203 protein-coding genes, 4 tRNA genes, 1 other RNA gene and 2 pseudogenes (1 of these 210 cut by a window edge) are annotated in these 230,686 nt (G+C 70.4%); 127 read left to right on the top strand and 83 right to left on the bottom strand.

What is annotated here, in order from left to right; genetic code table 11:
* The 9 genes from HKK74_RS38970 to HKK74_RS06590 form a co-directional block, all read left to right on the top strand.
* On the top strand, positions 1–651 hold the 3' portion of the coding sequence (locus tag HKK74_RS38970; protein ID WP_312881302.1) for a MetQ/NlpA family ABC transporter substrate-binding protein. It extends 180 nt beyond the left edge of the window; 651 of the gene's 831 nt are visible here — the last part of the coding sequence; its start codon lies beyond the left edge, outside the window; the stop codon is at positions 649–651.
* A gap of 124 nt (positions 652–775) precedes the next feature.
* Complete coding sequence (locus tag HKK74_RS06625; protein ID WP_187242172.1) at positions 776–1,690, top strand: STM4015 family protein; 915 nt, start codon at positions 776–778, stop codon at positions 1,688–1,690.
* A gap of 60 nt (positions 1,691–1,750) precedes the next feature.
* Positions 1,751–2,815: an STM4015 family protein gene (locus tag HKK74_RS06620; protein WP_246491267.1), complete on the top strand. Its 1,065-nt coding sequence runs from the start codon at positions 1,751–1,753 to the stop codon at positions 2,813–2,815.
* Positions 2,812–3,891: an STM4014 family protein gene (locus tag HKK74_RS06615; protein WP_187242171.1), complete on the top strand. Its 1,080-nt coding sequence runs from the start codon at positions 2,812–2,814 to the stop codon at positions 3,889–3,891. Before HKK74_RS06620 ends, HKK74_RS06615 begins: the two co-directional genes overlap by 4 nt.
* Entirely contained in the window at positions 3,888–4,679 is a 792-nt protein-coding gene (locus tag HKK74_RS06610) for an STM4013/SEN3800 family hydrolase (protein WP_187242308.1), read from the top strand. Before HKK74_RS06615 ends, HKK74_RS06610 begins: the two co-directional genes overlap by 4 nt.
* Positions 4,676–5,992 (top strand): STM4012 family radical SAM protein, encoded by a 1,317-nt coding sequence (locus HKK74_RS06605; protein WP_312881301.1) that lies wholly within the window; start codon positions 4,676–4,678, stop codon positions 5,990–5,992. Before HKK74_RS06610 ends, HKK74_RS06605 begins: the two co-directional genes overlap by 4 nt.
* Entirely contained in the window at positions 5,992–6,864 is an 873-nt protein-coding gene (locus HKK74_RS06600; protein ID WP_187242170.1) for an STM4011 family radical SAM protein, read from the top strand. The genes HKK74_RS06605 and HKK74_RS06600 overlap by 1 nt, the downstream gene beginning before the upstream one ends.
* 360 nt (positions 6,865–7,224) lie before the next feature.
* A complete protein-coding gene (locus HKK74_RS06595) occupies positions 7,225–8,316 on the top strand; it encodes a LysR family transcriptional regulator (RefSeq protein ID WP_187242169.1) in 1,092 nt (363 codons plus the stop codon).
* Positions 8,317–8,431: 115 nt separating this feature from the next.
* Positions 8,432–9,007 carry a GtrA family protein gene (locus tag HKK74_RS06590; protein WP_222721944.1) on the top strand — a complete coding sequence of 192 codons (576 nt, stop codon included), beginning with the start codon at positions 8,432–8,434 and terminating at the stop codon, positions 9,005–9,007.
* A 61-nt stretch (positions 9,008–9,068) separates the two neighbouring features.
* On the opposite strand, the gene HKK74_RS06585 is transcribed toward HKK74_RS06590, so the two are convergent.
* The 4 genes and pseudogenes from HKK74_RS06585 to HKK74_RS06570 form a co-directional block, all read right to left on the bottom strand.
* On the bottom strand, positions 9,069–9,560 hold the full coding sequence (locus HKK74_RS06585) for an SRPBCC family protein (protein ID WP_222721943.1): 492 nt from the start codon (positions 9,558–9,560) through the stop codon (positions 9,069–9,071).
* Between the two features lie 180 nt (positions 9,561–9,740).
* Complete coding sequence (locus HKK74_RS06580) at positions 9,741–10,874, bottom strand: DUF6745 domain-containing protein (protein ID WP_187242167.1); 1,134 nt, start codon at positions 10,872–10,874, stop codon at positions 9,741–9,743.
* Positions 10,875–10,893: 19 nt separating this feature from the next.
* Positions 10,894–11,220 carry a DUF8820 family protein gene (locus HKK74_RS06575; protein ID WP_187242166.1) on the bottom strand — a complete coding sequence of 109 codons (327 nt, stop codon included), beginning with the start codon at positions 11,218–11,220 and terminating at the stop codon, positions 10,894–10,896.
* A gap of 112 nt (positions 11,221–11,332) precedes the next feature.
* Positions 11,333–12,268 (bottom strand): annotated as a pseudogene (locus HKK74_RS06570) (NAD(P)-dependent oxidoreductase); the annotation flags it as partial.
* 133 nt (positions 12,269–12,401) lie between these two features.
* On the opposite strand from HKK74_RS06570, the gene HKK74_RS06565 reads away from it, so the two are divergent.
* On the top strand, positions 12,402–15,623 hold the full coding sequence (locus HKK74_RS06565; RefSeq protein WP_187242164.1) for an AfsR/SARP family transcriptional regulator: 3,222 nt from the start codon (positions 12,402–12,404) through the stop codon (positions 15,621–15,623).
* Between the two features lie 40 nt (positions 15,624–15,663).
* Here HKK74_RS06565 and HKK74_RS06560 read toward each other — a convergent pair whose 3' ends face one another.
* On the bottom strand, positions 15,664–16,068 hold the full coding sequence (locus HKK74_RS06560) for a nuclear transport factor 2 family protein (RefSeq protein ID WP_187242163.1): 405 nt from the start codon (positions 16,066–16,068) through the stop codon (positions 15,664–15,666).
* A gap of 66 nt (positions 16,069–16,134) precedes the next feature.
* On the opposite strand from HKK74_RS06560, the gene HKK74_RS06555 reads away from it, so the two are divergent.
* A complete protein-coding gene (locus tag HKK74_RS06555; protein WP_246491265.1) occupies positions 16,135–16,713 on the top strand; it encodes a TetR/AcrR family transcriptional regulator in 579 nt (192 codons plus the stop codon).
* A gap of 213 nt (positions 16,714–16,926) precedes the next feature.
* Positions 16,927–19,059: a RecQ family ATP-dependent DNA helicase gene (locus tag HKK74_RS06550; protein ID WP_187242162.1), complete on the top strand. Its 2,133-nt coding sequence runs from the start codon at positions 16,927–16,929 to the stop codon at positions 19,057–19,059.
* A 47-nt stretch (positions 19,060–19,106) separates the two neighbouring features.
* Here HKK74_RS06550 and HKK74_RS06545 read toward each other — a convergent pair whose 3' ends face one another.
* From HKK74_RS06545 to HKK74_RS06525, 5 genes are all read right to left on the bottom strand, one after another.
* Positions 19,107–20,549 carry an HNH endonuclease signature motif containing protein gene (locus HKK74_RS06545; RefSeq protein WP_187242161.1) on the bottom strand — a complete coding sequence of 481 codons (1,443 nt, stop codon included), beginning with the start codon at positions 20,547–20,549 and terminating at the stop codon, positions 19,107–19,109.
* Positions 20,550–20,873: 324 nt separating this feature from the next.
* Entirely contained in the window at positions 20,874–21,764 is an 891-nt protein-coding gene (locus tag HKK74_RS06540) for a hypothetical protein (protein WP_187242160.1), read from the bottom strand.
* Complete coding sequence (locus HKK74_RS06535) at positions 21,761–22,297, bottom strand: RNA polymerase sigma factor (RefSeq protein WP_187242159.1); 537 nt, start codon at positions 22,295–22,297, stop codon at positions 21,761–21,763. Before HKK74_RS06535 ends, HKK74_RS06540 begins: the two co-directional genes overlap by 4 nt.
* 552 nt (positions 22,298–22,849) lie before the next feature.
* Positions 22,850–23,044, bottom strand: a complete 195-nt coding sequence (locus tag HKK74_RS06530) for a DUF397 domain-containing protein (RefSeq protein ID WP_187242158.1) — start codon at positions 23,042–23,044, stop codon at positions 22,850–22,852.
* Positions 23,029–23,814: a helix-turn-helix domain-containing protein gene (locus HKK74_RS06525; protein ID WP_281397700.1), complete on the bottom strand. Its 786-nt coding sequence runs from the start codon at positions 23,812–23,814 to the stop codon at positions 23,029–23,031. Before HKK74_RS06525 ends, HKK74_RS06530 begins: the two co-directional genes overlap by 16 nt.
* 126 nt (positions 23,815–23,940) lie before the next feature.
* Here HKK74_RS06525 and HKK74_RS06520 point away from each other — a divergent pair, with 126 nt between their 5' ends.
* From HKK74_RS06520 to HKK74_RS06510, 3 genes are all read left to right on the top strand, one after another.
* On the top strand, positions 23,941–24,390 hold the full coding sequence (locus HKK74_RS06520) for an ATP-binding protein (protein WP_187242156.1): 450 nt from the start codon (positions 23,941–23,943) through the stop codon (positions 24,388–24,390).
* Positions 24,391–24,979: 589 nt separating this feature from the next.
* A complete protein-coding gene (locus HKK74_RS06515; RefSeq protein ID WP_187242155.1) occupies positions 24,980–26,251 on the top strand; it encodes a flagellar motor protein MotB in 1,272 nt (423 codons plus the stop codon).
* Positions 26,252–26,676: 425 nt separating this feature from the next.
* Positions 26,677–27,552, top strand: a complete 876-nt coding sequence (locus HKK74_RS06510) for a Sco1979 family transcriptional regulator (RefSeq protein WP_187242154.1) — start codon at positions 26,677–26,679, stop codon at positions 27,550–27,552.
* Between the two features lie 118 nt (positions 27,553–27,670).
* Here HKK74_RS06510 and HKK74_RS06505 read toward each other — a convergent pair whose 3' ends face one another.
* On the bottom strand, positions 27,671–28,564 hold the full coding sequence (locus tag HKK74_RS06505; protein WP_187242153.1) for a carbohydrate kinase family protein: 894 nt from the start codon (positions 28,562–28,564) through the stop codon (positions 27,671–27,673).
* A gap of 181 nt (positions 28,565–28,745) precedes the next feature.
* Here HKK74_RS06505 and HKK74_RS39645 point away from each other — a divergent pair, with 181 nt between their 5' ends.
* The 4 genes from HKK74_RS39645 (at position 28,746) to HKK74_RS06480 (ending at position 34,716) form a co-directional block, all read left to right on the top strand.
* Positions 28,746–31,442, top strand: a complete 2,697-nt coding sequence (locus tag HKK74_RS39645; RefSeq protein ID WP_312881299.1) for a bifunctional acetate--CoA ligase family protein/GNAT family N-acetyltransferase — start codon at positions 28,746–28,748, stop codon at positions 31,440–31,442.
* 521 nt (positions 31,443–31,963) lie between these two features.
* Entirely contained in the window at positions 31,964–32,548 is a 585-nt protein-coding gene (locus HKK74_RS06490) for a DUF5998 family protein (RefSeq protein ID WP_187242152.1), read from the top strand.
* 86 nt (positions 32,549–32,634) lie between these two features.
* Positions 32,635–33,753: an alkaline phosphatase family protein gene (locus HKK74_RS06485; protein ID WP_187242151.1), complete on the top strand. Its 1,119-nt coding sequence runs from the start codon at positions 32,635–32,637 to the stop codon at positions 33,751–33,753.
* Between the two features lie 132 nt (positions 33,754–33,885).
* A complete protein-coding gene (locus tag HKK74_RS06480) occupies positions 33,886–34,716 on the top strand; it encodes a sulfurtransferase (protein WP_187242150.1) in 831 nt (276 codons plus the stop codon).
* Positions 34,717–34,799: 83 nt separating this feature from the next.
* Here HKK74_RS06480 and HKK74_RS06475 read toward each other — a convergent pair whose 3' ends face one another.
* The 3 genes from HKK74_RS06475 to lnt all read right to left on the bottom strand — a co-directional run bounded on the left by HKK74_RS06475 (position 34,800) and on the right by lnt (position 37,846).
* Positions 34,800–35,534 (bottom strand): hypothetical protein, encoded by a 735-nt coding sequence (locus HKK74_RS06475; protein ID WP_187242149.1) that lies wholly within the window; start codon positions 35,532–35,534, stop codon positions 34,800–34,802.
* A gap of 185 nt (positions 35,535–35,719) precedes the next feature.
* Positions 35,720–36,214 (bottom strand): DUF3145 domain-containing protein, encoded by a 495-nt coding sequence (locus tag HKK74_RS06470; RefSeq protein WP_187242148.1) that lies wholly within the window; start codon positions 36,212–36,214, stop codon positions 35,720–35,722.
* Positions 36,215–36,358: 144 nt separating this feature from the next.
* Positions 36,359–37,846, bottom strand: coding sequence for an apolipoprotein N-acyltransferase (gene lnt, locus HKK74_RS06465; RefSeq protein ID WP_187242147.1), 1,488 nt, complete (start codon positions 37,844–37,846; stop codon positions 36,359–36,361).
* A gap of 183 nt (positions 37,847–38,029) precedes the next feature.
* On the opposite strand from lnt, the gene HKK74_RS06460 reads away from it, so the two are divergent.
* The 4 genes from HKK74_RS06460 (at position 38,030) to HKK74_RS06445 (ending at position 42,879) form a co-directional block, all read left to right on the top strand.
* On the top strand, positions 38,030–39,214 hold the full coding sequence (locus tag HKK74_RS06460; RefSeq protein ID WP_312881298.1) for a S8 family peptidase: 1,185 nt from the start codon (positions 38,030–38,032) through the stop codon (positions 39,212–39,214).
* A gap of 112 nt (positions 39,215–39,326) precedes the next feature.
* Positions 39,327–39,878 (top strand): RNA polymerase sigma factor, encoded by a 552-nt coding sequence (locus HKK74_RS06455; RefSeq protein ID WP_312881297.1) that lies wholly within the window; start codon positions 39,327–39,329, stop codon positions 39,876–39,878.
* Positions 39,875–40,318, top strand: coding sequence for a hypothetical protein (locus tag HKK74_RS06450; RefSeq protein ID WP_187242145.1), 444 nt, complete (start codon positions 39,875–39,877; stop codon positions 40,316–40,318). Before HKK74_RS06455 ends, HKK74_RS06450 begins: the two co-directional genes overlap by 4 nt.
* Entirely contained in the window at positions 40,315–42,879 is a 2,565-nt protein-coding gene (locus HKK74_RS06445; RefSeq protein ID WP_312881296.1) for a CHAT domain-containing protein, read from the top strand. The genes HKK74_RS06450 and HKK74_RS06445 overlap by 4 nt, the downstream gene beginning before the upstream one ends.
* 59 nt (positions 42,880–42,938) lie before the next feature.
* Here the strand turns inward: HKK74_RS06445 and HKK74_RS06440 are convergent, their stop codons facing one another.
* The 6 genes from HKK74_RS06440 to HKK74_RS06415 form a co-directional block, all read right to left on the bottom strand.
* Positions 42,939–44,378: an acyl-CoA carboxylase subunit beta gene (locus HKK74_RS06440; protein ID WP_187242144.1), complete on the bottom strand. Its 1,440-nt coding sequence runs from the start codon at positions 44,376–44,378 to the stop codon at positions 42,939–42,941.
* Between the two features lie 18 nt (positions 44,379–44,396).
* Complete coding sequence (locus tag HKK74_RS06435; protein WP_187242143.1) at positions 44,397–45,725, bottom strand: beta-ketoacyl-[acyl-carrier-protein] synthase family protein; 1,329 nt, start codon at positions 45,723–45,725, stop codon at positions 44,397–44,399.
* Positions 45,726–45,798: 73 nt separating this feature from the next.
* On the bottom strand, positions 45,799–46,056 hold the full coding sequence (locus tag HKK74_RS06430; RefSeq protein WP_187242142.1) for an acyl carrier protein: 258 nt from the start codon (positions 46,054–46,056) through the stop codon (positions 45,799–45,801).
* Between the two features lie 54 nt (positions 46,057–46,110).
* A complete protein-coding gene (locus tag HKK74_RS06425; RefSeq protein ID WP_187242141.1) occupies positions 46,111–47,076 on the bottom strand; it encodes a beta-ketoacyl-ACP synthase III in 966 nt (321 codons plus the stop codon).
* A gap of 31 nt (positions 47,077–47,107) precedes the next feature.
* The gene (locus HKK74_RS06420) at positions 47,108–48,067 is read right to left on the bottom strand and encodes an ACP S-malonyltransferase (protein ID WP_187242140.1); all 960 of its coding nucleotides are present in this window, start codon (positions 48,065–48,067) and stop codon (positions 47,108–47,110) included.
* Between the two features lie 137 nt (positions 48,068–48,204).
* On the bottom strand, positions 48,205–49,395 hold the full coding sequence (locus tag HKK74_RS06415) for a PucR family transcriptional regulator (protein WP_312881295.1): 1,191 nt from the start codon (positions 49,393–49,395) through the stop codon (positions 48,205–48,207).
* Between the two features lie 139 nt (positions 49,396–49,534).
* Between HKK74_RS06415 and HKK74_RS06410 the strand changes: the two genes are divergently transcribed.
* Both HKK74_RS06410 and HKK74_RS06405 read left to right on the top strand, forming a co-directional pair.
* Entirely contained in the window at positions 49,535–50,557 is a 1,023-nt protein-coding gene (locus HKK74_RS06410) for a PHP domain-containing protein (RefSeq protein WP_312881293.1), read from the top strand.
* Between the two features lie 163 nt (positions 50,558–50,720).
* Complete coding sequence (locus tag HKK74_RS06405) at positions 50,721–51,293, top strand: GNAT family N-acetyltransferase (RefSeq protein ID WP_187242138.1); 573 nt, start codon at positions 50,721–50,723, stop codon at positions 51,291–51,293.
* 102 nt (positions 51,294–51,395) lie between these two features.
* On the opposite strand, the gene HKK74_RS06400 is transcribed toward HKK74_RS06405, so the two are convergent.
* Positions 51,396–52,310: a zinc metalloprotease gene (locus tag HKK74_RS06400; RefSeq protein ID WP_222721939.1), complete on the bottom strand. Its 915-nt coding sequence runs from the start codon at positions 52,308–52,310 to the stop codon at positions 51,396–51,398.
* Positions 52,311–52,667: 357 nt separating this feature from the next.
* Between HKK74_RS06400 and HKK74_RS06395 the strand changes: the two genes are divergently transcribed.
* A complete protein-coding gene (locus tag HKK74_RS06395; RefSeq protein ID WP_222721938.1) occupies positions 52,668–54,071 on the top strand; it encodes a hypothetical protein in 1,404 nt (467 codons plus the stop codon).
* A 135-nt stretch (positions 54,072–54,206) separates the two neighbouring features.
* Here HKK74_RS06395 and HKK74_RS06390 read toward each other — a convergent pair whose 3' ends face one another.
* The 5 genes from HKK74_RS06390 to HKK74_RS06370 are packed head-to-tail and all read right to left on the bottom strand — an operon-like array spanning position 54,207 to position 58,794.
* The gene (locus tag HKK74_RS06390; RefSeq protein WP_222721937.1) at positions 54,207–55,232 is read right to left on the bottom strand and encodes a branched-chain amino acid ABC transporter permease; all 1,026 of its coding nucleotides are present in this window, start codon (positions 55,230–55,232) and stop codon (positions 54,207–54,209) included.
* Complete coding sequence (locus tag HKK74_RS06385) at positions 55,229–56,089, bottom strand: branched-chain amino acid ABC transporter permease (protein WP_187242137.1); 861 nt, start codon at positions 56,087–56,089, stop codon at positions 55,229–55,231. The genes HKK74_RS06390 and HKK74_RS06385 overlap by 4 nt, the downstream gene beginning before the upstream one ends.
* Positions 56,090–56,099: 10 nt before the next feature.
* A complete protein-coding gene (locus HKK74_RS06380) occupies positions 56,100–57,338 on the bottom strand; it encodes an ABC transporter substrate-binding protein (RefSeq protein ID WP_187242136.1) in 1,239 nt (412 codons plus the stop codon).
* Between the two features lie 12 nt (positions 57,339–57,350).
* The gene (locus HKK74_RS06375) at positions 57,351–58,046 is read right to left on the bottom strand and encodes an ABC transporter ATP-binding protein (RefSeq protein WP_187242135.1); all 696 of its coding nucleotides are present in this window, start codon (positions 58,044–58,046) and stop codon (positions 57,351–57,353) included.
* Positions 58,033–58,794: an ABC transporter ATP-binding protein gene (locus HKK74_RS06370; protein WP_187242134.1), complete on the bottom strand. Its 762-nt coding sequence runs from the start codon at positions 58,792–58,794 to the stop codon at positions 58,033–58,035. Before HKK74_RS06370 ends, HKK74_RS06375 begins: the two co-directional genes overlap by 14 nt.
* Positions 58,795–59,070: 276 nt before the next feature.
* On the opposite strand from HKK74_RS06370, the gene HKK74_RS06365 reads away from it, so the two are divergent.
* The 4 genes from HKK74_RS06365 to HKK74_RS06350 all read left to right on the top strand — a co-directional run bounded on the left by HKK74_RS06365 (position 59,071) and on the right by HKK74_RS06350 (position 63,146).
* Positions 59,071–59,898: a CoA transferase subunit A gene (locus HKK74_RS06365; protein WP_187242133.1), complete on the top strand. Its 828-nt coding sequence runs from the start codon at positions 59,071–59,073 to the stop codon at positions 59,896–59,898.
* A complete protein-coding gene (locus tag HKK74_RS06360; protein ID WP_187242132.1) occupies positions 59,898–60,530 on the top strand; it encodes a CoA transferase subunit B in 633 nt (210 codons plus the stop codon). The genes HKK74_RS06365 and HKK74_RS06360 overlap by 1 nt, the downstream gene beginning before the upstream one ends.
* A 20-nt stretch (positions 60,531–60,550) precedes the next feature.
* Positions 60,551–61,951, top strand: a complete 1,401-nt coding sequence (locus tag HKK74_RS06355) for a 3-hydroxybutyrate oligomer hydrolase family protein (protein WP_187242131.1) — start codon at positions 60,551–60,553, stop codon at positions 61,949–61,951.
* Positions 61,952–62,048: 97 nt separating this feature from the next.
* Positions 62,049–63,146: an extracellular catalytic domain type 2 short-chain-length polyhydroxyalkanoate depolymerase gene (locus HKK74_RS06350; protein ID WP_187242130.1), complete on the top strand. Its 1,098-nt coding sequence runs from the start codon at positions 62,049–62,051 to the stop codon at positions 63,144–63,146.
* Positions 63,147–63,559: 413 nt separating this feature from the next.
* Here the strand turns inward: HKK74_RS06350 and HKK74_RS06345 are convergent, their stop codons facing one another.
* From HKK74_RS06345 to HKK74_RS06335, 3 genes are all read right to left on the bottom strand, one after another.
* Positions 63,560–64,618, bottom strand: a complete 1,059-nt coding sequence (locus HKK74_RS06345; RefSeq protein ID WP_187242129.1) for a hypothetical protein — start codon at positions 64,616–64,618, stop codon at positions 63,560–63,562.
* A gap of 150 nt (positions 64,619–64,768) precedes the next feature.
* Positions 64,769–64,975, bottom strand: coding sequence for a DUF397 domain-containing protein (locus tag HKK74_RS06340; protein WP_187242128.1), 207 nt, complete (start codon positions 64,973–64,975; stop codon positions 64,769–64,771).
* 26 nt (positions 64,976–65,001) lie between these two features.
* Positions 65,002–65,853: a helix-turn-helix domain-containing protein gene (locus tag HKK74_RS06335; protein WP_187242127.1), complete on the bottom strand. Its 852-nt coding sequence runs from the start codon at positions 65,851–65,853 to the stop codon at positions 65,002–65,004.
* 391 nt (positions 65,854–66,244) lie between these two features.
* Between HKK74_RS06335 and HKK74_RS06330 the strand changes: the two genes are divergently transcribed.
* From HKK74_RS06330 to HKK74_RS06320, 3 genes are all read left to right on the top strand, one after another.
* Positions 66,245–66,667, top strand: a complete 423-nt coding sequence (locus tag HKK74_RS06330) for an ATP-binding protein (protein WP_187242126.1) — start codon at positions 66,245–66,247, stop codon at positions 66,665–66,667.
* A complete protein-coding gene (locus HKK74_RS06325; protein WP_187242125.1) occupies positions 66,664–66,855 on the top strand; it encodes a helix-turn-helix domain-containing protein in 192 nt (63 codons plus the stop codon). The genes HKK74_RS06330 and HKK74_RS06325 overlap by 4 nt, the downstream gene beginning before the upstream one ends.
* 157 nt (positions 66,856–67,012) lie before the next feature.
* Positions 67,013–68,047, top strand: coding sequence for a hypothetical protein (locus HKK74_RS06320; RefSeq protein ID WP_187242124.1), 1,035 nt, complete (start codon positions 67,013–67,015; stop codon positions 68,045–68,047).
* A gap of 6 nt (positions 68,048–68,053) precedes the next feature.
* Here HKK74_RS06320 and HKK74_RS06315 read toward each other — a convergent pair whose 3' ends face one another.
* Positions 68,054–70,417, bottom strand: coding sequence for a hypothetical protein (locus HKK74_RS06315; protein WP_187242123.1), 2,364 nt, complete (start codon positions 70,415–70,417; stop codon positions 68,054–68,056).
* Between the two features lie 454 nt (positions 70,418–70,871).
* Between HKK74_RS06315 and HKK74_RS06310 the strand changes: the two genes are divergently transcribed.
* Positions 70,872–71,660, top strand: a complete 789-nt coding sequence (locus HKK74_RS06310) for a 3-hydroxybutyrate dehydrogenase (RefSeq protein ID WP_246491264.1) — start codon at positions 70,872–70,874, stop codon at positions 71,658–71,660.
* A 20-nt stretch (positions 71,661–71,680) separates the two neighbouring features.
* A complete protein-coding gene (locus HKK74_RS06305; protein WP_246491263.1) occupies positions 71,681–73,582 on the top strand; it encodes a helix-turn-helix domain-containing protein in 1,902 nt (633 codons plus the stop codon).
* 89 nt (positions 73,583–73,671) lie between these two features.
* On the opposite strand, the gene aceE is transcribed toward HKK74_RS06305, so the two are convergent.
* The gene (gene aceE / locus HKK74_RS06300) at positions 73,672–76,464 is read right to left on the bottom strand and encodes a pyruvate dehydrogenase (acetyl-transferring), homodimeric type (RefSeq protein WP_187242121.1); all 2,793 of its coding nucleotides are present in this window, start codon (positions 76,462–76,464) and stop codon (positions 73,672–73,674) included.
* Between the two features lie 173 nt (positions 76,465–76,637).
* On the opposite strand from aceE, the gene HKK74_RS06295 reads away from it, so the two are divergent.
* The 8 genes from HKK74_RS06295 to HKK74_RS06260 all read left to right on the top strand — a co-directional run bounded on the left by HKK74_RS06295 (position 76,638) and on the right by HKK74_RS06260 (position 82,386).
* On the top strand, positions 76,638–76,844 hold the full coding sequence (locus HKK74_RS06295) for a DUF1918 domain-containing protein (protein WP_187242120.1): 207 nt from the start codon (positions 76,638–76,640) through the stop codon (positions 76,842–76,844).
* Between the two features lie 46 nt (positions 76,845–76,890).
* Entirely contained in the window at positions 76,891–77,301 is a 411-nt protein-coding gene (locus tag HKK74_RS06290; RefSeq protein ID WP_187242119.1) for a secondary thiamine-phosphate synthase enzyme YjbQ, read from the top strand.
* A gap of 157 nt (positions 77,302–77,458) precedes the next feature.
* Positions 77,459–77,887 (top strand): DUF3052 domain-containing protein, encoded by a 429-nt coding sequence (locus HKK74_RS06285; protein WP_187242118.1) that lies wholly within the window; start codon positions 77,459–77,461, stop codon positions 77,885–77,887.
* Between the two features lie 62 nt (positions 77,888–77,949).
* Complete coding sequence (locus tag HKK74_RS06280; RefSeq protein WP_187242117.1) at positions 77,950–78,411, top strand: peroxiredoxin; 462 nt, start codon at positions 77,950–77,952, stop codon at positions 78,409–78,411.
* 94 nt (positions 78,412–78,505) lie between these two features.
* Complete coding sequence (locus tag HKK74_RS06275) at positions 78,506–78,832, top strand: hypothetical protein (RefSeq protein ID WP_187242116.1); 327 nt, start codon at positions 78,506–78,508, stop codon at positions 78,830–78,832.
* 198 nt (positions 78,833–79,030) lie between these two features.
* Positions 79,031–79,993: a hypothetical protein gene (locus HKK74_RS06270; protein WP_312881290.1), complete on the top strand. Its 963-nt coding sequence runs from the start codon at positions 79,031–79,033 to the stop codon at positions 79,991–79,993.
* A 9-nt stretch (positions 79,994–80,002) separates the two neighbouring features.
* Positions 80,003–81,685: a vWA domain-containing protein gene (locus HKK74_RS06265; protein ID WP_187242114.1), complete on the top strand. Its 1,683-nt coding sequence runs from the start codon at positions 80,003–80,005 to the stop codon at positions 81,683–81,685.
* 71 nt (positions 81,686–81,756) lie between these two features.
* Complete coding sequence (locus tag HKK74_RS06260) at positions 81,757–82,386, top strand: hypothetical protein (RefSeq protein WP_187242113.1); 630 nt, start codon at positions 81,757–81,759, stop codon at positions 82,384–82,386.
* Here the strand turns inward: HKK74_RS06260 and HKK74_RS06255 are convergent.
* Positions 82,338–83,444 (bottom strand): hypothetical protein, encoded by a 1,107-nt coding sequence (locus tag HKK74_RS06255; protein ID WP_246491262.1) that lies wholly within the window; start codon positions 83,442–83,444, stop codon positions 82,338–82,340. The genes HKK74_RS06260 and HKK74_RS06255 overlap by 49 nt on opposite strands.
* 276 nt (positions 83,445–83,720) lie before the next feature.
* Between HKK74_RS06255 and HKK74_RS06250 the strand changes: the two genes are divergently transcribed.
* The 11 genes from HKK74_RS06250 (at position 83,721) to HKK74_RS06200 (ending at position 94,225) form a co-directional block, all read left to right on the top strand.
* Complete coding sequence (locus tag HKK74_RS06250; RefSeq protein WP_187242112.1) at positions 83,721–84,248, top strand: MarR family winged helix-turn-helix transcriptional regulator; 528 nt, start codon at positions 83,721–83,723, stop codon at positions 84,246–84,248.
* Between the two features lie 107 nt (positions 84,249–84,355).
* The gene (locus tag HKK74_RS06245; protein WP_187242111.1) at positions 84,356–85,405 is read left to right on the top strand and encodes an ABC transporter substrate-binding protein; all 1,050 of its coding nucleotides are present in this window, start codon (positions 84,356–84,358) and stop codon (positions 85,403–85,405) included.
* Positions 85,402–86,310, top strand: coding sequence for an ABC transporter permease (locus HKK74_RS06240; protein WP_187242110.1), 909 nt, complete (start codon positions 85,402–85,404; stop codon positions 86,308–86,310). Before HKK74_RS06245 ends, HKK74_RS06240 begins: the two co-directional genes overlap by 4 nt.
* 9 nt (positions 86,311–86,319) lie before the next feature.
* Positions 86,320–87,099, top strand: coding sequence for an ABC transporter ATP-binding protein (locus HKK74_RS06235; protein ID WP_187242109.1), 780 nt, complete (start codon positions 86,320–86,322; stop codon positions 87,097–87,099).
* Between the two features lie 43 nt (positions 87,100–87,142).
* Positions 87,143–88,348 carry a M24 family metallopeptidase gene (locus tag HKK74_RS06230; RefSeq protein WP_187242108.1) on the top strand — a complete coding sequence of 402 codons (1,206 nt, stop codon included), beginning with the start codon at positions 87,143–87,145 and terminating at the stop codon, positions 88,346–88,348.
* Positions 88,345–89,388 (top strand): aminopeptidase P family N-terminal domain-containing protein, encoded by a 1,044-nt coding sequence (locus HKK74_RS06225; RefSeq protein ID WP_187242107.1) that lies wholly within the window; start codon positions 88,345–88,347, stop codon positions 89,386–89,388. The genes HKK74_RS06230 and HKK74_RS06225 overlap by 4 nt, the downstream gene beginning before the upstream one ends.
* A gap of 49 nt (positions 89,389–89,437) precedes the next feature.
* Positions 89,438–90,517, top strand: coding sequence for an ornithine cyclodeaminase family protein (locus HKK74_RS06220; protein ID WP_187242106.1), 1,080 nt, complete (start codon positions 89,438–89,440; stop codon positions 90,515–90,517).
* A gap of 48 nt (positions 90,518–90,565) precedes the next feature.
* Positions 90,566–91,144 (top strand): LeuD/DmdB family oxidoreductase small subunit, encoded by a 579-nt coding sequence (locus HKK74_RS06215; RefSeq protein ID WP_187242105.1) that lies wholly within the window; start codon positions 90,566–90,568, stop codon positions 91,142–91,144.
* Positions 91,141–92,403 (top strand): aconitase/3-isopropylmalate dehydratase large subunit family protein, encoded by a 1,263-nt coding sequence (locus HKK74_RS06210; protein WP_187242104.1) that lies wholly within the window; start codon positions 91,141–91,143, stop codon positions 92,401–92,403. The genes HKK74_RS06215 and HKK74_RS06210 overlap by 4 nt, the downstream gene beginning before the upstream one ends.
* On the top strand, positions 92,400–93,680 hold the full coding sequence (locus HKK74_RS06205) for a 3-isopropylmalate dehydratase large subunit (protein ID WP_187242103.1): 1,281 nt from the start codon (positions 92,400–92,402) through the stop codon (positions 93,678–93,680). The genes HKK74_RS06210 and HKK74_RS06205 overlap by 4 nt, the downstream gene beginning before the upstream one ends.
* Before the next feature lie 26 nt (positions 93,681–93,706).
* Positions 93,707–94,225 (top strand): LeuD/DmdB family oxidoreductase small subunit, encoded by a 519-nt coding sequence (locus HKK74_RS06200; RefSeq protein WP_187242102.1) that lies wholly within the window; start codon positions 93,707–93,709, stop codon positions 94,223–94,225.
* On the opposite strand, the gene HKK74_RS06195 is transcribed toward HKK74_RS06200, so the two are convergent.
* Positions 94,212–95,393 carry a saccharopine dehydrogenase family protein gene (locus HKK74_RS06195; RefSeq protein WP_187242101.1) on the bottom strand — a complete coding sequence of 394 codons (1,182 nt, stop codon included), beginning with the start codon at positions 95,391–95,393 and terminating at the stop codon, positions 94,212–94,214. The genes HKK74_RS06200 and HKK74_RS06195 overlap by 14 nt on opposite strands.
* A 284-nt stretch (positions 95,394–95,677) precedes the next feature.
* Here HKK74_RS06195 and HKK74_RS06190 point away from each other — a divergent pair, with 284 nt between their 5' ends.
* Both HKK74_RS06190 and HKK74_RS06185 read left to right on the top strand, forming a co-directional pair.
* Entirely contained in the window at positions 95,678–96,580 is a 903-nt protein-coding gene (locus HKK74_RS06190; protein WP_312881288.1) for a proteasome assembly chaperone family protein, read from the top strand.
* Between the two features lie 85 nt (positions 96,581–96,665).
* A tRNA-Val gene (locus HKK74_RS06185) sits at positions 96,666–96,738 on the top strand.
* 14 nt (positions 96,739–96,752) lie between these two features.
* Here HKK74_RS06185 and HKK74_RS06180 read toward each other — a convergent pair.
* From HKK74_RS06180 to HKK74_RS06165, 4 genes are all read right to left on the bottom strand, one after another.
* Complete coding sequence (locus tag HKK74_RS06180; protein ID WP_187242100.1) at positions 96,753–96,992, bottom strand: hypothetical protein; 240 nt, start codon at positions 96,990–96,992, stop codon at positions 96,753–96,755.
* 23 nt (positions 96,993–97,015) lie between these two features.
* A complete protein-coding gene (locus HKK74_RS06175; RefSeq protein ID WP_312881287.1) occupies positions 97,016–97,339 on the bottom strand; it encodes a class I SAM-dependent methyltransferase in 324 nt (107 codons plus the stop codon).
* Positions 97,340–97,526: 187 nt separating this feature from the next.
* Positions 97,527–98,033 (bottom strand): P-loop NTPase family protein, encoded by a 507-nt coding sequence (locus HKK74_RS06170; protein WP_187242098.1) that lies wholly within the window; start codon positions 98,031–98,033, stop codon positions 97,527–97,529.
* Positions 98,030–99,055, bottom strand: a complete 1,026-nt coding sequence (locus tag HKK74_RS06165) for a CgeB family protein (RefSeq protein WP_222721935.1) — start codon at positions 99,053–99,055, stop codon at positions 98,030–98,032. The genes HKK74_RS06170 and HKK74_RS06165 overlap by 4 nt, the downstream gene beginning before the upstream one ends.
* A 189-nt stretch (positions 99,056–99,244) precedes the next feature.
* Between HKK74_RS06165 and HKK74_RS06160 the strand changes: the two genes are divergently transcribed.
* A complete protein-coding gene (locus HKK74_RS06160; protein WP_187242097.1) occupies positions 99,245–102,877 on the top strand; it encodes an nSTAND1 domain-containing NTPase in 3,633 nt (1,210 codons plus the stop codon).
* Between the two features lie 100 nt (positions 102,878–102,977).
* Complete coding sequence (locus tag HKK74_RS06155; protein WP_187242096.1) at positions 102,978–103,700, top strand: AfsR/SARP family transcriptional regulator; 723 nt, start codon at positions 102,978–102,980, stop codon at positions 103,698–103,700.
* Positions 103,701–103,762: 62 nt separating this feature from the next.
* On the opposite strand, the gene HKK74_RS06150 is transcribed toward HKK74_RS06155, so the two are convergent.
* From HKK74_RS06150 to HKK74_RS06135, 4 genes are all read right to left on the bottom strand, one after another.
* Positions 103,763–104,362 carry a hypothetical protein gene (locus tag HKK74_RS06150; RefSeq protein ID WP_187242095.1) on the bottom strand — a complete coding sequence of 200 codons (600 nt, stop codon included), beginning with the start codon at positions 104,360–104,362 and terminating at the stop codon, positions 103,763–103,765.
* Positions 104,363–104,398: 36 nt separating this feature from the next.
* Positions 104,399–105,607 (bottom strand): hypothetical protein, encoded by a 1,209-nt coding sequence (locus HKK74_RS06145; RefSeq protein WP_187242094.1) that lies wholly within the window; start codon positions 105,605–105,607, stop codon positions 104,399–104,401.
* A gap of 35 nt (positions 105,608–105,642) precedes the next feature.
* The gene (locus HKK74_RS06140; RefSeq protein ID WP_187242093.1) at positions 105,643–106,038 is read right to left on the bottom strand and encodes a hypothetical protein; all 396 of its coding nucleotides are present in this window, start codon (positions 106,036–106,038) and stop codon (positions 105,643–105,645) included.
* A 119-nt stretch (positions 106,039–106,157) separates the two neighbouring features.
* Complete coding sequence (locus HKK74_RS06135) at positions 106,158–107,309, bottom strand: sensor histidine kinase (protein ID WP_187242092.1); 1,152 nt, start codon at positions 107,307–107,309, stop codon at positions 106,158–106,160.
* A gap of 597 nt (positions 107,310–107,906) precedes the next feature.
* Here HKK74_RS06135 and HKK74_RS06130 point away from each other — a divergent pair.
* Both HKK74_RS06130 and HKK74_RS06125 read left to right on the top strand, forming a co-directional pair.
* Entirely contained in the window at positions 107,907–108,194 is a 288-nt protein-coding gene (locus tag HKK74_RS06130; protein ID WP_222721934.1) for a hypothetical protein, read from the top strand.
* Between the two features lies 1 nt (position 108,195).
* Positions 108,196–108,690 (top strand): protein-tyrosine phosphatase family protein, encoded by a 495-nt coding sequence (locus tag HKK74_RS06125; RefSeq protein ID WP_187242091.1) that lies wholly within the window; start codon positions 108,196–108,198, stop codon positions 108,688–108,690.
* 282 nt (positions 108,691–108,972) lie between these two features.
* Here the strand turns inward: HKK74_RS06125 and HKK74_RS06120 are convergent, their stop codons facing one another.
* Positions 108,973–109,278: a hypothetical protein gene (locus HKK74_RS06120; RefSeq protein ID WP_187242090.1), complete on the bottom strand. Its 306-nt coding sequence runs from the start codon at positions 109,276–109,278 to the stop codon at positions 108,973–108,975.
* A 601-nt stretch (positions 109,279–109,879) separates the two neighbouring features.
* On the opposite strand from HKK74_RS06120, the gene HKK74_RS06115 reads away from it, so the two are divergent.
* The 13 genes and pseudogenes from HKK74_RS06115 to HKK74_RS06060 all read left to right on the top strand — a co-directional run bounded on the left by HKK74_RS06115 (position 109,880) and on the right by HKK74_RS06060 (position 134,433).
* Positions 109,880–110,866, top strand: a complete 987-nt coding sequence (locus HKK74_RS06115) for a DUF6492 family protein (RefSeq protein WP_187242089.1) — start codon at positions 109,880–109,882, stop codon at positions 110,864–110,866.
* A 185-nt stretch (positions 110,867–111,051) separates the two neighbouring features.
* Positions 111,052–112,209, top strand: a complete 1,158-nt coding sequence (locus tag HKK74_RS06110) for a hypothetical protein (RefSeq protein ID WP_187242088.1) — start codon at positions 111,052–111,054, stop codon at positions 112,207–112,209.
* 361 nt (positions 112,210–112,570) lie between these two features.
* Complete coding sequence (locus HKK74_RS40720; protein ID WP_281397689.1) at positions 112,571–112,699, top strand: hypothetical protein; 129 nt, start codon at positions 112,571–112,573, stop codon at positions 112,697–112,699.
* Positions 112,700–113,114: 415 nt separating this feature from the next.
* Entirely contained in the window at positions 113,115–113,759 is a 645-nt protein-coding gene (locus HKK74_RS06105) for a hypothetical protein (RefSeq protein ID WP_187242087.1), read from the top strand.
* A gap of 284 nt (positions 113,760–114,043) precedes the next feature.
* Positions 114,044–116,086, top strand: a pseudogene (locus HKK74_RS06100) (MMPL family transporter); the annotation flags it as partial.
* Between the two features lie 40 nt (positions 116,087–116,126).
* Positions 116,127–117,302, top strand: coding sequence for an acyl-CoA dehydrogenase family protein (locus HKK74_RS39640; protein WP_281397688.1), 1,176 nt, complete (start codon positions 116,127–116,129; stop codon positions 117,300–117,302).
* Positions 117,299–118,273: an SDR family oxidoreductase gene (locus HKK74_RS06090; protein WP_187242085.1), complete on the top strand. Its 975-nt coding sequence runs from the start codon at positions 117,299–117,301 to the stop codon at positions 118,271–118,273. Before HKK74_RS39640 ends, HKK74_RS06090 begins: the two co-directional genes overlap by 4 nt.
* Positions 118,270–119,844 carry a PfaD family polyunsaturated fatty acid/polyketide biosynthesis protein gene (locus HKK74_RS06085; RefSeq protein ID WP_187242084.1) on the top strand — a complete coding sequence of 525 codons (1,575 nt, stop codon included), beginning with the start codon at positions 118,270–118,272 and terminating at the stop codon, positions 119,842–119,844. The genes HKK74_RS06090 and HKK74_RS06085 overlap by 4 nt, the downstream gene beginning before the upstream one ends.
* Before the next feature lie 18 nt (positions 119,845–119,862).
* Positions 119,863–124,728 (top strand): type I polyketide synthase, encoded by a 4,866-nt coding sequence (locus HKK74_RS06080; RefSeq protein WP_187242083.1) that lies wholly within the window; start codon positions 119,863–119,865, stop codon positions 124,726–124,728.
* Positions 124,725–130,988 carry a beta-ketoacyl synthase N-terminal-like domain-containing protein gene (locus tag HKK74_RS06075; protein ID WP_187242082.1) on the top strand — a complete coding sequence of 2,088 codons (6,264 nt, stop codon included), beginning with the start codon at positions 124,725–124,727 and terminating at the stop codon, positions 130,986–130,988. Before HKK74_RS06080 ends, HKK74_RS06075 begins: the two co-directional genes overlap by 4 nt.
* Positions 130,942–132,198, top strand: coding sequence for a wax ester/triacylglycerol synthase domain-containing protein (locus tag HKK74_RS06070; RefSeq protein WP_187242081.1), 1,257 nt, complete (start codon positions 130,942–130,944; stop codon positions 132,196–132,198). The genes HKK74_RS06075 and HKK74_RS06070 overlap by 47 nt, the downstream gene beginning before the upstream one ends.
* A complete protein-coding gene (locus HKK74_RS06065) occupies positions 132,191–132,457 on the top strand; it encodes an acyl carrier protein (RefSeq protein ID WP_187242080.1) in 267 nt (88 codons plus the stop codon). The genes HKK74_RS06070 and HKK74_RS06065 overlap by 8 nt, the downstream gene beginning before the upstream one ends.
* Positions 132,457–134,433 (top strand): hypothetical protein, encoded by a 1,977-nt coding sequence (locus tag HKK74_RS06060; RefSeq protein WP_187242079.1) that lies wholly within the window; start codon positions 132,457–132,459, stop codon positions 134,431–134,433. The genes HKK74_RS06065 and HKK74_RS06060 overlap by 1 nt, the downstream gene beginning before the upstream one ends.
* Before the next feature lie 124 nt (positions 134,434–134,557).
* On the opposite strand, the gene HKK74_RS06055 is transcribed toward HKK74_RS06060, so the two are convergent.
* Together HKK74_RS06055 and HKK74_RS06050 are read right to left on the bottom strand one after the other, a co-directional pair.
* Positions 134,558–134,860: a hypothetical protein gene (locus HKK74_RS06055; protein ID WP_187242078.1), complete on the bottom strand. Its 303-nt coding sequence runs from the start codon at positions 134,858–134,860 to the stop codon at positions 134,558–134,560.
* A 151-nt stretch (positions 134,861–135,011) separates the two neighbouring features.
* The gene (locus tag HKK74_RS06050; protein ID WP_187242077.1) at positions 135,012–135,605 is read right to left on the bottom strand and encodes a TetR/AcrR family transcriptional regulator; all 594 of its coding nucleotides are present in this window, start codon (positions 135,603–135,605) and stop codon (positions 135,012–135,014) included.
* A 77-nt stretch (positions 135,606–135,682) separates the two neighbouring features.
* Here HKK74_RS06050 and HKK74_RS06045 point away from each other — a divergent pair, with 77 nt between their 5' ends.
* On the top strand, positions 135,683–136,480 hold the full coding sequence (locus HKK74_RS06045) for a hypothetical protein (RefSeq protein ID WP_187242076.1): 798 nt from the start codon (positions 135,683–135,685) through the stop codon (positions 136,478–136,480).
* Here the strand turns inward: HKK74_RS06045 and HKK74_RS06040 are convergent.
* On the bottom strand, positions 136,420–136,815 hold the full coding sequence (locus HKK74_RS06040) for a DUF4345 domain-containing protein (protein WP_222721933.1): 396 nt from the start codon (positions 136,813–136,815) through the stop codon (positions 136,420–136,422). The genes HKK74_RS06045 and HKK74_RS06040 overlap by 61 nt on opposite strands.
* A 32-nt stretch (positions 136,816–136,847) precedes the next feature.
* Between HKK74_RS06040 and HKK74_RS41285 the strand changes: the two genes are divergently transcribed.
* Genes HKK74_RS41285 through HKK74_RS06025 form a run of 3 tightly spaced genes read left to right on the top strand, consistent with a single transcriptional unit; the run spans position 136,848 to position 138,787 of the window.
* Positions 136,848–137,699, top strand: coding sequence for a helix-turn-helix domain-containing protein (locus tag HKK74_RS41285; protein ID WP_222721932.1), 852 nt, complete (start codon positions 136,848–136,850; stop codon positions 137,697–137,699).
* A 48-nt stretch (positions 137,700–137,747) separates the two neighbouring features.
* On the top strand, positions 137,748–138,314 hold the full coding sequence (locus HKK74_RS06030) for a ferritin-like domain-containing protein (protein WP_187242075.1): 567 nt from the start codon (positions 137,748–137,750) through the stop codon (positions 138,312–138,314).
* Positions 138,311–138,787, top strand: a complete 477-nt coding sequence (locus HKK74_RS06025; RefSeq protein WP_187242074.1) for a hypothetical protein — start codon at positions 138,311–138,313, stop codon at positions 138,785–138,787. The genes HKK74_RS06030 and HKK74_RS06025 overlap by 4 nt, the downstream gene beginning before the upstream one ends.
* Here HKK74_RS06025 and HKK74_RS06020 read toward each other — a convergent pair.
* From HKK74_RS06020 to mmuM, 7 genes are all read right to left on the bottom strand, one after another.
* A complete protein-coding gene (locus HKK74_RS06020) occupies positions 138,762–139,451 on the bottom strand; it encodes a YoaK family protein (protein WP_187242073.1) in 690 nt (229 codons plus the stop codon). The genes HKK74_RS06025 and HKK74_RS06020 overlap by 26 nt on opposite strands.
* Positions 139,448–140,449: a cytochrome d ubiquinol oxidase subunit II gene (locus HKK74_RS06015; protein ID WP_187242072.1), complete on the bottom strand. Its 1,002-nt coding sequence runs from the start codon at positions 140,447–140,449 to the stop codon at positions 139,448–139,450. The genes HKK74_RS06020 and HKK74_RS06015 overlap by 4 nt, the downstream gene beginning before the upstream one ends.
* Positions 140,446–141,834: a cytochrome ubiquinol oxidase subunit I gene (locus HKK74_RS06010; RefSeq protein WP_312881283.1), complete on the bottom strand. Its 1,389-nt coding sequence runs from the start codon at positions 141,832–141,834 to the stop codon at positions 140,446–140,448. The genes HKK74_RS06015 and HKK74_RS06010 overlap by 4 nt, the downstream gene beginning before the upstream one ends.
* Before the next feature lie 186 nt (positions 141,835–142,020).
* Complete coding sequence (locus HKK74_RS06005; RefSeq protein WP_187242071.1) at positions 142,021–142,656, bottom strand: maleylpyruvate isomerase N-terminal domain-containing protein; 636 nt, start codon at positions 142,654–142,656, stop codon at positions 142,021–142,023.
* Between the two features lie 14 nt (positions 142,657–142,670).
* Complete coding sequence (locus tag HKK74_RS06000; protein WP_187242070.1) at positions 142,671–143,450, bottom strand: SIR2 family NAD-dependent protein deacylase; 780 nt, start codon at positions 143,448–143,450, stop codon at positions 142,671–142,673.
* Between the two features lie 65 nt (positions 143,451–143,515).
* Positions 143,516–144,904, bottom strand: a complete 1,389-nt coding sequence (locus tag HKK74_RS05995) for an FAD-binding oxidoreductase (RefSeq protein WP_187242069.1) — start codon at positions 144,902–144,904, stop codon at positions 143,516–143,518.
* 46 nt (positions 144,905–144,950) lie between these two features.
* The gene (mmuM, locus tag HKK74_RS05990) at positions 144,951–145,868 is read right to left on the bottom strand and encodes a homocysteine S-methyltransferase (protein ID WP_187242068.1); all 918 of its coding nucleotides are present in this window, start codon (positions 145,866–145,868) and stop codon (positions 144,951–144,953) included.
* A 160-nt stretch (positions 145,869–146,028) separates the two neighbouring features.
* Between mmuM and HKK74_RS05985 the strand changes: the two genes are divergently transcribed.
* Positions 146,029–146,949, top strand: coding sequence for a threonine/serine dehydratase (locus HKK74_RS05985; protein ID WP_187242067.1), 921 nt, complete (start codon positions 146,029–146,031; stop codon positions 146,947–146,949).
* A gap of 88 nt (positions 146,950–147,037) precedes the next feature.
* On the opposite strand, the gene HKK74_RS05980 is transcribed toward HKK74_RS05985, so the two are convergent.
* From HKK74_RS05980 to HKK74_RS05970, 3 genes are all read right to left on the bottom strand, one after another.
* Positions 147,038–147,907 carry a hypothetical protein gene (locus HKK74_RS05980; protein WP_187242066.1) on the bottom strand — a complete coding sequence of 290 codons (870 nt, stop codon included), beginning with the start codon at positions 147,905–147,907 and terminating at the stop codon, positions 147,038–147,040.
* A gap of 60 nt (positions 147,908–147,967) precedes the next feature.
* Entirely contained in the window at positions 147,968–148,456 is a 489-nt protein-coding gene (locus HKK74_RS05975) for a beta-class carbonic anhydrase (RefSeq protein WP_187242065.1), read from the bottom strand.
* 195 nt (positions 148,457–148,651) lie between these two features.
* Positions 148,652–149,065, bottom strand: coding sequence for an organic hydroperoxide resistance protein (locus HKK74_RS05970; RefSeq protein ID WP_187242064.1), 414 nt, complete (start codon positions 149,063–149,065; stop codon positions 148,652–148,654).
* 88 nt (positions 149,066–149,153) lie between these two features.
* Here HKK74_RS05970 and HKK74_RS05965 point away from each other — a divergent pair, with 88 nt between their 5' ends.
* On the top strand, positions 149,154–149,756 hold the full coding sequence (locus HKK74_RS05965; RefSeq protein ID WP_187242063.1) for a TetR/AcrR family transcriptional regulator: 603 nt from the start codon (positions 149,154–149,156) through the stop codon (positions 149,754–149,756).
* An 81-nt stretch (positions 149,757–149,837) separates the two neighbouring features.
* Here HKK74_RS05965 and HKK74_RS05960 read toward each other — a convergent pair whose 3' ends face one another.
* The 5 genes from HKK74_RS05960 to HKK74_RS05940 all read right to left on the bottom strand — a co-directional run bounded on the left by HKK74_RS05960 (position 149,838) and on the right by HKK74_RS05940 (position 155,048).
* On the bottom strand, positions 149,838–151,607 hold the full coding sequence (locus tag HKK74_RS05960) for a RelA/SpoT family protein (RefSeq protein ID WP_187242062.1): 1,770 nt from the start codon (positions 151,605–151,607) through the stop codon (positions 149,838–149,840).
* An 86-nt stretch (positions 151,608–151,693) separates the two neighbouring features.
* The gene (locus tag HKK74_RS05955) at positions 151,694–153,793 is read right to left on the bottom strand and encodes an alkaline phosphatase family protein (RefSeq protein WP_187242061.1); all 2,100 of its coding nucleotides are present in this window, start codon (positions 153,791–153,793) and stop codon (positions 151,694–151,696) included.
* A gap of 234 nt (positions 153,794–154,027) precedes the next feature.
* A complete protein-coding gene (locus HKK74_RS05950; RefSeq protein ID WP_187242060.1) occupies positions 154,028–154,387 on the bottom strand; it encodes a hypothetical protein in 360 nt (119 codons plus the stop codon).
* Between the two features lie 137 nt (positions 154,388–154,524).
* A complete protein-coding gene (locus HKK74_RS05945; RefSeq protein WP_187242059.1) occupies positions 154,525–154,872 on the bottom strand; it encodes a hypothetical protein in 348 nt (115 codons plus the stop codon).
* Positions 154,869–155,048 (bottom strand): hypothetical protein, encoded by a 180-nt coding sequence (locus tag HKK74_RS05940; protein WP_187242058.1) that lies wholly within the window; start codon positions 155,046–155,048, stop codon positions 154,869–154,871. Before HKK74_RS05940 ends, HKK74_RS05945 begins: the two co-directional genes overlap by 4 nt.
* Here HKK74_RS05940 and HKK74_RS05935 point away from each other — a divergent pair.
* From HKK74_RS05935 to HKK74_RS05925, 3 genes are read left to right on the top strand one after another with little or no spacing between them, the layout of a single operon-like run.
* The gene (locus tag HKK74_RS05935) at positions 155,034–155,858 is read left to right on the top strand and encodes a Nif3-like dinuclear metal center hexameric protein (protein WP_187242057.1); all 825 of its coding nucleotides are present in this window, start codon (positions 155,034–155,036) and stop codon (positions 155,856–155,858) included. The genes HKK74_RS05940 and HKK74_RS05935 overlap by 15 nt on opposite strands.
* Complete coding sequence (locus tag HKK74_RS05930; protein ID WP_187242056.1) at positions 155,855–156,598, top strand: zinc ribbon domain-containing protein; 744 nt, start codon at positions 155,855–155,857, stop codon at positions 156,596–156,598. The genes HKK74_RS05935 and HKK74_RS05930 overlap by 4 nt, the downstream gene beginning before the upstream one ends.
* Before the next feature lie 52 nt (positions 156,599–156,650).
* A complete protein-coding gene (locus tag HKK74_RS05925; protein ID WP_187242055.1) occupies positions 156,651–157,796 on the top strand; it encodes a bifunctional RNase H/acid phosphatase in 1,146 nt (381 codons plus the stop codon).
* A gap of 42 nt (positions 157,797–157,838) precedes the next feature.
* Here the strand turns inward: HKK74_RS05925 and HKK74_RS05920 are convergent, their stop codons facing one another.
* A complete protein-coding gene (locus HKK74_RS05920; protein WP_187242054.1) occupies positions 157,839–158,255 on the bottom strand; it encodes a MarR family winged helix-turn-helix transcriptional regulator in 417 nt (138 codons plus the stop codon).
* A gap of 111 nt (positions 158,256–158,366) precedes the next feature.
* Between HKK74_RS05920 and rnpB the strand changes: the two genes are divergently transcribed.
* Positions 158,367–158,757: RNase P RNA component class A (gene rnpB / locus HKK74_RS05915), an RNA gene on the top strand.
* 339 nt (positions 158,758–159,096) lie between these two features.
* Entirely contained in the window at positions 159,097–159,723 is a 627-nt protein-coding gene (locus HKK74_RS05910) for a GNAT family N-acetyltransferase (protein WP_222721931.1), read from the top strand.
* A 103-nt stretch (positions 159,724–159,826) separates the two neighbouring features.
* Here HKK74_RS05910 and HKK74_RS05905 read toward each other — a convergent pair whose 3' ends face one another.
* The gene (locus HKK74_RS05905; RefSeq protein ID WP_187242053.1) at positions 159,827–160,144 is read right to left on the bottom strand and encodes a hypothetical protein; all 318 of its coding nucleotides are present in this window, start codon (positions 160,142–160,144) and stop codon (positions 159,827–159,829) included.
* Between the two features lie 190 nt (positions 160,145–160,334).
* Between HKK74_RS05905 and HKK74_RS05900 the strand changes: the two genes are divergently transcribed.
* The 3 genes from HKK74_RS05900 to HKK74_RS05890 all read left to right on the top strand — a co-directional run bounded on the left by HKK74_RS05900 (position 160,335) and on the right by HKK74_RS05890 (position 162,006).
* A complete protein-coding gene (locus tag HKK74_RS05900; protein WP_187242052.1) occupies positions 160,335–160,931 on the top strand; it encodes a hypothetical protein in 597 nt (198 codons plus the stop codon).
* Positions 160,932–161,121: 190 nt separating this feature from the next.
* Entirely contained in the window at positions 161,122–161,553 is a 432-nt protein-coding gene (locus HKK74_RS05895; RefSeq protein WP_187242051.1) for a PPOX class F420-dependent oxidoreductase, read from the top strand.
* Between the two features lie 285 nt (positions 161,554–161,838).
* Positions 161,839–162,006, top strand: a complete 168-nt coding sequence (locus HKK74_RS05890; protein WP_187242050.1) for a hypothetical protein — start codon at positions 161,839–161,841, stop codon at positions 162,004–162,006.
* A 69-nt stretch (positions 162,007–162,075) separates the two neighbouring features.
* On the opposite strand, the gene HKK74_RS05885 is transcribed toward HKK74_RS05890, so the two are convergent.
* Both HKK74_RS05885 and HKK74_RS05880 read right to left on the bottom strand, forming a co-directional pair.
* Complete coding sequence (locus HKK74_RS05885; RefSeq protein ID WP_187242049.1) at positions 162,076–164,133, bottom strand: hypothetical protein; 2,058 nt, start codon at positions 164,131–164,133, stop codon at positions 162,076–162,078.
* Positions 164,134–164,360: 227 nt separating this feature from the next.
* Entirely contained in the window at positions 164,361–164,933 is a 573-nt protein-coding gene (locus HKK74_RS05880; protein ID WP_187242048.1) for a YbhB/YbcL family Raf kinase inhibitor-like protein, read from the bottom strand.
* A 286-nt stretch (positions 164,934–165,219) separates the two neighbouring features.
* On the opposite strand from HKK74_RS05880, the gene HKK74_RS05875 reads away from it, so the two are divergent.
* Positions 165,220–166,563, top strand: a complete 1,344-nt coding sequence (locus tag HKK74_RS05875) for an NAD(P)/FAD-dependent oxidoreductase (protein WP_187242047.1) — start codon at positions 165,220–165,222, stop codon at positions 166,561–166,563.
* Positions 166,564–166,810: 247 nt separating this feature from the next.
* On the top strand, positions 166,811–170,038 hold the full coding sequence (locus HKK74_RS05870) for an AfsR/SARP family transcriptional regulator (RefSeq protein ID WP_187242046.1): 3,228 nt from the start codon (positions 166,811–166,813) through the stop codon (positions 170,036–170,038).
* Between the two features lie 138 nt (positions 170,039–170,176).
* Here HKK74_RS05870 and HKK74_RS05865 read toward each other — a convergent pair whose 3' ends face one another.
* Both HKK74_RS05865 and HKK74_RS05860 read right to left on the bottom strand, forming a co-directional pair.
* A complete protein-coding gene (locus HKK74_RS05865) occupies positions 170,177–170,995 on the bottom strand; it encodes an ABC transporter permease (protein ID WP_187242045.1) in 819 nt (272 codons plus the stop codon).
* A complete protein-coding gene (locus HKK74_RS05860) occupies positions 170,992–171,972 on the bottom strand; it encodes an efflux ABC transporter ATPase subunit, DrrA-related (protein ID WP_187242044.1) in 981 nt (326 codons plus the stop codon). The genes HKK74_RS05865 and HKK74_RS05860 overlap by 4 nt, the downstream gene beginning before the upstream one ends.
* 268 nt (positions 171,973–172,240) lie before the next feature.
* Here HKK74_RS05860 and HKK74_RS05855 point away from each other — a divergent pair, with 268 nt between their 5' ends.
* The gene (locus HKK74_RS05855; protein WP_312881280.1) at positions 172,241–172,762 is read left to right on the top strand and encodes a PH domain-containing protein; all 522 of its coding nucleotides are present in this window, start codon (positions 172,241–172,243) and stop codon (positions 172,760–172,762) included.
* Between the two features lie 224 nt (positions 172,763–172,986).
* Complete coding sequence (locus tag HKK74_RS05850; RefSeq protein ID WP_187242043.1) at positions 172,987–174,435, top strand: PH domain-containing protein; 1,449 nt, start codon at positions 172,987–172,989, stop codon at positions 174,433–174,435.
* Positions 174,436–174,493: 58 nt separating this feature from the next.
* On the opposite strand, the gene sepH is transcribed toward HKK74_RS05850, so the two are convergent.
* The 4 genes from sepH to HKK74_RS05830 all read right to left on the bottom strand — a co-directional run bounded on the left by sepH (position 174,494) and on the right by HKK74_RS05830 (position 179,617).
* On the bottom strand, positions 174,494–176,149 hold the full coding sequence (gene sepH / locus HKK74_RS05845) for a septation protein SepH (protein WP_187242042.1): 1,656 nt from the start codon (positions 176,147–176,149) through the stop codon (positions 174,494–174,496).
* Positions 176,150–176,483: 334 nt separating this feature from the next.
* Entirely contained in the window at positions 176,484–177,311 is an 828-nt protein-coding gene (locus tag HKK74_RS05840) for an inositol monophosphatase family protein (protein WP_187242041.1), read from the bottom strand.
* Positions 177,312–177,373: 62 nt separating this feature from the next.
* The gene (locus tag HKK74_RS05835; RefSeq protein ID WP_187242040.1) at positions 177,374–178,291 is read right to left on the bottom strand and encodes a ferrochelatase; all 918 of its coding nucleotides are present in this window, start codon (positions 178,289–178,291) and stop codon (positions 177,374–177,376) included.
* A gap of 114 nt (positions 178,292–178,405) precedes the next feature.
* Positions 178,406–179,617, bottom strand: a complete 1,212-nt coding sequence (locus tag HKK74_RS05830) for a lytic transglycosylase domain-containing protein (RefSeq protein WP_246491259.1) — start codon at positions 179,615–179,617, stop codon at positions 178,406–178,408.
* Between the two features lie 104 nt (positions 179,618–179,721).
* On the opposite strand from HKK74_RS05830, the gene HKK74_RS05825 reads away from it, so the two are divergent.
* Positions 179,722–179,889, top strand: a complete 168-nt coding sequence (locus HKK74_RS05825; RefSeq protein WP_246491258.1) for a hypothetical protein — start codon at positions 179,722–179,724, stop codon at positions 179,887–179,889.
* A gap of 71 nt (positions 179,890–179,960) precedes the next feature.
* Positions 179,961–181,283 (top strand): D-arabinono-1,4-lactone oxidase, encoded by a 1,323-nt coding sequence (locus HKK74_RS05820; protein WP_187242039.1) that lies wholly within the window; start codon positions 179,961–179,963, stop codon positions 181,281–181,283.
* Positions 181,284–181,345: 62 nt separating this feature from the next.
* On the opposite strand, the gene HKK74_RS05815 is transcribed toward HKK74_RS05820, so the two are convergent.
* A complete protein-coding gene (locus tag HKK74_RS05815; protein WP_187242038.1) occupies positions 181,346–181,555 on the bottom strand; it encodes a hypothetical protein in 210 nt (69 codons plus the stop codon).
* Positions 181,556–181,770: 215 nt separating this feature from the next.
* On the opposite strand from HKK74_RS05815, the gene HKK74_RS05810 reads away from it, so the two are divergent.
* Positions 181,771–182,424, top strand: a complete 654-nt coding sequence (locus tag HKK74_RS05810; protein ID WP_187242037.1) for a response regulator transcription factor — start codon at positions 181,771–181,773, stop codon at positions 182,422–182,424.
* 14 nt (positions 182,425–182,438) lie between these two features.
* Entirely contained in the window at positions 182,439–183,752 is a 1,314-nt protein-coding gene (locus tag HKK74_RS05805) for a sensor histidine kinase (protein WP_187242036.1), read from the top strand.
* Here HKK74_RS05805 and HKK74_RS05800 read toward each other — a convergent pair whose 3' ends face one another.
* On the bottom strand, positions 183,753–185,396 hold the full coding sequence (locus tag HKK74_RS05800; protein ID WP_187242035.1) for a serine/threonine-protein kinase: 1,644 nt from the start codon (positions 185,394–185,396) through the stop codon (positions 183,753–183,755).
* Between the two features lie 427 nt (positions 185,397–185,823).
* Here HKK74_RS05800 and HKK74_RS05795 point away from each other — a divergent pair, with 427 nt between their 5' ends.
* Positions 185,824–186,120 carry a DUF4193 domain-containing protein gene (locus HKK74_RS05795; RefSeq protein ID WP_103937232.1) on the top strand — a complete coding sequence of 99 codons (297 nt, stop codon included), beginning with the start codon at positions 185,824–185,826 and terminating at the stop codon, positions 186,118–186,120.
* A 12-nt stretch (positions 186,121–186,132) separates the two neighbouring features.
* Positions 186,133–186,936 carry a hypothetical protein gene (locus tag HKK74_RS05790; protein WP_312881279.1) on the top strand — a complete coding sequence of 268 codons (804 nt, stop codon included), beginning with the start codon at positions 186,133–186,135 and terminating at the stop codon, positions 186,934–186,936.
* 86 nt (positions 186,937–187,022) lie between these two features.
* Here HKK74_RS05790 and HKK74_RS05785 read toward each other — a convergent pair whose 3' ends face one another.
* Positions 187,023–187,307, bottom strand: coding sequence for a DUF4235 domain-containing protein (locus HKK74_RS05785; protein WP_187242034.1), 285 nt, complete (start codon positions 187,305–187,307; stop codon positions 187,023–187,025).
* A gap of 191 nt (positions 187,308–187,498) precedes the next feature.
* On the opposite strand from HKK74_RS05785, the gene valS reads away from it, so the two are divergent.
* The 9 genes from valS to HKK74_RS05740 all read left to right on the top strand — a co-directional run bounded on the left by valS (position 187,499) and on the right by HKK74_RS05740 (position 197,361).
* Positions 187,499–190,081 carry a valine--tRNA ligase gene (gene valS, locus HKK74_RS05780; protein ID WP_187242033.1) on the top strand — a complete coding sequence of 861 codons (2,583 nt, stop codon included), beginning with the start codon at positions 187,499–187,501 and terminating at the stop codon, positions 190,079–190,081.
* A 130-nt stretch (positions 190,082–190,211) separates the two neighbouring features.
* A complete protein-coding gene (locus HKK74_RS05775; protein WP_222721929.1) occupies positions 190,212–191,024 on the top strand; it encodes a hypothetical protein in 813 nt (270 codons plus the stop codon).
* Between the two features lie 112 nt (positions 191,025–191,136).
* Positions 191,137–191,415, top strand: coding sequence for a hotdog domain-containing protein (locus HKK74_RS05770; protein ID WP_312881278.1), 279 nt, complete (start codon positions 191,137–191,139; stop codon positions 191,413–191,415).
* Positions 191,412–191,894 carry a dUTP diphosphatase gene (gene dut / locus HKK74_RS05765; RefSeq protein WP_187242032.1) on the top strand — a complete coding sequence of 161 codons (483 nt, stop codon included), beginning with the start codon at positions 191,412–191,414 and terminating at the stop codon, positions 191,892–191,894. The genes HKK74_RS05770 and dut overlap by 4 nt, the downstream gene beginning before the upstream one ends.
* A 3-nt stretch (positions 191,895–191,897) precedes the next feature.
* Positions 191,898–192,674 carry a DUF3710 domain-containing protein gene (locus HKK74_RS05760; RefSeq protein ID WP_187242031.1) on the top strand — a complete coding sequence of 259 codons (777 nt, stop codon included), beginning with the start codon at positions 191,898–191,900 and terminating at the stop codon, positions 192,672–192,674.
* Between the two features lie 101 nt (positions 192,675–192,775).
* Positions 192,776–195,325, top strand: coding sequence for a sensor histidine kinase (locus HKK74_RS05755; protein WP_187242030.1), 2,550 nt, complete (start codon positions 192,776–192,778; stop codon positions 195,323–195,325).
* A gap of 31 nt (positions 195,326–195,356) precedes the next feature.
* The gene (locus tag HKK74_RS05750) at positions 195,357–196,031 is read left to right on the top strand and encodes a response regulator (protein ID WP_187242029.1); all 675 of its coding nucleotides are present in this window, start codon (positions 195,357–195,359) and stop codon (positions 196,029–196,031) included.
* Between the two features lie 146 nt (positions 196,032–196,177).
* Positions 196,178–196,603: an OB-fold nucleic acid binding domain-containing protein gene (locus HKK74_RS05745; protein ID WP_187242028.1), complete on the top strand. Its 426-nt coding sequence runs from the start codon at positions 196,178–196,180 to the stop codon at positions 196,601–196,603.
* Positions 196,600–197,361: a DUF3159 domain-containing protein gene (locus HKK74_RS05740; RefSeq protein WP_187242027.1), complete on the top strand. Its 762-nt coding sequence runs from the start codon at positions 196,600–196,602 to the stop codon at positions 197,359–197,361. Before HKK74_RS05745 ends, HKK74_RS05740 begins: the two co-directional genes overlap by 4 nt.
* 73 nt (positions 197,362–197,434) lie before the next feature.
* On the opposite strand, the gene HKK74_RS05735 is transcribed toward HKK74_RS05740, so the two are convergent.
* Together HKK74_RS05735 and HKK74_RS05730 are read right to left on the bottom strand one after the other, a co-directional pair.
* Positions 197,435–198,094 (bottom strand): potassium channel family protein, encoded by a 660-nt coding sequence (locus HKK74_RS05735; RefSeq protein WP_187242026.1) that lies wholly within the window; start codon positions 198,092–198,094, stop codon positions 197,435–197,437.
* Complete coding sequence (locus HKK74_RS05730; RefSeq protein ID WP_187242025.1) at positions 198,094–198,759, bottom strand: potassium channel family protein; 666 nt, start codon at positions 198,757–198,759, stop codon at positions 198,094–198,096. Before HKK74_RS05730 ends, HKK74_RS05735 begins: the two co-directional genes overlap by 1 nt.
* A gap of 239 nt (positions 198,760–198,998) precedes the next feature.
* Between HKK74_RS05730 and HKK74_RS05725 the strand changes: the two genes are divergently transcribed.
* The 4 genes from HKK74_RS05725 (at position 198,999) to HKK74_RS05710 (ending at position 204,981) form a co-directional block, all read left to right on the top strand.
* The gene (locus HKK74_RS05725) at positions 198,999–200,984 is read left to right on the top strand and encodes an APC family permease (protein WP_246491257.1); all 1,986 of its coding nucleotides are present in this window, start codon (positions 198,999–199,001) and stop codon (positions 200,982–200,984) included.
* Positions 200,977–202,350: a class I SAM-dependent RNA methyltransferase gene (locus HKK74_RS05720; RefSeq protein WP_187242023.1), complete on the top strand. Its 1,374-nt coding sequence runs from the start codon at positions 200,977–200,979 to the stop codon at positions 202,348–202,350. Before HKK74_RS05725 ends, HKK74_RS05720 begins: the two co-directional genes overlap by 8 nt.
* Positions 202,351–202,688: 338 nt before the next feature.
* Complete coding sequence (locus tag HKK74_RS05715) at positions 202,689–203,957, top strand: COG1361 family protein (protein ID WP_187242022.1); 1,269 nt, start codon at positions 202,689–202,691, stop codon at positions 203,955–203,957.
* Positions 203,958–204,054: 97 nt separating this feature from the next.
* Positions 204,055–204,981, top strand: coding sequence for an LLM class F420-dependent oxidoreductase (locus HKK74_RS05710; protein WP_187242021.1), 927 nt, complete (start codon positions 204,055–204,057; stop codon positions 204,979–204,981).
* Positions 204,982–205,012: 31 nt separating this feature from the next.
* On the opposite strand, the gene HKK74_RS05705 is transcribed toward HKK74_RS05710, so the two are convergent.
* Positions 205,013–205,897 (bottom strand): TIGR02452 family protein, encoded by an 885-nt coding sequence (locus tag HKK74_RS05705; protein ID WP_187242020.1) that lies wholly within the window; start codon positions 205,895–205,897, stop codon positions 205,013–205,015.
* A 6-nt stretch (positions 205,898–205,903) separates the two neighbouring features.
* Here HKK74_RS05705 and HKK74_RS05700 point away from each other — a divergent pair, with 6 nt between their 5' ends.
* The 3 genes from HKK74_RS05700 to HKK74_RS05690 all read left to right on the top strand — a co-directional run bounded on the left by HKK74_RS05700 (position 205,904) and on the right by HKK74_RS05690 (position 211,093).
* A complete protein-coding gene (locus tag HKK74_RS05700; protein WP_187242019.1) occupies positions 205,904–206,773 on the top strand; it encodes a hypothetical protein in 870 nt (289 codons plus the stop codon).
* A 91-nt stretch (positions 206,774–206,864) separates the two neighbouring features.
* The gene (locus tag HKK74_RS05695; protein ID WP_376771510.1) at positions 206,865–208,451 is read left to right on the top strand and encodes a 3' terminal RNA ribose 2'-O-methyltransferase Hen1; all 1,587 of its coding nucleotides are present in this window, start codon (positions 206,865–206,867) and stop codon (positions 208,449–208,451) included.
* A complete protein-coding gene (locus tag HKK74_RS05690) occupies positions 208,448–211,093 on the top strand; it encodes a polynucleotide kinase-phosphatase (protein WP_187242017.1) in 2,646 nt (881 codons plus the stop codon). The genes HKK74_RS05695 and HKK74_RS05690 overlap by 4 nt, the downstream gene beginning before the upstream one ends.
* On the opposite strand, the gene HKK74_RS05685 is transcribed toward HKK74_RS05690, so the two are convergent.
* Positions 211,090–211,998 carry an RNA polymerase subunit sigma-70 gene (locus HKK74_RS05685; RefSeq protein ID WP_187242016.1) on the bottom strand — a complete coding sequence of 303 codons (909 nt, stop codon included), beginning with the start codon at positions 211,996–211,998 and terminating at the stop codon, positions 211,090–211,092. The genes HKK74_RS05690 and HKK74_RS05685 overlap by 4 nt on opposite strands.
* A 35-nt stretch (positions 211,999–212,033) precedes the next feature.
* Here HKK74_RS05685 and HKK74_RS05680 point away from each other — a divergent pair, with 35 nt between their 5' ends.
* From HKK74_RS05680 to metG, 4 genes are all read left to right on the top strand, one after another.
* Positions 212,034–212,633: a dihydrofolate reductase family protein gene (locus HKK74_RS05680; protein ID WP_222721928.1), complete on the top strand. Its 600-nt coding sequence runs from the start codon at positions 212,034–212,036 to the stop codon at positions 212,631–212,633.
* Between the two features lie 183 nt (positions 212,634–212,816).
* Positions 212,817–213,707 (top strand): phosphotransferase family protein, encoded by an 891-nt coding sequence (locus HKK74_RS05675; RefSeq protein ID WP_312881277.1) that lies wholly within the window; start codon positions 212,817–212,819, stop codon positions 213,705–213,707.
* A 57-nt stretch (positions 213,708–213,764) separates the two neighbouring features.
* Complete coding sequence (locus HKK74_RS05670) at positions 213,765–214,025, top strand: TFIIB-type zinc ribbon-containing protein (protein ID WP_187242013.1); 261 nt, start codon at positions 213,765–213,767, stop codon at positions 214,023–214,025.
* Positions 214,026–214,590: 565 nt separating this feature from the next.
* A complete protein-coding gene (gene metG, locus HKK74_RS05665) occupies positions 214,591–216,153 on the top strand; it encodes a methionine--tRNA ligase (RefSeq protein ID WP_187242012.1) in 1,563 nt (520 codons plus the stop codon).
* A 244-nt stretch (positions 216,154–216,397) separates the two neighbouring features.
* On the opposite strand, the gene HKK74_RS05660 is transcribed toward metG, so the two are convergent.
* Entirely contained in the window at positions 216,398–216,550 is a 153-nt protein-coding gene (locus tag HKK74_RS05660; RefSeq protein WP_187242011.1) for a hypothetical protein, read from the bottom strand.
* Between the two features lie 11 nt (positions 216,551–216,561).
* Positions 216,562–216,750, bottom strand: a complete 189-nt coding sequence (locus HKK74_RS05655; protein WP_187242010.1) for a hypothetical protein — start codon at positions 216,748–216,750, stop codon at positions 216,562–216,564.
* A 19-nt stretch (positions 216,751–216,769) separates the two neighbouring features.
* On the opposite strand from HKK74_RS05655, the gene HKK74_RS05650 reads away from it, so the two are divergent.
* Positions 216,770–216,910, top strand: coding sequence for a hypothetical protein (locus HKK74_RS05650; RefSeq protein WP_187242009.1), 141 nt, complete (start codon positions 216,770–216,772; stop codon positions 216,908–216,910).
* Positions 216,911–217,193: 283 nt separating this feature from the next.
* Here HKK74_RS05650 and HKK74_RS05645 read toward each other — a convergent pair whose 3' ends face one another.
* Positions 217,194–217,634: a hypothetical protein gene (locus HKK74_RS05645; RefSeq protein WP_187242008.1), complete on the bottom strand. Its 441-nt coding sequence runs from the start codon at positions 217,632–217,634 to the stop codon at positions 217,194–217,196.
* A gap of 149 nt (positions 217,635–217,783) precedes the next feature.
* On the opposite strand from HKK74_RS05645, the gene HKK74_RS05640 reads away from it, so the two are divergent.
* Both HKK74_RS05640 and HKK74_RS05635 read left to right on the top strand, forming a co-directional pair.
* Positions 217,784–218,626 (top strand): GntR family transcriptional regulator, encoded by an 843-nt coding sequence (locus HKK74_RS05640; RefSeq protein WP_187242007.1) that lies wholly within the window; start codon positions 217,784–217,786, stop codon positions 218,624–218,626.
* An 80-nt stretch (positions 218,627–218,706) separates the two neighbouring features.
* Complete coding sequence (locus HKK74_RS05635; RefSeq protein ID WP_187242006.1) at positions 218,707–219,264, top strand: GNAT family N-acetyltransferase; 558 nt, start codon at positions 218,707–218,709, stop codon at positions 219,262–219,264.
* Positions 219,265–219,328: 64 nt separating this feature from the next.
* Here HKK74_RS05635 and HKK74_RS05630 read toward each other — a convergent pair whose 3' ends face one another.
* The gene (locus HKK74_RS05630; protein ID WP_187242005.1) at positions 219,329–222,019 is read right to left on the bottom strand and encodes a PQQ-dependent sugar dehydrogenase; all 2,691 of its coding nucleotides are present in this window, start codon (positions 222,017–222,019) and stop codon (positions 219,329–219,331) included.
* A 272-nt stretch (positions 222,020–222,291) separates the two neighbouring features.
* Between HKK74_RS05630 and HKK74_RS05625 the strand changes: the two genes are divergently transcribed.
* A complete protein-coding gene (locus HKK74_RS05625) occupies positions 222,292–222,888 on the top strand; it encodes a Uma2 family endonuclease (protein WP_312881276.1) in 597 nt (198 codons plus the stop codon).
* 121 nt (positions 222,889–223,009) lie between these two features.
* Here the strand turns inward: HKK74_RS05625 and HKK74_RS05620 are convergent, their stop codons facing one another.
* Positions 223,010–224,587, bottom strand: coding sequence for a S8 family peptidase (locus HKK74_RS05620; protein ID WP_187242003.1), 1,578 nt, complete (start codon positions 224,585–224,587; stop codon positions 223,010–223,012).
* 278 nt (positions 224,588–224,865) lie between these two features.
* Here HKK74_RS05620 and HKK74_RS05615 point away from each other — a divergent pair, with 278 nt between their 5' ends.
* Both HKK74_RS05615 and HKK74_RS05610 read left to right on the top strand, forming a co-directional pair.
* Complete coding sequence (locus HKK74_RS05615) at positions 224,866–225,561, top strand: nucleotidyltransferase domain-containing protein (protein WP_312881274.1); 696 nt, start codon at positions 224,866–224,868, stop codon at positions 225,559–225,561.
* 2 nt (positions 225,562–225,563) lie between these two features.
* Positions 225,564–226,319, top strand: coding sequence for a nucleotidyltransferase domain-containing protein (locus HKK74_RS05610; protein WP_187242287.1), 756 nt, complete (start codon positions 225,564–225,566; stop codon positions 226,317–226,319).
* On the opposite strand, the gene HKK74_RS05605 is transcribed toward HKK74_RS05610, so the two are convergent.
* A complete protein-coding gene (locus tag HKK74_RS05605; protein ID WP_187242001.1) occupies positions 226,306–227,112 on the bottom strand; it encodes an ATP-grasp domain-containing protein in 807 nt (268 codons plus the stop codon). The two genes, HKK74_RS05610 and HKK74_RS05605, sit on opposite strands and share 14 nt — an antisense overlap.
* A 318-nt stretch (positions 227,113–227,430) precedes the next feature.
* Here HKK74_RS05605 and HKK74_RS05600 point away from each other — a divergent pair.
* From HKK74_RS05600 to HKK74_RS05585, 4 genes are all read left to right on the top strand, one after another.
* A tRNA-Ser gene (locus tag HKK74_RS05600) sits at positions 227,431–227,518 on the top strand.
* Positions 227,519–227,528: 10 nt separating this feature from the next.
* Positions 227,529–227,601 (top strand) — tRNA-Met (locus HKK74_RS05595).
* Positions 227,602–227,650: 49 nt separating this feature from the next.
* A tRNA-His gene (locus HKK74_RS05590) sits at positions 227,651–227,723 on the top strand.
* A gap of 274 nt (positions 227,724–227,997) precedes the next feature.
* Positions 227,998–230,685: a cellulose-binding domain-containing protein gene (locus HKK74_RS05585; protein WP_187242000.1), complete on the top strand. Its 2,688-nt coding sequence runs from the start codon at positions 227,998–228,000 to the stop codon at positions 230,683–230,685.
* Position 230,686: the final 1 nt, after the last annotated feature.

The raw sequence follows: 230,686 nt of genomic DNA, 5'->3' as shown, positions 1-230,686 counted from the left end.
GAGAAGGCCGGGCTGAAGCTCGAGATCGTCGAGTTCTCCGACTACGTGCAGCCGAACACGGCGCTGCAGGAGGGCCAGGTCCAGGCCAACTACTTCCAGCACGTGCCGTTCATGGAGGAGTTCGAGCAGTCCAAGGGCGTCAAGCTGACGTTCGTCGCCCCGGTGCACATCGAGCCGCTCGGCGTCTACTCCAAGAAGGTCACGGACCTGCGGTCGGTACGGAACGGCGGAACGGTGGCGGTGCCGAACGACCCCGCCAACCTGGGCCGGTCGCTCAAGCTCCTCGCCGACAACGGGCTGCTCACCCTCAAGCCGGGCGCGCCGCAGAGCGCCACCGAGCGGGACATCGCGACCAACCCGAAGGGGCTGAAGTTCAAGCCGCTGAAGCCTGCGCAGCTGCCCCGCTCGGTCGCCGACGTCGACCTCGCGGTGATCAACGGTAACTATGCCCTCGAGACCAAGCTCTCGCCGGCCAAGGACTCGCTGGCGCTGGAGAAGGCCGAGGGCAACCCGTACGCCAACGGCATCGTCACGCTGCCGCAGAACGCCGGCGACGCGCGGGTGAAGAAGCTGGTCGAGCTGCTGCAGTCCGCCGAGGTCAAGAAGTTCATCGAGCAGAAGTACACGGGCTCGGTGATCCCCGCCGCCTGACCACGGCGCTCAGCCCGTACGCCCGGCCGGGCCCGCACCGGCCGGGCGGATGGCGGGTCCACGCGTGTTATGTCCCTCGTCCCTGATAGGACAGATCCACCCATTCAGGAGGGACATCGAGCGCGTGAGCATTTATCAGCACCTCTCCGAATTCGCCGGGCTGCCGGTCGTCGACTTCACCGACGAGACGGATCTTCCCCCCGAGGGGGCGGCCTGGCGGATCGCCACCGAGTTCGACGGCACGCCCTTCAGCGCGGTGTTCGAGGACTTTCTGCGGCAGGTCGACACCGCTGAGGTGGTGGCCCTGGTCATCGGTTACTGGGGGGCCGAGTACGACTCGGGCAGCGGGGATCCGGCGGAGCTGCTGGTCAAGGCCGCCGAGCGGCTGCCGAACCTGCGCTCGCTCTTCCTCGGCGACATCGTCGCCGAGCAGTCGGAGATCTCCTGGATCGAGCAGTCCGACATCACGCCGCTGCTGACGGCCTTCCCGCGCCTGGAGCGACTGGAGGTACGAGGCGGCACCGGGCTCGCGCTCGCCCCCGTGCGCAACGAGACCCTCACGACCTTGCGCTTCGAGGCCGGCGGCCTGCCGGCCGGTGTCGTACGGGCGGTCGGGGCGAGCGACCTGCCCGCCCTGGAGCACCTCGAACTGTGGCTGGGTGTGGACGACTACTCCGGCGACGCCACCGTGGCCGACCTCGCGCCGCTCCTCACCGGCGAGCGGCTGCCCGCCCTGCGCCACCTCGGCCTGCAGAACAGCCAGATCCAGGACGAGGTCGCCGCCGCGGTCGCGGGTGCGCCCGTCGTCGCGGGCCTGGAGTCGCTCAGCCTCTCCATGGGCGTGCTGACCGATGAGGGGGCGGAGGCGCTGCTGTCGGGCCAGCCGCTCACCCATCTGAAGCGGCTCGACCTGCACCACCACTTCCTCGGCGACGAGATGGCCGAGCGGGTGCGCGCCGCGCTGGCGGGCGTCGACGTCGATCTCAGCGAGCACCAGCGGCCACGCGACGAATGGCGCTACGTGGCCGTCTCGGAATGAACGGCGACAAAGGCGGCTCCGGCTCCGAGCCGGCGGTTCGGCGCGAGAGCGGAACAGGAGATGGTGACAGCGATGGTGCGCCACCTGCGGGAGTTCGCCGGACTCCCCGTCACGGTCTTCGACCAGAACATCGAAGAGGACGAGATCTGTGGGCCGTCCTACGCACAGGAGCTCGACCTCGTCGCGCGGCGGTTCAGAGGCGAGGCCGACGAGATCGCGGACGAGATCGAGCTGTTCGCCCACCGATTGAGGAGTCACGCACACAAGATCACGGAGGATGGCCTGCCGCATGAGCCACCCGTGGCCTGGCGGGTAGCCACCGATCATGAGACCCCTTTCGGGGAGGTCTTCGAGCGCTTCCTGTTCCAGGTCGACACCTGTCGGCTCACCGCCCTGGTCATCGGGTTCTGGGGGGCGCTGCACGATGAGAGCCGGCCGGATCCGGTGGATCTGCTGGTCAAGGCGGCAGATCGTTTCCCGGAGCTGCGCGCGCTGTTCCTCGGGGACATCGAGTCGGAGGAACAGGAGCTCTCGTGGATCTCGCATTCGGACATCTCGCCGCTGTTCGAGGCGTTCCCGAAGCTGGAGCGCGTTGAGGTACGCGGCAGCGGCGGGCTGCGGCTTCGTCCGATCCAGAGCACGGCCCTGAAGGTGCTGCGTTTCGAGTCCGGTGGCCTGCCCGCCGAGGTGGTGCGGGCGGTCGCGGCCAGCGACCTGCCGGATCTCGAGCATCTGGATCTATGGCTGGGTATCGAGGCCTACGGCGGGGACGCCGCCGTGGCCGACCTCGGACCCATTCTGAGCGGCGAACGGCTGCCCTCGCTGCGTCATCTGGGGCTGGAGGACGGCGAGATCCAGGACGAGATCGCCGCGGCGATCGCCTGGGCACCGGTCGTCGCGGGGCTGGAGTCCCTCAGCCTGGCCATGGGCCTGCTGACCGATGAGGGGGCGGAGGCGCTGCTGTCGGGCCAGCCGCTCACCCACCTGAAGCGGCTCGACCTGCACCATCACTGGCTCGGTGACGAGATGGTCGAGCGGGTCCGCGCCGCGCTGGCGGGCGTCGACGTCGCCCTCGACCCGGCGGACGACTATCGGGACGGCCCCTATGTGGAGGTCTCGGAATGACCTTCACCGTGGTGGGTTCGACCGGCGACCGGCGGGTGGCGCTGTTCGCCGCGGCATGCCGGTCGTACGGTCTGCCTGAGCCGCGTCTCATCCCCTGGCGGGACGTGCTGAGCGGTGCGGAGCTCACGGTCGAGCCGGGCACGCTGCTGCGCGTCGACTCGCCGGGGGAGGACGCCGAGGCGGACGCGCTGCTGCGCGGCCGCGGCGATCCGGCCCGGGTCGGCGGCGGCGCCACCTGGTACGCGAACTTCACCGCCGCGTTGCGCCGGGTCGCGAGAGCGGCCGACCGCGCGGTGCCGTTGAGCGACCCGGACGAGATCGCGGTGATGTTCGACAAGCGCCGTTGCCATGCGCTTCTCGAGGCGGCGGGAGTGCCGGTGCCGTCGGCGCTGCCGCCCGTACGCGGCTACGCCGAGCTGCGCGCCCGCATGATGGAGGCCGGGTGGGGCCGGGTGTTCGTCAAGCCCGCGCACGGATCGTCCGCCTCCGGGGTCGTCGCCCTGCAGAGCGCACCGGGCCGGATCAAGGCGGTGACCTCTGCCGTGCCCGGCGAGCACGGCGGCCTGCGCAACTCGCTGCGCGTCCGCTCGTACGAGACCGAGTACGAGGTCGCGGCGCTGATCGACGCGCTGGCGCCGGACGGGCTGCACGTCGAGAGGTGGCTGCCAAAGGTCTCCCTCGGCGGCCGTGCGCTCGACCTGCGGGTGGTCGTGGTCGCGGGAACCCCGACGCACGCCGTGGTGCGGACCAGCCGCCATCCGATGACGAACCTGCACCTCGGCGGCGCCCGCGGTGATCTGGACGCGGTACGGGAGGCGCTCGGCGAGCCCGGCTGGCGGCGGGCGCTGGAGGTCTGTGCCGGGGCCGCGGCCTGCTTTCCCGGCAGCCTCATGGTCGGCGTGGACCTACTGATCGGCATCGGCTGGCGGCGGCTCGCCGTGGCCGAGGTGAACGCGTTCGGCGACCTGCTCCCCGGGCTGACCGGGCTGCCGGGAAGCGGTGCGGAGGGCCTGGACGCCTACGCCGCCCAGGTCGCGGCCGCTCTGACCTGGAAGGTCCCCGCGTGCGCGATATGAACGCGGTCATCGGCAGTCACGATCTGCTGCTGGTGACCCTCGACACGCTGCGCCACGACGTCGCCGTCGAACTCGCGGCCGCGGGCCGTACCCCCAATCTGGCCAAGGTCCTGCCAGGCGGGCGGTGGGAGCGGCGGCACACGCCGGCCAGCTTCACCTACGCCGCGCACGCCGCCTTCCTGGCCGGGTTCCTGCCGACCCCGGCCGCCCCCGGGCCGCATCAGCGGCTCTTCGCCGCCCGCTTCAACGGCAGCGAGACCACCGCGGACGCGACCTGGGTGTACGACGCGGCCGACCTGCCCACGGGCTTGGCCCGCGCGGGCTACCACACCGTCTGTGTCGGCGGCGTGGGCTTTTTCAACAAGCTCACCCCGCTCGGCTCCGCCCTCCCGGGGATGTTCGCCGAGAGCCACTGGGAGCCGGCGTTCGGCGTCACCGAACCCGCCTCGCTGGAGCACCAGATCGCTCGCGCCGGGGAGGTGGTCGCGCGGCAGCCCGCCGGCCGGCGGCTGTTCATGCTGGTCAATGTGGCCGCTCTGCACCAGCCCAACTGGTTCTACCTCGACGGCGCATCCCGGACCGACGGGGATTCCCGCGCCACCCATGCCGCCGCGCTGGAGTACGTCGACCGGCACATCGGTCGGTTGTTCGACCTGATGCGCCGCCCCTGCCTTGTCATCATCTGCTCCGACCACGGGACCGCGTACGGCGAGGACGGCCACACCGGCCACCGGATCGGTCACGAGGTCGTGTGGACCGTGCCCTATGGAGAGTTCCTGCTGTCGTGACCACTCGCACCCTGCTTTCGACCCCAGAGCGGACCGGCCCGTACCAGGACTATGTCTACGCCTACCCGCACAAGACCGCCTACCGTCCACTCGACCCGCGGCCGCGGCTGGCCGACGTGTGGGCGGCCGAGCCGCGCGACGCGCTGTTCCTCTATCTGCACGTGCCGTTCTGTGAGATGCGCTGCGGCTTCTGCAACCTGTTCACCCGCACCGGCGCACCCGAGGAGCTGACCACCGCCTACCTGGACGCACTGGAACGGCAGACGTCCGCTGTTCGGAACGCACTCGGCGAGGCGCATTTCGCCACCGCCGCGTTCGGCGGCGGCACGCCGACCTACCTCACCGCGGCCGAGCTCGACCGGCTCTGCGACATCGCCGGGCGCTTCGCGGATCTGAACGCGATCCCGGTGGGCGTCGAGACCTCGCCGGCCACGGCCACCACCGACCGGCTGACCGTGCTCGCCGAGCGGGGCACCACGCGGATCTCGATCGGGGTGCAGAGCTTCGTCGACAGCGAGGCGCGCGCCGCCGTACGACCGCAGAAGCGCGCCGAGGTCGAGGCGGCGCTCGACCGCATCCGCGCGGTCGGCTTCGAGACGCTCAACATCGACCTCATCTACGGGATCGACGGCCAGACCGCGGAGTCCTGGCTGTACTCGCTGGACGCGGCGCTGGCGTGGGAGCCCGAGGAGCTCTACCTCTACCCGCTGTACGTCCGGCCGCTCACCGGACTCGGCCGGCACCCCCGCGACTGGGACGACCAGCGGCTGGAGCTCTACCGGGTCGGCCGCGACCATCTGCTCGGCCTCGGCTACGAGCAGGTGTCGATGCGCATGTTCCGGCGGCCCGGAGCCGGGTCGGGGGGCACCGAGTACTGCTGCCAGACCGACGGCATGGTGGGCCTCGGCTGCGGAGCGCGCTCCTACACCGCCGGTCTGCACTACTCCTTCGAGTACGCGGTCGGGGCCGGGCAGGTACGCGGCATCATCGACGACTACGTGCGCGAGCGGGAGTTCGGCGTCGCCCGCGTGGGGTTCGCGCTGGATGAGGACGAGCGTCGCCGACGTCACCTCGTCCAGTCGCTGCTCCAGGTCTCCGGCCTCGACCGGACGCTCTATCTGGGGCGCTTCGGCACGGACGCCGCGGCCGACTTCGCCGCGGAGCTGGACCGTTTCGCGGACCTGGGCTGGCTGGAGCACGGGGCCGACACCATCCGTCTCACCGCCGAGGGTCTCGCCCACTCCGACGAGGTCGGACCGGCGCTCTTCTCGTCGCGGGCACGGACGCTCATGGACACCTATGAGGCGCGCTGATGGAGCACCTGACGATCCTCTACCGAGGGCCGCTCGCCAGCTGCGACTACGACTGCCCGTACTGCCCGTTCGCCAAGCGGCGTGACACGCCCGAGCAGCTGCGGGCGGACCGCGCCGCGCTGGAGCGTTTCACCGCATGGGTGGCGGGGCGGTCCCACGATGTCTCGGTGCTGTTCACCCCGTGGGGCGAAGGGCTCGTACGATCCTGGTACCGCCGGGCCCTGGTGGAGCTCAGCCGGCTGTCGCACGTGCGCCGCGTCGCGATCCAGACCAACCTCAGTCATCGGCTGGACTGGACCGCCGAGGCCGACCTTTCCCGGCTGGCCCTGTGGGCCACCTACCACCCCGGCCAGGTGGCCTACGAGCGTTTCCTCGGCAAGTGCCGCGAGCTGTCGGCACGCGGGGTGCGGTACAGCGTCGGCGTCGTCGGGCTGCCCGAGCAGCTGCCGGACGCCCGGCGGCTGCGCGCCGACCTACCGCCGGAGACCTACCTATGGGTCAATGCCGCCGAGGGACACACCTATACGGATGCGGAGGCCGCCCGCTGGATGGAGCTCGACCCGCTGTTCGGCCACAGCCGGCGTCCGCACGCCAGCCGGGGCCTGCCGTGCCGGACGGGGGAGAGCGTGATCTCGGTGGACGGTGCCGGGACGGTGCGGCGCTGCCACTTCGTCCCGGCCGTCCTCGGCAACCTCTACGACGACTCGTTCCGCGCGGCGCTGCGGCCCCGGCCCTGTCCGCTCGCCACCTGCGACTGCCACATCGGCTACGTCCACCTGGAGCCGCTCGGCCTCTACGACGTCTTCGCCGGCGGAATCCTGGAACGCGTCCCCGCCGGCCCGCCCGGTCAGCTCTCCTGGCCCGGATGGTAGTCGCCCTCTTTTGATCACGCGGGCGACCTGAAACGATCACTACGCCGGCTCACGCCTTCGAAGGACCGGTGGGCTCGCCGAGCGCCAGTACCAGGCGGGCCACGGCGGACGGCGCCGACAGCACTCCGGTGATCGCCCCCGCGATCGTGGTCACCGGCGCGCGGACGGGCCGCTGTCGTGGACCGCCCGGGCGTGCGGTGGCGCCGCAGGATGGACACCGGCCGGGGGTGCAGAGTACGAGTGTTCTATAGTTCAGCAAACACTGTCCAGCTGTTTTGAAGAACATCTAGAGGTCAGTTCAACGTGAAATGGGATCACTTCGCTCTGTACTGATCCCACGAATGGTCTCCGAGGGGACAGATGACCGACCGAACGGAACAGCCGCGGCCCGCGGCGGGCTCGCATCCCAGGCAGGTGGCCGCCGTGAGCACGCTCGACGAGCTTCTCGACTGTCCTCCCGCGCTGCTGGACACCACGCTCGACCAGTTGCGGACACTGCTCGTGGTGCGCGAGACCGGGTCGGCGTTGCGCGCCGCACGCGCCCTCGGCCGGGAGCAGTCCAGCGTTCAAAAGCAGATCGACACGCTCAATCGCAACTGCCGTGCGTTGTGCGGCGAGGTGCTCACCATCAGGCAGGGCCGCGGCAAGGACGTCCTGTTCACCTCGACCGGTGAGGAGATGGTGCGGCTCGCGCAGGTGACACTCTCCAAGTGGCTCGGCGGGATTCACGCGAGCCGTCGTCGTCTCGGCAGCATGCTCACCGTCGGCACCACGGAATTCACCCTGCCGATCGTCTCCCGCGCGTGGGAACGACTGGCCGAGGAGTTCCGGCACCGGGACGTGGAGTTCAAGGTCATCCATGTCCGGACCAAGGATCTATGGTCGCGCCTGGAGACCAAGGAGGTCGATCTGATCTGCGGGAGCATTGTCAGCACGCCGGATGACGACGTGCGCCTCAGGGACTATGACGTCATCGAGCTGGCCCGTGGCCGGCCGGTGCTCCTGACGAACCTTTCCGAGGGAGAGTTGCCCGGTGCGGTCGTCATGACCAGCCGGCTGGACGCGCTTCCCCTCGTCATTCCCGCCGCGGGGCTGATCGCGGAGTATCTCGGCCATTGGCACGGGCCCAATTTCCGCGATCGTCTGAACGTGGTGGCGGATATCGACGACATCTACTACGGGCTCTCGCTCCTGCGGTCCGGCCTCGTCCGGGGATGCATGATCGTCACCGAGTCCCTCGGACGTCGAGCCGCCAGGGAAGAAGCCGCCGAGGGCGCGGTCCTGCGGGTCGTCGGGCTCCACGACGACCTCGACCCGAAGCCGGAGGTCATGACCGGCGCGTTCGTCAGGAAGGAGGACCGGAAGCGCTACGACGCCGGGCATCCGCTCAACCGTCTGTGGGACGCCGTGCGCGACCAGGCGCGGGCGGGCCAGGCCACGGCGGAGCCGTGAGGGGACAGGACCGGGTGCCGTCTGTGCCGATGCCCGGCGATTTCGGTGACCGCCGTACGAGGCAGGGGTCCCGACCCCGCTGCCTGACGGAACGATCTTGCATAGACTGCCCCAGGTGTCGGTAGCCCGGATCGCCCTCGCCCACCTGCCCGCAGCGGTCCGCCCGCTGATCGTGAAGCACCGGGAACTGGTGAAGTACTCGCTCGTCGGCGCGACCTGCTTCCTGCTGACCGTTGCGGTCAACTACACCCTCAGATTGACCGTGCTGACGCACAAGCCGACCACCGCCCTGACGATTGCGACCACCATCGCCACGATCGCCTCCTACCTCCTCAATAGAGGCTGGTCATTTCGTTCTCGAGGCGGTCGGGGACGGCAATACGAAGCGGCGCTGTTCACGCTGGTCAGCGTCCTGGCAATCGGGATCAACGTTATTCCGCTCTACGTGGCGCGGTATGTCTTCGATCTCCAGGTCCCACACGTCAGCCGCTACACCCAGGAGTGCTCCGACTTCGTGACCGGAATGCTCATCGGTACCGTACTCGCCATGTTCTTTCGCTGGTGGGCGCTGAAGAAGTGGGTCTTCCCCATGCGGCGCAGCACTACGGCGAACCTGCGCTCCGCCACCGACGGCATTCCGTCCATCCTCAGTAACGAGGTGGAGCCAGAACTCGTTCGCGCTCAACAGTGACCCATAGAGCCGGTGCGCACGGGCGTAGATCCTTGATCAACCACGTCTCGGGCTGTACGGGTCAGCGGAGCGCGTGCTCATAGTCGGCCCGCAGACGGTCCCACGCCGGTTCGGGCGCTCGGCGGCCGTCCAGCATCGACTCCAGCAGGTCGAGCCCGGCGTGCCAGCCGGCGCCCATCGATGCCGCCGCGTCGCGATCGTCGAAGGTGTTCGTGAACACCAGCCGGCAGGCGGTGTCGCCGTCGGCCTCCAGCTCCCAGCGGAGCGTCTCGGAGTCCCAGGTGTACTCGAGGAGGTTCGGCGGATCCAGCCGGGTGACCACGCCGTGGCCGACGCCCATCCCCTCGTGCTCCGCCTTCGGGACGAAGACGATTTCGGCACCGGGCGCGAGGTCGAGGCGGAACCTGTCGTAGTCGAGGATCTGCACGAACCAGGCGCGCATCTGGCCGGGCTCGATGATGGCACGCCAGACCTTCGACTGTGGATGGCGTAGCCGGCGCTCGAATCGCAGCGTGCAGCGGCCGTCACCGGTCCTCTCCAACGTTCCGAGCACGTTGACACCCTCCTGTCGCTCCGGCCGGATACCGGCGCCACGCCGATGACGCGCCGCCGGTACATTCCGCATCAGCTATATAGCCATGCCGGTATGTTCGCCGTCAAGCCGCCGCGGCCGTGAACGGATCGCCTCGGCGGGAGCCAGGCGACCGCCGACCTCGGTGGTGCGAATCGCCGGTCACGTCTGCCGCTCGGGACGGTAGTCGTCGGCGGACACGCCGAACGTCCATGCCACGCCCTCACGGGCGGTGCGGGTGCGCGGTGGCACGCGGAGGTGGTACGTGCGGCTCGTGCCGTCGGGCTCCGGGGTGGAGTTGACCACCTCGACCATCACGACGGGTTCGTCGCCCGGCAGGTCGATGCGCCAGAGCACGCCGGTCTCGTCCTGGTGAACCGGCTGCGCACCCGTCTCGGCCAGGTAGCGGTCATAGCCGTAGTGCTCCAGCATCACCCGGCGCATCTCGGCGTTGGCCTCCGTGGCGATGCGCTCGCCGGTCAGCCCCGACAGCACGGTGGTGAAGTCGGCCGGCATCGGCATGCCGCGCCACGCGTGCAGCGCGAAGCCGCCCGGATACGACAGGGCCGGGCCGTCGCCCCTGTGCAGACGGCCCGGCTCGTCGCGGTGCAGCTCGGCGGGGCGCTCGGAAACGATGGCGACCCGCTGGTACGGCCACCACCAGCCGGCCGATCTGGCCGCCTGGGCGACTCCCGCGAGCCCGTCGAGGCGCTCGACCTCGTCGAACGCCGCCAGCCACGGCGCGTCGTGCTGCCCGAGCACGGCGTCGAGCGTCATGGCCCGCAGCAGGGCGGTGGCGCTGCCATGGCCGACCGGAACCTCGATGCCGCGACGGACCCGGCGGTCGTCCTCGCCGGCCAGCTCTCCGATGCCTCGCCGGATCCGGTTGACGAGAACGTTGACCTGGTCCCACAGGCCTCCGCCGGTGCGGGCCCACACCCGGCTCCACTCCCGCCGCCCGAGGTCGCGGAACGCCGCCGTCCGTGCGGCCTCCCAGGGCAGCGTGCGTACGGCTTCGCGCACGCTGGGCCCGGGGTCGACCGGGTTTTCCACCGCCGACGCCGTGGACCAGGCGAGTTCGGTCGGCCGCAGGGTGGCCACGGCCCGGTCCCAATCGGTCAGCAGCGCCGCGGTGACCGCGCCGTGCGCCGGTGACGGCACCCAGATGAACCGCTCCGGGCCGGCGAGCCCGGCCGCCTCGTAGGCCGACCGGATCCCGGCCTCGGCCGTGTCGCGGTCGGCCGGCCCGGTGGCGAAGGCCACCGCGTGCCAGTCCTGTGTCACGAGTGTGCTCATGAGAAGGTTCCCCCGCGGATCAGTCGGCGACGACCCGGACGGCGCCGGGGACGTACTCTCGCTGGCGCACGACCCGGTACCAGCCCTTGGGGAGTGAGATCGCGGCGTGCTCCTCGTGGACGAGGCGCCCGCCGGAAGGCAGGTGCAGGTGGTCGGGCAGCAGCGGATCGCGGTCGCGGAGCAGCTCACCGGGTGCGTGAATCGCGTGCGCGTGGCCGGTCATCTCACCGAGCGCCAGCACGATGCGGCCCCTGCCGTCGCGGACCGCCGGGGCCAGCGCGCGCACCTCGGCGGGCACGGACTCTTCCGCGACGGGAAGGATGAGGATGTCTCCCTGTCGGTACATGCGATGAACGTACTTCCGCGCACCGACATTTCGAGCGGGCGTTCGATGGAGCGTCGGGCTGCCCGCTCCCGCGACACCGCGGTGTGGCGGGAGAGACGGGCCGCCCGGCCGGTCAGCGTGCCGGCTTCTTGATCACTTCGATGATGCTGGTGAGCCCCTCGGCCCCGTGGCCCCGCTCCACCGCGCGTTCGAAGAGCTCCTTGAGCGCCTCCGGCACCGCCGTGTCGAGGCCTGCGTCGCGGGTGGCTTGTACGACGTGCTCCATCCCGACGGCCTGCATCCGGAGGTTGTTGAGTTCCCCCGGGTACTCGCCGGCGTCGACCTCGTCCATGAGCCGCCGCAGGTAGCCCATTGGGCCATCGGTGGACAGGTCCGCGAACGTGCCCGCCAGGAAGGGGAACAGATCCTTGGCCGGTACCCCGGCCGTTCCCAGCAGGGCGGCGGCGTGGAGGCTGCTGCTCAGGGTCGACAAGAAGACGTAGGCGCCCGCCTGGTAGTAGAGCAGTGCCAGTCCGGCGTCGGCCCCGACGTATGTGGTGTCGGCCAGGACTTTCAGCGTCTCGCGGTGCCGTTCCAGGGCGGCCTGCGGCCCGCTGTAGAGGGCAAACGCGCCCGGATGGCCGATCCCAGGAGGGTCGGCCATGATGCCGCCGGCCAGGAACTCGGCACCATGCCCGGTCGCCCATGTGCTCGCACGGCGCCCCTCCTCCGGCGTGCCGGAACTGAGGTTGACGAGCACGCGGCCGGTCAGCGCCCGCTCGGCCGGGCCGAGGGAGTCGTACATCGCCTGGTAGTCCACCTGGCTGATGACGATCAGGTCGCTCGCCGCGAGCGCGTCGGCGGGCGAGGCCGCGGCCGTCGCGCCCTTGGTCACCAGGGGCTCGGCCCTGTGCGCCGTCCGGTTCCACACCGTCGTCGGGTGACCGGCCCGCAGGAAGGTCTCGGCCATCGCCGAGCCCATCGCGCCCAGGCCGATGACCGTGACCGGCGCGCGGTCGCCTTCAGCGTGCGTCGACATCGTGTGTGCTCCCGTCAGTCGTTGTCGTTGTCGTTGTCGTTGTCGTCGGGCGGCCGTCTGCGTCTGTGGTGGCCACCCGTCGGTATCACTGTGCTGCGCGGTCCTTCGGGATCGCCTCGGATCGGCTGCGGGTCGCCCTCCGGTGGCGGGTTACGCTGGCGCAATGCGTTTCGGGGTGCTGGGCCCGCTGGCGGTTTGGGCCGGCGGCGAGCGCGGTGCGGGGCGGCTCATACGCGTACCCGACGCGAAGGTCCGGGCTCTGCTGGCCGACCTGCTGGCGCACGCGGGGCGGCCGGTCTCGAGCGACCGCCTGATCGACGACCTGTGGGGCGCGCGTCCGCCGCGCGACGCGCGCGGCACCCTCCAGGCCAGGGTCTCCCAGCTCCGCAAGACCCTCGAAGAGGCCGAACCGGGCGGTCGCGCGCTGGTCGTCTCCCGCCCGCCCGGCTACGCGCTCGAGATCGACCGCGACGCGGTCGACGCGGGTCGTTTCACGGCGCTGGTCACGCGAGCTCGCCGCAGCACCGATCCGCGGACCAGGGCCGGGCTGCTCACCGACGCGCTCGCCCTGTGGCGGGGCCCGGCCTTCGCCGACTTCGCCGACGCCGACTTCGCGCGAGAGGCCGCCTTCGCCCTCGACGAGCAGCGGCTGGTCGCGCTGGAGGAGCAGGCGCAGGCCCGGCTGGAGCTCGGCGAGCACGCCGCGCTGACCGGTGAGCTGGCCGGGCCGGTGGCCCGGCATCCCCTGCGCGAGCGGCTGCGCGCCGCGTACCTGCTCGCCCTGTACCGCAGCGGACGGCAGAGCGAGGCGCTCGCCAGCTACGGAGAGCTACGGCGGCGGCTGGCGGACGACCAGGGCCTCGACCCCGGGCCGGAACTGGTCGAGCTGCACCGGTCCATTCTCGAACAGGACCCTTCGCTCGCCCCGTCGACGCCCGCGGCTCGCACGAATCTGCCCGCCGCGCTCGGCGACCTGATCGGCAGGGAGGCGGCGGTCGCGGAGACCCGTGCGCTCCTGGCGGCCGACCGCCTGGTGACGCTCACCGGTCCCGGCGGCGTCGGCAAGACCCGGCTGGCCGTGGAGGCGGGGGCCCAGGCCATGGCCGACCACCCCGACGGCGTGTGGCTCGTCGAGCTCGCCGCTCTGAGCAGGCGGTCCTCCGCCACGGACCTCGCCGAGGCCGTGGCCGCGGCGCTCGGCGTCCGTGACGAGACCGACCCGGTCGGCGGGCCCGCCGAGGCGGCCGGCCGGCTCGCCGAGGTCTTGCGCACTCGGCGGCTGCTGGTCGTACTGGACAACTGCGAGCATGTGATCGACGCCGCGGCCGAACTGGCCGGACGGCTGCTGGCCGCCGTGCCCGGGCTGCGGATCCTGGCGACCAGCAGGGAGCCCCTCCGGATCGCCGGCGAAAGCCTGCGGGCCGTCGCCCCGCTGGACGCCCCCGGCCCGTCCGCGGACGCGGCCCCCGAGTCGCTGCGGGAGTACGGCGCCGTACGGCTGTTCGCCGACCGGGCCGCCGCCGCGGCGCCCGGATTCACGCTCGACCCGGCCAACGCCCCGGCGGTCGCCGCGATCTGCCGCCGTCTCGACGGCATCCCGCTGGCGCTGGAGCTGGCGGCCGCCCGCGTACGTGCCCTCGGCGCGCGGGAGCTGGCCGCCCGGCTGGACGACAGGTTCCGACTGCTGACCGCCGGGGCACGGGGTGCGCCGGCACGGCAACGGACCCTGCGCGCCATGATCGACTGGAGCTGGGAGCCACTCACCGAACCTGAGCGTGTCGTGCTGCGGCGGCTCGCCGTGCACGCCGACGGCTGCACGCTCGAGGCCGCCGAGCGGGTGTGCGCCGGAGACGGCGTGCGCTCGGCCGAGGTACTCGACGTGCTGGCCGGTCTGGTGGACCGCTCCCTCGTCGTGGTGGCGGCGGACGCCGCCGGTCCCCGGTACCGCCTGCTGGAGTCGGTCGCCGCGTACTGCCTCGAGCGCCTCGCCGAGGCGGGAGAGCATGATCGCCTGCGTCGGCGGCACGGCCGTTACTACGCCGAGCTGGCCGAACGGGCGTCCTCACATCTGCGCGGCCCCGAGCAGACGCGGTGGCTGGAGCGCCTCGACCGGGAGGTCGCCAACCTGCGGGCCGCGCTGGAGGGCGCTGTTCGCGCCGGGGCCGCCGACCTCGCGCTGCGCCTGGTCAACGCGCTGAGCTGGTACTGGTTCCTGCGCGGCCGGTACGGCGAGGCCCGCCGTTCGCTGGAGGGTGCCGTGGCCCTCGGCCGCACGGCCGGCGGGCCCGGTGCCCGCCCGGAGGCCGCCGCCGCCCTGGCCGAGGCCGTCACGTGGCAGGCGGGCATGACCGTGGCCTCGGGCGACGGTACGAGGGCGGAGGAGCTGAGCCGGGCGGCGCTGGCGGCCTACGACGGCGTCGACGAGCCACGCACCCGGGCCAGAGCGGAGTGGTTCCTCGCCTTCATCCTGTGGGCCTACGGCGACTTGGCCGTGACCGAGGAACGGGTCGACCGGGCGCTCGCCGCCTTCCGGGCGCTCGGGGACCGCTGGGGCACCGCCGCCGCGCTCAGCACCCGCGCCATGCTGGCGATCGTCCACGGCGACATCGGCGCGATCAAGCGCGACGCCCAGGAGAGCCTCGCACTGTTCCGCGAGCTCGGCGACGCGTGGGGACGGCTGGAGGCCACGGACGCGCTGGGCCGCTGGGCCGAGATCACCGGTGACTACGAACAGGCCGCCCGGCTGCTCACCGAGGGTCTGCGGGTGGCCGAGGAGCTCGAGATGTGGATCGAAGTGTCGTTCCGGCTGTCCGGGCTCGGGCGGATCGCCCTGCTCACCGGTGACCTGGCGGCGGCCAGGGAACTGCACGAGAGGGCCGGGCGGCTGGCGGCCGAGCAGTCGAGCAAGCCGGCGGGGGAGTTCGCCGAGGTCGGGCTGGGGCTGGTGGCGAGGCGGGAGGGTGACCTCGACACCGCCGAGAAGCACCTGCGCGCCTGGCTGCCGTGGCTGCGCGACGTCGGAGGAGCCCCCGGCATCGCCTTCATCCTGGCCGAGCTGGGGTTCGTCGCCGAGTTGCGCGGCGACGCCGAGGCCGCCCTGTCCCTGCAGATGGAGGGTCTCGAGAGCGCCAGGAGCACCTGTGACCCACGGGCGATCGCCTTGGCCCTGGAGGGACTGGCCGGCGCGCGGGCCCTCGCGGGCCATCACGATGACGCCGCCCGGTTGCTGGGCACCGCCGCAGCGACCCGTGAGGGCGTCGGGGCCCCGCTCCCGCCCGCCGAGCGCGGCGACGTCGACCGCGTCACCGCGCGCGCCCGCGCCGCGCTGGGCGAGGCGGCGTTCGCGGCCGAGTTCGCCCACGGCCGTACGCTCGACCCCCGTTAGGCGGCGCGGCCGTGGAAAGTCCCCTGCCCTCCCGAGTGGCTCAGGCCATGGCTTCGGCGATCGCCGCGCGGTCCTGGTACTCGCGCCAGTGCGCGATGCGCCCGTCACGGGCACGCAGAACCACCGCGAACGCGGCCGTGGCCCGCGCGCCGCTCCCCGGCATCGTGGCCACCATCTGGTACTCGGCGATGATCACCTCCGGGTCAGCGGTCTCGTGGATCACCACGTCCCGGAACTCCTCGAACACGATGGAGAGCGCCTCGCGGCCTGCCCGCGTCATTGCCGCCACCTTCTCCCGGCCCTCGATCCTACGGTGCCCGGCAGGAGCGAACGGCTGCTCCACGACGACGTCGTCGGCCAGCATCTCCTCGTCCAGGCCGGCCTGTCCGGCCAAGGCGTTGCGCTGAAAGCGGGCGAAGAGGTCCCGTGGGGTCTGATCAGGCATGAGGCCTCCTTCGGAGTGAATTAAGATGAGTCTGAACTCATCCTAAAATATGAGTCAGGACTCATCTTGTCAACGAGTGGACGAACGACACCCGGCAAGCCCATGCGCGCCGACGCCCGGCGCAACCGCGCCCGCATCCTCGCCGTCGCCCAAGAGGTGTTCGCCGAACGCGGCCCCTCCGCGTCCACCGAGGAGGTCGCCGCCCGCGCCGGCGTCGCCATCGGGACGGTCTTCCGTCATTTCCCCACCAAGCACGACCTCCTCGCCGCGATCATGAAGGAGCTCAGAGAACGCCTCATCGACAAGGCGGAGACCCTCATCGCCGAGGGAGACCCCGGAACCGCGTTCTACGACTACTTCACCTTCCTCGTCGAAAGCTCGGCCAAGATCGGCACCGTCGTCGCCCTCCTCGCCCAAGAGGGCACCTCCATCGAACCGGGTGAGCAGGTCATGGCGCTCAACCACACCGTCGGCGCGCTGCTGGACGCCGCCCGAGAGGCCGGGACCGTCCGCCCCGACGTCCGCCTCGACGAGGTCATGGCCTTGCTCATCGCCACCACCCACGGCGCCCTGGCCGCTGCCTGGTCCGACGACCTCCGCCACCGGACGGTGGCCCTGGTCCTAGACGCCCTCCGCCCCCACTGAAGCCGGCGCGACGGAATACGACACCGTCGAATACGACACGGCACCGGTCCGAGCGGGCCTGCGAGCTTGTTGTAGCCGGTCACGGGGGACGACGCTGATCTCCACCCGATGGCCTTCCTCGCCCGGCTCCGGCCTCCACGGTCGGCGAAACATCCGCGGTCTGAGCATGGGTTCTGGCCGGAGTTGTCCGCCGCGGCTGATACCAAGGAGGGCATGACCGAGACGGAGTCCTCCCTGGTGCCCGACCCCGCAGCCGACGACGTCCTGCGCGGTGAGGCCGAGCGCTGCCTGCGGGCCCTCGCCGGTGAGCACGCCCGGCTGCGCGAGGACCAGTGGACGGCGATCAGGGCGCTGGTCGTCGAGCGCAAGAGGGCACTGGTCGTACAGCGCACCGGTTGGGGCAAGTCGGCGGTCTACTTCGTCGCGACCCGGCTGCTGCGCGGCCGTGGCGCCGGGCCGACGGTGATCGTGTCGCCGTTGCTCGCGCTCATGCGCAACCAGATCGACGCCGCCGACCGGGCCGGCATCCACGCCCGTACGATCAACTCGGCCAACACCGAGGACTGGGAGCGGGTCTACGCCGAGGTCGAGGCCGGCGCGGTCGACGTGCTGTTGGTGAGCCCGGAGCGGCTCAACAACCCCGACTTCCGCGACCAGGTGCTCCCCAAGCTAGCGGCGGGCGCCGGGCTGATCGTCGTCGACGAGGCGCACTGCATCTCCGACTGGGGACACGACTTCCGGCCCGACTACCGGCGGCTGGGCACGTTGCTCGCCGAGCTCCCGCCGGGGATTCCGGTGCTCGCCACCACCGCCACCGCCAACGCCCGCGTGACGCACGACGTGGCCGAGCAACTCGCCACCGCCGGCGCGGGCGAGACGCTGGTCCTGCGCGGCTCCCTCGAACGCGAGAGCCTGCGGCTGGCCGTCGTACGGTTGCCGGTCGCCGAGCAGCGGCTCACCTGGCTGGCCGACCGGCTGGGCGAGCTGCCGGGCTCCGGGATCGTCTACACGCTGACCGTGGCCGCCGCGCACGACGTCGCCGGGCTGCTGCGCGACCGGGGGTACGAGGTCGCCGCCTATTCCGGGCAGACCGATCCCGCCGAGCGGCTCCAGGCCGAGCAGGACCTGCTCGGCAACAAGCTGAAGGCGCTCGTCGCCACCAGCGCGCTCGGCATGGGGTTCGACAAGCCCGATCTCGGCTTCATCGTCCATGTCGGCGCGCCGCAGTCGCCGGTGGCCTACTACCAGCAGATCGGCCGTGCGGGGCGGGGCGTCGAGCGCGCCGAGGTGATCCTGCTGCCCGGCACGGAGGACCGCGACATCTGGGCCTACTTCGCCGGGCTGGCCTTCCCGCCCGAGCAGATCGTCCGGGCGACATTGGCCGAGCTCGGCGAGACCCCGCTGTCGACCGGCGCGCTGGAGCCGAGGGTCGACCTGAGCCGGGGTCGGCTGGAGATGATGCTCAAGGTCCTCGACGTCGACGGCGCGGTGCGGCGGGTGCGCGGGGGCTGGGTGGCCACCGGACGGGAGTGGGGCTACGACCGGGACCGCTACGCGCGGGTGGCCGCCGAGCGCGGTCGCGAGCAGCAGGCGATGCTCGACTACATCGCCACCGACGGCTGCCGCATGGAGTTCCTGCGCAGGCGGCTCGACGATCCCGAGGCGGTGCGCTGCGGCCGCTGTGACAACTGCACGGAGCGGCACTGGCCCGAGGACGTCTCCGACCAGGGTGCCGCGCGCACCCGTGAGCGCCTGCGCCGCCCGGGGGTCGAGGTGACGCCCCGGCGGATGTGGCCCACCGGCATGAAGGAGCTGGGCTTCTCCGGCCGCATCCCGGCCGCCGTCACGGCCGAGGCGGGCCGCGCACTCGGTCGGCTCACCGACATCGGCTGGGGCAACCGGCTGCGGCAGATGTTCGCCGAGGGCGAGCCCGACGGGCCGGTGCCGGACGAGGTGTTCGACGCGATGGTGAAGGTGCTCTCCGCATGGGACTGGGCCGAGCGCCCGGCCGGTGTGGTGGGCGTTGGATCACGTACCCGGCCCCGGCTGGTCGGTGATCTCGGGCGTCGGATCGCGCAGATCGGCCGGCTGCCGTACCTCGGGGAGCTCGCCGTGCAGGGCCCGCCGGTGGCGCGCCAGCACAACAGCGCGCAGCGGCTGCGGTCGGTGTCGGAGTCGCTGGTGCTGCCCGACGAGGTGCGCGTGGCGGTCGCCGACCTGGGCGGCCCGGTCCTGCTGGTCGACGACCGCATCGACAGCGGCTGGACCATGACCGTCGCCGCCCGGCTGCTCCGCGAGGCCGGTGCCCCGGCGGTGCTGCCGCTCGTCCTCGCGGTGGTCAACTGACGGACGGTATCGGGGCCCGGCCGGTGGGAGCAGCGCCGGTCACCGGCTCATTGGGGCGTGACTATGTGCCATGTGCCCGATGGTGTGATCCAGATGAGGAGGCCCGGCCAGGGTTGGCAGAGTCTCCAGCCAGGGGTCGCCTTCAGGCGATGATGTCGCCTGCACAAGGGCGCCAGATTGCAACGGCACGTGAGGCCGCCCTTGTGCCACGGAATGCTGTGGTCGATATCGCAGCCGTCGACCCGCCGATTGCACGTGGGGAAGACGCACGTGCGATGCCGTCGTTCGATGAGCCTGCGCATTCCCGCGGGCGGCCGGTAGCCCCGGTGACCGTGTTGTCCGGGACCCGGCCCGGTGGTCCGGCACCAGGCTTGCCTGAGCTCGGAGAGGCCGTCGTGCATGGCCTGTACGGCCTGGGCGACGAGCAGGGCGAGGCCGTCGAGCCGTCCGGTGCCTCGTGCATGTTCTAGCAGCCGGGCGAGGTGGCGGTCGGCGCTGCGGGAGAGGGCGTCGTCGATCTGCCGTTCGACGGCGTCCAGTGTTTCGGTGTCATCAGCCGCCCGCCAGCCGTCCTCGCACCGAGAGTCGGTGCCGGCCTGCTCGGAGGTGGCCTCGCCGAAGGGGCCGGGGGCCTGCGGCCCGTCTGGGCCGAGGTCGTCATCGGGCCGCATCAGCAGGTGACGGATGGCCTTGGGGAGCGGCAGGCCACGGAGGAGCGCGTGGGTGAGGTCGGCGCGCAGCGTGTCGATCGGCCTCTGGTCGCCGTCGGCCTTGAGTGCTTGGGCGGCGGCGTTGATGCGGTTCCACAAGGCGTGGGCGACTTCGGCGGGGAGGCCACGCAAGGCCAGGTCACTGGTGCCCGAGCTGTTGTCGAACAACTCCAGCCGACGGTCTTTGACGGCTGCCTTGGTGCGTTGTTCGGCGGCGTTGGGGTCGGCGGCCGTGACCGCCCGTCTCACCCGGTGGCGGAGCTTGCCGGTGGTCAGCGCGCCGGCCTGGTCGATCACCAGCGCCTCGACGGAGGCCGCGAGGGTGTCGTCGAGACCGCGGACGGCATCGGCGATGACCCTCGCGCGGGGCAGGTCGATGCGGCCCGCCTCGAGGGCGGCCCGGGTGCGCGGAAGCTGCTGGGCGAGCTGTTCGGCCAGCACCACCAGTGCGGAGGCGGCGGTGCCGGTCACAGTGATGGCAAGGGAGACCTCTTCGGTGACGATCTCGTGGATCTCCGAGGTCCAGTGCCCGGCCGCGGCCGGGCCGTGCTCGCCCTGATGGCGGCGGCGCGACAGCTCCGCCACCGCCGACAGCTCCAGCGCCTGAGCCCATGAGGTCTGGCGCCGGGCGGCGGCGATCAGCTCGATCAGCTCCACATCGGACAGCTCGCCCGGCCGCTGCCCGGCCAGCGCGCACGCGAGCTGCGGCCCGGGAGGAAACTCCGCCCGTCCTTCCCATTCGGATCCCGAAACGATGTCGAGCACTGCGGCCGGCGGCATCGGCAGAGCACCTCCCCTCAAGCTTTCGAGGTCATTGTTCGGGCGTCAATCGCCCGCCTTCGAAAATTCTAGCGAATGAAAGGAATGCTTTTCGCTAGCCATCCGGTTAGATGCCCGTTCCAATTCATTTACCGGGCAAATCGGGCGGCCATTGTCAATTGATCTGCGGCCGCTCGCTATATCGCGGATGAGAGCTCAAAAGGGAACTCGCAAGCCTGCGGCCAGGAGCGGCCCGGCGCCGAGGGGACGGGCATCCGCTGAGTAGCGGTCCGCGCCCCCGGTGGCGCGCGGACCGCTGCCTCCAGACCAGAACAGCTGTGTCAGTCAGCCGACCGGGTGGGGCTGAGGGTCGCCTTTCTGCGGGACGACCATCAGCCCGACCGAGGTGGAACTGCGCGTCCACACCCCAGTGATGCGGCGTTCGCCGGCGGGACGCCACGTCGCGGGCGGGTCCCAGGAGGAGCCCGACCCGTCGGCCTTGAACTCGCCGAGTGTGAAGGTCGCGGTCAGGCCACGACGTAGCACTTCGGCGAGGGCTTGGGCGACGGTCCGGCCGGTCAGGCGCAGATCCTTGGCCCGGTCGCCCTGTACCGGATTGGCGTCGAAGTAGACCTCACCAGGCGCAGCCTTGCGGCCGATGACGATATCGGCCCCTCCCAAGCGGAACATCTCGCCGCCGAGCCGGACCTTCAACGGGCAGGCGATCTGGCCCGGCGGGCACTTCAGCACGGCGCTGGACGTCCCCGACACACCCCCTGGAGGCATCCCGCCCTTGGGCGCGTGGAGCGGGCCGATCTGGACGATCTCGCGTTCACCTCCCGGCGCGACCGGAACGATGCGCAGCCTGACGTCGAGACCGAACTTGGCGAACGCCTCACTGAACTCCCGCTGGTCGGCGTAGGCGTTCTTGACCTCCACCTCGTACTCGGTGCCCTTGACGTCGATCGCCACGGCGGCGTTGGCGTAGCTGCGCAACGGCGCCGAGTTCTGGCCGCCCACCCCCACGACGACCGCGGCGGCGGCAGCCGAGGCGACCGTCGCCCCGGCCACCAGCCAGGGAAGGCGTGGATAACGATGCCGCCGCGGTACTGGAGCCTTGCCGGTGGTGATGGCCGCGAGCAGGGCCCGGCCTCCAGCGCTATCTGGTTCGCTCGTGATGTCACTGTCGCGCACCGTGGCCAGACCCGCCACGAGCTCGTCGATCCGGGACGTCATGTCAGCTCACTCCCCTGAAGAACGGTCCGGGCCTGCACGGCGGCAGCCGGATGGTCGATGCCCGCCGACCGCAGGGCGCGCACGAAGCGTTTACGGGCGCGGTGCAGGCGAACGCTCACGGTGTTGGACGAGCAACCGAGCACCGTCGCGATCTCGGTATTGGAAAGGCCTTCCCAGGCCACGAGCGCGAGTAGTTCACGATCGCGATCCGGCAGGCGGTCGAAGATCTCGGCGACCGCCGAGTCCTCCTGCGACGGTGCACCGACCGCCAACTCGGCAATCAGCGCCGCTGTCTTCATCGTGTGACGCCGCGCCCCGCGCCGCTGATTGGCCAGAACACGGCGCGCCACCCCGTACAGCCACAGCCGCGCCTCGCCCCCCGCTGGCATCTCCGCAGCGCGCCGCCAGGCGATCGCGAACGTCTCGGCCACCACATCGGCCGCGTCCTCAGGCGAGCCACAACGACGCAAGGCGTAACCGAGCAATGGCTTATAAGTGGCGGCGTAGACGTCCGCGAACTCGTCCTCACCCATCCGGGCTCCTCGACATCTGGCCTCCTAGAACATGTGACCTCTTGGTCGATGGTCACCAGGCACATGTCCAGACACCGCCAGAATCTTGCACCCTCTCAGGTGATCGCGATCGGAAGGCCGGCCATGCTTTCGACGTCCAGGCAGGACGGTGGGCTTGTCGAACACGCCGAACAGGCCGAAGCCCCTGACCACGACCTCGACGTCGTCGGGGATGATGATCTCCGTGCCACCCCCACAGGGCGAAGGCGCGGACCTGGGTTTCGTGGCCGGTGAAGCGGGCATCGCTCAGGTCGATCTCACCACCGCCGACGGTGACGGCGGTGGCCCGGTAGGTGGCCTGCCAGCCGGTGCGGCGGCCGGTGCCGCCGAGCGCCCGGGCGGATCTGTCCGATCCGCCCGCCCGGCCGGGGCCGCCGCTGTTCGGCCCGGTTCCGGAGAGATTTCCGTCACGGCCTGCCGGTTTTCGTCACGGGAGGACGGTTCGGTTCCGATCGGCACGGCGGGCCTCTCCGCGTAACAGGTCCAGAGGACGGCGCTCGCGCCGAGACCGGCTCAGCCGTCCAGCTTGCCGGCTTTGATGTCGGCCAGCAGCGCGCCGAACGCCGCAGCCGTGAAGGTCAGGTGGCCGCCCTTGGTGTTCTTGCTGTCGCGGGCGGCGATCGATCCGGCCATCCACGCGACCTCGACACAGTCGCCGCCGTTCGCGGTGCTGCGCGACGACTTACGCCATGTCATTTCCCCTGCCATCGCTCCACCCTCGTCCTTCGGATGAGCTCCAGTGATTCGCGCCTGGACAGCGCGTCCGCCCTGAACACGTCGAACATGCGCCGGAGCCGTGCGACGTCCTCGGGGTCTTCGACGACCTTGCCGCTCAGTTGGTCGTCAACATACGCGACTTCGGTGCCGGCGTCGAAGCTCGCTATCGCGAACGGCCCGGTGAATCCGGCGCACGCGCGGGCGGAGTCGGGAACGACCTGCACGATGACGTTGTCGCGCTCGGCCATCTCCTCGAGGTGGGCCAGCTGATCACGCATGACCTCGGCCCCGCCGACGTTGTGCCGCAGCACGCTCTCGGTGATGAGGGCGACGAGCATCGGTGGATCCTCCTTGGCCAGGATCCGCTGCCGCTCCAGCCGGGCGCCGACCATCTCCTCGGTGTCGGCGATGTGGTGCGCCGCGTGGAGCACGGAGCGGGCGTAGTCTTCTTTCTGGAGCAGCCCGGGGACCACGGTGGTTTGAAACGACCACAGCGACGTGGCCTGGTGCTCGATCTCGGGCCACCGGGCGAACCACTCCAGGGGCACCGCGGCGTTGATCAACTCCTCGCGGATGCGGCCGAGCACTCCCCGGGTGCCGAACAGTTCCTCGAGCTGTGCCAGATGATCGGGTTGTGGTAGCCGACGGCCTTTCTCCCATGCTCGTACGAGACCTTCGGATACGTACATCATGTTGGCGATATCGATGGTTTTCATCCCTTTCTCCTCGCGTGACCGCCGGATCTCCTTGGCGAGGAACATGCGCGGTGTCAGATGATTGCTCGTCATGGCGCGTACAACTCCGAACATCTGGGGGGAACGCGCATGGTGCGTTCGCGTTCGCGTTTTGACCTGCTCAGATTAAGTCGCGGAGGGCATTCTTGAGGGGTGAATCGCAAGGGCCGGATAACCGGATTGGACGATGAGTCGCGTGATTACGCGGAGGACGAAGATCGAAATCAGCCGGAGGTGAAGTTCCGGCTCGACGCCATACCGGAGAACGTGCGAGTGGCCCGTGAGCTCGCCGACGTGGTGCTTCTCGGCTGGGCTCTCCGCCATCTCATGGAACCCGCCCGGCTGATCGTGTCCGAGCTTTTCACCAACGCGCTCGACGCGACGCCGGGAGGCGACGTCTTCCTTCTGTTCGCGCGTGAGGCGGCGAGCGTCTCGATCGGACTCTGGGACTCCAGCCCCGCGATGCCCATTGCCGGGGCGTGCGACCCGGGCGATGAGTCAGGCCGCGGACTGCACATTGTCGCGGCACTCGCCGACGACCACGGCGCCTATCCGGTGAGGAGGCCGAACGGGAAATTAGTCTGGGCCAGACTCAATACATGACCGGCCGGGGAGTGGGAGATGGTTCGTCGGCCATGGTGAAAACGGAGGCAGGATGACACGAGGAATCTCGTGGATTCGCACCCATCGAATGCACTGAGCTCAGATACCGGAGAACGCGGCACTTCCCCCTCGCCTGCGCTCGTCCCGGGTCTGTGAAAGGGAGGGCCGTGCCGGCCGTCGAAGCCCCGTCCCCCCGGGCGCCGGCACGGCCCTCCGCTGCCCAGCCCTATGGGCCCGCTGACCGGCCGTCGCGTGGAGCGTGTCACCCGCGTGACCGAGACCGCCGGGGAACTGCTGGTGCTCATGGCCGGTGGCGGTCTCCCAAAGTTCGTCACCCGTGCCGACTGGGCTTCACCGCACTGACCTGATGGCCACCGCACGATGTGGGTCGTGCTCATGCGCCTGATCGCCTCACCGCCGGCCCCGGGACTCTCCGGTGCCTTGTATGAAGTGCACGTTACGAGCGGACAAATGACGGCGAGGATGATCGCCCTCCCCGTAGGGTTGTGCCGCACCTCGATCGAAACCGTGACCCCCTGCCGGGCCGAACCTGGGGAACGCACTGGGCGGTCGCGGTGAAAGGACACCGATGGCCCCGCGCACCCCCGCGCCGATGCTGCTCGCAATCGACCCGTTGCAGGTCATCGACCAGCACCCCGTGCCCGCCGCGCTCGTCGCGGTGGCCGCAGTGATCGCCCTGGTCCCGCTGCTCCTGCTGCTGCGCGGCACGTTCAGGGCGGCCGCCCGGCCCACGCGCGGGATCTCCGCTGAGAACGTGTTCACCGTGGTGGCCGCCGGCATCGCGACCGCCGTCGCGGCCCAGGGCATGTGGCAGTTCTTCGGGGACATCCTCCACTTCTCCGGCCCGCTCCGGGTGCTGACGTTCGCGTTCATCGAGGTGTCAGTGATCACCTCGGCTCTCCGGGCCCGCGCCTCCATGCGCGAACGCCACTCCGCCGGCGTGGACGGCATCGCCGTCTGGGTGCTCACCTGCCTGTCCGCCGTGCTGTCCAGCCTCGACGCCCGCAGCTTCGGCGAGACGGTGCTGCGGCTCACCGCGCCGCTCGTCGCGGCCTGGCTGTGGGAGCGCGGCATGGCGCTGGAACGCATGCGCATCACCGGACGGACGCGGGTCAACTGGCGGCTCACCCCCGAACGGGTGCTCGTACGGATCGGGCTCGCCGACCCGACCGGCCGCGACATCGGCGAGGTCGACGCACAACGCCGCCTGATGCGGCTGGCGCTCGCGGCCAAGCACGCACGCACCGTTCGTGACACCGGGACGAGGCGAGCCCAGCGACGGGCGCTCGCCAAGCTCGACCGCGCGATGGAGCGTACGGTCGAGTACGGGGGACTGGGCACCGATCCCGCGCGACAGGACATGCTGATCGCGCAGCTCGGTGTCCTCTACAACGCCGCGAGCCTTCTCGATCTGGAACCGGAGGCACCCTGGGCGGCGACGCCGGCCGACGGCCGCTCCGCCGACGACGCCGACGCCCACCCGGCGGAGCAACGACCGGTGCCAGTGGAGCCGGACACCGCACCGGAGGTTCCCCAAGCGATGCCGCACGCTCTTGTACGTGACGGCGCGGTACAGGACACGCCCGCCGAGCCGCCGCCCGCGGCCGAGCTGCGACCCGCGCCCGCCGTGGTCCCGGGTGCCAAGGTGGCCACGGACACCGGTGAGCTTGCGGCGCTCTTTCTGGACGCCCTCGGCAGACACGAGGGCTCGGTCCCGGCGGCCCGTGCCGACATGGAGCGGGCCGGGCGCAGACCGCCCTCCAGCGGGTATGCCTACAAGCTGCGCAAGAGATGGCATGAGCAGACCGCCGGGACCGGTCGGCTGACCCGCGTCGGCTGACCCGCTCGGATCGGCCCGGCCAGTGGGCCGATCACGGTCGCCTCGGCCGCGCGCCCGCCTTGACGCGGCGGTGGGCAAGGAGGAGAGCGCCTGCTGAGCGCGCTCCTGGGCCGGGTGTCAGGCCGCCTCGCCTGACCAAGGCCGGAGGGGCCGCCTCGTGCATCTGACCGACGCCCTCGGCCGGAAGAAGTGATCAGCTCGTGTCATGCCTGTTACGCCGTCGCGGCGGGAGGGGATTTCGGTAAGAGGAACGCGCGCGGCTGCTGGAAGTGATCGAATGGGCGCCTTGTTTGTGCTGAACGGATGAGAATGATGATGAGGGCTCGCTCACATGCCTTGCCCTGGCGGCTCAGCGTGGAATGCTGGGCTCTTGTTGCCTGCCCAGGTCGGATGTGATGACGGCTCAGCCGGACGGTGGTCCTGAGATGCCCGAGATGCCCTCCCCGGTGTCGGGCGGTCCCACGGTGCTTCGCATGATGCTCGGAGCCCGGCTGCGGCGGCTGCGGGAGTCGAACAGGATCACCCGCAAGCAGGCCGGCTACACGATCAGGGCCTCGGAATCAAAGATCAGCCGGCTGGAGCTCGGACGGGTCGGGTTCAAGGAACGCGACATCGCGGATCTGCTCACCCTCTACGGGATGACCGACGGGGAGGAGCGGGCGACCTGCCTGCAACTGGCGCGGCAGGCCAACACGCCCGGTTGGTGGCATCAGTACTCCGATGTCGTGCCGCACTGGTTCGAGATCTACGTCGGCCTCGAGCAGGCGGCCTCGCGCATCCGCACCTACGAGGTGCAATTCGTCCCCGGGCTGCTCCAGACCGAGGACTACGCCAGGGCCGTCACGTTGCTCGGCCATCCGCGCGCGTCCGCGAGCGAGATCGACCGCCGGGTGGCGGTGCGGATGACCCGGCGCGAGCGCATCATGGAGGCGCCCGACCCGCCGCATCTCTGGGCCGTCATCGACGAGGCGGCGCTGCGGCGGCCGCTGGGCGACCGGGGCGTGATGCGGCGGCAGATCGAGTACCTGATCGAGATGTCTGCGGCGCCGCGCGTCACCATCCAGATGATGCCGTTCCAGTACGGGGGACATGCCGCGGCGGGCGGCCCGTTCAGCATCCTGCGGTTCAACGAGCCGGACCTGCCCGATGTGGTCTTCCTCGAACAGCTCACCAGCGCCGTCTATCTGGACCGGTTCGAGGACGTCGAGCGGTATCTGGCCGTCATGGACCTGCTCGTCGTCGAGGCTCAGGACGGGGCCGCCACGATCGCCGGTCTCAACCGGGCTCTCAAGGAGTCCTGACCGTCCCTTGAGCCGTTAGGCGACCCTGAGGGTCCAGGAGAACGCCGGTCCCGCGCCCGCCGGCGTGCCGGAGCCTGGGGCCGATCAGAGACCAGGGCCGATCAGAGACCAGGGTGGCTCAGAGTCCGGGGCGGGCGCCGATCTCGCCCATGGCGGCCGCGGCCAGCCGGCAGCCCGCGGCGAGCGCCTCGGCCGGGGGCTTGCCGTCGAGCCACGGCGGAAGGAAGCCGGCGCAGAACGCGTCACCCGCACCGGTGCCATCCATGATCTTGTTCAGCGGTTCGGCGGGTACCTGGATCGGCTCGGGCCGCCCGTTGGTGTACCACAGCGCGCCGTCCTCACCCATCTTGATGACGACCTGCGGATACCACGCCGTGAGCACCTTCGCCGCCTGGGCGGGCACGTCACGCCCGGTCAGCACTTCGGCCTGAGCGGCGTTGATCATCAGCAGCCGCGCGCCCTGCGTCCACTCGAGGAACGGCTCGGCACCCACCCGCTTTAGCGGGGCGGCGGATCCACCGTCGATCGAGATCGACATCTGGGTCTTGCGCGCCATGCCGAGGGCATGCAGCGCCGCCTTCCGGGACCCCTCGTTGAGCAGGGAGTAGCCGGACAGGTGCAGATGCGAGCCGGCCGCGAACAGGTCGTGCGGGATGTCCTCGGGCAGGAGCGCGGCGTTGGCACCCGGGTCGGAGAGCATGGTCCGGTCGCCCTTGTGGGTCACGAGCACCACGCAGGTGCCGGTCGGGCGCTCGGCGTCCATGACGAGGCGGGCGTCGATGCCGTACCCCATCAGCTCCATATCCCGGTTCCGGCCGGCGATGTCGGAGCCACGGCGCCCGACGAAGGCGGCATCGACCCCTTCGACCGCGAGCCAGGCGGCCACGTTCGCCCCGGACCCGCCGCCGTGCATGGTCACAGCGGCCGGCGTGTCACTGCCCTTGGCCAGGGGCAACGCGGCTCGCGCAACGGCATCGGTCATGAGATCACCGATCACGACCACGCGCGTCATGATGTCATCACCTCGATTGACACGGCCCGGTTGACAGCTCCTCCGGGGACGTGTGGTCGACCGTAACAGCTCAGCCCCCCCGATGAGGTCTCGAACGCGCAGCGAAACCCGGAACTCTGACCGAACCTCCGGACTCCAATGGTGGCAGATCGGACATCTCGGGTCCCCTACTCTTTGGCGGGTGAACTATCCGGATCATTGGGAGGCGGATGTCGTCCTCGCGGACGGGGGCACCGCCCATCTGCGCCCGATCCGGAGCGATGATGCCGAATCGTTGCGTTCCTTCTACGCCCGGCTGTCCCCGGAATCGATCTACTACCGTTTCTTCGGGCCGCGGCCCCGGCTGTCCGAGCGCGAGATCGTTCATTTCACGACCCTGGACCACGACGACCGGGCGGCGCTGATCGCCACGGTCGGCGACTCGATGCTCGCGGTCGTGCGGTACGACAAACTCCGCGAGGAGCCGGGGGTGGCGGAGGTCGCGTTCCTCGTCGAGGACGCCCACCAGGGCCGGGGGCTCGGCTCGGTGCTGCTGGAGCACATCGCCGCCGCCGCCCGCGAGCGCGGCGTGCGCCGTTTCCTGGCTCACGTGCTGCCGGACAACCGCCGGATGGCCAAGATCTTCCGCGATGCCGGCTACCAGGCCGAGCAGCGGTTCGAGGACGGCGTCATCCGGCTCAGCCTGGATCTCGAGCCCACCGAGACCTCCATCGAGGTGATGACGGCGCGCGAGCACCGGGCCGAGGCGCGGTCGATCCAGCGGCTGCTGTTCCCTCGATCCGTGGCGGTGGTCGGCGCCGGCCGGGAGGCGCACAGCGTCGGCCGGACCGTGCTGCGGCATCTGCTCGGCGGGGACTTCTCCGGCCCGGTCTACCCGGTGCACCCGACCGCGACGGCCGTTGCCGGGGTCCGCGCCCACCCGACGGTGCTCGACATCGCCGGCGACGTCGACCTGGTCGTGGTCGCCGTGCCCGCGGGCGCCGTGCACGAGGTGGTCGAGCAGAGCGCGGGCAAGGGCGTGCACGGGCTCGTGGTGGTGTCCGCGGGCTTCGCCGAGACGGGCGCCGGCGGCCGGGCCCGGCAGGAGGAGCTCGTACGGCTGGCCCGCGCGCAGGGGATGCGGGTCGTGGGTCCGAACTGCCTCGGCATCGCCAACACCGACCCGGGCGTACGGCTCAACGCGACCCTCGCCCCGACCATGCCGGGCCGCGGGCCGGTCGGGTTCTTCTCCCAGTCCGGCGCGCTCGGCATCGCGATCCTGCAGCGCACCGCCGAGCGCGGCATCGGCCTGTCGACCTTCGTCTCCGCGGGCAATCGGGCGGACGTGTCCGGCAACGACCTCATGCAGTACTGGGAGGAGGACCCCGCCACCACCGCCGTGCTGCTCTACCTGGAGTCGATCGGCAACCCGCGCAAGTTCACCCGGCTCGCCCGCCGGCTGAGCCGCAAGAAGCCGATCGTGGCGGTGAAGTCGGGCCGTACGACACAGGGGGTGCCGCTCGGTCATGCGGTACGCGCGCTGACGCTGCCCGACCACGCGGTCAGCGCGCTGTTCGCGCAGGCCGGGGTGATCCGGGTGGAGGGCCTGTCCGAGCTGTTCGACGTGGCGCAGCTTCTCGCATACCAGCCGCTTCCCGCCGGAGAGCGGATCGCGATCATCGACAACTCCGACTCGCTCGGCCTGCTCGCCCTGGATGCCGCCGCCACGCTGGGCCTCGAACCGCTCCAGCCCGTCGACCTGGGCCCGAGGGCGGGGGCGGGGGAGTACGAGGCGGCCCTGGCCGACGCGCTCGCGGACGAGTCCGTCGACGCCGTCCTCACCGTCTACACCCCGCCGATCATGGGCGGTACCGAGCCGGCCACCGGATCATCCGCGCCTGCGGACGGCGGAGACGGAAAGGCCGCAGGCGGACCTGGTGGGAGCGGATCCGGTGGGAACGGACCCGGTGGGAGCGGACCCGGTGGGAACGGACGGGGCGGGGACTCCCGGGTGAAGACCGTGGCGCAGGCGATCACGGGTCTTGCCGCCGGGAGCCGCAAGCCCATCGTCGCCACCTATCTCGGCCTGGTGGGCCTGCCGGCCGAGCTGCGGATCTGCGGGCCGGACGCGCTGGCGGGCCCCGGCTCGATCCCGTCGTATGCCACGCCGGAGGACGCCGTGCGCGCTCTCGCGTACGTCATGCGCTACGCCGCGTGGCGGCGGAGGCCCACGGGACGGCTGCCCGAGCGGGACCCGGCCGGCCGGAGGAGGGCCCGGGCGCTCGTGGAACGGCTGCTCACGGCGGCCGAGGCCGACCGCCCAGCGAACGCGGAGAGCCCGGCCGGTCCCGAGGACGGTCCTGAAGCCGGTCCGGTGGCCCGTCCCGTGATCAGTCACGTGGCCGGTCAGGTGGCCGTCGAGCCCGCCGACGTCCAGGCGCTCCTGTCCTGCTACGGCATCACCGTCGCCGCCTCGGGCTCGCCGGCCGGTCCGCCGGGCATCGAGGCGCGGATCGTCACGCGGGAGGACCCCTCCTTCGGCGCCGTGGTGTCGTTCGGGCTGTCGGGGGCCACCGCCGCCCTTCTGGACGACCGGGCCTACCGGCTCGCTCCGCTGACCGACGTCGAGGCCGCCGAACTCGTACGTGCGGTGCGCTCCGCCCCGCTGCTGTTCGGCCACCGCGGTGCCGAACCCGTCGACGTCGACGCGGTCGAGGACCTGCTGCTGCGCGTGTCCCGGCTCGCCGACGATCTGCCCGAGGTAGCGCGCCTGGAGCTCGATCCGGTCGTGGCGGCACCCTCCGGGGTCACCGTGACAGGCGCGACCCTGACACTGGCTCGGCCGGCCGGCCCGCGCCCCGAGCGCGGCCCCCGTCGCCTGCGAGGCCCCGGCCAGTGACCGCCGAGCCCTCGGCCCTTCCGTGCCGCCCGGGGCGCTGGTCGGGGCGCTGGTCGGCGGGCGGGGGCGGGACGGGGTCGGGGGTCGGTGGCACGGGGCTGGGCGGCGGCTCGGGCTCGGGCCTCGGCCGGCCGGGTGGGACGGGCTCGGGGCCGGGCCCAGGTGGCGGCGAGGGCGTCGGCTCCGGTGGCACGGGGCTGGGCGGTGGTTCGGGCACCGGCCCAGGGCCGGGTGCCGGGCCCGGTCCGGGCGGCTGGGGGCTCGGCCCGGGCGGGCGCACCGGCGGCTCGGTCGGCGGGATCGGCGGCGGGCCGGGCGGCTTGGGCGGCTCGCGCAGGTGTGATGACGCGCCGGGCATGTTCACGGCAATGCACCTCTCTCGTCGGGGTCTCGTCGGGGTCTCATCCGGGACTCGACGTCGGCTACCCTCCCTTACCCAAGATCGGCGGCCTGAGGCCTGCGCGGCCGCGCCGTTGCCGTCCATGTGCGCGTAACACCCGGGACAGGGCAGGATGGGGTGCATGAGGGAAACCCGAGCGACCGCTCAGGGATTGCGCACGGCGATCGAGCGCAGCGGGTACTACCCCGCCCTGGTCGCGGACGCGGTCGAGTCCGCGGTCGGTACCGAGCAGGTAATCGCCTACGTCATCCACCATGAGGCGACATTCGATCCGGCGATGGAGGTACGGCGGCATGTGACCGTCCTCGTGCTGTCGCCGTCCAGGCTGCTGGTCTGCCATACGGATGAACATCCCCCCGGCGAGACGATGCCGCATCCACACGCCTCCACGACGACCGAGGCGGTCCCGCTGAACCGCATCCGGTCGGTGGCGCTGACCCGGGTGGTGCAGGAACCGGCGTCGTACGTTCCGGGCATGCCGCCCAACGAGGCGGTTCTCACGATCGGCTGGGGGGCGATCGCCCATGTCGACATGGAGCCGGCGACCTGCGGGGACGAGTCGTGTGAGGCCGATCACGGCTACACCGGCAGCCTCACCGCCGACGACCTGTTGCTGCGGGTCAGCGAGGCGGCCGACGGCGGCGAGGCGGTCGCCCAGGTCCTCGCCTTCTCGCGCGCCCTCTCCGAGGCCACGGCCCGGACCTGAGGGCGGCGCGCTGAGCGCGGAGTGGGCCCGGCGCCGCCTTCGACCCCGACCCCGACCCCCGTGCGGACCTCGTGTGAAGGTGGCGGATGAACGCAGTGGCACCTCCTTCCATTCCACGCTACGGGTCGGGGGCACTCTCCGACCTCGCGCCGTCCCTTCTGGCGGCCCTGGGGGTTCCCGGCGGTCGTGACGTCCTGGGACTTCCCGAGCTGCCGCGTGCCTGCGTGCTGCTCATCGACGGCCTCGGCTGGGAGCTGCTGCGCGCTCATCCGGAACAGGCGCCGTACCTGTCCTCGCTCTCCGGCCGGCCGCTGACGGCGGGTTTCCCCGCGACCACCGTGACGAGCCTCGGTTCGCTCGGCACCGGGCTGAGCCCGGCCATGCACGGGCTCCTCGGCTACCAGATCCGCAATCCCGAGACCGGCCGGCTGCTGAACTGCCTCAAGTGGCCCGACGAGGTCGATCCGATGATCTTCCAGCCCGCCCCGACGGCCTACGAACGGGCGGCGGAGGCCGGCGTGAGCGTCGCCTACGTGGCGTCGGGCCGGCTCAAGGACAGCGGGCTGTCCCGCGCGGTGAACCGCGGAGCCGACTACCTCGCCGCCGAGAGCCTCGGCCAGCTCGTCGCGCGGGCGGAGTACGCGCTGCGCCGGGGCGACCGCGCGTACGTGACCGTCTATCACCCGGATCTGGACTCCACCGGGCACTGGTACGGCGCGGGATCGCCCGCTTGGCGGCACCAGCTTCGGTTCGTGGACCTGCTGGCCGAACGGCTCGCCGAGGTCCTCCCGGCGGGCGCGGCGTTGTACGTCACCGCCGATCACGGGATGGTCAACCCGGCCGAGCGGATCGACGTGGACGAGGTGCCGGCCCTCCGCGAGGGCGTCGCGCTGCTCGGCGGCGAGGCGCGCGCCCGGCACGTCTACACCGAGCCGGGAGCGGTGCCGGACGTCCTCGCCACCTGGCGGGAACTGGTCGGCGATCGAGCCTGGGTCCACTCGCGCGAAGAGGCGGTGGCGGCCGGCTGGTTCGGCCCGGTGGCCGAGGGACTGCTGCCGCGCATCGGCGACGTGCTCGCGGTGCCGTACGGTGACCTCGCGGTCGTCGCGACCAGGGCCGAGCCGACCGAATCCAGGCTGGTCGGCATGCACGGATCGATGACGCCGGCCGAGCAGCTGGTGCCCCTCCTCAGCCCGCCGGCCTGACGGCGGGCGAATCCGCCGGGCGGCCGTGCCCGGTCGTGCCCGGCCGTGTCAGGCCGTGTCAGGACATGGCCGGATCGGGCGACGGGGGCACTGGCTCTCCCACATCGATCCGTCAGGGTTCAGACTGGCGATGTGCATCCACTCATCAATGTCCAGACTCTCGCCCAGGCGCTCACGGACGAGCGGCCGCCGATCCTTCTCGACGTACGCTGGCATCTGGCCGGCCCCCGGGGCATCGAGGCCTACCGCCGGGGTCACCTGCCGGGCGCGGCATTCGTCGACCTCGACGAGGATCTGGCCGGCCCGCCCGGAGTGCTCGGCAGGCATCCGCTGCCCACGGCCGAGGCGTTCACGGCGGCGATGCGGCGCGCCGGGGTCAGCGCCGATCGGCTGGTCGTCGCCTACGACGACGCGGACTCGACCGCGGCCGCCCGGCTGTGGTGGACCCTGCGGTACTTCGGGCACGACCGGGTGAGGGTCCTCGACGGCGGTTACCGCGCCTGGGTCGACGCCGGGCGGCCCGTGACCACCGGCGAACCCGAGGTGCCGCCGGGAGACTTCACCGCCCGGCCCGGGCGGCTGCCGGCGCTCGACGCCGACGGGGCCGCGACGCTCGCCAAGAGCGGAGTGCTGCTCGACGCGCGGGCGGCCGAGCGCTACCGGGGCGAGGTCGAGCCGGTCGACCCGGTCGCCGGGCACATCCCCGGCGCGGTGAACGCCCCCACGCTGGGCAATGTCGGCGTCGACGGCCGCTTCCTGCCCCCGGAGCTGCTGCGCGAGCGCTTCGCCGAGTTGGGCGCGACCGACGCGGCCGACGTCGGCGTCTATTGCGGCTCGGGTGTCACGGCGGCGCACGAGATCCTCGCACTCACCGTCGCCGGGGTCCCGGCCGCCCTTTACATCGGCTCCTGGTCGAACTGGATCGCCGACCCCGCCCATCCCGTGGCAGTCGGCGAGTTCTGACGCCGGGCCGCCGACGGGCCGCGGACGCCCGCGAGAGTGCCCGCGGCGGGCCGGGACAGGGCAACGGGCGCGGTCCGTCGTCGTCAGATGAGCCGCACCCAGGCGTGCGACGAGGTCTCCTTCTCGGCCACGTCGACCCGGTCGTACTCCGTGGGTCCGGCGTGCGCGTAGCCGTTGCCGACGATGGCCCGGTGGAAGTCGTCGGACACGACGAGCGCCAGGCAGGCGTCCTCGCTGTCCGCGAGCGTGCGCTTGACCTCTTCGGCGTCGACCAGCCGCGCCGTGTGCACGAGGGGCTCGCCCGACCAGCCGTCCGCGGTGCCGTCGACGAAGCCGAAGTGCACGGCGATGCGGAGCCTCAGCCGGGCGGCGGCGCTCGAGGCCTCCGCGTGCTCGCGGAGCGCGGCCGCGATCGTCACGATGAACACGTCCAGCAGGTCGGCCGGCGACACGGTCTCGGGTGACACGACCAGCCGCAGGCCGTCCCCGCGGTCGGCCGGGTCGAGGTCGTCCAGGGGGCGGCCGAGGGCGTCCGCGCCGGCCCGGAAGACCCGGGAGAGGTCCTGGCGCATGCGGAGCCGCTGCCGGCTGGTCGCCGGCCGCCCCGAGCCCTGTACGTCGGCCACGACGATCACCCGGCCCACGCCCTTGCCGGGCGGCCGGTCCTCGCCGCCGGTGCCTGCCGCACCGGACGCCGCACCGGGACCGGTCGGCTCGGCCCGGCCGAGGTGCGCGGTGTTGCCGTGGCCCGCGATGACCTGGCCGGTCACGTCTCCGCCGATGTCTATGGTGAACCGATCCAAGGGCCGCTTCGGCATGAGGGCTCCTCAGGCATTCGGGCATGTCGCGTCGGTGTCGGGGAGCATGCCGGCTCGGATCATGATGAGCCGCCGACACACCCGTCCCACTCTTAGCGCTGATGTCGCGCGCCTTCTGTGTCCTGGTACACAGTTTCTGGCCAATGGGACGAGCTGGGCCGGTTAAGGCCATATCAGCGCGTGATTCAGCCCGCGGCGTGCAGCCAGCGCACCGGGGCGCCGTCGCCCGCGCGCCGGAAGGGCTCGAGCTCGTGATCCCACGGCGTGCCCATCAGACGCTCGAGCTCATGCTCGAGACTGGACTTGCCGCCCGCCGCGCTCGCCATCACATGGCGGAGCCGGTTCTCGGGGATCATGACATCGCCGTTCGCGCCGATCACTGCGGTGAACACTCCGAGCGACGGCGTGCAGCTGTAGCGGGCACCGTCGCAGCCGGGCGTCGCGTCCTCGGTCACCTCGAACCGCAGCAGCTTCCAGTTCCGCAGGGATGAGGCGATGCCGGCGGCGGTGCCGGGTTCGCCCTCCCAGTGCAGTTCGGCGCGCATGGTCCCCGGGGCGGCCGGCTGGTCCGTCCAGGCCAGGGACGCGGGCACGCCAAGAACGCCGCCGACGGCCCACTCGATGTGCGGGCACAGCGCAGGCGGCGCAGAGTGGACGTAGAAGACGCCACGTGCGGTCACCGGACCTCCTGGTTGCGTACCGAGGCTCGTCTTCCCCTACGGCCTCATACGCCCCAAGAAGGTATCCGCGCCCCTCATTGTGCCCCATCGACAGGAACCGCACCAGCGGGAATCGGATCAGTCCACCGCGGGCCAGTGCTGGTGTCAGCTCCGTGGCCGCAACCGGCCGTATCCGAGCCGTGCCGCTGCGAAACCGCTCAGCGCCACCGCGAGATACGGCACGAGGTCCCCGTACCGGTCGTAGGGGGTGCGGTCGGTGGCCGGCGGTACCCGCACCGTGACGGTGACCGAACCGCGCTTGTCGGTGTCGAACCAGGCCGTCGAGCGGCCTCGCGCGTCGAAGCCCGCCGAAACGCCGGTGAGCGCCGCCTGCACGCTGGGACGCCCGGTCTCGGCCGATCGCACCGCCGCGAGGGCGGCGTGCTGCGGCGGTGCCCAGCTGCCCTGGAAGGTGGACGTGGCGGACTGGTAGACGATCAGTTGTGCCCCGCGCCCGGCGACGGCGCGGCCCAGATCGGGGAAGGCGGACTCGAAGCAGATGAGCGGTCCGATCGTGACGCCGCCCGTCTGGAGCACCCGGACACCGGTGCCGGGCACCCGGTCCTCGCCGGCCGCTCTGCTGATCGAACTGAGCCATCCGAGCACTGGACGGAACGGGATGTACTCCCCGAACGGCACGAGGCGCGTCTTGACGTACCGCCCGCGGATCCCGTCCGGGCCGATCAGCAGGGAGCTCTTGGAGATGCGGTTCCGAGCATCGCGCGCGTCCTCGTTGACGAGCAGGTCGGACGACCTGGCGAGCGTGCTCAACCGGGCGGTGAGGTCGGCCCGGCGGTCCAGATCGAAGCCCACGCTGCTCTCGCCCCACACGACCAGGTCGGCGGGCGGTGCCGCGGCCGTGATCCGCTCACCGGCGGCGAACCGGGTGACCGGGTCGTGCAGGACGCCGGGCTGGACGAGCGTCACCCGTATGGTGCGCACCGCCTGGGGCTCGCCGCGGAGCGCGTACGAGACCGGCCCGGCGAGGCCGACCACCAGCGCGGCGGTGAGTGCGCGCATCCGCGCCGACGGGGCCACCAGCGCGATCGTCAGGGCCGTGTTCACCGCCACCAGCGCGAAGGACACGAGCCACACCCCGCCGAGCGCGGCGAGGCCGAGGACCGTCGGATGCCGCCACTGGCTCGCTCCGAACAGTGCCCACGGCCCTCCGAGCGCGTGCCATGACCGGGCGTACTCGATCGCGACCCACGTGCTCGGCACCAGCAGCAGCGCGTACAGGGGCCGGACCGGGACGCGCAGCGTCGCCCACGCCGCGAGGCCCCACCCGGCCCACAGTGCCCCGAAGACGGCGGCCACGAGCAGCAGCCCGGGACCGATGTTCGGGATCGTCCAGTAGAGGGCGGCCAGCAGGTAGCCCGCGCCGAACCACCAGCCGCGCACCGCCGCCGTCCGCGCGCCGGGAGCGGACCGGATGATCAGCAGACCCGGCACGAGGATTCCCCACGCGAGCCAGTCGGCACCGACCCGGGGGAACGTCAGCAGCGGCAACGCCCCGGCCGGCAGCGCCAGCAGCGTGTGGATCCGCGCCGCCCGCGTGCCCTGCTCGGTCGCGGCGGCGGTGTCCAGGGTCATGTCTCCAGTAACGCATCCCGGCGGCGGGTACTCAATCGCGTCCTGTCCTCAAGCGTCGATCAAGGATCGCGGTACGCATGGGAACCCCGATCCTTGATCGAAGTCCGGCGCTCAGGCCCGGCGTGGCCGGATGCGGCCGCTCACGACGATCACTTTCGGTGCCGGTGCGGGCACATTCAGTGCGTGTTCGATCAGGAGGCGCAGCTCGAGCGGGTGCTCGCGCGCCATCGTGACGCCGTCGTCGTCGAGCCGACCCCCGGCCGCCCCGCGCTGATCCGGCGCGACCAGATCCTCGTCGCGGACCACGACGCGCCGGCCGTCGAGGGGCTCGTGCGGCGCTGGTACGACGGGCGGCAGGACGAGCCGGGAGTCTGCCGGCTGCGGCTGCGCGCCGCGGCCAGGGTCGACGTGTGCGAGCTCGTCGCGCGGCTCGGCGGAGACGGTGGGCACCGCGGACCGGCCGTCGCGCCCAACCATCTCGTGCACGGTCAGCCGATGTGGTGGTCGGGCCCGGCCGACCTGCCGCGGCCGGCCGACCCGCTCGACCCGCCCGCGGCTGCGGCTCCCGGCGAGCGCCCGGTCACGGTGGCCGTCCTCGACACCGGCCTGTCCCCGCATCCCTGGTACGAGACGCGTGACTGGTACGCCGAGCAGCGCGACGAGGTCGCCGAGGTGCTCGACGCCGACCTCGACTACGAACTCGACGCGCAGGCCGGTCACGGCACCTTCATCGCGGGCGTCCTGCTCCAGCACGCCCCGGCGGTGCGCATCCGGGCCATGAAGGTGCTCGGCGGCGACGGCGTCGGGGACGAGTTCGGCGTCATCCGCGCGCTCAACCGGCTGGCCGCGTGGGGGAGGGCCGACATCGTCAACCTCTCACTCGGCTGCCACACCTTCGACGACCGCCCCTCGCCCGTGCTGGCCCAGGCGGTCGGCCGGCTGCGGGCGAGGAACGGCGCGGTCGTCGTGGCGTGCGCGGGCAACGCGGCGAGCGACCGCCCGTTCTGGCCGGCCGCCCTGAAGTGGGTCATCGCCGTGGCCGCCCTCGACGGCGACGAGCGCGCGTGGTTCTCCAACCACGGCTGGTGGGTCGACGCCTGTGCACCCGGCGCCCGGATCGCCAGCTGCTTCGTACGATTCGACGGCCCGCGCGAACCGGCGCGGCAGCGGATCGGCGGGGTCGACCCCGACCGGTTCCAGGGGTACGCGACATGGAGTGGAACGTCGTTCGCGGCGCCGGCCGTGGCGGCCGCGATCGCCCGGCTCGCCGCGGCCGGGAACCTGACCGCCGCGGTCGCCGCGAGCCGTCTGCTCGACCCGGCGGCCGCCGTTACCCTTCCCGGCCTCGGCGTAATCATCAGGGTTTGAGCACGAACCGACGGCGATGCGATAACCACTGTCGGTAATCGACCTGTGACGGTGTGCGTTCGTTCTAATGTGGCCGGTCGGCGGGGGGCCGAACGACGAGGCGGAGGCTCTCGTGGGCCCGGCAGGGACGACGGACACGAACGGCGCATCACCGGGCGACCTGGTCGCCTGGGCGAGAAAGGGCGACCAGTCGGCATGGGCGGCGCTCACCGCGCGCTACTCGGGCATGGTGTGGGCCATCGCCCGCGCGCACGGGCTGGGCGAGGCGGACGCCGCCGACGTGACCCAGACGACCTGGTTGCGGCTGGTCGAGCGGATCGACCGGATCCGCGACCCGGAACGAGTGGGCGCCTGGCTGGCGGTGACCGCGCGCCGCGAGACCGTACGCCTGAGGCGTCACCAGGTCGGCGGCCGGGCGCTGCCGCCGCTCGCCGCCACCGATCCGGGCCCCGACCACGTCTGCCTCGACCGCGAGCGGCTGCGCGTGGTGATGACGGCGATCCAGGCGCTGCCGGAGCTGTGCCGGCACGTGCTGAGGCTGTTCGCGCTGTCACCCGGTTACGCCGAGGTGGCCGCCGCCCTCGACATGCCGATCGGCAGCGTCGGCCCGACCCGGACGCGCTGCCTGACGTCGCTTCGGGCACGGCTCGGGGGAGTGCTGTGAGCCGCGTGCCCGACGAGGAACTGATGGCGTACGTCCGGGCCGCGTTCGCCGCCTTCGAGCCCGTACCCGAGCGGGTTCTCGCCGCGGGACGGGCGACGCTGGCCTGGCGGGAGCCGGACGCGGCCCTCGCCGACCTCGTGGCCGACAGCCGCTCCGGCGCTGTGGGAGTGCGCGGAACCTCGCGGCTGCTCACGTTCGACGGGACCGATCACGCCGTGGAGGTGGAGGTCAGCGGTGCCGGGCGGGACGTCGAGCTGGTCGGGCGGTTGTCCCCGCCCGCCCCCGCGCACGTTCGGGTGCGGCACCTCGACGGCGAGCTCACCGCGCGGGCCGACCCGGCCGGCCACTTCATCGTGCCGGGCGTCCCGTCGGGCCTGGTGAGCCTGGTGTTCCGGCTGCCCGATGCCACCCGCATCGTCACCAGCTGGGTGCGGGTGTGAACGAGCGCGACCTGATCCGGCTGGCCGCCGCCGACCCGCCGCGCGCGATGACCGCCGCAAGCCGGCTGCTGTCCGGCGCGCGGGAACCGGCCGACCGGGTGCTCGCGCTGCGCGCGCTCGCGCTGGCCGGCAAGGAGATCGGCCGGGTGGCGGAGGGGCTGGATCACCTGCGCGAGGCCCTGCGGGCCGCGCAGGGGGAGGGCCTGACCTACGCGGCCGCCCAGGTGCGGATGAACATGGTGGGGCTGCTCGCCGCGAGCGGGGACGCGGACGGCGCGCTCGTGGCCGCCGATTCCGCCGCTCCTGTGCTGCGCGGTGCGGACGCCGACCGGCTGGTCGCCAACCGCGCGTTCGCGCTCGCCCGCAGCGGGCACATGGACGAGGCGCTCAGGACCGCGCGGCGTGCCCTCGCGGGTATTCGTGCGGGGACCGACCCGGTGGTGCTGGCCGGGCTGCTGTCCACGATCGGGCTGACCCAGGTCTATCGCGGCGAGCTGAACTCGGCGGAGTCCGCCCTGACCGAGGCCGCGGTGACCGCCGACCAGGCCGGTCTGACCCTTCAGGCCGCGATGGCCAGGGGCAATCTGGCGTTCGCCGCCTCGCGCCGCGGTGACCTGCCGCGAGCCCTGGCGCTGTACGCCGCCGTCGAGCCCGACCTGACCCCCGAACGAGTCGCCCAGTGCAGGTTCGACCGGGCCGAGACGCTCATCACCGCAGGGCTGGCCGCCGAGGCCCGGGCCCTGCTCGGCGCGACGCTGGTCGACGTCGCCGACCGTGGTCACCGCGCCGACACCGCCGACGGGCTGCTCCTGCTGGCGCGCGCCGAGCTGGCCGACGGCGACCCGGGTAGCGCCGCACGCACCGCGCGGCGGGCGAGCGCGGAGTTCGCCCGCCAGGACCGCACCGGCTGGATCCCCCTGGCCGACCACCTCGGAGTCCGCGCCCGGTGGGCGGCCGGCGACCGGTCCCCGGACCTTCTGCGCGCGGCCCGTACGGCCGCTGACCGGCTCGGGCGGGCCGGCTGGGCCGAGCCCGCCGCCGACACTCGCATCGTCGCCGCGCTGATCGCACTGCACCTGGGCCGTACAACCGTCGCCCGCGACCTGCTCGGGCGGGTGAGCACCGCCAGGTGGCACGGGCCGGTCGCGACGCGGGTGGCGGCCTGGCACGCCACGGCGCTGGAACGGGCCTCGCGCGGCGACCGGCGCGGTGCCGCGGCGGCGGTGCGCGCGGGGCTGCTGGTGGTCGACGACCACGCCGCGGCGCTCGGCGCCACCGAGCTGCGCGCACGGGCCGCCGATCTCGCCGCCGACCTGGCCGGCCTCGGGCTGCGGCAGGCTCGATCGGGTCGCGAGCTGCTCGCCGCCGAGGAACGCCGCCGTGCCATCACGTGCCGTCCGGCGTCAGTGCGCCCGCCCGCCGACCCGCGGCTGGCCGCGGCCCTGGCCGATCTGCGGCGGGCCAGCGCGGAGCACACCGAGGCCACGGCCACCGGCCACGGCTCCCGGGAGACGGCGGACCGGATCCCGCACCTCGAGGCGGCGGTACGGGCGAGCGCCAGGACCCGGCCGGGTGCCGGCGCGGGAACGCGGACATCACCGCCGCGGATTGCGGAGCTCACCGAGGCGCTCGGGCACCGGGCCCTCGTCGAGTTCGTCAGGCTCGGACCGGAACTGCACGCGGTGACGGTCGTCGCCGGCCGCTGCCGCAGATGGCCGCTGGGCCGTTACGAGGACGCGGTACGCGCGGCCAGACTCGTCCGGTTCGATCTGCGCGTCCTCGCCGAGCGCGGCGGCGATCATGTCGGGCGGGCGAAGCCGGGCACCGCCGCGGCGCTCGCGGAGGAGCAGCTGATCGGCCCGCTGCGCCGGGCGATCGGCGATCGCGAGCTGGTCATCTCGTCCACCGGGGCGCTGCACGCGCTGCCGTGGGCGGCGCTCCCGGCGCTGGCCGCGCGTCCGGTCACCGTCGTGCCGTCGGCGCGCACCTGGGTGCGGAGGAGTGCGCCACCGCCGGGCGGGCGCGGCCGGGGCGAGGCCCACCGGGTGGTGCTCGTCGCGGGTCCCGGCCTGCGTCACGCCGACACCGAGATCACGGCGCTGGCGCGGATCCATCCGGACGCGACCGTCCTCACGGGCGGCCGGGCCCGCGCCGAGACGGTACGGCGTGCTCTCGACGGCGGCGGGCTCGCGCATGTCGCCGCGCACGGCGAGTTCCGCGTCGACAACCCGCTCTTCTCCCGCCTGCTCCTGGCCGACGGGCCGCTGATCGCCTATGACCTCGAGGGCCTGCGCCGGGCACCGCGCGTGGTGGTGCTGTCGGCGTGCGACGCCGGCCGGGCCGACGCGGGCGAGGCGGTCATGGGCATGGTGGGCGTGCTGCTCGACTTCGGCGCCGCCACCGTCATCGCGAGCGTCACCCCGGTGCGCGACGCGGACACCCGCGACTTCATGGTGGCCTTCCACGAACGCCTTGCCGCGGGCGTCTCGCCGGCGCGGGCGCTGGCGGTCACCCCCCGCACCCCGGGAGTCCTCGGCTTCGTGTGCTTCGGCGCGGGCTGACCCGCGCGCATGGGCACGACCCGGGTCGGACGGCCGGGCCGGAGCAGGTCAGCGTACGGTCAGAGCGGGATGTTGCCGTGGGCTCCCCGGGCCGGGATGGCCTCGGCGATGGCGCGGGCGATGGCGCCACGGGTGCCGGTGGGGGAGATGACCTCGTCGACGACGCCGAGTTCGCGCGCCCGGTGGAGGCCGCCCGCGATCTTCTCGTGCTCGGCGGCGAGCTGGGTCTCGAGCGCGGGCCGCTCCTCCTCGGGAACCGCCGCGAGCGTACGCCGGTGCAGGATGCGCACCGCCGCGACCGCGCCCATGACGGCGAGCTCGGCCGTCGGCCAGGCGAAGACCCGGGTGGCCCCGAGCGAACGGGAGTTCATCGCGATGTAGGCGCCGCCGTAGGCCTTGTGGGTGACCAGCGTCACCCGGGGCACGGTGGCCTCGGCGAAGGCGTGCAGGAGCTTGGCGCCACGCCGTACGACACCGCCGTGCTCCTGGCCGACCCCCGGAAGATAACCGGGGACGTCCACCAGCACGACAAGAGGCACCCCGAACGCGTCGCACATGCGCACGAACCTGGCGGCCTTCTCGGCGGAGGCGGCGTCGAGGCAGCCGCCGAGCCGCAGCGGGTTGTTGGCGATGAGGCCGACCGTACGGCCGCCGAGCCGCCCGAGCGCGGTGACGATGTTCGGCGCCCACTTGGGGTGCAGTTCCACGAGCCCGTCGGGGTCGTCGACCATTCCCTTGACCAGCGGCTTGACGTTGTAGGCCCGGCGGGCGTTCTCGGGCAGCAGCCCGGAGAAGTCGGCCTCGGTCACCGACTCGGGGCGGAGTCGGCCCTGGTGGCCGAGCAGCAGCGCGATGCGGCGGGCCGAGGCGATGGCCTCGGCGTCGTCCGTGGCGACGACGTGCACGACGCCGGACTTCTTCGAGTGCGGCTCGGGACCGCCGAGCGAGGCCATGTCGATCTCCTCACCGGTGACCGACCGCACGACGTCGGGCCCGGTGACGAAGATCTTCCCGTCCTGGGACAGGATGACGATGTCGGTCAGCGCGGGGCCGTAGGCGGCGCCACCCGCCGCCGCGCCGAGCACGACGGAGATCTGCGGCACCACACCGGACGCCCGTGTCATCGCGGCGAAGACCAGCCCGACCGCGTGCAACGACTCGACGCCCTCGGCCAGCCGCGCGCCGCCCGAGTGCCACAGCCCGATGACGGGCAGCCGCTCGCGGATCGCGTGGTCGTAGGCGTGCACGATGGCCTCGCAGCCCGCCGTGCCCATCGCCCCGCCCTGGATACGCGGGTCGCTCGCGAACGCCACCACCGGCAGGCCGTCGATACGGCCGACCCCGGCGAGGGCACCGCTCTTGTCGTCCTCGTCGGTGAGCGGGCGGAGGCTGCCGTCGTCGAAGAGCGCCGCGAGCCGGACCCGGGGGTCCCGTGGGTCGGGCGCCTGTTCGGCGGCCGGGGCCGCCGGGCCGCGGACGCCGGTGTCGAGCACGGTCACGTCAGCTGGCTCCTCACGCTAGACGGCGCGTTGGAAGGCGACGGCGACGTTGTGTCCGCCGAAGCCGAACGAGTTGTTCAGGGCCGCGATGGGACCGTCCGGAAGCCGGCGCGGTTCACCCTGTGCGATGTCGAGGTCGACGGCGTCGTCGAGGTTCTCGAGGTTGGCGGTCGCGGGCACCACGCCCTCGTGCAGTGCGAGGACGGTGATGAGCGACTCGAGCGCGCCGGCGCCGCCGAGCAGGTGCCCGGTCATCGACTTGGTGCCGGTGATGAGCACCTTGGCGGCGGCCTTGGGGCCGAGTGCCTCCTTGAGGGCGATGATCTCGGCCACGTCGCCCTGTGGAGTCGAGGTGGCGTGCGCGTTGACGTGCGCGATCTGCTCGGGTACCAGCCCGGAGTTCACCAGGGCCCGGCGGATCGCGGCGGCCGCCCCGGCACCGGTCGGGTCGGGCTGCACGATGTCGTGACCGTCGGAGGAGTAGCCGGCGCCGGCGACGATGGCGTAGATCCGCGCGCCGCGCGCCCGCGCGTGCTCCTCGGACTCGAGGATCAGGGTCGCGGCGCCCTCGCCGATGACGAACCCGTCGCGGTTCTTGTCGTAGGGGCGCGACGCGCGCTCGGGCTCGTCGTTGCGGGTCGACATGGCGCGCATCGAGGAGAACGCGGCCATGTTGAACGGGTGGATGGTGGCCTCGGTGCCGCCCGCGATGACGACGTCGGCCCGGCCGCTGCGGATCATGTCGATGGCGTAGCCGACGCCCTCGGCGCTGGAGGCGCACGCGCTCACCAGGGCGTGCGCGCCGGCCTTGGCGCCGAACTCGATGCTGACGTGCCCGACGGGGCCGTTCGGCATCAGCATCGGCACGGTGAAGGGAGACGTCCGCTTCCAGCCCGTCTTCTGGTAGGCGCGGTAGCCGTCGAGCGCGGTGATGAGACCGCCGATGCCGCTCGACACGACGGCGCCGAGCCGCTCGGGGTCGGGCTCGAAGCCCTCGCCCGGTTCGGCCTTCCCGGCGATGTCGCGGGGGGCGAACCCGGCGTCGCGCCAGGCCTCGTGCGAGGCGATCAACGCGAACGCCTGGCTGCGGTCGAGTCGGCGCAGCCGGTGCTTGGGCATGACCTCTTCCGGCTCGACCGCGATGGTCGCGGCGAACCGGGTGGGCAGCTCTTCGATGCCCTCCCAGTCGAGCGTGCGTACCCCGGATCTGCCGGCGAGCAGGGCAGACCAGGTCGACGCGACGTCTCCGCCGAGCGGCGTCGTGGCGCCGATGCCGGTGACGACGACCGTGCCGCTTCCAAAGCCCTGACCGGAACCGGTCCCGGCAGTGGCCTGGCCAATGCTCATGATGCTGTCTCCTCGATCAAGCGGGGGATGAGCGGCGCGCCGCACGCCGTTGGGCGACGCGCCACGACACCACTCAGGACTTGAGGTCCTTGAAACCCTGGACGAAGCCGATGACGTCCTTGACGGTCTTGAGGTTCCGGAGCTCGTCGTCGGGGATCTCGACGCCGAACTTGTCCTGAGCCGCCACCGCGATCTCGACCATCGACAGCGAGTCGATGTCGAGGTCGTCGATGAAGTTCTTCTCCGGGGTGACCTCGGCCGCCGGAATGCCGACGATCTCCTCGATGATCTCGCCGAGGCCGGTCAAGATCTCCTGTTCGGTGGCTGCCATGTTCGAAATTCTCCTCACTGGTGGACGCAGGCCCTGTGGATATGGATATGGGGCCTACGGGATCTGAATGACCTGGGCAGCGTAGGTGAGCCCGGCACCGAACCCGATCAGCAGGGCAGGTGCACCGGACGGAACGTCCCCACGCTCGATCATGCGGGACAGTGCCATCGGGATCGAGGCGGCCGACGTGTTGCCGGCGGTCACGATGTCGTTGGCGATCACGGCGTTGGACGCCTTGAGCTTGCGCGCTATCGCCTCGACGATGCGCAGGTTGGCCTGGTGCGGAACGAACGCGGCCAGTTCCTCGGGGGCGACGCCGGCGCGGTCGCAGGCCTCCTTGGCCACCGGGTGCAGGGCGGTCGTCGCCCAGCGGAACACCGCCTGGCCCTCCTGGTGGAGGAACGACTGCCGGTCGGAAATGATGATCTTGTCATAGTGCTCGCCCGCGCTGCCCCAGACCACCGGGCCGACGCCGGGGGCGTCGGAGCCGGTGACGACCGCCGCGCCGGCGCCGTCGGCGAAGATGATGCAGGTCGCGCGGTCGGTCCAGTCGATCCACTGTGACAGCTTCTCGGCACCGATGACCAGGGCGTTCCGCGCGGAGCCCGCGCGGACCGAGTCGGACGCGCTGGCCAGGGCGTAGCAGAACCCGGCACAGGCGGCGTTGACGTCGTAGGCGCCCGGAGCGTGGATGCCGAGGTGGTGCGCCACGGAGGCCGAGACGTTCGGGATCGTGGTCTCGGGGGTGCAGGTCGCCACGATGACCAGGTCGATGTCCTCGGCCGACAGTCCGCTGCCCGCCAGGGCCTTGCCCCCGGCGTGCACGGCGATGTCGAGCAGGCTCTCGTCGGGGCCGGCGATGCGGCGCTCGGCGATGCCCACCCGGCTGCGGATCCACTCGTCGTTGGTCTCGACCATCTGGGCCAGGTCGGCGTTGGTGACCACCTTGGCCGGCTGGTAGTCGCCGAAGGCGAGGATCCGCGCCCCCGGCACTCCCGCCGGAAGTGTGAAGTTGCTCATGATTCCTCCCCCTGGCTCATCGGTCCGCCGGTCAATGTCCGCCGCCGTGCTCGGCCATCAGCGCGCGGGCCTTGTCGAGGTCTTCGGGTTTCTTGACGGCGAGGACCTCGACGCCGCTGAGTTCGCGGCGGGCCAGCCCGACGAGCGTGCCCGCCGGAGGCAGCTCGATGATGGCGGTCACGCCGAGCTCGGTCATGGTCCGCATGCAGGCGTCCCACCGAACCGGGGAGCTGACCTGATCGACGAGGCGGGCGACGTAGTCGGCCCCCGCGTCGACGACGGCGCCGTCCCGGTTCGACAGCAGCCCGGTGACCGGGTCGGCCACCGGCATGCCCGGTGTGATCCGCCGCAGCGTGTCGACCGCCGGGGCCATGTGCTGGGTGTGGAACGCGCCGGCCACCTGCAGCGGCCGCAGCCGTGCCTTCTCCGGCGGCTCCTCGGCGAACGCCGCGAGCTGCTCCATCGTGCCCGCGGCGACGACCTGGCCGGCGCCGTTGATGTTGGCCGGGGTCAGGTCGTGCTTGGCGATGGCGGTGAGCACCTCGTCGGGATCACCGCCGAGCACGGCGGTCATGCCCGTGGGCGCCTGCTTCGCCGCCTCTGCCATCGCCCGGCCGCGCTCCCGTACGAGCACGAGAGCGGCCTCCGGGGAGAGCACCCCGGCCATCGCCGCGGCGGCCAGCTCGCCGACGCTGTGCCCGGCGACCGCGCCGGGCCTCGTGTCGGGCCCCGTGCCGGCCGCTTCCTTGCGGGGGCCCAGGTCGACGCCCAGCGCCTCGGCCGCGGCCAGCGCGGCCGCCACGAGAAGCGGCTGGGCCACGGCGGTGTCGCGGATCTCGTCGGCGTCGGCCTCGGTGCCGTAGCGCGCCAGATCGAGCCCGGTCACCGCCGACCACCACGCGAGCCGGTCGGCGAAACCCGGCACCTCCAGCCATGGCAGGAGAAATCCGGGCGTCTGGGCACCCTGTCCGGGCGCGGCGATGAGGAGCACGTGTCCAACCCTGCACTGTAGAGGTTCGACACGTAGATGCCGATCAGCACGAACTTTGACGGGGGGGCTTTGTACGACACCTACAAGCCCGGTGAACGCGATATTTCGGCGGTCGGGTTCAGGTAAAGAGCTCGTCCTCATGCCCCACCGGGCCGGGTCTCCGACCGGGCGGCGAACCGGCCGAGAGCCAGGGCGATGCGCAGAGTGAAGGCCGCGCGCCCGTCGGTGGGCACGAGTCCGGTCAGTTCGGTGACCCGGCGCAGCCGGTAGCGCACGGTGTTGGGGTGGACGAACAGCAGGCGCGCGGTGGCCTCCAGCGACGAACCCTGCTCGAGGTAGGTGGTCAGCGTGTCGAGCAGCGGGGCGCCGGCCGCGCACATCGGTTCGTACACCTGCTCCACCAGGTAGTGGCGGGCCTCGTCGTCGCCGTCGAGGGCGCGCTCGGGCAGCAGGTCCGAGGCCAGCACCGGGCGCGGTGCGTCGGGCCACGCGGTCGCCGCCTGCAGCCCGGCGAGGGCCGCGCGGGCCGACGCGGTGGCGCCGTACAGGTCGGGGACCTGCTGGCCCACGACCACGGGGCCGGGACCGCACTTCGCGGCGATCGGCCGGGCCGCCTCGAGCGGGTCGTCGGCGCCGCCGACGATCGCGATGACCCGGTGCCCCTGCACGCCCGTCAGCACGTCGACCCTGGCGCGCCGGGCGGCCACCTGGATCTGGTCGATGATGGCCTCGGACTCCTCCTCGGGGGTGTGCCCGGCGACCACCACGACCGGCTTGGACGACCAGCCGAGCGCCGCCGCCCACGAGTGCAGGCTGTTGTCCACCTCGCCGCGCAGGAGCGAGTCGACGATGAGGGCCTCGAGCCGGGCGTCCCAGGCACCGCGGGTCTCGGCGGCCCGCGCGTAGACCGCCGCGGCGCCGAAGGCCACCTCGCGGGTGTAGCGCAGGATGGCCTCGCGCAGCTGCGTCTCACCGCCGGGCGCGGCGAGCTCGTCCAGCCGGCTCTCGACCGTGTCGATGATGACGCGCACCATCTCGACCGTGTGCTGCAGCCGTACGGCCCGCATCAGCTCGCGCGGAGCGGTGCCGAACACCTCGCCGGCGATGGCGGGGCGGGTCTTCTCGGCGTTCTTGAACCACTCGACGAACGCGGCGATGCCGGCCTGCGCGACCAGCCCGATCCAGGACCGGTGCTCGGCGGGCATCCGGCGGAACCAGGGGAGTTGTTCCTCCATCCGGGCGAGGGCGGCAGTGCCGAAGCTGCTCATCGCCTCCTCGAGATGTTTGGTCGTCTGCTCCCGGATCGCCGCGTCGCTGGTGCTGTCCACGTACTCAAGAGTGCCATCTCGGAGGTGATGCTCCATGCTTCCCCGACGTGGCAGGCCTGTGGTTTACGTCAAGATCGGAGCGGTGGGGCATTTCGCGTGCGGCGGGCGTACGGTCGGCGGTAGGGCGTACGGTCTAGGTGTGGATCCGGTCGAGGCGCTGCGCCGCATCGCGTTCCTGCTCGAGCGCGCGCTCGAGGCGACGTACCGCGTGCGAACGTTCCGGTCGGCCGCCGAACTGGTCGAACGGCTGCCGCCCGGCGAGCTCGCCCGGCGGGCGCGGCAGGGCACGCTGACCGACCTGCCGGGGATAGGCAAGGTGACCGCCACGGTCATCGAGGAGGCGCTTCGCGGCGAGGTGCCGGTCTACCTGCGCCGGCTCGAGGCGACCGAGGACACGCCCCTGGAGGAGGCCGCGGCGGCACTGCGGTCCGCGCTCCGCGGCGATCTGCACACCCACTCCGACTGGAGCGACGGCGGCAGCCCCATCAGGGAGATGGCCGAGGCGGCCCGCGAGATCGGGCACGAGTACATCGCGCTCACCGACCACTCGCCCCGGCTGACCGTGGCGAACGGGCTGTCGGCGCAGCGGCTGCGCGAGCAGCTCGAGGTCGTCGACCGGCTGAACGCCGAACTGGCGCCGTTCCGCATTCTCACCGGCATCGAGGTGGACATCCTCGAGGACGGCACGCTCGACCAGGAGCCCGAGCTGCTCGACCGGCTCGACGTGGTGGTGGCGAGCGTGCACTCCAAGCTGCGGATGCCGCGGGCCGAGATGACCCGCCGGATGGTGACCGCGGTGATGAACCCGTTGGTCGACGTGCTCGGGCACTGCACCGGACGGATCGTGCGGGCCGGCGGCCGCCGGGGCGGGCTGCGGCCCGAGTCGGAGTTCGACGCCGACCTGGTGTTCGCGGCGTGCGAGGCCGGCGACGTCGCGGTCGAGGTCAACTCCCGGCCCGAGCGGCTCGACCCGCCCAAGCGGCTGCTGCGGCTGGCGGTCGAGGCGGGCTGCCGGGTGTCCATCGACTCCGACGCGCACGCGCCGGGTCAGCTGGACTGGCAGCCGTACGGATGTGAACGCGCGGCCCGATGCGGCGTGCCGGCCGACCGGGTGGTCAACGCGATGACCGCCGACGACCTGCTCGCCTGGACACGTTCCTGACGCCGTCCCGGAACACCGGCGGCGCGCTCGCCCGGAGCTCCTCGACGACGGCGTAGAGACGGTCGGCGCGGTTCACGTGCGACGATGGACGCCGGTACCGACGATCAGACCGAATCCGGTGGGGCGAATCCGGGGACCGGCGTGCTACCGGCAGTATGGCGGCGTGAAGATCCTGACCACGCAACGCCTCTCCCTGGTTCCGTGGCAGCCCTCGCATCTCGACGAACTGGGCGGGCTGGCCGGTGACGAGCGGGTGGTCCGGTTCGTCGGCGACCGCAGACCATGGAGCGCCGCGCTGGTCGAGGCGCGCCACGAAGCCGCACTGGACCACTGGGCTCGTCACGGTTTCGGGTGGCGGGCCGCCCTCGACCACCGCACCGGGGAGTTCACCGGCCTGGCCGCGCTCACGCACAGAGAGCCCGACGAATTCGAGATCGGCGTGCCCGCGATCGAACTCGGCTGGTGGATCGTGCCGTCCCTGTGGGGCCGCGGCCTCGCCTCCGAGGTCGCACATGCCGTCCGTGACGAGGCGTTCCTCGACCACCAGGCCGAACTGGTCCTCACCCGCCATCAGGACGGCAACGCGGCCTCGGCGCGGATCATCGCCAAGCTGGGTCTCGTACATCATCACAGCGCCGAGGACGTGACCCAGGATCATCGGCTCATCCATGTCAACGTCCTCGACCGGCCGGCGTTCCTCGCCGCCCACCCGGCCTACGCCCACCGGACCGTCTGAGGGCCGGTAAGGCGCGCACGTGCCACCGTGCTCATCGGTGGTCCCGGTCGCCGCGTCCCGCGCACTGCGTCCGCCGGACGGGTCGACCGGGACCTCGCACCGTCAGGCCCGGTAGACCGCCCACTGCTGCTGCATCCGGGTGTTCTGTCCGGGCGTGAACTCGTACATGCACGAGTCGTAGGAGTAGTCCATGAAGTTGTGGATCGGGTCGACGCCCGCGGTCTTGCAGGTGTCGCGTCCCGCCGGGCACCCGGAGGCGGGGCTCTTCTCGGCCGGGGTGTCGCTCACGGAGTCTCCGGTGGGGTTACAGCCGCCCTGGAAGGTGTGGTAGAGCCCCATCCAGTGGCCCACCTCGTGCGTCGCGGTGTCGCCCTCGTTGTAGTTGGCGATCGCGCCGCCCGGAAGGCTCTGATAGTGCACCACCACGCCGTCCATCCCGGGCGACCGCGCGTACGAGCTCGGGAACGTAGCCCAGCCGAGCAGGCTGGCGCCGAGGTCGGCGGTGTAGAAGTTCAGGTCCTGAGCGCCGCCCACGTGCAGCGCGGTCTTCATCGCCACCTCGTTGCCCGCCGGGTCGCTGAACCACGCCGGGTTGCTGGTGCGCTTGATCTGGGCCAGCTCAAAGCTCACGCCGCTGCTCGCGAAGGCCTGGTTGAGCACGGTGAGCTGCGTGTTCAGCGTGGTGTCCGGCACGTTGCCCACCGTGCCGTTGGTGATGACGTGGAAGTGCACCCGTACGGTGATGGCTGCGGCGGTGACCGCTCCTGAGGTCCTCGTGCGACTCAGCCGGTCACGGAAGTCCTTCTCCATGGCCGCGCTCTGCGCCTGGGTGGGTTGGTTGCGCTCCACCGCGTGCGCGCCCGCGCGAACCCGGGCGTTCTCGGTCGTGTGGGTGTCGCACAAGGGCGAGGTGACCTTGGCGGCGGGCGATGCGGCGAGGGCGGGCGCGGTCGCGGGGGCGTACGTCACGGCGGCCGCGATCGTGCCAAGCGCGGCCAGCATTCGAACTCGGTTCACGGAACTCCTCGGGGGTTCGGAGCGGGTCTCCGCGGGGCACGGAGGTTCCTCCGCCCTGAGTACATTCCGGTAGTAAAGGGCGACAACGGCAAACATCAACAAAGCAGTCAGGACGTGATCCGCCGGTCAGGCGTCGATCATCGATGGGACGGCGAGCCGTACGCGGAACCCGGCGTACGTCGTGGCGGCCGTCCAGCAGGCCGGGCAGCCGCGATTTCCACCATTGACAGCTTCGACTCTCTCGACTTACCGTCGATCAATTCTGTGAGGCGAGACGGCGTTCTGTTACATGGAACGCCGCCGACCGCCTCTCCCCCTGTAGCCGAGTCCGTACTCACACCACCCCCAGGGAGCATGATGTACAGGAGAGTCATCCCGACCAGGCGAAAGACCGCGCTCGCGCTGCTGGCGACGTGCGCGGTCGCCGCCACGACACTGGGCACCGGCACGTCGGCGAGCGCGGACCGGGACGGCCCGTCCCAACGGGCGGGCTGGAAGCTGCTCTACTCGGAGGACTTCTCGAAGCCGCTGGCCGGCGCCGGCGCCCCATGGGCCAGGGACGCCTACGACGACCCGTTCGACACCGTCATGGACGACGCCGGCGAGGCGTACCGCAACGACTACGGGCCGGCCTGGAAGACCGCGCTCAACTCGTTCGCCACGTACCGCAAGGAGTTCCAGGTCGGCAAGGACGGCTGGCTGACCGCCTCGCTGTCGGCGCGGGACTGGAACAAGGACGGCCAGATCGAGGCTCCGCCGTCCATCACCACCAAGAAGCTGCCGAGCGGCGGGAACGTGGCGGAGCTGAACGTGCCCGACCACACGGGCGGCGCCATCTTCCGGCCGACGAACAAGCTGCCGCAGAAGTACCGCGTCGAGTACAAGCTGAAGACCCTCGACTTCGGCGGCAAGCGCAACGGGTCCATCGAGTACGACGGCCGGATCAACGGCTACAGCAAGGAGGGCTGCAAGACCCAGCACCCGTGGGGTGAGGGGTCGGGCACCCCGGGCTGGAACGGCGACGCGTCCTCGCCGTACTGCGACTGGCAGGACGTACGGGAGGGACCGTACGGCTACAACGGGTTCCACTACATGTCGATCGTGGACTTCGCCGACCCCGCGCCGCGCAACAACCACTTCTGGCACTACCGCCGCAAGGTGCTGATGGACGCGTTCTCCCAGCACCCCGACCGGGTCGGCAGCGGCACCGGCGGCCGGGTCTGCAACTCCGACACCGGGGAGTACTACGACTACAAGGACAGCAACTTCAACACCGTCAACATGTGGATCAGCGGCCTGCCGAACTGGAGGTTCGGCGGGATAACCGGCAACTCCCAGTGGTTCATGACCAGCTGCTCGGGCGGCGTGGCCGAGCAGAAGCTCTCATCGGCGGCCGAGCTGCAGCCCGAGCTCATGCCGAACCAGGACTACACGTTCGCCATCGAGCGGGACGCGACCGGCTACACGCTCGAGACCAGCGGCAACTTCGCCCGCGTCGGTCAGACGACGCTGCGGTTCCACCGGCCCTTCATCGTCGGCAACGCGCCGATCTGGCACTACAACCAGACGCCGGACGAGTACGACGGCCGCTTCAACAACACGCTCGTGCAGAACGGCAAGAACGGCAGCCGCGAGTGGCCCGACCAGTGGCCGGCCGGCTCCGGCTACCCGGACTACTTCGTCATCGGTGACCTCTACACCAACGTGTACGAGGGCAGCGCCAGCCTGACCGACATCCGCCTCTACACACCGAAGAATTAACGCCACCGAACGCGTGAGCCTCTGGAGCACGGCCGTGGCAGTGCTCCAGAGGCTCGTTCGCGTCACGACGCCGGCGCATCCGCCGAACGACGCACCCGCGGATCCGGCCGGATCCCGGCACCCGGGCGCCGGCCCTCAGGCGGGGGCGTTGACGTCTGGTGCGGGGGCGGGCGCGGGATCGTCGCCCGGCGACTTCGCGCCGCCGGGTCTCTTGCGCTTCAGGCGTGGGGCCAGGAGGTCGCGGGCGGTGCCCCAGATCCCCTTGCGGAACACCAGCACGATGACGATGAAGATGCTGCCGGTGACGATGCCGATCCCATCGAACTCGGACGTCGACAGATAGTCGTTGAGCTGGACCACCAGCGCCGCGCCGATCACACCGCCCCAGAGGGTGCCGATGCCGCCGAGCACGACCATCATCACGGCGTTCCCCGAGGTGGTCCAGTAGACCTCCTGGAGCGAGGCGAACCCGTGGCTGATGGCGAACAACCCGCCGGCCAGCCCGGCGAGGAACGCCGACAGCACGAACGACAGCAGCCGGTAACGGTCGACCGGGTAACCGAGCGCCCGGGCCCGCGACGGGTTGTCGCGGATGGACACGAGCACCCGACCGAACGGCGACCGTACGATCCGCCAGGCCAGCAGCAGGCCGAGCAGGACGATCGGCAACCCCACGTAGTAGAAGACGAACGAGTCCGACAGGTCGACCCCGAACATCTCGCGGGGGATGCCCTGCAACCCGTTCTCACCGCCGGTGACATCGCGCCACTGGTTGGCGATGAAATAGATCATCTGGGCGAACGCCAGGGTGACCATGGCGAAGTAGATGCCGCTCAGCCGTACCGCGAGATAGCCGATCGGCACCGCGATCACCGCCGCGAACAGCGCCCCGCCGAGCACCGCCACCGGGAACGGCAGGCCGACGTGCACCGCGAGCAGCCCGGACACGTACGCGGAGCTGCCCCAGAACGCCGCGTGCCCGAAGGACAGCAGCCCGGTGAACCCGAGCAGCAGGTCCACGGACACGGCGAACAGCGCCCAGCAGGCGATGTCCATCGCGATCGGCGGATAGATCATCCAGGGCAGCGCCAGCGCCAGGAAGAGCCCTATGGCCAGCAGCAACCTGCCCCGCGCCGAGCCGGCCAGCAGACGCAGAATCACAGCGCTTCCTCTCGTCCGAACAGACCGGCGGGCCGCCACAGCAGCACGGCCGCCATGAGGATGAACACCAGCGTCTGCGACAGCGCCGGAACGTAGTAGTTGCCCAGCGCCGAGACCAGCCCGATCGTGAAGCCGGCGGCGACCGAGCCGAACAGCGACCCGAGCCCGCCGATCACCACGACCGCGAAGACCACGATGATCAGATCGGCCCCCATGAGCGGGTTGACCGCCCGCATCGGGGCGGCGAGGACCCCCGCCAGCCCGGCCAGGGCGATGCCGAAGCCGAACACGGGGGTCACCCACCGGCCGACGTCGATGCCCAGGGCCCGCGTCAGCTCCGGCCGCTCGGTCGCGGCCCGCACGACCATCCCGACCCTCGTACGGACCAGCACGAACCACACCAGCAGGCAGACCAGCACCGACACACCGAGGACGAACACCTGGTAGGCCGGGTAGGTGAAGAGCCCGAGGTCGAGCGTGCCGGACAGCGCCGACGGCCGCGGATACGGCTGGGACTGCACGCCGTACTCGCGCTTCACCAGGTCCTGCAGGATGAGCGTGAGCCCGAACGTGAACAGGAAGTTGTACAGCGGGTCCAGCGGGGTCAGCCGCCGGATGAAGAGCCGCTCCAGCACGATCCCGACCACGCCCAGCGCGACCGGCACCACCACGAGCGCCGCCCAGAAGTTCACACCGTAGGAGTCCAGCAGGACGTACGAGGTGAACGCGCCGAGCATGTAGAAGGCCCCGTGGGCGAAGTTGACCACGCCGAGCATGCCGAAGATGACGGACAGGCCCAGGGCGAGCAGCGCGTAGAAGGCGCCGCCCACCAGGCCGTTGAAGGCCTGTTGCAGCACATGGACCTCTTTAGAACTTGCAGGCGGGGTTGGCGGGCTGGAAGGCCTGGTCCGCCGGGATGGTCTTCAGGATCTTCTCGTAGTCCCAGGGCTCCTTGACCTCACTGGCCGGCTTGACCTCGGCGAGGTAGGCGTCGTGCAGGAGCAGGTGGTCCTGGGCGCGGATGGTCCCGTTCTTGGCGAACACGTCGTTGACCTTCTGGCCCTCGAGGTTCTTCACGATCTCGTCGGCGTTGTCGGTGCCGCCGCGCTGGAGCGCCTCGAGGTACTGCGTCGCCGCGGAGTAGTTGGCGGCGTGCGCGAAGCTGGGCCGCTTGTTCGTCTTGGCCTGGAACTTGTCCGCCCAGGCGCGGTTCTCCGGGTTGGCGTTCCAGAACCACGCCTCGCTGAACTTGGTGCCGGCCAGCGCGTCCGAACCGAGCGAGTGGATGTCGGTGATGAACATGAGCCCGACGGCCAGGTCGATGCCCTTGTCCTTCAGCTTGTACTCGTTGTACTGCTTCACCAGGTTGACCAGGTCACCGCCGGCCTGCATGGCGCCGAGCACCTGGGGCTTCGGGCTCAGTCCGGGGGCCTTCAGCAGGAACGTCGAGAAGTTGTCGTTCGGGAACGGCGTCGGGTCGGCCTTGACGATCTTGCCGCCGGCCTTGGTGATCGCCGAGGTGAAGCTCTTCTGCATGTCCTGCCCGAACGCGTAGTCCGGGTAGACGAGGTACCAGTTCTTGCCGCCGTCCTTGGTGACGGCGTCACCGGTGCCCTGGGCGAGCATGTACGTGTTGTAGCCGTAGTGGAAGGTGTACTTGTTGCAGCTGGCGCCCTCGAGGGCCGTGGTGGCCGCGCCGATGTTCATGAACACTTTCTTCTTCGACTTCGCAACGTTGGCCACGGCGAGGGCGGCCGCGGAGTTCGGGACGTCGAGGATGATGTCGGCGCGCTGCCGGTCGTACAGTTCCTGGGCCTTGGAGTTGGCGACGTCCGGCTTGTTCTGGTGGTCGGCCGTGACGACTTCGATTTCCTTGGCGGCGGCCTTGTCGCCGTACTTCGCCTTGTAGTCGGCGACCGCCATCTTGACCGACTCGATGCTGGCTTTGCCGGACAGGTCGGCGTAGATCGCCGACTGGTCGTTCAGAACCGCCAGCACGACCTTGTCGTCGCTGATCTTGCCGCCGCCTCCGCCGGGTCCTCCACCGCAGGCCGCGAGCACCGCTCCCGTCACCGCTACCGCGGCCGCCTGACCAATGCGTTTCATGTTGGCTCTCCTTCAGATTCCCAGGTATTCGAGAAGCTCGTTCTCGCGGGCGCGTACCTCGGAGTTCTCCAAGGTCTCGACGATCCGGCCTTCGGCCAGCAGGTAATGCCGGTCGGCCACCGTCTGGGCGAAGTGCACGTTCTGCTCGATGAGCAGGACCGTCACGCCCTGCGACTTGACATCGCGCAGAATGGAACCGATCTGCTGGACGATGAGCGGGGACAGGCCCTCGGTCGGCTCATCGCACAGCAGGAGCCGCGCGCCCATCCGCAGGACGCGCGCGAGGGCGAGCATCTGCTGCTCGCCGCCGGACAGCTTGGTGCCGGGAGACCGGCGGCGCTCGCGCAGGCGCGGGAAGGTCTCGTACACCTTGTCCAGTGACCACGGGTCCGGGCCGACCGCGGGGGGCAGGGTGAGGTTCTCCTCCACGCTGAGCGTCGCGTAGATGCCGCGGTCGTCGGGCACGTAACCGAGCCCGCGCTTGGCCCTGCGGTGCGCGGCGTGGCCGGAGACGTCGTCGCCGAGGAATTCGACGACGCCCGACGACCGGCCCTCGTGCAGGCCCATGACATTGCGCAGCAGCGTCGTCTTACCGGCGCCGTTGCGGCCCACGAGCGTGACGATCTCGCCCTTGGCGACCTCGAGCGACACATCACGCAGCACCTGCGCCTCGCCGTACCAGGCGGACAGACCGTCAATGCGCAACATCGGCGTCTCCCAGGTAGGCGCTGATCACACGGGGGTCGTGGCGGATCTCGGCGTAGGGGCCCTCGACCAGGACCTGGCCGTGCTGCAGGACCGTCACCTGGTCGGCGAGGCTCGAGACGACCTTCATGTTGTGCTCCACGAGCACGACCGTCCGGCCCTCTCTGACCTGCTGGATCAGCCGTACCGTGCGGTCGACGTCCTCCAGGCCCATCCCGGCGGTCGGCTCGTCCAGCAGCAGCACCTTGGGGTCGAGCGCGAGGGCGAGGGCGAGTTCGAGAGCGCGCTTGCGGCCGTACGCCAGGTTGCCCGCGGGCATCTCGGCGTGATCGGCGAGCCCGACCTGGTCGAGCAGCTCCAGCGCGCGGTCGCGGTAGCGGGCCAGCAGCCGGTCGGACCGCCAGAACCGCCAGCCCAGCGGGGTGGGACTCGCCAGCGCGAGCTCCAGGTGCCCGCGCGCGGACATCTGCGGGAAGAGGCTCGTGATCTGGAACGAGCGGGCCACGCCGTGCCGCGCCACCTGTTCGGGGTTCTTGCCGGTGAGATCCCGCCCGCCCACGGTGATCCGGCCGGTCGTGGGCTTGAGGAAGCCGGTCAGCAGGTTGAACAGTGTGGTCTTGCCGGCGCCGTTCGGGCCGACGAGCGCGTGCACCTTGCCTTCGGCCACGTCGAGGTCCACACCGTCGACGGCCCGGAAGCCGCGGAACTCCTTCGCCAGACCCCGGGCCGTCAAGATGGGGGCCGTCGTCATGCGCCCTCCTGCCATTTCATGGGGGTGACCCGGTGATTACGAAACGAGCACCGGGGTGGTTGTCGGGGAACGCTAGGTGGCCGCCGACGACCGGGCCATGTGATGACAACACATATTCGATGTTTCATCTACAGGTGCGGCCCACACCAAGATCCGGCGGAGTCGCCGCCACATCTCGTGACCCGTCGATATGTGGGTCGGCCACGTAGGAAGACGCCCGCCGGTTTCCGTACGGTCCGGCTCGACTGGCTTTCCGGGAACAGGGGCGGAACAAGTATGGACAAAGTGGTGACGTCGCCCGCGGCGGCGGTGGCCGAAATCTCCGACGGCTCGTCGCTCGCCGTCGGCGGCTTCGGGTTGTGCGGCGTGCCCATGGAGCTCATCGAGGCCGTGCGCGAGAGCGGACGCACGGACCTGCGGGTGGTCTCCAACAACTGCGGCGTCGACGACTGGGGCCTCGGCGTGCTGCTGGCCGAGGGCCGCATCACCCGCATGACCAGCTCGTACGTGGGTGAGAACAAGGAGTTCGCCCGGCAGTACCTCGCCGGCGAGCTCGAGGTCGAGCTGGTGCCGCAGGGCACTCTGGCCGAGCGGCTGCGCGCCGGCGGCTGCGGCATCCCGGCCTTCTACACGCCCGCCGGGGTCGGCACCCAGATCGCCGACGGCGGGCTGCCCTGGCGGTACGGGCCGGACGGGTCGGTCGAGGTCGCCTCCCCACCGGGCGAGGTACGCGAGTTCGGCGGCCGGGAGTACGTGCTCGCCGAGGCCATCACGACCGACTTCGCACTGGTGCACGCCGCCCGTGGCGACCGGCACGGCAACCTCGTCTTCCACTCCTCGGCGCGCAACTTCAACCCGCTCGCCGCCATGGCCGGGCGGATCACCATCGCCCAGGTCGAAGAGGTCACCGAACTGAGCCCCGACGAGATCCAGCTGCCCGGGATCTTCGTCGATCGAATCGTGCCCGTGGGCCGGCCGGCCAAGAGAATCGAAAAGGCGACGACACGGCCCCGGCCCACGGGCACCTCCACCGGCGGTTCCGATGGTTCTGACGCGTTCGACGCGTTCGACGCGTCCGGCGCTTCGGTGCGGGAGGTGCACTGATGGCGCTCACCCGTGAGCAGATGGCCGCGCGCGCGGCCCGCGAGCTGACCCCGGGTTCGTACGTCAACCTGGGCATCGGGCTGCCGACGCTCGTGCCGGGCTTCCTGCCGCCCGGCGTGGAGGTTGTGCTGCACAGCGAGAACGGCATCCTCGGGGTCGGCCCCTACCCGTACGAGGGCGAGGAGGACCCCGACCTCGTCAACGCGGGCAAGGAGACGGTGACGGCCCTCGCGGGGGCGTCGTTCTTCGACTCGGCCCTGTCGTTCGGCCTGATCCGCGGGGGGAGGCTCGACGCGGCCATCCTCGGCGGCATGCAGGTCTCCGGTACCGGCGACCTCGCCAACTGGACGGTCCCCGGAAAGATGATCAAGGGGATGGGCGGGGCCATGGACCTCGTGCACGGCGCCGGACGGGTCATCGTGCTGATGGAGCACCTCGCGCGTGACGGCTCGTACAAGATCGTCAATGAGTGCTCACTGCCGCTGACCGGACGCGGCGTGGTCGACCAGATCATCACCGACCTCGCGGTCATCGACGTGACGCCCGAGGGCCTCGTCCTGCGCGAGGTCGCGCCAGGCGTCACCGAGGACGAGGTGCGCGAGGCGACCGAACCCACCCTCATCACCCGCTGAAGATCTCGAGGAGAAGCCCCATGCCCTCCCTTCGCAGAACGCTCGCCGTCGCGGCGGCGCTGGCGATCGGGACGTCGCCGCTCGTGGCGGCGTCCGCGACCGCCGGGACCTCCGGGTCCACGGTTCATGGGTCCGGCGGGCACTGTGCCCGCATCGACCGCATCACCGTCCCCGGCGCGGAGAAGCAGGTGTCGGCCTGCCTCGACGACCTGACCACCGCCGGCACCACGGCGACCGGCCACACCGTGCCCGGCGACTGGGCCGGCCTGCACCCCGCGGGCGCGAAGAACCCGTCCGGCGTGCCCGGCGTCCAGCTCGACGGCTACTTCCCGGACACCTCGACGTTCAACACCAACAACGGCTGGAACCACGACGCGCAGTTCGTGATCCGGCTGCCCGACAACTGGAACGGCGGGCTCGTCGTCGCCGGCTCGCCGGGAACGCGGCGCCAGTACGCCAACGACTTCACCATCTCCGATTGGGCTTTGGCGAAGGGCTACGCCTTCGCGTCCACTGACAAGGGCAACAGCGGCGCGGCCTTCTACCGGGACGGCACCCGCCCTGGCGACGCGCTGGTGGAGTGGAACGACCGCGTCACCCAGCTGACCGTGGCCGCCAAGGCCCTGGTCGCCCAGCGTTACGGCCGTACGCCGAAGAAGACGTACGCGGCCGGCATCTCCAACGGCGGTTATCTGGTGCGGTGGCAGCTCGAGAACCGGCCCTGGCTCTACGACGGGGGCATCGACTCCGAGGGCACGCTGTGGCGCGCCGACGGGCCCAACCTGCTCACCTACCTGCCGGACGCCCTGGCGGCCTACCCGCGCTACGCCGCCACGGGCGACCCGGCGGCGCATGCGGAGCTGCTCAAGGCGGGCTTCGCGCCGGGGTCGGAGTTCCTGTGGGACTACCACCACAAGGTCTACTGGGACCTCACCCAGCGGATCTACCGCGAGGAGCTCGACCCGACGTTCGACGGCGCGACCGAGGCCGGCACCCCGTTCTGCGCTCCCGGCACCCCGGCGTGCGACGCCGACTACGACTACGCCTCCCGGCCGAAGGAGGTGCGCCGCGCGGTGGAGCGCATCGCGCTGACCGGGAAGATCCGCAAGCCGCTCATCACTCTGCACGGCACCTTCGACACGCTCTTGCCGATCGGCACCGACTCCGACCTGTACGCCAAGATGATCAAGCAGCGTGGCGGCGCGAAACAGCACCGCTACTACCGGATCGAGGCCGGCAACCACGTCGACGGCCTGTACGACATTTATCCGGACCGGCTGCGGCCGATCCTGCCCTGCATGCGGTCGGCGTTCACCGCACTCGAGACCTGGACGGCCGGCGGTCGCACGCCGCCGCCGAGTGCCACGCTGCCGCGACCGACCTCGGGGGACCTCGCCAACACCTGTTCGCTGACCGGCTGACCGGCCCGGCCGTCCGGCGGACCCCTGAGGGAAGGGGCTCCGCCGGCCGGGCCGACCGGCCGATCTCGCGGACCCACCCCGAAAGGAAGAGGTCAGCATGAGATCCGCACTCCGCCGTGCCGCGGCCACCCTCGCCGCCGCCCTGACGCTCACCGGGCTCGGTGCCGTACCGGCCCCCGGGCTCGACGCACTGTCCGGTACCGGGCTCGGCACCGTGATCGGGGCCGGCCCGGCCGGGGCGGCGGTGCCGCCGCCGACTCCGGGCTCGCTCACCAGGCACACCATCAGCGGCGTCTACGCGGCCGGGGTCTCCTCCGGCGGCTACATGGCGACGCAACTGCACGTGGCCTACTCGGGTACGTTCCGCGGCGCGGGGATCTTCACCGCCGGGCCGTACGGATGCGCCCAGGGCAACCTCACCACCGCGCAGCTGGCCTGCATGAACAACCTCTACCCGATCAACGTCGCCGGCCTGGAGCAGACCACCCGTACCCGCGCCCAGCAGGGTCTGATCGACCCGGTCGCCAACCTCGGCGGCGACAAGGTGTGGATCTACCACGGCCGGGGCGACGCCACGGTGAAGGAGTCGGTGAACGACGCCCTCGCGGCGTACTACGGCGACCTCGGCTCGAGCGTCTCCTACAACAAGACCTCGCAGGCAGGACACGCCTGGGTCAGCCCGATCGGCCCCAACCCCTGCAACGCGAGCTACACCCCGTACATCAACAACTGCGGCGACGACCCGCAGCGGTCGATGCTGACGCATCTGTTCGGCTCGGTCGCCGGGCCGGCGTCGGCGCTGAACGGCAGGCTCGTGCAGTTCGGGCAGAGCGCCTACGCCCCGGGCGGCAGCGCGAGCTCGATCAGCATGGGCGCGAACGGGTTCGCGTACGTGCCGGCGAGCTGCGCGGCGGGCACGAGCTGCAAGCTCATGGTGGCGCTGCACGGCTGCTTGCAGGGCTTCGAGAACGGAGCGATCGGCAACAAGTTCATGGACAAGGCGTATCTGAACGAGTACGCCGACACCAACGCCATGATCGTCCTGTATCCGCAGGCCACCGCGTCCAGCTGGACGGGAGGCAACCCCAACGGCTGCTGGAACTGGTGGGGCTACGGCGGCGACACGTCCTATGACGTGAAGGCCGGCAGGCAGATGCAGGCCATCGTCGCGATGGTGCGGGCGCTGGGCGGCTAGCGGTTTTGAGCGAGACGATCAAGGATCGGGGCACCCAGGGGTGCCCCGATCCTTGATCGACATCCGGTCAGACGGTGGAGCGTGGACGCGTCGTCGATCGAGCTCGGCGCGTTGTGAGGTGCCGGGTCGCCCGTGTTCGCATTTGATCAAGCATCGTCGTACCTGGGGCGACCACGATCCTTTGACAGCCGGGTGTCGGGCGGGCTCGCACTGGATCAAGGATCGGGGTACCTGGAGCTGCCCCGATCCTTGATCGTCAGCGAGGGTGCCGCACCGTGTCCGCGTCTTGGACAGGTCGCCGACGCCTCGAGGGACCCGCCTGCTGTTGATGGAGATCGGGACACTCGGCGCGCGGTCCTGGAGCTGTTGACGATCAAGGATTGTGGAGCTTCGCGTGTTTCGATCCTTGATCGTCAGCCGGTGGAGGCGTCGTAGTCGAGTGCGTCACAGCCTGGTCCGCAGCGCCTCGGGGTACCGGTCCAGCCTCGCTGGCGGAGGACGAAGGAGACCAGGGCGGCGACCCGGCATGGAGCTTCGACCACGTGGCTCCATCCGAAGCGCAGTGGTGCCTCGCCGCGGGCGACGGTCAGGTTGTCCCGGTCCATGTCGAGCCATCGCAGCTCGAAGGGGTGAGTGAACCATCCGTCGAGCTCGACGGCGGTGCGGTAGTCGCGGTAGTCCAGGTCGCGGTAGGAGCTCCTTGTCGCTGACCTGCGGACTCGGGTCTGCCGGGTCGCACGAGGGAGCCCGTGCGGCCGTTCGACGTACCGGACATATCGCAGCTCCAGCAGGGTGTGCGCCCCGGCTCCCACCTCCGACAGTGCGGAGGTCAGCTCGGCCCGCCATTGCATCCACCCACGTTGTGACATCGCGGTCAGTAGTCGATCAGGCGTCGTGAGCCGTCGCTGACACGCTGTGGCCATCCAGGCGATCGCCTCGTCGAGGCCGCGCCCGCGAGGCGCCTGTCCGTCACTCGCGCCTTCGTCGTGAACACCCAGGGCATTGCGACGCGCGCGTGCGCCGATCTGGGTGAGGTCGAGGGCGGTCTCCTCGATGCGCGTGCGTGGCGGCTCTCGCGTCGGATGCCGGGCCGCCGCCAACCGGCTGGAATAGTGCACGCGGATCGACGGCGGTGACCACCGCTCCCGCTCGGCCGCTAGGGGCCGTAACGTCACGCAACGATCGGAGGGAATCGTGACGTGGACCTCCGGCCGGGCGTCCTCGGTGAGGCCGTCCAGCTCCGCTGCCGTGTGGTGACTGAGCACGGCGTCCCGTCCGGCACGCAGGACGGCGGCCCACAGCAGGGCTCTGCGGGATGGCGGCCCGCTGAAGGCGGCGTAGACGCCGGGGTAGATCCGCTGCCATCGACCGCCGTTGACGCGGGCCTTGAGGGCTCCGACGGTCAGCCCACAGGCCAGCGCCTGCCATCGGGCGACCACGCCTTCCTGCCGCGCCAGGACCTCATCGAGCATCCCTCCATCGTGCGACCCCGAGCGGGGCGTGTGGGGAGCGGCGGATGAAATGTGGACAACCGCGATTCGATCAAGCATTACGGCACCCCTGGCTGCCCCAATGCTTGATCGTCTTCTGTTCGCCGGGTGACGAAGCCGCGATGTGACCAGTTACAGGTCGAGTGACCCGTCCTTCACCCGGGCCAGGAAGGCCCCCCAAGTCCCGTCACCAAAGGTCAGGACGGCGCCGTGGGGATCCTTTGAGTCCCGAACCCCTACATAACGTCGTTTGAGCCCGGCGACCTCTACGCAGTTGCTCTGACTGGCACTCCGTGTGCTCTTACGCCAGACGTCTTCCGAGTGATGATTACCGTCCATACGACACCTCCGGACGAATCGTCTAATCAGAGCTTATCGATCGTCTCAGAGATGAGTCCCTCCGACGCCGAAGGAGGCAGTGCCAGATTGGCGAGGCGCTCGAAGGCCTGTACATGCTGTTGGACGCCATCCTCATCCTCGATGTACGCGTCGCTACTCATCAGCTCAACATGAGCCACATCCAGGCTCGGCAACCGTAGAACCGTAAAAGCTCCTGAGATGCCTGGATGAGGCTGATCGGTGAACGGAAGGATCTGCAGGGAGATGTTCGGCCGGCCGGCGCACTCACGCAGGTGAGCAAGCTGAGCCCGGAAGGCATCTCGCCCACCGAGACGGTTCCGAAGGGCCGCCTCACCAAGTACAACGCGAAGCATCGCCGGCTCATCTCGGGTCAGAACGGCCCTACGGCTCATCCGTACTCCGACGAATTCGTCCAGCTGTTCAGCGCTCGGCTCCCAAGAAGCCAATGCCGCAGCACGCGCGTAGGCGTCCGTCTGAAGGAGCCCAGGTACGATCTGGACTTCATAAGTCCAGATCTCCCGTGCCGATGCCTCGAGTCGGATCAGATCGATGTACGACGGCGAAAGCACGTCTCCGTGTTCGACCCACCAACCCCGACGCTCCTGCTGGATCTCAGCTGCGACAATCATCAGCCTCTCGCGGAGCCGGGGGTCTTCAACCCCATACGCGTCCAGGATCGGCGGGACATCGCGAGGCGGAATGGAGACGACCCCGTTCTCGATCCGACTCAGCGAGGCCGTGGACCGTCCGACCTGCGCCGCCGCATCAGATAGCAGGGTGAAGTCGGCCTGCTGACGAAGCTCAGCGAGCTTGGCTCCAAGCCAGCGCTGTCGCAGTGATGGCGTATCCGCGTTCACGTCACCTCCCGTAGCGATGCCGTCACCAGTGTGTCGGTCACCATCCGCTCAGGCAATCAGACGCAGCGTAATTTTTCGCTGCGTACCGCTTGCGCTCGCAGCGATACGTCCGCACTATTGAGCAGCACAGGGATCGCGCAGTGAGGTCATATGAATACAGAGAGCAAAAATACGACATTGTGGCGGGCCGCCTGGGACACCACATCGGCGACGCCCACCCCCGGGAAAGAGCCGGGACAGCCCTGAGTAGTCCCGCACATCACCTCCATACTCCGGCGGGACGGCTTCCCCCTCGCTCCGTCTCGCCGGTTCGACGCCGTGGCCCTGGGGGTGATTCACCGGCCTGGCCGTCCAGGGCCACGGACCCCTCTAATGGCAGAGGAGCCAGAACATGACGACGCTCACGAGCGCCACCCACCTCCCGATCCCGACCGACGCGATGTGCTGGCGGCGGTCGTTCGCCGGCCGACCGGACCAGGCGCACCTTGTCCGGCAATTCGCGACAGTGCTGCTCGGTGACGGCAGCCTGACGAACGACCTCATACAGGTCCTGGCCGAACTTTTCGCGAACGCCGTCCGGCACACGCACTCCGGCAGCCCCGGCGGGCTCGTCCTCATCCAGATATGGAGCTGGCCCGACGGTGCGGCCGTATCGGTCACCGACCAAGGAGGAGCCGACCACCCGCAACCGACTCGGCCCGAGCCTTTCGCCGAGAGCGGCCGTGGGCTTCATACGGTCGCCGCGTACGCGACCAGCTGGGGTTGGCATGGCAGCACCCATGGCAGGACCGTCACCGCGGTCTTCATGGCATGAGCGACGAGCCAGACCTGCTGACCACACTCGACGTCGCCCGTATCTTCAAAGTGGCCCGCTCGACAGTCGTAGGCTGGGCATCACGCGGACTGATCGAGTACACCCGCACGCCAACGGGCCGCCTGCGCTTCTACCGGGAGTCGGTGGAGCGATTCTTGGAGCAAGAACGACGAAATGTCGGCGGCTGAACCTCCCGATGGGCCAGCACTTCGCGTTGACCTCAGCATGGGCTCTTGGCAGGCCGCAATCGATCAGTGAGCGGATGACCGGACGACGGGCTCAGTTCCGCATCGGGTGCGACCGCGCTTGTTCCGTAGCGTGCGACTCCCTGCCATTATCGGATCTGTGCGCCGCATCAGCATCACCCTCATCGGAACCGGCCTTGCTGCGATCACCGCCTGTACGTCGGGTTCCGGCAGCCCTGCGACGAGTCCAACGCCGGTCCGCCGTCCGTTGGCCTCGCCCGGTGAAGTGATCGCGGTTGCCGGGAATGGGCGAGAAGGCACCAATAGAGGGCAAGCGTTGGTCGCAGGCATCAGCCGACCACTTGCTTTGGATGCGACGAAGAACGGCGATCTCCTGTTCCTCAGCGCATCCCAGGCATCAGCGATAAACATGGTCAACGCTGACGGAGTAACGCTGCCCTATCCATCTAAAACCGCCCAGCAGAAAATGATCAACACTATAGGCACTCCGCATTCTTCGTTGCTCTTGCCGAATAATGACTACCTTATGCTGAATTGGGTTGGCGGACTGAGCGTAGTTCGGCAGGATGGCACCGCGCAGTACCTAGGTGCTCTGGCACAACAAATGGGCACCGAATATGGGCAGTTGGCCCGCGGCCGTCAGGGTGCCCCACTCGTCGTGGCGGCCGGACATCTTTACACACTCTCACTAAGCGGCAAACCAAGACTCGATCGAGTCAAGCTTCCCATGCAAGTAGAAGGGAAGGCTGAGGTCGCAGTCGCAGTCGCAGGCCAGAGTCAGGGAACGTTCCTGATAGCCACCAAGGCTGCCGTCGTTGCAGTGCATGATGGGTCGGTTATTCGAACGTGGAAGATCCGGTCGACAAACGACCCTCACGACAGCATCCCCACGTCGCTTGCCCCTGATGGCAGCGGGGGGGCATGGGTCGGTATCTCTGCGGCCGGTTTGGGATACATCACGCACCTCCGGCGAGACGGGGCCGTGCGTGCTGTCCTTAACAGTGCCGGAAGCGACTGCACGGCATCCCCTCCGCCGCAACCTCAGCAGCAAACCCGAATCGCCAAGGAATTTCCGCTACGCCGTCCCACTGCGTTGCTGATCCATAATAATCAGCTATATGTGGCAGATAGAGATTGCAGTCGAATTGTGGCACTAGGGCTACCCATCGAATGAGTGCGGTTACTGCGGGGTGCCGGTCTTGTCGACCTGCAAGCTTTCATTAAAGGCTTTTAGTATTCGATCGCCGTATGCGTTTATCGTCTTCGTGTGATTTCCAGCGAACACGTCAAGGTTGGTTCGCTCGTCAGAACCCGATTCGGTGGTATCGCCAGCTGGTGTCACCACACCGTTTTTCAACCAAGTGGCATCTGCTGGAGGTTCGAGCCTACCGGCGTTGATCAGACCTTGAATCACAAGGTTCCGCGTACGTGTACGGGCGTCACCGATGGAAGCCTGATTCACCTGCCGAGCTAGATCCTCGTTTCCGGTGAACAGGATGCCCCCCTTGTTCTTCTGGGCTTCGCTCATCGTGACGTCCATGAACGGCTGCGTGTGGTCAACGAGTCGCTGCGTCGCCTGCAACCCCACGTGCTCCTTGTCGATGTCCTTGCCGTAGCCCACGGTCGGCAACTGGCCGAAGTAACTCACTGCTACATCGAATGCTGCTTTACGGATCTTAGCCTGCCGGTCCCTTTCTTGAGCACCTTCTAGGCGTTGCGCGTTCTCCGCAAGTTGTCGGGCGGCTTGGAGCCGCCCGACAAGGGAAACCAGATCTTGGTCGCCAAGCTTACCCTTAGACTGGAGAGTGACTCCTGTAACGGTGAGTGCATCAGTGATGCCTTTGAAGTAACCCAAATCCTTCGGATCGATGAGGACTTTCTGCAGGAAGGTCTGAACGTACTGCGGGTTACTCAGTGTCAGCCAATACTCGTCATCAGGTTGTGTAATGTTTGCTGCGCCGTTGGACGTATTGGCAGGCGCAACCGAGCGCATCAGATCGTGGCCGTATGCTCCAGCGATCTGCGTGAGAGTGTGACGGGTCTGGGCCGGGATGACGATCTTTACCGACTCGCGGCGATCTGGAAGCTTGCTGACCGCGTCCAAGATGCTGGCGAATGATTGCGCCGCCATGCGCATATCGTCGGATCCGCCCCGCTTCGCAGTGGTGGCCGCCTTCAGGAATGCGTTGACCTGTGGCTCGAGGTCCTTGCTGGGGTGACGCTCCAACCACAGTGGATCGATGAGGTCACCCGCCGCGCGGGCCGCACTCGCAGGGTCCTTGTAGTTTCCCAATGACAATCGTGCCGCGGTTCCGTTCTCTGTAGCGCGCTTGAGCACTGGGATGACCGGGTCCCATTGAGCAACGACTTGCTTGACCTTTGCGGGATCGCGACTGGCGATCAACGCATCGGTCGGATTGAGTCCTAGATCCAGAGCCCACTGTTCAGTGTCGTTGAAAGGCTTTCTGAACGACTCATACGGTGGGCGGGGAGGAGGATGTGGCATGTATGCTTCGCGCTGCCGGCGGCTCCAGGCAAGGATCGAATTGGTCATCCCTGCAAGGAGCTCCGGATCCCACTCCTTGCCTGGCGGGCCGAACTTCAGCAGCATCGCCGATGACCACATGTCCACGCCCTGACTCTTGCTGAGAGCGTCCTGGGCGTGCCGGTTCAGCACCTTCTTGCGGCTCGCTGCGGCAACGGCGCTACCGAAGTTCGCAACGATCTGCTTGTCCTTGCTGTCGAGGATGGTCTTCCGGACCGGATCGTCATCCTTGTGCTGCCCGCGGAGCGTAATGGCGAGCTTGCCGATCGAGCCGGCGGGCACCGCGTCGAAGAACGTCTTGAGGTACTTTCCGTCTTTACTGTTCTCCTGTAGCGATTCGCCGATGTCCGCCAGCGCCGCCTGTGATCCCTCGGACGGGTGCTCCAGATTCTTGTGGTACGCCTGTGCCTGCAGCTTGGCGAGCTGTTCCATCTCAGAGCGCCCGAACCGGTGGGCGTCGGGAATCTGGGCCAGCCCACGGTTCATCACGCCGAACATCGGGCTGACGTTGTCGTCGGCCAGGGCATAGTGGATCCGCGTCCGCATCTGGCGGGCCTGGTCGTAGCACCATGCGGCGGTGCGCTTGCACTGAACCGTGCTCACGTCATGTGGGCCGGCCGCCGACAGTAACGCCTGGATACGACTTCCGTGCCGGGGGAGCGCCTCAGTGGCAAGACGCAGGGTCGACTCCAACTGCCGCAGCCCGTTCGGGGACACCGATGCGATCCCATTGGACAACGCGGGTTGAGGGGTTACGCGCGGTATGTCCGGCGGGTCGAGGACCATGGCCAGATCGTTGAGTGCCGCCACCGCCCTCAAGACGCGCAACATCATGAGGCCCAGTGACCGGTTATGGCCTTGGAGATCAGTGGTGAAGAGGCCGGCCGAGCCGCCCTGCCAGACCTGTGGGCTCATGAGGCGAGTGACATCCGTCATCCGACCGCGAATAGCGTTGAGTTCGGCTTGGACCGCCTGCACGTCCACCTTCGTACCGGCCATGCCGCACGCGCCCCTTCCACCCGTCCGACCAGAGGTAGCGCATCAGGGACACAGCGTCAACGGCGTGAGTAAACCCTCGGGTCAATGCGCATCGGACAACACGGGGACGAGTCCGGCAGACTGCACCGTTGGCTCCACTGAGCCGAAACGTGTTCGGTCCGTATGGGCAAGCCGCCCTGAGGCGAACAACTGCATGATCACGGCGGGTTTCTGCTGGGGTGTCGATCAAGGGGTGTGGCACTGAGGGGGCCGGTCGGGTTACTTGATCCACTTCGGTCATGGCGGACGCCACCATATGTGGACGATCATGGGTCGTCGCAGCCCCGGCAGCCCTCGCGTCCCGCCGACCCTTTGGCGACCCCACGCACACGGAGGTGGATCACATCGCCCGGGCCGTGAATGTGTCGGCCCGACACATGGGAGGCGGCAGGTGGTCTCCGTAGGTTCTGCGTCCATGATGAGCTTGAGTCCGCATTCGGCGGCCCGCGGGTCCGCCGACCTGAATCTGGCCGGCAGGCGTGCTCTTGTGACCGGCGCGGCTAGCGGGATCGGGCGGGCGTGCGCGCAGCGGCTCGCCCTCGCCGGTGCCGATGTGGTGGTCGTCGACATCCGGGCGGACGCCGCTGTGGAGGCCGCGGCGGACATCGGCGGTACGGCGCGGCCGGTCGATCTCTCCGACATGGCGGCGGTCGAGGAGCTCGACGCCACGGCCGACATCGTGGTGAACAACGCGGGGCTCCAGCATGTGGCGCCGCTGGAGGCGTTCCCGCCCGAGGAGTTCGCCCGCATCATGCGGATCATGGTCGAGGCGCCCTTCCGCATCGTGCGGCGCGCCCTGCCCGGCATGTACGAACGCGGCTGGGGCCGGATCATCAACGTCTCGTCCGTGCACGGGCTGCGGGCCTCGCCGTACAAGTCCGCGTACGTCACGGCCAAGCACGCGCTGGAGGGGTTGTCCAAGGTGATCGCCCTCGAGGGGGCCGCGCATGGCGTGACGTCCAACTGCGTCAACCCGGCGTACGTCCGTACGCCGCTGGTGGAGGACCAGATCGCCGACCAGGCCCGAACCCACGACATGCCGGCCGACCAGGTCGTCGAGCGGGTCATGCTGGCCAAGGCGGCGGTCAAGCGGCTCATCGAGCCCGACGAGGTCGCCGAGCTCGTCGCCTACCTCTGCTCTCCGCACGCATCGATGATCACTGGGGCCTCGTTGACCATCGACGGCGGATGGACCGCTCACTGAACCGGCGCACAATGAGTCGCATGTCATGTCGTACATTCCTCGAACTCCTGGCGCGCGAGGCCTCAGCGGTCGAGTTCGAGGGGCCGCTGCTCGAAGCCCGTGCTGCGGGCGCGAGCGCCGAGGTGCTCGCGGAGCTCGACCGGGCCAAGGTCGCCGCACTCCGGGTGCGGGCCCTGCTGGAGCGCCGTGCCCGCCGCGAGGCCGAGCTGTCGGCGCTGTTCGACACGGCCAGCGACCTCGCGGGCCTGCGTGATCTCGACTCGGTGCTCGAGGCGATCGTGCGCAGGGCCCGCCAGCTGCTCAAGGCCGATGTGTCGTACATGACTCTGCACGACGACGAACGCGGCGACACGTACATGCGCGTGACCGACGGCTCGGTGTCGGCCGCGTTCCGGGCCCTGCGGCTGCCCGCGGGCGCCGGGCTCGGGGGCCTGGTGGACCAGACGGCGGTCCCCTACACGACCCCCGACTACTTCGCCGATGAACGGTTCAACCACCGGGGCACCATCGACACCGCCGTGCAAGAGGAGGGCATCGTCGCGATCCTCGGCGTGCCGATGCGGCTCGGCCCGAGGGGCATCGGGGTGCTCTTCGCGGCCAACCGCAGCGCCCGCCCCTTCGCTCAGGAGGAGGTCGTGCTGCTCTCCTCACTGGCCGCGCACGCCGCCGTGGCGATGGACAACGCGCGGCTGCTGGAGGAGACCCGGGCGGCGCTGGAGGAGCTGAGCTCCGCCAACGAGTTCATCAGGGCGCACAGCGCCGCCGTCGAGCGCGCAGCCCTGGCGCACGACCGCATGACCGACCTCGTCGTACGGGGTGGAGGCGTGGAGGACGTCGCCGCCGTCGTGATCGACGTGCTCGGCGGGGCCCTGCTCGTCCTCGACGCCGACGGCCGGCGGCTTGCCGCGGTCGGCGCCGTCGGCGACCTCGACGAGGCCGACGTGGCCGCCGCGGTCGCCTCCTCGCGCGGCATCGGCCGTACGGTACGGCGCGGCGAGCTCTGGGTGGCCTCCGTCACCGCCGGCGCCGAGGCCCTCGGCACGCTCGTGCTGCGCACCGACGAGGACGTGCAGGACACCGACCAGCGCATTCTCGAACGGGCCGCGCTGGTCACCGCGCTCCTGCTGCTGTTCGGCCGCACCGTCGCCGAGGCCGAGGGCAGGGTACGGGGAGAGCTGCTCGACGATCTGCTCGCCGGGAGACTGTCCGACCCGGACGCACTGGCCCGGAGGGCGCGGCTGGTCAGCGTCGACGTCGGCGCGGCGCACGTGGTGGTCGTGGCCCGGACGGCGGCAGAGGCCGGAGGCGCCGGCAGGCAGGGCCATCGGGAGCGCGCGGCCTTCTGGGCCGCCTCCCACGCGGCGGTGGAGCGAGGGCTCGTCGCCATCCGGGGTGACGAGATGGTGCTGCTGCTGCCCGGCGAGGAGCCGGGGGTCGTCGCCCGCCGGGTGGCCAAGGAGCTCGGCGCGTCCCTCGGCGTCGCGGCCACGGCCGGGGCGGCCGGGCCGGTCATCGGATTCGACCGGGTGGCCGCCGCGTTCCAGGAGGCGCGGCGCTGCACGGACGCGTTGCTCGCCCTCGGCCGCGAGGGCGACGCCGCGAGCGCCGAGGAGCTCGGTTTCGTCGGCCTGCTGGTCGGCGACAACCGGGACGTCGTGGGTTTCCTTACCTCGACGCTCGGACCGGTGCTGGACTACGACGCGCGCCGGGGCACCGGCCTGGTGCAGACCCTGGAGACCTACTTCGGGAGCGGCGGCAGCCTTTCGCGTACCGCTGAGCGGCTGCACATCCACGTCAACACGGTGACCCAGCGGCTGGATCGGATCGGCCATCTGCTGGGCGAGAACTGGCAGGAGCCGGACCGCGCACTGGAACTCCAGCTTGCGCTGCGACTGCACCGCCTGCGGACCCCGCCGGACTGACCGCCGTGAACCCCGCTCCGAGAAGGACGACCACAAGGACGCCCTCCGTCGGCATGACGGAGGGCGTCCTCAGAACCGTGCGACCGAGCTCAGCCGACCTGCATGCTGTCGGTGCTGGTCTCGGCAGGCGTGGCGTCCGGGCCCACGACGGCGCCCGCGCCCGCGCCGAGCTGGTAGCGCTCGATCGCCTGCTGCAGCGTCTCGGGCTTGAGCTCGCCGCGCTGCACGAGCCGGGTGAGCACCGCCAGGGTGGTCGACGCGGCGTCGACGTGGAAGAACCGGCGGGCCGCCGCGCGGGTGTCGGAGAATCCGAACCCGTCCGTGCCGAGCGAGGAGTAGTCGCCGGGCACCCAGCGGGCGATCTGGTCGGGTACCGCCCGCATGAAGTCGCTCACCGCGACGATCGGGCCGGGCGCGCCCTCCAGCGCGCGCGTCACGTACGGCACCTTCTGCTCCTCGTCGGGGTGCAGCAGGTTCCAGGAGTCGCAGTCCATGGCCTCGCGGCGCAGCTCGGTCCAGGAGGTGGCCGACCACACGTCCGCGGCGACGCCCCAGTCCTCGGCCAGCATCCGCTGGGCCTCCAGCGCCCACCGGGCCGCCACGCCGGAGGCGAGGACCTGCGCCCGCGGGCGCTCTCCTTCACCGGCCGACGCCGGGGCGTCGGCGTAGTGGTAGAGCCCCTTCAGCAGGCCCTGCGCGTCGATGCCCTCGGGCACGGCCGGCTGGACGTACGGCTCGTTGTAGATCGTGAGGTAGTAGAAGATGTTCTCGCCGTTCGGGTGCTCCTCGGTCGAGCCGTACATCCGGCGCAGTGCGTCCTGCACGATGTACGAGACCTCGAACGCCCACGCGGGGTCGTAGTAGACGCAGGCGGGGTTGGTCGAGGCGAGCAGCGGCGAGTGCCCGTCGTTGTGCTGCAGGCCCTCACCGGTCAGCGTGGTGCGGCCCGCGGTGGCGCCGAGCAGGAAGCCGCGGCCCATCTGGTCGCCGAGGGCCCACATCTGGTCGCCGGTCCGCTGGAAACCGAACATCGAGTAGAAGATGTAGATCGGGATCACGTGCTCGCCGTGGGTGGCGTAGGACGAAGCGGCGGCCGTCATCGACGCCATCGCGCCCGCCTCGCTGATCCCCTCGTGCAGGATCTGGCCTTTGCCGGACTCCTTGTACGACAGCATCAGGTGCCGGTCGGCGGGCTCGTAGGTCTGCCCGTTCGGCGCGTAGATCTTGGCCGTGGGGAACAGCGAGTCCATGCCGAACGTACGGGCCTCGTCCGGGATGATCGGCACGAAGCGGTAGCCGATCTCCTTGTCCTTCATGAGGTCCTTGAGCAGCCGTACGAACGCCATCGTGGTGGCGACCGCCTGCTTGCCCGAGCCCTGCTTGAGCTCCTTGTAGGCGGCGTCGCCGGGGAGCTTCAGCGGCTTGGCGCGCACCACCCGCTTGGGCAGGTAGCCGCCGAGGGCGGCGCGGCGCTCCTGCATGTACTGGATCTCCTCGGAGTCCTGGCCCGGGTGGTAGTAGGGCGGCAGGTCCGCTTCGAGCGCCGAGTCGGGGATCTCCAGGAAGAGCCGGTCGCGGAAGGTCTTGAGCTCGTTCTTGCTGAGCTTCTTCATCTGGTGGCTGGACATCCGGGCCTCGAAGTCCGGGCCGAGGGTCCATCCCTTGATCGTGTGCGCCAGGATCACCGTCGGCTGGCCGACGTGCTCGCGCGCCGACTTGAACGCCGCGTAGAGCTTGCGGTAGTCGTGCCCGCCGCGCGAGAGCTTGCTGATCTCGTCGTCGGACAGGTGCTCGACCATCTTGCGCAGCCGGGGGTCGTCGCCGAAGAAGCGCTCGCGGATGTAGGCGCCCTTCTCCACCGAAAAGGTCTGGAACTGGCCGTCCGGCGTGGTGTTCATCTTGTTGACGAGCGCGCCGTCGACGTCCTGGGCGAGCAGCGGGTCCCAGTCGCGGCCCCAGATCACCTTGATCACGTTCCAGCCGGCACCGCGGAAGAACGACTCGAGCTCCTGAATGATCTTGCCGTTGCCGCGTACGGGACCGTCCAGCCGCTGCAGGTTGCAGTTGACGATGAACGTCAGGTTGTCGAGCTCCTCGCGGGCGGCCATGCCGATCGCGCCGAGCGACTCGGGCTCGTCCATCTCGCCGTCGCCCAGGAAGGCCCACACTTGCGAGCGCGAGGTGTCCTTGATCTCGCGGGCGAGCAGGTAGCGGTTGAACCGCGCCTGGTAGATCGCTCCGATCGCCCCGAGACCCATGGAGACCGTCGGGAACTCCCAGAAGTCCGGCATGAGCCGCGGGTGCGGGTAGGAGGACAGGCCGCCGCTCGGGTGCGAGATCTCCTGGCGGAAGCCGTCGAGCCGGGCCTCGGGCAGCCGGCCCTCGAGGAAGGCCCTGGCGTAGATGCCCGGGGCGGCGTGGCCCTGGATGAAGACCTGGTCGCCGGACTCGCCGTGGTCCTTGCCGCGGAAGAAGTGGTTGAAGCCGACCTCGTAGAGGGACGCCGCGGAGGCGTACGTGGCGATGTGCCCGCCCACCGACAGCTCTGGGCGGTTGGCCCGCGACACCATGATCGCCGCGTTCCATCGGATGTAGGCCCGGACGCGGCGCTCGATGTGCTCGTCGCCGGGGAACCAGGGTTCGTGCTCCGGCGGGATGGTGTTGATGAAGTCCGTGCTGCGCAGGCTCGGCACGCCGACCTGTTGCTCGCGGGCGCGCTCCAGCAGCCGCAGCATCAGGTAGCGCGCGCGGGTGCGGCCCTCGGTCTTGATGACCGTGTCGAGCGATTCCAGCCATTCCCGGGTCTCATCGGGGTCGATGTCCGGGAGCTGGCTCGGAAGGCCGTCGCTGATGATCGAAAAGCGTTGGCGTCCGGAAGCCACAGGGTCCCCTCTTGCTTGCCGAAATTCTGCTTCGACGGGTCGTCGGTGCTGCTGCTGTCCATGGTGATACGTCATGACCGCTAACGCATCTCTACTCCACGGTAACCTGCAGGTACGCGCAGATCTTCCTTCTGCCTCTTGGCGTGCGGCCGAACTCGTTAGAGGCTGGTCACATGCAGGCGACAGTGGGAGACCGGCTGCACGTCCACCGCAACACGGTGGGGCAGCCGGACAAGAGTGGAGACATCATCGAGGTGCGTGGCGATTTCGGCGAACCGCCGTACGTCGTGCGGTTCGACGATGGGCACACCGGACTGGTCTTCCCCGGGCCGGATGCCGTCGTGGAATCCAGCCGCGCCGACAACATCAGGGAGGTCTGACGCCTCGCTCGGGCGTGTTCGGCACGGACGGGGTAGACAGGTGTCTATGAGGACAACAGTGATCAATGTGGCCACAGGCGGCCGTGAGGCGGTATTCGACATCACCGCCGAGTGTGAGAAGTTCGCCGCGTCGGCCGGCGGGGACGGTCTGCTGCACGTGTTCGTGCCGCACGCCACCGCGGGGGTCGCCCTGATCGAACTGGGTGCGGGCAGTGACACCGATCTACTCGCCGCGCTCCGGGAGTTGCTGCCCGCCGACGACCGGTGGCGGCACGCCCACGGGTCCCGTGGACATGGGCGATCGCACGTGTTGCCCGCGCTGGTCCCTCCGTATGCGACGATTCCCGTCATCGAAGGACGGATGGCTCTTGGCACCTGGCAGTCGGTGTCCGTAGTGGACCTGAATGTCGATAACACAGAGCGTCAGGTGCGGCTGTCCTTCCTCGCGGGAGCCTGACTGAAGTGGCCAGGTTCATTCAGATGCCCGTTAGGCACTTGCGCTCGGGGCGGTCACTTGTGTGGACTGTCCCGCAATACCGCACGGCGCAGCGAAAAGGTCCCCGCCGGGGACCGGAGACAACAGGTGCGGCACCAACGACATTGGGAGGACGTTCGTGAGCGCGACCGCGGGTCAGGCGCAGACTGAGCGCAGCCTGGCCGAACGGCTCGGCTTCAAGGCCGGCCAGGTGGTGCAGGAGATCGGCTACGACGATGACTGTGACGATGAGCTGCGCAGCTCCATCGAAACGGTCACCGGGACCGAGCTGGTCGACGAGGACTACGAGGAAGTGGTCGATGTCGTGCTGCTGTGGTGGCGCGACGAAGACGGCGATCTGGTGGAGGGCCTGATCGACGCGATGACGGCCGTCACGGGCGGGGGCCACGTGTGGTTGCTGACGCCGAAGGCAGGCCGGGACGGGCATGTCGAGCCGAGTGACATCGGCGAGGCCGCACCGATCGCGGGTCTGTCCCAGACGAGCAGCGTGAGCGCGGCCAGGGACTGGTCCGGAACTCGCCTGGTGGCGCCCAAGACGCGCCGCTGAGCACGCCGGCCTGAGCGGTGGCAGACTTGCCTTGACATCTCAGGTTGACGAAAGGAACTGCCATGGCGGTCGAGGTCGGCGACAGCGCGCCGGATTTCGAGCTGAAGGACCAGCACGGTACACCGGTGAAGCTTTCGGACTTCCGCGGGAAGAAGGACGTCGTCCTCGTCTTCTACCCGCTCGCCTTCAGCGGCGTCTGCACCGGTGAGTTGTGCGCGATCCGTGACGAACTCCCGACTCTCGGCGACCAGGACGACGTACAGGTCGTGGCCGTGTCGGTCGACTCGATGTTCGCCCACCGGGCCTGGGCCGAGCAGGAGAGGTACGAATTCCCGCTGCTGTCGGACTTCTGGCCGCACGGCGACGTGGCCCGGGCCTACGGCGTCTTCGACGACAAGGCCGGCCTCGCCACGCGCGGCACCTTCATCATCGACAAGGAGGGCGTTGTGCGCTGGAAGGTCTCGAACGCGATTCCCGACGCGCGCGACATCGGCGACTACCGTAAGGCGCTCGCAGAGCTCTGACCCGCCGGGCGGGTCCTCAGCGGCGAGGACCCGCCCGCGCGGATCCGCCGGGCCGGCCCTCGCGAAGAGGGCCGGGGATCAGCATGGAGGCACGATGCCCTGCTACCGATGCGGGGCTCGGCAGACCGACCCCGCACGGGGCGCGAGTCCATGGAAGCGCGGAGTGCGGGCGGACCGGCAGGTACTGGTCTGCCCCGGCTGTCAGGCCGTCCATGACTGGACGGCCGAGCTCGATCGCTGCGCGGACTGCGGCTCGACCGTGCTGGTCTGCCGGCTGGGCGAGGTGGAGTGCCGCGACTGCGGTCACGTACGAGAGGCGGACAGCCCGGCCGGGGACGTCACCGGCCCCGGCGCGCCGGGGCTGTCCGAAGAGGTGGCCGAGGCGCTCGAGCGGGTGCTCAAAAAAGGCAGAGTGCCCTAGCCGTAATGTACCGGCCGCCGGCCCTTAAGGCCCCGGCCATCCCGCGCTCGGCCCGTGTACGGACGTGGCCGTCATGCTCTGGCCCAAATGAAACGGGGCATTTCGCTATTCCTCGCGGCGGGACTCGGGATCGCCGTCGCAATCGTGATCGTTTTTGGCGATCGTATCGGTGGGTCCGGGCTCACGACCGTCCGCGGCGTGATCGGCTCAGAGAAGCAGGCGTTCTTCGCCGACCCACAGGTACGGAAGGCGCTGGAGCGGCAGGGGTTGAAGGTCGACGTCGACCCCGCGGGCTCCCGGCAGATCGCCACCTCGGTCGACCTCGGCCGATACGACTTCGCATTTCCCTCCAGTTCCCCCGCGGCCGACCGCATTCAGAAGGACCGCGGGATCACCACGAAATACGCGCCGTTCTCCTCACCGATGGCGATCGCCACCTTCCAGCCGATCGTCGACGTGCTCGCGAAGGCCGGAGTGGTCGCGGCGGGCCGGGGAGGCGTCCGCACCTTCGACGTCAGGCGATACCTCGACCTGGTCGACAAGGGCACGCGCTGGGATCAGCTGGCCGGCAACACCGCCTATCCGGTACGCAAGAACGTGCTGGTGTCGACGACCGACCCGCGCAGCTCCAACTCGGCGGCCATGTACCTCGCGATCGCCGCCTACGCGGCCAACGGCGGCGAGGTCGTGCAGGGCGCCGAAGCCGAGGCCAGGGTGCTTCCCCTGCTCAGCCGGCTCTTCCTCGACCAGGGCTACACGGAGAACACCACCGAGGGCCCGTTCGAGGACTACCTGTCGATCGGCATGGGCAAGACGCCGCTGGTCTGCGTCTACGAGGCCCAGTTCGTCCACCGCGCCGTCCGGGGTGACATCAAGCCCGGCATGGTCCTGACGTACCCCTCGCCGACCGTGCTGTCCAAGCACACCCTCGTGCCGCTCAACGCGAACGGCGACAAGGTCGGCCGGCTGCTCACCTCCGATGCGGGGCTGCAGCGCCTCGCCGCGCGGTACGGCTTCCGTACCGCGCAGCCGGACCAGTTCGCCCAGGTCGCGGCCGAACAGCAGGTCCCGGTCGCGGCGGACCTCATCGACGTCGCGGACCCCCCTTCCTACGAGACGCTCGAACGCCTGCTGCGGGCCGTCGAGAAGAATTACGGCTGAAGGAGCCAGATGACGCAGACCCGTGGGGACCTGGTCGTCGTACGGACGCGCAGGACCAGGGGCACGGGGGCGCGGGCGTGGGCGGGGCCGCTTCGGGCCGTCGCCGCGGCGGTCACGGCCGCGGTCCTGCTCCTCGCGGCGGCGTGCCAGGGCGGGGACGACGGCAAGGGCGACGCGCCCGGAGTGCTGCGCGTGCTCGCCGGCAGCGAGCTGGCCGACCTCGGGCCGATCCTGGCCCAGGCCGAGCGCGACACCGGCGTACGGGTCCAGATGGACTACGCGGGCACGCTGGACGGCGTCCAGAGGATCCTCGAGGGCAAGGTGGACCGCCGATACGACGCCATCTGGTTCTCCTCCAACCGTTACCTGTCGCTGCACCCCGGAGCGCAGAGCAGGCTCGGCACGGCGGTCAAGACGATGTCCTCACCGGTGGTGCTGGGCGTGCGCGCGTCGGTCGCGTCGCGGCTCGGGTGGGACACCAAGCGGCCGACCTGGTCCGACATCGCCGAGGCGGCGGCCGAGCGGAAGTTCACCTACGGGATGACCAACCCGGCCGCCTCCAACTCCGGCTTCTCCGCCCTGGTGGCCGTGGCCGCGGCGCTGTCGGGCGACGGCGCGGCGCTCCAGACCGGGACCGTCGACGAGATCGCCCCCCGGCTCGAGAGCTTCTTCACGGGCCAGATCCTCACCGCCGGCTCGTCCGGATGGCTCTCGGACTCCTACGTCCGGCGCGTCACCCAGGGGGCCGCGGCCGGTCCCCAGGTGGACGGGCTGGTCAACTACGAGTCCGTGCTGCTCTCGCTGAACGAGTCCCGGCGGCTGCCCGAGCGGCTGACGCTCGTCCATCCCGCCGACGGGGTGATCAGCGCCGACTACCCGCTCACATCGCTGGCCGACGCGTCGGGTGACGCCCGGGAGCGTCACCGTGTGCTCACCGACTACCTGCGGCGGCCGGACGTGCAACGGCGGATCATGACGCAGGTGCACCGCCGGCCGGTGAATCCGCAGGTCCGGCCGGAGGCCCGGTTCGCGGAGATGCCGCCCGAGCTGCCGTTCCCGGCCCGGCTCGACGCCGTGGACGCGCTCATCGGGGCCTACTTCGACCGGATCCGCCGGCCGGCGCGCACCGCCTACGTCCTCGACGTGTCCGGCTCCATGAAGGGAGACCGGCTGGCGGGGCTGAAGGCGGCGCTCACCGCGCTGACCGGGGCGGACGCGTCACTGGCCGGGCGGTTCCAGCGGTTCCACAACCGCGAGGAGGTGACGCTGATCCCGTTCAGCGACGCCCCCCGCGAGACCCGCTCCTTCGTCATCCCCGAGGCAGACCCCACGGCCGAACTGGCCCGCGTGCGGTCGTACACACAGTCGCTCGGCGTCGGCGGCAACACCGCCGTCTACTCGAGCGTCCAGCGGGCCTACGAGGTGCTCGGCCGCGGCGACGACGACCGGTTCACCTCGATCGTGCTGATGTCCGACGGTGAGAACAACCGCGGCATCGCGCTCGTGGACTTCCGCTCGTGGCTGGCGGCGCAGCCGGCCGAGGTCCGCCGCGTGCCGGTCTTCCCGGTGCTGTTCGGTGAGGCGGCGACCGGTGAGATGGGCGAGCTGGCGAGTCTCACCGGGGGCCGTACGTTCGACGCGCGCTCGCAGTCGCTGGAGGCCGTGTTCAAGGAGATCCGCGGCTATCAGTAGCCGTGACTCGTCCTGACGCAAGATCGACCGGACCCCTTGTCGGCTGCGATCCGGCAGCGGAGGATGGCCGCATGGTCACCGGGGACGATGACGAGCCGGCCGCATCACGAGGATCCCGGGAGGACGTTCGCTCCCTGCTGGTCGACAGGGCGATCTGGAAGCTGCTGGTCAAGGGTCTTGAGGTGTTCGCGCCGGAGCGTACGGTGGCGATCGGGTCGGTGCGTCTCGCTGAGCGCTCGTCGATGCTCGGCATCCCCGTCTTCCACAGCGCCGATTCGGGCTTCGGCCTGTCCCTGCGGGCCCGCAGCGCCCGGAGCGAGCCACAGCGGGAGATCTACGTACGCGGAAGCGACGTGCGGTCCATCGGCATCGTCATCACCGGTGCCGCCTCGGCCGCCGGCACCCGGGTCCTCGACGCGGCGGGGCTGATGCGTTACGCGCGCCGGCTCACGTTCGAGTCGCTGTTCGCGGCGGCCGACGAGGGTTCGGTGGTCCCCGCCGTCCGGGCGGCCCGTGCGGTCGAGAACGCGGTGCTCCTCGACCCCGGCGCGGGCATCGGCCTGTGCGCTGAGGTCGACGCGGTGACGGGATCGGTGAGCTGCCCGCTGTTCGTGCGGTTCGGCGACCGGCCGTCAGGGGAGGCCGTGCACGCCTACGCCTCGGGGGACTGGGCCGCCCAGGCGGTCAGATCCCAGATCTGATGGGCCGGGAGCCGCCGTAGCCGGTCCGCGGCGACGGCGGGGTCCCACAGCAGCCCGTAGTTCTCGAACTCCAGGCCCTGAGAGTGCCTGAGCACGGCGCAGAGCAGCGCCTCCGGTGTGCGCACGACGATCAGCGGGCCGATCTGCGCAGTGGCGCCGTCGCTCTCGTGCAGGGCCCGCAGCATCGCCCGGAGCGCGGCCGCGTCGGCCGGCTGCGGCCGCCCCTGCTGCAGGTCCATCCCGATCGAGATCAGCAGCGCGGCGTAGCCCCGGGCCAGCTCGGACATGCCGCGGCCGGTCAGGAAGTAGCGCAGCCGTTCCGGGTCGCCGTCGGTGGTCTTGAACCTGACGTGGAGCAGGCCGGCCTCCAGGCACTGCTCGTACGCCTCGACCAGCAGATCCCGTACCTGCGGGTCGGCCGACCACAGCCGGCCGGCGACCGTCGTGCCGTCGGCCGGCCGGCCGGTCAGTGAGGCGGTGACCGCCTCGTCGAGTTCGTCGGAGGTGTAGCGGAGCAGGTCGGTGACGACGTCCTCCACTCCTTCCAGCGCCTGCGTGAGGTCGCGCTGGAGATCGAGCATCTCGTCGCCGCCGCGCTCGAGGTCGGAGATGCGGGTCAGGGCCGTCTCGACCTTCTCGCCGTTCCGCTCCTCGCCGGTGCCGTCCTCGAGCAGAGGCCGCATCGAGGACTCGACGTCGATGAGCTTGCGGCGCAGCGCCGACAGAATGATCTTCTGCTTTTCCAGGTCGTGCAGCCGCATGGCCTGTGCCCTGATGTACTCGTCGGCCTGGCCCAGCAGTTGCCGGAACTGGTCCAGCTGCATGGTGTTGTGCCGCAGACGCGAGTCCATGCCCGGCAGCACGTCCCGCTTGACCCTGGCGACCTCGGCGGTGAGCTGCTCGCCGACGGTGACGAGCACGTTGCTCTGCTTGCCGACCTGCGTCTTCAGCTCGTCGATCCGGCGCTGGAAGTCCTCGGCCTGTCTCTTGTGCCGCGTGCCCGCGTACAGCTCCAGGGCTCCGACCAGAAGGCACATCACGATCAGGACGGCTGTCAAACGGGACTCCTCGTCATCGGGCCGACCTGCCGGCTCGAACGAAGGGCATGGAGTTGTCGATCGCGAGGTTAACCTACGCCCGCCTCGCTCGGAAGCGCGGAAGCGGTCGCGCGGTCACGGCGCCGGTGCGATGACGGTTAGTAGTCGCGCGATTCCAGTGTGAGCCGCTTCACGTCACCCTCTTGACATCGTCGGATCAACGGATTCACTATGGGCCCCTAAGTAATCAATATGGGTCCCTAAGTATCCCTTCTGTCTACCAGAGAGAGCGGCACTGTGGCGGAGCGTGAGCAGATTCCCGAGATCGAGCCCACTGCGCAGTTGCTCATCGTCGTGGCGGCCCGTTTCAGCCGCCTGAACAACAAGGTGCTGGGCCAGCTGGAAATCCCGCTGACGTACCGTCAGCATCGGCTGCTGGTCCGGATCAGCGAGGGACACACGTCGCTCGCCGCCCTCGCCGCCTTCGGGAACCTGACGTTGCCGACGGTGTCGGAGAGCGTCGACGGTCTCGTACGACGCGGTCTGCTCACGCGGGGAGCGGACCCCGATGACCGGCGGCTGCGCCATCTGGAGCTGACGCCTGTCGGCCATTCCGCGTGCGTAGCCGGGCAATTGGCCCTGGGGAGCGTCACCGAGGATCTCCTTCGCGTACTCCCCGAGGAGGCGAGGCAACGGCTGCACGAATCGCTCAACACCATCTATGAAGCGGCGACGACCTACTTCCGATCCGAGGAACCCGGCAAGGCCACGCCGGGCGGAACGGCGTCGCGGCGCCCGAAGGACAAGCGGCCGGGACTTCCCTGACCCCTGTTCGTCACCAGTCAGATCCCACCCAATGGATGTGAATCCAAATCTACTGATGGATGCGAAATGGAAAAGCGGCGCCACCGCGACATTCCAAGGGAGACAAGATGAGGTCCGTTACCCAGATCCGGGTCGGGCTCGCCGCGCTTTGCGTAGTCGGGCTGACCGCGACCGCGTGCGGTGGATCATCCTCGGGCGGTGATCAGGCCAAGACCGCGACGTGCGGTTCCGGTCCGCTCGGCAAGCCCACGACGGTGTCGCTGGGGATCCAGCCCGGTGCCCAGGACTTGATCACGTTCGTCATGGAGCGTGAGGGCTATGCCGCGAAGCACAACCTGAAGCTCGACATCAAGAAGTTCCAGAACCCGTCCGCGCTGCACACCGCGATCGGGGAGAAGGTCGTCAACGTGGGCTTCGGAGGGCTCACCGCGATGGCGGTGGCCCGCTCCCACAGGCGCGGCACGATGATCTTCAACATCCTCACCGGGCCCTCCAACATCGTCTTCGCCCCCAAGGCCTCGTCGCTCCAGACGTTCGCCGACCTGAAGGGCCGCAAGCTCGGTGCCTTCGGCGGTCGCGGGAGCGCCACGTTCGGGATCCAGTCGGTGGTCGCCAAGGAGGTCTACGGGATCGGCGACATGGGCAAGGACATGGACATCCTCGACGCTCCGGACTCCGCGCTCATGGGCCTCATGGACCAGGGCAAGGTCGACGCCGCGCTGCTGGGGACGACCGCCACCGTGCAGGCGCTGCTGTCGGGCAAGTACAAGGTCCTCAGTGACATGTCCGCCGACTACGAGAAGAAGTTCGGCCGGCCCCCGGGGCACGTCACGGTGGCGTCGAACGACGAGTACGCGGAGAAGAACTGCGAGGTTCTCCGGGCCTTCTCCGGTGCCCTGGCCGACGCGCTGAAGTTCATCCAGGGCGACGAGGACGTCTGGGCCACCTACGCCCAGCAGATCAAGATCACCGACCCGAAGGCCGCGCAGATGCTCAAGGACCGCGTCGGCAGCCGGTACATCACCAAGTGGGATCAGGCCCAGGTCGACGCCGAGACCCAGTTGATCCAGCGGCTCATCGGTGTGCTCGGCAAGGACGCTTTCGTCGCCGAGACGCCGAAGGGGCTGTTCCGTCTCGACCTCCAGCCGACGGCATGAGCGCCGAACGGGCCGCCAAGGGCGGCGCGCAGGTCGACTCCGATCGCCTCACCGGTGTGATCGGGTCCGACGCCCCGCTCCCGAACGTCGCCGCCGGTCCGCCGGCCTCGCCGAAGGACGTCGTGGCCGCCGTCCGGGCGTCACGCCGGACCTTCCAGGGGACCCGCCGCCGCGTGATGTCGCTGGTCGCCCTCGGGGCGCTGTGGTTCGTGGCCTCGCTCTTCTTCACCGACAGTGTCCTGCCCGGGCCGGCCTCGGTGTTCGCCGCCCTGTGGGGCAACCTGCAGGAGGGCGACACCTACGTCCACCTCTACAAGACGATCCTCCGGGTCGTCGCCGGAATGGCCATCGCGGTGATCGTGGGTCTGATCATCGGGCTCATCATGGGGCTGTCGAAATTCGGCGAGGAATTCCTCGACTCGTGGGTGATGGTGGCCTTCACGGTGCCGTCCGTGGTGTACGGAATTCTCGCCATCCTCTGGTTCGGCCTGAACGACTTCGCCGCGATCATCGCCATCGGTGTCACCGCGATACCCGCCGTCGCCATCAACATCTGGCAGGGCGTCAAGGCGATCGACATCTCGCTCGTTCACATGGGGAAGGCGTTCCACCTCTCACGCGCGTCGATTCTCCGGAAGGTCGTCGTTCCGCAGCTGGTTCCGTACATTCTGGCCGCCCTGCGCTATGCGCTGGGAACGGCATGGAAGATCGCCACCGTCGTGGAACTGATCGGTCTCTCGAGCGGCGTCGGCTATCAGCTGAACTACTGGTTCGGCCTCTTCAACATGACTCAGGTGCTCGCCTGGACCATCGCGTTCACCATCGTCCTGCTGGCGATCGAATTCTTCATCCTCAAGCCGGTCGAGAAGTGGCTGACCCGCTGGCGCCCGAGCGTGCAGGGCTAGGAGATCATCGTGTCGGATTCCTATTTGCTCATCGACGACGTCAAGAAGGAGTTCCAGCGAGAGGGGGACACCCCGCTGCGCGTCATCGACGGCCTGACCGTCCATGTCGAAAACGGCGCTCTGCTCTCGATACTCGGCCCCTCGGGCTGCGGCAAATCGACGCTGCTGAACATCATCAACGGGCTCGACGACGTGACCTCCGGCCGGATCGTCATCAACGGCACGGAGATCGGCGTGAAGTCGCGGTCCGCCGTGAAGATCGGAGTGATCTTCCAGGAGCCGCGCCTGCTGAACTGGCGGACGGTACGCGACAACGTGCGGCTTCCGCTCGACGAGATGAAGATCCCGCGGGCGGAGGCCAACGAACGCGTCGACCGCTACCTCGACCTCGTGGGGCTGGCCGAATTCGGCGACTACTACCCGCTGCGGCTGTCCGGTGGAATGCGGCAGCGGGTCTCACTGGCCCGAGGGCTCGCGATCGAACCGGACCTTCTGCTCGCCGACGAGCCGTTCTCGGCGCTCGACGAGATCACCGCCCGCAAGCTCCGCCTGGAACTGGTGCGGATCTGGCAGGCCACCGGGCGGACGATCGTCTTCGTCACCCACAACATCCGCGAGGCGGTCTTCCTCTCCACGCGCATGCTCGTCGTCACCGCCAGGCCCTGCACGACCCATCTCGACCTGCCCATCGACATCCCGCACCCCCGGCTGCCGGAGGACGATCGGCTGTTCGAGATCGAGAAGCAGGTGACCAGGGACTTCATGCGCATGGAAGAGGCGTCCGCATGAACGGCATGCCCGGAACGAACCGCGCAGCAAAAGGGGTGGAGACATGACACGGCTACTCGATGGCGGCGCGACCGCGTCGCCGGCCGGCGTAGTGCCGGCGGGCGGTCCGCCGTCGGCCGGAGACCAGGCCGAACGGGACCGGCGATACCGCCTGATTCGCAGCGCGATGGCGGATCAGGGGCTGGACGCCCTGGTGGCGTTCGCGCCGGGGTGGCGGCGGGAGAACGTCCGCTATCTCACCGACGCACCGGTGCGGGGCAGCGTGGCGCTGGTCCTGCTGCCCGCGGCCGGCGAGCCGGTCGCGTTCTCGGTGCGGCGGGCCGATGCCGCCGCGATCATCGCCGGCGGGTGGGTGACCGACGCCGGCGTGCTGGAGCTGCCCGAGGCGGCCGCGCTGACGAGCCGCCTCGCCGACCTCGCGCCCAAGCGCGTCGGGGTGGCCCACGGCGAGCTCCTCCCGGTGGTGCTGGCCGACGCACTGCGCAGTGCCGTGCCGACCGCCGAGATCGTTTCGGCGACGGCCCTGATGGACGACGTACGCCTGACCAAGAGCACATGGGAGATCGCCCGGATGCGGCGCAGCGCCACGGTCTGCGAGGCCGGCTGGCGGGCCTTCGTCGACGTCCTCGAACCGGGGTTGCCCGAGTACCGGATCGTGGCCGAGGTGGAGAGCGAGCTGAAGCGCCTCGGCGCAGAGGACAACTTCATGCTCATCGCCTCGGGTGGTGACGAGGTGCGCGGCATGACCCCACCGGGACGCAGGCTGCTCGAAGACGGCGACATGGTCCGTACCGAGCTCACCCCCCAGATGGACGGTTACTGGCTGCAGATCTGCCGGTCCGCCGTCGTCGGCGAGCCGAGCGACGGCCAGCGGCGGTCGTTCGACCTGTTCAACGAGGCGGTGGACGCCGGCGTGTCGGTCGTACGGCCGGGCGTGACCGCCCACGAGGTCGCGGTGGCGCAGAACGACGTCTTCCGGCGGCACGGCTACGGGGAGTACTGCACCAGCCAGTACACCCGGGTGAGAGGGCACGGGCACGGGCTGCACCTCGACGAGACCCCGATCATCGAGGGGAACGAGACCGTGCTGCCCGAGGGTGCGGTGTTCATCATCCACCCGAACACCTTCACGCCGCTGGCCGGCTACCACGTCCTCGGCGATCCCGTCGTGGTCACGAAGACCGGCGCCGAGATCCTCATCGGCACCGAGCGGAAGCTCTTCTCCACCAGTGAAGAGAGGGCATCATGAAACGCGGCCTCGTAGTGCTCGACCACGCCGAGATCCCCGAGGACGAGCGGGCCGGGCGGGTCGCCGCCCTCCAGCGGCGGCTGCCGGCCGACGGGGTGGACGTCGCCCTGGTCTACGGAGACGTCTACCGCTCCGACGACGTCGGGTACCTCACCAACCTGTGCATCTACTGGAACGAGGGCATCGTCGCCGTCCCCGCCACCGGCGACCCGGTCTTCCTCACCAAGCTGTCCCCCCGGGTGCACACCTGGATGCGGCGGACCTCGAACGTCGAGGACCTGCGCAGCGGCAAGAGCTTCGGCCCGCTGGTGAAGGAGTTGCTGGCCGGCCGCGAGCCGGGCGTCGTCGGGCTCGTCGAAGGGCGGCTGTGGCCCGCGACGATCGTGGCCGACCTGACCGCCGCGCTGCCGGGCTGGGAGCTGCGGCCGCTCGGCGGTCTCGTACGGGAACAGCGGCTGGTCCCGTCCGAGCACGAGCTGGCGCTCCTTCGTGACGGTGCGGCGCTGATGGCCCGGGCGACGGCGCAGGTCACGCCGCCCGGCCCGGCCACGGCGTGGGTGTCGGCCGCCGAGCGCGAGCTCCGCGGCGGCGGCTACGCCGAGGTGCTGGTCGACACCGCCACGACCCGCGACGGCGTCGCCTCGATCGAGATCACCGGCCAGTACCGGTACGGCTGGCTGCGCGCGGCCAGGGTGGTCGCCGGTACGGACGGCCCGGCCTGGGCGTCCGCGCTCGACACCGCGCTGCGGGCGGCGATCGGCGCGGCGAGGGACGGAGCACCGGAGACCGACCTGTCCGCTGCGGCACGACCGGCCCTCGCCGGCCTGCCGGACGGTTCGGTGCACGACGTGGCCTGGACCAACCAGGCCGATCTGGCGACGAACGGCGACTTCGAGCGGCATGCCGGCGACATGCGGCTCGCCCTCGGCGCCGTAGGGGCGATCACGATCGACGTCGCCCTCCCCGACGGCGGGCGGGCGGTCGTGGCCGACACCGTGCTGGTCGGCGAGGAGAGCGCCGAGTGTCTGACGAAGGGATGACGACGAGCATGTCGAGAAGCGTCACGGTGAAGTGCGGGGGGCCGCTGCGGTGAGGATTCTGTCGAACGCGGACGTGGAGCAGGTGCTCACCGCGCAGGAGACCATCTCCGCTCTCGAGACGGCGTACCGCGAGCTGACCGCGGGCAAGGCCGCGAACCGGCCGCGCAACCACACGTACTTCCCGATCGAGGACGAGCGCCATCCGGGCTTCCGGTTCCGGTTCAAGTCGCAGGAGGGCGGCAACGTCTCCAGCGGGGTGTGGGCGCTGCGGATCACCTCCGACATCGCCGGTGTCGAGACCCTGGCGAACGGCGTGCAGCGGCGCCGGCTGATCCCCGCGGCGCCCGGCGGGCGCTACGTCGGCCTGGTGACCCTCTACAGCATGACGACGCTGGAGCCGCTCGCGATCCTGCACGACAGCTTCGTACAGAAGATGCGGGTGGGCGCCACCTCGGCCCTGGGCATCAGGGAACTCGCGAACAAGGACGTCACCGTGGCCGGGATGTTCGGCTCGGGCTGGCAGGCGCAGGCCCACCTGGAGTTCCTCCTCCACGTACGGCCGGAGATCGAGGAGGTGCGCGTCCACAGCCCGACGCCGAAGAACCGGGAGGCCTTCGCCGCGGAGTGGACCGAGCGCACGGGGCGGCGGATCGTCGCCGTCGACCACCCGAGGGACGCCGTCGCCGGCTGCGGGATCGTCACCTGCGCCACGGCGGCGATGGACCCCTGCTTCGAGGGCGCGTGGCTGGAGCCGGGAACCCACGTGACCTGCATCACGAATCCGGACGGCACCGCGACGCGGCGGGAGCTCGACGACGCGACCTTCGACCGGGCCGACCGGATCGTGGTGCTGTCCCGTGAGCAGGTGCACCACGACAAGCAGTACGACATCCTCGGCCCGGTCGAACGCGGCCGCCTGGCCTGGGACGACATCCGCGAGCTGGGCGAGGTGCTGACCGGCGAGGCCCCCGGGCGGGACGGCCCCGACGACATCACGATCTTCGCGAACAACACCGGCATGGGCCTGCAGTTCGCCGCCGTGTGCGCCCGCGCGCTGCGGCTCGCCGAGGAACGCGGCCTCGGCCACGAGGTCCCCACGGACTGGCTGCTCGAGGAGACGAGCCCGTAGGGCCTGCCGCACGAGCACCGGACCACAGGGGAGAGAGAGGAACCGGACATGGCCACGGAACATCGCGTCGGTGGAACCTGCATCACGTTCGGCGATGACGTCAACACCGACGTCATCATCCCGGGCAGATATCTGGTCAGCATCGACCCGGCCGAACTGGCCGAGCACGCCTTCGAACCGCTCGGGCCCGAGGTCCAGCGGCGGCTCCGGGCGAGCTCGGTCGTGGTGGCCGGGCGGAACTTCGGGTGCGGAAGCGCCCGTGAGCAGGCCTCGACCTGCCTCATCGGGGCGGGCATCACCGCGGTGGTCGCCGCGTCGTTCTCGCGGGTGTTCTTCCGCAACGCGATCAACACCGGCCTGGTCGCCGTCGAGAGCCCCGAGGCCGTGACCGCCGTACAGGACGGTGGCGAGGTCTGGGTCGACTACGCCGCCGGGGTCGTGGAGGTGGGCGACGAGCGGTTCCGGTTCGCGCCGTACCCGGAGGCCCTGCGGACCATCCTCGAGGCCGGCGGGCTGATCGCGTACCTGACCGAGCAGGCGTCGAAGGGGGCGTCGAGCAAGGCGTCCAGCGAGGCGTCGAGCAAGGCGTCGAGCAAGGCGTCGAGCACAGAGGAGACGGTTCGATGACGAAGACCTTCGCGCAGAAGGCGCTCGAGCGTGCGTCGGGGGAGACTGGCCTCGTACCCGGTCAGATCGTCGACGCGTACCCCGACCTGTACATGAGCCACACGGCCAGCTGGCGGTGCATCCGCACCCTGGAGCGGATGGGCGTCGACACGCTGTACGACGTGGACCGCATCGCCATGGTCATGGACCACATCTCGCCGGCGAACTCGGCCAAGACCGCGGGCGACCATCGCCTCTGCCGCGAGTTCGCGGAGCGCATGGGCGTCAGCAAGTTCTACGACGTCAACGCGGGCATCGCGCATGTCGTCCTGATGGAGAACGGGCACATCCGGCCGGGGCAGCTGATCATCGGCACCGACTCGCACTCCACGATCTACGGCGCGCTCGGCGCCTTCGGAACCGGGGTCGGGTTCAGTGAGATCACGGCGGCGTGGGTCACCGGAAAGCTCTGGCTGCGGGTACCCGAGTCGATCAAGATCGTGATCGAGGGGCCGCTGCCGCCGGGGACCCATCCCAAGGACATCATGCTGCGGCTGATCGGCGATCTCACCGCCGACGGCGCCACCTACTGCTCGGTCGAGTTCCACGGGTCGTACGTGGAGTCGCTGTCGGTCTCCGAGCGGATGACCCTCTGCAACCTGGCCATGGAGATGGGCGCGAAGAACGCCTTCGTGCCGCCCGACGACGTGACCCGGCGCTACCTGGCGGACGCCGGGGTCGAACCCGACGGGTACGAGGAGCTGCTGCCCGACGCCGGCGCCGAGTACCGGCAGGTCGTCGACCTCGATGGCCGGGCGCTCGCACCGCAGATCGCCGTCCCGCACACCGTCGACAACGTCGTGCCGGTGGACGAGGTCGCCGGGACGCGGCTGAACCAGGTCTTCATCGGCTCGTGCGCGAACGCGAAATACGACGACCTGGTGATCGCGGCGGAGGTGCTCGCGGGGAACAAGGTGGCACCGGGCGTACGGCTGATCGTCACCCCCGCGTCCAGCACCGTGATGTCCAAGGCGGCCTCCGACGGCGTCCTCTCGACGCTGATCGAGGCCGGCGCCACGATCACCAACCCCGGCTGCGGCGCGTGCGCCGGAAACGGCGGGGCGATGGCGGACGGCGAGGTCACCCTCTCGACCGCCAACCGCAACTTCCAGGGCCGCATGGGCAGCTACCAGTCCCAGATCTACCTGAGCAGCCCGGCCACCGCAGCGGCCTCGGCGATCCGGGGATCCATCACCAACCCGCAGGACGTGCTCCGGTGAACCTCGTCGAGAAGATCCTCGCCCGCGCCGGCGGCCGGGCGTCCGTGGAACCCGGCGACATCGTGGTCGCGGACGTCGACCGCCTGATCATGCACGACCTGAGCGGCTACCTGACCGCCAAGGTCTTCGAAGACGAGGTGAAGCTGCCGATCCGCCACCCGGAGCGGGTCGTCATGGTCTTCGATCACCACTTCGCGCCGGCGACCGAGCGCCAGGCGGCGGTTCTGAAGTCCAACCGGGAATGGGCCCGCCGCCACGGCATCCACCTCTTCGACTGCGGCAGCGGGAACATCCACAACGTCGCGGTGCGGCGCGGGCTCATCCGGCCGGGGATGATCGTGGTCGGCTCCGACAGCCACACGCCCGTGCACGGCGTCCTCGGCGCCCTGGCCGTCGCGCTCGGCAACGACTCGCACGCAGGCACGGTGCTGCCGTACGGCAAGGCGTGGTTCAAGGTGCCGCACACCGTCCGGATCGAGCTGGACGGCGTGGTGGCACCGGGCACGTCGCCGCGCGACGTCGCCCTGTGGCTGGTCGGCCAGATGGGCGAGGGCAGCATGATCTACGCGGCGCTGGAGTTCGCCGGGCCGTACGTCAAGGCGCTGCCGTTCTGGGACCGCTGGCTGTTTCCCCTGGCCACCGTGGACCTTGGGGCCAAGTGCGGCTACGTCGAGCCCGACGAGGTGACCGAGGCGTTCGCCGCGGGACTGCCCGGCGCGCCGTACGACCGGATGGAGCGCAGCGACGGGGGAGAGGCCGCCACCGTCCGGCGCTACGACGTCGGCGGGCTCGGGCCGCAGGTCGCCTGCCCGCCGACCGTGGGCAACGTCAAGCCGGTCGAGGCGGTCGCCGGCATCCCGGTCCAGTGGGCCGAGCTCGGCGGGCACGGCGGCGGACGCCTGGAGGACATCCGGCTGGCCGCGGCCGTGCTCCGCGATCGCAAGGTGCATCCGGACGTCCGGTTCAACATCGTCCCGGCCAGCCGGGAGGTGTTCGCCGAGGCGGAGCGGAGCGGGCTCGTCCTGCCGCTGCACGAGGCCGGCGCGACCTGGTTTCCACCGAGCACCGGTTCCAACCAGGCCGCCAACATGGGCGCGATGGCCGCGGGCGAGGCGATGATCTCGACCCACGCCCGCAACTTCCCCGGCCGCAACGGGAGCAGCGAGGCCCAGATGTACCTCGCCTCCGCGGCGTCGGTCGCCGCGTCCGCGGTGACCGGCCACATCACCGACCCGCGCGAGATCACCGCGGATCTCGATCGGCCGGGCTCGCGGTGAGCCCGTCACAGACACGAGAGGTGTCCATGAGGTTCGAAGGGCGATGCTGGAAGTTCGGCGACAACATCCCGACCGACCGGCTGGTCAAGTCGCGCTATGTGTTCGAGCCGATGGAAGAGATCGTCAAGCACGTGCTGGAGGATCTCAACCCGGCGTTCCCCGTCGAGGTCCGGCCCGGTGACGTCGTCGTCGCCGGCCGGCACTTCGGCCAGTCGTCCGGGCGGGCCATCGCCACCAAGGCCCTGCGGGCGACCGGCATCGGCTGCGTCGTCGCCGGAACGTTCGCGCGGACCTTCTACCGCAACTGCTTCGAGATCGGGCTGCCCGCGCTCGAGATCGAGGGCATCGCCGATCTGGTGAGCGACGGTGATCAGGTGGGCGTCGACGTCGCCCGGGGCACCTTCACGAACCTGACGACGGGCGTGACCCGGACGGTACCGCCCGCCGACCCGTTCCTCCTCGAGATGCTCCAAGAGGGCGGGCTGATCAAACTGGCCGCGCGGCGCCCCGAGCTGTTCGGGAGCGAGGCCGTCAGGTCGTCTTGAGGACGCGGAAGGTCATGCCGGCGGCCCGCAGCCGTTCGATCAGCGGGTCGCCCATGGCCACCGCGGTGGTGAGCTGCCCGGCGGTCGCGGGCAGGTCGTCGTACACCAGGCACAGCGCCGACTCGCCGAGCATCTTCGCGGTCTCGCCGTAGCCCGGGTCGCCGCCAGCGACCTCGGTGACGACCCGCCGGCCGCCGCCCTCGCCGACGAAGCGCACGTTGAACCAGCTCTTGGCGCGCTGCTCGGCCGAGGGCCCCTCGCCCGGGCTGCGGAGCTTCAGCAGCAGGTCACGGGCCGCCGGGATCTGTGACAGCACGAGCAGCCCGGTGGCGCCCGCGACGGCGCCCGCCGCCATCGCCGGATTGCGCACTGCGCAGAAGTGGCCGTAGGTGAAGTCGGGGCCGTACCGGTCGAGGACGGCGGCGGACCGCACCACGATCTGCGGGTCGATGCTGGGCAGCGGGAGCGTCGTCCAGGCGGCCGACACGGGCGCGAAGTGCGACAGGCCCCGGTGGAGCCGGACGCGGCGGCCGGATGGCTCCGGCTCGACCCTCCGCCGTGCCCGCGCGGCCTGGAGCGTCTGGCGGGCCCTGGAGACCGCCGTGATCGCCGTACGGGTCGTACCGCCCGAGGGCACGCCCTTGGCCCGCACGAATCCCTCGAGGCGGATGGGCGAGTCCTCCGGCAGCCGCTGCACCGTGAAATAGGCGCCGAGGTCGTACGGAATCGAGTCGAACCCGCAGGCGTGCACGATCCGAGCGCCGCTCGCCATCGCCTGGGCGTGGTAGCGCACGTACATCAGGTCGACGAACTCGGGCTCGCCGGTCAGGTCCAGGTAGTCGGTGCCCGCGGCGGCGCAGGCGGCGACCAGCGGCTCGCCGTGATGGATGTACGGGCCGACCGTGGTCACGACCACGCGGGCGGCCGCGGCTATCACGTCGAGGGTCTTCGGCGCCGTCACGTCGGCGTGCAGCAGCGGCAGGTCCGCGCAGGAGGGGTTGATGGCCGCGAGCCGGCTCCGCAGCGCCTCCAGCTTGCCCCGGTCACGCCCGGCCAGCGCCCAGCGGGTCTCCTCCGGCGCGTGCTCCGCCAAGTATTCGGCGGTCAGCTTGCCGGTGAAACCGGTGGCACCGAACAGGACGAGGTCGTAGGTGCGGCCGACGGTCATCGGGGTCCCTTCTCACGGAGTCCGCACCGATTGTGGCGGCCGGTCACGGCCGCCGCCACCCGGGCGGACGGACGGATGCGGGACGGACGATCGGACGGTCGCGGTAAGCGACGCGCCGACCACCGTAACCTTGGGGTGCGCCGAACGGATGACGTTGTCGTCGTATCAACCTCGTAGTGTGGTCGTTGCGATGTGCGTCCGGTTCACCGGGATGTACTACGAACTGTCGTGTGTTCATCTCAGTGGGCGTACGTTGGCGATAAGGGGAAGAGGTAGGGGAAACGGTGCGCGATCTTTACGAGCTGGAGTCGGATCTGCCGGAGCTGACCAGGCCGGTGCTGCTGCACAGCCTCGACGGCTTCATGGACGCGGGATCGGTCGGACAGCTTGTGCGCGAGCACATCCTGGACACGTTCGAGCACCGGGTGATAGCCAGGTTCGACGTGGACGAGCTCATCGACTACCGCGCGCGGCGCCCGGTCATGACCTACGACGAGGACCACTGGGCCGACTACGACGCCCCCGAGCTGGTGGTGCACCTGGTCCACGACGAGGCGGGCAGCCCGTTCCTGCTGTTCACCGGGCCCGAGCCCGACCGGCTGTGGGAGGGATTCACCACGGCCGTCCGCTCGCTCATCGAGCGCCTCGACGTCGGCCTGACCGTGGGCCTGCACGGCGTCCCGATGGGGGTGCCGCACACCCGTCCGGTGGGCCTTACAGCGCACAGCACCCGGCCCGAGCTCGTCACCAAGTCGTCGTGGTTCGGCACCGTCAAGGTGCCCGGCAGCGCCGCCGCCCTGCTCGAACTGCGTCTCGGCGAGGCCGGGCACGACGCGCTCGGCTTCGCCGTGCACGTTCCCCACTACCTGGCGCAGTCGGACTACCCCGCGGCGGCGGTGGCCGGCCTCGAGGCGATCATGACCGCCACCGGGCTGGTGATCCCTTCCGACCCGCTCCGCGAGGCCGCGGCCCGGGCCGACGCCGAGATCGCCGAGCAGGTCGCCGGGTCCGACGAGGTCGAGAAGGTCGTACAGGCGCTCGAGCGCCAGTACGACGCCTTCGCCGGGGCTGCCGACCGCGAGAGCCTGCTCGCCCAGCAGCAGGAGATGCCGACCGCCGACGAGCTCGGGGCCGAGTTCGAGCGCTTCCTCGCCGAGCAGGACGGCTCCGACCCGCAGCAGCCCTAGGCGACCGGGGGCGCTCTAACGGTTTCGCGAAGCGGAGGCCGACCGGGTACGCTTTCCCGGTCATCGGGCGGGCATGTCCCGATGAGGGCGCATAGCTCAGTGGTTAGAGCACTGGTCTTACAAACCAGGAGTCGCTGGTTCGAATCCAGCTGTGCCCACGCAGCTCAGAGCCTCATTCTCCTACAACGAGAGTGGGGCTCTTCCCTCGTATTGGGGGAATCGTGGAGATCGTTTCGGGAGTGGGGGATTCGGCCTTGCTGTCGAGCTCCTTCAGCAGGCCGTCCAGGACCGGCACCGGCGACTCCGGCCAGAGCGCGGCGCGCTCCTTGAGGGCCGTCTCCCACCGGGCCCGGAGGCCGTCGAGGATCTGCTGCCGCATCGCCTCGGTCACGTGCGAGTAGATGCCCCGCACGCCCTGGAGCGTCGTTTCCGAGGTCAGCCGACGTTCGGTTGGGTCAGGTAGTTGTCGTGCCAGGAGTCGCCGAACCAGATGGCTGCGGCCAGTCCAGACCGCTCAATAAGGCGTGAGTGGTAGAGGCAGAACACGGCGACGGCCAGATCACAGGAGTTGTCCCGGAGCGGCAATGCGTGGAAGTCACCGACTGCGCCGCTGATCCGGTGGAGGTCTGCGGTGGTTCGGGCTCGTGTCGCGGTGACCATCGCCGGGGAGGTGTCGATCGGGAGCAACCGGGCGGCCGGGAATCGGGCGGCCAGTCTCACGGTGGTTCCGCCGCGGCCGCATCCGATGTCGGCGATCACGGGAGCAGGCGGAAGGCCGGTCTCGGCGGCTAAGCCGACTACGACGTCCGCCGTGTTGTGTCCGTGGGTTTTCGAGCTCAACAGGGAGCTGCTGCGCCGGGCTGTGCGATCGGTGGAGGAGTAGAGGGCAGGGACGACATCGCGGTCCAGGAACGGGTTCGCCGACACGGGTACCTCCGGGGGTTGGTCAGGTCGATGACCCCAAGACGGCGGCCAGTTTGGTGGCGGCGCGGCGGGACTTCACGACGTGGACCTCGGCGTGGCCGGCGTGTTCGGCGATCAGGTCGCGGACTCGGGGCGCCATACTGCGCCGGTATCCCCACACGTACTTGACGAAGCCCCAGTTGACCCGGTCGTAGACCCCGTTGGTGTGCTGTCCGCCCCGGTAGCGGATGCGTCGCTGGGCGATGCCCCATAGGCAGGTGATCGGGTGAAGATCCAGGAACACCACGGTGTCGGCCGCGGCCAGCCGGATGGGGAGCGTCGAGGCGTAGTTTCCGTCGATCACCCACGTCGGTTCGGCTACAAGCTCCTGTTGAAGGACTGCGAACTTCTCCATGGGGAGGGTGTTCCAGTCGTCGTCGTAGTAGACGGCATCCAGGTGGGTGATCGGATAGCCGGTCTGCTCCGCGAGTGCTCTGGCCAGGACCGACTTGCCGGAGCCGCCGCAGCCGACGACGGCGATGCGTTTCATGGGTGTGGACTGTAGCCGCTGGGATGAGTGGTGCATGTGTCGTCTGCGCTCCTTTGAGGGGGTCTTTGAGGATGTCGCGGCTGCCGGTTCCCGAGTACGTCCAGGAGGGTGGAGATCTGCCGCGAAGCCCTCATGATGTCGAGCTTGGCCAGGCAATCTCCGATCGCATCGGCCCGCTCGGCCAGGGACATCGGCATGAGCCGGGTGATCGACGCGGCGGCCTGGGCACCATCCCGAACGTGCAGGTAGTCGGGGACGAAGTAGCCGGCGCCCTGGAGTTCGGCCGGTGCCAGGGGGACACAACCTGCGAGGACGGCCTCAGCGAGTCGCTGGGTCATCTGCCCGGCCTGCATGAGCCGGTCGGGGAGCAGCAGGATCGTGGACACCGATGAGCTGTACAGCATGTGCACCCGTGGGAACGGCACGCGGCCGATGAAGGTCACATGTGGCCACGCCTCTGTGCGCGGCCACTTCCCGGCCACGCGGTGCTGGTGCTGCGCAGCGGCCGGCGCGAAGTAGCGGGTGAAGACTTCGTCTCTGTCGTATTGGTTACCGACGTAGGTCAAAGGCCAGGGCCGCTGTCCTCCAGCGAGCGCATTCGGATCCGCGTCCAGGGCCGCATCCGCCACCGGAAACAGCAGTGAGACAGCTCCCTTCGTGGGATACAAGGCGGCCTCGCACACCGTGACGTTCGAGCGGCTGCGGAGTGGATCATCGGCCGGGAGTTGCCTGTCCTTGTCCCACACGACAGTCGGGAGCCCCTGCCTGTCGGTGTAGTACGTGAGTAGATCGTGTTGCCGGTGGAGATCGCAGGTGTGGCCGGGCATCCCGCAGGGGGTGTTGTTGCGGCCGGGGATCGGCCATCGCCACTCCAGCATCAGCGCGTCGATATCCGGTCGACCGTCATGCCAGCGGTAGAGGCGCCGTAGGTCCGTGCCGGCTTCCTGGAGGTCCCGGTTGGGCTGTAGAAAGACGATCTCGTGTCCCTCTGAGCGCAATCCGTCTATGAGGTTGGCGGTCACCACCGCGATTCAGCCGGTGGCGTGTGGTCTTGCCGCTGGAGGCCGGCACGAGACGCCGCACAGTGACGCGAACGCGGCCTCGGGGGGTCCCCTCCTGATCTGGGAACATATGCCGACTTGACTGCTGGTATCCGCCTACAGTCTTCGACTGTCATCGATCACCATTCGGGTCCTCGTAGGGAGAGAGCCATGGTGGGACGTCCTGAACGACCGGTCGATCCCAGCGCGGGGGTGACTCAGCAGTTCGCGCACCAGCTGCGCGAACTGCGGCGGGAGGCCGGATTGACCTACCGCGAACTGGCGAAACGGTCTGGGTGTTCGGTGACCACACTGTCCGACGCGGCGGGTGGTGAGCGGCTTCCGACCCTGCGGGTGACCGTGCTCTACGCCGAGGGCTGCGGGGCCGATCCCGCCGAGTGGGAACAACGCTGGCGGGCGGCCGCGGCGACGCTCGCCGCGCGAACGCGCGAGGACGGTACTCCTCCGTACCTGGGGCTGGCCACGTACGGGGCCGAGAACGCGGATCGGTTCTTCGGCCGTGACCGGCTGGTCGGCGAGCTGGTCGACCGACTGAGAGGCGGCCGGTTCCTCGGAGTCTTCGGGCCGTCGGGCAGCGGGAAGTCATCGCTGCTGCGGGCGGGGCTCGTACCGGCCGCGCACGCGGGGCGGCTGTCCGCGGACGGCCGCGGCCAGGCGGCCAGGGTCCTCACGCCCGGGCCGCGTCCGCTACAGAGGCTGCCGGACCTGTCCGATGATTTCACCGGCCTGGTCATCGTCGACCAGTTCGAGGAGGTGTTCACGCTCTGCCGGGACCCGGGAGAGCGAACGAGGTTCATCGACGCGCTCATGTCGGCCGCGAGCGCGCGGGTCGTCATCGGCGTACGCGCGGACTTTTACGGGCGGTGCGCCGAGCACCCGGCACTGGTCCGCGCGCTCCGAGACGCGAGCCTGCTCGTCGGGCCGATGAGCGCCGGCGAGCTGCGCGAGGCGATCGTCAAACCCGCGTCCCGTGACGGCCTCACAGTCGAGCCCGCGCTCGTGGCGACCATCATCCAGGACGCCGGCAACGAACCAGGCGCCCTGCCGCACGTCTCGCACGCGCTGCTGGAGACCTGGCGCCGGCGCGGTGGCAAGGCCCTGACCGTGACCGGGTACGAGGCCACCGGCGGCGTACGCGGGGCGGTCGCCCGCACCGTCGAACACGTCTACGGCGAGCTGTCGCCCGAACGGCAGCGGCTGACCCGGCATATCCTCCTGCGGCTCGTCGAGGTGGGGGAAGGCGGCGGGGAAACGCGTCGCCGTGTCGAACGCGCGGAGTTGGACGTCGGCGAGCCCGCCGAGGTTGCGGTGGTGCTGGAGCGGCTGGCCGGGGCCAGGCTGGTCAGTCTCGGCCCCGGTACGGCGGAGATCGCGCACGAGGCACTGATCGGCTCATGGCCACGCCTGCGCGACTGGCTGAGCGAGGACCGTGAGGGCCTGCGCGTCCACCGGCGGCTCACCGAGGCCGCCGCGACCTGGCAGGAGCTGAACCGCGACCCAGGCGCGCTGCTCCGCGGCACCCGGCTGACGGCCACCCAGGAGTGGGTCGAGCGCGAGGAGAACAGCGAGCTGCTCACCACGCTCGAGCGGTCCTTCCTCGCGGCGAGTGTCGCCGCCGAGCGAGCCGAGCTGGCCGGGATCGTGCGGCGCAACCGCCGGCTGCGCGGCCTCGCGGTGGCGCTGTCGGTGCTCCTGGTGGTGTCCGTGCTCACCGGATCGGTCGCGTGGCGGCAGCGGGAGATGTCCCGATCGCGGCAACTGGCGGCCGAGGCCCTTGCCGTGGCCGGGACGGACGTGGGCGGGTCGGCACGCCTCGCGCTGCGGTCGTACGGGATCGCGCCCACGGAGGAGGCGCGCAGCAGCCTGCTCAGCGTCGCCGGTCATCAGCCGTTCGGCTTTCGCCTGGCCGGTCACGTCGGCGCGGTGGCGTCGGTGGCCTTCAGCCCCGACGGTTCCCTGCTGGCGTCCGGTGGCGTGGACCAGGGCCTGATCGTGTGGGACCTGGTGGGGCGCAGGCGGGTCGCCACGCTGACCGGTCATCGCAGCCCGGTCCAGGCGGTGACGTTCAGCCCCGATGGGCGGTCGATCGCCTCGGCTGACACCGCGGGAAGGGTGATCATCTGGGATGCCGCGCGGCGTACGCCGGTGCGGACCCTCATCGCGCAGCGGGCGGCCACGGTGACCGGGTTGGGGTTCAGCCGGGACGGAAAGCTGCTCCTCGCCGACGGCGTCATTCCCGCCGACGGCGAGCTGGACGCCCTGCCGACCGTATGGGCCGTGGCGACCGGCAGGCGCTCGCCGCGAGATGAGCAAAGGATGGAGTCCACCGAATGGGACGCCGGACGGCGTGCCTATCCGGGCCTGCGGAACAACGCCCTCGTCGCGCCGCGGGGAAACGCGCTCCGGAGTCCTGGCGGCGGCGCCACGCTCCCGAGCGATACCGATCCTGGGCCGATGCCCTCCGAGGTGCCGAACCCCGTCGAGGCGGTCAGCTCCGATGGGAACGCGTGGGCCGGCTCCATCGACCTCGGTCACGACGTCAGCGTCTCCGATCCCCGGCGCTACGGCGACAACCTGCTCCGCCTGACCGGAATCACCGGCGCGGTGCGTGCCCTGGCCTTCCTTCGCGACGGGCGGCGCCTCGTCTCCGGCGATTCCAGCGGCGCGACGATCCTGTGGGACGTTCACCACCAGGCGCGGATCGTCGCGCTGGCCGGCCATTCCGGTGCCGTCAACGACGTCGTGACCGGCCCCGGAGACCGCCTGATCGCCTCGGCCGGGGACGACGGCATCGTGGTGTGGGACATGGACCGGATGCCGTTGACCGGTCACATCGGCGACGTGACCTCGGTCGTCTTCAGCCCCGACGGCCGTCACATCGCGACCGGCGGCGCTGAGTCCGCCGCCCGGCTGTGGGCGCCGGGGCGTTCCGCACCCCTCGCGGAGCTGGCCGAGGACGATCAGGCGGGGAGCGCCGTCGACAACGGCCGGATCAACGCCGTCGCGTTCAGCTCGGACGGTCGGCTCCTCGCCACCGGCGATTCCGGCGCGGGCCGGATCTGGGATGTCGGGGCCCGACGCCGGCTCGGCACTCTCGACGTCGGCGGCACCGTGACCGGCGTGGCCTTCGCGCCGCGCGGGAACTTCGTCGCGACCGGTGTCGGCGACGGCCGGGTCGTGCTGTGGGACGCCGGCACCCGCCGGCCGATCGCGTCGTTGCGGACCGGCAAAGTGGTCACCGGCGACGCGGTCACCGGCGTCGCGTTCAGCCCCGACGGCCGGCTGCTCGCCGCGAGCGACAGGACTGAGACCGTCACTCTGTTCGACGTCTCCGGACGTGCGGTGGCGGCCTCGCTGCGCGGCCGGTCCGGGGAGACGGCGCAGGTGTCCTTCAGTCCGGACGGGCGGCTGCTCGCCGCCGCGACCGGCAGCGGCGACGTGCTGCTCTGGGATGTTCGGCGGCGCGCCGTGGCCGCCACGTTGCGCGGGCACGCCTCGTCCGCGCGGGCGGTGGCGTTCAGCCCCGACGGGCGTTTCCTGGCCAGCGGCGGGTTCGACCACAAGGTCGTCGTCTGGGATGTCGCGCACCGGGCGCGGTGGGCCGTTCTGTCGGGTCACACGGCCCCGGTCACCGGTCTCGCGTTCAGCCCCGACGGAAGCACACTCGCCTCCGCGAGCGAGGACCACACCGTCATCCCGTGGGTCGTACGGCCGGAGGAGGCGGTCGGGAAGCTGTGCGCTCTCACCGGCCGGCGTTCGGCGTCGTCCAGGAGCTGTGCGTAACGGGCCGCGTATCCAAAAAGCGGTTGTCCGGCTGAGAACGGGATAGCCGGACAATTATCCGCCCGCCTAGAACTGTCTCCGGGACCGAAAGGGGAGACGGGTGCTCAGCGACGTTTCTGATGGGACGGCACGCGTTCAGCTGCTGTCATCGTTCGCCTGCCGGATCGACGAGAGCGAGGTCATGCTCGCGGAGTTCCCGCGGAATCTCGTCGCCCTCCTGGCGCTGGAGGACCGCAGGGTGCCGCGCGCGCTCATCGCGGAACGCCTCTGGCCGGACATCGAGCCCGAGGCCGCGGCCAAGCGCCTGCGGCAGACGCTCTGGCGGATCCGCCGGCTGACCGCGGACCGCGTCGTACGCGCGAGTCAGGACACGGTCGGGCTCGCTGAAGGCGTCCGCGTCGACATCGAGGAGGCCGTGACGCTGGCGCGCCACATTCTGTCTCCGGAGGCGGTGAACGACGAGCTCGCCGCGATCGGCGACTGGAGACCACTCGGCCTGCCGCTGCTGCCGGGATGCGAGAGTGAGGAGGTGTATCTGGCCAGGCAGCGGTGGGATCGTCTCCGGCTTCTGGCGTTGGAGCGGCTCGCCGAGGCGAGCCTGGCGCAGGGCCGGATCCCGGACGCGATCGAGCTGGCGTCCGTGGCCATTGCGGTCGACGACCTGAACGAGGGGCTGCACCGGCTCCTGGTGCGGGCCAACCTGGCCCGCCGGGACATCGCCACCGCCAAGCGCATCCACGCCGGATACTCGCTCCTCCTCCGGGAAGAGCTCGACGTCGAGCCGAGCCCGGAGTTCCGATCCATCTTCGCGACGCCCCGGTGACATCCGTCGCCGGCGCCGACGCGGTATCTCGGAGACGTCTCCGAGATACCGCCGTACGGGAGTCACCCGCAGTCCGGCACGGCGGGATCCCGTCCCTTGCACAGGACGAGAATGAACGGGATCCGCAGGGTCATCTCCGCGCCCGCTTCGGTGTGGTAGTGGACGTCGACGCCATGCCCCGTGGCGGTGACATCGTCGGTCTTGGAGAACTGCAGGCCGAGCTCGTAGTAGTTCCCGACGGCTCCGGCACCCCGGGGGGCGGCCGGGCAGACCCGGTCGATGACCGTGGCACCGCCCGGGGAGAAGCCGAGCTTCGCCAATGACAGATTCGCGCCGCCGACCTGGCTACGCCCGTTGACGCTCGGCCGTGTCGCGAGCGCGTCGAGGCGCAGCCCGCCGGACGGGCCGACGACGACCGCACTCTCCACCGTCACCTTCCCCGGACGGTTCAGGCAGACGACGATGTCCGCAAAGGTGTACGGCGTTCCCGTCCGGGTGGTCGGCAGTGCCGCGCCGAACTCGCTGGGATCCGGCTGGACCAGCCGGGGCTGGTCCAGCCGGATCGCCGAGCTCGGCGAGACGTGCCGCGGCGTCTCCACCGCGCAGCCCGCGGTGCCGGACACGATCAGACAGAGCGACATCGCCAGGGCCCTGATCCGCACGGACTTAGCACCTCTCATCCGAACCATGGCGCGATATCACGGCCTGCGCGACTCGATCTGGGAAGAGCTGAGCCATCCGGCCGAGGAGTTGCCGCAGAGCTTGCTCTTCCTCGTCACGACGTACTGCAGCTTGGTATTGGAGTCGAAACCCGCCTGGGCGCTGACGCTGATGGGTCCCATATCGACACCGGTTTCGAAGGTCGTGTTCCGCCCCCTGGTCTTCCAGTACTTGCCGGGAAGTTTCGTGGCGCAGAACCTGAGGTTGGTGTGCGGGGCCCGGGTGAAATCGGCGTTGAGGTCGTTGAATCCCGTCGGGGTGCGGTCCGTGCGGGTCCAGCCACCGCTGGGCGCGATGCACTTGACGATGATGTCCCGGTAGTTGACCTTGTTCCAGACGTAGGCGTCGGCCACGTTGTCGGTGGACGCGCCCCCCTCGATCCTCGTCTGGACGGACACCTTGCCGCTGGCGGACCAGTTCTCACCCGAATACTTGGCTCCCACGCCGAGTTGATGTGTCGACGACGTCGTCTGCTCCACGGTCGCCTTCGCCCCGCTCCACGCGAGGACCTTCATGAACTTCTCGCGAAGGCCGTTGTGCCTGGGCCCCATCGTGACGCTGAGCGGACTCCCGCAGGGACGCCTCGCGGCGGCGGTCGCGTACGACTTCGCGGCGCCCCCGGAATCGGCGTGCGCCGCCGCGAGCGTGTTCGTCCCCGAGCCGGCCGCGCTTCCCTCCAGGACCGACGGCCTGCGGCCAAGGTCGAAGGTGAACGAGGCCGGCACGGTACCGGACGGGCCGGCGACCGACTGGACGTTCGCCGCGCCGGACGGCGTGACGGTCTGCCGCCAGTGGACCTCCCGTACGGAGTCGGCCGCGATCATTTCGATGTCGACCTGCCCGCCGGTCCCGCGGAACCGCGCGGGCAGCGAGGTTTCGTCGAGCCGCAGGGTGAACCGGCCGGCCGCGTCGGTCTTCGTCCGCGCCACGACCGGCAGGGTGAACGTGGCTCCCTTGGCAGCGGTGGCGAGCACCTCTGGGCGAGGCCATGCCACGGCGACGACGCTCGCATGACCGATAGCGGTCCCGTCGTTCGCCACCATGCCGGACGCGAGGGTGCCGGTCGCCGTCGCTGCCGTCGGCGCGTCGGCCGCCGTCGATGCCGACCATGCCCCGGTGGGAAGGCCGGCGATCGTCAACGGCACACAGGCCGCCGGGATCATCAGATAACGGAGCTTGAGCTTCATCAGGACTCCTTCTGGAGAGAAGCTGTACGCGCCCATTACGGCCGTTCCCCCGTCTCCCGCGCGTCCCGTGAGCGTCTCGGCTGCGTCTCCCGTGGCAATCCCCTGAAACCGTAGAGACTTCGGTTGTGGTGATCTCGGTCTTGTAGTTCTCGGCCGCGCGCTCGCTTGGGGCAGGTTGGCCTGCCCACGCATCTGCGCCCGGCCAGTTCCAGGACCGAGGCGAGGTAGAACGGCCCCTCGTCGTTGGGGATCTCGGTCAGATCACCCACCCACGCCACATTCGGAGCCTCCGGCGGGTCGAAATGCCGCTGCAGCAGGTCCGGCGCCTTACGGACCGAGACGTCAGCCTTGGTCAGGCCCTTGCGCCTCTTCTTGCGCCGGGCGACCAGGCCCAACTCGGCCATCAACTTCGCGACGGTGTTTTTCGACACCGCCCATGTGCTGGACGACATGGTGCGCACCGATTCTCACCGGCTGCGTCCGGTTGCCGGGGATAGCGACCCGGCCGAGACGAGGCGACGACCCCGCCGCGCGGCTTGTGATACGTCCGTTAACGGCGTCCCTTGTCAGCGGGGAGGGGAAGCCAGGCCACGAGGGCGAAGCCGCCGTCGGGCGTCGGTCCCGTGGTCAGTCGGCCGCCTGCGAGGGCGACACGCTCTTTGATGCCCGCCAGGCCGTAGCTCCCTCCAGTATGGGATGCCGCCCGGGGAATCTCTGAGCCGTCGCGGTCGGCGTGGTCGGGGCTGTTGATCACGGCAACGTGCAACTGGTCGTCGGTGGACTCGCAGGTGACGCGGACCTGGGCGTTCGGCGCGTGCTTGCGGACGTTGCTCAGGCCTTCTTGGACGATCCGGTAGCAGGCGTGGGCGATCTGCGGTGGCAGCGCGTTTGGGGGGATGTCGAGGTGGAGGCTGACCCGCAGTCCGGTGTCCTCGGCCTCCTTGACCAGGCGGGGGATCCCATCCACCCCCGCGGCCGAGGGCATGTCCTCGCGGCGGAGCACGGTGAGCAGCTGGCGCAGTTCGTTGAGCGCTTGGACGCCCTTGTCCTCGATGCCCGCTGAGAGCTCGCGGTTCTCAGCGGGGTCGGTGGTGGTCTGGATGAGGCCGGCGTTGAGGACCATGGTGGTGACCGCGTGGGTCACTGTGTCGTGCATCTCCCTGGCGATCCTGCGGCGTTCCTCGGAGGCGGCGAGTTCCTCACGCTCATGCACCCCGATCCGCAACTCGCTGATCAACCGCCGGTACTCACACACCCATGTCCCTGCCAGCATGGGAAGGTAGACCAACGTCGCGGCGCGTACGACGATCAGGTAGAGGATCTCGTCCGTGTACGGGTTCACGTAGTCGACCGCCATGTACACCGGCATCAGCATCAGTGCCACGTAAGGCCATCGGCGCACCCTGCGCTCGGCGGTCATCGAGAAGGCGGCGAGGATCATCGGCACGGTCTGCCCGGTGATGCAGGCGCAGGCGGCCGAGGCGATGATCGCGGGCCAGGGGGTGCGGCGCCGTATCAGCATGGTCGCGGCGGTGACCGAGCCCACGAGGAACTGGAGCCAGTGCGGTAGGTGCCCCCAGAGCGAGAAGGTACTGCCGATGGCGGTCGTCGGGATGGTGAACGCGATCACCGCGGCCGCCAGCAGCAGGTCTAAGAGCACAGCGCGATGCCGCGTGGCAACCGAGACCCACTTTCCGCCCATACATGTATCTTGCAACTTCCTTTGCGTAGACCTGGTGGAGGGCCCCTACGAAGCAGCCCTCCTGGTTCGATGAAGGGGCGGGGCTGGCAATGCGCTCAAGCCGTAAAGACTCGTGTAGGGCGTGTTGCGAAAGTGGATCAAGGTCGTAGGTGATCAGTCCCCGTGGGGCGTGGTGATCTGACGAACGGCCGGTGGGCGCGGCTGGAGCCGTTGCTGCCGCAGGGCAAGAGGCCTGGCCGGCCGCCGACGTGGACGCGTCGGTAACTGATCGACGGCATACGCACGGTGGTTTCGATGAGCGGGCGTACGGGCGTTGCGTGCAGGCGTGGGTCGCACGGCGCCGTGGGGCGCTGGCGGGTGCGGCGGGTGGTGCGACGCTCGGTCTGGCTTGTTGGCGGCTCGTGTAGGCGGGCTTGAGGCGGGTGCCGTCCTCGAGCAACCGGGTGCCGACGAAACGGACCGCGTCATCGAGCAGCGGGGTACGTGCAGGCTGTCGCGGCGGCCAGCCCGGCGTAGCACTGGTTGCGTATCCAGACGTACCGGTAGTTCGGCCACGGCCTGTGCTCCTACACCTTCTTCGAGCAGTGCCAGCACCGCATGGCCTGCGCCAAGTGCGACTTCTATACTCCCAAGGACTCGACAAAGGCCCAGTTGCTTGAGGCCAAGGACAACCTGCAGCGCATGCTGGTGAGCATCCCGCTCACCGACGACGAACGCGCCGCCGTGGACGACGGCCAAACCGCCCTCGACCAGCTCCTTGAACGTCTCGCAGGCGTCGCCACTCCCGCCGGCCCGACTCCCCGCGAGCTACGCGCCGAGCCCGGCAGATCACTGCCACTCATCGTCGAGTCACCTACCGGCCGACCCGATCGGAACTGCTGCTGACATGCGTCCCACCCTCTACACCGTCGATCACCCCGGCCCCGGCCGGCTGAGCACCATGGCCAAGCCCCGAGGCGGAGACTGGCTGCACGACGAGATGACCGCCCTAAATGCAGAAGGCGTCGACGTTCTGGTCTGCGCACTCACCCCGCTCGAACTCGACGAAACCGGCCTCGGAGCTGAGGCCCTTTCCGCCCAGGTGGCAGGTCTGCGCTTCGTCGCGATCCCTATCCCCGACCGCGACGTCCCCGACCTCGCGGCCGTTCTACCCACCCTGCAGCAACTCGCTGAGCAGCTGCGGGGCGGCGCACACATCGTCACGCACTGCCGCTTCGGCATCGGACGCGCATCCCTTCTCGCCGCAGCCCTCCTGATCCTCAACGACAACGCCCCAGACGAGGTCTGGAACCAGCTCGAACAGGCCAGAGGGCTCACCGTCCCAGACACCCAAGAGCAACGAGAATGGACCAACACGCTGGTCAAGCATCTCCGGGCTTGACAGATCAGATTCCACATAAACCTGAAACTGCTCAAACGGCAGATGTTCGGGAGAGCCAGCCTGCCGCTGTTGCGTAAACGGGTCCTGCTCACCGCCATGGACCGATAGCACCCGAAGTCCGGAACTCGTCGTTCATTTGGGTGGTCGGTACGGGGCCCGCATCCCCCGGTGCGGGACCCCGTACCTGGTGACGTGCCATGCGAGGAGCGGCCCGATCGCCCCCGCCCGTTCGGCGCCGTCACGTCCGCGCCACTCCTGTCGCCGTATTTTCAGCAGGAGTCGTCAGTCGTCATCGTCAAAGTCGTCATCGTCGAAGTCGTCGAAGTCGTCGAAGTCGTCGAAGCAGCAGTCTTCGAAGCAGCAGTCGTTGAAGCGCTCGAAGCAGCGGTGGCGGCCATGGTGACGGTGGTGGCCACGGTGGTGGCCACGACCGCGCCACTTACCCCAGGAGGGCAGGTTGGCGCTTTGTGTGCTGACCGTGGTGGTGGACGCCGCGGCCGCAGGGGCGGCCGCACCCAACGCAAGGGTCGACACTCCGGAGACGAGCAGGCCGGAGATGGCGAGCGACATGCGCTTCTGACTTCCCACAGGACTACCTCCTTGGAGAATTCGAGCCATGAAGCCTGGAGTTCGTACCTGCGCGGCACGGGGCCGGCGATCTTCGGGCGAAATCGACCGTCACACCGCACGGACAATAGGTGCATCTTCGAATCTATCGCCCATATGGCCACATACCGCGTCTTCCGCTAACGCCATCCCCGGGACAAAACCGCCCAAAACGCGACATGTCCATACTTGACGTTGCTCCAAGACAGTCGCGACTGACCCTTTGGGCACAGCGGGCAATGAGAAAGAGAGCCCGCGCGGTATTGAATGGTGCAGCTTGTCGTCTGGTGGTCATGGCCGGTAACGGCCTGCTGCTGGGCAAAGGAGAGGGCACGGCGACGGTGGCGCTGTGCACGGCGGTCGGCGTCGCCCGCGTGGAACTTACTACGTAAAGGCGATGTGCTGTGAAGCCGGTCAAACATTCCACATCGCCGGCAGCTGGTGTTCCTGTACACCAGGTGGTGGCGCAATGGGGACCGGCCTGACGGAGCCGGTGACACTGGTCCGTGACCGCATGGCGAAATGGAGCCCTGCTAGGGCGCAAAGTGATGTGGTGCTCTCCGCGTCCGTGGATGATGTTCTTATGACACTGATGACCGCGGATGTTTCCCTGCCGGAGTTGGATGTGGTCATCCCGGTCGCACCGAAGGACGCGCAGGGCGTCCGGTTTTGCCTGGACTCAGTGCTGCGGCATTGCCGCAATCCCATCCGAGCGGTGCACATCGTGTCGCGATTCCCGGTGAGGGTGCCTGACGAACGGGTGCGGTGGCTGGATGAGTCGATGGTGGTGCCGGGCATCGGTGACATCGAGACCGCGCTGCGCACGGCCGGGTCGCCGCACTCCAACGCGTCGTGGTACTTCCAACAGCTGCTGAAGCTGCGTTGCTTCGACCTGCTTGGTGCCGACGCGCCGGATCATGTACTCGTCGTGGACGCCGACATCGCGTTCGTCGCCGATGTGTCCTTTGTGGAGCATGAGGGTGGTGTGTGGCTGCCCATGGGCTATCCGCTGCGCTGGACGATCGGCAGGCTGACCGCGGCCCCGCGACAGCACTCGGCGTTGAGTGCCGCCGCCCGGCTGGTGCCGGGCTGGCATCCGGTCGACCGTTTCAGCGGGATGCAGCACCATATGGTGTTCGACCGGAAGGTGCTGGCCGAGTTGATGCGCCGGGTGGAGGACGCGCACGGGATGCCGTTCTGGCGCGCGTTCCTGACCACCATCGAGTCCTCGAAGTGGACCGGTGCGTCGGAGTACGTGCTGTACCGGCACTTTGCTTGCTGGTTGTTTCCCGAGCGCGTCGCCATGCGGCACGTGTCGGCGGCAGAGGTCATCCAGGCCGCGGCTCCCGGCGGTTTCGCTCTGGCCGACGTGCTTGGCGCGCCGCGCACGGTCGACGTGCAGCTTGTGGGCTGCCACCGGTTTCTGGACTACGCCGACCGGATTGCCACGATGGACTACATCTCCGAGGATCTGCGCCGCGAACTGCGCCCGGGCATGCCGCTGAAGCTGTGCCTGGTGCAAGGTGAGCTGAGTATCGCGCATGCCCTCGACCCGCTGACGCTGCCGTGACCCGGGCGTTTTCGACCGGCTGGCGGGCCACCTCGACAGGCTCATCACCCTCGGATCGCATGTGACCCGAGATTGAGGTCATCGATCCTTCTGGCCATGGCTGTCCGATCTTGGCCAGCGGTTTCCGGCCACCTCGGAGCGCCGTTGCGCGTCCCCTTTCGTAGCCATTGACTAGAGGAGGCGTCATGTCCGTCGTCGGTCTGAAACCCGCCCGTACCTGGCGGGTCAGGATGTTCGCCGCCGGTTCCGCGCTCGCGCTGTTGGTCTTGTCTCTGCTCGTGGTGGCGGACCCTGGCCACGCCGCGGAGCCGCCCGGGTGGACGGTGGTCCACCGGACCCCCGTCACACCGCTGACCGATCTGGTGGACATCGTCGCGACCGGCCCCGGTGACGCCTGGGCGGTCGGCCAGGAATCCGCTCCGGAGGGTGGGGTGCGTACGCTCGTGCTCCATTGGACCGGCGGCAGCTGGGTACGCCACCCCTCGCCCCCCACGCTGACGCAGTTGCGGGCGGCCGCGGCGTCGTCGCCGAACAACCTGTGGGTGCTCGGCAACACCGACGAGGGCACGGTCCTCACCTTCCGCTGGGACGGCACGCGGTGGACCGACGGGGCCAAACTCCCCGGCGACGTGCACGCCACCGGCGTCGCCACCGCCGGACCGGGCTCGGCCCACGTGAGCGGATACCGCTACGACGACGCCGTGGAGGCCCATAGACCGGCTCTGCTGCGCTGGAACGGGGCCGGTTGGGTGGACGCCCCGCTTCCCGTGCTCGCGCCGGGCACTCTGGAAGGCGTCTCGGTGAGCGCCGATCCCGACGGGCCGATCGCCCGGCCGGGGTTCTGGGCGGTCGGCACCGAGCGAGTGCCCGGGGAACGAAGCCGCACGCTCGCACTCCGGTACGACGGGACCTCCTGGCACCGGGTGCCCACCCCCGAGGTGGCGGAGAAAGCCGACCAGTCGGCAGTGCTCATCGACGTCGCGCCATCCGGCACTGGAGAGGCGTGGGCCGTCGGCGTATTCCAGGCACCGGAGGCCAGCAATGGCATCCTGCTGCATTGGGACGGGGCCGAGTGGAGCCTCAAGCCGGCCAAGGAGTCAGTCACCGACTTCCGGGACGTAACACCCGACGGCTCCGGGGGCGCCTGGGCCATGAACGAGTCCGAGATCTGGCACTTCGCCAATGGGACGTGGACCCCGTCGCCGCTTCCCCTACCCGCGCTCCTGCACGGCATCGCGTGGATTCCCGGAACGCAGAGCACCTGGAGCGCTGGAAGCCACTCGAGCCGCTCCGGCGCCGAAGGTGTGATCATGCTGGCCGGCGACCTGCCACTGCGCCGCTGAGGCCCCGGATCCGGCGGAAGAGCGCGACCGCGACGGTCAGGCAGCTGAGCATGCTCGAATGACCGTCGCGGGAGCAGGGCATCGAGTCCGCACTTCCGCTAAACGGAAGCTTTCGCCGTGAGTTGCGCAGATCTCACGAGTCTGGGGGTGGGCCTGACGGCAGATGGCGCGGACGATCCCTCGTGGCGGGGCCGGAATCTGCAGCGCGACGCGGTTGCTGACGGCCTGTACGCACGGGATTGCGGCAATCCGGCTCACACGCCCCGATCTGCTCGGCCAACCAGCTTGCAGGGTCCACACTGTTACCCACGGCCATCGTGTTGTTCTCCTTCGTTGATCATCCATCTCGAAGGATCACGCGATGGCCGTCTCAGTTCACGACGCCACGCCTCTGATCAGCGGAAACTCGTACACCACCCCCGTGGACGCAACCCGGTTGCGCCAGGCTGAGGCGCTCGGCTTCAAGGTCACCATCGAACCAGTGGCCTGACCTCGACATCGGGCGACAGCTTGTCGGCCCCCAAGTTCAGGACCGGCGGCCTGATGTCGCGCGTGTGCCTGAGGTCGTTATTTTCCGTCAGGAATGGCCCTCGGGCGTGGCACTCGACGGAACGTAACACAGGGTAGTGGTTCTGTTACTCCTGTGATTGGCTGAGCGGCGTTGCAGGTGAATGGCGTGATCGGACGGGACGATCTGTGTTCCGTCCGGATCAGTGACAGTTCTGCTTCTTTTGCTGCGCCTGGGGCGTGTGGTTCTGTCGTGAGTGCGGAGAGTTCCGAGATGTTGCTTCACGTGACCAGATTGGAAGTTCTTCCGTCTCGGAATGGCCGAGGAGGAAGCCCGCAGCGCTGTTGTCGTTCTCTCCGCGCCGTTGGGGTGCGGAGTTCGGAGAGGAGGGTCTGTGATGGGCATTTGGAGAGGAGCCGGGCGAAGTGTGGGCGGCCGGTTGGGCGGACCGCGGGTGTGGGGGGCCGCACTGGCGGTGGGAGTGGCGGCGCCGGCCGTCGCGGTGGTGGTGGCCAGTGGTGCGGGAGGTGGGCCGGAGGCGTTGGCGGCAGGCAGTCAGATCGCGTGCACGGGCTTCGCGGGTTCCACCGAGTTCAGGCCCGGAATCAAGATCACCTCAGGGTCGACCGAGGCGACGAATTCGGCGTCACTGGCGTCGGTGCTGACCGGCTGTCTGTCTGGCGGCCAACCTACGATCACGCAGGGGACGGTGACATGGTCGAAGGTCCCGGGGACCACGAGCTGCGATCCGACCAAAGGGAGCGGCGGCTTCACCGCCGACAGCCGCCACCCGGTGACGATCACCTGGAAGAACGTCTCCGGCGGTACGGTCGGCACGAGCACGATTACCGGTACGGGCGGTTACACCATCACCGCGTCGGGCACCGTCACCGCCACCGCGTCGGGCACCGTCACCGCGGGACTGTTCAATGGCGGGACGGCCGTCCCGGTGTTCCTCTCGTTGATCGCCGACCTGGCCAATTGCGCGCTGCCGGGTGGGGCGACCACCGCCACCGCTACCGGGAGTTTCGCCATCACCTGATCATGGCCGTCCTGGTCCATGACGACCGGCTTTCCCCGCCAGGGGGACGGGCCTGCCTGAACCGTAAGGCTCGGGCAGGCCGGGCCGCCCGTCAAATGTGTCTTTCGGCGATCTTTCCGCTCGAGAAAGTACCTATGTACTGCGTGTGATCGGAGGTGGGGCGGGTGGGGCGGAGAACATTTCCGATTCACCGGCCGATTTCCGAGAGCCCCGGATTCTTCCACCGTTGTGGAGCCGCCGCAGCGCGCAAGCGGCGGGCTGTCCTTGTGTGGTGGCTGGCCGCCATGGCGCTGGCACTCGCGCTGACACCCTTGCTGTTCAGATCATTGGGAACACCTCCGGCCGCAGTGGACGGATCCCACTCGGCGCGCGCCGGCGACGCCCTCACCCGGGCGCTACCTCTGCTGGGTAGGGAGCAGATGATCCTGGTCTTCGCTGCCGCTCACCTGCCCGCAACCGACCCCCTCTACCTGCGCGCGGTCGACGGCGGCTACATGGCGCTGCGCCGCCAGCCCGGGATCACCTCGGTCCTGCCGCTGCCACTGTCAGGCGGCGGTGCGAAAGCGGTGTCGACCAGCCCGTACACCTTCCGTGCGCTGCCCTACCGGTCGGACAAGAACGTGTATGCGATCGTCGGGGCCTCAGGTTCTGACCGGGATCGGCTGCGCAGATTCCCCGCGCAGCGTGCGGCGATCGAAAAGACAACGCGGCGGCTCTCTCACGGACAGGTCTCTGCCCACCTCGTCGGCACGACGGCACTGAGTCACGACGTGCGGGAGATCGAGATCGCTGACGTTCGGAAGATCGAGGCCGTCGCGGTCCTGCTTGCCCTGCTTGTGCTGGTCCTCGGGCTGGGCACGGTCGGCGCCGCAGTCGTGCCGCTCGTCATGGCCGGGGCGGCGATCATCGTCACGCTCGGCATATTCGCGATCCTGGCCCAGGTGACCGCTTTCGACACGTTCCTGTTGACAGTCGTCGGCGTGGTGGGGCTCGGCGTCGGCATCGACTATTCGCTGCTGGTGGTCAGCCGCTATCGGGAGGAGTTGAGCCGTGGCCGTGGCTGTGAAGACGCTGCGGGGCTGGCGGTGGACGCCGCTGGCCGGACTGTGTGTTACTGCGCGGCGCTTGCGGCGGTGTCGGCTGTCAGCATGCTTGTGGTCCGGGTTGCGATCTTCCGCGAGTTCGCCGTCGGCGCGCTCGTGGTGATCGTCGTGGCGATGGGCGCGGCGATCACCTTGTTGCCCGCAGTGCTGGTGTCGTGGACACCGTGGCTGGACCGGGGGATGCTGCCGTGGCGAAGGCGGTCCTATGAGGCGGCCTTATCCGATGAGGGAATCTGGGCGCGCTGGGCGCGGCATCTGATGCGTCGCCCTTGGCCGTACCTGGTCGTCGTCGGGGTCCTGCTGATCATCTGCGCGGCGCCTACGGTGAGTTTGCGGCTCAACGCCGACATTCAGCGGGAGACCATCGCGCAGGCCACCAGTGGCCAGGGGCTCGCGGTGCTGGAGCGCGACTCCTTCGCCGGTGCCGCAGGAACGATCACCGTCCTGGTCATGCGGCCGGCCCGCACCCCGCTGCCAGATGTCACCGCCCTGGCCGGCGCCTTGTCTCGCGACCCTCAGGTGGCCGCCGTCGGTTCCGTCGCCGGCCGCGACGTCACTGTTGTGGCCGCGGTGCCGCGGGAGGCGCCCGACTCCCCGCGCACCGCTGACCTGGTCCGCCGGATCCGCGGCCACATTGTGCCCGATACTGCGCCCGTCGGTCACGAGGTGCTCGTCGGCGGCACGAGCGCGTTGCTGGTCGATGGTCACCACGAGTTCGTCACCAAGTTGTGGCTGATGATTGGCCTGATACTCGCGGCGTCCTTTGTCCTGCTGACCGTCATTTTGCGCAGCCTGCTGCTGCCGCTGAAGGCGATCGCGATGAACCTTCTTGCGATCGGCACCGGCTACGGACTACTCGTCGCTGTGCAGCATGGGCCGGGCGGCAAGGTCCTCGGGTCGCCCGGCGTGGTACAGGCCTACCTGCCGTTGCTGATGTTCGCTTTCCTGTTCGGGCTGTCGATGGACTACGAGATCTTCCTGGTCCGCCGCATCCAGGAGATCTATCGGGCCACCGGCGACAACACCCACTCGGTGGCGGCTGGGCTGCAGCGCACCGCCCGCCCGATCTTTCTGGCCGCCGCTGTCATGGTCGTCGTGTTCTCCGGCCTGCTCACCTCGAACGTCTTGGAGGTCAGGCAGTTTGGTTTCGGCCTCATGGTCGCGTTCGCGGTGGACGCCACCCTCGTCCGCCTCTTGCTCGTACCTGCGGCGATGCAGATCCTAGGCCGCTGGAACTGGTGGCTGCCCAATTTTGGGAGGAAGCATGACCACAGACCTCGGCCTGGCACTGCCGTTCGGTCAGGCGAGTCCGGAGGTCACGGAGTTTCGGAGCCGGGTACGGGCGCTGGTCGCCGACCGGGTGGTGCCGTTGGTGCCCGGGGCCGAGAGTGACCGAAAGTTTCCGGTTGAGGCGGTGGGCGCGCTCGGCCTCGCCGGCCTGTTCCGGGAGCGCTGGTCGCAAGGACAGCACGGTGATCTCGGGAGAAGCGTGGTGATCGCCGAGGAGTTCGGCCGGGCCGCTCTCGGCGGAGTCGGAGTCGGCGTCGGCCTGCACCTGGAAGCCGCGGTGCCGTTGTTGCGGGGCTTCGCGCGGACCGAGTATGCCAGGAAGGTTTTCGACCACGCGATGGACGGCCGGTACGTGTGCTGTGTGGCCACGTCCGAGCGGGAGGCCGGGTCCAATCTGGCGGAGATCGGCACCAAACTGAGCCGCGAGGGAGCCGCATGGCGGCTGCGCGGGACGAAGTGGTTCGTCTCCCCAGGCGGTGCTGCGGATGTCGTGATCGTGCTGTGCCGTACGACCGAGGGCCCCGCTCTGGTGCTGGTACCACGAGAAGGGGTACGGGTTGTCAAGCGGCTGGAGACGATGGGCATGCGGGGCTTGGAGACCTGCAGGCTCGCCTTCGACACGGAGATACCGGACGAGGCGATCCTGGTCCGCCCGGGAATGGCGTTGCACGCGATCGGATCCGCGCTGATCTACGAACGCCTTTCCACTGCGGCGTTGATGCTCGGAGCGCTCGACCTGGCCCTGCTGGTCACCGCGACCCACCTTCGGCGGAGAAAGCAATTCGGCGTTCCGTTGTATGAGCATCAGGCGCTCCGATTGCGGCTCGCGGATCTGATCGCCCGGACGGCTCTCGCCCGGCGGGGTGTGCATGCCACCGTGGCGGAGTTCAGCGCGGCCGGCGTGGTGAACATGTGCGAGGTCGCGGGCGTCAAGGTGACCGTGGCGCGGCTGGCGGAACACGTCGCGAGTGAATGCGCGCACCTGTTCGGTGGCCATGGCTATGTCGAGGACGAAACACGGTTCCCCCAGCTCCTCCGGGACATCCGGGTCGGCCGGGTGGGCGGCGGAACCGACGAGATGATGTGGGAACTCGCCGCCAAGGGAATGCGCACCGACGACGCGCTGTACGACCGGTGGGTTCGGTCGTGACCGGCTCGATGCTGGTCACCGGCGCCAGCGGGGTGATCGGGCGCGAGCTGGTCCAGCAGGCGACGGAGCAGGGTTGGGAGGTAGTGGGCTGCGCGAGCACTGCCGCCGATGGAACCGTCCCCTGGGTGATGGGAGTGCAGCCGGCCCCACAGGAGCTGCGACGCGGCTGGGACGTGATCGTGCACGTGGCCGCTCGGCCCCGGCTCGACATGGCCCTGGAACAGGCCGAAGCGGCGAACGTGGTCCCGGTCCTGGCTCTGACGGAGGTTTTCGCCCCGCAGACCCATCTGATCCATGTGTCCACCGCGTTCGCGACGGGGCGGTGCGGAACCGTGGATTCCAGTGATCCTCGTGACTACCGGAACAGCTATGAGTGGTCCAAGGCCTGGTCCGAACGGGTGGCCGTCGAGCGGTACGCGCCGCTGACCATTGTCCGGCCGTGTCTGGTCATCGGGCGTCGCAGAGATGGCGCCGTCGCCCGCTTCACCGGTCTCTACGAGTTCGTCTACGGCTTCGGCATGGGAATGGTCCCGGAGCTTGTCGGCTTTCCCTGGGCGCTGGTCGACCTCGTCTCGGTCTGCGACGTTGCCGACTGCATCTTGAGGTTGGCCGCCGGGGCGGCGCCGGGCAGTACTCGGGTGGAGTCCCTGGGCAGGGGAGCAGGGGCGATGACCGTCCAGGTAGTCGCGGAACGAGCAATCGGCGCCATCAACGGAGTCCGCGTCGGCAAGGGACTTCCGCCGATGGCGCTCCCGCCCATCGTCGCGCCCGGCGGTTGTGCACCGGCTTCGGCGCCGCCGACTCGCAAGCTGATGGACACCCTGATGGAGTACTTGTCGATCGTCGATCCTCTTCCGGTCACTTGGCTCGTCAAACCGATGGAGGACTGTCTCGATCAGGCGATGGGCTGGTGGGCGGTGCGCCGCCCCGAGCTGGCGTTGCAGGCTGTCGCTCCCTGGGAACGGCGATGAGTACTCCGGTCAGCCAGGCAGAGGCACCCGCGTTCGGCGAGCAGGAACTCCTCGCGCACATCCGGCAGATACGGCGACCTCTCCACGTGGTGACTCGGATCTCTGACGGGTCCATCGGAGTGGCCTGGACTTCCGAAAGCGCCGGCCACCGGTTGCTCGGCACGCTGCCACCGCTCTACCCAGAATGGCTGGGCGACCGCTCGTTCGGTACGGCGCACGAGGTGCGTTTCCCTTATGTGGCGGGGGAGATGGCCAACGGCATCGCCACCACCCGGTTGGTGATCGAGATGGCCCGGGCAGAGATGCTCGCCTTCTTCGGGGCGGGCGGGCTCGACCACCCGCGGGTGGAGCAGGCGGTCGAGGAGCTGTCCGTGGGACTGAGGGGGGCTCGCAACTGGGGGGTCAATCTGATCCATTCCCCGGCCGAACCTGAGCTGGAGGAACGGATCGCCGAGTTGCTCGTACGGCGCGAGGTGCCCCGGATCTCCGTTTCGGCGTACCTGGAGCTGACGCCTGCGGTCGTCCGCTGCTCCGCCACCGGCCTGAGCGTGGACCGGCAGGGCGGCATCATCCGGCGCGCCCGTCTGTTCGCCAAGGTCTCTCACCCTGACGTGGCCGCGAAGTTCATGTCGCCGGCCCCGGCCGAGCTGCTGAGAGTGCTGGTCGGCCGGGGACAACTCACCGAGGCCGAGGCCCGCCTGGCCGCCCGGGTACCGGTGGCCGAGGACATCACGGTCGAGGCCGACAGCGGTGGCCACACCGACAACCGGCCGCTGGTCGTCATCCTCCCGGCGATGCTCGCGTTGCGTGACGAGCTCCATCGCTGCTTCGGCTACACCACTCCCATCCGGGTCGGTGCGGCCGGTGGCCTCGGCACGCCCGGCGGGGTGGCCGCGGCGTTCGCGCTGGGCGCCGCCTACGTCATGACCGGCTCGGTGAACCAGATGTCGGTCGAGGCCGGGGTGTCCGACGAGGCCAAGGCGATGCTGGCCGAGGCTGGTCTGGCCGACGTCATGATGGCGCCCGCGGCGGACATGTTCGAACTCGGGGTCAGGCTGCAGGTGCTGCGCCGGGGGACGATGTTCGGTCCCCGCGCCGTCCGGCTGTACGAGACCTACCGGGAGTACGACTCGCTGGAGGCGGTCCCCGAGCCGTTGCGGATCAAGATCGAGCGGACGGTCCTGCGCGCCTCGTTCGACGAGGTCTGGGAGGAGACCCGCCGCTTCTGGGAGCAGCGAGATCCGGTCGAGCTCGAACGGGCCGAGCGGGATCCCAGGCACCGGATGGCCCTGACCTTCCGGTGGTATCTCGGTCGCTCAAGCCACTGGGCGATCGAGGGAGAGACCGGCCGTCGTACCGACTACCAGCTCTGGTGCGGTCCAGCGGTCGGTGCCTTCAACCAGTGGGTCACCGGAAGCTTCCTCGCCCAGCCGGCCGCCAGGTCCGTCATCCAGATCGCACGCAACCTGCTGGAGGGGGCGGCTGTGATCACCCGGGCCCACCAGCTACGCACCTTCGGCCTGCCTGTGCCGGCGGTCGGATTCTCATACGAGCCCCGCCGACTGGCCTGAACTCCAAGGGAGAAGCCCATGCCCGACTGTCAGATTCCGATCGCCATTGTGGGGGTGGGCGCGCTCATGCCCGGCTCGACCGACGTCGACGGGTTCTGGCATACCGTCGTTACGGGGCGTGACCAGATCACGGACATTCCGGCGACCCATTGGCTGGTGGAGGACTACTACGATCCGGATCCCGCCGCTGAGGACAAGACGTATTGCAAGCGCGGCGCATTCCTCCCACAGCTGGAGTTCGACCCCCTGGCCTTCGGGATTCCACCCAACAGCCTTGAAGCGACGGACACCGCTCAGTTGCTGGCCCTGGTCGTGGCCGAGCAGGTCCTGAACGACGCGGCCGAAGGCAGGCAGAACGCTCCACTCGACCGGGAAAGAGTCGGAGTCATTCTCGGCACCGGGCAGACCGAGCTGTTCGCGGAACTGGAGAGCCGGACCCGGCGCCCGCTCTGGGACAGGGCGCTGCGCGAGCACGGCATCGCCGAGCCTGAGGCGAAGGCGATCTCCGATCGCATCGCGGCCCATCACGTTCCGTGGCGAGAGGCCTCGTTCCCCGGGCTGCTGGGCAATGTCGTGGCCGGGCGGGTGGCCAACAAGTTCGATCTGCACGGTACCAACTGCACGATCGACGCGGCCTGCGCGGCCTCCCTCGCGGCCCTTTCGATGGCCGTGGACGAGCTGAGCCTTGGCCGCGCGGACATGGTCGTCACCGGCGGCGTGGACACGCTTAACGACGCCGGGACCTTCATGTCGTTCAGCAAATCCTTCGCGCTGTCCCGCACCGGGGACTGCCGTCCGTTCTCGGACGCGGCGGACGGGACCATCCTCGGCGAGGGCATCGTCATGTTCGCGCTCCGCCGGCTGGACGACGCAGAACGTGACGGCGACCGGATCTACGCCGTCATCCGTGGAATCGGCTCCTCGTCGGATGGCCGGGGCACGGCGATTTTCGCTCCCCTTCCGGCGGGCCAGGCCCGGGCACTGCGCCGTGCGTACGAGGCGGCGGGCTACGACCTCGGCACGGTGGGCCTGGTCGAGGCACACGGGACCGGGACGACCGTGGGCGACGCTGCGGAAGTGGCGGCGCTGCGCGATGTGGCGGCGGACTCGGGCCGGACGGACCGGCCGTGGTGCGCACTCGGCTCGGTCAAGTCACAGGTCGGCCACACCAAGTGGACGGCCGGGGCCGCTGGTCTCCTCAAAGCCGCGATGGCGCTGCGTCATCAGATCCTGCCGCCGACGATCAAAGTGGACCGTCCTGACCCAGGGCTCGGGCTTGAGGACAGCCCGTTCTACCTGAATATGAAAGCGCGGCCATGGGTGCACAGCGCGTCCCATCCACGCCGGGCTTCGGTGTCGAGTTTCGGATTCGGTGGCACCAACTTCCACGTCACACTTGAGGAATACGTGCCTCGGGGAGGCAGGGCGGCGTGGCGATCGCGTACGGCTCCCTCGGAGCTGGTGCTGCTTTCCGCGCCGACACCGGAACGCCTGGTGGAGTGGATCCAGGGATTCGGCGCCGGGCGGCCGCTGGCCGACCTCGCACAGCATTCCCAGCAGCGGTTCCGGGCGGACGACGAAGCACGGCTCGCGGTGGTCGCGGCCGATACCGTCGACCTGGCCGTCAAGCTCGAGGAGGCGGCAGAGGCGATCGAACGGCGGCCGCACGAGGCCTTCTCCACTCCGAAGGGAGTCCACTACGGGGTCGGGAGTGCCGGCACTGGCCGCATCGCGTACCTCTTTCCCGGTCAGGGCTCGCAGTACGTCGGCATGGGCGGTGACGTGACCATGCAGTTCGCCCGAGCGCAGGCCATCTGGGACCGGGTCGACCGGCTCTCGCCCGCTGATGACTTCCTTTCCCGGGTGGTCTTCCCGGTCTCCGCGTTCGACGATGACGGGCGTGCGGCCCAGCGGCTGCAGTTGACCGCCACGCATCGGGCTCAACCCGCGCTCGCGGCGCACAGCCTTGTACTGCTTGATCTGCTGCGCGCGTTGAATCTGCACCCCGATTGCGTGGCCGGCCACAGCCTCGGTGAACTCGTCGCGCTACAGCACGCCGGAGTCTTCGACGCCGATACGCTGATCGAGCTGGCGCGGCGTCGAGGTGAGCTGATGCGGGACGCGGCCGTGGTACCAGGGGCGATGCTGGCTGTCTCCATCGGGCGAGCGGAAGTCCAAGCCGTACTCGAGGCCTGTGACACCGAACAAGTGTGGATCGCCAACCACAATGCCCCCAACCAGCTCGTCCTGTCCGGTGCCGTGGACGCCCTGGCGACCGTACGGCAGAAGCTCGTCGCGGACGGGATCGCCAGCACCTATCTGGACACCGCCACCGCGTTCCACAGCCCGCTGGTCGCGTCCGCCGTCGAGCCGCTCCTGGCCGCGCTGGACGCGATCGAAATCCGGCCACCGCGGATCGAGGTGTACGGCAACGCCGACGCCGCGCCCTATCCGGCCGATCCGGCGGAGATCCGCCGGCGTGTCAGCGCCCAGGTCGTCACCCCGGTCAGGTTCGCCGACCAGATCGAGTCGATGTACGAGGCCGGTGTCAGGACGTTCATTGAGGTGGGCGCCGGTTCCGCGCTCACCGGGCTGGTCGGCGGGATCCTCGCGGACCGCCCGCACTGGGCGGTGGCCCTGGACCGGCGGGGCAGGCACGGGGTGACCGTCCTGCACGAGGCGCTCGCCGGACTCGCCGTCCGGGGTGTTCCCCTCGATTTCGCGGCACTTTGGGAGTCCTACCGCCCCGTACGGCAGACCACGGTCGTGAACTCTTCGAGGGCCACCGTCCAGATCAGTGGAGCCAACCAGCGAGCCGCAGTCCCGCTCGTACAGGAGCGGCCACCGCCGGCGTCGGCGCTGGAACCCCGGAGGTCCCACGCCGACCCAGGGTGGTTCGAGATCGTCCGGGAGTCCCAGCGGCAGACTGCCGACACATACGCCGGCTATCAGCGGGTGATGGCGGACTTCCAGCAGTCGATGGCCGACAGCCATTTGGCCTTCATGAAGACCGCCGAAGCCTCGTTCACGATGATGAGCACCTACTTGGGCGGTGGCGGCGAGCCGCCGGGGCTGCCTTCGCTCAGCATGCCGGTGCCAGAACAGAGCCCCCCCGAGATTCCTTTCGCCCCATCAGCGTCAGCCCCGTCTGCCCCGATGGCGCCGGCGATCCCGGTGATCGCCGAGGATCTGGACGTCGAGTCCCTTCTGCTGGGTGTGATCGCTGCGAAGACGGGTTACCCGGTGGACATGCTGGAGCCGGGCATGGACCTCGAGTCCGACCTGGGGATCGACTCGATCAAGAGGGTGGAGATCCTGTCGGCGATGCGGGCGGCCGCTCCTCACTTGGCCGCCGCAGACACCTCGGAGCAGGCCGGTTTCGGCAAGCTCCGGACCATTAGCGAGATCGTGGAGCGGCTTCAAGGCCTGCCGCCTGGCGAGAGCGTGCCGACCACGAGGCTGGTCGTGCGGGCAGTGGCCGAACCGGCGCCGGGAATTGCGATGCCCGGGCTCGGCCGCGCCCCACTGATGATCACAGAGGGCTCGAGCGGCGTCGCCCCGCTGGTCCTCGAACTGCTGGCCGGGCAGGGAATTGCCGCCGAAATCGTCTCAGTAGTGCCGGAAGACGCCCGTGCGGTCCTCTATCTCGGCGGTCTACGCGACGTCATCTCGGTCGAGGAGGCGATGAACATCCAGCGGGCGGCGTTCCAGGCCGCTCGGACGGTGGCGCCGGCGATGACGGCCACCGGCGGGATCTTCGTGACGGTCCAGCGCACCGGCGGTGACTTCGGCCTCACCAGCGTGGACTCGGCCGGTGCCTGGCTGGGCGGGCTGGCGGCCCTGGCCAGAACCGCCGCCAAGGAATGGCCCAAGGCCTCGGTCAAGGCCATCGACTGCGCCCACCAGGACCGGAACGCCATCGCCGCCGCGATCGTCCAGGAACTGACCACTGGCGGATCCACCCTGAACGTGGGGCTCGGTTCGACCCGGGTGACCCTGAGGGAGGACGAGACTCCGGCTCTCCCGGGGACCGGCCCGAGCCTGGGCGATCGGCCGGTCATCGTGGCGACCGGCGGCGCGCGGGGAGTGACGGCCGCAGCGCTGCTCGAACTCGCCGCGAAGTACCGGCCCCGGCTCGTCCTCATCGGCCGCACCGTCCTGGAGGACGAAGGGGAAGGGCTGTCCGATGCCCGTTCCGAGGAGGCCCTGGTCGCCGCCCTCGCCCAGCAGAGCCGCGGGAACGGGTCGGTGCCTGACCTTCTCGACCTGGCGACCAGAGCCCAGCGAGTGTTGGCGGTCCGTGAGGTCCGCGCGACCCTGGACACGCTGAGCCGGGCAGGCGCGACCGTACGGTATGTCCCGCTCGATGTACGGGACGGCACGGCGGTCGCCCGAGCCCTGGCCGAGGTCCGGAGTGCGTGGGGACCGATAACGGGGCTCGTGCACGGCGCAGGGGTTCTCGCCGACCGGAAGATCGCGGACAAGACCGATGAGCAGTTTGACCGTGTCTTCGGCACCAAGGTCGACGGGCTGCACCATCTACTCGCCGCCACGGCGAACGATCCGCTCCGCCTGTTGTGCGCCTTCTCCTCGGTGGCCGCGAGTCACGGCAACCCGGGCCAGTGCGACTACGCCATGGCGAACGAGGTCCTCACCCACGTGGTGGCCGTCGAGCGGGGGAAGCGCCCGGACTGCCTGGCGCGCGCCATCGCGTGGGGACCGTGGAACGGCGGCATGGTCACCCACGCTGTCGCCGCGCAGTTCGGGGCTCGTGACATGCCGCTGATCCCGCTGAAGGTGGGTGCGAAGGCCTTCGTACGAGAGCTCGAGGACGGCCCCGGCAGTACCTCGGTCATCATCGTCGCCGGTCGGGGACGGCCATGAGCTTTGAGCCGGTTGCCATCGTCGGCCGGGGCTGCGTCCTGCCCGGCGCACTCGACCCCGACTCGTTCGGGGAGAACGTCCTGGCCGGGCGGATGAACCTTGGACCTGTCCCCGACGGCCGGTGGGGAGTATCGCACCGGGCCGTCATAGGGGACTCCGCCGACCGGACCTGGACCGACGTGGGCGGCTACGTCCGCGACTTCGACGCTGCGTTCGACCCCAGCGGATTCGCCATCGATCCCGGCACGATCGGTGACCTGGACAGGGTGTTCCAGTGGACGCTGTACGGCGCGCGGGAGGCCCTCCGGGAATCCGGCCAGGAGGGATGCTCAGCACGTACCGGCCTGGTGCTCGGCAACCTGTCCTACCCATCGGCTGCGGCGGCGCGCTACGCCGAGGCCGTGTGGTGGGGAGAATCCCGCCGTCCTGACGCCCGTAACCGCTTCTGCTCGGGCCTGCCGGCCCATCTGGTCGCCCGCGCACTCGGTCTCGGCGCCGGTGCTTTCGCGCTCGATGCGGCGTGTGCCTCGGCGCTGTACGCCATCAAGATCGCTTGTGACCGGCTGCACGACCGTCGCGCTGAGCTCATGATCGCCGGAGGAGTGAATGCCTCCGACAACCTCAACATCCATATGGGTTTCTCCGCGTTGGGAGCACTGAGCCGCACCGGAAGCAGCCGGCCCTTCCACCGTGACGCCGATGGCCTGGTGCCCGCAGAAGGTGCGGCGTTCGTCGCGTTGATGCGGCTGAGCGATGCGATCACGGCGGGAGCTCCGATCCACGGAGTGATCCGAGGAATCGGCCTGGCGAACGACGGCAGGGCCGCCAGCCTGCTCTCGCCGGCGCAGCAGGGACAGACCCTGGCGATGCGGCTCGCCTACGAGACCGCCGGCCTCTCTCCGCAGAGCGTTTCGCTGGCCGAATGCCACGCGACGGGCACTGTGGTCGGCGACGCCATGGAGCTCCGGAGCATGTTGGAGGTGTTCGGCGGTTGCGCGGACCTGCCCATCGGCTCGGTCAAGTCAAACGTCGGCCATCTCATCACCGCAGCCGGTGGCGCTTCGCTGCTCAAAGTACTGGGTGCGATGAAGGCCGGTCTGCGCCCGCCGACGCTGAACGCACAGGAGCCGCTTGAGGGTCTTGCCGGGACCCCGTTCCGACTGCTCCACCAGGCCGAGGAGTGGCAGGGCCCCCAACGGGCCGCGGTCAGCGCTTTCGGCTTCGGTGGCAACAACGCCCACCTCATCGTGGACTCCTGGGATCCGGACGCCACCCGGACCGTGATCCCGATCCGGCGTACGCCGCAGGAGATCGCGATCGTCGCCGTGGGCGTACGGACCGGGGACGCCGATTTCCGGTCGGCGCTCTTTCAAGGTGGATCGCCATGTGAGCCGATGAGAGAGGTTGAGGTGGCTCTGGACGGCCTGAGGGTTCCACCGAGCGATCTCGAAGATGCTCTGGCCCAGCAGGTGTTGATGCTCGAAACGGTCCGCGACGCCCTACCGGGCCTCAGCCTGCCGGCTCAACGGACGATGGTCCTGGTCGGGGCGGGCTGCGACCCAGAACAGGCGCGGTACCTGGCCCGGTGGCGGTTACCCGACCGGGTCGAGCACATGGATCCAGCCCAGGTACCGGCGCTTCAGTCGGCTTTCGCCCCCGCGCTGAACGCGTCGGCGGTCGTGGGATCGATGCTGAACATCGTCGCGAACCGGATCAACGCCCAGTTCGACCTCGGCGGACCCAGCTACACGGTCTCCGCTGAGGAGGCGTCCGGGCTGGTCGCCATCGGGCTTGCGGCTCGGGCCCTCAAGGCCGGCGAGGCGGACGCGGCGGTGGTGGGCGCTGTCGACCTCTCCGCCGAACCTGTTCACCGGGCGGCGCTGCGCGAGCTCGGCCTCGACCGGGTCGCGTCGGACGCGGCGGTGGTCCTCGTACTCAAACGGCGCGCTGACGCCCGCCGTGACGGTGACCGGGTGATCGCCCTCCTCGGTGAGGACTCGATGACCGTGCCCGATCTGGTCGTCGGTGATCGCCATCTTGGCGCCCACTACGACCCCGCAGATCAGTTCGGCAGCGCACATGCCGTACAAGGGCTGCTGTCCCTCGCCGTCGCGGCGCTCGCGCTGCACCACCGGGCCTTACCGGGTCAAGGCACGCAGGACCTGCGGGCCGCCGAAGCGGTTGTTGCCCCGCTTGAAGCGGCGCCCATAAGGGTGCGCCTGCGGGCAGCCGACGCGGCAACTCCCACGGTGCATGCGTACTCGGGTGGAAACCAAGACGAGGTCCTGGGAGCGCTTGACACGGGACATGAATCCGCTGAGGGACCGGCGCGCCTGGTCGTGCTCTCTTCTGAAACGGAACCAGTGACCACCCGCCTGGCGGCGGCCCGGCAGTGGCTGGCCGGCGGCGGTGTACGGCCTGAAGGCGTCGCCTTCCGGGCGGAGCCGGTCACCGGCGAGCTCGGATTCGTCTACACCAACGGATCTGCGGCGTACCCGGACATGGGTCGTGAACTGGTCCGGGATTTCCCGGCCGTGGCCGAAGCCGTGGAGGAGTGCTTCGGCCCGCTGCTCGTACCACGAAGCGATGTGCTCGACCAGATCAGGGGAGCCGGGGCGCTCGCCGCGCTGCACACAGAGCTGACCCGTGGGCTGTTCGGCCTCAATCCGACTGCCGCCATCGGCTACTCGTCCGGGGAATCGGCATCCCTGTTGGCCTTGGGGGCCTGGCGGGATCCGGTGCAGTTTGGTGCGGACGCACGAAACTGCGGGTTGTTCACCCAAGAGCTCGGCGGTGAGCTGAGGGCGATCCGCCGGATCTGGAAGAGCCTTGGCATCAAGGGCGAGCGCTGGGCCAGTTACCTGGTGGGCGTCCCGGCGGAGCAACTTCGGTTGGTACCGGCCGTGCACCTGCTGGCGATCAACGCTCCGGACGCGTGCGTCATCGGCGGCGAGGAGACGGCATGCGCCTCGGTGGTCGCCGGCCTTCCATCCGTGCGCATCGACTACGAGCTCGTCGCCCACCTCCGCGAGCTGGCCGACGTCAGGGACCGGCACTGGAAGCTCCACCATCGGGTCACCCACCCGGTGCCCGGCGTGCGGTTCTACACCGGCGCGACTTCGGCGTCGTACTCGCCTACCGCAGAGCTGGCCGCCGACGCCCTCACCGGGCAGGCCCTCCGCACGATCGACTTCGTGAAGATGATCGAACAGGCCTGGGCCGACGGGGTCCGGGTGTTCGTCGAACACGGCCCAAGGGGGTTGTGCACGGGCTGGATCCAGCGCATCCTCGCTGGCCGCGACCACATTGCCGTTGCCCTCGATGCGCCGGGCAGGGGGACCCGGCAGCTGTTCCGCGCCATTGCCGAGCTGATGGCGGCAGGGATACCGGTCGACACCGATGCGCTCTTCAGCGAGAAGCCGCTCTCCCATGGAGCCGTGGTGAGGTTGGCGGCGCACCGCCCGCCGGTCATCCTCCCCAAGCCGGTACGCCGTGACCCCGTCCTGCCGGCAGCAGTACAACACCAAGGTCGCATTCATGAGCTCCACCGAACATTCCTCGCGAAGCAAGCGGAATTCCAGGCACTCCAAGCCCAAGTGCACACCCGGTTCCGTGAATCACGACTCAGAGCCGAGACGGCCCTTCCGGCGGTTCCCGCACGGCCTGAAACGGTCTTCGACCGGGGGCAACTGGAGAGGCTCGCCAGCGGCAGGATCTCCGAGGTGTTCGGACCGGAGTTCGTGGCGCAGGACGGCTATCTCCAGCAGACCCGGCTGCCGACGCCTCCGCTGCTCCTGGTGGACCGGGTGACGGACATCGACGCGGTTCCGGCCTCGATGGGCACCGGAACGATTTGGACGGAGACCGACGTACGGCTCGACAGCTGGTACCTCGACGGTACCGGGCTGATGCCGCCTGGGCTTCTGGTGGAGAGCGGGCAGGCGGACATGCTGCTCATCAGCTGGCTCGGCGTCGACCTGCTGAATCAAGGCGAACGCCGCTACCGGCTCCTCGGCTGTGACCTGCGATTCCACGGAAGTCCGCCGGGGCCGGGCGACACTGTCCGCCATCAGATCAGCGTGGACCGGCATGCCGAGCACGATGGCGTCCGGCTCTTCTTCTTCCACAGCGAATGTCGGATCGATGGCTCGCTGCGCCTGACGGTCAGCAATGGGCAGGCGGGTTTCTTCACCGATCAGGAACTGGCGGAGTCGACAGGGGTCCTGTGGGATCCCGCCGCGGCCCCGCTTCCCAGCGGCCTCCGGCTCGATTCACCGCTGATCTCCGGCGTGGGCCGGAGCTTCGACCATGAGGCAGTACGGGCGTTCGCGACAGGCCGACCGGCCGATTGCTACGGACCGGCATGGACGGCCACCAGGGCTCACGTGCGCAGCCCGCGGATCGACGACGGGCGCATGCTGCTTCTCGGTGAGGTGACCGAGCTCGATCCGGAGGGCGGACCCTGGGGGCGAGGGTACTTGCGCGCCGAGCTGCCGATCACCCCGGACGACTGGTTCTTCGACGGGCATTTCCTGAACGACCCGTGCATGCCGGGGACCCTGATGGCGCAAGGAAGCTTGCAGGCCATGGCGTTCTATCTGGCTGCGCTGGGATTCACCATCGAACGGGACGGATGGCGGTTCGAGCCCGTTCCGGATGAGATGTTCCGGATGCGATGTCGCAGCCAGGTCACTCCGGCGAGCCGACGGCTCATCTACGAGGTGTTCATCTCCGAACTGCACGCTGGACCATGTCCGACGCTCTTCGCTGATGTGCTTTGCAGCGCGGACGGAATCGCGGCCCTGCACAGCGCGAGGCTAGGACTGCGGCTGGTGCCGGACTGGCCGTTGAACCACTGGCGCGCACTGTCGGCACCCGCCGTGCAGAAGACCGGCGATCTGGTCCCGCCGGCCCGGCTGGGCGGTCTGCTGGCTCACCGCGAGACGGCGCCGGTGGCGGAGTTCGGGGGAGTGCGGTACGACTACGCGGCGCTCCTCGCCTCCGCCTGGGGACGGCCGAGCGAGGCCTACGGATCCCGTTTCGCCGCCTTCGACGGTTCTCGGCGGACCGCGCGGCTGCCCGGCCCGCCTTACCAGTTCACGACGCGGGTGACGAGCCTGGAGGCACCGCCGTCCGGTGACCCGGCCGGGAGCCGTATCGAGATCGAGTACGACGTACCCGACGAGGTCTGGTACTTCGAGCAGAACGGGCAGCAGGTCATGCCGTTCTGCGTGCTCAACGAGGTGGTACTGCAGCCATGCGGAGCCCTCGCGGTGGCCGTCGGCAGCACGCTCGATTCCGCGGCCGATGTGTTCTTCCGGAACCTCGGCGGAGATATCACCGTCGTCGCCGAGGTGGGGCCGGGGACGCGCACAATTCGTACCAGAGTGGAGCTGCGCAGCCATACGGCATATGACGGAATGATCATCCAGGTATTCGGCATCGAGTGCTTCGCGGACGGCCAACCTGTGCTGAGCGGCTCGGCCACATTCGGTTTCTTCCCCTCAGCTGCATTCCTGCACCAGGGCGGTCTACCAGCGACTCCCGCCGAGCAATCCATGTTCGCCGAGCCCTGCGACTATCTGGTCGAGCTGAGCGAACGGCCCGCCAAGTACTGCGGAGGACAGTTGCGGCTGGCCGGTCCGATGCTGCTCATGCTCGACCGGGTCACCGGTTACTGGCCGGAGGGCGGTGCGGCGGGACTGGGCCGGTTGCGAGCGGAGAAGGACGTCGACGCCGATGAATGGTTCTTCAAGGCGCACTTCTTCCAGGATCCCGTTCAACCTGGATCCTTGGGCCTCGAGTCGATGTGCCAGCTCCTGCAGTTCTACATGATCGACCGGAATCTGGGGCGGGGCATCCGCCATCCCCGGTTCGAGCCGATCATGACGGGGGCTCCACTGTCGTGGAAGTACCGAGGGCAGGTCGTGCCTGGTGACGGCAGGGTGACCGTCGAGGTGGAGATCACCGAGATCGGTGAGGACGGTCACGGCCCCTACGTGACCGCCGAGGCGTGGCTGTGGGTGGATGGCCGCCGCATCTATCAGGCCCGGCGGATCGGTATGCGCATCATTTCCGGATCCGAGGGCGACGTGTCTCCGGCCCTGGCCGGGCAAGTTCTTGTGACCGGGCGAGGGATCTCGACGGACGAAGGCGACGAGACGGTGCTGTCGGTCGCCGAACTGGAGGTGAGCTCGCAGGACGGCACGGTTCGTGTGCGCGGCACTTCCCCTGAAAGAGGACAGCCAAGTGGCACCTGATCACCCGATGCGGGCATTCGACCGTGGCTTTTTCGCTTATGAGGCACGCAACCCCCATTTCTCACCCGGCACCGGGGCGGTGTTGCTGTTCCCCGGACGGCCACCCTCGCTCCAGGAAATACGAGAACAACTCTGGGGTAGGCTCGCTGAGCTGCCCCCGATGAATTGCCGGGTCGACGGCCGCTCCTGGCGGCGGGCCCGCTGGAGGCGAGCTGACTCCGTCGACCCGGCGCAGCTCATCAGAGAACACGTCACCAGTGAGCTCGGTGACGCGATCAACGAGCTGCTGGCGGAACGCTTCGAGGGCCCTTTGCCTCTATGGCGCTGCTGGCTCGTCCACGGCTATTGCAATGACGAATTTGCACTGCTCTATCTCGGGCACCATGCGTTGCATGACGCGCTGGCAATGCGGCGGATGGCAGGGATGGCACTGGGCCCGGCTCCCAGCCCGAACCGCCTCGTCCCCCCAGCGCCGGAGAGGTCAGGCGTGTGGGCCAGTGCGCGAGGCCTGACGAACAACATGCGGTCCCTGGTGCCGTTGGCGACGCCCACCGCCCGCGATGATTTCACCAACAGACGGCAGTTGTCCTGGGGATTCATCCCGGGCATGGAGCTCAACACCCTTGCCCGTGAACATGACGTGACCATCAACGACGTCTTCCTCGCGGCGCTCACGGGGGTCCTGCGTAACTGGCCGGAATCACCCTGGCAGATCGGGCGGACCGTGTGGGCGCTCGTGCCCGTCAACACGAGGAACGCAGCCGAGGTCGACCAGGGTGGTAACCGCCTGAGCGCCTTCCGGTTGCCGCTTCCATGTGATCAAGCGAGCCCGCTCAGGAGGTTGGAGGTCATCTCTGACCGGACGGTGCGAGGTCTTCGGAGGGGACATCAGCACGCTGAACGTGGACTGTCCGCGGCGTTTCCAAAATGGTTCGGTCAGTTCGCGGTCGGCCGTGCCATGAGCACCAGGTACGCGCAGGTGCTCACCAGTTGCTTCCCGGTCGCCGGCGGGTTGCTCACTCTAGTGGGCAGACCCGCGATGAAGATCATCCCGGCGCTCATTCTGCCTCACGGGCACCACTTCTCGGTGGCGATGTCCGTCTCCCGGGACCACAGTTGTGTGGCCTTCACGGCTGATTCGAGTCTTGGCACGGCCGATGAGCTGCCGACCAGGTGGCTCCAGTCCATAGAGGAGCTGAAGAATGAATAACCTCCCCACCGACCGGGCTGTTCTGCTCAAGGAGATTCAGGAACTGTTCGGTGCGACGCTCGGATATCCCGCGGAGAGCATTAGCGAGGATCAGGACCTTGCCGTCGACCTCGGAATGGATTCGCTCCGGAAAGCGGAACTGGTGACCCTGCTGGCCCGGCGGTACGGATTCCCCGAACCGCAGGAGATGCTCGACCTCAGCCGATTCACCACGGTGAGTTCCGTCCTCGACGCGATCCTGGAATTCAAGGATTCCTGATGCCGATCACTTTCGGCATAGCGGGCATGGGGTGCCGGATCGGCCCGTACGAGGATGTGGCGAAGTTCGAGCGGGCCATTTACGCCCGGACTGTTCACCTCGACAGCCCGCCTGGTTCGTCCTTGTTCGAAGCGGTCGAGGAGGCAATACGCGACGCGGGATATGAAGCCGGGCAGCGCATCGCCGTCATCGTGACCTCTGGCCGTCAGCGCGATGCCGAGGGGATCTCAAAGCGATGGCGGTTCACCGGTCCCTGCGTGGTGGCCACCTACGAGAGCGTGATCGACACCGCGCGACGGCTGATGCTCCTACCCCAGATCGAGGCGGTACTGATAGCTGCGCCCTCCGCCGAAGGGACCGCTGCTCTGCTGCTCAGCCGGTCTCCCGTCTACGCCACCTTCTCAGAAGAAGCAACGCCTGCGGAGTACCTCGAACCGTTCACCGACAGTCCGATCATCGGTGTCATCAAGGCCGCTCTCTGCCTCCACCACGCCTATCTACCCGACGGGAGCGGCCCCTGGCCTCGGCCGTCACGCGATAGTCCACGCCGTGCCGCCGTACGCCTCGGGCCCGCAACCCTCCTCGTGCTGGCGAGCGTCAAGTCCCGAGGCGACTTCCAGATCGTTGACTGGGCGCGTGCGGAGGGGCGTCTCCTGCTGCCCGTCACTGGGACCGACCTGCGAGATCTGCTCCATGAGGTCGCCAGCACAAGTGAAGCCCTCAAGTCCGGCGCGAGCGTCGGGTGCCTTGCGCACGCGAACCTGGTCCGGTCGTCCACTTCTGCTCTCCGAGCCGTGTTCTGCGCTCCAGACATCACGATGCTGGAGCGAGAGCTGACGTTCGGAAACAAGACCATTGGTGCTGCCACGGGTGATTGGATGACCCCGGCGGGCAGCTTTTTCACTCCCACGCCGATGGGTCCGACCGCCAAGGTCGCCTTGGTCTACCCGGGGGCGTTCAACGCCTATCCCGGGCTCGGTATTGACATCTTCCGCTACTTTCCAGGCCTGCTGTCCCGATTCGAAGAACAAGTAGATCGCTTGGCCGACCTCATGCGGCACCGCCTGATCTACCCCCGGTCCGGCACGGACACCGAGTCGGTGTCGCTGAGCGACCCGGCTGAGGCCTTCGCTGCCGTGTCCTACTTCGGGTACGCGCAGAGTCAGATCGTCCGCCTGCTCGGCGTTCCAGTGGCCGGCGCCTTCGGATACAGCCTGGGTGAGGTCAGCATGATGTACGGGTCGGGTTGCTGGGCCCTGGCCGACGCCCATCTCCAGGACCAAGTCGTCCGCGCCGAGTCACTCTTCGAAGATCAGCTCTCCGGAGAGAAGCGCACGGTCCGCGCCGCCTGGCGCATTCCGCCCGACGTTCCGTCCACCGAGATCTGGGCCACTCACCTGATCTTGGCCGACGCTGCGGACCTGCCGCTGGAACGGTTCGACCGCGTCTACCTCACCCAACTCAACGCCCCAGGCGAGCTCGTCATCGCAGGCGACCCGAAGCAGTGCCACACGCTGATCGAGATGCTCGGTTGCGACAGCCTCCGGTTGCCCACGGATCTGGTCATGCACTGCCCCCTGGTGGACGAGGCAAGGATGGCCACCACCCTGAAGAGGGCCACCTCGGCACCGCCCTTCAGCGTGGAACTCTTCAGCTCATCGTCTTACCAACGAATCGACGACTTCACCGACGTCTCGATCGCTGACGCCCTCGGCCGAAGCGCGGCGCGGGCTTTGGACTTCCCGCGGCTGGTACGCACGGTCTACGACCACGGTTATCGCTACTTCGTCGAAGTGGGCCCTGGCTCAAGCTGTACCCGCTGGATCAACGAGAGCCTGCGCGACGCCCCCCACGTCGCCGTATCAATGGACCGCCGAGGTGCCAGCACGGACACCGACGTCGCTCGCGTCGTAGCCCGCCTCTTCTCCCACGGCCTACCGGTCGACATAGCCGCCCTCAGCTTGCCTCGCGTCTGACGGTTTTCCGGCCCTGTGAGTGCCCGTAACTCGGCCACCCTCACGAATACGCCCAGGTCGCACGGCCAGGGGTGACCAGCGGCCCGAGCCGGCGTGTAGGTGTCCTGGGCCGAGCGGCGCGCCCTCAGGTCTCCTCGAGCACGGCGCGGAGAGCGGATACCAAGATCACGATCTCGCCGGCCTGTTCGGCCTGCTCGATCACCAGCTGGATCCGGTCGAGTTTGGCGCGATTGACGTGGATCTCGTCGAGCAGTTTCAGCTGGAGCTCCGCGGTCTCCAAGACCTGCTTCTCGACCTCGGCGACCCGGCGGTTGGCGCGTGCGATGGAGTCCCTGGCCGCTGTTCTGAGCGTCGAGAATTCCGCCCGGACCTCCGCCAGGATCGCTCTCGTCGCCTCCAGCTCCTCCTGGTCGCTCTCTTGGGTCACCGGCTGCCCCTCCCGCTCTCAGATTTTGACCAGCACCTGGTCGAGGGACTTGCGGACGAGGTCGGGGACCTCGCAGTCGTCCGCGTCGAGCCACTTCTGGCCCAGCCGGCCCGCGTAGGAGACGCGCTCCTCCGGGGCGGCGGTTGCCGGATCACCGGACGGTCCGCTCCAGCTCGTCGAGGTGGCGGGCGATGATGACGCGCATCCGCTCGCTGGTGGTCACGTCCGGTCGCATGGCGGCGTGCACGGCGAGCCCGTCTATCAGGGAGTGCAGCCGGTCGGCCTCCAGCTCGACGTCCGTTCCGGCCCCGTCGCCGCCGGCGAGCCTGCGGACCACTGCTCGGCAGCCCTCCCGGAGGGTGTCGTGGCTGCGGTCCCGCAGCGCGCGTAGCCCGGGGTCCACCATCGCGCGAGCGGTGAAGGCGAGCCAAACCTCGTTCTCCGCGGCCCGCTCGGCGTCCATGGGCAGCAGCTCGGCCAGTACCCGCTCGGCCTGCCGCCGGGATTCCGGCTCGGTGGGCAGCGTGGCGATCCGCGTCTCGATCCGATCGATGATCACTTGCAGGGCGAAGACCAGCAGCTCGGACTGCGTGGCGAAGTAGTGTCGCAGCGACCCCATCGACACGCCGGCCTCGCGGGCGACGTTACGGACCGATGCCTGGTCGAGGCCGTCGCGGCGGATCACCCGCCATACGGCCGCCGTCAGCTCGCGGCGGCGCTCCGCCGGATCCACCACCTTGGGCACAGGGCCTTTATAGCACAACTGTGATACAGTCTTTTTATAGTACGGTCGTGTTATAAAAACTCCATGTGGAGGACGGCATGACGTTGTTCCGATCCGACATCGCGACGGTCGGCTCCTCGCGGCGGCCGGCCGCCGCCACGATCCCCGCTCCGGTCGCACGGCGACAGCGCACTCGCGGGCGCGGCCGGCCGCCGTGCATGTTGGTCGCGGTGGCCGCGGTGCTGCTCTTGCTGGTGGGAGCCGGGTTCACCCTGCTGGCGGCGGTGCAGGGCGGCTCCGGCGGCTACTTCAGCAGCCCGGCCCACCAGTTCGCCACGCCCACCGCAGCGCTCAAGTCCGACGAGATCCAGGTGGGTTCGACCTCGGCTCACGCGGCGGATCCGAGTCCCGATGTCGGTGAGCTGGCCCGGCTCCGGGTCGTGGTGCGCCCCTCGGACCCGAACATCCCCCTGTTCGTCGGCATCGGGCCCAAGGACGACGTCGAGGCCTTCCTTCGGGGCAGTTCCCACGACGAGTTCATCTCGGCCGGGCTCAGCCCGTTCCGGCCCGTCTTCCGGCGGGTGCCGGGAACCGCCCGTGCCGAGAGCCCGGCCGATCAGCCGTTCTGGGTGGCGTCCTCGGCCGGTGCCGGTCCCCGGACGCTGAACTGGAACAAGACGCGCGGCGCCTGGTCCATCGTCGTCATGCGGCTCACCGGCGAACCGGGCGTGGCCGTACATGCCTCGATCGGCCTGCGGTTCGGTTTCCTGCTCCCGTCGGGAATCGTCGTGCTCGCGGGCGGCGGGTTGTTGCTCGCCTTCGCCCTGACCTGCCGTCAGGCCGATCCGGCGGTGGCGAGCAGGAGACCACCGCCGATCGTCTCGACCCAGAAGTAGCACCAGGACGGGTAGAACGCCGACGGCCGCTCGACCACGCGCGCCACCAGGCGCCCGAAGGCCATGCCCAAGAGTGCCGCCGCGACCGCGATGACGACGCCCCGCCGGATCCCGCCGAGATCGATGGCCGCGAGGGCCAGCACCAGGGCCATGGCGATGCCGAAGCCCCCGTACACGGCACGGATCTCGGTCCGCGCTTCGGTCGAGTCGGCGGCCATCCGGAACGGCCTGATCAGTGCGGCGGGCGCCACCAGGCCGTACCCGCCCATCCCCAGGAAGAAGACCGCCACGACGGCGATGACGAAACCGGCCATGTGCTCCCGCTCCCCGCTCACCGAAGGATCAACTTCTGGGAGATGATGCCGCCGTGAGCTCGACCGTGCTTTCACGAACCTGCTGCGATGCCGGGGCCGTGCTTTGGCTGTGGCCGGGCCAGGCGATCTACGCTGGGCCCGCCCTGGACCTGGACCTGCATTCCGGCTCGGTGTCCTGCCTGGCGGTCGGCCTCGACGGCGTCTTCACAGTGCAGGCGAAAGGACGACCCGTACAGACGGCGCGAAGCGCCCTGATCGCGCCTCGCGTCGAGCACCGGCTGGTCGCCCATGGTGATCGGATGCTGTTCTGCTATCTCGATCCGGGTTCGCCGCGACGTGCCGCGTGTGAGCAGAGGATGACCGGGGGCGATGCCGGGCTTCGACTCGGCCACCGCGATGAGGGAGAGCTGGTACGTCATGCTCCTCACGGGGACGACGCCGCCTCCGCGTCGGCCTGGCTGGAACTCGCCGCACCACGCGGGGCGGCTCGGTCCGATCCGCGCATCCGTGCCGCCGCGGCACGCCTGCGTGCCGAGGTGCACCGCACCGTCTCGGCCGAAGAACTCGCCGCCGACTGTGGCCTCTCCACCTCACGATTCCTCCACCTGTTCCCTGTCCACACGGGTACGAGCCTGCGCCGTTACCGGCTGTGGACCCGGATGACGCGCGTCGCGGAGCTGATCGCGGAAGGGCGAGACCTCACCACGGCCGCGATGGACGCAGGGTTCGCCAGTCCGTCACACTTCAGCGCGGCGTTCCACCGGATGTTCGGGCTGCCGCCCTCTCGATTGCTCGCGGCCGGTCTCACCATCGTTGACGCGGCGAGCGGACCGCCGGAGCCACGAGACGGCACGGTGATCACAGACGCTGTGCCTCCGGTTACACGTGGTGTATCCGCATCGTGACGGGTAAGGGGCGGGTAGTAGAGAAACCTGACCCTTGGGAGTCCCGGCATGGCGGAATTTCTTACTGACATCACCACTCTCCGCGAGCGCGCGCGGGCGGAGATCGACAAGGGTCCGGTGACCGACGCGTACGGTGCCGATCTCGATCGGGTGATCCAGGTCTGCAACGAGGCGCTGGCGACCGAGTTGGTCTGCGTGCTGCGGTACAAGCGGCACTACTACACGGCGACGGGCATCCACGCGGAACCCGTGGCGAAGGAGTTCCTCGAGCACGCGGCCGACGAGCAGGACCACGCGGACCGGCTCGCCGAGCGGATCGTGCAGCTGGGCGGAGAACCAGACTTCGACCCGAAGGGCCTGGCCACCCGGTCGCACACCGAGTACGACGCGAGCCTCGACCTGGTTGAGATGATCAAGGAGGATCTCGTCGCGGAGCGGATCGCCATCGCCTCGTACACCGAGATAGCGCAGTGGCTCGGTGATGGCGACCCCACCACGCGCCGGCTGTTCGAGTACCTGCTCGCCAACGAGGAAGAGCACGCCGACGATCTGAGAAGCCTGCTGGAGCGCCTGCCGAGCGAACTGAAGGGGCCCGATTCGAGCGGGGTGCTGTGAGACGGGAGCTCTTGCTGGGCGCAGTGGCCGGAGCGGTCGGCATCTTGGCGCTCGATGCGGTCGGCTATCTGGACATGGCCGTCCGGGGGCGGCCCGCCAGCGAGTTACCGGGCCGGCTGGTGGACCGGCTCGCGGAGCTGGCGGGCGTCGAAGTGCCGCGCGAGGACGAGGACTGGCGCAACCGCGCGAGCGCGATCGGCGCCCTGCTCGGCTACGGCGTCGGGCTCGTCACCGGGGCGGTCTTCGGCGCGGTGCGCGCCGGCGGCCTCAGGCTGCGGGCGCCGGTGGCGGCCGTGGCGGTGGGCGCGGCGGCGATGGCGATGAGTGATGTGCCGCTCGTGCTGTCCGGCCTGACCGACCCGCGTACGTGGGGTCTCGCCGGATGGGCGTCCGACATCGTCCCGCATCTCGCCTTCGGGGTGGCCACGGTGGCGACCTTCGAGGCCCTCAACGATCTCGGGCGATCGCGATGACGGCGAGGGTGGTGACGAGGGGCAGCGCGGGTGCGATGGCGCGGGCCCGGATGAGCAGTACGGTTTCGAGGAGCGCCCCGACGAGGGCCGCCACGATGACCATCACCCGGCGCCGCATGATGAGCGGTTCACCCGTGGTGGTGGCCAGCTCGGTCGTCAGCGTGGTCAGCGTGCCGGTGAGGTAGGTCGTCGACGTACCGCCCACCGCGAGGGCGTTGACCGCCCCGCTCTGTACGCCCATCGCCGCCGCCGTGAGCCCGACGAGCGCCAGGCGGGCCGCCAGGCCGGGGTGCCCGCCGGTCGCGAACCACCAGGACAGAACGACCGCCTGGATCAGCGCCAGCGCGGCCATCATGTGAGTGACCCGGCGCGGCCACGGCTCGTCCGCGCTCGCCCGCACGCCCCGGAGCCACCAGGCCGCCGCGAACACGCCCGCGATGTACGCCGAGATGGACACGACGGCGGGCAGCGCCGAGGCGAAGTGCGCGTGCCCCAGGGAGACGCCGAGCAGGATCAGGTTGCCGGTCATCATCGCGGTGAACACGGTCCCGAGCGAGGTGAGGCTCAACGCGTCCGACGCGCCCGACCCGATGGCGAGGAGCGTCAGCGAGACGGTGAGCGGTGTCCGCCTCGGTTCCCGCGCCGCCCGGCGGGGCGGGCTCACCGCGTGGGGCGTTGGGTCTGGAACAGCGCGAACAGCCAGATGAGCGACGGGACGAGGAGCAGCAGGCCCACGATCGTCGTCGCCAGCGTCGCGCGCAGCACGCCGGGCTCGGCGGCCGTACGGGAGACCGTTCCGCCCGGGGGCAGCAGGACGGGGTACTGCGCGACGGCCCAGCCCCACAGGACCGCCGCGACGGCCAGCGCGGCGGTGATCCGCACCAGGACGTACCGGCGTTTGATCAGCAGGACGACCGAGACGACGCCGGCCAGCGCCGAGAGCGCGGCCACGGGCAAGGCGCGGCCGGTGAGCCCCGCGTACAGCCGGGGTGCGTCGGCGCGCAGGACGGCGACGCCGCCGAGAACGAGCAGGCCGGTGACCACGGCCGCCGCGAGCCCGCGACGGCGGAAGGTCTCTGCCAGTTCCACGCTGCCGTGACGGCGCGCGTCGGCGGTGAGGTACACCGCGGCGAGATAGGCGGTCGTGCCGACGGCGAGCAGCCCCCCGAGGATCGAGGTGGGGTTCAGCCAGCTCTCGACGATGTGGCCTCGGGTGATGCCGAGCGGTACGCGCCCGGAGGCGACGCCGCCCGCGACGGTGCCGAGGAAGAACGGGGTGAGGATCGACGACAGGGCGAATGCGCCGCCGAACAGCCGGAGCTGCCAGAGCTCGGTGCTCGCCTTGCGGAACGCGAACGCCGCCCCGCGCGCGATGATGCCGAACGCGGCGAGGGTGAGCGGTATGTACAGCGTGGAGGCGACCGAGGCGAACACCAGGGGGAAGCAGGTCCAGAACAGGACGAGGACGAAGATGAGCCACACGTGGTTGGCCTCCCAGACGGGCCCGATCGCGTGCTCGATGAGGCCGCGCTGGGCGCTGCCCCGCTGCGGCCCACCGGCGAGGGCGTCCCAGAAGCCGCCGCCGAAGTCCGCACCGCCCAGCAGGGCGTACGCGGTGATGCCGAGCCAGGCGATGACGAGCAGCCACTGCGCCGCGGTCATGGGCCGTGCTCCCGGGCGGTGCCGGTGCCGGCGTCGAGGGCCTCGTCGGCCCACTCCTCCTGGGGGGCGGTGACGGGCCGGGTGCGCAGCCGGTTCAGCACGTACGCGGTCGCGACCGTGAGAACCGCGTAGACGGCGAGCACCGCCAGCAGGCCCGCCCACAGTCCCGGTGCCGGGTTCACGGCGTCGGCGGTGCGCATGTGCTGCCACACGACCCACGGCTGGCGGCCGACCTCGGTGGTGACCCAGCCGGCCTCCAGGGCCAGGACGGCGCCCACGCCCGAGAGCGCGGACAGCCGCAGGAACCAGGGCGAGCGGGGCAGGTCGCGACGGCGCCACCAGGCCAGGGCGAACCAGGCGCTGAGCACCAGCAGCCCGAATCCGATCGCCACCATGAGCTGGAAGCTCAGATGCACGGGGTTCACCGGCGGCCGGTCGGCCGGTGCCACCATGTCGAGCCCCTGGATCACCGTGCTCGGCCGGTAGCCGACGAGCAGCGAAAGGGCGTTCGGGATGTGGATCGCGTAGCGCAGCTCGCCGTCGACGAAGACGCCGCCGACCGACAGCGGCACGTGCGACCCCGTGCGGGTGAGACCCTCGATCGCCGCAAGCTTGGGCGGCTGCGCGGTCGCGAGATGCCGGGCCAGCGCGTCGCCCACGACGACCTGTACGGGGGTGACGATGGCGGCGGCGATGAACGGGATCAGGAAACCGAGCCGGTGGTGGCGGTCCCGCCGGCCGCGCAGCATCCCCACCGCGTACACCCCGGCGATGCAGAAGCCCGTCACCATGAACGCGGCGAGGATCATGTGGATGACCTGCAGGGGCATCGCCGGATTGAACATCGCCGCCCACGGCCGTACGTGCGTGACCCGGCCGCCCACCAGGTCGAAGCCGCGAGGCGTGTTCATCCACGCGTTCGCCGACACCACGAAGAACGCCGACGCGACCCCGGCGACGCACACCGGCAGGCCGGAGAGCACGTGCGCCCGCGGCGACAGCCGGTCCCAGGCGTACAGATAGATCCCCACGAAGATCGCCTCAATGAAGAACGCGAACCCCTCCAGGGCGAACGGCAGCCCGAACACCTGCCCGTACGTCGCCATCAGCTCCGGCCAGAGCAGCCCCATCTCGAACGACAGGACCGTCCCCGACACCGCGCCCACGGCGAACAGCACGCCCATCACCTTCGCCCAGCGGTGGGCCAGGCGGACATAGGCATCGTCGCCGGTCCGGTAGCCGCGCCACTCGGCGAACACGGTGAGCACGGGCATGCCCACACCGAAGCAGGCCACGATGATGTGCCACCCGAGCGAGACGGCCATCTGCACGCGTGCGGCCATCAGGTCGGCGGGCGTCGCCGAGGCGGCGAACAGGTCGGGCACGCGTGCTCCTCCCCGCCGCGTCGTGGCGTCGCCCCGGACCGCGCTCGGAGGTGCCGGTGGGGTGGTGGGTGTTGCGCGCGGCTTCGCACAGTCTCCGCGACGAGCGGGCAATGGATCACCCCGCGCGCGGTCACGATGTGCACAAGCCCGGCCGTCTCACGGGCCGCGGCGCTCGGGCGCGATGACTCAGAACGCGTTGATCGCCGCCGGTGCTCGCTCCACCCGGGTCAACGCCCGAAGCAACGCCGCTTGGCCGTGCCGCCGGGCGGCGAGCCGGGTCAAGAGCATCAGCACGGGCTCGAAAGCGGCGTCCGAGACGTCTTGGGTGGTGAGCCCCACGCTGACGGCGAGATCGTCCATGTGCACGGCGAGCTCCATCGTCCGTGTGGTGAGGAAGTCGTCGAGCCTCAGCGCCCAGCCGGTCCACGGCATGAACACGGCCTGGTCGCCGGAGCGTCCCGCCAGACCGGTCCGCACCTCGGCGAGCGAGGCGTCGGCGCGCTTCCACAACGACCGCGGTCCCTCGGAGCCGATGACCTCGCCCTTGGCCCGAATGCCGGCGTTGACCTCCCCGTCGAGCGGCGCGTCGATCCACGCGGCACGCGCGTAGTGCTCCAGCAGCGGAATGGGCGCCTCTTCGGACGCGGGCTCTCGCATCGCGGAGCCGACGCTGAAGATCTGGAAGGCGAGGTGGCCGGCCAGGCCGCCGACCGTCATCTCGGCCAGCGCGCTGGGCCGTTCCCACGCCGCGGCGACCTCCGGCTTCCGCAGCAGTGCGGCCGCCTGGTCCGCGGCGCTCAGGTACGCGTCCATGGCACTCATGAGGTCCTCCATGATCAGCGCTCCGACATCATCGATTGCGCACTGGGGGTGAGCATGGCGCAGAGACGGGGCACCGCGTCGCCGATCGGCTCCCGGACGATCTCGGTGGCCAGGTCGTCGTACGGCGTGGGGTCCCGGTTGACGATGACCAGCCGGGCTCCGTTCTCCACGGCCACCCCGCACAGGCCGGCGGCGGGCTCGACCATGAGGGAGCTGCCGATGGCGAGGAACAGCTGTGCCGTCCGGGCGATCGCGGCCGCGTGGGCGAGGACGGCCTGGTCGAGAAGCTGCCCGAACATGATGATCGACGGCTGGAGAATCCCCCCGCAGTCGTGACAGGCCGGATCCGGTTCGCCGGCGGCGACCCGCGCGAGCACGTCCCCGGTCGGGGTCTTGGCGCGGCAGCGCAGGCACGCCGCGGTGGCCATGCCGCCGTGCAGTTCCAGGACCTTGCGGGGCGTGGAACCGGCCTTCTGGTGCAGCCCGTCGACGTTCTGGGTGAGGATCCGCACCGCCGACCCGGCGGCCTCGAGGTCCGCCAGCGCGAGGTGCGCGGCGTTGGGCCGCGCGTCGCGCTGGTGGAGGTCCCCGCACCAGTGCCAGAAGCGGCGCCGGACCTTCGTGTCGGCGACGTACTTCTGATGCGTGAACGCCTGCTCCATACCGGGGTCCCGCGTCCACACGCCGTCGGGACCCCGGTAGTCCGGGATGCCCGAGTCGGTGGAGATGCCCGCGCCGGTCAGCACCGCGATGCGGGAGACGTCCTGTGCCCAGTCGGGAGCCCTCTCGTTCATGCGCCCGACCGTACGGCGTCGTCCTCTGGCGTGGCGATCGGTTTTCCCGGCCGCCTGAAGCCCGGTCAGCTCGTGGGGGAGCCGAACACCTTGCCCGGGTTGAAGATGCCGGCCGGGTCGAGCGCGTTCTTGACCGCCTCGTGCATGGCGACGACGGCGGGCCCGAGCTCGGAGTGCAGACCGCGCCGCTTGAGCAGCCCGACGCCGTGCTCGCCGGTGACCGTGCCCCCGAGCGCGAGGGCATCGTCGATGATCTGGTCGAAGGCGCGCTCCACGCGGACCCGGACCGCCTCGTCGTCCGGCGCGATGATCAAGGGGTGCAGGTTGCCGTCGCCCGCGTGCGCGATGTTGGCGATGTGCACGTCGTTGTCGCGGGCCGCCCGCTCGATCCGGGCGAGCATCTCCGGTACGAGCGCGCGTGGCACGCACACGTCCTCGGTCATCACCGGGCCGAGCCGTTCCAGTGCGGGATAGGCGAGCCGGCGCGCGGCGAACAGCGCCTCGGCCTCGGCGTCGTCGGTGGACCGCGTGCTCCACGTGGCCCCGGCGCGCTCGAAGCAGCGGAGCATGGTGTCGGTCTCGTCCTCGCCGGCCTGGCCGGGCGTGTCCGTACGGCCGAGCAGCAGCACCTCGCCCTCGGCGGCCAGCCCCATCCGCTTCCACTCGTCCACCGCGAGCAGGCAGTAACGGTCGACCAGTTCCAGCGCGCTCGGCACCACCCCGGCCTCGGTCACCGCGCTGACCGCCTCTCCGGCGTCGGTCAGCGAGTCGAAGTAGCCGACGACGGTGCGCTCGGCCGGACGGGTGCCGCGCAGCCGCAGGGTGATCTCGGTGACGATGCCGAGCGTGCCCTCCGAGCCGACCATGAGCCCGCACAGGTCGTAGCCCACCACGCCCTTGGCGGTCCGCCGGCCCAGCCGTACGACCTCGCCGCGGCCGACCACCGCCTCCAGGCCCAGTACGTAGTCGCGTGTGACGCCGTACTTCACGCAGCACAGGCCGCCCGCGTTGGTCGCCACGTTCCCGCCGATCGTCGACCACGGCGCGCTGGCCGGATCCGGTGGGTACCAGAGGCCGTGCTCGGCGCAGGCCCGTCGCAGGTCGTCGTTGACGACCCCCGCCTGCACGACCGCGAGCCGCTCCGCCGCATCGATCTGCACGATGGCGTCCATCGCCGCAAGGGACAGGATGACGCAGCCGTCGAGGGCGTTGGCGCCGCCGGACAGGCCGGTGCCCGCGCCGCGCGGCACGATCGGCACGCCGTGCTCCGCGCAGAACGCGACCGTGGCCCGTACCTGCTCGGTGTCCTGCGGCCGTACGACCGCGAGCGCCGTCCCGTACGGCGCCAGTGCCGCCTGGTCGCGGGCGTACCCGGCCACCACCTCGGGATCGGTCACCACCCGTCCGGGCGGAAGCCGCTTCCCCAGCATGGTGACCAGTTCCTGCGACACCATCGCCGACCCCTCTCTCCTCGTTCACCGGCGATCTCGCCGGGTGCGGTCATGCCGGCCGGAGCCGACCGGCGATGTTCGCGATGTCCGCGGGGCCGACGCGGCAGCACCCGCCGATCAGCCGCGCCCCGGCCGCCACCCAGTCGTCGACCGGCGCGGGGTCGAATCCGGAGGTCCCGGTCCAGGCCCGGGCCGTCGCGTCCCAGTGTTCACCGCTGTTGGGATAGGCGATCACGGGCTTGCCGGTGATCGCGCGCGCGGTCCGTACGGCGCCGGTGACGTCGGCGGGAGCGCAGCAGTTGACGCCGACCGCGATGAGGGCGGCGGCGTCGCGAGCGGCCGCGAACGCCTCGGTGAGCGGCTGCCCGGCGCGGGTCCGGTCGCCGTCGACGGTGAACGACAGCCAGGCAGGGACGCCGAGCCCATCGAGAGCGGCCAGCAGAGCCTCGGCCTCGTCGAGGTCCGGCACCGTCTCGAGTGCCAGCACATCGGCGCCCGCCTCGGCGAGCACCTCCAGGCGGGGCCGGTGGAACCGGGTCAGCTCGGCCACCGACAGCCCGTAGCGCCCGCGGTACTCCGATCCGTCGGCGAGCATCGCGCCGTACGGACCGGCGGACGCGGCCACCCACAGTGAGGCGTCGCCGGTCTCGGCGGCGTGGCGATCGCGCGCCTTCGCGGCGAGCGTCACACTGCGCCGCAGCAGCCGGGCGGTGTCGGCCGCGCCGAGCCCGCTTGCTGCGAACCCCTCGAAGGTCGCCTGATAGCTCGCCGTCGTGGCGACCCGCGCTCCGGCCCGGAAGAAGGACAGATGCGCCTCGACGATCGCCTCGGGCGCGTCCGCGAGCAGCCGGGCCGACCACAGGCCGCCGGAAAGATCATGGCCCTGAGCCTCGAGCCGCGTCGCGAGCCCCCCGTCGAGCACGACGACCTCACGGGAGATCGCTTGGCCCAGTGATGTGCGGCTCACGCGGCGATCCTATGCGGCCGGTCCGGATGGAGACGCGCCCCTGGTGAGCGCATGGCGCACCGGCCGGAGCGGTCGCGCGCGAGCCGGATTCCGCGCTCAGCCGCCCGGCGCATACGGTTGACGGACTCGGCGGGCACCCCCGCCTGGGAGGGGAGAGACCGTGTTCACTGGCTCAGAGGTCGAAGCGGCGGCCGCCCGCATCGCGGGGCATATCCGGACCACGCCCGTCATGGCGGCCGGACCCGGTCTCTTCATGAAGCTCGAGCACGTCCAGCACACCGGGTCGTTCAAGGCCCGCGGAGCCTTCAACCGCATTCTCGCCGCCCGAGAGGACGGAGAGCTTCCTGAGAACGGTGTGATCGCCGCGTCCGGCGGGAACGCGGGCGTCGCCGTCGCCCACGCCGCCGTCGCCCTCGGCGTCCCGGCGGAGGTGTACGTGCCCGAGACCGCGCCCGAGGTGAAGGTACGCAAGCTCACCGCGCTCGGCGCGACGGTTCGCCGGGTCGGGCGGATCTATGGCGACGCCTACGAAGCCGCGATCAAGCGCGTCGCGGACACCGGCGCGCTGTTCTGCCACGCCTACGACCAGCCGGAGATCTGCGCCGGGCAGGGCACCGTCGGCCTGGAGCTGCTCGCCCAGACCGGCGGGGTCGACACCATCCTCATCGCGGTCGGCGGCGGCGGGCTGATGGCGGGCGTCGCCGCCGCCGTCGAGGGACGGGCGAAGGTGGTGGGGGTCGAGCCCGAACGGATCCCCACGCTCAACCGCGCTCTCGAAGCGGGCGGGCCGGTCGACGTCGAGGTCGGCGGGACCTCCGCGGACTCGCTCGGGGCCACCCGCCTCGGCGACATCGCCTTCGAGGTGGCGGTGCGCACGGGAGTCGAGTCGCTGCTCGTCACCGACGCGGACATCGCGCGGGCACGGCGAGCGCTCTGGGACGACCACCGCCTCGTCGTCGAGCACGGCACCGCCGCCGCTCTCGCCGCGCTGGCCACCGGCGCCTACCGTCCTCGGCCGGGGGAGCGCGTCGCCGTCATACTGTGCGGCGCCAACACCGATCCCTCGGACCTCGCCGGCTGACAGTGATCGGCCTGACAGTGATCCGGCTGACGGTGATGAGGAAGATGAACGCCGACCGTCCGCCGGCCGCCGCGCCGGCCGACCCGGGTCAGCGCAGCTCGGAGATGAGCGAGCGCAGCCACCGCTCGGCCATGGCCGGTTCGGTCACCATGACCCGGGTCAGCCGCCGGCGGGTGTCGCGCTCGCGACCGATCTCCACCAGCGCGACGGCCTCGGCGAGGGCGCTGCGGGAGGCCTCACCGTGATCCGGCTGTAGCACCGCGTCATCGGACCAGCGCCGCCGGTGGAACGACGGGGTGAGCTTCGTCTGCCGGTCGCCGAGGTAGGACCACACCGGAAAATCCAGGGAGACGTTGCGGACGGCGCGTGCCGGAAGCTCGTTCGGCCACTCGGCGACCTGGTGCCAGCGCCAGGTGTTGGGGCTGGTGCGCTCTCGGATGGTGACGCCCAGGAACCCGAGCTTGCCGCGGATCACGTCCCATTGGGCCCGCTCGTCCTCGATCCAATCCCGGAGCAGGCGATAAAGGATTCTGAACGTGTGCCCGCTGTTGATGATGTCGGCGAACACGAGCGGCCGGCGCCTGCGCGCCAGATCGTAGGGCGACAGCCCGGCGGCGGTGAGGTTGGCGCGCAGCTGCCGCACCTGGGGCGCCTCTATGGCGTGCAGCCCGTCCGCCCGGGTGTGTGCCGCCGAGAACGGCACCTGCTGGATCCGGTCGGCCCAGGAGGTTCCGGAAAGCGCACCGCTCAGCAGGTCGTACACGCTGTCGAGGGAACGTCCGACGAGGAAGAGTTCGCCGTCCGCGCAGCGGGCGAGCAGGCGTGCAGAGCAGTCGATCAGGTCGTCGAGGAACCACAGATCCGGCTCGCCGCCTCCGTCCAGCAGCGTGCCCAGTTGATCGCGACGTACGAGATCCCAGCGGAACGGCCGCAGCGGCATCGGTTCATCGGCGGACATGGCAGAAGTGAATCAGCCGCCGCCGGCACCGGGCCACCGGGTTTCCGGACGCATGGCCGGTCAGGCGACCTCGTGCAGCAGACCGGTGCCCACATCGAACACGAAACCTCGGACCGCGTCGGTGTGCGGGATGAACGGGCTCGCCTTGATGCGCGCGACCGACTGGCGTACGTCCTCGTCGAGGTCGGTGAACGCCTCGGCGGCCCAGGCCGGCTTCAGCCCGGTCTCGTCCTGGATCGCGCGCTTGAACTCATCGTCCGAGAACGTCAGCATCCCGCAGTCGGTGTGGTGGATGAGGATGATCTCGCGGGTGCCGAGCAGGCGCTGGCTGATGGCCAGTGACCGGATCTCGTCGTCGGTCACCACGCCGCCCGCGTTGCGGATGACGTGCGCCTCGCCCTCGCGCAGCCCGAGGATGCCGTAGACGTTGAGCCGGGCGTCCATGCAGGCGACGATCGCCACCTGCCTGGACGGTGGCAGTGGCAGAGGACCGGAGAAGTCCTTCGCATAGCGGGCGTTGTTCTCGAGGTACTCGTCCGTCACCGACACGGGTCCTCCAGGGTCCGTCGAGCGAGGTAATTACCTATTCAGATGATCGGAATAATCGACTTTATCCGAGGCGGGACTCCCGCCGCTGACAACAGCGATGCGCGCCGCTACCCGGAGTCGCCGTTCGTACGCCGCGGGCCCCTCCCGGAGACGTCCGCTCCGGAAGGGGCCCGCCGCGGGCCGGGCCGCACGGCCTCACTCGATGACGAGGTCCACGGGGATGTTGCCGCGGGTGGCGTTGGAGTAGGGGCACACCTGGTGGGCGGCCTCGAGCAGCTTGCGGCCGGTCTCGACAGAGACGTTGTCGGGCAGTTCGACGCGCAGGGTGACCGCCAGTGCGAACCCGCCGGCGTCGTTCTTGTGCAGGCCGACCTCGGCCGTCACGGCGGCGTCGCCGAGGTCCACCTTCTCGCGGCCGGAGACGAGGGCCAGCGCGCTCGCGAAGCAGGCGGAGTAGCCGGCGGCGAACAACTGCTCGGGGTTGGTGCCCGGCCCGTCACCGCCCAGCTCGGCGGGCCGGTCCAGCTGAACGTCGAGCCTTCCGTCGGACGTGACGGCGCGGCCGTCGCGGCCGGACGCGGTGGCGACTGCGGTGTACAAGGCGGTCATGAGGAGGTCCTCTCTGCCGAGCTTTATAGACAGACCAGTCTGTCTGATAGGCGCAATAGTAGACAGACCTGTCTGGTAATGTCAAAACATGTCGGTAATCAGCCCCGTCCCCGGCGCGACCAGGCGGGAGAGCCCCGCACGCCGCCGGATCGTGAGAACGGCCGGCCGGCTCTTCTACTCCGAGGGGATCCGCGCGGTCGGGATCGACCGGATCATCGCTGAGGCCGGGGTGGCGAAGGCCACGTTCTACAGTCACTTTCCGGCCAAGGACGACCTGGTCGGCGTCTATCTCTCCGGGCAGAGCCGCCGGCAGCGGGCGGCCGTGCAGGAGGCACGGGCCGGTGGCATGCCGCCGGGTGAGGTGCTGCTCAGCGTCTTCGAGTCCATCGGCGACCTCGGGTGCGGGCCGGGCTTTCGCGGTTGCGCGTTCATCAACGCGGCGGCCGAGTATCCCGATCCGGCCCACCCGGTGCGCCAGGTGGTCGCCGCCCATCGGAGCTGGTTCCGGGAGCTTCTGCGCGACCTGCTGACGGCTGCGGCGCATCCGGACGTGGAACGTACCAGTGCCATGCTCATGCTGTTCCGGGACGGCCTCGTGGTCGGCGGCCAGCTCGACGACGCCGAGGAGGTCCGCGACCTCGTCCGCGATGCCGTCACCCGCCTGCTCGGGCCCGCACCGAACACCTCGTGATCATGCGGTGGTTCGTACCGGGCTGATCGGGATGCGGTGGCGTGCGGGTGGGACTGGTCTGTGCCGCCGCCGCCGGCGGTGTCAGGTGGCCGGCTCGGTGAACCTGCCCACGAGCTCATCCAGGGAGAGACGCCCGCCGTCCATCGCGGCGTACATGTCGTCGAGTTCGACGAAACCGAGCCCCCTGGCGATCGCCAGCGACTCGCCCTGGGCCTCGGCGGCCAGCAGGTCGATGCCGTGGGCGGCGAGCGCCAGTGCCAGGCCGCGCCGGCCGGTGTCGGCGGCCTCGTCCGCCCTGCGGCTGGCCAGCCAGTGCTGTATGCGCACGCGGGTCTGCGCGGTCGTGGCGAACTCCAGCCACTCCTCGGACGGCCCGCCGCCCGGCGCGGTGAGGATCTCGACCACCTGGCCGCTGCGGATCTCGGCTGAGAGCGCGGCGAGGCGCCCGTTGATGAGCACGCCGATGCAGCGGTCGCCCGTCTCGGTTCCGAGCGCGTAGGCGAAGTCGATGGCGGTGGCGCCGGCGGGAAGGGCCATGACGTCGCCGGCCGGGGTGAAGGCGGCGACGTGCCCGGTGGCGAGCTCGGCCCGCAGGCTGTGGAGGAACTCCGCCGACGGGGCGCTGGACTGCCACGTGAGCAGTTGCCGCAGCCAGCCGAGGTCGCGCCGCCCGGCGACGGCGTCGGCGGTGGCCGCCTCGTTGCCGGCCGCGCGGATGTGGGCGACGATGCCGTACTCGGCGACGGGGTGCATCGCGCGGCTGCGGACGATGACGTCGAGGAGGTCGCCCTCGGGTCCGATCACGACGGTGTGCAGTGACTGGTACAGGTTGAACTTGGGCAGCGCGATGAAGTCCTTCACCCGGCCGGGGATCGGGCGCAGTGCCGAGTGCACGGCGCCGAGCGCGATGTAGCACTCCTGGTCGTCGCCGTCCACGACGATCAGGACGCGGCCCGCCTCACTCGGCCGCATCCGGCCCGGATCGGCGCCGAGATCCCGGTAGACGCTGTAGAGGTGGCGGGGGCGCAGCGACACCCGCGCCCGCACCCGGTGCTCGGCCAGCGCCGACCGCAGCCGGCTCAACGCCGGGCCCAGGGCGGTGTCGACGTCCGCCAGCGCGTCCGCCACCGCCACCTCTGTCGCCGCGTGGGCGGCCGGGTCGCGCGCGGCGAACGCCAGGTCGTCGAGCTCGCGCTTGAGCACATAGATGCCGAGCCGTTCGGCGAAGGGCCCGAGCAGCTCCAGGGATGCGTTGGCGATCCGCTCGCGCTTGTGCGGTGACTGGAAACCGATCGTACGGAGGTTGTGCAGCCGGTCGGCGAGCTTGATCACTAACACCCGCAGGTCGGCCGCGGCGGCTAAGACGATCTTGCGGAAGGTCTCGGCCTCGGCCCGGTCGCCCCACTTCTCCCCGTCGAGCTTGGTCACCCCGTCGACCAGCACGGCGATCTCGTCACCGAAGTCGGCGCGGACCTCGCCGAGCGTGTACGGGGTGTCCTCGACGGTGTCGTGCAGCAGCGCGGCGACGAGCGTGGTGGTGTCCATGCCCATCGCGGCGAGGATCATGGCCACGGCCAGCGGGTGGGTGACGTACGGGGCGCCCGACTTGCGGGGCTGGCCGCGGTGCATGCGCTCGGCGACCGCGTAGGCGCGGCGCAGCTCGTGGACGTCGACGCTCGGGTAGACGGCCCGGTGCGCGGCGATCAGCGGTTCGACCCCCGGCTGCACCGGATCGGGACGCCCCGGCCGGAACGGCCGGGCCGACAGCGCAGCGACGCCGAGCCGGCGCCGTGCCGCGCGGGCCGGACGAACGGCCGGTCGGCCCTGATGGGCCGGGTCGGTGGTCGTCATCGCGCATACCGCCTGTCCGCAGCGCTGATCTGCTACAGCGTGTAACTGGCATTATGCGCGACGTCGCCATCGGAGCGAAAGGTCATTCACGTTCCGGGGGAGTCCGCGACCTCCAGCGCGCGGATGCCGGCGGCGAGTGTGATCGGGACCGCGACGACCAGCGCGAGGGCGAGCACGGCGATGCCGGAGTCGTTGACGCCGAACCCGACGACGGCCGTCACGAGTGCGCCCATAAGCCCGGCGCGCAGTAGCGGGGCCTGGGCGTAGACCAGATCCAGCACGCTCGCGCGCAGCCGCTCCGGTCGCCGCAGCACCAGGAACAGGAAGACCAACGCGGCGATCACGATGGGCGTCAGCGTCGGGTTGCCGATCGTGCCGATCATCGCCGCGAACTTGCGCTCCACCGTGGGGCCGGCCTGGCCCTCGAGCAGATCTCCGAAGAAGCGGCCGAGGTGCGTACGGTCGGCCGGCGGGCGCAGGTGGTCGAGGTAGGCGATGGAGAGCACCACCACCCCTCCGACGGCGCAGAAGGACGCCAGCCGCAGCGGTGAGACACGCTTCTCCGCGACCATGAGACCCGTCACCGCCAGCCCCGGCACGATGGCGATCACACCGCCGAAGTCGGCGCCCCAGGCGGGAAAGCCGTCCAGCACCATCGCGGTCAGGCCCATGGCGAGGACGATGGCGATGGCCCGCGTACGCGCCCGGTTCCGCTCCGGATCCCCGTCGCCGGCCCGGGTCACCAGCCACTGGGCCGCGCCCACGGCGGTGAGCAGCACGGAGGTGGCGAACACCGCGAAGGCGATGTTGCCGAGCCCGTAGTAGCGCCCGCCCACCAGCGGTGAGTAGCCCATGAGGCTGTAGAGCTGCAGCCGGGAACCGGTGAGCAGGTCCAGCCCGACGGTCAACGCCGTCGCCGTGGCGACGACGGTGCCCGGCCCGAGCAGCGTCCGCCGCCAGGGCCCGGCGAGCGCCAGCGTGACGATGAGCGCGTCGGCGAGGGCGATCCCGCCGAGCAGCACCGCCTTCGGCGCGTCCGTGCTCCACCACGGGATCAGGTTCACCAGGTAGGTGGAGACGGGCACGGCGGCGCTGACCAGCGCGGCCATCCGAGTCGCCGACAGCACCCGCCCGCGGACGCGGCCGTTCCAGCGCCGGCGCAGCGCGACGGCGGCCAGTCCGAAGAACAGCAACTGGGTGATGACGAGACCGAGGAAGAAGTGGGGGAGCACGCTCTTGTACGTCTGCGCGGCGACGTCCTGGTCGGCCAGGGCGGCCGCGCCCTCGTCCGCCCGGCCGTCGCCGCTGCGCCACGAGGTGCCGACGGCGTCGCCGGGGACCGGGAGGCCGGTGGCGCCGAGCAGGGTGGCGGTGAGATCGGGAGTGATCACGATCTTGTCGCGGCGGGTCGAGTCGGAGGTGAGGTGCGCGCCGGCCCGGAAGCCCGGCCCCGCGGCGATCGCGACCCGCAGGTGCGGGCCCGCCTCGACGGCGCCGTCGGAGAGCCCGGCCACGAGCACCTGACTGCCGCCCGGCAGCGCGGTGAGCACGTGCCCGACGACGGCGTCGGCGCGTCGTACGGACTCGGGCGTGGCTCCGCCGACCAGCACGTCGTCGACGTCCACGGCCGTCACCGGGCATCGCTGCAGGGTCTCGGTGGTCAGGTCCCGGCCGGACGCGGCGTAGCCGCCGACCTGTCCTCGCGCGTCGGCCAGCGCCAGGGCGGCGCCGGGGCCGGCCGCCGTCGTGCACTTGCCGGCCGTGCGGAAGGCCTCACCGAGGAGGCCGACGGGGGACTGGAACCGGGACTCCAGGTTGGTACGGCGCACGTGCGGGAAGTCGGTGACGACGGCTCCGTCTCCGCTCCGTACGGGCGCCTCCGGCAGCGTCGAGCACACCCCGGACGCCCGGGCGGCGCGGGTGCCCGCCGACACGGTCAGCCAGCCGTCGATCGGGCAGGCCACGGTGCCGAGCGTGCGGACCGACAGGGCCCCGGTCGAGCCGTCCTGCGCCAGCCGCCAGAGGTTCGGGGTGTCGCGGGCGCTCAGATGGTCCCAGCTGAGCGCCGGTACACCGATGAGGACGACACGTTGCGCGGGCGGCCCGGCGTCGGCCCGGGCGGACTGCGCACCAGGGAACACGACGAGCGCGACGAGCGCCAGCACCATCAGGACGGACGCCCGCAAAGGACACCTCCACAGTGGTCCGGCGCACCGACGTGCGCCGCGATCGGCGATGACGGTAACGCGAACAGACCAGGCTTTGTCGGACATCCCGGGAAACATTCAGCGACGCTGCGGTGAGGTACCGCTCTCAACGGGCGCCGTGGGTATGTGGACACCCTAGACGGAAGCGCGGGCGCTGCCACGGACCGCGCTCCGAGCCGTGCCGCGTCCGGTTCCCGGCGGTGCGCGGCCCCGCTAGGGCGTGCCGCGTTCGCGCAGCGCGTTCTCGACCAGTTCGGTCGCCGTGGAGAGCCGTACCAGGCGGGCGCCCTCGTGCCGGTAGGCGTCGAGGATCGACTCGATGCCGTGCGGAGGGACGATCTCACGGAGGTCTGTGCGGGCCGTACGGAAGCCCTGCCTGGCGGCTTCGACGCACGCGTCCACATGCCGGCGCGCCATGCCCGCCAGGGCGATCGGATAGCGGCGCAGCACGCCGTAACGGCGGTATTCGGGTGGCACCAGCTCGAGCAGCCAGGCGACCGCCGTGTCCTCGAAGCGATCAGTGCCCGGAGGGTGGACCTCGGCGGGCCAGCCCGGGGGGACGTACGCGCTCACGCCGTTACGATAACGCACGCTTCGAAATCGTGTTCGAACATCTGCGCGATGACGCGATGACGCGATGACGTGAGGACGTGAGGACGTGAGGACGTGAGGACGTGAGGACGTGAGGAACGGCCGCGTCTCGTCGGGGCCTACCGGTCGTTGCGCGGCGCCGACCGGCGAATCCGGATCACACCGGAGTCGAGGTCGTCCCGCAGGATGCCCTTGCCCTCCTGGTGCAGGTCGTCGGCGCGGCGCATCTTCTCCGACTCCTCGACCTCGATCTGGATCTTCTTGGCCCCGTTGAACGCGGCGTGCAGATCGGCGAACATCCCCGAGGCGACACCCGCACCCCCGTCGGCGTCGCCGCGCAGCGCGGACATCATCGACTTCCCGGTGCCGTCGGCCGGCCAGTCGATCACCTCTGGCTCGACGACCGTGGGCCTGGCCGGACGCACGCGGCTCTTGGGCCGCCTGCGGCGGCGGAAGGGTGATCTCACACGCTCTCCAACGTACTGCGGCTCGGAAATGATTCCACGGGGGCGGTGGCGGCCACCGCTCCGGCATCCACGTGGTACGGCATGCCGGCAGGACGGCAGGACGGCAGGACCGGCCGGGCGGCGTGCTCGGCGACGGCGCCCAGGGAGGGTAGCCTGCGGGCGTGCGTCTCTCCCACGTCGTCGCGGTACTAGAAGACTTCTACGACCCCGCATGGGCCGAACCCTGGGACGCCGTCGGCCTCGTGTGCGGAGATCCCGATCAGGAGGTCGGCAGGGTCATGTTCGCCGTCGACCCGGTCGCGGCGGTGGTCGAAGAGGCTCTGGACTGGGAAGCCGACCTGCTGGTGACCCACCACCCCCTGCTGCTCCGCCCGGTGCACGGGGTCGCCGCGACGACCCCGAAGGGCCGGCTGATCCACCGGCTGATCACCCGCGGCGTCGCCCTCTACACCGCGCACACCAACGCCGACGTCGCCGATCCCGGTGTGTCGGACGCGCTGGCCCGAGCCGTCGGCCTGACCGGGCCCCTGCGCCCGGTGACCCCGTCCGACCTCGATCCCTGCCGCGGCATCGGCCGGATCGGCGCCCTCGACGAGGCGCTCCCGCTCCGCGAGTTCGCCGCCCGGGCGGCCGCCGGCCTGCCTCGTACCGCGTGGGGCCTGCGGGTGGCGGGCGATCCCGACCGGATGGTGCGGACGGTCGCCGTCTGCGGCGGTGCGGGGGACTCCCTGCTCGACCGGGTACGGTCCGCCGGCGTCGACGTCTACCTCACCGCGGATCTTCGTCATCACCCCGCGTCGGAGTTCGGCGAGCACGGCGGGCCCGCCCTCATCGACGCCGCGCACTGGGCGACCGAGTGGCCCTGGCTGCCCGAGGCGCAGCGGCGCCTCACCGCCGCGCTCGACGTTAAGACCCGGGTGTCCGAACGCGTCACAGACGCGTGGACACTCTCGTGCACATCTGAAGGAGTCGAGAAAATTCCGTGAAAGCCGCACCAGAAGCTCAGCTGCGCCTGCTCGATCTGCAGGAGCTCGACACCGCACTGGCCCGGCTGCAACGCCGTCGCCGTACGCTCCCCGAACTGGCCGACATCGAACGCGTTGAGAGCCGCCTCGGGGAGATGCGCGACGCCATGGTGGCCGCCGAGACCGAGATCAGCGACCTGGAACGGGAGCAGAAGAAGGCCGAGCAGGACGTCGACCAGGTCCGTCAGCGCGCCGAGCGGGACCAGAAACGCCTCGACTCCGGCCAGGTGTCCTCGGCCCGCGACCTCAGCAACCTGCAGTCCGAGATCACCTCGCTGCAACGGCGCCAGTCGGACCTCGAGGAGGTCGTACTGGAGATCATGGAGCGGCGGGAGGCCGCCGACGGGCGGGTCGCGGCCCTGCGCACCGAGCGCTCGGCGGCCGAGCGGGAGCTGGCCGAGCTGGGCGACCGCCGCACCGCCTCGGAGCGTGAGATCGACGAGGAGGCGGGAGCCACCAGTATCGCCCGTACCGCGGTCGCCAAGGACGTCCCCGCCGATCTTCTCGCGCTGTACGAGAAACTGAGGGATCAGTTCGACGGCGTCGGCGCGGCCGCGCTGCACCGTGGCCAGTGCCAGGGATGTCACCTGGCGCTCAACACCGTGGATCTCAATCGCATCCGCGCCGCCGCCGCCGACGAGGTCATCCGCTGCGAGGAGTGCCGCCGCGTCCTCGTCCGCACCGCCGAGTCGGGACTGTGACCCGAGCGGGCCGCCCACGCCCCGCGGGCCGGACGCGGAACGGAGCCGCCGGATGACGCGGCGTCTGATCGTCGAGGCCGACGGAGGGTCGCGCGGCAACCCGGGGCCCGCGGGCTACGGCGCTGTGGTCCGCGACGCCCAGACCGGGGAAGTGCTCGCCGAGGTGGCCGAGGCCATCGGGCGGGCGACCAACAACGTCGCGGAGTACCGCGGGCTGATCGCCGGACTCGGCGCCGCGGCGGAGCTGACGGACGCGCCGGAGCGGGCGGCGGTCGAGGCCCGGATGGACTCCAAGCTCGTCGTCGAGCAGATGTCGGGACGCTGGAAGATCAAGCATCCGGACATGATCCCGCTGGCCAGGGAGGCCCGGCGGCTGGCCTCCGGCCTCGGCTCGGTGCGATTCACCTGGGTGCCGAGGGCCCAGAACAGCCACGCCGACCGGCTCGCCAACGAGGCGATGGACGCCGCCGCGAAGGGCGCCACCTGGCAGCGCCGTACGACCGAGCCGGACGAGCCCGAGTCCGACCCCGAGCCGGCCGGCGGACCCGAACCGGCGGTGGCACGGGCCGGATGGTCGGCGCCGACGTCGGAGCCGACCACCACCCTGCTGCTACGGCACGGCGAGACGCCGCTGTCGGCCGAGCGGCGGTTCGCGGGCACCGGCGACATCCCGCTGACCGACACCGGCCTGGCCCAGGCGAAGGCGGCGGCGCTGTTCTTCGCGCGCCGGGGCGTCGACGCCGTCGTCACCTCGCCCCTGGCCCGGTGCCGCGACACCGCCGCTGAGGTCGCGGCCGCGGTCGGTACCGAGATCAGGGTCGAGGAGGGCTTCCGCGAGACCGACTTCGGGGAGTGGGAGGGTCTCACGTTCGCCGAGGTACGGGAGCGCCGGCCCGCCGAGATGGACGCCTGGCTCGCGGATCCCTCGGTCGCGCCGCCCGGCGGAGAGAGCTTCACCGACACCCTCCGCCGGGTGATCATCGCCCGGGACAAGCTCAAGGTGCGCTACCGGCGCCAGACCGTCCTTGTGGTCTCGCACGTGACGCCGATCAAGCTGCTCCTCCGGGAGGCGCTGCTGGCTCCCATGGGGGCGCTGTACCGCATGCACCTCGACGTGGCGTCGCTGTCGACGATCGACTGGTATGACGACGGCCCGGCCGTCGTCCGTGCGCTCAACGACACCCACCATCTGAGCTGACCTCGGCTCAGATGGTGGGTGTCGCTGTGGGCGAGAGGGCTTCTATCCGAGCACCTCGTGTACGGCGGCCCTGGCCACCGCGCGCTCCTCGTCGCTCAGGCCGCTCCAGAAGTCGCGCTCGGCCGAGTACCAGAGTTCGGTGACGGGCTCGCGGAGGGCGCGTCCGGCGTCGGTGAGCCAGACCCGGACCAGCCGGGCGTCCGCCGGGTCGCGTTCGCGCCGCACCAGCCCCGACCGCTCCAGCCCGGTGACCACCTTGGTCACGGCGGGCGGCGAGACGCCGATGCGGCCCGCGAGCTCGGCGGAGCTGAGGCCGTCCGCGCGCCACAACTGCGCCAGGTACAACTCCTGCCCCAAATGCAGCCCGTGCCGCTCGAGCTCGGCGGCGACCAATGCCTTGTGCCGCCCCATCACGCGAAGGAGGTGGTACGTCGGGGTGTCGAGCAGCGATCTGGCCACACCGACAGCGTACGACCAGCGGAGTCGTCTCGACCGGGTGGCCACCGCGCGCCCCGGGAGGCGCGGTGGTGCGCGAAAATCCAGATGGACGTACCCTTGGTGCACGGCGGACGAGCCGGCCGGGCGGCCGCGTCGGAGGTCTGATGATCTCCGCCGAGGAAGGTCCGGGCTCCACAGGACAGGGTGGTCGGTAATGCCGACCCGGGGTGACCCGCGGGACAGTGCCACAGAGAACAGACCGCCCCGGTCTCTGACCGAGGTAAGGGTGAAACGGTGAGGTAAGAGCTCACCAGCGCCCGAGGTGACTCGGGCGGCTCGGTAAACCCCACCTGGAGCAAGGTCAAGAAGGGTGGTCGAGAGACCACCCGCGCAGGCGTTCGAGGGCTGTCCGCCCGAGCTTGCGGGTAGACCGCTGGAGGCTGCCGGCAACGGCAGCCCGAGATGGATGGTCGCCGGTCCACTAGATGGATCACAGAACCCGGCCTACAGGCCGACTCGTCCGCCACTACGCCTGTGACCTGGCGCTCAGTGCTCATCTCGGCTCCCTCTTCTGCCTCTGTGCTGCCATGCTTCGGGGCGCAGGCGGTGCTGCGCCGCCCCATGATGGGATGTGTTGCATGAGCGAGCCCTCCTTGCGTGATCGCATTGAGCAGTACTACGCCACCGTGCCGCTGAGGTTCGCCGAAGCCGAGGAGTTCGGCCCCTTGTGCCTCTTCGTGCGAAAGACGGCAGGCGCCCCGTACTACGGGGGCCCGTATCATGCCCGCCCCACCGCGGCAGGCCCTATGACTGCCACCGCCGCCGACATCGCACGGGTGCGCGCCCGGCAGCGCGGCTCGGCGTGCCGGAGGCCTTCGAGTGGCTCGCCGAGGTGACACCGTCGCTGCGCGCCCGCATCGAGGCAGCGGGCCTCCCGGTGACTGAACGCCCGCTGATGAGCCTCGACTCACACCATCCGCTGCCCCCGCAGTCCCTGCCCGAGGGCGTCACGATCCGGGCCCTGGATGCCGACGACCCGGCCTTGCCCGTGGTACTCGCGATCCCCGGGTTGGCCTTCGCGGAAGAGGGCACAGCAGTGGGTTCTGCGGGCCGCGCGGATCTGGCGGTGGCGGCCGAAAAGCTCACAGCGGACGGCACGGTGGCAACGACCCGCCCCTCTCTCCGCGCCGGCCACAAAACGCTCGTGGCCGCCTTCGCCCCGGACGGCACCCCGCTCGCCGCGGGCCACTACCACCCCGCGAACGGCACCACCGAGATCGGCGGCATCGGCACCCTCCCCACCGCCCGCCGCCAGGGTCTCGGCGTTGCCGTCATGGCGGCCTTGGCCGCCCACGCCCGCGACCACGGCGTGCACACCGTCTTCCTCGCCTACGCGGAGGAGGCCGTCGCCCGTATCTACGCCCGTCTGGGCTTCCGCCCGGCCGGCACCACCCTGCTGATCGCCAACCAGCCAGCCCGTGGCCAGTAGACGAGCTTGCCCCGCTGCGCCTGCTGGTGGACGTTGATGCGGCGGCGCAGGAAGTACCGAACCCTCGCCGAGTTCTTGTCGGGCGCGAGGGTGATCTTCTCGATCAGGACTCGAACTCCTCGATCTCCACGTCCGAGGCCCCGCCCTCCAGCAGAGCCTTCCTGACGCGCCTCAGGTCCTCGCGCGCTGCCTGCTCGTCCGGGTCGTCGCCGGTGTCGCAGTACAGCTCCCAGGCCGAGGCGATCTCGCCGTCCGGGCCCTCCTCCGCGTCCTCCGCCTCGTCGGGGAGGACGACCTCGATCTCCCAGCGCTCATTGCTGAGGAACTGGGGGGTCGAGTTGAAGATGCCCAACGCTTCGGCGGTGTGCTGCGCGACGGCGTCTCCGCTCATCCGCCCCGCCACTCTCACAGTGAACTGCACGACCGCCTCCCTCCTGGTCCGCCGAACCTGACGGTCTCGTTGAGCCTTTCCAACCTGCCATCATCGTGCCTGGTGAGGGGCGGGCGCGCAGGCGGCTCGGGCACCGGCTCTCAGACAGCGCCCTAGCAGGGGCAGCGCTTGGAGGCTGTGCAACAGTGGGCGCCACTGATCGAGGAGGAGTTGAAGGACGATGGGTGACTTCTTCGAGCGGATCGTCGATGTCGAGGTGACCGGCGAGGAGGCTGGGCCGCTCGCGGAACGGATGGTCGACTGGATGGTTGCCGAGGGGCTGATCACGCGCGAGATGTCCAGGGACGGGATGTACAGCCTGCAAGTGGACGATGGGTACGAGGCGGGCCCCAACTGGGAACGGGCCGTGGCCGATTCCTCGGACCCGTCGTGGATACCGGGCCCGGTGGCGGTCATCGTCGGGCGGGATTATCACGTTGGGGGGCAGGGGGCGTCCGAGGCGGACTCCGCGACCTGCCCGCGGTGCGAGACGAGAACCGTGATCATCGACTACCCGGAGGAGTTCGAGGCTGACGAGGAGGTCTGGCAGGCGTTCAGTGACGGCATCGACGCCTGGAAGGAGACTAGTGAGGGGAGTGTCGTCTGTTCCGGCTGTGGAGCCTCCGTCCCGGTCACCGAGTGGCAGTTCGGGTCCGGCTTCGACCTCGGGGCGCTCGCGTTCGACTTCTGGGGGTGGCCGCCGCTCAGCGTCGGCTTCTGCGCGGAGTTCAGCAAGCGGTTGGGGCATCGCACTGAGGCGCAGATGGGCAAGTTCTAAACACCCGCCAGGGGGTACGGGCGCTCCCAGCGCGAGGGACCACACCCTTCGACGCGCGAAAAAATGCTGGTTGGTGCCGGACCATGGCCGTATCGCTGTTCCGGCTCTGTTCCGCCAGAACGCCAAAGACCCCCGAAACCGATGATGCTGCCATGACCACCAACTCACCTCGAGGGAGCCCTGTCGCGGCATGACCGCCACACCATTCAACCCACGCACGTTGCTCGCGGAAAGCCGACTCGGTGTCCTCGCAACGATCAAGTCGGACGGCCGCCCCCAGCTTTCCCCCGTCATGCCCTTCTACGACCAGGAGGCCGGTGTCATCTACGTTTCGACGAGCGAGGGACTGGCCAAGACGGCGAATCTGCGTCGGGACCCAAGAGCCGCGCTGGAGGTCACCAGCCCCGACGGCTGGGCGTGGGCGACCGCCGAGGGCACGGTGACACTCACCGGGCCGGGAACCGACCCCCACGGTCCCGAGGTCGAGGCACTGGTGGACTATTACCGCATCGCCTCCGGGGAGCACCCGGACTGGGACGAGTACCGGTCGGTGATGGTGTCCGACCGCAGGGTGCTCATGGCGATGACGGTCGACCACGTGTACGGCGCCAAGATCGGCTGACAGCGCTCCGGGGAAGCGTCCTATCCAAGTTCGCGCCGGCACCGGTGTACGAGAAACGGCAGGTCACCGTCGCACAGCGCGACGTCCACCTCGGTCTTCTCATTATCGAGGTGCATGATCACGCCCGTACGGAGCGGCCGGAACTTGCGTCGCTCCCGCCACGTGGGCGGCCTCCGCGGCCCACGGCGACTTCTTTCGGGGAACTTCGCAAAAGGTGTCATGCGACGCGGCTTTCCGACCGCGAGCGGCGCATCCTCAAAGCACAACGCAAGGTGAGGAGGCGTCATGATCGCTCTGACCACGACAATCGGTGGCCTGTCCTTCGTCGCGTATCTGGCCAACCTCTGGGTCTTCCAGCGGGCGACCCGGCACGACCCGCTGACCCCTTCGGCCCAGACCTCGCAGGGCCTGCTGGCCCGGCGCTACGTCGGCGTCTACGTCCGGCGTCCCTGAACCCTGCCGCATCCGTGAGGAGCGGGCAGGCCGTCGTGCCAGGTTCGCACAGGGACGCCGGCCCGCCGCTCAGCGGCGGAAGTCGCCGCGATAGTTCTCCCACTCCTCGGGGGTACGGCGCGGGTTCTCGCCCGTGTCATAGGCGGAACCGTACGAGCCGTTCGAGGTGGTCGGGTCCGAGGGGCCCGGCGGGGGCTGCTGGCCGTAGCTCTGCTCAGGACCGTAATAGCCGGACCCGCCGGTGTCGTACCCGGCGGACCCGCCGGTGTCGTACCCGCCGCCCGGGGGCTGCGGGCTCGGCTCGCCGTAACCGCCGCCGGTGCCGAGCGGGTCGGAGGCACCGTAGCTGCTACCGGTGAAGTCGGAGTAGCGGCCCGGCTCGCCGGACGGGGTGTTCGACAGGGGAGAGGTCGACGAGGACTCGCTCTGGCCGCCGAAGGAATTGTAGCTGTCCATCCGGTTCGAGCCGGTGTCGTACCCGCTCAGCGGGTCGTCGTAGCGCGGGCTCTCATACGTGGGCGAGGTCGGGTAGCCACCACTGGAGTAGCCTCCCTGCCCCTGACCCGAGCCGCTCTGCCCGCCGCCATAGCCCTCCTGCGGCGGTGAAGCGGGGGTGCCGGAGCCGTAGCCGCTCCCGTAACCCTCCCCGCTGGAGCCGCCGTAACCGTCCCCGCTCGAGGCGCTGTAGCCCTCGCTGCCGGAGTAACCGCCTCCGGAGTAGCCGCCACTCCCCGAGAAACCGCCGGTCGAGGCCGGCTGGCCGCTGGACGGCTCGCCGCCCGGCGTGCGGTGCGGGCCCGAGTCGTAACCGGAGGAGCCGGAGGAGGAACCCGTGGACGACCAGGGCGCTCCGCCGAACTGCGGATCGACGGTGGTGCTCAGCGGGTCGTTGAGCGGGTCGGTCAGCCCCGACGCGCTGCCGTACGACGGTGCGGGCGCGCTCGGCGAGGACGTGTCCGGCTGCGGAGTCGATCGCTGACGACCCGACTGGATGCGCTGGAGCAGTTCGTCCACCGTGGGCAGCCGCTGCGAGTCGGTGTCGCCACCGGAGCCCGAGGAGGAACCGCTCAGCGTGCTGTCGGTGAAACCGCCGCCCAAGGGGTCACCGGAGTACGACCGGGAGGGCTGCGTGGGCTGGAAGGACTGCGGGGCCTCCAGACCGTGGTCGATGCGCGTCGCCGGAGCCCCGAGCGGGTCCGGCGCGTGTGCCGGCGGGTTGGGCGTCATGCCGAGCGGGTCGGGTGCGTGTGCCGGCGGGTTGGGCGTCATGCCAAGTGGGTCGGGCGCACGTGTCGGCTGGTGAGGTGTCATGCCGAGTGGGTCGGGTGCGTGCGTGTGCTGCGGTGGCGCCATGCCCAGCGGGTCGGGCGCGTGTGCCGGCTGCGGGGGCGTCATGCCGAGCGGGTCCGGCGCGTGTGCCGGCTGCGGGGGCGCCATCCCCAGCGGGTCGGGTGCGTGTGCCGGCTGCGGGGGCATCATGCCGAGCGGGTCGGGTGCGTGCGCGTGCTGCGGTGGCGCCATGCCCAGCGGGTCGGGCGCGTGTGCCGGCTGCGGTGGCATCATGCCGAGCGGGTCGGGCGCGTGCGCGTGCTGCGGTGGCGCCATGCCCAGCGGGTCGGGCGCGAACGACGACGAGGAGACCGCGTGCTGCGGACCGGTGGAGGGGTTGCCGCCGGCCGCCGGAGCGGCGGGCATGTCGTACTCGTCCGGTGCCGTGCCGAGCGGGTCGGCGCCGCGTTCCGCGTCGTCCGGCCCCTGCGCGCCTTCGTGCTGCCAGGGGAACTTCGGCTTGTCGAAAGTGATGGTGGCCCAGTAGTCGTCGTCGGCCATCTCGTCGTTGGCCCTGCCGCGCTGTGGGGCGGCCTCGGGCTCGGGCGGAGGCGCGGAGAGCGGTGCGCCGACGGGGGCGGGGGCGGAGAGAGGGGCTCCGGCGACTCTGCGGTCGTAACCGGCGGAGTAGCCGTCCTCGCCCTCGTCCTCGTAGCCGTCGTGCCGCGACTGCGGCTCGTCATCCATCCAGTCGCCGTCATCGGCACGTGCCTGCCTGCTCGCCCGCATGCCGAGCGCGACGAGCACCACCACGAGTATGACGACCACAATGAGGCCGAGTACGACGATGAAAGTCATTGCACCACCCAATGCCATGGCCCAGCGAGTGGCGCCAGCGTTGCCCGCGGGATGTTCCCGATGATCGCTGACGGCCCGGTCCCCTGGGACCTCAACCGATTCTGGCTGACCGCTATGACCGTTGTCACACCCTTCGCGGATATCTACCTTCACACGAGTCGCCTCGTATGGCCACTTTGGCCGATTTCGTACGACCCTCTACCCCGTGATCCCGTGGTCCAACGGATCTATGCGCCGCCGAAGTTCCCAGAGATCCTGCCGCGCCCGATCGTCAGCTTGGCGATGTCGTTCAGCGAGTCCTTCAACGCCGCGCCCTGTGGCATCTGTACCTTTTCACTGAGGGCGTAGATCGTGTAGCGGTAGCGGTATCGCTGCTTGTCTCCCCGTTTCGGGCACGGCGGCGTGTAGCCGGTCTTGCCCGAGGTGTTCTGGCCCTCGACCGCCTTCTCGGGACGGGCGCCCTCCACCAGCTCGGTGGTGGTCCCGTCGATGTTGGCGATCAGCCAGAGGACCTCCGCGCCGCGAGGCGACTCCGCGGCGTCCGTCACGATCGCGAACGCCTTGGTGTTGGCCGGTGCTCCCGACCACCGCAGTGGCGGGGTCTTGCCCCGGCCTCCGTAAGAGGGACATCCGAACCGGGCCGGGATCTCGCCGCCATCACGAAATGCCGGGCTGGTCACGGTGAACCAGTCCGACAACTCGGCGCTCTGCGTGGTGGCCGGGCCGGTGAGCCCGCAGCCGGCCAGCAGCGCCGTCCCGACGGCGGCGACCGCGGCCGGTCGCCAATGTCTTCTCATCATTGATTAGTGCTCCCGGTGGACACCTTAGCCGGGTGCCGGACGGGGTCGGCGCCTTTTGCGGTCACCCGGGCGCGCGTCGGGGGTGGGCTGCCAGGTACGACGCCCCCGTGTGATGTTGGTCATCCCGGTGACGAGGGTGCGGAAGGAGTGCTGTAGTTCACACCGCAACTAGAGATCATCATTGCGACCCGGTCAAATTCCACGGTTCTTCGCGAAAAATCGTTTGGACGGTGGCGACCCCATGAGGTAGCTTGTGAATGTATTCACAAGCTACCGAGGAGCCTTGATGGCCACGAGAGCGAAGGACGTTCCCCACATCCTGATCGTCGGCGGCGGTTACGTCGGCATGTACACCGCGCTGCGGCTGCACAAGAAGCTGCGCTCCGAGCTGCGGCGAGGCGAGGTCAAGATCACCGTCGTCGACCCGCAGTCGTACATGACCTACCAGCCGTTCCTGCCGGAGGCCGCGGCCGGGAACCTGTCGCCGCGCCACGTGGTCGCCCCGCTGCGACGGGTGCTGCCCAAGGCGACGGTGCTCAACGCCCGGCTGACCGAGCTGAACCACGCCGAACGCCGGGCCACCGTGCGGCCGATCGTCGGCCCGCCGAGGCAGATCTCCTACGACTACCTCGTGATGGCGGCGGGGTCGGTGTCCCGCACCCTCCCGATCCCCGGCCTGGCCGAGCACGGCATCGGCTTCAAGACCATCGGCGAGGCGATCCACCTTCGCAACCACGTCCTGGCGCAGCTGGACATCGCCGCCACGACCGACGACGAGGAGGTGCGCCGCCGGGCGCTCACCTTCGTGTTCGTCGGCGGCGGCTTCGCCGGGGTCGAGGCGCTGGCCGAGCTGGAGGACATGGCCCGCAACGCCAGCCGCTACTACGCCGACGTCAACGTCGAGGACATGCGGTGGATGCTGGTCGAGGCCTCGGACCGCATCCTGCCCGAGGTCGGCCCGGAGATGGGCCGCTGGACCGCCGAGCAGTTGCGCGGACGCGGCATCGACGTCCGGATGAAGACCTACCTCGACTCGGCCGTGGGCGGGAAGATCGAGCTTTCGGATGGTACGAGCGTCCTGGCCGACACGCTGGTCTGGACGGCCGGTGTCAAGGCCGCGCCGGTGCTGCGCTCGACCGACCTCCCCCTCGACGAGCGCGGACGGGTGAAGGCCACCGAGTACCTGACCGTCGAGGGCGTCGTACGGGCCTTCAGCGCCGGCGACAACGCCGCCGTACCCGACCTCACCAATGAGGGACAGTTGTGTGCACCTAACGCCCAGCACGCCGTGCGCCAGGCGAAGGTGCTGGCCGACAACCTCGTACGGTCGCTGCGCGGCAAGACCCTCAAGCCGTACGAGCACGCCTCCGTGGGCTCGGTCGCGGGCCTCGGGCTCTACAAGGGCGTGGCGCACGTCTACGGCGTGAAGCTCAAGGGCGTCGCGGCGTGGTTCATGCACCGCACCTACCACCTGTCCCGCGTGCCGACCTTCAACCGCAAGGTGCGGGTGCTGGCCGACTGGACCCTGGCGCTGGTCTTCCGCCGCGAGACCGTGTCGCTCGGCAGCCTCGAGCAGCCGCGCGCGGAGTTCGAACTGGCCAGCCGGGATGACGTCCGGCAGGTCGCCTGACGGGCGGTCCCGGGGGCCGGCCGTGACGTGGTGATTCCGATACGGGGGGCGATTCCGGGCGGCGATCGCGCCGCCGGCGGTGTGCCGCCGAGGCCGGCATCGGCCACACCCGGCGCGCGCGCCGGGTGACCCGAACCCGTGCGGTGCGGCGGAACCGGCACGCCCGGGGAGTGCCGCTGACGTACGGCATGCACGACTCCATCGGCTCATTTCCGGAAACGCCCCGGGGGCAGGAGACAATCGACTCGTGCGAATCGGGATTCTCGGTCCTCTGGAGGTGCGCGCCGCCGACCGGCCGGTGGAGATCGGCGGCGCCCGTCTGCGTGCCCTGCTGACCCTGCTCGCCCTGGACCCGGGCCGGGTGATCCCCGCCGATCGGCTCATCGACGACCTGTGGGGCGACGACCCCCCGGCCGGAGCGCCGAACGCCCTGCAGTCGCTGGTGTCCCGGCTCCGCGCCGCCCTCGGGCCCGGCCGGGAGCTCGTCGAGTCGCACCCGGCCGGCTACCGGCTCGCGATCGACCGCTGTGACGTCGACGCGCACGACTTCGAGGCCAGGGTCCGCCGGGCGCGGCGGCCCGGCGATCCGGCGGCCATCGCGGCGGAGCTCCGGGCGGCGCTGGCACTCTGGCGCGGCCCCGCCCTGTTCGATGCCATGGGGGCGCCGTTCGCCGAGGGGCCCATCGCCCGTCTCGAAGGCCTGCGCCGGGCCGCGATCGAGGAGCGGATCGACGCCGACCTCGCGCTCGGCCGGTACTCCGAGCTGATCCCGGAGCTCGCGGCGCTGACCGCCGCCGAGCCGCTCCGCGAGCCCCTGCGCGGTCGGCTCATGCGGGCGCTGTACGCGGACGGGCGCCAGACCGACGCGCTCGCCGTCTACGAGGACACCAAGCGGGCGCTGGCGCAGTCGCTCGGCGTCGACCCTTCGGCCGAGCTGGAACGCGTCCATCTCGCCGTCCTGCGCCAAGAGGCCGAGCTCACCCCGCCGCCCCGATCGGGGCCGGTGCGGCTGGACCGCCCGAGCACCAACATCCGGGCGCAGCTCACCAGCTTCATCGGGCGCGACGAGGACCTCAAGCGGGTCGGCAAGCTGCTCGGCGAGGGCCGGCTGGTCACCCTCACCGGGCCGGGCGGCGCGGGGAAGACGCGGCTGGCGATGGAGTCGGCGGCCCGGCAGTCCGACCAGCCGGCCGACGGCGTGTGGATCGTGGAACTGGCTCCGGTCACCGACCCGGCGGAGATCCCCCAGGCGATGCTGTCGGTGCTCGGCCTGCGCGAGACGGCGGTGCTCACGCGCGCCCGCTCCCCGGGCGCGGTCCCCGAGGCCATGGAGCCCCTCGATCGGCTGGCCGAGGCGCTCGCCGGCAAGCGGATGCTGCTGGTGCTCGACAACTGCGAGCACCTGGTCGACGCGGTGGCCCCGATCGCGGACCGGCTGCTCGCGGACTGCCCGGGCGTACGGATCCTCACGACCAGCCGGGAGCCGCTCGGTATCACCGGCGAGATCCTGTGGCCGGTGGACCCGCTGGCCCTGCCGCCTCGGGACGCCGGCGTCGAGGAGGCGACGACGTACCCGTCCGTGCGGCTGTTCATGGACCGTGCCACGGCGGTGCGACCCGGCTTCGAGGTCACAGCGGGCAACGCGGGGAGCGTCGTCCGGATCTGCCGGGCCCTGGACGGCATGCCGCTCGCCATCGAGCTGGCCGCGGCCCGCATGCGCGCGCTGAGCCCCGACCAGGTCGCCGCCCGGCTCGGTGACCGATTCCGGCTGCTCACCGCAGGCAGCCGCATCGCGCTGCCCCGCCACCAGACGCTGCGTGCCGTGGTCGAGTGGAGCTGGGACCTTCTCGACGAGCGCGAGCAGGCGCTCTGGCGACGACTGTCGATCTTCACCGGTGGCGCCACCGTGGAGAGCGCCGAGGCGATCTGCGCGGGCGAGGGCGTGACGGCCGACGAGATCCTCGACATGCTGGTCGCGCTCGTTGACAAGTCCCTGCTGGTCGTGACCGAGGCCGGTGGGCCTCGTTTCCGGATGCTGGAGACGATCCGGGCGTACGGGATGGAGCGGCTCACCGAGGCCGGCGAGGAGGACCGGGTTCGCAGGGCGCACGCGGAGTACTTCGTCGGCCTCGCCGAGGCGGCCGAGCCGGAGCTTCGCCGCGCGCGGCAGGTGCGATGGCTGGGGCGCCTGCTCGTCGAGCACGACAACATCCACGCGGCGCTGCGCTGGGCCATCGGAGTGCCCGACCAGGCGCTCGCGGTGCGCTTCTGCGCGGCCCTCGGGTGGTACTGGTGGCTGCGCGGGCACCGGGCGGAGGGCAGCGAGCTGGCGGCGGCGGTACAGGCGCTGCCCGACCTGCCGCAGGACCAGATGACCGCTCTGGTCTACGGCCTGTCGGCGTTCGGATCGGTCGGCGGGCAGGTCGACTTCGAGCAGATCAGGGAGTGGCTGCGCCGGGCGCGCGCCATCTGCGACGCCGAGCCGGGTCCGCTGCGGCATCCGATGCTGCGGGCGCTCGGCCCGCTGTTCCGTATGTTCGAAAGCGGCATGGAGATGCGCGTCATCGAGGAGCTGACGCCGCTCTACGACGACCCTGATCCCTGGCTGAGGGCCTTCGCCCACCTGATGGCGGGGCAGGTCTGCCTCAACGGGGGGCGGATCGCGGACGCCGATCGGCACTTCGGGCTGGGGCTGGAGGGGTTTCGCGCCATCGGCGAGCACTGGGGCACGTCCTTCTCACTGGTCTCCCAGGCCGAGATCAGCGCCTGGCGGGGTGAGCATCGCCACGCCGTGGAACTGTACGAGGAGGCCCGTGGGCACCTCGCGGAACTCGGAACCGGCGAGGACGCTCCCTGGATCTACAACCGGCTCTCCAACGAGCTGTGGCTGCTCGGTCAGCGAGAGGACGCACGGGAGCTGATCAACGAGGCACTGCGGATCGCCGAGCGAAGCGGTTCCCCCGAAGGGCTGGCGGCCGTCCATTTCCAGATGGGGGAGTTCGCCCGCCGGGACGGCGACCACCGCGAGGCCCGCCGCCGGATGCACCGGGCCCTGTCGCTGATCGGGAATTTCGAGCCCTCTCACCAGCTTCGAGCGGTGGTCGCTTCGGGGCTCGGACTCGTGCAGGCGGCCGAGGGCGATGTCGAGGCGGCGTCGGCCACGCACGCCAAGGCGCTGGTGGACGGGGTGACGTCCAACGACGGCCCGGTCATCGCGCAGGTCCTCGTCGGTTTCGCCGATCTCGCGCTGCGCCAGGGCGACCCCGAGCGGGTCGCCCTGCTGCTCGGCGCGTCGGAGGCGGTCCGCGGCATGCCCGACCTGTCACAGCCCGACGGGGCGCGCCTCGCCGCGGAGGCCCGCGCGGCGCTGGGCACGAGGGACTTCACCACCGCCTGCGAACAGGGCCACGCGATGACGGTGGACGACGTCCTGAACCTGCTCGGCGTGCCCCGCCCGCCCCGGTTCACCCTGTGACGGGCGCTCCGGCCGCAGCCGGAGCCTGGGACGAACGGCCCCGGGCTCGCGGACTCCGGAACGGCGGACGCGCGCCTCGGGCTGACGCGAGGCGCGCGTTGGACGTGCGCGCGGTGATCTGGGACCCGGTGGGGCACCTCAGACCCGGCGGCGGAACTGCCAGATCGACAACGGGATGAAGAGGGCGGCCAGGGCGATGCCCCAGGCGATGGCGATGGCCGCGTGCGCCGCGACCGGGCCGCCGAGCAGCAGGCCCCGCGTGGCCTCGACCAGCTGGGTGACCGGGTTGTTGCGCATGACGAACGCCAGCCAGTCGGGCGTACCCGGGCTCAGCTTGATGAACGCCGTGCTGAGGAAGCTCAGCGGGAAGATGATCGTGAAGCCGAAGATCTGGACCTTCTCCGGCTCGCGGACCGACAGCCCGATGAACACCGACGCCCACGACACCAGCAGCGTGAACGCCAGCAGCAGGAGGAACGCGGCCAGCACGGCGAAGGCATTGGTCTCAATCCGGAACCCGATGAGCATGCCCATGCCGAGCAGGACGAACATCGACCAGGCCTGCTTCACCGTGTCGGCGAGGATTCGGCCGGCCAGGGGCGACGTGCGCGCGATCGGCAGGCTGCGGAACCGGTCGAAGACGCCCTTGGTGATGTCGACGTTGAGCCCGAAGCCGGTGGTCATGGTGGCGAAGAGCGCGTTCTGGGCGATGATGCCCGGGATCACGATGGGGAGGTAGGCCTCCACGCTGCCCGCCATCGGCGGCCCGAAGACGTAGGCGAAGAGCAGCACGAACATGATCGGCTGGATGCTGAGGTCGAGCAGCTCCATCGGGTTGTGCCTGATCTGCACCAACCCACGCCAGGTGAGGGTCAGGGTGTTGCGCACCGTCGTGAGCGGAGAGATCCGCTTGTCCAGCGCGACCGCCGCGGGTGCGGTGGGGGTCAGGACGGTCATGCCGGCGTTCCTTCCTTGACGAGCGCTTCGGGGGTCTCCTCGACCTCGTCGGTGCCGTGGCCGGTCAGCGCGAAGAACACCTCGTCGAGGCTGGACTTGCGCAGGGACAGTTCGGCGACCAGGACGCCGGAGTCGTCGAGCCGCCGGACGACGGCGGGCATCACGGCAGGGTCCGTGATCGGAGCCCGCACCAGGCCGTCGACGACCTGGGGCACGCTGCCCACGAGCTCGGAGATGACCCTGGACACCGTCACGTGGTCGGCCTCGGTCACCGGCCGCACCTCGAGCACCTGGCCGCCGGCCTGGGTCTTGAGCTCGTCCGGAGTGCCCTTGGCGATGACCCTGCCGTGGTCGATCACCACGATGTCGTCGGCGAGCTGGTCGGCCTCTTCGAGGTACTGCGTGGTGAGCAGGACGGTGACGCCGTCGTCGACGAGCCCGCGGACGATGTCCCAGAGACCGCCGCGGCTGCGTGGGTCGAGCCCGGTGGTCGGCTCGTCGAGAAAGAGGATGTGTGGCCGGCCAACCAGGCTGGCGGCGAGGTCGAGCCGCCGCCGCATGCCGCCGGAGTAGGTCTTCGCGGCCCGCTCACGGGCGTCCCAGAGATCGAAGCGCTCGAGCAGCTCCGCGGCCCGGCTCTTGGCCTCGCGGCGCGGCATGCCGAGCAGCCGGCCGATCAGGACCAGGTTCTCGGTCCCGGTGAGCATCTCGTCGATACCGGCGTACTGACCGGTCAGACCGATCTGCTGCCGTACCCGGTGGGCGTCGGAGACCACGTCATGGCCACCGACCTTCGCGGTGCCCTCGTTGGGACGGATCAGCGTGGCGAGCACCCGGACCGCGGTCGTCTTGCCGGCCCCGTTGGGACCGAGCAGGCCGAGGACCGTCCCGGTGCGCGCGGTGAGATCGACGCCGTCCAACGCCAGCGTCTCACCGAATCGCTTCACCAGGCCCTGCGCCTGGATCGCGTGGGTCATTTCCGTCTCTCCTCGGGATGTCGGCGCCGGAGTTCTCTCGCTTCGACGCTGCGCCACGACACGGTAGCTGGCGTCTGTTCGGTCGCGCGATCAGTTTTCTCCATGGGCCTGTCAGCGGGCTGACAAGCCGCTGAGAGCCTCGCACAGGGGTCTGACAGAAATCGTGAAGCCTGACAGAGCCCCCGGATTCCGGCAGGGCCGCGAATGGGGTTGACATGACCGCCGGGTGCGCTCGGTGCGTCACGGGCGGCGACCTAGACTCCTGAGCGTGACGTCGGCGATGAGGTTGCGGCCTCCGGACAACCGCGTGTCGCCCCGGGCGATGGCGCAATGGGGGTTGGAGTACCTCCTCGGGTGGGCGATCGCGACCGGACTGGCGGCGGGTGCGGCCGCCTGGATCGACGCGTCCCACTGGTCGGGCCTGCCGCACGCCCTCGTGACCCGGGTGTGGTGGGTGCCGCCGCTGGTCGCGGCGCTGGGCCTGGTGACCGTGGTGGTCGCCCCGGTCTGGCGGTACCGGGTGCACCGCTGGGAGGTCAGCTCCGACGTGGTCTACACCCGCGCCGGCTGGTTCAACCGGCACTGGCTGCTGGTGCCGGTCAGCCGCATCCAGACGGTCGACACCGACCAGGGCTGGGTCGAGCGGATCCTCGGGCTCGCCACCATCAAGATCAGCACAGCCTCGCACGAGGGTTCGTCCAAGGTGGCCGGACTGACCGTCCAGGTCGCCATCAGGCTCGCGGCTGACCTGGCCGGGCGGGCCCACGATCTGCGAGACGACGCCACTTGACGTCCTCTCCCGCCTGAAGGTGGGAGATTCCAACCTCTCAGACAGGAGAAGCCGGTGGTTCGCGGTTCACGGCCCCGTCCGACGACTGGAGGGCTCCCCGCGCTGTCACGGCCCGCCCGGCCGCGAATCCGCTTGGCTATCGCGGACTCACTCAAAGTAGCAGGAAGGAGGGAGCGGCGTTTCCGCTCCGGCCTGGAAACCGGAGTCTCCACGCCGCGATCTCGATGACCGCCGCGCCGCGCCCGGGGCCCCGGCATCTGCATCCGCTCACGTTCGTGGTCGGCGCGGTGCGGGAGCTCATGGCACTGATCGGCGCGGCGGCCGCCGGGCTCGTTGTCGGCGGCCTCACGACGGGTGTCTATTTCACCCTCATCGGGCTGGCCCTGAGCCTGACCCACCACCTCGTCAAGTGGTTCACGTTCACCTATGCCGTGTACGACGACCGCGTCGAACTGCGCCGGGCCCTGCTGGGCCGGTCGGTGAAGAACATCCCGATCGAGCGGATCCGCGGGGTGGACATCAGCGCCACCCTCGGGCATCGGCTGCTCAAGCTGGCCGTCGTGCGCATCGACGCGGCCGCTGGGGGCGACGGCGGCGAGGAGGGCACGCTCAACGCCGTCTCGCGGCAGGAGGCCGAACGTCTCCGCCGCACGCTCCTCTCCTCGGCGCGGACGGGGCCCGCGCACCCCGACGCGGTGGCCCCGGACGTCGTCTACGCGCAGGCCCGTCCACGGTGGTACCTCTACGCGCCGCTCACCGGCGCCTACCTGCTCACCCCGTTCGCGGTCGCCGGAAGCGTGTTCGGCACCCTCTACAACCTCGGCGACGACCTCGGCCTCGTCACGCGGGACCGGCTGCGGCATGTCGGTGACGACGTGCTCGGGCTGCCGGTCGGATTGGGCGTCGCCGCGGCGGTTCTGGTCCTGCTCGTCACTCCGGCCATCTCGATCATCGCGTTCGCCCTCTTCAACTGGAACTTCACGCTGCGCGCGCGAGACGGCGCCGTGGTCGTCGAGCGCGGCCTGGTCACGCGGCGCAGCGTCTCGCTGGAACGCCGCCGCATCCGCGGAGCGGAGCTACGGGACAACCTGCTCGAACGGTTCGCCGGCGTGGTGCGGCTGCGCGCCCTCGTCACCGGGCTCGGTGACGAGGCGCACCGCGGGCAGCTACTGCCCGCGTCGCCGCGCGGCGACGCTCGGGACGTCGCGGCGCGCCTGCTCGGCGGGATCCCGTCCCCGCTGACCGCCCACCCGCCGGCCGCCCGGACCCGCCGGGTGGTGCGCGCCATGGCGCCGCCACTCGCCGTGGCGGTCATCGCGCTGCTCGCCGGGCAGCCCTGGATCGCGTACGCGTGCATGGCGGTCTCGGTGCTCGCCGTGCCCCTCGGGCTGGACCGCTACCGGCAGCTCGGACATGCCAGCGACGGCGCGCGGCTGTCGGTGCGATCGGGCGCGCTCCGCCGCCGGCAGTCGGTCGTCGAGCACCGTGCGGTGGTCGGCTGGCGGCTCCGGCAGACGCTGTTCCAGCGGCGGCTCGGCCTGGCCACGCTGGTGGTCGCGCTCGGGGCCGGCGACGGGGGCGCCCCGGCGGTCGACATGGCCGAGACGGACGCCATCGCCTTCGCCCACCGGATCACTCCGGAGTGGGTCGCCCCGTTCCTCGAGCGGCCCTGATCGGCCGGTCGCCACCGAAGCCGCGCCGGCCGCCGCCGGCGGCCCGCCGCAGGTCCCGTCAGTCGGGGCGGCGGGCCCCGAACATGATCTCGTCCCAGGACGGGACCGAGGCGCGCTTGCCGCGTGCCGACTTGCGGCGGGGCCGCTGCGGCGGAGCGGGCGGCGCGGACACCGGGGTCTTGTCGCCCGTGACCGCCGCGGGCTCCTTGACCTGGGCCGCGACCTGGTCGGGTGCCGGCTCGGCCGGCTCCTGACGGCGAGGCCGCTCCGGCCTCGGGGCGGGCTTGGCCGCGGGCTTTCCCGCGGGCTTCTGAGCCCGGCCCTTGCCGGCCTCGGCCTCGTCGCCGGTGCGCTGCTCGTCCGCGCGGGCCGCGGCGGTGCGGCGCTCGGTGCCGCGGGGCTCGCCGGTACGGGGCTCGCTCGTACGGGGCTCGCTGGTACGGGGCTCGTCGGTACGGGACTCGCCGGTGCGGGGTTCGGCGGGCTGCTCTCGGGTCCGCGCGGCGGCCTCTCGAGGTTCCGCCGCCCGCTTCGGTCGCGGCCGGTCCGCCTCGCGCGCCGGCTCCGGGGACTGCTCGGGCTCGCGGTGCGCGGCGGGCCGCGGCGCGGGTGCCTTCGGCTCGGTGAGGTCGCGTCGCGAGGCCGCCGCGGGCTCGGCCGAGGTCTCAGGCGCGTCCGACCCGGCGCCGGACGGCTCGCGCGACGGTTCCATCGGCCGTTCCGCGCGCGACCGTTCCGCGCGCGAGGGTTCGGTGCGCGAGGGTTCGGCGTGCGACGGTTCGGCGTGCGACGGTTCGGCGCGCGACGGGGCCGGAACCTCGGCCTCGCCGGCCGCCGGCTCAGCGCGTCGCTCCGGCGCGGACCCGGTCGCGGACTCGGGGTCCGGCTCCACGTGGCGGGGTGCCGCGGGGAAGCGCCCGGACCCGGACTCGGCGAACTCGTACGGCTCCGCCCGCGGCTCCTGCTCCGGCGGTGCCACCGGCTCGGGCTGTGTGACCATCCGGCCGCGCTCGACGATGTACTCGCGGCGGACGCGGTCGTGCCGCGGCTCCGGCGATGCGCCGAGCGGGTCGGAGACGACCTTCATCGCGGGGCGTCGCGGCATCAGCGGCGTGACGGTGTCGGCGACCGGCTCGTCGAGGACCAGCGAGGACAGCTGGGCGGCCTCCTCGTCATGCGGTGACACGTGCCGCCGTCGCGGGTCGAAGCCCCATTCCGCCGTGTAGGGGCGGCCGTCGTCGAAGAACGACAGGCGCACCCGCCAGGTGCTGTCCTCGCACTTCCACGAGTCCCACTCGACGTCCTCGAGGTCGATGCCGCGCCGGCCGAGGCGCTCCTCGACCATCTCGCCGAGCGGCGGGCCGGGGGCCGACTCACCGGGGCGCCGTACGGCGACCCGCTGGGCCTGCTGTGCCATGTACTCGCGTTCCTGCAGCACTGGGCCCTCGAACCAGCGGACGCGTTCAACCGGGATGCCCGCGGACTCGGCGATCTCGTCTGCCGTCTCGCCGGCGCGGATGCGTGCCTGGATCTCCTTGGGGCGCAAGGGACTCTCCACTTCGATCTCGAACTGGCCGAGGCGGGAGAAGTGCCCACGTACTGCGGCACGGAGCCTGTCGTCGACGGGCAGGGTGAACCGGGTGCCTCGCCCCGCAGTGGCAAGCACGAGGTACGATCCGTCCTCGCTGACCGCGACGAGGCGCAGCTCCTGCATGCGTGTCCTTCCTGCCCTGTCCTACGACGGCACTGGAAAGCGCCGAACCGTGCCCGTCCTGCACGAGCCCGCCTCGGCGGTGCTCGCGACGGCCAGGACCGTCCGACTCTCGTCCAGGGCGCATGCGTGCCCTTCCCCCGGTTTCTCGAGTGTCTCTGCCAGGCGCGCCTGCTTCCAGCACCGTACCCGGCATGTCCGAACATCGCCGCTCTCAAGGCCCGCCTGGCCTCGGGAGCGTCCGTTTCCTGGACAGCTTGCCGTCCCCAAGCACCTGGTGGGGCCAGCCTGGCCGATTCTTGTGGATCCTTTTCCACACCGTGCCGCGAGGGGAGGCTCAGTCGCGGGCCGGGTCGAGCGGCAGGAGAAGATCGTGCAGCTCCTCGAAGAGCCCGGGAGCCGCGGCGATCGTGAGTTCGGGACCGGGGGCAGCCCCGCGCAGCCCGCCGACGCGGCCGCCCGCCTCTTCGACGATGAGCGTTCCGGCGGCGATGTCCCACGCCTGCACGCCGCGTTCGTAGTACGCGTCGAGCCGCCCGGCGGCCACCGAGCACATGTCGACGCAACAGGATCCCGAGCGCCGGATGTCGCGTACCCGGGGCAGCACCCCGGTGAGCACGCCGGCCTGGTGGGCGCGGCGGTCGGCGCCGTAGCCGAATCCGGTCCCGACGAGCGCCCGGTTCAGCGGGACGCCGGTGTTGACCCTCGGCGTGCGTGCCTCCGGGTCGGGCGAGACCCCGGGCTCGGCCGCGCGCAACCGGGCGCCCTGACCGCGTACGGCGACGTAGGTCTCGCCGCGGCGGGGGATGTCGACCACGCCCACCACCGTCTCGCCGTCGATCTGCGCAGCGATGCTGACCGCCCAGTCGGGCAGGTCGTACAGGTAGTTGACCGTGCCGTCGATCGGGTCGATCACCCAGCGGACCCCGGTGCTGCCCTCATGGGCGCCGCCCTCCTCGCCGAGGAACCCGTCGCCCGGCCGCTCGGCCCGGATGCGATCGACGATGAGCCGCTCGGCGGCCCGGTCCATCTGGGTGACGATGTCGGTCGGGCTGGACTTGGTCTGTACGACCTCGGGCCCGCCGCCCGCCCGCTCCTCGGCCAGCATCGAGCCGGCCTCGTGGGCCGTCGCCACGGCCAGTTCGCACAGCCGGTCAACGTCCATGATCACATTCCCCCGTTCGATCCTGCCGCAGGGATCACCCTACGACCCGCGTCGGCGGGAGATCACTCCGCGTCCTGGGCGGCCCGCAGCAGCCGCCGGGGGAGGGTCACGAAGCGCGGATGGGTGCCGGGGGTGGCCGCCCGCGCGAACGGCAGCCCGAGTTCGGCGGCGCGCTGTGCCGCCTCGACGTCGAGGTCGAACTTGACCTCCATGTGGTCGGAGACGAACCCGATCGGCACGACGGCCGCGCCGGGAACACCCGCCTTGTGCAGTTCTTCCAGGTGGTCGCGGACGTCCGGCTCCAGCCACGGCTGGCTCGGCGGGCCGCTGCGGCTCTGGTAGACCAGGGCCCAGGGGGTGTCCGGGGCGACACGGTCACGTACGGCCGCCGCCACCTGGTTCAGCTCGGCGACATAGTCGGCCCGGCCGGGCTGCGCGAGCGGCACGCTGTGCGCCGTGAACACCAGGTGGGCGCCCGAGGGCACCTGGTCGAGGGCCTCGCGGGCGCTCTCGGCGAGCGGCTCGACGAACTCGGGCCGCAGGCAGTACACGGGCAGCTTGTCGATCAGGGGTGCGCCGTCGACCTCCTGGCGGGCCCGTTCGATGTCCTCGACGTACTGGTCGGAGCAGGAGTACCCGCTGTAGGCCGACGTCACGAAGGCGGCCGCCCGGCGGATCCCGTCGTCCCTCATCCGCCGCACCGTGTCGGCGAGGTACGGCTCCCAGTTGCGGTTGCCCCAGTAGACCGGGAGCTCCACGCCGTGGCCGGCGAGGTCCGCCTCGATCGCGGCCTTGAGCTCGCGGCACTGCCGGTTGATCGGGCTCACCCCGCCGAACAGGTGGTAGTGCTCGGCGACGCTCTCGAGCCGGGCTCGCGGGACGTTCCGGCCGCGGGTGACGTTCTCGAGGAAGGGCATCACCTCGTCGGGCCCCTCCGGCCCTCCGAAGGAGACGAGCAGCAGCGCGTCGTAAGCGGTCATCTTCCCATCCAACCAGGACCCCGCGGCCGTGCTGCGGAGCCCGGGAGCCGGGCGGTCGCATGAGCCGCCGGACCATCCGCCACTCGCGACCGCTTGCGACTCGAGGACGCGGCTTTAGGAGTACTGCCTGGCGTAGGCCTTCGCCAGTTCCAGCACATCGCGTACGTACCAATGCGCGTGGTTGTAGGCGAACACCGCGTCGTAGAGGGACTGCCCGCCGCGGCCGGCCCCGCTGGCGCACAGGTATTTGGCGGCCGAGGGAACGGCGTCGTAGGGGTTCATGATGTCGGCCCTGCGGTCGCCGTCGCCGTCGACGCCGTAGGCCCGCCAGGTGGCGGGCATGAACTGCATGGGCCCGAGCGCCCCCGCGCTGGACCGGCCGGCGTTGCGGCCGTGGGCGCTCTCGATCTGACCGATGGCGGCGAGGACGGTCCACGACAGCCCGGGGCAGCTCTTGGCGGCCTGGCGGTAGAGATCCAGATAACCGACCGGGCGCCCGCCGCCTCCTGTCGCCTGCCGGCGGCTTTCGCGCAGGTTGATCACCTGGACGCCGCCGTCGCCGAGGATGGCGCGAACGCGCTTCGACAACGCGCCGAGGTCGGCTCCCGGCGCGCTCACCATGATGGCCAGATCGGGCACGAGGCCGATCCGGTGCCCGGTCCGCTGGTCGACCAGCAGGTCGACGCCCGGCAGGCCCAGTGCGCCGGAACCACCCATCGTGATCTGCGGGGCGGTCTTCGCCGCGATCGGGTACGTATCACCGTTGCGGAGCTTGAGCGTGCGCGCCGCCGACTCGGAGACGACGAACCGGTCCGCCGCCAGCGCCGCCCACAGGTCCTGGCGCTTGGCGGTGCCAGGCGGGGTCCAGGACCGGAAGCGGGACGGTTCCACGGCGAACGCGTTGACCTTCCGGCCGCCCAGCCGAACGGCTCCGCCTCCGACGACGATGGCCTCCCGGACCTGGCGCAGCCTGGTGATCTCGCGGGTCGCGGCCGGCCCGATGGAGGTGCCGGCGACGGCCAGCAGATCCGGCGGCACCGCGCGCTTGAACGCGGCCACCTCGCCCTCGGAGATGTTCGTCACGCCTCCCGCCGAGCCGGGCTCGGTCGCTTCGGGGCTTCCCGGCGCGGCCGGGCCTCCCGCGCCCGCCGGTGTGCCGGGGGCGGCCCCGGAGCCGTCCCGCGCGCCGGTGGACCGGTCGCTCGTCAGGGCGGCGACCACGCCCCCGGTCAGCGTCACGGCGCACGTCAGCGCGAGGCCGAGGACGGCGCGTGCCGTCCCGCGGCGGACCATGGAGCCGTCCGGGAAACGGGTCGAACGCGTCAAGACGATCTCCAAGGAATCTCGCTGCGACGGCCGATGACCTGGGCGGACCAGTCGTCCGGGCCAGGTGGCGTGATCATGGCGAATCGCATCGGACGGGGGGAAACGTGGGCAATCCGTACCGGGAGCTCTTCATTGTTCCCGGCGCCCGGATCTTCGTCGCGGCGGCCTTCGTCGGGCGCATGTCGATGTCCATGGTCGGCATCGGGATCGTCCTTCTCGTGTCCGCGGTCACCGGTTCGTACGGTACCGCCGGAGCGGTGTCGGCGATGTGAGCGCTCGGACGTGAATGTTCTTCCTAAATGTTCTTCCTAAGTTCTGAGCTACTCCCCAGTACAGTGCTGGCATGTCCCCCGTAGGAGGCCGAACCTGGCACAACTGGGCAGGTAATCAGCGGGCCACGCCCCGTAGGGTGCTCGTGCCCCGGTCCACCGAGGACGTGGCGGCCGCCGTGCTCGCGGCGGCCGACGACGGGCTCACCGTGCGGATGGTCGGTTCCGGCCACTCCTTTACCGGCGCAGCCGTCGCCGACGGCGTGCAGTTGCGACCTGGCGGGCTCACCCGCGTGCGCTCCATCGACACCGCCGGCGGTCTCGTCACGGTCGAGGCGGGCCTTCCCCTGCGCGATCTCAACCGGGTGCTCACCGAGCACCGGCTGGCGCTCGCGAACATGGGCGACATCCAGGAGCAGACCGTCGCGGGCGCCGCGCAGACCGGCACGCACGGCACCGGGCGCGACGCCGCGGGACTGGTCTCGCAGATCGCCGAGCTGGAGCTCGTGCTCGCCGACGGCGGCGTGGTGACGTGTTCCCGGGACCGGCGGTCCGACCTGTTCGACGCGGCCCGGGCCGGCCTCGGCGCCCTCGGCGTGGTCACGGCGATCACCTGGCGGACCGTCCCGGCCTTCCTGCTGCGCGCTCGCGAGGAGCCGATGCGGTGGGACGAGGTCCTGGAGCGGCTCGACGAGCTCGCGGCGGCCAACGAGCACTTCGAGTTCTACTGGTTCCCGCACACCGAGGGCTGCCTGACCAAGCGGAACAACCGCGTCGCCGGGCCCGCCGCGCGTGAGCCCGGGCGGCTGCCGACGTGGCGGCGCCTGCTGGACGACGAACTGCTGTCCAATGTGGTCTTCGGCGGCGTCAACCGCCTCGGCCGCCGCGTGCCCGCCATCGTCCCCACCGTCAACGCGATCTCCACCAGGGCGCTCGGCGCCCGCACCTACACCGACCTGTCGTACAAGGTCTTCACCAGCCCCAGGCGGGTCCGCTTCAAGGAGCAGGAGTACGCCGTCCCGCGTGAGGAGCTGGGTTCGGCGCTGCACTCACTGCGGGCGCTGTTCGCCCGCAAGGACTGGCGGATCGGCTTCCCGATCGAGGTCCGGCTGCTGCCCGCGGAGGACGCCTGGCTGTCGATGGCCTACGACCGGCCGACGGCCTTCATCGCCGTGCACGTCTACCACGCCGTGCCGCACGGGGAGTACTTCCGGGCGGTCGAGGAGATCATGACCGAACTCGGCGGCCGGCCGCACTGGGGCAAGCTGCACACCCGTGACGCCGCCTACCTGCGGACCGTCTATCCGCGATTCGACGACTTCCTCAGGCTGCGCGACGAGCTCGACCCGGACCGCCGGTTCGCCAACCGCTATCTGACCCAGGTCTTCGGCGCTTAGCGGCCGGCCGGAGAGCCGGCGCCTGATTCCCTCGGTGCCCTGGCACTGTCGTCACCCGGCGCTCACCGGCCGGGGCCGGCCACCCGGTCGGCCGCACCGGGTCGCTCGCACCGGGACGGCTCGATGCCGTGCACCGCGGCGATGCGGTAAAGATCCTCGATCTCGGCCTGCCGCGCGTCGACGAGGGAGAGATCGCCGTCGGCGTGGGCGGTGCGCAGCGACTCGTAGGCGTCGTTCAACCGCTGTTCGATCATGTGAGAGAGCTCGCCCATGGCCTTCCTTCCTGGTTCCGCGCTCCCTACCCATGTCCTGACCGGTGGTAAACCTGGAACGCGCATGAACCGTCCGGGCGTGACACGACGTCCGGAACCGCCCGCGCCGTCCCATGTCCCGGTGGGGCTTACGGAGGACTTACGGGCGTCCTGGCATAACAGATGAGCCGGTCCAGCGCGCCGGTGCCGAGGATTTCGGGGGAGGAGAGATCCGGGTGCGAGTTCTAGTCGTCGAGGACGAGCGGGTGCTCGCCGATGCGATCGCTACGGGCCTGCGCCGGGAGGCGCTGGCGGTGGATGTCGCCTACGACGGTGGCGGCGCGCTGGAGCGGACCAATGTCAACGAGTACGACGTGATCGTGCTGGACCGTGACCTGCCGAAGGTGCACGGTGACGATGTGTGCAGGCAACTGGTGGGGGAGCGTTATCCGGCCCGGATCCTGATGCTCACCGCGGCCGGGGAGCTGAACGACAGGGTCGAGGGCCTGTCCATCGGGGCCGACGACTACCTGGCCAAGCCGTTCGCGTTCGCCGAACTGGTCGCCCGGGTGCGCGCGCTGGGCCGCCGCGCCGCCACGCCCCTGCCTCCGGTGCTCGAGCGGTCCGGGGTAGAGCTCGATCCGGCCCGCCGTGAGGTGCTCCGCGACGGGCGGCCGGTCGAGCTCACCCGCAAGGAGTTCGCCGTGCTCGAGGTGCTGCTGCGCGCCGAGGGCGCGGTGGTCAGCTCCGAGCAGCTGCTGGAGAAGGCGTGGGACGAGCACATCGACCCGTTCACCAACGTGGTGCGGGTCACGATGATGACACTGCGCAAGAAGCTGGGTGATCCCCCCGTGATCGAGACCGTGTCCGGAGTGGGGTACCGGCTGTGACCCGGGAGCGGGCGATGAACGTGCCACCGGCACCGGAGCCCAACGAGGCGGCGGCCGGGCCCAAACCAGGCGGGCCCCCGCAAGGCGGCCCCTCGCAAGGCGGCTCCTCGCAAGGCGGCCTCCCGCCGGGCGGGCCTCCCGCCGGGGCCCCGCCGGGCACCGGCCGGGCGACCCCGCCGCCCCCGGGGCGTACCCGGGGCGCGTTCCTGGCCGATCTGCACGCCCTGCCCGGGCGGGTCAGCGTCCGGCTCCGGCTGACGCTCCTGTACGGGCTGCTGTTCTTCCTCGCGGGCGGGATGCTGCTGATCGTGACCTACCTGCTGGTCGCCGACATCCTCAGCAACATCGACGTCGGGGTGTACGGCGTGGCGACCAGCGAGCAGCTGGAGCACCTCCGCCAGGAGTTCATCCAGCAGACGATGCGGCAGCTGATCGGCCGGTCGCTGCTGGCGCTCGCGGGGGTGGGCGTCATCGCGCTCGTGCTCGGGTACTTCGTCGCCGACAGGGCGCTCGCGCCGCTGCAGAAGATGACCACGACGGCGCGCCAGCTGTCCGAGAGCACGCTGCACGAGCGGATCGCCCTCGAGGGCCCGGAGGACGAGATCAAGGAGCTGGCCGACACCTTCGACGCGATGCTCGAACGGCTCGGCCAGGCCTTCGACTCCCAGCGGCGGTTCGTCGCCAACGCCTCGCACGAGCTCCGCACGCCGCTGGCCATCAACCGGACGCTGCTGGAGGTGGCGCTCGGTGATCCGGAGGCCTCCGAGGATCTCAAGGCGGTGGGCCGTACGCTGCTGGCCACCAACGCCAGGCACGAGCGGCTGATCGAGGGGTTGCTGCTGCTGGCCCGCAGTGAGCGTGAGCTGACCAGCTGGTCGCCGGCCGATCTCGCGGAGGTGGCGGCCAAGGTGCTCGAGACGCTCGGCAAGCGCACAGACGGGCCCGAGGTGACCGTGCACACCGAGCTCACGGAGGGCCGGGCCATGGGCGATCCGGTGCTGCTGGAGCACCTGGTGTCCAACCTGGTCGACAATGCGATCAAGCACAACGTGGAGAACGGCGAGGTCTTCGTGCGGACCGGCGTGCTCGACGGCTTCGCCGCCTGCCAGGTCGAGAACACCGGGCCGGTCGTGCCCGCCTACGAGGTCGACCGGCTCTTCGAGCCGTTCCGCCGCCTGCACACCGACCGGATCGAGTCGGCCAAGGGGGCCGGGCTCGGCCTGTCGATCGTGCGCTCGGTCGTACGCGCGCACCGGGGCACCGTCTACGCGACGCCCCGGCCGGGCGGAGGTCTCATCGTCACCGCGCGGGTGCCGCTGGCCCTGTGATCACTGCTTCCGCAGGACGCCGCTGGCCCACGGCGTGCCCGCGGCGCTGTACCTGCGCCACTCGAACCTCAGGGTGGTGCTCGTCTGGTGGTACAGCGTCACGTAACCGGTCGTGTAGCAGCCCCCGCCGTTGCTCGTGATCGTGTCCCTGAGCACGGCCTTCGAGGGAGTCGACGACTGCACGATCGTGATGCCGGAGCACCTGGAGTTCGCGTACTCGATCCGCCCGGAGAGGCCGTTGGAGATCAGGTTCAACGTGATGTCCCAGTCCCACGGCGAGCCCGTCGAGCCCGTCCCGCTCAGGGACTGGTAGCCGCGGCCCTCCCACGTGCCGCCGAAGTTGGCGTGCAGGCGGGTCGTCGAGGGCGTGTAACTGAAGGGTGTATAGCTGTACGGCGTGTAGCTGTACGGCTCGCTGGTCTCGCGCGTCGACGGTGAGTCCGTGTCCAAGGCGACGACGAGGGCGACGACCAGGATGACCAGCAGCGCCATCACGACGCATCCGACTCCGGCGATGAGGGGGCCGGAGGTGCCGGACTTGCTCGGTGGGTGGGGCGGGTACAGCGGCTGCATGGGCCGCTGCTGCATCGGCGGCCGGGTCATCGGACCCTGGTGCATCGCGATCGGCGGCGGTGTGACCGGGCCCTGGTACATCGGCATGGGCGGCGGGGTCATGGGCCCGGGCATGGCCAGCGGCGGGTTCGGGGTGATCGGCGGCGGTGGCGGCGCGACCGGCGCGATGGGCGGCGGAGCGGGCATCTGGGCCGCGATCCGGGTGCCCTGGTCGAGCAGGTCCTCACGGGCGGGCGCCGGGCCGGGTGCGGCTCCGGCGTTCCCCAGCAGCTGCAGCAGCAACTGGTGCGACGGCGGGCGCAGCGCCGGGTCCTTGGACAGGCAGCGGCCCACGACGTCCCGTAGCGGCTCGTGCAGCGCGGAGAGGTCGGGGTCGTCGTGCAGGATCCGATTGATGACCACCGGCAGCGAGCCGGCATCGAAGGGCGACTCCCCGGTGGCGGCGAACACCATGGTGGCGGCCCAGGCGAAGATGTCCACGGCCGGCATGAGCGGCGCCCCGGAGAGCTGCTCGGGGGCGAGATAGCCGGGCGTGCCGACCACCATCCCGGTGGCGGTGACCATGCTCTCCTGGGAGTTGACCGTCCGGGCGATGCCGAAGTCGACCACGCGCGGTCCGTCGCCCGCGAGAAGCACGTTGTTGGGCTTGAAGTCCCGGTGCACGATGCCGGCCTCGTGGATCGCGGCGAGCGCGGTCACCGTCCCGATGGCCAGCCGGTCGAGGTCCTGCCGGTCGAACGGCCCCTCCTGGGCGACGACGTCGTGCAGCGAAGGGCCGTCGATGAACTCGCTGACGATGTACGGCTGATCGCCGTACACGTCCGACTCGAGCACTCGCGCGGTGCAGAAGGGCGCCACCCGCTGCGCCGCGGACGCCTCACGGATGAAACGGGCCCGCGCCGCCGGGTCGGTGGACATCTGCGCGTGCAGCAGCTTGATGGCGACGTACTCGTTCCCCGGCGTCCGGCCGAGGTAGACCGCGCCCTGACCGCCCGCACCGAGCCGTCCGACTACCTCATAATGCCCCAGCGACGCCGGATCGCCCGGCTCCAGGGGAGCGGCATCCGGCAATGTGACCCCTCCAGCGACCCGCAGTGTGTGCCCACCCGTTCGGCGGGCACATTATCGCGTTACATACGACGTTTCAGGGAAGTAGACGGTTCACCGTGTGCTCATTTGGTTCTCAGGTGGACGTCGTGCGCGCAGCCTGGCTCCGGGAAGGGTATGATCCCGCCGCTGCGGCACCCCAGGGACAGGGTGTTCGAAGCGGACAGGCATGATCAACTCCGCTTTTATCGAGTTGGGTATGTGACATGCGACACATGAAGGCGATTGATCGAGGTGATGGGTGTCACCTGTGTGGTCAGTCGCACCTTGTGTGTCGGGGGTCACGACCCGTGACAAAATTTCCCGCCCGGATCGGGCACAAGAACAGCATCTCGAGCGTTAGATCCGCGCGACGGGGCGCATAAACGACCGAGGGGGATGGAGATAGAAAATGGCTACGGACTACGACAGCCCACGCAAGACAGACGACGACCTCAGCGAGGACAGCCTGCAGGAGCTTCAGGCGCGTCGTGCCGACAAGGCCGCGAGCATCATCGACGAGGACCTGGACGCCGGTGAGGTCGCCGAGTTGCCCGGTGCGGACCTGTCGAACGAGGAGCTCACCTTCCGCGTGGTGCCGCGGCAGGCCGATGAGTTCACCTGCTCACGTTGCTTCCTGGTGCACCACCGCAGCCAGCTCGCCGAGGAACGTAAGGGGCAGCCCATCTGCCGCGAATGCGCCGCCTGAGCAGGAGTTCCCGTGTCAGGTGACATCGAGCGCGAGGGCGCACCGGAGTCAGCGCTCGACGCCGAGATCGGCGAGCTGATCGGCCGGTTGTCCGCTGACGAGGACATGGACAAGGAGACGCGCGGCCGCCTGCTCGGGCGGCTCACGCGTCTGCTCAGCGCCAGCGCCCGCCGGGCCGGGGTGACGGGAGTGGCGGGCGGCCGCTGGCTGAGCGACATGTTCGCGTACGTGGCACCGCGCATCCCGGTGCGGGACCTCGAGACGTTGCGCGCGCATCACAACGGTCACCTGGGTGAGCAACTGGCCGACGACCTGGTCCGGGTGGCCGCCAACGGCACTACCGCCGTGGGTGCGGCGGGCGGGGCGCTGGCGGCAGTGGAGTTCGTGGCACCCCCCTTGCTGCTCTCCGTTCCCGCACAGCTGGTCGCCGAGACGCTCGTGGTCGCGGCGATCGAGGTCAAGCTGATCGCCGAGCTGCACGAGGTGTACGGGATACAGGTCCCCGGCGGCGGCTCGTCCCGGGCCGCGGTGTTCCTCACGTCCTGGGCCAAACAGCGTGGGGTCAACCCGATGACGGGCGGCATGACGGTCGCGCTCGGGACGGCCGCGAAGCAGGCGCTGCGCAGGCGCCTGCTTCGCATGCTCGGGCGTCATCTGACGACCCTGGGCCCCTTCCTCACCGGCGCGATCGCCGGCGGGACGCTCAACCGGACCTTCACCAAGCGGCTCGCCGAGTCCGTTCGCAAGGATCTGCGCCGGCACGTCGGCCCGCCGATCGGGCTCGCCGAGCGACCCCGGCTCGGCCCGGCGGACTAGCGGGCCGGGCGCCCTGGCAGGCCGGGCGCCGGAGCCCGCGGGGCCGCACCACACCGCACGGCACCCGCGGCCGGTCGTGTCGCGGGTCAGGCGTCGCGGAAGATCGACGGGAGCTGGCCGGTGCCGCGCTCCCAGCGCTTGGCGGCCGCGCGGGTGGCGAGGAGCCGCGAGACCTCCATCCCCACGCCCATGACGACGGCCCAGCCGAGCGCCTCGCCCAGCCCGACCTCGGGCGACTCCGGGTTCGTCGGGGGCTCCTTGCCGGTGGTCTTCTTCCATCCGGCGGTGATGACCTTGCGCGCCGCCCAGCCGCTCGCCAGGGCTGCGGCGCCGGCCATGACCCGCCAGCCGATCTCACCCTTGTCCGCCATCGTGGTCCTCCAGTCGGTCCGCACCTGCCTGCGCCCTCCGCCTTCCGGCGGGGGCGTACGCTCAGACCCGACCGTATCGAAAGGACCAGGGCGCCGCTCCTCTCGCGGACCGCGACGGGCCCGGCCGGCTCGAAGCCGCGGTGACCGTTTAATGAGCACGCGGACACCGCGTTGTCAATACCATTGGATCCATGACCGAACAGCCGCGAAGCCCGTCCGTCCCCCAGAAGCCCTCGCTCGACGGCCTGGAGGACAAGTGGGTACGGGTCTGGGACGACGAGGGCACCTACCGGTTCGACCGCACGAAGCCGCGGGCGCAGGTGTACTCCATCGACACACCGCCGCCCACGGTCAGCGGCTCGCTGCACGTCGGGCACGTGTTCTCCTACACCCAGACCGACACCGTGGCGCGGTTCCAGCGGATGCGCGGCCGGACGGTCTTCTACCCGATGGGGTGGGACGACAACGGCCTGCCCACCGAGCGCCGCGCGCAGAACTACTTCGGGGTCCGCTGCGACCCCTCGCTGCCCTACGACCCCGCCTTCGAACCGCCCGAGCGCCCCGATCCGAAGCGCCAGATCCCGGTGAGCCGCCGGAACTTCGTCGAGCTCTGCCACCGGCTCACCGACATCGACGAGAAGGCGTTCGAGGAGGTCTGGCGCAGGGTCGGGCTCTCCGTGGACTGGGGGCTCCTCTACACCACGATCGGCGATGAGTCCCGCGCGGCCTCGCAGCGCGCGTTCCTGCGCAACCTGGCGCGCGGCGAGGCCTACGTCTCGGAGGCGCCCACCCTGTGGGACGTCACCTTCCGCACCGCGGTCGCCCAGGCGGAACTGGAGGACCGTGATCATCCGGGTGCCTACCACCGCATCGCCTTCCAGGGGCCGGCCGGCCCGGTGCACATCGAGACGACCCGCCCGGAGCTGATCCCGGCGTGCGTCGCCCTGGTGGCGCATCCGGACGACGAGCGGTACCGGGAGCTGTTCGGGCAAACCGTGCGCACGCCGCTGTTCGGAGTCGAGGTGCCGGTCGTGGCGCATCGCCTCGCCGAGCCGGACAAGGGCTCGGGCATCGCGATGATCTGCACGTTCGGCGATCTCACCGACGTGATCTGGTGGCGGGAACTCGACCTGCCGACCCGGGCGGTCATGGACACCGCGGGCCGCGTCACGGCCTCCCCGCCTCCGGGGCTCGACTCCGCCGCCGCCCGAGAGGCATTCGCCGAGCTCGCGGGCCGGACGGCGCACTCCGCGCGAGAGCGGATCGTCGAACTGCTGCGCGAGTCCGGTGATCTGGACGGCGAGCCGAGCCCGACCGTCCGGCCGGTGAAGTTCTACGAGCGGGGCACCAAGCCGCTCGAGATCATCACGACCCGGCAGTGGTACATCCGCAACGGCGGCAGGGACGCCGCGCTGCGCGACCGACTGCTGGCCCGAGGCCGCGAGCTGGCCTGGTACCCGGACCACATGCGGGCTCGGTACGAGAACTGGGTCGAGGGCCTCGCCGGCGACTGGCTGATCTCCCGGCAGCGGTTCTTCGGCATCCCGATCCCGGTCTGGTACCGCCTCGACGCCGACTGCGAGCCGCTCTACGATCAGCCGATCGTGCCCGACGAGGCCATGCTGCCGGTCGACCCGTCCACCGACGCACCGCCCGGATGGGCCGAGGACCAGCGCGGCAAGCCCGGTGGCTTCGCCGGCGATCCCGACGTCATGGACACGTGGGCGACCTCGTCGCTGACCCCGCAGATCGCCGGCGGCTGGGAGCGCGACCCGGATCTCTTCGCCCGGGTGTTCCCCTTCGACCTGCGGCCGCAGGCGCACGACATCATCCGTACCTGGCTGTTCTCGACCGTCGTTCGGGCGCACCAGGAGCACGGCCGCCTGCCCTGGGCACGCACCGCGATGTCCGGCTGGATCCTCGACCCCGACCGCAAGAAGATGTCGAAGTCCAAGGGCAACGTCGTCACCCCGATGGGCCTGCTGCGGGAGTACGGCACCGACGGCTTCCGCTACTGGGCGGCCGGCGGGCGTCTCGGCACCGACACGGCCTTCGACACCGGACAGATCAAGGTCGGCCGCCGCCTCGCCATCAAGATCCTTAACGCGGCGAAGTTCGTCCTCGGCCTGGGCGAGCCCGCGGTGGGGGCGTCCCAGGCAATGGACGTGATCACGGCGCCCGTCGATCTGGCCATGCTGGCGACGCTGGCCGAGGTGGTCGACGACGCCACGGCCGCCTTCGAGGCCTACGACCACACCCGGGCGCTGGAGCGGACCGAGCGGTTCTTCTGGGACCTGTGCGACGACTATCTGGAACTGGTCAAGGCGCGGGCCTACGGAGCCGAGGACGGCCCCGACGCCGCTGCCGGCGGGGACGCCGACTCCGCGCGGGCGGCGCTGCGCCTGGCCCTGTCGGTGGTCCTGCGGCTGTTCGCGCCGTTCCTGCCATTCGTCACCGAGGAGGTCTGGTCGTGGTGGCGGGAGGGATCGGTGCACACGGCGCCCTGGCCGGCCCGCGACGAGCTCCCCGAGGGCGGTGACCCCGAGGTGCTGGGCGCCGCCGCACAGGTGCTCCAGCAGGTCCGCAGGGCCAAGTCCGAGGCCAAGGTCTCGATGCGGGCCGAGGTCGAGCGCGCGGTCGTGCGCGGTGAGGCGGCGGCGAAGGCGGCCCTCGCCGCCGACGATCTTCGCGCCGCCGGCCGGATCGCGGAGCTGAGCCTCGACGGTGCCGAGGGCCGGGAGCTCACGGTCGGTGTCGCGCTCGCCGGGCGGTGATCGCCGCCCCGCCTCCAGCGCCGCGGTGGTCCAGGCCGTGGGAGTTCCCCGCGCCGCGGAGTTCCACCCGCCTTCCACCGGGTACGACCGCAAGGTGGGGGTGTGCGCGTCCGAAGGGTGGCGAGGAGCGATGGAACGACCGCGGGCCGGTGGCTTGAACGCGACGCGGCGGAGGAGTGGCGCTCCCGCGCTCGTCGTTTTCGCCCTGTTCACCCTTTTTGCTCTGGTCACCTCGGCCTGCGCGGCCCGAGGTGAGACCCCGGCGGGCGCGATCGCGTCGCCGTCGTCACAGACGTCGCTGCCGGCTTCACCGTCGGCCGGGAGCGGGCGGTCGTACGGGCTGGAGGGGCATCAGCCGTTGTGGCCGTTCGGCTCCGTGGACGAGGCGAGGGCCTGGCAGCGGAGCTATCGATCCGGTGGTCACGCCCCGTGGCACCTGAGCGCCGACGAGACCGCGCTCGCGTTCGCGCGCTACCTCGGGCTCAAGGGCGTCGACCGGGTGACGCGCCGTGCGGTCACCGACGGAGAGGCCCACATCGGCGTGGGTTATCGCAGTCCGGAGGGCATTGGAACCGCGGCGGTGATCCACCTCGTCCGGATCGGCGACGGCGCGGACGCGCCGTGGGAGGTCGTCGGCACCGACGACAAGGAGCTCTCGCTCACCTCCCCCTCCTACGGCGCCACGGTCGGGGACTCACCGGTCACCGTCGGCGGATCGATCACCGGGGTCGACGAGAGCCTGCGGGTGGCCGTGCACCAGCGGTCGTCGGCCGCGCCGATCGGCGTGTTCTGCTGCGTGCCCGCCGGGGGATCTCCGGGGCGCTGGTCGGCGAAGGTGCCGTTCCAGGGCGCCCGCGACTCGGTCCTCACCGTCGTGGTCACCACGGGCGGCCATGTCGCCGAGGTCGAACGATTCGCCGTCACCGGTGTCCGCACGGGGTGACGGCACGGGACGTTTCGCCCGAACGGGTAGGGTCACGCCGTGACGTGCATCAGGGGCGCCGGGACTCGCCCACGGCGGCGCGCTTGCGACCGCGATCGACGAGGCGCTCGGTATGGTCGTGTGGCTGCTCCGCAAGCCGTACGTCACGGGCCGGCTGGAGACCGACCACCTGCGGCCCGTACCGGTGGGGGCGACGTTGCACATCCGGGCCCGGTGCTCCGGGGTCAGCGGCCGCAAGGCCCATCTCGGGGCCGAGGCGCGTCTGGGCAGGCCCGGAGGGCCCGGTGGCCGTGCGCGGCGCCGCACTGTTCGTCGAGGTGCCGATCGAGCACTTCGCCGGGCACGGCGACGGAGTGGCGGGCCTGACCCCCGACCACGAGGTGAACCTTGAACGACAAGATCGATGTACTCGTCCAGCGGATCGACGGTGACCTGCCGCTGCCCTCCTACGCTCACCCCGGCGACGCGGGGGCCGACCTGGTCGCGGCCGAGGACGTCGAGCTGCCCCCCGGTGAGCGCGCCGTCGTCCCGACCGGGGTGGCGATCGCGCTGCCCGACGGCTACGCCGCCTTCATTCACCCGAGGTCGGGATTGAGCGCTAAGTTGGGAGTGACGATCGTCAATGCTCCGGGCACGGTCGACGCCGGATATCGCGGCGAGATCAAGGTGACCCTGCTGAACACGGACGCCCGCCACACCGTACGGCTCAAGCGCGGTGACCGGATCGCGCAGATGGTCGTTCAGCGGGTGGGACGGGCCGTGTTCCACGAGGTCACGGCGCTCCCTGGATCGGCCCGGGGAGTGGGCGGATTCGGATCCACCGGCGGGTACGCCGGTGGTGACTACGAGGACAGCAGCGAAGGAGCGTGAGTCGTGTTTCGACGTCGTGGTCAGGGCGAGGAGCCCAAGAACGATCTCGAGCTGACCGACGAGGAGACGGACGCCGCCGTGGATGACGCCGTGGAGACCGGTTCCGACGGCGGACCGTGGGACGCGGAGGACTCCTTCCCCGAGCTCGAGCGCATCGATTTCGGCGCCGTGCAGGTGCCGATCGGTCCGAGCCTTGAGGTCCAGGTCAACGTAGAGGCGACCGAGGCCGACGCCGAGGGGAACCCCATCGGCGGCCGCCTGGTCGCCATCACCGTGGTGCACGGGGAGAGCGGGCTGCAGCTGCAGGCGTTCGCCGCCCCCAAGCGCAGCGGCATCTGGGACGAGGTGCGGCGCGAGACCGGCGCCGAGATCACCGAGGCCGGCGGCCAGGCCGAGGACGCCGAAGGGCCGTTCGGCACCGAGTTGCGGGCCATGGTGCCCGTCCAGATCCCCGACGAGGTCAAGGACCAGGTACCGGACGAGATCCGCGAGCAGGGCTTCGCCTGGCAGCCGGTGCGCTTCATCGGCGTCGACGGCCCCCGCTGGTTCCTGCGCGGCGTGGTCAGCGGTGCCGCGGTCGAGGACGAGGAGCAGTGGCAGGTCCTCGAGGACGTCTTCCGCAATGTCGTGGTGCTCCGCGGCGACCAGCCGATGCCGCCGCGAGAGCTGCTCGAGCTGACGCTGCCCGAGGAGGCGCAGGAGGCCCTCGCGCAGCAGGGCGATGAGGACGACGGGTTCAACCCGTTCGAGCGGGGCCCGGAGATCACCGAAGTCCGCTGAGCGTTCTCGTCCCGCCGTCGCCTGTCGGCGTTCCGTACGCGTGTGGCCACGGCGGGACCGTCGCTTCCCCGGCCGCGTGATCGCGTGGGGGTGAGTGAGGCATGGGCGCACGGGGCACGCTGCGGATCTACCTCGGTGCCGCGCCCGGGGTGGGGAAGACCTACGCCATGCTCGGCGAAGGGCATCGCAGGCGCGGGCGCGGCACCGACGTGGTCGTCGGCTTCGTCGAGACGCATGGCCGGGTGAGGACCGCCGAGCAGGTCGAGGGCCTCGAGGTCGTCGACCGGCAGGTGATCGAGTACCGGGGCGCACGGTTCACCGAGATGGACGTCGACGCCGTCCTGCGGCGCCGTCCTGCGGTCGTGCTGATCGACGAGCTGGCCCACACCAACGTCCCCGGGGCCCGCAACACCAAGCGGTGGCAGGACATCGACGAGCTGCTCGACGCCGGCCTCGACGTCATCTCCACGCTGAACATCCAGCACCTGGAGTCGATCAACGATGTGGTCGAGCGCATCACCGGGGTCCGGCAGCGCGAGACGGTGCCGGACGAGGTGGTCCGGCGAGCCGACCAGCTCGAGCTCGTCGACATGTCGCCCGAGGCCCTGCGCAAGCGGATGGCGCACGGCAACATCTACGGGCCGGACAAGATCGATGTTGCGTTGTCGCATTATTTCCGGGTCGGCAATCTCACCGCCCTGCGGGAGCTGGCGCTGCTGTGGGTGGCCGACCGGGTCGACGCGGGCCTCGCCCGCTACCGTGACGAGCACGGCATCACCGAGACCTGGGAGACGCGGGAGCGGGTCGTGGTCGGCCTCACCGGCGGCGAGGAGGGCGGCACCCTGATCCGCAGGGCCGCCAGGGTCGCCGCCCGGCTGAGCCAGGGCGACTTCGTGGCCGTCAACGTCGCCCGCGGCGAGGACCTGACCACCGGCTCGGCGCAGGCGCTGGCCCGGCAGCGGGCACTCGTCGAGAGCCTGGGCGGCAGCTATCACCAGGTGATCGGCGACGACGTGCCGACGGCGCTGCTGGACTTCGCCCGGAGCGTCAACGCCACCCAGATCGTGCTCGGCACCAGCCGGCGCCCCGCATGGCGGTACGTTCTCGAACCGGGCGTCGGCCGTACGGTCATCGACCGGTCGGGGGACATCGACGTGCACATGGTCACCCACGGGCACACCGGCAAGGCCGGCCTGCGCTGGGCGGGGACGGGGATGAGGGTACTGAGCCGCCGCCGCCGGGCGGCCGGCTGGACGCTGGCCCTCCTCGGCCCGGCGGGGCTCGCGCTGGCGCTCAACCTGTTCCACGCGCACATCGGGCTCGCCTCCGAGCTGCTGATGTTCCTCGCCCTCACCGTGCTGGTCGCCCTGGTGGGCGGGCTGTGGCCGGCGCTGGTCGCCGCCGTGGCCGGCAGCCTGCTCGCCAACTGGTACTTCACCCCGCCCGAGCACACCCTCACCATCGCCGAGCCGGCCAACGCCTTCGCGCTGGCGGTCTCGGTGGTCGTGGCGGTGGCGGTGTCGACCGTCGTCCACCTGGCCGCCCAGCGCCGCCGCGAGGCCGGCCGGTCCCAGGTCGAGGCGGGCGCGCTCAGCATGCTCGCCACCAACGTGCTGCGGGGCGAGCACACCCTCCCCGCGCTGCTGGAGCAGGTCCGCGTGACCTTCGGGCTGACCTCGGTGGCACTGCTGGAACGCGACGCCGGCGGCTGGCGCCGCGCCGGCTCGGCCGGGGCGTCGCCGTGCGCCCGGCCGGAGGAGTCGGACACGCGGGTGCCGGTCAGCGACGATCTGGTCCTCGCGCTGCGCGGACGGGTGCTGCCGGCGTCCGACCGGAGGGTGCTGTCGGCCTTCGCGCATCAGGCCGCCGCGGCGCTCGAACGCGAGCGGCTGGCGGCGGAGGCCGGGCGGGCGCGGCGGCTCGCCGAGGCCGACAAGGTCCGCACCGCGCTGCTGGCCGCGGTGTCGCACGACCTGAGGAACCCGCTCTCGTCGATCAAGGTGAGTGTCGGCAGCCTCCGCCAGACCGACGTGGACCTGGATCCGGCGGACCGGGCCGAGCTGCTCGCGGCGATCGAGGAGTCGGCCGACCGGCTGGACGGTCTCATCGCCGACCTGCTCGACATGACGCGGCTGCAGACGGGCACGGTCGCCGTGCTGCCCCGGCCGGTCGGTCTCGACGAGATCGTCTCCGGCGCGCTGGTCGGCGTCCCCGAGGGCCGGGTCGAGTTCGACGTTCCCGAGACGCTGCCCCGCGTCGACGTCGATCCGGGGCTGCTCGAGCGGGCCGTGGCCAATGTCCTGGAGAACGCCGTGCGGCACAGCCCGGCGCCGGTGCTCGTGACCGCGAGCGAGGCCCGCTTCGGCAACCCGCGCACGGGAACGGGCGACCGGCCGAGCCGGGTCGAGCTGAGGGTCGTCGACCGGGGGCCGGGTGTGCCGGACGGCGACAAAGAAAAGATCTTCATCCCGTTCCAGCGGCTCGGCCACACCTGCCGGGACCGGACCGGGGGGCGGACGGGCGTCGGGCTGGGCCTCGCGGTGGCGCGCGGCTTCACCGAGGCCGTCGGCGGCACGCTCACCGCCGAGGACACCCCTGGTGGAGGGCTCACCATGGTGTTCTCGCTGCCGATGTCCGAGGCGGGCGGATGAGCCGGTCGAGCGAGTCGGCCAGGGAGGTCGGATGACGCGGGTGCTGATCGTCGACGACGAGCCGCAGATCGTACGGGCGCTATTGATCAACCTGCGGGCACGCGGCTACGACGTGGACACGGCTGCCGACGGCCGGACCGCCCTGGCGGCCGCCGCGCGGCGGCATCCCGATGTGATCGTGCTCGACCTCGGCCTGCCCGACATGAGCGGCACCGAGGTGATCGAGGGCCTGCGCGGGTGGCTGACCGTGCCGATCATCGTGCTGTCCGCCCGGCACGGCTCCGAGGCGAAGGTCCAAGCCCTTGACCTCGGGGCGGACGACTACGTGACGAAACCGTTCGGCATGGACGAGCTGCTGGCCCGGCTGCGCGCCGCCGTACGCCGCGCGGCGCCCGCGGAGGAGCCCGCGGTGGTCCGCACCGCGGCCTTCACCGTCGACCTGGCCGCCAAGAAGGTGACCCGCGACGGCGGCGACGTCCGTCTCACCCCCACCGAGTGGCAGGTGCTCGAGGTCCTCGTCCGCAACGCCGGCCGGCTGGTGAGCCGGCGTCAGCTCCTGCGCGAGGTGTGGGGGCCGTCGTACGAGCACGAGACCAACTACCTGCGCGTCTATCTCGCCCAGCTGCGCCGCAAGCTGGAGCCGGACCCATCCCGGCCGGCGCATCTGATCACCGAGCCCGGTATGGGCTACCGCTTCGAGGCCTAGCGGCCCGGCGCCGGCTTGACCCGTACGGCCGGTGGCGTCCCGCTCGCCGCCTCGGAGCGGGTCGGCGTGGACGCGCACGACGATCCGGCAAATAAGCGTAAGTCGGGCGGTTCGCTTCTCACGAACATGGCCTACGCTTGCCCATCATGGACGAAGTGCCGGCCGAGCCGACGCCGGAGACGAGCAGGGAACCGCAGTCCGGCCGGGAGCAGAGCGGCCTGCGGCGTTTCCTTCGTCGGCTGGCGTCGAGCCGGGCCGAGCTCGAGGCCGAGGACCTGCAGAAGAGCAGCGGCGAAGAGGGGGCCATCCCGATCGCCGTCTGCCCGGAGCGTAAGCGCGCGTGCGTGGCGGGTACGCTACGTACCGTGACTTTGCGACCACGGGGCGGAGCGCCCGCGCTGGAGGCCGAGCTCTACGACGGCTCGGACGTGATCAATTTGATCTGGCTCGGCCGCCGCCGGATCGCCGGCATCGAGCCCGGCCGGCGGCTGCGCGCTGAGGGGCTGGTCAGCCTGCAGGACGGGCGGAAGGTCATTTTCAACCCGAAGTACGATCTGCGGGGTACCTCATGAGCGAGGGAGGCCGCGGGGACTCCACCGGTTCGGAGCCCGCCGAGAGCGCCGTCGATTCGCACCCGCTCGCGGGGGCGCACCGGTCCCAGGACACCCTCGACTCGCCGCGCGACAAGGCCGCCTCTCCACACGACACGGTGGAGTCCGCGGTACGGGCGCAGCTCGCCAAGGCCCTGGGCGGCGTACGCGGCACGATCGAGGCGGCGGTTCCCACGATCGGCTTCACCGCCACCTATCTGATCACCGAGCAGCTCGAACTCGCCCTGTGGATCGGCGCCGGGGCCGCCGTGCTGCTGCTGCTCGTACGGCTCGTGCAGAAGTCCACCCCGCAGTTCGTCCTGAACAGCCTCGTCGGCATCGGCATCGCGGCCGTGTTCGCGCTGCGCTCCGGCAAGGCCGAAGACGCGTTCCTGCCCGGCATCATCTACAACGCCGCCTATGCGGCGGTCATGGTGTTCTCGATCGCGGTCCGCTGGCCGGTGGTCGGCTTCATCATCGGCTCGGTCACCGGCGACCCGACCGAGTGGCGGCGCGATCCGGGCGTGGTCAGGCTCTGCTCGCGGCTCACCTGGCTGCTGTTGATCCCCTGCCTGGTGCGCGTGGTCGTGCAGTATCCGCTCTATCTCGCCGGCGAGGTCGGCTGGCTCGGCGCGTCCAAGATCGCCTTGGGCTGGCCGCTGCAGATCGCCGCGCTCGGCGCCATGGTGTGGGTGCTCACCCGCGGCCGCACCCCGCTGGAGTCGCGGCCCGCCGCCTGAGGAACTCCCCACCTGGCGCACCCGCCACGCCGTCGATCCGCCGCTGGCGGCGGCGGATCGGTGTGGACCGGGCTCAGCGGGCGTTGAGCAACTCGGCGAGTTCGTCCTCCACGTCCTGGCTGGCGACGAACAGCAGTTCGTCACCGGCCTCGAGGGTGCCGTCGGGCGTCGGCACCAGCACGCGTCCCTCGCGCAGCACGGCGACCAGCGCCGTGTCGTGGGGCCACGCCACCGATCCGATCCGCTCGCCGGACAGCGGCGCGTCCTCGGGGAGCGTCAGCTCGACCAGGTTCGCCTCACCCTGCCGGAAGGTCATCAACCGCACGAGATCGCCCACGCTGACCGCCTCTTCGACGAGGGCGGACAGCAGGCGGGGCGTCGACACGGCCACGTCGACCCCCCAGGACTCGTTGAACAGCCACTCGTTCTTCGGGTGGTTGATCCGGGCGACCACCCTCGGGACCCCGTACTCGGTCTTGGCCAGCAGGGACACCACCAGGTTGACCTTGTCGTCACCGCTCGAGGCCACCACGACCTGGCAGCGTTCGAGGGCGGCGTCGTCGAGGGACGCGATCTCGCAGGCGTCAGCGAGCAGCCACTCGGCCCGCGGGACGACCTCGACCTTGATGGCCTTCGGGTCCCGGTCGATGAGAAGGACCTCGTGACCGTTCTCCAGCAGTTCCTGGGCTATGGAGCGCCCCACGGCCCCGGCCCCGGCGATCGCCACGCGCATCACTCGCTCCTCTCCACGCGCCGGGACACCGCTTCGTTGATCCGCTGCATGTCCCCGGTGTGGGCCATCACGTTGACGATGTCACCGTCCTGGATCACAGTGTCGGCGGTCGGCACCAGTGCCTCGCCCATCCGGGACAGGAAGGCGACCCTCGTTCCCGCGGCCTCCTCGATCGCCGTCACCTTCTCACCGATCCACCCCGAGTCGACGTGCAGCTCGGCGAGGACGACCTGCCCGGTCGGGTCTCGCCACAGCGGCTCCGCCCCCTCGGGCAGCAACCGCCGGAGCATCTGGTCGGCCGTCCAGCGCACGGTCGCCACGGTCGGGATGCCGAGGCGCTGGTAGACCTCGGCTCGGCGGGAGTCGTAGATCCGGGCCACCACGTTGTCGATCCCGAACGTCTCGCGGGCCACCCGGGCCGAGATGACGTTGGAGTTGTCACCGCTGCTGACCGCGACGAACGCGGAGGCGTGCTCGATGCCCGCCTCGACGAGCACGTCGCGGTCGAAGCCGAAACCGGTGATCCGGCGGCCCTTGAAGCCCCCTCGCAACCGGCGGAACGCCTCGGGACTCTGGTCGATGATGGCCACCGAATGGCCCTTGTCCTCGAGGATGTGCGCGAGTTTCGACCCGACCCGCCCACAGCCCATGATCACGATATGCACGGCCGTTCCTTCCCGGCTTCGCGGATCCGTCGCCGATGATCCTGGACCGGATGAAAGCTACACATCCGCCACCGTAAGTATCACCTTAGCCAGGTAAAGATCGCCCGGGGGTGCCGACCAGGTCAGACCGCCCATCCGGCGAGGTCGGTGGGCGTCAGGAAGCCGTCAAGGACCGACTAGAGTCTCATCTCGTGTCGAAGGCACCCGACCTAGTGAAACGCCTCCTTCTGGGAAGGGCGTTGCGAAGCGCTCAGCAGCACGAACAGCTGCTCCCGAAGCGTCTCGCGCTGCCCGTTTTCGCGAGCGACGCACTGTCCTCGGTGGCCTACGCGCCCCAGGAGATCCTGATCACGCTGGGCGTCGCGGGCCTGGCGGCCTACCATTTCACCCCCTGGGTGGGGGCCGCCGTGATCGTCATCCTGCTCACCGTGGTGGCGTCGTACCGGCAGAACGTCCGCGCCTACACCAGCGGCGGCGGCGACTTCGAGGTGGCCACCGAGAACCTCGGCGGCAACTGGGGCGTGATCGTGGCGAGCGCGCTGCTCGTCGACTACGTGCTCACCGTGGCGGTGTCGGTCTCGGCGGCGATCGAGAACCTCGCCGCGTTCGTCCACGTCCTGGAAAGTCACAAGGTCCTCGCGGCGATCGTCGTCGTCGGCGTGCTCACCGTCCTGAACCTGCGTGGGCTCAAGGAGTCGGGCATCGCCTTCGCGATCCCCACCTACCTGTTCATGTTCGGCATCTTCAGCATGATGCTCTGGGGCTTCACCCGCCTGGCCTTCGGTGCCGACCTCAAGGCCGAGACCGCCGGCTTCGAGGTCCAGGGCGGCGAGGCGGGCATCGCCGGGTTCGCCCTGGTGTTCCTGCTCCTACGCGCGTTCGCGTCCGGCTGTGCGGCGCTCACCGGGGTCGAGGCGATCAGCAACGGCGTGCCGGCCTTCAAGAAGCCCAAGGGGCAGAACGCCGCGGCGACGCTGCTCATGCTCGGCCTGGTCGCGGCCACCATGTTCGGCGGCATCACGGCACTCGCCTTCATCACCGACGCCAAGTTCGCCGACCCGTCCCACGGCAGCCGCCTGATCGACCCGGCGACCGGCCACGACGTCTCCGCGCAGGACCCCATCGTCGCCCAGGTGGCGCACACGGTCTTCAGCAACTTCCCGGCCATGTTCGGCTACGTCACGCTGATGACCGCGCTGGTGCTGGTCCTGGCCGCCAACACCGCCTACAACGGTTTCCCGGTGCTCGGCTCGGTGCTGGCCCAGAACCGCTACCTGCCCCGCCAGTTGCACACCCGGGGTGACCGGCTGGCGTTCAGCAACGGCATCATCATCCTCGCCACCGCGGCGGGCCTGCTCATCTACGCCTACGACGCCGAGGTCACCAAGCTGATCCAGCTCTATATCCTGGGCGTGTTCGTCTCGTTCACGGTGAGCCAGATCGGCATGGTCCGGCACTGGAACCGGCTGCTCGCACGCGGGCCCGAACCGGCCGCCCGGCGGCAGATGCACCGCTCCCGGGCCATCAACGCCTTCGGCGCGCTGATCACCGGGATCGTCCTCATCGTCGTGCTGATCACCAAGTTCACCCACGGCGCCTACATCGTCTGCATAGCGATGCCGGTGCTCTACCTGCTGATGAAGGCGATCCGCAAGCACTACGACCGGGTGGCGCTGGAACTCGAGGCGACCGGCGAGGACGTCACACTGCCCGCCCGCAACCACGCGATCGTGCTGGTCTCCAAGATCCACAAGCCGACGCTCAGGGCACTGGCCTACGCCCGCGCGACCCGGCCGTCGACGCTCGAGGCGATCACCGTCTCGGTCGACACCAAGGAGGCGGCGCAGCTCCAGGAGACCTGGGACCGGCTCGACCTCCCGGTACCGCTCAAGATCCTCGACTCGCCCTACCGCGAGATCACCCGGCCGGTCCTGGAGTACGTCAAGAGCGTCCGCAGGCGCAGCCCCCGTGACGTCGTGACGGTCTTCATCCCCGAGTACGTCGTCGGCCACTGGTGGGAGCACCTGCTGCACAACCAGAGTGCCCTGCGGCTCAAGGGCCGGCTGCTCTTCCAGCCGGGCGTCATGGTCACCAGCGTCCCCTGGCAGCTGGTGTCCTCCGACCGCCTGAAGGGCCGGCCCGAACTGGTCGCCCGGCGCACCTACGAAGGCCGCGGCGGGCCCGACGTACCCGCCGGTGGCGGTAGTGTCTCAGATCATGACTGACGGCCTGCCCAGCACCGGTGACCTGCTCGAGCTCGAGATCGGACCGGTGGCCCACGGCGGATGGTGCGTTGCCCGGCATGAGGGCCAGGTGGTGTTCGTACGCCACGCGCTGCCGGGCGAGACCGTCCGCGCCCGGGTGACCGAGGAGGGCAAGAAGTTCCTCCGCGCCGACGCGGTCGAGGTGCTCCAGGCGTCCCCGGATCGCGTCGAGCCACCCTGCCCCTTCGCCGGCCCGGGCCGCTGCGGCGGCTGCGACTGGCAGCACGCCTCGCTGCCCGCGCAGCGAGGGTTGAAGGCCGCCGTCATCGCCGAGCAGCTGAGCCGGCTGGCCGGCATCGACCGCCCGGTGGTCGTCGAAGAGGTACCGATGCCGGCGGAGTACGGCGACGACGGCGAGCCGATCGTCACGCCGCCCGGCCTGGGCTGGCGCACGAGGGTGCAGTTCGCCGTGCGCGGCGACGGCGCGGTCGGCCTGCGCAGGCATCGCTCCCACAGCATCGAGCCGATCGACGAATGCCTGATCGCCCACCCCGAGGTCGAGCTGATGGGCATCGAGCGCAAGCGGTGGCCCGGAGCCTCGGGTGTCGAGGGCATCGCGTCCGCCGCCACCGGCGACCGGATCGTCGCCCTGACCGAGCGCCGCGGCCGCGACCGCCGGCCGGTCCGGGTGCCCCGGCTGGACGTGCCCGTACGGCTCGTTCGCGGGCGGGCCGAGCCGGGCGCATCCCTGCCGTACGTCCGCGAGGAGGTGGCGGGGCGTCTGTGGCAGGTCAGCGGGAGCGGCTTCTGGCAGGTGCACCCGGGTGCGGCCGGCGTCCTCGTCGACGCCGTGCTCACCGCGCTGGAGCCCAAGCCCGGTGACATCGCCGTGGACCTCTACTGCGGCGTCGGGCTGTTCGCCGGGGTGCTCGGTGAGCGGGTCGGCCGGGACGGGCTGGTGGTCGGCATCGAGTCCGACGGCCAGTCGGTACGGGACGCGCGCTTCAACCTGAAGGACCTGCCGCAGGTGTCCATCGAGAGCGGCAAGGTCGAGGAGGTCCTCGCCGACCTGGAGTTCGGCCGCCGGACGCAGCCCCGGCCCGCCAAGCGCGGAAAGCCCGCGGGACGGGCCGACGAGAGCCGCGTCAAGCGAGCCGATCTGGTCGTCCTCGACCCGCCCCGGGCCGGGGCGGGCCGCGAGGTCGTCGATCAGATCGCGAAGCTGGCCGGTCGCAAGATCGCCTACGTCTCCTGCGATCCGGCGACGCTCGCCCGAGACCTCGCCTACTTCGGCGAGCGCGGCTGGGCCCTCGACGACCTGCGCGCCTTCGACGCCTTCCCGATGACTCACCATGTGGAGATGGTCGCGACCCTGGTCAGGGGCTAGTTCCCGGCGTCGTCATCCGACGTCCGGCCCGGTGGAATGACGCACGTGCGCGCTTCCGCCGACTGATGCCTTCTGGTCATGACGACAGGTCTTGGACGCCGCCACGGCCGCGCGGACCGCGCCGCCGCAAGGGCCGATGACGTGGGAATGTGCCTGCCGGCGAGTCGGCCGGAGATGACCCGGAAAGGGTTCACCGGACCCGGAAGGCAGATCTAACCCGGCCGAATTTTTACACTACTTTCCGTTACGACATGCCGACCGGGAGTTAGGAGATACGGCTGAAGAGGATTACAACAGTGACTTGCTCAAGGTGCTGACCAGGTCACGGAAGGACCGTAATGATCCACATAACGAGACGCCGGTTCGGCGCTCGAAGTCTCATGGTCGTGCCGGTGCTGGTGCTTCTCGCGATGGTCCCGGCGTTCGCCCCGGGCGCCGACGTCCGGGCCGGGGCGCGGGCCGAGGGACGGGCCGGGATCGCGAGCGACCTCCATCACGCGCCCATCCTCCACGTGAAGGCCGCTGAGAAACGATCGATGAAGCGCGCCGGAATCGTCCTCGACATCGACGCCCCGAATGTTCCCATACTCCCCGGCAAGACCTACGACTGGCCGTTCTCCGTCACCAACCGGGGAGCGGACAAGGTCGACCACGTGACGTTCGCCGCCCCGCTTTCCGAGCATCTGGACTTCGTGGCAGGGCAGGACGACTGCTCGTGGCAGCGCGAAACAGCGGTCTGCGAGCTCGGTGCGATGCAGCACGGCCAGACCAAGACGGGGGTGCTGACCGCGAAGGTCGACGCCGACGCCTGCGATGGCGACGCCATCGGCGGCAGGGGGACGGTGACCTGGGGCAGCCCGTCGGACCATGGGAAGGTCGAGGCGGCCTTCCCGACGGTGAAGGTCGTGGAGGCCGCCGACCTCGCGGTGGTGGGGAAGGCGCCGCCTGAGGTCGCGCCCGGCGAGACGGTGCCGTACGAGATCACCGTGGTCAACCGGGGGACCGTCACCGCAGAGCACGTCATGGTGCGCCAGCTCATCAGGACCGTCCGCGAGAGCATCACGCTGACGCGTCCGCCGTTCACGGTGACCGATACCCCGGCGCCGTGCGAGCCGCAGCGCGCCGCTGTCGTCTGCGACCTAGGGTCGCTCGAGTCGGGCGAGTCCCGCAAGGTCCGGATGAACGTCCAGCTCGACTCGGCGGTGGAACCGGGCCTGCTGATCAACGCACCGATCCGGGCGACCTCGCCGACGATCGAGGCCAACAAGGCCGACAACGACTGCAGCCCGCAGACCAAGGTCGTACCGGAGATCCCCGTGCGGACCGCCATCCCGGCCCGGGGTCCTCTTCACGGCGCGCCGGGCGACGGACCGCACGGGCCGCTCGGTGGCGTCCCGCACGGACCGCTCGGCGGCGTACCGCACGACGGGCCCGACGGACCGCCCGGAGGCCCCGGCGGACCTGGAGCGCACGGGGGACCGGGCGAGCCCGGCGGCCTGCCGCACACCGGGGCCCCGACGCGGCTGATCGCGGGTCTCGCCCTCGGCCTGGTCGGCGGCGGGCTGGTGCTCATGGGCCTGAGCCGCCGGCGGCGCAGGTCGCACTGATCCGGCCGCCCATCGAGTGGACCACCGGGGTCCGGTGCCGGCGGCGGCGCCGGACCCCGGTCGACGTCCGCGAGCGGGTTCGTACGAGGATGGCAGCATGCTTCTTCGGATCTTCACCGAGCCCCAGCAGGGCGCGAGTTACGAAACGCTGCTGCGCGTCGCCAAGGCCACCGAGGACCTCGGCTTCAACGCGTTCTTCCGTTCCGACCACTACCTCAAGATGGGCGACGTCTCCGGACTGCCCGGGCCCACCGACTCGTGGGTGACGCTCGGCGCGCTCGCCCGCGAGACCAGCAGGATCAGGCTCGGCACGCTGGTCACCGCGGCGACCTTCCGTCTGCCAGGGCCGCTGGCGATCTCGGTCGCCCAGGTCGACGACATGAGCGGAGGCCGGATCGACTTCGGCTTCGGCACCGGCTGGTTCGAGGCCGAGCACACCGCGTACGGCATTCCGTTCCCCGGTCTGCGGGAGCGGTTCGACCGGTTCGAGGAGCAGCTCGAGATCGTGACCGGGCTGTGGAGGACGCCGGTCGGGGAGACGTACTCCTTCGACGGTGAGTACTACCGGCTGGCCGAATCGCCGGCCCTGCCCAAGCCCGCGCAGGCGGGCGGACCACCGGTGATCATCGGTGGCGGAGGCCCGAAGCGGACACCGCGGCTGGCGGCCCGCTTCGCGCAGGAGTACAACACCCCGTTCATGGGGCTCGACGACGTCAAGGCCGCGTACGGTCGGGTCCGGGCGGCCTGTGACGAGGCCGGGCGGACCGAGCCGATGGTCTACTCGGCGGCCCAGGTCGTCTGCTGCGGCCGCGACGAGGCCGAGATCAAGCGGCGTGCCGAAGCGATCGGCCGCGACGTCGCCGAGTTGCGCGAGAACGGGCTCGCCGGCACGCCCGCCGAGGTCGTCGACAGGATCGGCGAATTCGGGGCGCTCGGTAGCGAGCGGATGTACCTGCAGGTGCTCGACCTCGACGATCTGGACCACCTCGAACTCCTGGCCGCCGAGGTCCTTCCGAAGGTCTGACCTCACGCCCGGGGGACCAGTCTCGTGTCGATCAAGGATCGGGGTAGGCATGGGCGCCCCGATCCTTGATCGACACGGGACGGCTCTCGAACGTCCGGCGGAACGCGGCGAGCCGCGGCTCACCCTGCGCCGGGTCGTACACCGCGAAGGTGACGTGGCCGAACCGCCCAGCGAACGGACCGTCGCCGCGCAGCAGTCCGGAGAAGGCCTCGGCGACCTCCACCGGATCGTTGCGGAACACCCCGCAGCCCCAGGCGCCGAGCACCAGACGGCGATGCCCGTTGACGTGCGCCATGGCGAGCACCTTGGCGGCGCGCAGCGCCAGCACCTCGGGGATCCGGGCCGCCGCAGCGGGATCGCGCAGGGCACCTCGGTTGGGCGCCGCCGACGTCAGGAACGCCACGTCGTACGGCTCCTCTAGCAGAGCGCCGGAGTCGTCGCGGAACACCGGCACACCGGGCGAGTAGATCATGTGGTCGCTGTAGAGCAGGTTGCCCTGCGCCCGGTGGAAGTCGTAGTATTCGCGGCCCGCGAGCAGCGAGGCGTACAAACCCGACGACCGGGCCAGACTCTCCTCCTGGGCGTGCGCGCCGTTCAGGAAACCACCGCCCGGGTTCTTCGCCGACGCGAAGTTGAGGCAGGCGACCTCGTCGCCGGCCTGGTCCGTCAGCCGGCGGGCGGCCTCGAGCGTGGTCTCGTCGGTCACCTCGATCCGCGTCGGCAGTCCGGGTGAGGGCGGGAGGAGCCGGGAGACGAGCGCCGTCAGCTCGGCCGGCCGGTGGACGCGGGTGCCTTCGACCGCACGTGCCAGCCGGGCGGCGAGGTCGACGGTGCGCCCGGAGGGGGCCGCGTAAGAGCCGCGGTCGAGGATCTCGACGGTCTGCTGGGCGACGGCGCGCCGGGGGTGTCTGCTCATGTCGGGATGAGTCTCCCGAATGATCGCTACATCCGCCAGCTATTTGTAACCCTTCCGAGACATTTTTCCAATGCACCGCTGATAACCGTCGGGCGTCAAAGAATAGTGAATATTTCTGCGCTTAAGACTCGTTGTGTCGCCGCGGCCGCCGTGACCGCTATGGTCCTCGCCGCCGCCGCCTGTGGGGACGATGGCGCCACCAAGGGTGCCGCCTCCTCGCCGTCCAAGGCCACTCCCACCGCGCCGGCCGGCAACGGAGTCGCGGAGAAGTCCGCTGACGAGATCGTCGCGGCGGCCAAGAACGCGTTCGGCGCCGCCACGTCCGTCCATGTCAAGGGCAACTTCGAAGATGCCGGCCACAAGATCGCCATTGACCTCAGCCTCGGCCGCGATGGCACCAAGGGCACGATCACGGCGCCCGTGGAGGGCAAGACCTATCCCGTCTCGCTCATCAGCGTGAACGAAAAGTTCTACATGAAGAGCCCTAAGCTCTGGCGGGCCGTCGGGGGAGCCGCGGCGGCGAACCTGATCGGCAACCGCTGGGTGCTGATTCCCAAGGACGACTCCAAGGACTTCGAGGACTTTGAGCAGTTGGCCGACCTTGAGAAGTTCTCGGACGAGATGCTCAGCTTCGACGACGAGGTGTTCACCAAGGGAAGTCCGACCGTGGTGGACGGCAAACCCGTCATCACGCTCAAGGGGTCGGACAGCATCGTGTACGTCGCCACCACGGGCACGCCGTACATCATCAGGCTCGAACCGAGCGCAGCGGCTGAGAGGAAGAAGGGGCAGGCGATTCAATTCCTCGACTACAACGCGCCCGTGAACGTGGTTCCGCCGACCGACGTCCTCGATCTGGCAGAGCTCCAGTCCTGACCTCACTGAGGTACCGGCCCGGGATCGGCGAAATCACGGTCACGGGCAAAACCGCTGGGCGGTAAACGCCGCATCGGGAAGAATGCGCCGGGTGCTGCTGACGATCACGACCACCCTCTCGCCCGCGACCGATCTAGGCTTCCTGCTGCACAAGCACCCGGACCGGGTGCAGGTGTTCGAGCAGTCCTTCGGTACCGCGCACGTGTTCTATCCGGACGCGAGCGAGGGCCTGTGCACGGCCGCGTTGCTGCTGGACGTGGACGCGGTGAGGCTGGCCCGGACCAAGGGCAAGAGCACACCGGACTTCACGCTCGGCCAGTACGTGAACGACCGGCCCTACGCGGCCTCGTCGCTGCTGGCATCGGCGATGGCCGGCGTCTTCCGTACGGCCATGCGCGGCCGCTGCGACGCCAGGCCGCACCTGGCGAGCGCGCCGATCCCGCTCCGGCTGGAGCTCCCGGCCCTTCCGTGCCGTGGTGGCCCCGAGGCCGCCCGGCGGCTCTTCGAGCCGCTCGGCTGGACGGTCGACGCGCGCCCGGTGCCGCTGGACGAGCGGTTCGCCGACTGGGGCGACTCCCGCTACGTCGCCCTCACCCTGACCGGCGACGTCCGCCTCGCCGACGCACTCAACCATCTGTACGTCCTGCTGCCGGTGCTCGACGACGCCAAGCACTACTGGATCGCGCCCGACGAGGTCGACAAGCTGATCCGCGCGGGGGACGGCTGGCTCGCCGCGCACCCGGAGCGGGCGCACGTCACTCGCCGCTATCTTGCCAACCGGCGCGGCCTGGTGCGCACCGCGCTCAGCCGGCTCGCCGTGGCCGACGACGGTCCCGAGGACGGGCTGGAGCGCGACCCCATCGACGAGGAGCCGCCGGCGCCCGAATCGACACCACCCGAGTCGGTGCCCGAAGGGACGCCGCCCGAGCCGACACCGCCCGAGCCGACACCGCCCGACCCGGCCGTGTCCGAGCCGGCCGTGCCCGGCGCAACGGTGTCCGGGCCGGCGGTGCCCGAGCCGGGTTCGCCCGAAGCCGAGCCCGGGTCGGAGCCCGAACCGGGCACCGAGGCCGCCGCGCCGCCCGTGCCGCTCGCCGAGCGGCGCGCGCAGGCGGTGGTCGAGGTGTTGCACGCCGAGCGGGCGCAGTCGGTCATCGACCTCGGCTGCGGTACCGGCAAGCTGCTCACCCGGCTGCTGCGGGACCGGTCCTTCCAGCGGATCGCCGGAACCGACGTGTCGCACCGCGCCATGACCATCGCCGCCCGGCGGCTGCGGCCGGCGCCGGGCGACCTCGCGCCCCGGCTGGAGCTCTTCCAGGGAGCGCTGACCTACACCGACGAGCGGTTCCGCGGCTACGACGCGGCGGTGCTCATGGAGGTCGTCGAGCATGTCGACCCGCCCCGGCTGCCCGCCGTCGAGCGCGTGGTCTTCGGTGACGCCAGGCCGCGCGTCGTGATCGTGACGACGCCCAACCGGGAGCACAACGTGCGGTACGAGGGGCTAGGGGCCGGTGCCATGAGGCATCCCGATCACCGCTTCGAGTGGACGCGGGCGGAGTTCCGGGACTGGGCCGGCCGGGCGGCGGCCGCCTACGGCTACCAGGTGCGGCACGTCGCCGTCGGCGAGGACGACCCCGAGGTCGGCCCGCCCACCCAGATGGGGGTTTTCACCCGATGACGCAGATCAGGGTTCCCGAGATGGGGCTCGTCGTGCTGGTGGGGGTGTCCGGTTCGGGCAAGTCGCACTTCGCGCGCAAGCACTTCAAGCCGACCCAGGTGGTCTCCTCCGACCATTGCCGGGCGGTCGTGTCGGACGACGAGAACGACCAGGCGGCCACGGGCGACGCGTTCGACCTGCTGCACTACATCGTCCGCACGCGGCTGCGCCGTGGTCTGCTCACCGTGGTCGACGCCACGAACGTGCAGCCGAAGTCACGGCAGGCCCTCGTGGCCATCGCCAAGGAGCACGACGTGCTCTCGGTGGCGATCGTGCTCGACGTGCCCGAGCAGGTCGCCGTCGAGCGCAACGCAGCCCGCCCGGAGCGCGACCTGCCCGGCCACGTCGTGCCCCGGCAGCGCCGCGAGCTGCGGCGCGGCCTGCGCGGCCTCGGCCGCGAGTTCAAGCGGGCGTACGTGCTGCGCGGCGTCGAGGAGATCGACGCGGCGACCGTGGTCCGGGAGCGCTCCTGGACCGACCGGCGCGATGTCACCGGGCCGTTCGACCTGATCGGCGACGTGCACGGCTGCCGCGCCGAACTCGAGGACCTGCTCGGCGAGCTCGGCTACGAGCTCACCCGGGACGCCCTCGGGCGGCCCGACGGCGGCCGCCACCCGGCCGGACGCACCGCCGTGTTCCTCGGCGACCTCGTCGACCGCGGGCCGGACACGCCGGGCGTGCTGCGGCTCGCGATGGGCATGGCCCGCGAGGGCACCGCGATCTGCGTGCCCGGCAACCACGAGAACAAGCTCCTGCGGGCGCTGCGCGGGCGCAAGGTCACGGTGTCCCACGGCCTGGCCGAGTCGCTCGAACAGCTCGAGGCCGAGCCGCCGGAGTTCCGGGACGCCGCGATCGAGTTCATGGACGGCCTCGTCAGCCACTTCGTGCTCGACGAGGGGCGGCTGGTCGTCGCGCACGCGGGACTCAAGGAGACCTACCACGGGCGTGCCTCGGGCCGGGTCAGGTCCTTCGCGCTGTACGGCGAGTCCACGGGCGAGACCGACGAGTACGGGCTGCCGGTGCGCTACCCGTGGGCGGAGGACTACCGGGGCAAGGCCATGGTCGTGTACGGCCACACGCCGGTGCCCACCGCGGAATGGGTCAACAACACGATCTGCCTGGACACCGGATGCGTGTTCGGCGGCCGGCTGACGGCGCTCCGCTACCCCGAGCGCGAGCTCGTCGCGGTCCCCGCGCGGAAGGTCTGGTACGAGCCGGTCAAGCCGTTCCCCGCCGCGTCCGACGAGGCGGCCGAGTCGGGCGGAACGCAGCGCGCGTCCGACGTACTGAACATCGACGACGCCCTCGGCCTGCAGGGCGTCGAGACCCGGCTGATGGGCCGCGTCACCGTACGCGAGGAGAACGCCTGGGCCGCGCTGGAGGTGATGAGCCGGTTCGCCGTCGATCCGCGCTGGCTGGTCTACCTGCCGCCGACCATGGCACCGTGCGCCACCTCGGCGCTGCCCGGTCACCTGGAGCACCCGGCGGAGGCGTTCGACGCCTACCGCTCCCAGAGCGTGGACCGGGTGGTGTGCGAGGAGAAGCACATGGGCTCGCGCGCCGTGGCGGTGGTGTGCGCCGACGCCGGGGTGGCCGCCGCGCGCTTCGGTGTACGCGACGGCACGCGCGGCGCGCTCTACACCCGTACCGGCCGGCCGTTCTTCAAGGACCCCGCGCTGGTCGCGCGGGTACTGGACCGGCTCGCCGCGGCCATCGGGGCGGCCGGGCTGTGGGAGGAACTCGACACGGGCTGGCTCGCGCTGGACTGCGAGCTGATGCCGTGGTCGGCCAAGGCGATGGAGCTGATCCGTACGCAGTACGCCGCCACCGGGGCGGCCGCGCGCGCCGCCCTGCCGGTCGCCGCTGACGCGCTGGAGCGGGCCGCCGCCCGCGGTCTCGACCTCGGAGGGCTGCGCGAGCGTACGGCGCGGCGGCTCGTCAACGCGGAGCGCTTCAGGGACGCGTACGCCCGGTACTGCTGGCCGGTCGAGGATCTGTCCGGGCTGCGGATGGCGCCGTTCCAGGTACTCGCCGGCGAGGGGCACGCCTACGCAACCACCCGCGACCACCTGTGGCACCTGTCGATCGCCGACCGGCTCGCCGAGGCCGACCGGCGGGACGGGGCCGGTGGGTCGGCCTCGGCGAACCGGCTGCTCGTGACCACCGGTTTCCGGGTCGTCGACCTTGCCGACGCCGGCGGCGTCGAGGCCGCCACCCGGTGGTGGGAGGAGCTCACGGCGGCCGGCGGCGAGGGCATGGTCGTCAAGCCGCTCGACCCGGGCCTGGCGGGGATCTCGGCGGCCCCGGCCGCCACGGCCGAGACCTCCGGCGACGGCCGCCGCGGCCTGGTGCAGCCGGGTGTCAAGTGCCGGGGCCCGGAGTATCTGCGGATCATCTACGGCGCCGACTACACCGAGCCGGGCAACCTGGACCGCTTGCGGGAACGCTCGCTCGGCCGCAAGCGCTCCCTCGCCATGCGCGAGCACGCCCTGGGGATCGAGGCGCTGGAGCGGCTGACCGCGGGCGAGCCGCTGTGGCGGGTCCACCAGCCGGTCTTCGCCGTACTGGCGCTCGAGTCCGAACCGGTGGACCCCCGGCTCTAGTCGTCCAGGCTCGCCGGGAGGCCGAACGCGGCGAACAGGCCGGGTGTCTCGAACACGTCCATCGCGGCGAGGAGGCCCGCCTCCGGGCGCAGCACGATCAGTGCGAAGGGGCGGAACGCGGTGTCGCCGGCACCGCGTACGTAGGCGCCGACCGCCGGCCGGCGGTTCGCGGCCGTCGGCAGCATCCGCCACCGGCCGGGGGTGTTCATGTCCCGGCGTAGTGCCCGGGCGACTGCGGCCTTGCCGGTCCACTCGCCGACGCCCGGCTCGATGGTCAGCCGGACGTCCTCGCGCAGCAGGTCGATCAGGGCCTGCGGGTCGGCCCGTTCGTGCGCGGCGATGTACCGCTCCAGCAGCTCGCGCTGCGCCGGGTCCGGTTCGCCGGCGGGCGACCAGTCCAGGCGACCGCCCGGCCACCGCTCGCGCAGCGTCGCCCGGGCCCGCTGCAGGGCGCTGTGGACCGCGGGCACGGTCGTGTCGAGCAGGGCCGCGGCCTCGCTCGCCGGCCAGGACAGCACGTCGCGCAGGATGAGCACGGCCCGCTGGCGGGGCGGCAGTAGCTGGATCGCGGCGAGGAACGCCAGGGAGATCGTCTCGCGGCCGACGGCCACCGCGTCGGGGCCGGGGCGTTCGTCAAGCAGCTGGTCCGGGTACGGCTGCAGCGGCGGGGCCGTGCGCCGCAGGGTGTCCAGGCACGCGTTCGTGGCGATGCGGTACAGCCAGGTCCGGGCGCTGGAACGCTCCTCGAACGCGTCCCTGGACCGCCACGCCCGCAGGAACACCTCCTGCACGTGGTCCTCGGCCGCGTCGAACGACCCGAGCATGCGGTAGCAATGAAGCTGCAGCTCGCGGTGGTGCTGGCGGGTCAGGTCCGCGAACCTCGTGGCGTCCACAGCAACGTTCATACCTGTACCGACGAAAAAAGACGACCAGATCATCGATGACGGGCCGGCCAGAGCACGTCTACCCGGGTATGGCAATTGTTGAGGTGGACATCTCGATGTCGGTGGACGGGTTCGTCACTGGGCCCGACCTGGACGAATGGCCCGGGCTGGGCAAGCGCGGCGAGCGGTTGCACGCATGGCTCGAGCGCGACGCGGGGCGGCGGCTGAGCGAGGCGACGTTCGCCGCGTCCGGCGCCGTCGTGACGAGCCGGTCGGTGTACGAGGCGACCGGCGGCTGGGGCGACGACGGCTTCTACCGGATGCCGGTCTTCGTCGTGACCCACCGGCCGCACAAGGCGGTGCACAAGGGCGACACCACGTTCACGTTCGTGACCGGCGGGGTCGCCGCCGCGATCGAAGCGGCCGTGGCCGCCGCAGGCGACAAGCGGGTCCACGTGATGGGCGGCGCGTCGATCGTCCAGCAGGCACTGCGGACCGGCCTGGTCGACCATCTGCGGCTGCACATCGCCCCGCTACTGCTGGGGTCGGGCACGGTCCTGTTCGACGGTGCCGGCCCTGAGCTGGAACGACTGGACACTGTGGACACCCCGGAGGCCACCCATGTGACGTACCGGGTGGGGAGCGGCAGACCCTGACCGGCTCGGCCGGCGGCTGACCGTCGGCCGGCGCGCAGCCGAACAAAGCCGATGGGAGCGGTGGCGGTCCGTACGGCGGGGCGGTGCGGTGTGCGGCGGTCAGCACGGCGGGGCGGTGCGGTGTGCGGCGGTCAGCACGGCGGTGCGGTGTGCGGTCTGGAACGGCGGTGCGACACTGTGGGCGTGACGCTGCTGGAGGACCTCGCGCGGGCCGTGCCCGCCGACGGCGAACCCGTGGTGCTGTCCACCCGGCGCGGTGTCCTGGTGCTGCGGGCCGGCGACGTCGTGGTCAAGGCGCACCGTCCCGGTACCGGCGAGGCCGACCTGCGCGACCGGATGAGCATCGCCGCCGATCCGCTGCTGAGCGAGATCCTCGTGCCGCCCATGGGGCCGCTGCGGAGGATCCGCGACCGGTGGGTCACCGTCTGGCCGGCCGGCCGTCCGGTGGACCCGGCCGGGCACGACGAGGTGCCGTGGGCGGACGGTGCGCGGCTGCTGGCGCGGCTGCACGCCCTGCCCATCGCGTCCCTCGCCACCGGCCCGCCGTCTGCGGGCGGCCCGGCCCGGGTCGCCCGTGCCGTGGCCGGGCTGCCCGACGGAAACCCGGCCGCCGACCAGGTCAGGCAGGCCTACGAGGTGCTGCCCGGATGGGCGCGCGGCGAGGCGGACGCCTTGACCGGTCCGCGGCACCGGGCACTGGTGCACGGCGACTGGCATCTGGGGCAGCTCATCGCGACCCCGGGGGCCGGCTGGCGGCTCATCGACATCGACGACCTCGGCGTCGGCGACCCGGTCTGGGACCTTGCCCGGCCCGCGGCGCTGTACGCCGCCGGGGTGCTGCCGCCGGCGGACTGGGAGACGTTCCTCGGCGCCTATCGCGCCTCGGGCGGTTACGCGCTGCCCGCGGACGGCGATCCGTGGCCGAGGCTGAACGTCCCGGCGCAGGCACTGGCGGTGCAGCTCGCCGCGACCTGCGTGGCGACGGCGGCCGGCGAGGACCGCCCGCTCGACGAAGACGAGACGGCGCTCGTGCGGGCCTGCGGGAGGATTGCCGCGATGAGCGCGCGGCTATGACATAGGCTGCGGCTTAGTGGACCTTGTACGGGGGATCCGGGAAGGACGGCGAAGACGATGCAGTGCCCGAAGTGTCGTGGTGCGATGCGCACCTACAACCGCAACGGCGTTCATATCGACCAGTGTGACCAGTGCCGCGGCATCTTTCTCGACTACGGCGAGCTAGAGGCGTTGGCTCGGGTCGAGACCCAGTGGGTCCAGCCGGCCCCGCCGCCGCCGCCGCCCGCGCACGGAGGACACGGCTACGCGCAGCCGCACCACGGTCACCACGGTCACCACCGGCAGAAGAGCATGTTCGGCATGCTCTTCTCCAGCTGAGCAACTCACTGCCTCTCGTTCGGCGGCAGCGCACTGACCAGCACGGCAGCGCGCTACCGCCGAACAGGCCCGCTCATTGCTGCCCCTCTGAGGGCACATCGAGGGCACTCTCTCCATCGGCTGCGTCCTTGGTGGCGTTGAGGAACGCGTCCATCGCCTTGCCGCCCTTGTCGGTGACGTCGGGCAGGAAGTGGATGTGCAGCCTCGCCGCGAGTCCCTGCTCGCGTAAACGAGCCGGTTCCTCCTTACTTCTGTTCTAAGAGTCGTCGCAACACCCCAGCTCCAGGGGACATGCGATGGGCAAGCGAGGGCCGTCGAAGAGACACGATCTGCGAGCGCTGGGCCGACTGGAACGTGACCCCGATCCGAACGTCACGCAGCGCGGAAATCATCGGCCCGTGCTGATCGTGGTTGCTACTATGAGGTCATGAACACGTCCACATGTCAGGTGATGATGCCCCGCTCACGGGGCCGCTGACGCTGCACGGACGATCGTTTCCGAGGCCCTGCTATGGGGCCTCGATTCATGTCTGCGGTCGGAGCCCCGATTCTCCGGGAGGTTCCAATGACCACACCGCACACCTACATCACCACCACGATCCCCTACGTCAACGCCCGCCCCCACCTGGGATTCGCGTTGGAGCTCGTGCAAGCAGACGTGCTCGCCCGCCATCACCGCAGGCACGGCGAGCACGTCAGGTTCCAGACCGGCACTGACGACAACTCACTGAAGAACGTGCTGGCCGCAGAAGCCGCAGGCATCGGCGTCCAGGAGTTCGTCGACGGCAACGCCGCCGCCTTCATCGCGCTGGCCGAACCGCTGTCGCTGTCGGTCGACGATGTCATCCGCACCAGCCGCGACCCGCGGCACCGAGCCGGGGTGGAGCGGTTCTGGCGGGCCTGCGCCGACACCGGTGACCTCTACCGCAAACACTACGAGGGCCTGTACTGCGTCGGCTGCGAGCAGTTCTACACCCCAACCGAGTTGAATGACGGTCGCTGTCTCGAGCACGGCACCGAGCCGCAGCAAGTCGCCGAGGAGAACTGGTTCTTCCGCCTCTCCCGCTACACCGACCAGCTGCACGACCTCATCGCCACCAGTGCTCTGCGCATCGAGCCCGCCGAACGCCGCAACGAAGTCCTCGCCTTCATCGCCGGTGGGCTGCAGGACTTCTCCATCTCCCGATCCACCGCCCGCGCACGCGGCTGGGGCATCCCCGTCCCCGGCGATCCCAGCCAGGTGATCTACGTGTGGTGGGACGCCCTGGGCAACTATCTCACCGCCCTGGGCTACGGCACCGGTGGCGAAGACCACCAACACTGGTGGACCGGAGCCGAACACCGCATCCACCTGGTCGGCAAAGGCGTACTCCGCTTCCACGCCGTCTACTGGCCGGCCATGCTGCTGTCCGCCGGCCAGCCGCTGCCGACTGACATCCTGGTGCATGACTACCTCACCGTCGACGGCCGCAAGATCAGTAAGTCCAGTGGCGTCACCGTCGACCCAGCCGCGCTCGCCGAGGAGTACGGCACTGACGCCATCCGCTGGTGGCTGCTGCGCGAAGTGCCCCGCGTCGGAGACGCTGACTTCACCCTCGACCGGCTCGTGGCCCGCGCCAACGACGAACTCGCCAACGGACTCGGCAACCTCGTCAACCGGGTCGTCGCCATGATCCACCGCTACCGCGAAGGACAGGCACCCGCCAGCGAAGCGCTGGCTCCCGGTGGGGAAGGCCTCCAAGAGGCATGCCGCCAAGCACCCCGCCTCATCGACACCGCGCTGGCTGAATTCGACTTCCGCAAAGCCACGTCCGCGGTCTGGGGCATCGTTGACGAGGCCAACCGCTACATCAACCACATCCGCCCCTGGGAACTGGCCAAGACCGAACGCGACGGCGACGAGCGTACCGGGCACCAATTGGACGCGGTCCTGGCCGCGCTCATCCGAGCATGCCGGACAATCGCCGAGCACCTGGCACCCTTCCTGCCCAACGCCGCAGCCCACATCACACAGCAATGCGCAACCTCGGACGGACGGCTCCCCGACCCCTCACCCGTCTTCCAGCGGATCGCCACACCCGGATCGGCGACCACGCCGGAATCCGACAACAAGGAATCCGACAAATGACTTGCCTAATGAGGGCAGCGCAGATTGCAACGCTCGGTGATCTGCACGAGAGCCTTCCGGCCATTCCCTCGACCGACGTCCAAGTAACAGGAGTTCGCGTGTGTGTCGACAATAAGTGAGCGTTTCACGATCAACCTCCATGAAGTCTTGATCGGATCTCGATGTCGTGGGCCCGCGTACACGCGGCACCGGGTGGGTCAGACGCTCTCCAGACGGTGTTGCGCCCACGTCCGGGCGACAGCCGTCAGGCGCTTGGAGTGCGGGCGGCGCGCTGTGCGGGTCTTGTGCTGATCTCATCGTCGGAGACGATGCGCCGGACGAGCTTGGCGAACAGGGCGGTCGAGATCAGGGTCCGGGGGTCGAGAGTGCGGACCGGGGGATCGGCTGCCAGTAACACAGGTTCCTCCTTCACTGGCCGCCCGGCACGGCGCCGGACGGTGACTGTGGGGATAGTTCGTACTGCCGGTAGTCCGGGCGCTCCGGACGGATCCGCGCACGTACCGGGTTCACTGCGGCGGCCTGGCGTCGGCGGCGCATGGTGTCCAGCACGCGCCGGTCAGCGGCCCGCACGCGGTCGAGAGTCCTGCGTAGTCGCACGGTCGTTCTCCTGCATGCGGTGGTGCCGGCCGCGTGGCTGCGGCTCGGGCCGGGGCGGGCGCGCTGGCGGAGGCTGGTGCACGCGGCGAGCCGTGACGACGGCGACCCCGGCGAGCACGACGGCGAGGTAGCCGAGGAAGAGCAACGCCCACACCTGTGACCTACACATGGCGGCCTGCTTGCTGGCGCGGCAGTACGGGATACCACAGGCGGTCACCGGAGGGTCTCCGCACCGCCGCGCCAGTTGGTGCTCCCAGCCCTGGGACAAGCTGGGAGCGGTCTGGGAGGTCGTACGGCCCGGCGCCGGGCCGTACGCGCGCAGGAGGGCCGCGGGGGCTGGCCCGTCACTGCGCCTTCCCGGGTACTCCCGCCCCGGGGGACGGGCGGACGTGCCTGCCGCGCGCAGGTACGTCCGCGTCTGCAAACCCACGAAATGCCCACGGCTATCGCCGATACGTGGAGGTGGAGGAGGTGGTTTCCTCGATGCGCTCTTTGTGGGCCTGGATGTCGACGAGCCCGTTCGTGATGGCCTCGGGCGGGATCGCGTCGCCGAGGACCTGACCGGGGTCGGTGAAGACCGGGCGCAGGCTGGTCCAGGTGGATGGCGGGGGGAGGTCGTCCCACACGGCGTCACCGGCCGGGTCGATCCGGCAGCGCGCTACCAGTCCCTCGTACACGTAGGCCGTGCGGATGAGGCTCAGGCAGACCCGGTGCACGAGGCCACGTGAGCCGGCCGGGGCGCTCGTGAGCGCGTCCACGACCTTGCCCAGGGCAAGCTCGTGGTCGTCGGTCACGCCGCAGGCGCCGGCACCGGCACCGCCGACGACCGACCACGAGTACATCCGTGGCGGATCCCAAGGCCTTCGTGACAGGGCGCCGGTCATGGCACCATCACCTCCGTAGTGGCCGTTGCACAGGGCAAGCTCTCGTGTGCGCTCCGATTTGTTTCAACAAATCGAGCGCGCCAGGGCCCATGGTGGCGGCTACAATCCGGGGAGTCAATATGCTTCAACAAATCCGTTGAGAGGTGCTCATGGCGTCAGCGCGATACCGCGAGATCGCAGACGACCTCCGCCGTCGGATCAACGAAGGGGAATGGCAGCCCGGCGAGAACCTGCCACGCATGACCGACCTGGCCGCTGAGTTCAATGTGTCTCGCAACGCGGTTGCTCGCGCCGTCGCCGAGCTGGAGAACGACGGCCTCGTCTGGGCGGTCCCTCGGCGCGGCACCATCGTTCGACCGGCGAAGCGCCGCCGCGTCGTCCGCGGCAACGTGGTGAAGCGGAACACCAGGCACCACCGCCCAGACGGAAGCGAGACCGCCGGCGGTTACTCGTTCCCCGCAGCGGAGGGGAACGAGCTGTGGATCCACCACGTCCCCGCGACCGCGACGGAAGAGACCATCACGGGCAGGGTCGCGACACTCCTCAACGTCCCGGACGGATCCGCGGTCCTTCGCAGGCGTCGGGTCACCGGCCCTCCGACCGAACCGCCATTCCAGATCAGCGACACGTGGATTCACCCGCGGGGAGTCGCGGACGCTCCGGCGGTCGCCGAGCAGGGCTCCGGTCCTGGCGGATGGCTGGACCGTCTCGAGGAGGCCGGGCACGGCCCGATCGACTGGATGGAGATTCACCGAGGCCGCCTGCCCGACCCGGATGAGGCCGCGCTCCTCCAAATCCCCACGGGCCTGCCCGTCCAAGAGGTCATCCGCGTCGGTTTCTCCGCCAAGGACGGCGCGGCGATCGAGGTGACGCAGACCGTCATTCCCTCCGACCGGGTTGAGGACATCGTGTACCTCAAGCGCGACCGTTCTGCTGCGTGGCCGTACGCCGACAACGGGCCCGACGGCCCGCCGGTCGCACGCGGCAAGTAGCAGAGCGGCCCGCCGGTCAAGAGGACCCGCGGGCTTTCTGCGGTCGATGCCTACGAACTGCTCGATACATCGGGAGATCAATGACACCGCGCAACGTCAACTATTACCGCCATGACCAGGCCTCTACCGAGCAGATCCTCGACCGTGTCATCGCACCCCTGTACGAGGCCAGCCACGCCGACGTCATCACGAACCCGTTCTACTCCAGCGAACGGTTCATCGAACGCGTACGCGGCTACCTGAAGGCGCCCGGCTTCGAAATCGTCATCGCCCACATCGAGGAGACCCCGGTCGGGCAGGCGTTCGGTTATGCGCTACCGGCGACGGCCGGCTGGTGGGAGGGCCTCACGACCCCGGTCCCGGCGGGGTTCACCACCGAGACCGGTGACCGGACCTTCGCGTTCAATGAGCTCATGGTCGTGCCTCAGTGGCAGGGCAAGGGCGTCGCGCACGCGTTGCATAACGAGCTGCTTCGCGGCCGCAGAGAGGAGCGGGCAACGCTCCTCGTTCGTGAGGACAACGCCTCAGCGCAGGCCGCTTACGCGCGTTGGGGCTGGCAGAAGATCGGCAAGCTCCGCCCCTATCCCGATGCCCCGCACTTCGACGCCATGGTGCTGCCGCTCCCGCTGCCGGATTGACAGGAATTCGCGCCACCGGGAGGCTCCCCGCTCTTGATCTGAAATGCGGGGCGGTCGGCCCTCGTCACTTGTCGTAGATCTCGAACTCCCACGGCGAGTAGCCCCACTTGGTGCCGCGGGTGGTGCCGTACATCCGTACGTAGCGTGCGTCGCGCGGGGTGAAGCCCTGTGTGTCCACTTTGCCGTCGCCGTTCTTGCGCGTGATCACGGTGGTCCAGGTGGTGCCGTTGGGCGACACCTGGATCTGGTAGTTCTTGCCGTACGCGGCCTCCCAGCGCAGGATGAACCGGCCCACCCGGCGGGTCGTGCCGAGGTCGACCCTCAGCCACTGCGGGCTGCTGTACTTGCTGGACCAGCGCGTGTTCAGCTTGCCGTCGACCGCCAGTGCCGCCTCCCGGCCCGGTCCCCACACGCTCGAAGCGGTGACCGGCCGACCCAGCGCCAGGTTGGTCTTGCGCCGGTACGTCGCGGTGTAGGTCGTCGGGACCTCGGGTGCGGTGATGTTGTGGGCGGCGGTGCCCCCATCGGACCATGAGGCGAACTCGTACGGCTCGACCGCCACCCACTGCGTGGCGGTCGACGCTCCGATCGAGATGCTGGAGCCGACGATGACGGTGCTCTTCAACGGCGCCGCCGCCGTCCTGTCCAGAGCGGTCACCGGGAAGCCGGCCGGGGCGGTGTTCAGGGTGATGTCGACCGTCTTCGGGTCGAGGCGCAGGCTCGCGGTGTCGGTGAGCCCGTCGGCATCGGTGACGGTGAGCCGCAGTTCCAGCCAGGACGGGTAGTCGTGATCGGGCGCGGTGAAGTCGCCGCCGTCCCCGCTCTGCCCGGTGATCTGGTGCTCGTGGCAGTTGCTCGGGCAGTGATGCATGATCAACTTCCAGTCGAGCGCGTCGCCCGGCAGCGCCCCGTCCTCGGGATCCGTTCCGGTCCCGGTGAAGTGGATCTCGTCGCCGACCGCCCACTTGGTGCCGGCCGCCGGACTCGTGATCGTGGCTGTGGGCGGGCTGGAGCCCGCCGTGACGGCGGTGTCGACGGTGTCGGTGCCGCCGCGCGGGTCGCCGACCCTCAGCCGTACGGTGACGGTCGAGCGCGTGGTGTAGGTGAAGCTCGGCTTCGCTGCGGTGGAGTCGTCGTACTGTCCGTCGCCGTCGAGGTCCCACGCGTACGTGAGCGCCTCCCCGTCGGCGTCGCTGGAGCCGGTGCCGTCGAAGTTCACGGTGAGCGGCAGGGCTCCGTAGGTCCGGTCGGACTTGATCGCGGCGACCGGTGGGTTGTTGACGCCGTTGTAGACGAAGCGGATGATCCGGCCGCCCGCGAGGTCGACCCCGAAGATGTCGCCGCCCGGGCCGGCCTGGAGGTCGATGAGCCCGCCGGTGTTCGTCGCGAAGGTGCTGATCGCGCTCGTGCTCGGCAGGCCGTTCGTGCCCGGCCGCATCGCCCACACGCACTTGCGGTTGTAGTCGGTGAAGAACAGTGCGCCCCGGTAGGCCGCCGGGTAGGCGCCGGTCGCGTGGAACGCCACCCCCGTGATCGACGAGCTGCCGGTGGCGCAGCTCTCGCCCGCGACCACCTTCGCGTTGTGGCCGTAGCGGTAGTACGGGGCCGTCACCGCGGACGAACCGGCGGCGTAGAGGTTCTCGCACAGGGTGAGATTCGCGCCGTCGTAGCCGGCCTGCCGCGCGCTGCCCTCGTAGCACGGCCAGCCCAGGTTGGTGAGCTTGGCGGTGGGTGACGGGATGCGGTTGATCTCCTCCCAGGCCTTGTACCCCACGTCGCCGGCCCAGATCTCGCCGGTCCCCGGCCGGAAGGTGAACCGGAACGGGTTGCGCAGCCCGTAGGCCACGATGCGCTTGGCGTTGTCGTCGCCGGTGGTCGTCGGGTTGCCGGGCGCCGCCTCGCCGCTGTCCGGGTTCACCCGGATGATGCCGCCGTCCAGCGTCGTCGGGTCGGCCCGCGTGCGCAGGTCCTGGGAGCGCAGCGCGCCGCCCTCGGCGGTCGGCGGCGCGAGGGCCGTGCCGATCTTGCTGGGCGGATCACCGCAGGGGTTGTCGGGGGTGACGTCGCTGGCGGTCTGGCTGTCCTGGCCGTAGTCGGTGTAGCCGAAGCTGGCCCCGTCGCCGCCGCCGGCGTACAGCATGCCGTCCGGGCCGAACGCCACCGTGCCCACCGAGTGGCTGGGGAACTGCTGGCACCAGTCCTCGATCAGGACCCGCTCGTCGGCGAGGCCGCCCGGCTGGGCCGAGGGTGTGAGGATCGAGACCCGGCCGCTGACCACGCACCCGTCGCCGGTGCCGCCGGGCGGGCTCGGGCACTGGTCGTCCGTGCCGTTCGCCGAGGGCCACTTCGGGTACGCGCCGCCGATCTCGCCGTTGTAGGCGTACGCGGTGTAGACCCTCGGGTCGGCCGGGAAGTCCGGGTGGAGGGCGAGCCCGAGCATCCCGCGGTCCCAGTAGCTGTGCACCTTGGGGCGCAGATCGGCGTAGAGGGTCGCGGTGGTGTCGGTGAGCGAGTCGAACACCTTGATGCGGCCGTTCTTCTCCGCGACGAAGACGCGGCCGTCGGGGGAGAACTCCACGTTCGTCGGCTGGGTGAGCCCGCTGAACACCGTCTTCTGCTGGAACCCGGCCGGCAGGGCGGCGGCTTCGGCGCCCTGGCCGGTCAAGGCGACCGCCGCGGAGAGCGGCAGGGCGAGCATGACTGCCAGGACAATACGGGTGCGGCGGCCGACGAGACGCAACAGTGCGGTGACCATGGTGGACCCCCTATGCCCGAGCACTCGATCACACCATCGGGTATTTCGTCGGTAAAGGGGATGCGCGGGCCGAATGTGGCCCGCAGGTCAACCGCCGGGTGCCGTCAGGAGTCCGTCGTTGACGTTTCGACGTCGCCGACTGCGGCGCGCCGTGGATGCCCGTGTACGGCACAGCCGGACTGCACGAAAGTGGGACGAGGGCAGGGAGGCGCGTAACGAGAATCATCCAAATGGACACACAGAGTGACGGACGGGAATCTAGCCTGCATGACGTGACCAGCGCACACGAGTACTGGCCGTCCCCGCCACCGTGGGGGTGGACCGCCGATGACCTCGACCGTCTGCCCTCCGACGGCCCGAACGGCGAACCCGACTTCTTCAAGCACGTCGAGCTCATCGATGGAGCCCTCGTCTTCAGGTCCCCCCAGAGACGCTTCCACGAGCGGATGATCTGCGGGCTGACGAATAGCCTCAACGCTCTCGTTCCAGGCCACTTGGCGGCGCTGACGCGGATGGACGTCAAGCTCGGACACCGCATGCGCCCCTGCCCCGACGTCCTGGTCATCGACGCGGCCGTCGCGGACGACGACAACCGCACCTGCTACAAGGCCGGTGAGGTGCATCTGGTGGTGGAGGTCGTCTCTCCGGAGTCCGAGGAGCGCGACCGCAAGACGAAGCCGCCGCGGTACGCGGAGGCGGGGATCGCCCACTTCTGGCGGGTCGAGGAGAACGACGGCAAGCCCACCGTCTTCGTCTACGAGCTCGACCCGGCCACCAAGGCTTATGCGCTCACCGGCATCCATCACGGTCGACTGACCGTTCCCGTCCCGTTCCCCATCGACATCGACCTCGACGACCTGCCTCGTTGACGCGCTCCCTTGGACGCCCGGGCGGGGACGACGACGGTGAGAACCAGCGTGACCGCGGTGAGCACCGCGGTCACACTGGTTCTCCTGTCTCGAATGCCTCACACGCCCCCGGCGGTGGGGATCAGAGGGTGAGTGTCCAGCTGTTGATGTAGCCGGTGTCCTGGGCGAAGGCGTCCTGGACGCGCAGCCGCCAGGTGCCGTTCGCCGCCTCACCGGACAGGTTCACCGCGTAGGTGGCGTCGACGTTGTCGGCGCTGTCGGCGCTGCTGGAGTTCTTCAGCCGGTAGGCGGAGCCGTCCGGCGCGACCAGGTCGATCACCAGGTCACCACGCCAGGTGTGCACGATGTGCACCTCGGCCGTGGCCGAGGACGAGGCGTTGCCGGTGCAGCCGGAGACGGTCACCGGGCTCTCCACGGTGCCCAGGTCGGGAATGGTGTAGTCGGTGCCGTTGCTGACCGTCGTGCATCGGGTCGGGGGTGGCGGGGTATCGCCGGTCGTGGTGAACAGCAGGCGGTTCGGCGAGCCGGTGCCGGGGTTCGTGACGACGTTCGGGGTGGCCGCCGTGGTCAGGGTGGCGGTGACCTGCGCCGGCGTCGAGCTCGGGCTGCCGGCGAGGACCAGCGCCGCGGCGCCGGCCACGTGCGGGGTCGCCATCGAGGTGCCGCTGATGGTGTTGGACGCGGTGGTGCTCGTGTGCCAGGCCGAGGTGATGCCGGAGCCGGGCGCGAAGATGTCCAGGCAGGTGCCGTAGTTGGAGTACGAGGCCCGGGCGTCGGTGCGCTCGGTGGCGCCGACGGTGATGGCCGAGGGCACTCGCGCGGGCGAGTAGTTGCACGCGTTGAGGTTGTCGTTGCCCGCCGCGATGGCGTAGGTGATGCCGGAGTTGATGGAGTTGGTCACCGCGTTGTCGAGCGCGGTGCTGGCTCCGCCGCCGAGGCTCATGTTCGCGACGGCCGGCTTGACCGCGTTCGCGGTCACCCAGTCGATGCCGGCGACGACGCCGGCGGTGGTGCCGCTGCCCGCGCAGTTGAGGACGCGTACGGCCACCAGGCTCACGCCCTTGGCCACGCCGTAGGCGTTGCCGCCGACCGTGCCCGCCACGTGCGTGCCGTGGCCATTGCAGTCGGTCGCGTCGTTGTCGTTGTCGACCGCGTCCCGGCCGTGCCTGGCCCGCCCGCCGAAGTCGCTGTGGGTGGTCAGAATCCCGGTGTCGATGATGTAGGCGGTGACGTTCGACGCCGTCGTGTTGTAGGTGTAGGAACTGCTCAGCGGCAGGTTGCGCTGGTCGATGCGGTCGATGCCCCAGGAGGGCGGGTTGGGCTGGGTGGCGATGGCTCGCATGACCTGGTTCTGCTCGACGTAGGCCACGTTGGGATCGGCGGCCAGCCGCCGCGCCTGCGTTTCCGTCATGGTCGCGGAGAAACCGCGCACGCTCCGCTGATAGACATGGCCGAGCTTGCCGGCGTGCCGGCTGACGAGGGTGCGGGCACTGCTCGCGACGCCCTTCTGCCGTACTGAGGCGCTGTCCTTCAGCACGACGATGTAGCTGTCGGCGATCGCCGTCGGAGTTCCAGCGTTGCGGATCGCGGACTGTGGGGCCGCCGACGCCTGTACGGGGACGACGACGGTGAGGACCAGTGCGACGACGGCGAGCACCGTGGTCGCGACCGATCTCCGGGCTCTGGACGTTGGGGACATGCGGGGGGTCTCCTGTCTCGAATGCCTCGAACGTGTCCCGCGCGGTTTTTGGCCGCAGGCGGAACGGAACTTATGGTGAATGAAGTCCGCCTTTGCGGCAATAGGCAGTTAATGACGAAAAACTCCGTATGTTAAAGGCCTTTTACGGATTGACACGAATAGGCGGTTCGAAGGAGTTTGATTCGGGCGCGGGCGCGGGCGCGGGCGTGGCCCGTCACAGGCGCGTGACCGTGGAAACGCACTGGCACCGACGGTGCGAACTACGCCAGGCTGGTGCCGTGGACGATCTCGGGGTACGGCTGGTGCGCGAGCACACGATCCTGTCGGTCGTGGTCGGCTCGCGTGCGTACGGGCTCGCGATCGAGGGCAGCGACGTCGACCGGCGGGGCGTGTTCGTCGCGCCCACGCCGCTGTTCTGGCACTTCGACAAGCCGCCGACCCACGTGGACGGGCCCGGCCCGGAGCGGTTCTCGTGGGAGGTGGAGCGGTTCTGCGGCCTGGCGCTGGACGCCAACCCGACCGTGCTCGAATGCCTGTGGTCGCCGCTGGTCGAGCAGGTCACCGACGTCGGGCGGGAGCTGCTGGAGCTGCGCGATGGGTTCCTGTCCCGGCATGCGCACCGTACGTTCCTGCGGTACGCCGACAGTCAGTTCCGGCGGCTTGGGGCCGACCTGCGCACTCGCGGTGAGCCGCGCTGGAAGCACGTGATGCACCTGCTGCGGCTGCTGATCAGCGGCCGGCACCTGGTGGAGCACGGCGTGCCGCTGGTCGACGTCGGCGACTACCGCGACCGGCTGCTGGCGGTACGGCGGGGCGAGCTCGGCTGGGCCGAGATCATGGAGTGGCGGTCGGCTCTGACCGCGGAACTGGGCGCGGCGCTGACGCGGAGCCCGTTGCCGGCCGAGCCGGACCGCCGCGCCGTCGAGGACTTCCTGATCTCGGTGCGTCGCCGGTACGTGGAGGTGGACGGGTGAGAATGCCCGAGGGCGTGATGGCGAGGACGCGGGCGGAGCATCCGTATCCGCTGGCGTTCATGACGGTGAGCGGAGCGCACCTTTACGGCTTCCCGTCCGCCGACTCCGACATCGACCTGCGCGGCGTGCACCTGCTTCCGGTCGAGGAGGTCGTCGGGCTCGCCGAGGGCCGCGAGACGGTCACCCGGACCTTCGAGCACTCCGGAGCGGAGATCGACCTGGTCACGCACGATCTCGCGAAGTTCTGCCGGATGCTGCTGAGCCGCAACGGCTACGTGCTGGAACAGGTCATGTCGCCGCTCGTCGTGGAGTCCGGACCGGTGCACGAGGAGCTGAAGGCCCGGGTGCCGAAGCTGGTCACCTCCCTGCACGCGCATCACTACCTCGGCTTCGCCCGCAACCAGTGGAACCTGTTCGAGCGCCGGGCGGAGCTCAAGCCGCTGCTCTACACCTTCCGGGTGCTGCTGACCGGCGTTCACCTGATGCGCACGGGCGAGGTCGTCGCCGATCTGAACGCGCTCGCCGCCGAGTACGGACCGGCCTATCTGCATGAGCTGATCGAGGCCAAGCGGGAGGCCGAGCACGCGCCGCCGCCCGCCGGCGCCCCTGGCCGGGACCGGCTGGGCGCCGACGTGGTCGCGTTGACGATCCGGCTGGAGGAGGAGCGGGACTCGTCCGCGCTTCCGGCCGAATCGCCGGGCTCCGGCGGGTTGAACGACCTGGTCGTCCGGACCCGCCTCGCGACTATCGGCCGGTGACCTCGACCGGGTCGAGAACCCACGGGGCGTCCGCCGGGGCGACGCGCTCGCGCGGGACACAGGCTCGGGCCAGTACGTCCAGGACGCGTGCCGGCTCGCAGCCGTAGATCCCGGCACCCCAGGCGCTGTTGGCCTCGATGACGGCCCAGCCGCGCCCACGTACCCGCCCGATGTCGATCACGATCGCGGGGGGCATCGGGACGTCCGCGTCGCCCAAGAGTTCCTTGGCATAGGCGGCGGCCTGCTGCACGTCGTCGGGCTCCGCGTGCCAGGTGCCGTCCTCGGTGAGCGTGAATCCGCCCTCGCGCAGGTACGGCGACATCGTGGCGAGCCGCCCGTCGAGCACGAAGCACCGGAACTCGACCTCCCACACGACCGGTTCCGCGGTGAGCACCGCGGTGTCGTCGGGCTGCGCGTTCGTGGGCGGCAACTCGGCGTCCGGCCCGTACACGGTGGCCTCGAAGCCCTTCCGGCCGTCGGCCGGCTTGACGAACACGGGGTTCCGCAGCGTCCGCGCGTGGCCCATGGTGGTCAGTTCGATCGCGCGCCGGCGGTGCCGCTCCGGCAGGCCGAGCAGCCAGTCGAAGGGCGCGTCGATCAGCGCCCGGCCGAGCTCGGCCGCGATCACCTCGACGAACAGCGGCTCGCCGTAGAGCACCACGTCACGACCTCGCAACCGGTCCGGCGGCCGCCAGCCGCCCAGCCGCTCCACGCTCCAGCCGGCCCCCACGGCGGCGACGCGCAGGTCGCGGGAGTCGGAGGTGTACCGGGGCGACAACACGAGCGTGGGCACGGATACAAGCCCTTTCTCATCGACCTCGTCGGGGGGTTCGTTGTCTTCGACGCGCGCCGCGCTCGTGAGGTTGCTCTCCGTCCAGGTCCGGCCGCGGAAAAACCCGTTGCCGTCCCGTACGCCATTCCGGCAGGGTTGAGACCACAGGGAGAGACCACCGGGCGGCGGACACCCCGCCCGAACACCGCAGGGGAGGGGCCGGTCATGCGGCGCACGCACATCCATCCGGAGAGTTCGCGGCATGCCGTGCATGGGCCCGGTGCCCGTACCCACGGTCCCCGAATGCGCACGAGCTGATCGCCTCCATCCGTGATTCCCGGAGGGTTGGCCGAGCCAGGTAAGGCAGCGGCCCGCTAAGCCGTGGTCGGGTCGAAAACCCGCGCGAGTTCGAATCTCGCACCCTCCGCTCGGTTCATGGCGGGTAGGGACGCTGGTGCGTTCGGCGGTCTCATAAGCCGCGGTAGGCAGGTTCGATTCCTGCACCCGCTACGAAAGTGAAATTTCGCCGGGTCGTATCTTCTGTGCGTACCCGGCCATGGCGGCCGTGGTGTGGTGGTCTGCACACCAGGTTGTGGCCCTGGAGGTTCTCGGTTCGATCCCGGACGGCCGCCCTGCCCGCTTGATCCGCCGACGTGTCGGCGTCGAATTCGAATCGAATCGACGCCCATTCAGCCGGGGGATTATCGCGCCTTATTGACACTGCCGGATGAGCGTGTGAAAGTCTGCATTGTTCACGCGAAAGCCGCCGGAAAGTCCTCGCGCGAGTAGAGCCCTCGCGCGAGTCACGCCCGCGCATATCGCTCATGCACGCCCTCGGCGTGACGGTCGTCCGGGCCCGTCCCACTGACCGTGCGTGGCGGTCGCCCATCAGACAGGGAACCGTCCATGCGGAAGAACCTCTTCACCACGCTCGCGGCCGTACTGGCCGCCGTACTGGCCGCGATCACGGTGATCGTGGCGCAGGCCGCCACCACCACACCGGCGTCCGCGGCCGCCGCCGACACCTACTCCTGGAAGAACGTCCAGATCGCCGGTGGCGGCTTCGTCCCCGGCATCGTCTTCAACCAGAGCCAGAAGGACCTGATCTACGCGCGCACCGACATCGGCGGCGCCTACCGCTGGAACCAGGGCTCCCAGGCATGGACGCCCCTGCTCGACTGGGTGGGTCAGGGCGACTGGGGCTACAACGGCGTCGTGAGCCTGGCGACCGACGCGGTGGACCCGAACCGGGTCTACGTCGCCGCCGGGATGTACACCAACAGCTGGGACCCGAACAACGGGGCGATCCTGCGGTCCACGAACAAGGGCGACACGTGGCAGGTCAGCCCGCTGCCGTTCAAGCTCGGCGGCAACATGCCCGGCCGGGGCATGGGCGAGCGGCTGGCCATCGACCCCAACCGCAACAGCGTGCTGTACCTCGGCGCCCCCAGCGGCAACGGACTGTGGCGCAGCACCGACTCCGGTGCGACCTGGGCGAAGGTCACGAACTTCCCCAACCCCGGCAACTACGCACAGAGCCCCGGGGACGCCTATCTCGGGGACAACCAGGGGATCGTCTGGGTGACCTTCGACAAGCGCACCGGCACCGCCGGGAACCTCACCCAGACCATCTACGTGGGCGTGGCCGACAAGCAGAACACCGTCTACCGCACGACCAACGGCGGCACCTCCTGGGAGCGGGTGGCCGGCCAGCCGACCGGCTACATCGCACACAAGGGCGTCCTCGACACCGCGAACGGCCACCTCTACCTCGCCACCAGCGACACGGGCGGGCCGTACGACGGCGCCAAGGGAGACGTGTGGCGCTATGCCACGGCGACCGGTGCCTGGACGCAGATCAGCCCGATCCCGTCGAGCAGCGGCGACGACTACTTCGGCTACAGCGGCCTGACCATCGACCGGCAGCGCCCGGGCACGCTCATGGTGGCCACGCAGATCTCCTGGTGGCCGGACGTGATCTTCTTCCGCAGCACCGACAGCGGGGCCACCTGGACCCGGGTGTGGGACTGGACGAGCTACCCCAGCCGCGGCTTCCGCTACAAGATGGACGTCTCCGCGGCGCCGTGGCTCACGTTCGGCAACAACCCCGCGCCGCCCGAGGTGACGCCCAAGCTCGGGTGGATGACGGAGTCCCTGGAGATCGACCCGCTCAACTCGAACCGGATGATGTACGGGACGGGCGCGACGGTCTACGGCACCACCGACCTCGGTCTCTGGGACTCCGGCGGCCAGTTCACCATCAGGCCGATGGCGAAGGGGCTGGAGGAGACCGCGGTGCTCGACCTGATCAGCCCGCCGTCCGGCGCCCCGCTGGTCAGCGCCCTGGGTGACATCGGCGGCTTCCGGCACACGAACCTGGACGCCGTGCCGCCGATGATGTTCACCCGGCCCGCTTTCACGAGCACGACGAGCCTGGACTACGCCGAGACCAACCCGAGCGTCATGGTGCGGGCCGGCAACTTCGCCGACGCCGACCGCCCGAACGACAGCCACGCCGCCTTCTCCACCGATGGCGGCGCCAACTGGTTCCAGGGCGCCGAGCCGGGCGGCATCAACGAGGGCGGCACCATCGCGGCGGCGGCCGACGGCGGCCGGTTCGTGTGGGCGCCCAAGGACAGCCCCGTGGTCTACTCGGTCGGCTACGGGAACTCCTGGACGCAGGCGTCCGGCGCGCCGCAGAACGCGATCGTCGAGTCCGACCGGGTCAACCCGAACAAGTTCTACGCCTACAGCGGCGGCCGGTTCTACGCGAGCACCAACGGCGGGCAGAGCTTCGCCGCCACGGCCGCCATGGGACTGCCGTCCTCGGGCGTGCACTTCAAGGCGGTCGCGGGCAGGGAGGGCGACATCTGGCTGGCCGGTGACACCGGCCTGTTCCACTCCACCAACTCGGGTGCGAGCTTCACCAAGGTGGCGGGCATGGCCAAGGCCCTGAACGTCGGCTTCGGCAAGGCGGCGCCCGGCCAGACCTACCCGGCCGTCTTCGCGGTCGGAACCGTCGACGGCGTCACCGGGGTCTTCCGCTCCGACGACGCCGCGAGCACCTGGGTGCGGATCAACGACGACCGGCACCAGTACGGCAACATGGGTGAGGCGCTCACCGGGGACCCACGTATCTACGGAAGGGTCTATCTCGGCACCAACGGCCGGGGCGTGCTGTACGCCGACCGCACCGGCGGCCCCACCACCCCGCCCACGACGCCGACCCCGACCCCGACCCCGACGCCGACCCCCACGGACCCGCCGGCGAGCGGCCCCTGCTCGGTCGCGTACTCGGTGACCGGCCAGTGGAACGGCGCCTACCAGGCCGAGGTGAAGATCACGAACACCGGCACCTCGGCGGTCAACGGGTGGAACCTCGCCTGGCGGTTCCCGGACGGCCAGCGGATCACCCAGATCTGGGGTGCGACGCACACCCAGACCGGCGCGGACGTGACTGCGAAGAACGCCGACTACAACGGGACCATCCAGCCGTCCGGCACGGCGACGTTCGGCTTCATCGCCGACCGGTCCGCGTCGAACGGGCGACCGGCCGCGTTCAGCCTGAACGGCGCGGCCTGCGCGGTGGCGTAGA

The sequence above is a fragment of the Actinomadura alba genome (assembly GCF_014323705.1).
Classification (GTDB): Bacteria; Actinomycetota; Actinomycetes; order Streptosporangiales; family Streptosporangiaceae; genus Actinomadura_C; species Actinomadura_C alba.
Note: the sequence above shows the minus strand (reverse complement) of the source record. Positions and strands in the feature narration are given on the sequence as shown.

What these genes read in the sequence shown, in the direction of transcription:
- HKK74_RS06620 (WP_246491267.1), top strand. Translation starts at nt 1,751, where the DNA reads ATGGTGACAGCGATGGTGCGCCACCTGCGGGAGTTCGCCGGACTCCCC.
- HKK74_RS06615 (WP_187242171.1), top strand. Translation starts at nt 2,812, where the DNA reads ATGACCTTCACCGTGGTGGGTTCGACCGGCGACCGGCGGGTGGCGCTG.
- HKK74_RS06610 (WP_187242308.1), top strand. Translation starts at nt 3,888, where the DNA reads ATGAACGCGGTCATCGGCAGTCACGATCTGCTGCTGGTGACCCTCGAC.
- HKK74_RS06600 (WP_187242170.1), top strand. Translation starts at nt 5,992, where the DNA reads ATGGAGCACCTGACGATCCTCTACCGAGGGCCGCTCGCCAGCTGCGAC.
- HKK74_RS06595 (WP_187242169.1), top strand. Translation starts at nt 7,225, where the DNA reads ATGACCGACCGAACGGAACAGCCGCGGCCCGCGGCGGGCTCGCATCCC.
- HKK74_RS06580 (WP_187242167.1), bottom strand. Translation starts at nt 10,874, where the DNA reads ATGAGCACACTCGTGACACAGGACTGGCACGCGGTGGCCTTCGCCACC.
- HKK74_RS06575 (WP_187242166.1), bottom strand. Translation starts at nt 11,220, where the DNA reads ATGTACCGACAGGGAGACATCCTCATCCTTCCCGTCGCGGAAGAGTCC.
- HKK74_RS06565 (WP_187242164.1), top strand. Translation starts at nt 12,402, where the DNA reads ATGCGTTTCGGGGTGCTGGGCCCGCTGGCGGTTTGGGCCGGCGGCGAG.
- HKK74_RS06560 (WP_187242163.1), bottom strand. Translation starts at nt 16,068, where the DNA reads ATGCCTGATCAGACCCCACGGGACCTCTTCGCCCGCTTTCAGCGCAAC.
- HKK74_RS06550 (WP_187242162.1), top strand. Translation starts at nt 16,927, where the DNA reads ATGACCGAGACGGAGTCCTCCCTGGTGCCCGACCCCGCAGCCGACGAC.
- HKK74_RS06545 (WP_187242161.1), bottom strand. Translation starts at nt 20,549, where the DNA reads ATGCCGCCGGCCGCAGTGCTCGACATCGTTTCGGGATCCGAATGGGAA.
- HKK74_RS06540 (WP_187242160.1), bottom strand. Translation starts at nt 21,764, where the DNA reads ATGACGTCCCGGATCGACGAGCTCGTGGCGGGTCTGGCCACGGTGCGC.
- HKK74_RS06535 (WP_187242159.1), bottom strand. Translation starts at nt 22,297, where the DNA reads ATGGGTGAGGACGAGTTCGCGGACGTCTACGCCGCCACTTATAAGCCA.
- HKK74_RS06530 (WP_187242158.1), bottom strand. Translation starts at nt 23,044, where the DNA reads ATGGCAGGGGAAATGACATGGCGTAAGTCGTCGCGCAGCACCGCGAAC.
- HKK74_RS06525 (WP_281397700.1), bottom strand. Translation starts at nt 23,814, where the DNA reads ATGTTCCTCGCCAAGGAGATCCGGCGGTCACGCGAGGAGAAAGGGATG.
- HKK74_RS06515 (WP_187242155.1), top strand. Translation starts at nt 24,980, where the DNA reads ATGGCCCCGCGCACCCCCGCGCCGATGCTGCTCGCAATCGACCCGTTG.
- HKK74_RS06510 (WP_187242154.1), top strand. Translation starts at nt 26,677, where the DNA reads ATGCCCGAGATGCCCTCCCCGGTGTCGGGCGGTCCCACGGTGCTTCGC.
- HKK74_RS06505 (WP_187242153.1), bottom strand. Translation starts at nt 28,564, where the DNA reads ATGACGCGCGTGGTCGTGATCGGTGATCTCATGACCGATGCCGTTGCG.
- HKK74_RS06490 (WP_187242152.1), top strand. Translation starts at nt 31,964, where the DNA reads ATGAGGGAAACCCGAGCGACCGCTCAGGGATTGCGCACGGCGATCGAG.
- HKK74_RS06485 (WP_187242151.1), top strand. Translation starts at nt 32,635, where the DNA reads ATGAACGCAGTGGCACCTCCTTCCATTCCACGCTACGGGTCGGGGGCA.
- HKK74_RS06475 (WP_187242149.1), bottom strand. Translation starts at nt 35,534, where the DNA reads ATGCCGAAGCGGCCCTTGGATCGGTTCACCATAGACATCGGCGGAGAC.
- lnt (WP_187242147.1), bottom strand. Translation starts at nt 37,846, where the DNA reads ATGACCCTGGACACCGCCGCCGCGACCGAGCAGGGCACGCGGGCGGCG.
- HKK74_RS06435 (WP_187242143.1), bottom strand. Translation starts at nt 45,725, where the DNA reads ATGAGCATTGGCCAGGCCACTGCCGGGACCGGTTCCGGTCAGGGCTTT.
- HKK74_RS06430 (WP_187242142.1), bottom strand. Translation starts at nt 46,056, where the DNA reads ATGGCAGCCACCGAACAGGAGATCTTGACCGGCCTCGGCGAGATCATC.
- HKK74_RS06425 (WP_187242141.1), bottom strand. Translation starts at nt 47,076, where the DNA reads ATGAGCAACTTCACACTTCCGGCGGGAGTGCCGGGGGCGCGGATCCTC.
- HKK74_RS06395 (WP_222721938.1), top strand. Translation starts at nt 52,668, where the DNA reads ATGTACAGGAGAGTCATCCCGACCAGGCGAAAGACCGCGCTCGCGCTG.
- HKK74_RS06380 (WP_187242136.1), bottom strand. Translation starts at nt 57,338, where the DNA reads ATGAAACGCATTGGTCAGGCGGCCGCGGTAGCGGTGACGGGAGCGGTG.
- HKK74_RS06375 (WP_187242135.1), bottom strand. Translation starts at nt 58,046, where the DNA reads ATGTTGCGCATTGACGGTCTGTCCGCCTGGTACGGCGAGGCGCAGGTG.
- HKK74_RS06370 (WP_187242134.1), bottom strand. Translation starts at nt 58,794, where the DNA reads ATGACGACGGCCCCCATCTTGACGGCCCGGGGTCTGGCGAAGGAGTTC.
- HKK74_RS06365 (WP_187242133.1), top strand. Translation starts at nt 59,071, where the DNA reads ATGGACAAAGTGGTGACGTCGCCCGCGGCGGCGGTGGCCGAAATCTCC.
- HKK74_RS06360 (WP_187242132.1), top strand. Translation starts at nt 59,898, where the DNA reads ATGGCGCTCACCCGTGAGCAGATGGCCGCGCGCGCGGCCCGCGAGCTG.
- HKK74_RS06355 (WP_187242131.1), top strand. Translation starts at nt 60,551, where the DNA reads ATGCCCTCCCTTCGCAGAACGCTCGCCGTCGCGGCGGCGCTGGCGATC.
- HKK74_RS06350 (WP_187242130.1), top strand. Translation starts at nt 62,049, where the DNA reads ATGAGATCCGCACTCCGCCGTGCCGCGGCCACCCTCGCCGCCGCCCTG.
- HKK74_RS06345 (WP_187242129.1), bottom strand. Translation starts at nt 64,618, where the DNA reads ATGCTCGATGAGGTCCTGGCGCGGCAGGAAGGCGTGGTCGCCCGATGG.
- HKK74_RS06340 (WP_187242128.1), bottom strand. Translation starts at nt 64,975, where the DNA reads ATGGACGGTAATCATCACTCGGAAGACGTCTGGCGTAAGAGCACACGG.
- HKK74_RS06330 (WP_187242126.1), top strand. Translation starts at nt 66,245, where the DNA reads ATGACGACGCTCACGAGCGCCACCCACCTCCCGATCCCGACCGACGCG.
- HKK74_RS06325 (WP_187242125.1), top strand. Translation starts at nt 66,664, where the DNA reads ATGAGCGACGAGCCAGACCTGCTGACCACACTCGACGTCGCCCGTATC.
- HKK74_RS06315 (WP_187242123.1), bottom strand. Translation starts at nt 70,417, where the DNA reads ATGGCCGGTACGAAGGTGGACGTGCAGGCGGTCCAAGCCGAACTCAAC.
- HKK74_RS06310 (WP_246491264.1), top strand. Translation starts at nt 70,872, where the DNA reads ATGATGAGCTTGAGTCCGCATTCGGCGGCCCGCGGGTCCGCCGACCTG.
- HKK74_RS06305 (WP_246491263.1), top strand. Translation starts at nt 71,681, where the DNA reads ATGTCATGTCGTACATTCCTCGAACTCCTGGCGCGCGAGGCCTCAGCG.
- HKK74_RS06295 (WP_187242120.1), top strand. Translation starts at nt 76,638, where the DNA reads ATGCAGGCGACAGTGGGAGACCGGCTGCACGTCCACCGCAACACGGTG.
- HKK74_RS06290 (WP_187242119.1), top strand. Translation starts at nt 76,891, where the DNA reads ATGAGGACAACAGTGATCAATGTGGCCACAGGCGGCCGTGAGGCGGTA.
- HKK74_RS06280 (WP_187242117.1), top strand. Translation starts at nt 77,950, where the DNA reads ATGGCGGTCGAGGTCGGCGACAGCGCGCCGGATTTCGAGCTGAAGGAC.
- HKK74_RS06275 (WP_187242116.1), top strand. Translation starts at nt 78,506, where the DNA reads ATGCCCTGCTACCGATGCGGGGCTCGGCAGACCGACCCCGCACGGGGC.
- HKK74_RS06265 (WP_187242114.1), top strand. Translation starts at nt 80,003, where the DNA reads ATGACGCAGACCCGTGGGGACCTGGTCGTCGTACGGACGCGCAGGACC.
- HKK74_RS06260 (WP_187242113.1), top strand. Translation starts at nt 81,757, where the DNA reads ATGGTCACCGGGGACGATGACGAGCCGGCCGCATCACGAGGATCCCGG.
- HKK74_RS06245 (WP_187242111.1), top strand. Translation starts at nt 84,356, where the DNA reads ATGAGGTCCGTTACCCAGATCCGGGTCGGGCTCGCCGCGCTTTGCGTA.
- HKK74_RS06240 (WP_187242110.1), top strand. Translation starts at nt 85,402, where the DNA reads ATGAGCGCCGAACGGGCCGCCAAGGGCGGCGCGCAGGTCGACTCCGAT.
- HKK74_RS06230 (WP_187242108.1), top strand. Translation starts at nt 87,143, where the DNA reads ATGACACGGCTACTCGATGGCGGCGCGACCGCGTCGCCGGCCGGCGTA.
- HKK74_RS06225 (WP_187242107.1), top strand. Translation starts at nt 88,345, where the DNA reads ATGAAACGCGGCCTCGTAGTGCTCGACCACGCCGAGATCCCCGAGGAC.
- HKK74_RS06215 (WP_187242105.1), top strand. Translation starts at nt 90,566, where the DNA reads ATGGCCACGGAACATCGCGTCGGTGGAACCTGCATCACGTTCGGCGAT.
- HKK74_RS06210 (WP_187242104.1), top strand. Translation starts at nt 91,141, where the DNA reads ATGACGAAGACCTTCGCGCAGAAGGCGCTCGAGCGTGCGTCGGGGGAG.
- HKK74_RS06200 (WP_187242102.1), top strand. Translation starts at nt 93,707, where the DNA reads ATGAGGTTCGAAGGGCGATGCTGGAAGTTCGGCGACAACATCCCGACC.
- HKK74_RS06195 (WP_187242101.1), bottom strand. Translation starts at nt 95,393, where the DNA reads ATGACCGTCGGCCGCACCTACGACCTCGTCCTGTTCGGTGCCACCGGT.
- HKK74_RS06170 (WP_187242098.1), bottom strand. Translation starts at nt 98,033, where the DNA reads ATGAAACGCATCGCCGTCGTCGGCTGCGGCGGCTCCGGCAAGTCGGTC.
- HKK74_RS06160 (WP_187242097.1), top strand. Translation starts at nt 99,245, where the DNA reads ATGGTGGGACGTCCTGAACGACCGGTCGATCCCAGCGCGGGGGTGACT.
- HKK74_RS06145 (WP_187242094.1), bottom strand. Translation starts at nt 105,607, where the DNA reads ATGAAGCTCAAGCTCCGTTATCTGATGATCCCGGCGGCCTGTGTGCCG.
- HKK74_RS06135 (WP_187242092.1), bottom strand. Translation starts at nt 107,309, where the DNA reads ATGGGCGGAAAGTGGGTCTCGGTTGCCACGCGGCATCGCGCTGTGCTC.
- HKK74_RS06130 (WP_222721934.1), top strand. Translation starts at nt 107,907, where the DNA reads ATGGCCTGCGCCAAGTGCGACTTCTATACTCCCAAGGACTCGACAAAG.
- HKK74_RS06125 (WP_187242091.1), top strand. Translation starts at nt 108,196, where the DNA reads ATGCGTCCCACCCTCTACACCGTCGATCACCCCGGCCCCGGCCGGCTG.
- HKK74_RS06115 (WP_187242089.1), top strand. Translation starts at nt 109,880, where the DNA reads ATGACACTGATGACCGCGGATGTTTCCCTGCCGGAGTTGGATGTGGTC.
- HKK74_RS06110 (WP_187242088.1), top strand. Translation starts at nt 111,052, where the DNA reads ATGTCCGTCGTCGGTCTGAAACCCGCCCGTACCTGGCGGGTCAGGATG.
- HKK74_RS40720 (WP_281397689.1), top strand. Translation starts at nt 112,571, where the DNA reads ATGGCCGTCTCAGTTCACGACGCCACGCCTCTGATCAGCGGAAACTCG.
- HKK74_RS06105 (WP_187242087.1), top strand. Translation starts at nt 113,115, where the DNA reads ATGGGCATTTGGAGAGGAGCCGGGCGAAGTGTGGGCGGCCGGTTGGGC.
- HKK74_RS39640 (WP_281397688.1), top strand. Translation starts at nt 116,127, where the DNA reads ATGACCACAGACCTCGGCCTGGCACTGCCGTTCGGTCAGGCGAGTCCG.
- HKK74_RS06085 (WP_187242084.1), top strand. Translation starts at nt 118,270, where the DNA reads ATGAGTACTCCGGTCAGCCAGGCAGAGGCACCCGCGTTCGGCGAGCAG.
- HKK74_RS06080 (WP_187242083.1), top strand. Translation starts at nt 119,863, where the DNA reads ATGCCCGACTGTCAGATTCCGATCGCCATTGTGGGGGTGGGCGCGCTC.
- HKK74_RS06075 (WP_187242082.1), top strand. Translation starts at nt 124,725, where the DNA reads ATGAGCTTTGAGCCGGTTGCCATCGTCGGCCGGGGCTGCGTCCTGCCC.
- HKK74_RS06065 (WP_187242080.1), top strand. Translation starts at nt 132,191, where the DNA reads ATGAATAACCTCCCCACCGACCGGGCTGTTCTGCTCAAGGAGATTCAG.
- HKK74_RS06060 (WP_187242079.1), top strand. Translation starts at nt 132,457, where the DNA reads ATGCCGATCACTTTCGGCATAGCGGGCATGGGGTGCCGGATCGGCCCG.
- HKK74_RS06045 (WP_187242076.1), top strand. Translation starts at nt 135,683, where the DNA reads ATGACGTTGTTCCGATCCGACATCGCGACGGTCGGCTCCTCGCGGCGG.
- HKK74_RS06030 (WP_187242075.1), top strand. Translation starts at nt 137,748, where the DNA reads ATGGCGGAATTTCTTACTGACATCACCACTCTCCGCGAGCGCGCGCGG.
- HKK74_RS06015 (WP_187242072.1), bottom strand. Translation starts at nt 140,449, where the DNA reads ATGACCGCGGCGCAGTGGCTGCTCGTCATCGCCTGGCTCGGCATCACC.
- HKK74_RS06005 (WP_187242071.1), bottom strand. Translation starts at nt 142,656, where the DNA reads ATGAGTGCCATGGACGCGTACCTGAGCGCCGCGGACCAGGCGGCCGCA.
- HKK74_RS06000 (WP_187242070.1), bottom strand. Translation starts at nt 143,450, where the DNA reads ATGAACGAGAGGGCTCCCGACTGGGCACAGGACGTCTCCCGCATCGCG.
- HKK74_RS05995 (WP_187242069.1), bottom strand. Translation starts at nt 144,904, where the DNA reads ATGGTGTCGCAGGAACTGGTCACCATGCTGGGGAAGCGGCTTCCGCCC.
- HKK74_RS05980 (WP_187242066.1), bottom strand. Translation starts at nt 147,907, where the DNA reads ATGTCCGCCGATGAACCGATGCCGCTGCGGCCGTTCCGCTGGGATCTC.
- HKK74_RS05970 (WP_187242064.1), bottom strand. Translation starts at nt 149,065, where the DNA reads ATGACCGCCTTGTACACCGCAGTCGCCACCGCGTCCGGCCGCGACGGC.
- HKK74_RS05965 (WP_187242063.1), top strand. Translation starts at nt 149,154, where the DNA reads ATGTCGGTAATCAGCCCCGTCCCCGGCGCGACCAGGCGGGAGAGCCCC.
- HKK74_RS05960 (WP_187242062.1), bottom strand. Translation starts at nt 151,607, where the DNA reads ATGACGACCACCGACCCGGCCCATCAGGGCCGACCGGCCGTTCGTCCG.
- HKK74_RS05925 (WP_187242055.1), top strand. Translation starts at nt 156,651, where the DNA reads ATGACGCGGCGTCTGATCGTCGAGGCCGACGGAGGGTCGCGCGGCAAC.
- HKK74_RS05900 (WP_187242052.1), top strand. Translation starts at nt 160,335, where the DNA reads ATGGGTGACTTCTTCGAGCGGATCGTCGATGTCGAGGTGACCGGCGAG.
- HKK74_RS05895 (WP_187242051.1), top strand. Translation starts at nt 161,122, where the DNA reads ATGACCGCCACACCATTCAACCCACGCACGTTGCTCGCGGAAAGCCGA.
- HKK74_RS05890 (WP_187242050.1), top strand. Translation starts at nt 161,839, where the DNA reads ATGATCGCTCTGACCACGACAATCGGTGGCCTGTCCTTCGTCGCGTAT.
- HKK74_RS05885 (WP_187242049.1), bottom strand. Translation starts at nt 164,133, where the DNA reads ATGACTTTCATCGTCGTACTCGGCCTCATTGTGGTCGTCATACTCGTG.
- HKK74_RS05880 (WP_187242048.1), bottom strand. Translation starts at nt 164,933, where the DNA reads ATGATGAGAAGACATTGGCGACCGGCCGCGGTCGCCGCCGTCGGGACG.
- HKK74_RS05875 (WP_187242047.1), top strand. Translation starts at nt 165,220, where the DNA reads ATGGCCACGAGAGCGAAGGACGTTCCCCACATCCTGATCGTCGGCGGC.
- HKK74_RS05865 (WP_187242045.1), bottom strand. Translation starts at nt 170,995, where the DNA reads ATGACCGTCCTGACCCCCACCGCACCCGCGGCGGTCGCGCTGGACAAG.
- HKK74_RS05860 (WP_187242044.1), bottom strand. Translation starts at nt 171,972, where the DNA reads ATGACCCACGCGATCCAGGCGCAGGGCCTGGTGAAGCGATTCGGTGAG.
- HKK74_RS05850 (WP_187242043.1), top strand. Translation starts at nt 172,987, where the DNA reads ATGACCGCCGCGCCGCGCCCGGGGCCCCGGCATCTGCATCCGCTCACG.
- sepH (WP_187242042.1), bottom strand. Translation starts at nt 176,149, where the DNA reads ATGCAGGAGCTGCGCCTCGTCGCGGTCAGCGAGGACGGATCGTACCTC.
- HKK74_RS05840 (WP_187242041.1), bottom strand. Translation starts at nt 177,311, where the DNA reads ATGGACGTTGACCGGCTGTGCGAACTGGCCGTGGCGACGGCCCACGAG.
- HKK74_RS05835 (WP_187242040.1), bottom strand. Translation starts at nt 178,291, where the DNA reads ATGACCGCTTACGACGCGCTGCTGCTCGTCTCCTTCGGAGGGCCGGAG.
- HKK74_RS05820 (WP_187242039.1), top strand. Translation starts at nt 179,961, where the DNA reads ATGTCCCCCGTAGGAGGCCGAACCTGGCACAACTGGGCAGGTAATCAG.
- HKK74_RS05815 (WP_187242038.1), bottom strand. Translation starts at nt 181,555, where the DNA reads ATGGGCGAGCTCTCTCACATGATCGAACAGCGGTTGAACGACGCCTAC.
- HKK74_RS05805 (WP_187242036.1), top strand. Translation starts at nt 182,439, where the DNA reads ATGAACGTGCCACCGGCACCGGAGCCCAACGAGGCGGCGGCCGGGCCC.
- HKK74_RS05795 (WP_103937232.1), top strand. Translation starts at nt 185,824, where the DNA reads ATGGCTACGGACTACGACAGCCCACGCAAGACAGACGACGACCTCAGC.
- HKK74_RS05785 (WP_187242034.1), bottom strand. Translation starts at nt 187,307, where the DNA reads ATGGCGGACAAGGGTGAGATCGGCTGGCGGGTCATGGCCGGCGCCGCA.
- valS (WP_187242033.1), top strand. Translation starts at nt 187,499, where the DNA reads ATGACCGAACAGCCGCGAAGCCCGTCCGTCCCCCAGAAGCCCTCGCTC.
- HKK74_RS05775 (WP_222721929.1), top strand. Translation starts at nt 190,212, where the DNA reads ATGGAACGACCGCGGGCCGGTGGCTTGAACGCGACGCGGCGGAGGAGT.
- HKK74_RS05770 (WP_312881278.1), top strand. Translation starts at nt 191,137, where the DNA reads ATGGTCGTGTGGCTGCTCCGCAAGCCGTACGTCACGGGCCGGCTGGAG.
- HKK74_RS05755 (WP_187242030.1), top strand. Translation starts at nt 192,776, where the DNA reads ATGGGCGCACGGGGCACGCTGCGGATCTACCTCGGTGCCGCGCCCGGG.
- HKK74_RS05750 (WP_187242029.1), top strand. Translation starts at nt 195,357, where the DNA reads ATGACGCGGGTGCTGATCGTCGACGACGAGCCGCAGATCGTACGGGCG.
- HKK74_RS05745 (WP_187242028.1), top strand. Translation starts at nt 196,178, where the DNA reads ATGGACGAAGTGCCGGCCGAGCCGACGCCGGAGACGAGCAGGGAACCG.
- HKK74_RS05740 (WP_187242027.1), top strand. Translation starts at nt 196,600, where the DNA reads ATGAGCGAGGGAGGCCGCGGGGACTCCACCGGTTCGGAGCCCGCCGAG.
- HKK74_RS05735 (WP_187242026.1), bottom strand. Translation starts at nt 198,094, where the DNA reads ATGCGCGTGGCGATCGCCGGGGCCGGGGCCGTGGGGCGCTCCATAGCC.
- HKK74_RS05720 (WP_187242023.1), top strand. Translation starts at nt 200,977, where the DNA reads ATGACTGACGGCCTGCCCAGCACCGGTGACCTGCTCGAGCTCGAGATC.
- HKK74_RS05715 (WP_187242022.1), top strand. Translation starts at nt 202,689, where the DNA reads ATGATCCACATAACGAGACGCCGGTTCGGCGCTCGAAGTCTCATGGTC.
- HKK74_RS05710 (WP_187242021.1), top strand. Translation starts at nt 204,055, where the DNA reads ATGCTTCTTCGGATCTTCACCGAGCCCCAGCAGGGCGCGAGTTACGAA.
- HKK74_RS05705 (WP_187242020.1), bottom strand. Translation starts at nt 205,897, where the DNA reads ATGAGCAGACACCCCCGGCGCGCCGTCGCCCAGCAGACCGTCGAGATC.
- HKK74_RS05700 (WP_187242019.1), top strand. Translation starts at nt 205,904, where the DNA reads ATGAGTCTCCCGAATGATCGCTACATCCGCCAGCTATTTGTAACCCTT.
- HKK74_RS05690 (WP_187242017.1), top strand. Translation starts at nt 208,448, where the DNA reads ATGACGCAGATCAGGGTTCCCGAGATGGGGCTCGTCGTGCTGGTGGGG.
- HKK74_RS05685 (WP_187242016.1), bottom strand. Translation starts at nt 211,998, where the DNA reads ATGAACGTTGCTGTGGACGCCACGAGGTTCGCGGACCTGACCCGCCAG.
- HKK74_RS05680 (WP_222721928.1), top strand. Translation starts at nt 212,034, where the DNA reads ATGACGGGCCGGCCAGAGCACGTCTACCCGGGTATGGCAATTGTTGAG.
- HKK74_RS05670 (WP_187242013.1), top strand. Translation starts at nt 213,765, where the DNA reads ATGCAGTGCCCGAAGTGTCGTGGTGCGATGCGCACCTACAACCGCAAC.
- metG (WP_187242012.1), top strand. Translation starts at nt 214,591, where the DNA reads ATGACCACACCGCACACCTACATCACCACCACGATCCCCTACGTCAAC.
- HKK74_RS05645 (WP_187242008.1), bottom strand. Translation starts at nt 217,634, where the DNA reads ATGACCGGCGCCCTGTCACGAAGGCCTTGGGATCCGCCACGGATGTAC.
- HKK74_RS05640 (WP_187242007.1), top strand. Translation starts at nt 217,784, where the DNA reads ATGGCGTCAGCGCGATACCGCGAGATCGCAGACGACCTCCGCCGTCGG.
- HKK74_RS05635 (WP_187242006.1), top strand. Translation starts at nt 218,707, where the DNA reads ATGACACCGCGCAACGTCAACTATTACCGCCATGACCAGGCCTCTACC.
- HKK74_RS05630 (WP_187242005.1), bottom strand. Translation starts at nt 222,019, where the DNA reads ATGGTCACCGCACTGTTGCGTCTCGTCGGCCGCCGCACCCGTATTGTC.
- HKK74_RS05620 (WP_187242003.1), bottom strand. Translation starts at nt 224,587, where the DNA reads ATGTCCCCAACGTCCAGAGCCCGGAGATCGGTCGCGACCACGGTGCTC.
- HKK74_RS05610 (WP_187242287.1), top strand. Translation starts at nt 225,564, where the DNA reads ATGCCCGAGGGCGTGATGGCGAGGACGCGGGCGGAGCATCCGTATCCG.
- HKK74_RS05585 (WP_187242000.1), top strand. Translation starts at nt 227,998, where the DNA reads ATGCGGAAGAACCTCTTCACCACGCTCGCGGCCGTACTGGCCGCCGTA.